The following is a 162346-nucleotide window of genomic DNA, read 5'->3' as shown; positions in this document are numbered from 1 at the left end:
CCCAACGGGGGTCCTCCCTTCACGTCAACCCGCAAACTGTCATGAACGTCCCTGCCACCAACACCTAGTCGCGCGGGCCATGGCGGTGAGCGCCTGCTCGTCGGCCAGCTGCTCGGGGCGCTCCACCTCGCCCGAGAGCACGTGGTAGAAGACGGCATCCACCCGGGCCGGGTCCACACCGCAGGCCTGCGCCCAGGCCAGGCGGTAGATCGCCAGCTGGGTCGGGTCGGAGGGCTGGTTCGCGGTCTTCCAGTCCACCACCTGGTAGTCGAAGCCCTGCTCGGGCGAGCCCTCGTAGACCGCGTCGATCCGTCCGCGCAGCAGGGTCTGGTCCAGCAGCAGCACGAAGGGCACCTCCACCTGCAGCGGCTGGCGCAGCGCATAGGGGCCGGCCTCGAAGGCCTTCACCAGGCGGTGCAGGGCCAGGTCCGACTCGGTCATCTCCGTGCTGGGCCAGTCCTGCGGGTCGATCAGACTGGCCAGCCCGAAGCGACGCTCCACCCACTCGTGGAAGCGGGTGCCCAGGGTGGCCGCCGGGGAGACCGGCTTGGGCACCGGCCGCACCAGCGAGGCCGCGAAGCCCTGCGGATCGCGCCGCGAGGCCATCAGGGCTGAGGCGGACATCGCCGAGGGCATCGGCACCACCACCTCGTCGCTGTCCCCCGCCCGCGCCTCGGCCAGCAGCTGGTCGATCTCGGCATCCCAGCGCGCCACCAGGGCCTCGTGGTCCAGGGTGAGCTCGCCGTCACCGGACTCGTAGCGCCCGGTGCTGCGGCGCCGCTCACGGGCTGCCTCCACCAGCTCCGCGGCGAGCAGTCGCCGCGAGCGGGCGTCAGGATCCGCCTCCACGGGCCAGGTCACGGCGGCGCCCGGTGCCGTCGCGGGGTTCTCCTCCCCGGCCGGCGGGGCCACCGCCATCACGTGCCCCTGACGCTCGGCCTCCTGGGCGATGGTGGTCAGGTAGCCGGCGATCTTCTTGGGCCGCAGCAGACCCGGGCGCCAGACGTGGCCGGTGGCGGTCAGCTGGTCACGGGCCCGGGTGATCGCCACGTAGGCCAACCGGTCCTCGCTGAGCCGTTGCGCCTGTTTCAGCTCCGCGCCGTAGGCGGTGAAGGCCGCGTTGGTCACGTCGCCCAGCTGCGGGATCGAGTCGGCGTCGCCGCGCAGCTCGGCGGGCAGCGCGGAGGCGTTCTTGGTCCAGTTGTCGCTCACCCTGTCCGAGGGGAAGGTGCCCTCCACCAGCGCGGGCAGGTAGACCACGTCCCACTCCAGGCCCTTCGAGCGGTGCACGGTGAGCAGCTTGACCGAGTTGCGGTCGCTCGGTGTGGCCTGGTCCAGCCCGGCACCGTGCTCCAGCTCGGCATCCAGCCAGGCCAGCAGCCCGGACAGCGAGGCATCGCCGTCCACGTCGGTGTACTCCGCCACCGCATCGGTGAAGACGGCCAGCTGGGCCCGGCGGTTGGAGCGGGCCAGTTCCTCGGTGGCCGAGAGCTCCACGTCGAGGCCCAGGGTGGCGACCACGCGGCGCACCAGTTCGGTCACCGGTTCGTCGGCATGGCGACGCAGCGCCGCCAGCTCGGCGCTGAAGGCAGCCAGCCGCTCGCGGGCCTGGTCGCTGAAGGGCAGCGGGCCGGGACTGTCCACCGCGTCGAGCAGGCAGACCACCTCGCTGGGGTCCAGCTCGGCGATCGCCTCGGCCAGGTCGGAGTGCAGGTCCACCTCCGCAGGACGGTCGGGACGGGCCTCACGGGAGAGTTCCACGGCACGGCGTCCCAGCAGTGCGAGGTCGCGCGGGCCGAGCCGCCATCGGGCGCCGCTGAGCAGGCGCACCACCTCCGGGTTGGCGGTGACGTCGTTGACCAGGGCGAGGGTGGAGACCACGTCGGCCACCTCGGGCAGCCGCAGCAGGCCGCCCAGGCCGACGATCTCCACGGGCACGTCACGCTCACCCAGCGCCGCGAAGATGGGCGCGATGTCGGCATTGCGCCGCACCAGCACCGCGATCCGCGACCAGTCGGGGCGGGTCTGGCCGCGCGGATCGCTGCCCATCGAGGCACGCCCGTCGGCCACCACCTGGTCGGCGATCCAGGCCACCTCCTCGGGCCAGGTCTCGAAGGTGGCGGTGCGCACCACCGCCTCCTGACGTTCCGGTGGTGCCACCAGCTGGATCGGTTCGTGGCCGCCGTCGGCGAGCAAGGGGTCCTGCCGCAGGCTGGTCGCCACCTGGTTGGCGACGTCGAGGATCGGCTGGCCGCTGCGTCGGTTGACGCTGAGCTGGTAGGAGTCGGCGGGGCCGCCGTCGAGCTGGGGGAAGTCGCTGGCGAACTGCAGGATGTTGCTGGCCGCCGCGCCACGCCAGCCGTAGATGGCCTGGAAGGGGTCGCCGACGGCGGTCACCGCGTGACCCCGTCCGGTGGCGGGCTGCTCGCCGCTGAACAGGCCCTGCAGCAGCTGCGCCTGGGCCGAGGAGGTGTCCTGGTACTCGTCCAGCAGGACCACCCGGAAGCGGGTGCGCAGGGCAGCGGAGACCGCCGGCACGCGACGCACCAGTTCCGCGGCCACCGCCATCTGGTCGGCGAACTCCACCAGCCCGAGCTCCCGCTTGAGGGCCTGGTAGCCGGCCACCAGGTCGAGCAGCTCGACGCGCTCCTGGGCGGAGGCCTGGGCGTCGAGCACCGCCTTGTAGGGATTGCCGCGGTTGTTGAGCGGCGCCTGGGCCAGGTGGGAGATGAAGTCGGCGGCGTGCTGCAGGATCTGCTCCCGCCCCACCAGATGGCTGGACATGTCGGAGTCCAGCTTCAGCACCCGCTCGGTGAGCGAGGCCGGCCGCAGCCGCGAGATGTGCTCGAAGGGCCCGGGGGACCCGGCCACCACACGGGAGGCGAGGCGGTAGCGGGAGGCCCCGGTGAGCATCAGCGGATCGGTCTCCACCCCGATCCGCAGGCCGTGCTCGTTGACCAGCCGCGCGGCGAAGGAGTCGTAGGTCATGATGACCTCCTCCCCGTCGGCGTCCTCCCCGTCGGGGTCCAGGACGCCGGCCCGCTCCAGCGCGGTGCGCACCCGCAGGCCCAGCTCGGCGGCCGCCTTGCGGGTGAAGGTGAGGCCCAGCACCTCCTGCGGGGCGAGCTGGCCGGTGCCCACCAGCCAGACCACTCGGGCCGCCATCACCGTGGTCTTGCCAGAGCCGGCGCCGGCGATGATGACGGCGGGCACCAGCGGTGCCGTGATGGCCGCCAGCTGCTCGGAGGAGAAACGGATGCCCAGCGCCTCGCAGAGCTCGTCGGTGTCGCGCAGCACCCGACGGGGGGTTGGCATGGGGGTGATGGTCATGGTGCTCCTCAGCGGCCGATCTCGTCGGCGGTGCGCATCGCCGGGCAGGACAGGGCGAAGGCGCAGAACTGGCAGCGCTCGCAGCGGCTGGCCGGGAAGCGCTCCTCGCGGATGGTGTGGGCGGCGGTGGCCAGGTGCTGGTGCACCCAGGTGGGGTGCTCACCGTCCTCGCCCGGGACCTCGTCGAGGCTGGGCTGGCTCAGCACCTTGGGCCAGGGCTGGCTGCCGTCCTGCTTGCGCAGGTAGACCAGCTCGGCACCGCCCACCCGGCGCTCACCGGGAGCGAGCTCGTCGAAGGCGCCCTGCTGGGCGGCCAGCTGGTAGATCCCCAGCTGGTCCATCTGGTCCACCGCCGCCTGGGTGGGCACCCTGCGACCGGTCTTCAGGTCGACGATGCGCAACCGGCCCTGGGCGTCGCGCTCCAGCCGGTCCACCACACCGGTGAGCCGCACGGTCTCCCCGTCCACCTCGACGGTGGTGGTGAACTCCACCTCGACGCCGAGCACCTCGCGGTGGCTGTTCGCCTCGTCCCAGGCCGCGAAGCGCTCCAGCGCGGCCTCGGCCTCCACGCGCTCCGAGCTGGACAGCCACTGCGCGTCGAAGCGGATCTGCTCCCAGACCTCGTCGAGGTGGCCGGTGAGCTGGTCCAGGTCGAGGTCGTCGGCCAGGGCGTGCTGGGCCAGCACGTGCACCACGGAGCCCAGGCTGGCGGCGCTGCCCCGGCTGGCCTCGGCCCGTGCCTGGCGGGCCAGGAACCACTGCCGTGGGCAGTCCAGCAGGGACTCCACCTGGGAGCCGGACAGGACGATCGGCTCACCGGGGCGGGCCACCTCCACCTCGGCCTCGGTGTAGTCGCGCACCCCCCACCAGCTGCCCGGGTTGGCGCTGGGCACCAGCGGGCGACCGGTGCGGTCGGTCTGGTCGGCCAGGCGGGCCAGCCGGGCGGCGGCCGCCTCACGCAGGGCGGGCGCGGACTGCGGATCGGTGGAGATCCGACGCAGCTCGGCCACCAGCGCGGGCAGGGTCATCGGGCGGCGGGTGCGGCCCTCGACGTGCTCCACCTCGACGCCCAGCTCGGCCAGGAAGCGTGATGGCTGGTCCCCTTCGCCCTCCACGCCCTCGACGGCGCAGACCACCAGCTGTTCAGCTGCCCGGCTGCAGGCCAGGTGGAAGAGGCGACGCTCCTCCGCGAGGACGCCGCTGGTGGGCGCCGGGGGCAGCACGCCGTCGGGGGTGAGCCGGTCCGGCTCCAGCAGGGTGCCGCGTCGGGTCAGGTTGGGCCAGGTTCCCTCCTGCACCCCCACCACGACCACCAGCGGCCACTGCTCGCCCTTGGCACGGTGCGCGGTCACCAACCGCACGCCCCGGTCGCGCAGGTCGGACTCGCGGTTGTTGTCGGCCGGAATGGCCTGGCCGGCCACCTCCGCCACCAGGGCCCGGATGCCCTTCTCCCCGACCAGCTGGGTGTCGCGGGCCGCCAGGTCGAACAGGGCGCAGACGGCGTCCAGGTCTCGGTGGGCACGGGTCGAGGAGTCGTCCGCGGCCAGCGCCTGCTCGCGCAGCAGCCGCGGCCAGGCGGTGCCGCTCCACAGCCGCCACAGCGCCACCTGCGCCGTGGCGCCGCGGGCCACGACCCCGGCCACCTCGGCCAGCAACTCACCGAGGGCCACCGCACGGCGCACCTCGGAGGGCAGCTGCCCGTCCTGGTCGGCCAGCTGCTGGGCGCTTGCGGGCTCGGCCAACAGGGCCGCCACGAGCGACGAGGAGGGGCTGGCCATCAGCGCCGCGACCGCATCGGGCTGCTCGCTGCCCAGCCGCTGCAGCTCGTGGGCGCGCAGGAAACGCCCCAGGCGGCGCAGGACCAGGCTGTCCAGCCCGCCCAGCGGGGAGCGCAGCAGACGGGAGACCGCGTCGGGCTCGAGCTGCTCGCCGCGCACCATGCCCGCGGCCACCTCCAGCCCCATCAGCAGCGGCCGTACCGAGAGCTCCTCGGCCAGGGCGATCTCGTCGCCGGCCACCTCCACCGGGATCCCGGCCGCCCCCAGGCCACGGGTCAGGGCCGGCAGGTCCCCCCGGCCGGAGCGGGTCATCACGGCCATCTCGGACCAGTCCAGGCCACCCTCCAGATGAGCCTCGCGCAGCAACTCGGCGACGTGCTCCACCATCGAGCCGAAGCTCTCGTGCACCCGGGCCCGCACCCGGCCGCGGCTGCCCTGACCCGTCGGCTGGGCGGTGGGCCCGGCGCCGTTGGCGGGCAGTCGCGCGGCCACCAGGGCACAGCTGCGCGCCACCTCCGGGGCGTGGCGATGGTCGGTGACCAGGTCGATTCGCTCACAGGGCACCAGGTCACGGCCGAAGATGCGGCCGAAGTCCACCACGCTGCGCAGGTCGGCGCCGCGAAAGGCGAAGACGGTGGTGCTGGGGTCTGCGAAGCAGACCACCTCGGTGCCCAGCTCGGCCAGGTCCGCCAGCAGGCGCACCTGCGAGGCATCGCACTCCGCGTACTCGTCGACGTGGACGGTGTCCAGCTCGGCGGCGAGCGCCTGGCGGACCGCCGGTTCCAGCAGCAGCAACCGGGTGCGGTGCACCAGCTCCGCGTAGTCCAGGGTGCCCTCGGCGTCGAGCACGTCGAGGTAGTCATCGAAGAAGTCCCCCAGTGCCACCCACTCGGGACGACCGGCGGCACGTCCGGCCTGCACCACGTCCGCCGGGTCCATGCCGAGCTGGCGGGTGCGGGCCAGCACCGCCCGCACCTCCGTGGCGAAGGCGCGGGTGGCCGCAGCTGACTGCAGGTCCTGCGGCCAGCCGGACACGTCGTGGCCGGCCAGCAGCTCGCGCACCCGGAACTCCTGCTCGGGCGCGGTCAGCAGCCGCACCTGCTCCCCCAGCAGTTCGGGGTCGGCGAAGCGGCGCACCAGGGCGTGGCAGAAGCCGTGCACGGTCATCACCTTGGGGGCCACCTGGCTGCGGCCCACCCGGCGCACCAGCCGGGCGCGCAGTTCCTGCGCGGCCGGGCGTGACCAGGTCAGCACCAGGTGGCGCGAAAGGTCTCCGTCCTGGGCGCGGGCGGCCACCGAGGCCACCAGCGTGCTGGTCTTGCCGGTGCCGGGCCCGCCCACCACCAGCAGGGCGCCGGTGCCGGCCTCGAAGCGGTGCTCCACCACGGCCCGCTGCTCGTCGTCGAGCCGCTCCGGCGCTGTGCCGGGGCCGGTCTGCGGGCGTGGGGGCGCCAGGACGAAGCTGCGTTCTGCCATGGCACCCATCCCACCACGCGCCACTGACAGTTCCGTTTCCCGCACCGCCGCAGGATCCCGGACCCGGCTGATCCGGTGCGTGGAACATGCCCAAAGGGGGGCTTTCGCGCCCCGCCGCGGTGTGGAAGGGTGGTTCGCACGGGTCGCGAAGGGCGATTCGCCGGCAAGTGCAACAGGAGTAGACATGGCAACCGGAACCGTCAAGTGGTTCAATGCCGAAAAGGGATTTGGCTTCATCGCCGTCGATGGCGGGCAGGACGACGTCTTCGTCCACTACAGCGCCATCGAGTCCAGCGGCTTCCGCAGCCTCGACGAGGGTCAGGCCGTCGAGTTCGACATCGTGCAGGGCCCCAAGGGCCAGCAGGCCGACCACGTTCGCGCCATCTGACATCACCCAGACCTGACAAGGGTCAACGTCGACCCGCGAGGGCCTCGGGAGGTTCATCCTCCCGAGGCCCTCGTGCATCCGGGTGGCGATCTGCTGGGGCATGATGGAGCCATGCCCAGCGCCGACGCCAGCTCCGTGACCACGCAGGTCGACGGCCGCACGCTCGCCCTCACCAATCTGGACAAGCCCCTGTTCGACACCGGCTTCAGCAAGGCCGAGGTGATCGACTACCTGCTGCGCGTCGCCCCGGTGGCACTGCCCCATCTGGAGGGGCGCTGCCTCACCCGCAAGCGCTTCCCGGACGGCGCATCCGCCGACGGCTTCTACGAGAAGAACCTGCCGCCCGGCACCCCGGAGTGGGTGGCGCGCCAGCAGGTGCTCGCCTCGGGCACCACGATCAGCTATCCGCTGGTGACCGGCACCGCGAGCCTGGCCTGGCTGGGGAACCTGGCGGCGCTGGAGTTCCACACCCCGCAGTGGCGCGTCGGCGGGCTGACCCGGCCGGCAGACCACGAGCTGGCCATCGACCTGGACGCCGAGCCGCTGGTGCTCAGCGACCGGCTGGTGGTCGATCTGGACCCCGGCGAGGGCATGACGATGGTGGACTCCTCGCGCGCGGCCATGGTGGTGGCCACCGAGCTGGCCGACCAGGGACTGATCCCCTTCGTCAAGACCTCCGGGTCCAAGGGCCTGCAGGTCTTCGCCCCGATCCACCCCGCACCGTGGCAGCAGGTGGTGGCCGCGGCCCGCGGTCTGGCACAGACCCTGGCCCGTCGCCACCCGCAGGTCTTCGTGGCGGTGATGGCCAAGCAGCAGCGCACCGACCGGATCTTCGTCGACTACCTCCAGAACCAGGCGGCCCGCAACACCATCGCCGCGTACTCCCTGCGGGCCAAGGACTTCGAGAGCGTCTCCACCCCGCTGGACTGGGAGGAGGTGGCCGCCGTCGACGCTCCCGGGGCGCTGGCCTTCACCGCCGGGCAGGTTCTGGAGCGCATCGAGCGAGGCGGCGACCCGTGGGCGGAGATGCTGCAACCCGGGACCGCCGGCGCACTGCCCCGCTGGAAACTGGACGACTGATCACCTCCGGCCGATTGGCACGCTGGCGCGCGGACATGATGGACTGCGGCCATGATCGACGACGACCCTGGCCAGCAGCCGCCTGTCGCGGCACCGGCCGAGGCCTCCGACCGTGACCACTTCGTCCTGGCGCCGCTGCCCTGGCTGGCCGGTGCCAGCGACCGTGGCCACCGCCACGCGCTCAACCAGGACGCGCTGGCCATCGCCGGCCGCGAGACCCCTGGGCGCGGCCGCGTGGCGGTGCTGGTGGTGAGCGACGGCGTGTCCACCTCGCTGGGCTCCGAGGTCTCCGCCGCGGTGGCGGCCGAGGTCGCCTGCACCACCCTGGTGGCGATGCTGCGCACCAAGCCCGACTCGTCGGTCGAGCAGGTGGAGGCGGACCTGGTCGACGCGGTGGCAGCCGCCAACGACGCCGTGCTCTCCACCCGGGGCCCGGGGCCCGAGCCGGGTTCCTGCACGCTGATCGCCGCGGTCGTGGACGGCAACCGGATCACCGTGGGCAATGTCGGCGACTGCCGTGCCTACTGGGTGGCCGACGACGGCGAGGCCGAGGTGCTCAGCGTCGACGACTCCGTTGCCCAGGCCCGCATCGAGCTGGGCATGAGCCGCGAGGAGGCGGAGAACGGCTTCCAGGCCCATGCCATCACCCGCTGGCTCGGCCCCAACAGCAACGACTCCTCGCCCCGTCTGGTCACCACCGAGGTCGGCGGCGCGGGCTGGCTGCTGGTGTGCAGCGACGGCCTGTGGAACTACTGCTCCCCGCCGGAGCAGATGCGTGCCCTGGTCCAGGAGGCCGCCGCCCAGAACCACGAGCAGCCCACCGCCACGGTGCAGATGCTGGTGGAGTGGGCCAACCAGCAGGGCGGACGCGACAACATCACCGCCGCCCTGTGCCGCGTCGAGGTCCCCTCCGTGGCCCTGACGGCCTGATGGCGGGGCACGGCAGGTCCACCGACTGGCTGGTGGAGGTGCACGTGGACCGGCGCTGGTACGAGCTGCGCCGCAGCCCCGAACCGATCCCTGCCCCCGGCCGGCCGCGCACCCGCGCCCTGGACGTCGACAGCCTGCTGCTGGGCCGTGGCCCCGGCCCGCAGGTGGATCTGGACCTGAGCCCGGACCACGGGGTCTCGCGCCGCCATGCCCGCCTGGTCCGACGGCGCGAGGACTGGTGGGTCGAGGACCTCTCCTCGCACAACGGCACCTGGGTGAGCCTGGACGGGCTGCGCTGCCGAGCCGGCCGATCAGCGCGCCGGTGAAGCTGGTGGCGGGCAGTGCGGTCCTGCTGGGCGGCTGGACCCGCCTGGTGCTGCGCCGCAGCTGAGCGGCCGGATCGCCGGCGGAGAACCAGGACCGCCCGGCGCGGCGCGCCCCTCGGCCGGCGGTGACGCGCGGCCTTGCCCGGGCAGGTAGGTTGGGCACGTGGAGATCAAGATTGGTGTGAACAACATCCCCCGTGAGGTCAGCATCGACGCCCAGGCGTCGGCCGACGAGGTGGAGCAGGCCCTGCGCACTGCCATCACCGAGAACGGCCTGCTGGTCCTCACCGACGAGAAGGGCCGCAAGGTCATGGTCCCGGCGAACCAGATCGGCTACCTCGACCTGGGCCAGGAGCACAGCCGCCCGGTGGGCTTCGGCAAGCTCTGAGCCACTGGACCACGAAGCCCCTGTCCTCCAACGGGACAGGGGCTTCGTCGTCTCGCGGTCCTCTCAGGCCAGGCCGAGCGATGACAACCGTTCTGCGTGCCGGGTGGCCAGCCCGGCCATCAGGTCACCGATCGCCGCCAGATCCTCGCCGCCGGAGCCGCTGCGGCCCGTGAGCAGCTCGGTCAGCGCCGGCTGTGAGGCCGAGACCCGCTGCGCCTGGCTGAGCATCTCCCCCAGCAGGCGTCGGGCGTACATGGCCAGCCGGTCTCGCTGCGCGGGATCCTCCTCGAGCACCTCGGCCAGCATCCGGCCGGGCTCGCTGGCGAGCACGCCGTCGTCGATGGAGCCGAGCAGGATGTCGCGCGAGGCCTCGTCGAGCTGCGGGCTGACGGTCTGGGCGAAGTCGCCCACCAGGCCGCCCACCACGCACAGCTTGACCAGGGCGTGGCCCCAGTCCGCGGGCGCGGTGTGGACGTTGAAGCCGTCCACCGGAGCGACGAAGGCATCCATGGCGCGAGCGATGTCGGCTCCACCGGCCTCCAGCGTCGACTCGAGCCTCCCCAGGTGGGTGAAGCGCTGCGCGGCCAGCCGGGCCAGCACCATCTTCTGCTCGACGCGGGGCGCGATGGCCGAGGCTGCGGCGGTCTGCTCGAAGGCGGCCAGGGAGGCATAGGCCACCAGGCCCAGGAGGTTGGTGCGGGGCTCGCTCTGCTTGGTCACGGGGCAAATCTAGCCGCGGCCGAATCGCTGCGCGCCGGCATTGCTGCGTGTCGAGCCGCGAATGCCGGTAGACTTGGACCGCTGCACAGTTCCGTGCGGCCGCAGGACGGTTTCCGCGTCGGCCTCCGGCCCCGCCCCACCAGGGGTGGAGGGCAGGAGTGGTCCAGGCGTCGGTCCCCTGCAGATCCTGGCCGGTCTGACGACTGGCACGAAGAAAGTCATGACTGTTGACCAATGAACTGAACGTCGAGACCGAGCGCGTCACCGCCCTGGTCGGCGACGACGTGCAGGCCGCCGCGCCTGAACCCGACATCCAGACCACCTGGGACGACCTGGGCGTGCTGCCCGAGATCCAGCAGGCGCTCGAGACCCAGGGCATCACCCACCCCTTCCCGATCCAGTCGCTGGCGATCCCGATCGCCATCATGGGCACCGACCTGATGGGCCAGGCCCGCACCGGCACCGGCAAGACCCTGGCCTTCGGCATCTCGATCCTGCAGCGCGCGCTGCTGGAGGGCGACGAGGGCTATGACGAGCTGGAGATGCCCCCGGGCAAGCCCCAGGCACTCGTGATGTGCCCCACCCGTGAGCTGGCGCTGCAGGTGAGCAAGGACCTGCAGGTGGCCTCCACGGTGCGCAAGGTGCGCGTGCTGACCGTCTACGGCGGCGTCGGCTACGAGCCCCAGCTGGAGGCCCTCGAGAAGGGCGTCGACGTGGTGGTGGGCACCCCCGGTCGCCTCAAGGACCTGGCCGACCGCGGCAACCTGGACCTGTCCTGGCTGCGGATGCTGGTGCTGGACGAGGCCGACGAGATGCTGGACCTGGGCTTCCTGCCCGACGTCGAGCGCCTGATCGCGATGGCCCCGGCCGACCGCCAGATGCTGATGTTCTCGGCCACCATGCCGAGTGCCATCGTCGGCCTGGCCCGCGCCCACATGCACCAGCCGATCAATGTGCGTGCCGAGGGCCACGATGCCCAGGCCACCGTGCCGGACACCACCCAGTTCGTCTACCAGTCGCACAACCTGGACAAGCCCGAGATCATCGCGCGCATCCTGCAGAGCCGTGACGTGGACAAGGTGATGGTCTTCTGCAAGACCAAGCGCGCCGCCCAGCGGCTCTCCGACGACCTGGAGGACCGTGGCTTCGCCGCCGCCTCGATCCACGGCGACCTGAACCAGGCGATGCGCGAGAAGGCGCTCAAGAAGTTCCGCGCCGGCGAGGTGAAGGTGCTGGTGGCCACCGACGTGGCGGCCCGCGGCATCGACGTCACCGGTGTCAGCCACGTGGTCAACCACGAGTGCCCCGAGGATGCCAAGACCTATGTGCACCGGATCGGCCGCACCGGCCGCGCCGGCGCCAAGGGCGTGGCCGTGACCCTGGTGGACTGGGCCGACATCGTGCGCTGGAAGGTCATCAACAAGGCCCTCGAGCTGGACTTCGACGACCCGGTGGAGACCTACTCCACCTCCCCCAACCTGTACTCCGACCTGGACATCCCGGAGGGCACCAAGGGCAAGCTGGCCGGCGCCGTGCCGAAGGACCGCCCGAAGCGGGACGACCGCGACGGTGGCCGTGGCGGACGTGGTGGCCGTGACGGTGGCCGCGGTGGCCGTCGCTCCGAGGAGCGCGAGGATGGCCGCGAGCGTCCCCGCGAGGAGCGCAAGGAGCGCCCCAAGCGCAGCCGTCGCCGCCTGAAGAACGGCGAGCCGCTGGCTGAGGGCGAGCAGGCCACCACCCCGTCCACCGGGCAGCCCGCCTCCGAGCAGGCCACCGGTGACAAGGCGGCCGGTGAGGGTGCCTCGAAGCCGCGCCGTCGCCGCCGTTCCCGCGGTGGCCGTGGCCGCGGCACCGGCGAGGGGGGCGGCGAGCAGTCGCAGGCTCCCAGCACGGAGGCCTGAGCCGCAGCAGACGACCAGGAGGGCGTCCCCGCACGGGGCGCCCTCCTGCTGCGTCCAGCCGCCTTCGCCCGGCGCTCACCTGTGCTCGGCGGCCGCCCAGAAGCCCAGCAGGGCGGCACCATAGCGCTCGTGCTGCTCCATCGGCAGCGAGTGGGTGCCGCCTGGCCAGGCCGTGACCGTGGCCTCGGGGCGCAGGTCGTGCAGGCGGTCCACCGACGCCTGGCCGCCGGCCAGCTCCGAGTCGAGCCCGATGTCCACCCGCAACGGCATGGTGAGCTGGCGCCACTGCTGGTCGTCGAAGGTGCGCGGCAGGGGCAGCGCGGCCGAGTAGCCACTGCTGGCCTCGTCGATCATCACCGACATCGGGCTGCGCTGCTGCACCTGTTCGGTAGTCGTGCCGCCGATCCGGGCCAGGGCGCGGTCCTTCCAGGACTGCGGCGTGGGCAGTGCCAGGACCGTGGCCCACAGGTAGGTGGAGGCGGGCAGCGGGCGGATCACGGCCACCGGTTCCACCAGCGAGAGGCTCCGCACCAGCGAGGGATGGGACAGGGCGAGCTCGGCCGCGACGGAGCCGCCAAAGCTGTGCCCCACGACGTGCACCGGTCCGGATCCCAGCGCCCGCACCGTCTCGGCCAGCCAGGCCCCCTGGTCGGCGGGCCCGGTGAGCGGGACGGACTGACTGGAATGGCCTGCGTCGCCGATCGGGTCCACGGCATAGAGGGTGCGCCGACCGATCCAGTCGGGCAGGTTCTCGGCCCACATCGCCGCCCCGCTGCTGCGGCCGGGCACGAGCAGCACCGGATCACCGTGGCCGGGGGCCTCCCAGACCAGCACTCGCACCGTGCCGAAGCTGGTGGTGACCTCCCGGGTCCGGGTGGGAGCCCGCAGCCCCGACAGCGTCTGGCGGCGGGCCTCGGCATAGCGCTGCTGGGAACCTCGGTCCCGCCAGTGGCCCACGCCCGGCTGCGTCGTGAACAGACCGACCAGCTGCACCAGGGCGAGCAGCAGCACCGCGACCACCAGCAGGGCACGCACGGGTCGCCAGACGAGTCGGGCAATACGTTTGTATTCCATGGCTTCACGATACATGTGTATTGCTAGGATGGACAGATGGAGCACGACAAGCGCGAGCAGATCCTGGCCGGCGTCTGGCAGGTGATCGCCACCGACGGGCTGGCTGCGGTGAGCGTGCGCTCAGTGGCCACGGCGGCCGGCGTCTCGCCCGGGCGGGTGCAGCACTACTTCGCCACCAAGACCGAGCTGGTGCGCGCCAGCGCCCGGGCGATGATCGAGCTGGCCCAGCGGACGCATCCGGAGACCGGCGGCTCCCCCGACCAGCGCGCCACGCTGGAGGAACTGCTGCTCCACCCCTTGGAGCCGGCCTCCAGCTCCCGGGCCGGCACCAGCATCTACTACGCCTACATCGCCGCCAGCCTGGCCGACCCGGAGATCGGCCACATCCTCGCCGAGGCGCACCAGGGACTGGTCAGCGCAGTCCGTGACTGCCTGGCGACCCAGCACCCCGACCTGCCGGACCCGGTGGCGACGGCGCGTCGACTGGTGCTGCTCTCGAACGGGGCCACCCAGGCGGTCCTGCTGGGGAGCCTGGACGCCGACCTGGCACGCGAGCTGGTCCGCGCAGCCCTGCCCACCCACCCCGGGAACCAGGAGGCATGATGCAGGAAGTGGGACATTTCAGCGTCGGAGGGCAGGACCCGGAGGAACTGCGGACGGCCCTGCGCGAGGCGGGGATCCGGCTCAACGAGTACGCCGAACTGCTGCTGGCCCGGCCCGAGATGACGACGGGCGAGCCCATGGACGTGACGCTGATGGCCTGCCGGATCGAGGAGCTGGGCCTGCCAGACGGCGGAACCCTGCCCCAGGTGTACGCCGCCGCAGCAGCCCATGGACTGGCACCCTGCCCACTGCCGACTGCCGCCCACCTGCGCCTGCAGCACCACGAACGGCCCTCCTCTGAGCCGGCCCTGCGCCGAGGCCGGCCACCCGAGGGCGCCCTGTACGTGGCAAGCCCTCCCCTGTCACAGGATCCGGAGCTGCCGCGCGGCTTCTACCTGCGCACCGTCCAGGGCGTGCGGTGGTTACGGGGCTACCGCTGCGACGACGAGTACGTCCATCCGCCCGAGTCGTGCCAGGTCTTCCGACTGGCCTGATGCGAGCTCCGGCACCGCCAGCGCTTCCTGCCTCACAGATTCGACGCGCCCGCCAGGTCCACCTCCTCGGTCACCAGACCGGTGACGATCAGTCCTCGACTGGTGAACCAGTCCCACAGCTGCTCAAGTCGCTTGCTCATGGTGCCAGAATCTGTGATCAAATGATCACGTGCAACGATCAATTCGGCAGAAGATGATCATCCGGGCGCTCGGCCAGCAGCCGATCTCCGTGGACACCCTGGCCCGCCTGACCGGCGCCTCCCCGGTGACCGTCCGGCGCGACCTGACCGACCTCGAGGGCCACGGTCTGCTGCGCCGGGTGCACGGCGGAGCCGTGGCGGTGGACCTGCGCGGCCGGCCGCTGCCCTATGCCCTGCGCGCCGCCGAGAATGCGGACGGCAAGGCCGCCATCGCCGCCACGGTGGCCGGACTGGTCAGCGATGACATGTCCGTCGTGCTGGACAACGGCTCCACCGTCGTGGCGGTGGCCGAGGCGCTGGTCGGCAGGCCGCTGACCGCGCTCTGCCTCTCGTTGCGTACCGCCGTCGCGCTGGGCGCCTCTCGTGAACCCACCATCGTCACCCCGGGTGGACCGGTGGCACCGGAGAGCCTGCGCGCCACCGCCTCGGCATCCCTGGTGGCCCTGGACGGTTTTCGCGCCGACCTGGCGGTGGTGGGTGCCTGTTCGGCCACCCCGACCCAGGGGCTGACGGTCACCACCTACGAGGATGCGCAGATCAAGAAGGCGATCCTGGCCGCCTCGGCGCGAGTGGTGCTGGCCGCCACCGGCGACAAGCTGCAGCGCACCTCCAGCTTCCGCTTCGGGAGCCTGGAGGACCTCGATGACCTGGTCACCACGCGTGACGCTCCCCCGTCCGCACTCGACGCGTTCCGCGAGGCCGGCGTGCGGGTGCACCTGGCCTGACCCGCGAGCGCGCCCCTGCCCGCGCCGCCACCTGCGGGCACCGGTGCACACCGGCGGACGCGGGGGCCATTTCCCTGCTCCATTTGAGTTTCCTCGCCAGCACCCCCAAGCTGGTCCTATCAGTTGAAATTTCAAGCATCAGATGGAGTTCCCCATGTTCGCATCCCTTCCCCGCCCCGCACGCGACTTCGCCCTGCTGGGCTCCCGGATCATCCTCGGCGTGATCCTGATGGCCCACGGCTGGCAGAAGTTCACCGAGTGGGGCATCTCGGGCACCACCGCCAACTTCGACAAGATGGGCGTCCCGATGGCCCAGCTGGCCGCGCCCTTCACCGCCACCATCGAGCTGGTCGGCGGTCTGCTGCTCATCCTGGGCCTGTTCACCCCGATCGTCTCCCTGCTGGTGATCGGCAGCATGGTCGGTGCCTGGTTCTTCGCCCACCGCGGCAACGGCATCTTCGCCTCCAACGGCGGCGGTGAGCTGGTCTGGGCGCTGGCCGCCTCGGCGCTGGCCCTGCTGCCCGGCGCCGGCCGCTTCAGCCTCGACTACCTGCTCTTCGGTCGCAAGCGCGCCGAGCACCAGACCCGCACCGGCGCCACCACCGCCGAGCGCGAGCTGGCCGACGCCCGCCGCTGACCCGACAGCCGGCCCACAGCACCACGGCAGCACGAGGGGCCCCGACCGTACGGTCGGGGCCCCTCGTCGTGCCCAGTCGGCTCAGTAGTCCATCTGCATGGCGGCCCGCACCTCGGACAGCGTCTGCTCGGCGATCTCGTTGGCGCGACGGTTGCCCTCGCGCAGCACGTCGCGCAGGTGCCCCGGGTCGGCGGCCAGCTCGGCGCGCCGCGCGCGGATCGGGGCGAAGTACTCGTTGATCGACTCGGTGACCAGCTTCTTCAGACCGCCGCCACCCGCATCACCCAGCTCGTCGGCGATCTGCACCGGGTCGCCACCGGTGGTGAGTGCCGCGAGCATCACCAGGTTGCTGACCTCGGGCCGGTTCACCGGGTCGTAGCTGATGTGGCGCTCGGAGTCGGTCTTGGCCCGCTTGATCAGCTTGGCGGTCTCGTCGGCGCTCATGCCGATCTCGATCACGTTGCCGCGCGACTTGCTCATCTTGGTGCCGTCCAGGCCCAGGATCGCCGGGGCCGGGCTCATCAGGGCATCGGCCTGCGGGAAGACGGGTTGCTGGGCGCCCTCGGGGCGGCCGTAGCGCTCGTCGAAGCGACGAGCGATCACCCGGGTGATCTCGATGTGGGGCAGCTGGTCCTTGCCCACCGGCACCAGGTTGGCCTTGCAGAACAGGATGTCGGCGGCCTGGTGCACCGGGAAGGTGAGCATCAGCCCGGACATCGGACGGTGCGGGTTGTTGGCCAGCTCGTCCTTCACCGTGGGATTGCGGTGCAGCTCCGGCACCGTCACCAGGCTCAGGAAGGGCAGCAGCAGCTGGTTCAACGCGGTCACCGCAGAGTGGGTGAAGATGGTGGTGCGCTCCGGGTCGATGCCGCTCGCCAGGTAGTCAGCCATGCCGTTGAGCACGTTCTCCTGCAGCTGGCCCACGCCGTCACGGTCGTAGATCACCTGGTAGTCGGCCACCACCAGCATGGTCTGCACGCCCAGGTTCTGCAGCCGCACGCGGTTCGCGATCGAGCCGAAGTAGTGCCCGATGTGCAGCTTGCCGGTGGGCCGGTCGCCGGTCAGCATCCGGAACTTCGAGGGGTCGGTGGCGATCTGCTGCTCGATCTGCGCGCTGCGCTCCAGCGAGCGGTTCAGCGAGGCGTCGCTGATCTCCTCGCTGAGCTCGTCGGCGGCGTCGATCGCGGTCGTGTCCTCGGTCATCGTGATTCCTTTCCGCGCCGGTGCACGGCTCCCCAGACATGCGCAAGGGCCGCCGTCACCGGCAGCCCTTGTGTGTCCTGTGCAGGGTTCAGAGCCGCCCGACGGACGGCCACCAACCCTGCCTGATGTTCATGGCGCGAGCCTAGCAGCAACGACGAGGGCGCCCTGCACCGCAGGGCGCCCTCGTCGGGGAGCTGGGGTGGACGGCTCAGGCGGTGCCGCCACGCAGCCGGATCCGACGCAACATCTCGCGGTAGGCGGTGTCGCGGGTGAGGCAGGCGCCCAGCGGGTTGTTGCGCTTGCCGAGGCCGTGGTAGTCCGAGCTGCCGGTGCGGATCAGACCGGTGCGGGCGCCCAGCTGGAAGAGCAGCTCACGGGCGCGCTCGTCGTGGTCCGGGTGGTCCACCTCGATGCCCTCCAGGCCGTGCTCCACCACCAGACGCTCGATGACGGCGCTGGTCAGCACCTCCTCGTTGCCTCGGCCCCAGGGGTGGGCGATCACGGCGATGCCGTGGGCGTCATGGATCAGGTCGATGGCGCGCCCCAGCTCACAGGCGTAGCGGGGCACGTAGCCGGGCTTGTCCTGGCGCAGCCACTTGTCGAAGGCGTCGTCGCGGTGCTCGGCATAGCCCTTCGCCACCATGGCGTCGGCCACGTGCGGGCGGCCGATCGACGGCGAGGCGCCGGCCGCGGCGACGATGTCGTCCACGGTCATCGGCATGCCGAGCTCGGTGAGCCGGTCCGCGAAGAGCTTGAGCCGGCCGGTGCGGGCCACCCGGATCTTGGCCAGCTCGGCCACCAGCTCCCGGTTGTAGGGATCACAGCCGTAGCCCAGCAGGTGGACCGGACGCCCGTCGAAGTTCGTGGACATCTCGATGCCCGGCAGCACGGTGACGCCGATCCGCTTGCCGGCCTCCACCGCCTCGGGGATCCCGTCGAAGGTGTCGTGGTCGGTCAGGGCGATGACGTCCAGCCCTGCCTCCATGGCCTTGAGAACCAGTCGGGTGGGCGTGTCGGTGCCGTCCGAGACGACCGAGTGGGTGTGGAGATCGATCCGCATGGACCCATCATGCCGGAAGCCCGGCGGGCGCGGGAGGAGGCGGTCCGGCAGGCGATTGTGTCATGGCTCACACCGCCCGCTCCGCACTGCCTCCTCCCGGCTGGTTCAGGCGACCAGGGCCCGCACGGTGCGCAGGCCCACCGACATCCGCGCCAGGTCGGGCTCGGAGTCCATGATCTGGCCCAGCATGGTGCTGCGCTGCTCGACGCCCGGGGTCTGCTGCCACCAGGCCTCGACCACCTCGTCGGGCTGCTGCCCGCCGCCGGCCAGCTGCACGGCCTGGGCGGCCAGCTGGCTCTGGGCGGCCAGCATGTCGTCCCGGATCGCGGAACGCGCCATGGTGTCCCATCGGTTGGTGCGCGGCAGCTGCTCGATGCGCGCCAGCAACCGGCCCAGGCCGAGCCGCTCGGCGAGCTGGAAGAAGACCTTCGCCACCAGCACCAGGTCCTTGTCCTGCTCCTGGGCGATCGCCACGCAGGCGGGCAGCAGGTGCGCCCACTGCGCGCCGACCGCCACCGTCGCCAGGTCCTGGTCCACCCCCTCGCCCACCAGCATGTCCAGCTGCGCCCGGTCGGCCTCGCGGCCCTGGTCGGTGAGCAGCTCGGGCAGCTGGGCGAAGAGCTGCTGGACGCCGTCGTGGTAGGTGTCGATGGTCTGCTGGATGTCCAGCCCGCCCGGGTTGCGGTGCAGCAGCCAGCGGGTGCCCCGCTCCACCAGGTGGCGCAGCCGCAGTCGCATCTCGGTCTGGGTCTGGGCGCTCATGGCGGCCCGCTTGGTGTTCACCTCCACACGTCCCGCGTCGAAGATGCTGCGCGCCGCCAGCTGGGCGCGCACCACGTCGGCCGGCTCGGCGCCGGTCTCCTCGCACAGCCGGTGGCAGGCGGTCATGCCCTGCGAGTTCACGAAGCGGTTCACCGCGACGGTGGTGATGATCTCGCGGTGCAGCCGGTGCTCACCCATCCGGTCGCGGTAGCGCTCCCGCAGCAGCGGCGGGAAGTACTGCACCAGCCGGTCCGCGACGAAGGGGTCGTCGGGCAGGTCGGAGGCCAGGATCCGGTCGGCCAGCCAGATCTTGCTCCAGGCCAGCAGGGTGGCCAGCTCCGGTCCGCTCAGGCCGCGACCGTCGGAGATCCGCTGCCTCATGGTGGCGCTGGTGGGCATCGCCTCGATGGCCCGGTCCAGGTAGCCCTCCTCGGTGAGCTGGGTCATCCAGGCCTCATGCGTGCTGGCGAAGTCCGGGGCCTGCTGGCGGGCATTGGCCAGGGCCAGGTTCTGGTCCACGTTGTGGCTCAGCACCAGCGAGGCGACGTCGTCGGTCATCTGCGGCAGCAGGGCGTCGCGCTCGGCCTTGTCCAGCCGGCCCGCGGCCACCTCGTTGTCCAGCAGGATCTTGATGTTGACCTCGTGGTCGGAGGTGTCCACACCGGCGGAGTTGTCGATGAAGTCGGTGTTGATCCGGCCGCCCTTGAGGGCGTACTCGATGCGGCCGAGCTGGGTCCAGCCCAGGTTGCCGCCCTCCCCCGCCACCTTGGCGCGGATCTGGCCGCCGTCCAGCCGGACCGCGTCGTTGGCCTTGTCACCGACCTCCTGGTTGGTCTCCTTGGAGCCCTTCACGTAGGTGCCGATGCCGCCATTCCACAGCAGGTCCACCGGGGCGGCCAGGCAGGCGCGGATCAGCTCGGTGGGGGTCATCCGCTCGACGCCCTCGGCGATGCCCAGGGCCTCGCGCATCTGCGGGCTGATCTCCACCGACTTCGCGCTGCGCGGGAAGACGCCACCTCCCTCGCTGATCAGCGAGGCGTCGTAGTCGGCCCAGGTGGAGCGCGGCAGGTTGAACAGCCGCACCCGCTCCTCGTAGGAGCGCTCCGCGTCCGGGTCGGGGTCCACGAAGACGTGCAGGTGGTTGAAGGCCGCCACCAGCCGGGTGTGGCGCGAGAGCATCATGCCGTTGCCGAAGACATCGCCGGACATGTCGCCGATGCCGACGCAGGTGAAGTCCTCCTCCTGGCAGTCGAGACCCAGCTCGCGGAAGTGGTGCTTGACGCTCTCCCAGGCGCCGCGGGCGGTGATGCCCATGGCCTTGTGGTCGTAGCCCACCGAGCCACCGGAGGCGAAGGCGTCGCCCAGCCAGAAGCGACGCTCCACCGCGATCTGGTTGGCGATGTCGGAGAAGGTGGCGGTGCCCTTGTCCGCAGCCACCACCAGGTAGGGGTCGTCGGCATCGTGGCGCACCACTCGCTTGGGGCCCACCACCCGGGAGTCGACGATGTTGTCGGTGACGCTGAGCAGGCTGCCGATGAACAGCCGGTAGCAGGCCTTGCCCTCCTCCAGCCAGGCCGCGCGGTCGGTGGCCGGGTTGGGCAGCTGGCGGGCGAAGAAGCCGCCCTTGGCGCCCACCGGGACGATCACGGTGTTCTTCACCATCTGGGCCTTGACCAGGCCCAGCACCTCGGTGCGGAAGTCCTCGGGACGGTCGGACCAGCGCAGGCCACCGCGGGCCACCTGCCCGAAGCGCAGGTGGACGCCCTCGATGCGCGGCGAGTGGACGAAGATCTCGAACTCGGGACGCGGTTGCGGCGCCACCGAGATCTCGCGCGGCAGCAGCTTGAGCGCCAGTGCCGGGGCGTCGGAGCTGTAGTGGTTGGTGCGCACCGTGGCCATGATCACCTCGGCGAACTGGCGCAGGATCCGGTCGTGGTCCAGCACCTCCACCCCGTCCAGCGCCTCGGTGATCTGCTCGCGCACCTGGTCGGTGAGCTCGGAGCGCTCCCCCTCCAGGTCCGGGTCGAAGCGGGTGCGGAAGAGCTCCACCAGCAGCCGCGCCACCTCGACGTTCTGGCGCAGCGCCTGGGCCACGTAGCCGATCGAGAAGCCGCTGCCCAGCTGCTGCAGGTAGCGGGCGACGGCGCGCAGCACCAGCACCTCGCGCCAGGTGAAACCGGCCTCGCTGACCAGCGCGTTCAGCGCGTCGACATCGGTACGCCCCTGCCAGGAGGCCTCGAAGGCCTCGGTGAAGCGGTGCCGTGCCGCCTCGTCCCAGCCTTCGCGCCCGCCGGGCAGGCCCAGGCCGAAGTCGTAGACCATTGCCTGCTCACCGCGCAGCACCACCTCGAAGGGGCGCTCGTCGGTGACCCGCACCCCCAGGCTGGCCAGGTGGGGCATCACGTCCTGCAACTGCATCGCAGCCCCCACCCGCATCACCTTGAGGCGCAGGTCGCTGATGTCCTCGGCGTCGTCCGGGGCGTACATCGCGAAGGACATCCCCGCCGGGGTGTCGATCCGGTTCAGCGCTCGCAGGTCGGCCAGGCCCTGCCGGGCGGTGTAGACCTCCTTGTAGGAGTCCGGGAAGTCGATGCCGCGCTGGTCGCTGGGAACCAGCGCGCGGGCCTGCTCGACGAAGTCGTCGTCCCAGTGGTGGGTGGCCGCGGTGAGCTGGCGCTGCACCTCCTCGACGTCGTACTCCGGGGCGTCGGAGGGGGTCTCCAGGGTGAAGACCAGACGGGCCAGCACGGACTCGCTCACCCGCGCCTGGTACTCGATGGAGGTGGCGCCGGTGGCGCGCTTCAGGATGGCCATCATCCGCTCGCGCACCGCGGTGTTGTAGCGGTCGCGCGGGAAGTAGACCAGCGCGGTGAGTCGGCGGCTCCAGCGACCCGGGCGCACGAACAGCCGCACCTGGCGTCGCTCCTTGAGCTGCATGATGTGGGCCACGATGGGCTCGAGCTCCTCGGCGGTGGCCTGGAAGAGCTCGTCGCGCGGGAAGGTGTCCAGCACGCTCCAGATCGCCTCCGCACCGTGGCTGTGCTCCTCGAAGCCGGAGTCGGCCACGATCTTCTCGGCCTTGGCCCGCAGCACCCCGATCTGGCGCACCGACTCGGTGTAGGCCCGCTGGCCCAGCAGGCCCAGGAAGCGGCGCTCGCGCACCGGGCGCCCGGCCTCGTCGAAGCTGCGGACGCCGATGTAGTCCATCAGCGCATTGCGGTGCACCGGGGCGCGGCGCACGTCCTTGGTCATGGCCACCAGCAGCACCTTGTCGCGGGTGGGCACCGCATTGAAGTCGTCGGGCTGCTCGTTGCCCCGCTGGATGCCCAGTCCGGTGCCGGGCACCGGCTGCCAGGTGCCGTCGGCCAGCTCGTACTCGCGGTAGCCCAGGAAGGTGAAGTGGTCGTCGTGCAGGTAGCGCAGCAGGGCGACCGCCTCGTCGCGCTCCGCCTCGCTCGTGGCGGCCGGGGCGGACTCCAGCTCGTCGGCAATGGTGGCCATGGTGCGGGCCATCGGCTCGAAGTCCTCCACCACCAGGCGCAGCGCCTGCAGCCGCTCGGCCAGCAGGGCCTCCAGCTCGCGGGCCGCCTTCTGCTGGTCCGAGCCCAGCGGCGGGGTGGCGAGCACCCCCACCCAGCTCTCCGAGATGCCCTCGGGCAGGTCCTCCAGCTCGGCACGCACCAGGCGACCCTGGTCGTCGCGCACCACCGCGAACTGGGGGTGCAGCAGCTCGACGATGGTCCACCCGGTATTGGTCAGCGACTGCGCGATGGTGTCCACCACGAAGCGGCGGTCGTCGGTGACCACCTGGACGTGGCTGGCGCCGGCAGCCTGGGCGTCGGGCACGTCCACCCGCACCAGGTCGGTCTGCGGCGCCCGCACCGTGCCCAGCTCCAGCTGGCGGGCGAGCAGCCGCCCCAGGACCTCGGGGTCGAGGGCGGCAAGGTCCTCGTCGCGCACGTGCAGCAACCAGCTGGCCACCAGGGGGCGCAGCCGCTCCGGCCGCAAGCCGCTGCCATGGCTCTGCAGCTCGTCGGTGAGGTGGTCGAGGATGGAATCGCGTGCGTCACGCCCTGGCATGTGCCTGCTCCCTGGATAGCTCGTCGACCCTCGACAGGCCTTGTCAAGGGCGCTTCCGCGGCTCCGCTGCCGCCACCGCCCAGCCTAGCGCCGGGCCAGAACTTTTACAGCAGGTGGAGCACGCCGCGTGAACATCCACAGCCGGCGGCCGGCCGACCCGCAACAATGGGGGCATGGACATCTCCTCCCGCCTCGACTTCGAGGCCGACCCCAAGACCGTGTACCAGATGATGACCGACAAGGGCTGGCTGGAAGAGCTGGTCTCCCGGGTGGATGCGGCCAGCCACACCATCGACGTGGCCGGTCCCACCACGCGGGTCAGCATGGCCGTCAACGCCCCCGAGGAGGTGCGGGCCTTCATCGGCGCCACGATGGACATGGTGCAGACCGTGCAGTGGAGCGATGCCGCCGCCGACGACTCGCGCACCGGCACCCTGGTGATCGAGGTGCCCGGCAAGCCGGTGACCATGAATGGCGACGCCCGGCTCTACCCCGGCGGCCGCGGCACCGTCGTGGAGTACGCCGGCGAGCTCAAGGTCAACGTGCCCTTCGTGGGCAAGAAGATCGAGCAGCAGGCCGCCCCCTACGTCAAGCAGGCCATCGACGCGCAGCAGCAGGCCGGCGACGACTGGCTGGCCGCCCGCAGCTGACGTGCCCCGGGAAGCATGACGGGGGCCGGCCATGGTGGCCGGCCCCCGTCGCTGTCCCGAGTCTGCCGGGAGTTCGGCTCAGTCGTCGGTCTCCACGAAGGAGTCCTCGCCCACCAGGGCACGGACCTCGTCCGCGGTGGCCGGGGTGGCGACGACGAAGTCGATCTCCTCGTCGTCGTCCTCACCGGCGAAGCGCTCCTTGATCAGCGCCACCTCGTGGCCGGCACCGTCCAGCAGCTCGGCGGCCTCGATGGCCTCCTGCTCGTCGTCGAAATGGATCCGGGAAACCATCAGCTCGCCTTCTTCTTCGTGGTCTTCTTCTCGGCCTTGTCCTCGGCGGGCTCCTGCTCACCGGCGGCCTGCTTGCGCTTGGCCTTGGCGGCCTCGACGCTGGCGCGCAGCGCGGCCACCAGGTCCACCACCTCGCCACCGGCGGGCGAGGAGGTCTCCTCGTCGGCCTCGGCCACCGCGACGCCGGCCAGCTTGGCCTGCACGACCTCCTCCAGCGCCTCGCGGTAGGAGTCGGTGAACTGCTCGGGGGTGAAGTCACCCTCCATCTGGGTGATGAACATCTCGGCCATGCCCACCTCGGCGTCGGTGGCCTTCACCTCGTCAGAGGGGGCGGCGAAGGAGTTGTCGCGCACCTCGTCGGGCCACAGCATGGTGTGCATCACCAGGCAGTCGTCCTTGGGCCGGATCAGGGCCAGCGACTCGCGCGAGCGCAGCGCCACCTTCACCACGGCGGACTTGCCGGTCTTGCGCAGGGCATCGCGCAGCAGCACATAGGGCTTCGCACCCGGCCCCTCGGCTTCCAGCACGTAGGACTTGTCGAAGTAGGTGGGGTCGATCTCCGACTCGTCGACGAACTGCACCACGTCCACGCTCTTGGTGGTGGTCAGCGGCAGCTGGTCCAGGTCCTCCTTGTCCAGGATCGCCATCCGGCCGTCGGGTGCCTCGTAGCCCTTGCCGATCTCGGCATAGGGCACCTCCTCGCCGCACTTCTCGCAGACGCGCTTGTACTTGATCCGGCCGCCGTCGGCGGGATGGACCTGCTTGAAGGAGATGTCCTTCTCCTCGGTGGCGCCGTAGAGCTTGACCGGGATGGTGATCAGGCCGAAGGAGATGGCGCCTTTCCAGATTGAACGTGGCATGTCAGCCATCCTCGCCCAGGACGGCCAGTTCTTCCACCGAGTGCCACAGCAGGTCATGGCTGCGCAGCATTCGCTGCACCTCGTCCAGCTCCCAGGCCTGGTCCACGTCGAGCCCGGCCACCTGCTGCGAAAGTCCTTGTGGCAGGGGGTTCGCGGGGTCATCGGCGAAGAAGGCCGAGACCTGGGCGCGCGTCAGCCGCCCCAGCAGCACTCCCCCGTTGTGGGCCTCGTTCTGCTCTGGGCGCAGCACTCCGGGATCCACCTCGGCGGCCAGCACCAGGCGCTCCCCGTGGTGCGACAGGCCCCACAGCGAGGCCAGCTGGGCGCAGGCGTGCTCCGCGTCCTCTGCGTCGTGGACCCCCTCGAGGTTCGCGAGCAGCTCGTCGGTGACGCTGAAGGCCTGCAGCTCGCCCAGGTCCTCGGCGCGCCACAGGGCGCGGGCCTGCTCGGTGCTGACGGGGACGAGGACCAGGGTGCGCTTCATGGCGCCCAATCTAGCCACTGTTCCCCGGCCCGGCGGCGACCTCGCCCGCCCTGGTGCCATGATGGCGACGAGGAGGCTGCGATGAGCCCGTTGCGCGACTACCTGGCCTGGCACGAGGACTACCGGGATCCCGATTCGGCCCTCTCCCGACGCCTGCGGCAGGTGCAGCAGGTGGTGGAGGACTTCTACGACCGTACGCCCGGACCGGTGCGGGTGATGAGTTCCTGCGCCGGTCAGGGCGACGACCTGCTGGGGGTGCTGGCCCGTCGGCCGGACCTGGTGGAGCGCACCAGCGGCAGCCTGCTGGAACTGCATCCGGGCAATGCCGCCGTGGCCCGGCAGCGCATCGAGCGCCTCGGGGCCCGGCTCGAGGTCCGTGAGGTGGACGCGGGACGCAGCGAGTCCTATGCCGGCACCGTCCCGGCAGACCTGGTGCTGCTGGTGGGGATCATGGGCAACATCAGCGAGCAGGACGTCGCTCGGCTGGTCCGCAGCTCGCCGCAGTTCTGCGCCGCAGGAGCCACGGTTGTCTGGACCCGTGGCGACCAGCAGCCGGACCTGTGCCCCAGCATCCGGCAGTGGTTCGGGGCTGCGGGTTTCACGGAGGTGGCCCATCATGCCCGGCTGGAGGGCACCGCCATGACGGTCGGCGTACATCGCTTGGTCGGCGAGCCGGAGCCACTGGTGCCCGGCCGGCAGTTGTTCACCTTCCTGCGCTGACCCCGCCACGGGCACCGGGCCCTGGGGACGGAGTTGTCCACAGATCTCGGCCCGATGGTTGTGCCGCCGCGACCCCTGGGGCTTGGCTGTCGCCCATGAACCGACCCGTGCTGATCGACGTCAAGGGCCTTGCGGTGCTGCTGGCTCAGCCACCGCACCCCGCCTCGTCCGCCAGGACCGCGCCGCCGCAGGATCCACTGCCGCTGGCCGAGCTGCAGTCCGGTGGCGACGACCCTCCGACGGCGCCCAGCGATCCCCATGCCGAGCAGGTGGGCCGGCTGCTGGGGGCCGCCGCGGCCCAACTGCTGGAGGTGCTGCAGGGGCGACGCACCGCCCACCAGCTGGCGGGCTGGGTGGAGGAGGCCCCTCGCGAGTTGCTGGCGGCCTGGTCACGACGACGGTCCTGGCAGGGAACGGGGATCGTCTCGGTGCGGGGCTCGCGCACCTCCCCACGGGTCCTGGAGGGCTGGATCCACCTGGCCGAACGGACCGAGCGGCGGGGGCCGCGGCACTTCTGCGCGGTGGTTCGCCTGGAGCACGGACACGGCCGGTGGGTGGTCACCTGTTTCCAGGTGGTCCTCCCGCCGGCCGTGGCCGAGGTGGCGTGACAGCCGGGGCGTTCAGCCCTGGCCGTGGCAGGCCTTGTACTTCTTGCCGGAGCCGCAGGGGCAGGGCTGGTTGCGCCCGGTGCCCTCGTACTCGTCGGGGGTGGGCTCGGCGCGACGGGCCTCGGCCTCACCGGTCTCGTCGGGAGCGGTGTAGGTGAGGTTCTCGGCACGGTGGCCGCCCAGGCCCTTGGCCTCGATCTGCGCCCCGGCGGAGGTGGCACGGGCCAGCAGCGCATCGGCATCCAGCGCCTGGCCGTCCGCACCGGTCACCAGCCCCACCTGCGGGGCGTTGACCTGCACCTCCAGGTTGAACAGGTAGCCGACGACCTCCTCCATGAAGGCCTCCATCATGGCGTTGAACATCTGGCCACCCTCGCGCTGGTACTCCACCAGCGGGTCGCGCTGCGCCATGGCGCGCAGGCCGATGCCCTCGCGCAGGTAGTCCATCTCGTACAGGTGCTCGCGCCACTTGCGGTCCAGCACGGTGAGCAGCACCTGGCGCTCCAGCTCGCGCATGTTCTCGGCGCCCAGCTCCTGCTCGCGCTCGTCGTAGGCGCCCTGGACATCCTCGAGGAAGGCGTCCACCATCTCCTGCTGGTCGCTCTCCCCCACCCACTCGTCCTTGACCAGGGCCACCGGGTAGAGGGTGGACATCTCGGCCCACAGCGCGTCCAGGTCCCAGTCCTCGGAGAAGCCGGTGGTGTGGTTGCGCACCACGGCCTCCACGACGCGGTTGGTGGTCTCGCGCAGCTGCTGCTCCACGTCGGCGCCCTCGAGCACCTTGCGGCGGTCGGCATAGATGGCGTGGCGCTGGCGGTTCATCACGTCGTCGTACTTGAGGACGTTCTTGCGGATCTCGAAGTTCTGCGCCTCCACCTGCTTCTGGGCGCTCTCGATGGAGTTGGAGATCCACTTGTGCTCGATGGGCTGGTCGTCGGGCACCTTGAGGCTGATCATGGCGCGCTCGACGACGTCGGCCTTGAACAGCCGCATCAGGTCGTCACCCAGGCTCAGGTAGAAGCGGGACTCGCCCGGGTCGCCCTGACGGCCGGAACGACCACGCAGCTGGTTGTCGATGCGGCGCGACTCGTGGCGCTCGGAACCCACCACGTAGAGGCCGCCGGCCTCGGAGACCACCTCGTGCTCGGCGGCCACCTGCTCCTCCACCGAGGCCAGGGTCTCGGCCCAGGCGGCCTCGTAGTCCTCCGGCGTGTCCACCGGGTCCAGGCCCTTGGTGCGCAGCAGCTGGTCGGCGATGAACTCGGCATTGCCACCCAGCATGATGTCGGTGCCTCGACCGGCCATGTTGGTGGCCACGGTCACGGCGCCCTTGCGGCCGGCCATCGCGACGATCGCCGCCTCGCGCTCGTGGTGCTTGGCGTTCAGCACCTCGTGCGGCACGCCGGCGCGGGTGAGCATCTGCGAGATGATCTCGGACTTGTTGACGCTGGCGGTACCGATCAGCACGGGCTGACCGGCCTGGTGGCGCTCGGCCACGTCGGCCACCACGGCCTCGAACTTGGCCTGCTCGGTGCGGTAGATCAGGTCCTTCTGGTCGATGCGGATCATCGGCCGGTTGGTGGGGATGACCACCACGCCCAGGCCGTAGATCTTCTGGAACTCGCTCTCCTCGGTCTTGGCCGTGCCGGTCATGCCGGAGAGCTTGTCGTACATGCGGAAGAAGTTCTGCAGGGTGATCGTGGCGAGCGTCTGGTACTCGTCCTTGATCTCCACCGACTCCTTGGCCTCGAGCGCCTGGTGCAGGCCCTCGTTGTAGCGGCGGCCCTGCAGGGTGCGGCCGGTGTGCTCGTCGACGATGAGCACCTCGCCCTCGATCACCACGTAGTCCTTGTCGCGCTTGAACAGCTCCTTGGCCTTGATGGCATTGTTCAGGTAGCTGATCAGCGGGGTGTTGGCGCTCTCGTAGAGGTTCTCGATGCCGAGCCGGTCCTCCACCTTCTCGATGCCGGGCGCCAGCACCGCGATGGTCTTCTTCTTCTCGTCCACCTCGTAGTCGGTGTCGCGCACCAGGCGGGTGGCGAGCTTGGCGAACTCGGGGTACCAGTCGTGGTTGTCCTCGGCCGGGCCTGAGATGATCAGCGGGGTACGCGCCTCGTCCACCAGGATCGAGTCCACCTCGTCGACGATGGCGAAGTGGTGGCCGCGCTGGACGCACTCCTCCAGGCTGAGCGCCATGTTGTCGCGCAGGTAGTCGAAACCGAACTCGTTGTTGGTGCCGTAGGTGATGTCGCACTGGTAGGCCTGACGACGCTCGGCCGGGTCCATGTTGGACAGGATGACGCCGACGCTGAGCCCCAGGAAGTGGTGCACGCGGCCCATCTGCTCGCTCTGGTACTTGGCCAAGTAGTCGTTCACCGTGACCACGTGGACGCCCTTGCCGGTGATGGCGTTCAGGTAGGCCGGGGCCAGCGCGACGATGGTCTTGCCCTCACCGGTCTTCATCTCGGCGATGTTGCCCAGGTGCAGGGCGGCGCCACCCATCATCTGCACGTCGTAGGGGCGCTTGCCCAGCACGCGACGGCAGGCCTCGCGCATGGTGGCGAAGGCCTCGGGCAGCAGGTCGTCCAGGCTCTCCCCCTCCGCATGGCGCTGGCGGAAGTGATCGGTCTGATCCTTGAGCTCCTCATCGCTCATCTCGAGGTAGTCGTCCTCGATGATGTTGACCTGGTCGGCGATCTTGGCCAGCTTCTTCAGCGTGCGGCCTTCGCCGGCACTGAGCAGGCGGTCCATGAAGCTCACGAGTGCAGTTTCCTTTTCCACGATGACGGGACGGTACCCATACCCGCCCCAGTCTAGGGGGTGGCCGGAGCCATCGCCCCATGCAGCGCCGCCGCCAGGTCGCCACGGGCGCCGATCTCCACCTCGCCGAGCCCCAGCCACGCGGCCAGCTCGCGCAGCTCTGCGGCCAGTTCGCGGACCACCTGAGCTGTCTCGTGCGGGCAGCCCGGTTCGGCCCAGCTGGACAGCACCCGCAGCACCCCGGCCCGACGATCCGCCTTGAGGTCCACCCGGGCGGCGAAGTGCTCGTCCAGCAGGAAGCAGTAGACGTAGTAGCCGTGGCGACGCTGGGCGGCCGGCACGTAGATCTCGATCCGGTAGTCCAGGTCGAACAGCGCCAGTGCCCGGGAGCGCTCGAAGATCAACGAGTCGAAGGGGCTGACCAGGGCGCGCCCGGTGATGCGACGCGGGATCCTGGCGGCGGGCAGCTCCTGGTTGCCCTTCCACAGCCAGGCCTGCGGCTTCCATCCCCGCACCCGCACCGGCTCCAGCTCTCCCAACTGCTCCAGCTCGGCAATCGCGGCACGGGTCTCGGCGCGGGAGAGCCGGAAGTAGTCGGCCAGGCAGGCCTCACTGGCCACGCCCAGGGCGCGGGCCGCACGACGCACCAGGATGACGTGTGCCTGGTGGTCATCGGGCGTGGGGGTGGCCACCACCTCGGCGGGCAGCACCCGCTCGGGCAGGTCGTAGCGGCGCTCGAAGGCGGCATTGCGGCTGGCGGCGGTGATCCGGCCGGACCAGAAGTGCCACTCCAGGGCGCGCTTGGTGGCCGACCAGTTCCAGCCCCAGTGGCTGCGGTCGCGCTGCTCCTCGTACTCGATCTCGCGCGCGGTGACCGGGCCCCGCTCGCGCACCTCGTCGAGCACGAAGTCCACCAGTCCCGGGTGCTCCTCGACGACGCGGCGGATCCCGCCCCAGGCCTCGCCGCGGGCCCGCGCCATCCGGAAGCGAAGCGCCGGCTCCAGCCGGACGTCCACCAGGCTGGCGGCATGGCCCCAGTACTCGAAGAGCCGTCGGGGGCGACGGCTGGCGGCCCGCTCCAGCAGGCCCACGTCGTAGGCCCCGAGCCGGCTGTAGAGCGGCATCTGGTGGGCCCGGGCCAGCACCGAGATGGAGTCGATCTGGAACTGGGCCAGCCGGTCGATCTCGCCCTGCACCTCGCGCATGGTGACCGGCCGATCCCGCCGGGGTCGTCCGAAGCCCTGTGCCGCCAGCGCGATGCGACGGGCCTGCGGCAGGCTGATCTCGCGCATCACAGCCCCGCCTGCGGAGCGTCGACCACCGGGGGATCGATCTGCGGGGCGTCGAGCAGTCCGGCGGTGTGCAGCATCCAGTCCACCCCCGGCACCCGCTCCAGGCCCGCCACCTCGGCCAGGTCGAACCAGGCCGCCATGTCGCTGGAGCCGTCCACCTCGAAGCGCAGCTCGCCACCCAGCAGGCGCGCCTCGTGGAAGACCTGCACGGCGCGCATCGGCCGCTGCGAGGGATGCAGCCGCTCGCTCGCCGGGATGTCGATGGTGCGCACCGCCAGCAGCCCCACCAGTTCCACCCGGTAGCCGCTCTCCTCCAGCACCTCGCGGACGGTCCCGTCCTCGATGCTCTCGCCGTACTCGATGCCGCCGCCGGGCACGGTCCACAGCGGCCCCTCGGGTCCCACCCAGCGGCTCAGCAGGATCCGTCCGGCCTGGTCGCGGACCAGGGCGTAGCCGGCCAGCCGGGTGTCGTAGTCGGTGTAGTCCAGCACGTCGGCGAGCCTAGCCGCCGCGCCACGGCATCGAGGCGAGTCCCAACACCGCGGGCCACTAGGCTCGACGCCATGGCCAAGAAACCCCGCATCACCGTCCTGCAGCCCGATCCGGTCGTCCCGCTGGAGCGCTTCGACGCCTGGCTGCGCACCGGGGTGCGGATCACGCTGATCGATCTGGCCACCAAGGACGTGCCGAACCTGGAGACCATCGGCGACGGCCTGGTGGTGCTGGGCGGCACCATGAGCGTGGAGCACGACGCCCGCTGGGTGCAGCAGGTCAAGGACCTGATGGCCGATGCCCAGGCGATCGACATGCCGGTGCTGGGCATCTGCCTGGGCCACCAGCTGCTGGCCGAGGCGCTGGGCGGCGAAGTCAGCGTGGCCGACGAGCGCGGCCCTGAGGAGGGTCCGGTGGTGCTGGACTGGCTGCCCGGCGCCAGCGAGGATCCGGTGCTGGGCGAGGCGGCACGTTCCGGCGCACCGATGCCGATGTCCCACCACGACGCGGTGGTGCGGCTGCCCGAGGGGGCCGTCGAGCTGGCCCGCAGCACCAGCCACCCGAACCAGGCCTTCCGGCTGGGCTCCGCGGTGGGCGTGCAGTTCCACCCCGAGGCCTCCCCCGAGCTGATGCAGTTCTGGTGGGCCCGTGAGCACGGCAAGAAGTCCACCGCGATGCTGGACCGGATGCGTGAGGCCGACCACCTGGTGGAGCCTGCCGCCCGCAGCATTGCCGAGGGCTTTGCCCGCGAGGTCGTCGAGAACGCCTGAGGCACCGCGACGCTCCCTGGAGCACCACTGCGGCCCGGCACCGAGGGGTGCCGGGCCGCAGTGGTGCTGCCGGGTGTGGGTTCAGGCCTGTTCGGCCAGCCGGATCACGCCGTAGTCGTAGCCCTTGCGGCGGTAGACCACGCTGGGCTGGTTCTTGTCGGCGTCCACGTACAGGAAGAAGTCGTGGCCCACCAGCTCCATCTCGTCCAGCGCCTGGGCGAGGGTCAGAGGGCTGGCCGGGAACTCCTTCTCGCGCACCACCAGCGGTCCGTTGCCGGTGACCTCGATACCGGCCACGGTGCGCGTGGGCACCGCCTCGTCCTCGGCGACCGGCTCGGGCGCGATCTGGGCGAGGACGTCGTGGCCCCGCAGCCCGCGATGGTTCTTGCGCCGGTCGCTGGCCTTGCGCAGCTGGGTCTTCAGCTTCTCCAGCGCCTTCTCGAAGGCCACCCGCTTGTCGTCGGCATGGGCCTCCGCCCGGATCACCGGCCCGCGGCTGCGCATGGTGATGTCGCACACCACGTCGTCGTCGGGGCTGCCCTTGGCATTGTTGGCGGTGAACTCGATCTCGGTCCTGATCACACGATCCCTGAGCTTCTCGACGCTGGCGATCCGCTCGGTGACCTGCTCGCGCAGGTCGTCGCTGACGGTGCAGTGACGGCCCGTGACGATGATGTCCATGTGATCCTCCTTGCTAGGAGGTCGGTGCCTGCGCACCGACCGCATCTATGACGATGGCACGACCCCGCGAGGCCCCCACGAATCGCTCCGGAGACTCCACTGGTCGTGCCATGCCGATACGTTACCGCTGCTCAGAACGGATTTCAGGAGTTCGGGGCGAAATGTGCAGCGACTTTGTGCGTTGTGCCACGACGGCTGCCCCGAGCACCTCCCAGCCCGCTGCCAGCAGGCTGCGGCGGGCCTCCGCGAGGCTGGCTCCGGTGGTGCACACGTCGTCGACCAGGATGGCGCGGCCGGGCGGGCGCACGGGCCTGGCGGTCATGCTCCCGCGCTGGTTGGCGGCGCGCTGGCCGCGTCCCAGACCGGCCTGGTCCGCCACGCTCGTCCCACGTCGCAGGGCCGGCAGCACGCGCGGACGGCCGGGCAGCCGGACCGAGGCGGCGCGTGCCAGCGCCCGCGCGTGGTCATAACCCCGCTCCCGCACCGCCCGGGGCGAAGAGGGCAGCGGCACCAGCACCACCGCACCGTCGCGCGGCAGCAGCGGGCTTGCTGCCACGGCGAGCTGGGCCCCCAGCACCCCGGCCAGCAGCCAGCTCCCCCGGTCCTTGTGGGCACTGACCATCTCGCGCAGCGCACCCTCGTGCACGCCGGCCGACCAGCACTCCAGACCAGCTGGCAGCGCCCCGGCATCCTCGACGCGCAACGGCCGGTCCGCCAGCCCGGCGCGACAGTCCGGGCACAGCAGCAGACCTGGGCGCGCGCACCCCGGACAACGGGCGCCGAGCAGCAGGTCGGCCAGGTCGTCGAGCAGCATGCCCCGAGGCTCGCGCGGCTCGTCGCCCGACGCAAGGGGGCTGTGGACGGCGGCGGCCTGTGGACAACTCAGGAGGGAAAGTCGACGGCCTGCACCCGGCCCGGCAGGCTGCTCCAGCGCCAGGCGGTCTCGAAGCGCAGCAGCTCCCCGGATGCGGTGAGCAGCATCGCCGAGGTGCCTTCCAGGCGCGGCTGCGTGGCGAGCCCGGCCAGGACCTGGTCGCCGGCAGGACCGACGGCCTCGATCAGGGCACCGTCCGCACTGACCAGGTGGGCGGTGGCGCGTTCGCTGGGCTGCGGGCTGGCCAGCACCATCAGCTGGCCCGGCCCCACCCATCCCACGTCGGCGATGCTGGACAGCTTCTGCTGGTTCACCTGCAGCAGCAGCGGCCGGTAGCCGTCGAGCCGGCCCTCGCGCAGCCGCAGCAGGCCCAGCTCGGTCGCGCTCCCGCGTCGCAGCACCACCGCCATGCTCGACTCGTCGGGCGAGATGCTGAAGCCCAGCAGGGTGGTCCCCCGCAACTCCTGCACCGCCACCCGATGCGCGGGCCCGGTGCGTCCCGCCTGCCACAGGGCCTGGGAGGCGTCCCCGGGAACCATCGCCCACAGCTGGCCGCGCGGGGTCATGTGCGGGCGGGAGATCCCGGCGGCACTCAGCCGCACCTCCGCGTCGTTGCGCCCGATGGTGGCGCTGACCAGCCGCCGTCGCTGCCGGTCCACGACGGCCACCGTGCCGGAACTGGAGGAGGCCGAGACCTCGGCGGCGCGCTCACTGGCCGACGGCGAGCCGAAGGCCCCGCCCAGGGCGGAGAAGGTGCCCTGCTCGTCCAGCCGCCCCACCAGGCCGTCCTGCACCGCGAAGGGCTGCTGGCCGGCGCTGGTGGCCACCGGCGAGAGGTCTGGCAGGTTGGCGACCGCGACCTCGCCGGTGGCGGACTGGCCCGGCACCGCCCAGGGCTCACCGTTGGCCAGGATGCGCAGCGCGGTGATGTCGCCGAAGTGGCGCAGCGTCCAGGCCAGCTGCACGGCCAGCTGGGTCCGCCGGGCGTCCGACAGGCCCGCCAGCGAGCCGTCCAGCGGCACCTCGGCCACCCCGTCGGTCACCGTGACCGCCGGCAGCGTGAGCTTCGCCCCGGTGGGGATCGCGGTGCTGACGGCCGGCGCGAGCCAGTCCGAGGGGCCCCGCAGCAGGGCCTGCACCGCCTGCGTCGGGGTGATCGGGTTGGCGGCCAGCCAGACCCGTTCCGGCACGACGCTGGAGCCGTTCGCGCCCAGGAACCACACGTCGGCCGGTGTGAAGCGGTTGCGCAGGGTGTACTGGCTGACCAGCAGGCCCTGCGGCGGGTTGGAGATGCGCCACTGCCCGTCCACCTGCTGCATGGTGAAGTTGTGGCGTAGCTGGCTGCCGCCCTGGGCGCTGTAGTGGCCCTCGGCGTCGAGCCGGCCCACGACCCGGGCCTGCAGGCCGGCGGTGGTGCTGCCGGGCAGGTTGGAGCGGGTGTCCCCGTCGAAGACCGTCACCCCGGCCGCGGGATTCCACTCCTGGGCCGCCCGGGGCGTCAGGTACTGCCGCGCGACGGCATAGTCCGGATCCTGGGAGGCCATGGCATCGATGAAGCCGGCCATCACCACGTCGGGCGAGCCGTCGGGCTGCGGCGGCACGGCGCGCACCTGCACGCCGCCTTCCACGCGGGTCTGGGTGCCGGGCGAGACCTGCTCCACCGGACCGCTGGTGGGCACGCCCGCGCAGCCGGCCAGCGCCAGCGTCGTGACGGCCGCCAACAACGCGCGGCCCCTCATGCCCGGCTCCCCGTGGCATGGTCTGCGGGCATCAGCGGCAACGGGCTGGCCGTCACCTGCGCACCGGCGAGGCGTGGCACCACCAACAGGAACTGGGCCCCGTGGCGGGGCTCTCCCCAGGCACGCAACCAGCCGTGGTGCAGCTGCGCATCCTCCAGTGAGATGGCCAGGCCCAGGCCGGTGCCGCCCACCGCGCGGGTACGGCTGGGGTCGGCACGCCAGAAGCGGTCGAAGACGTGCTCTCCCTCCTGGCTGGTGAAGCCCACGCCGTAGTCGCGCACCGCGACGGCGAGCGCCTGGTCGTCGGCGGCGACCGTGACGCGGATCGGGCGGTGCTCGCCGTGCTCGATGGCATTGGTCACCAGGTTGCGCACCACGCGGGTGATGCGGCGACCGTCCACCGCTGCGGTGGCGCGCTCGGGGGCCTCCAGCAGGAGTTCGCTGCCCATCCTCTCCGCGAAGGGGCGCTGGGCATCGAGCTCGCGGCGCACCAGGGCCACCACGTCGGTCTCCTCCTGGCTCAGCACGGCCGCGCCGGCGTCGAAACGGCTGATCTCCAGCAGGTCGGCCAGCATGGACTCGAAGCGGTCCAGCTCGTCGTGCATCAGCTCGGTGGAGCGGGCCGCGAAGGGCTCCAGGTCCTCGCGCTGCTCGAAGAGCATGTCCGCCGCCATCCGGACCGTTGTGAGCGGCGTGCGCAGCTCGTGGGAGACGTCGGAGACGAACTGCCGCTGCACCTTGCTCAGCTCCTCCAGCTGGCCGATCTGGCTCTTCAGCTCCCCTGCCATGTCGTTCATCGACGTGGCCAGGCTGGCAAGGTCGTCGGTGCCGCGCACCTCCATCCTCTCCTCCAGGTCGCCCGAAGCGATCCGCGAGGCCGCCTGGGAGGCCTGGCGCACCGGTTCGGCCACCTGGCGGGCCACCAGCCAGGCGATCCCGGCCAGACTGACCAGCAGCAGGGCCGAGGTGGAGGCCATGGCACGGCGCAGCACCTCGAGGGTCTGGTTCTCGTGGCTCTCGGGGAAGATGAAGTAGATCGGGTAGGTCTGGCTGCCGGTGGGGGCCTGCAGGGTGGCACCGATCGCCAGACCGGGCTCGTCGGTCCGGGCCGGGTCGGTGTAGTCGACCAGCGTCGGGGTGACGAACATGCCGTCGCCGGAGGCGACCGCCTGGGCCAACGACTCGGGGACGCTCGCCTCGCTGATGTCGGGCGAGACATAGCGAGAGACCGGGCCCTGGATCACCACCCGGTACTGGTTGGGCTGGCCACCCGCCTCGTCCGCCAGCTGGTTGAGCCGCTCGTAGAGGGAGGCGGTGCGCAGGTCGGTGGCCCGCAGCTGGGTCTGCATCCGGTCCAGCGCCGTGGTGGCCTCGGCCACGGCGGAGGCCTTCTTGCCCTCCAGGACGCCATGCGTGGCCTGCCGGAGCAGGAAGAAGCCACCCAGCAGCAGCACCAGTACCGAGCCGGCCAGGGTGAGGGTGATCACCCGCAGCGGGAGCGAGGACCACCACAGGCGACGCGGGACGGCGCGCCAGCCGCGGTGCACCGGACCTGCCGGGAGCGGCTCAGCCATCGAGTGGCCGGGGCTCGCCGGCCCGATAGCCGATGCCTCGCACCGTCACGACGATCTCGGGGTGCTCCGGGTCCCTCTCCACCTTGGAGCGCAGCCGTTGGACATGGACGTTCACCAGCCGGGTGTCCGCGGCATGGCGGTAGCCCCAGACCTCCTGCAGCAAGGTCTCTCGGCTGAAGACCTGCTTGGGCTTGCGGGCCAGGGCGAGCAGAAGGTCGAATTCCAACGGGGTGAGCTGGATGGCAACCTCGCCGCGGCGCACCTGGTGGCCGGTGGTGGAGATCTCCAGGTCACCGATCTGCAGCAGGTCCGGATCGCTGTCCACCTCGGCCGGGTTGCGACGCAGCCGGGTGCGGATCCGGGCGATCAGCTCCTTGGCCTTGAAGGGTTTGCTGACGTAGTCGTCGGCGCCGGCCTCCAGGCCCTGCACCACGTCCATGGTGTCGCTCTTGGCGGTGAGCATCACGATGGGGACGCCGGACTCCTGGCGGATGTCACGGCAGATCTCGATGCCGTCGCGCCCCGGAAGCATCAGGTCCAGCAGGACGAGGTCGGGGCGCTCGGCGCGGAAGGCCTCCACGGCCTTGTCACCGCTACCGCACCACGAGGCCTCGAAGCCCTCCTGGCGCAGCACCATCTGCAGCATCTCCGCCAGCGCCGCGTCGTCGTCGACCACCAGGATGCGACTGCGGGACTTCGCGCTGCTCTCCGTCATGGCTCCCCCATCTCGTTGCTGACCACATCGTAACGGTCTGGTAACCATTCCCCCGTGATCAGTTCGCGTCGGGGTCGTTCGTCCAGGTGCTGAGCCAGGCCAGCTGGCCTCCCTGTCGACGCAGGATGCGCCGCCACAGGCCCTCGGTGCGGGTGCCGAAGATGTCCTCGTCCCGGGCGGGGATCCGGTGCCACTCGCCACGCACCACCTCGGTCTCGAGCTGGCCGGGCTCCCAGCCGGCATAGCCGGCGAAGATCCGCAGGTCCGCGAAGGCGCCCTCGACCAGCTCGACGGGGGTGTCGAGGTGGAGCAGGCCCAGGTCGCCGCGGATCCGACGCCAGCCCGGGGGCTCCTCGGCGGGATCCAGAAGCTTGGCCAGGCAGATCGCACCCGTGGTCGAGACCGGGCCGCCGCTGAACAGCTCCTGCGGCGGGCAGACCAGCGGCTGCCACTGCGGCAGCACCTCGGTGAGCGACGTCTCCGCGATGCGGTTCAGGATGACGCCCAGCGCGCCCGTCTCGTCGCAGTCGAGCAGCAGGATGACGCTCTGCCCCCAGTAGTCGTCGGCCATGGCAGTGGTGGCGAGCAGGAGCTCGCCGGGCCGTGGACGGTTGGGCATCCTCACCCCGCAAGTCTTGCACGCACGGTGGCGCGAGCCCCTTGGGTGCCGGCGCGTGGCCGCACCTTCTGCTCACCGCTGAAGGATCGCGGGCGCGTGGCGGCTCCCAAGCCCTTGGGCCTTTCCCCGCTCGGACGAGCGCTGCGCACGGTCCGCTGCCCGTGCCAGAGGCACAGCGGGGGGCCTGTGACGTCACTGACACACTTTGGTGGGGGTGTACGCCCACCAAACCGCATCATTGTTCATGGTTGTGGTTGGTAGTCCAACCACAACCATGAACGATCCTTGCCTGCCCGGCCCCACGGACCGGCATCGGGCCAGAGAACGCGAAACGGGCCCAATCGAGCAAGCTCGATGGACCCGTCCACGCTCTCGGACCAGCACTTCGTGCTGGCGTCGAGCAACTTCACAGGGGTGGAGGTGGCGGGAATTGAACCCGCGTCCTCAAGAGGCGAACCAGGTCTTCTCCGGGCGCAGTTGACGGTGACGCTTTTCTCGGCCCCTGCACTCGTGTCAACACGTTGCAGACAGGCCCAGTATCAGTTGAGTCCCGATCGACCCCTGACACACAGGTCGATCAGCAAGCCTTCTTGATGAGGCCAGGAACCGGACGGAAGGCTACATCCGGGCTGACCCTTCGGTCACTGCTCAGGCAGCGAGAGCGAAGTCTGCGCGATTGGTGTCGGCAGTTATTGGTTTCCGGGGAACATTAACGAGTTGACCCTGGATTCTCGGCCCGCTTCTCCTGGAACTACCGTCCCAAGTCGAAACCAGTCACCCCCTGTTGAGTTGTTACCACCGGATGCACCACCATCCGGTTCTCTCCATGCTACCCGGCCGCCACGACGGGCGCCAACGGGTTATCCACTCAGGAGCGGGTGAGCTCCCGACGCGTCGGCCGCGGCCCCTCGTCCAGGAAGCGCAGCGGCAGGGCCCGGGTGACCGGGTTGCGCCAGTTCTCGCCGGAGCCGGCGTGCACGGCGCCCAGCAGGCTGAGCACGAACCAGGCCACCGCACCGACGCTGAAGACCACGGCCTCCAGCGGTCCGGACATCAGCAGGCCCGCCGCCATCGCGAGCAGGATGGTGGCCATCTGGAAGTTGAAGGCCTTGGCGGCCTCGTGGCGGGCGTAGCTGCCGCGCCCCGCCATGGCATAGGCGACGCCCGGGCCGACGGCCAGCGTCGCCAGGCCGCTCAGGTGGGCCAGCGAGCCTCCGGCGCGACCGGTCAGGGTGGGGCTCCCGACAGGTCGGCGGCGTGGGGCCAGCAGCGAGGCGCCGGTGCCCACCGGCACCACGGCCAGGCCGCTGAAGGCGGCGTTCAGCTCACGTCGGGTGCGGGCGGTCAGCACCGTCTCCAGGCGCTGGTCCAGCTCGTACTCGGTGAGCCGACCCTCGCCGTAGGCACGCCGCAGGTAGGCCAGCGACCGGTCACGGTCGGTCTCGGTGACCGGCAGCTGCAGCGAGGGATGTTCGAAGGGGCGCAGGCGGCTGACAGGGGCATGGACAATGCTGCTCATGCTCCAAGTCTTGCTCGGCCTGCGCCCCTTCCCCATCGGGGGCGGCCCTGAGGCGTCCCCGAAAGCGGTCACTTGCCGGCCACACCCAGCAGGTCGCAGACGAAGATCAGCGTCTCGCCGGGAGCGATGACGCCACCGGCGCCACGCTCGCCGTAGGCCAGATGGGCGGGAATGACCAGCTTGCGGCGGCCACCCACCTTCATGCCCTGCACGCCCTTGTCCCAGCCCTCGATGACCTGGCCGATGCCGAGGCGGAACTGCAGCGGGCCACGGCCGTAGGAGGAGTCGAACTCCTCGCCGCTGGAGAAGGCGACGCCGACGTAGTGGACGGCGACGGTGTCACCGGCAACGGCCTCCGGGCCGTCGCCGACGGTGATGTCGGTGATCTCGAGGTCAGTGGGCGCGTCGCCCTCGGGGAAGTCGATCTCAGGCTTTTCAGTCATGCCCTCGATACTACCCAGCCGGGCCAGACTCACCAGCTGCCGACGCCGCCTCCGCCACCACCACCGCCGGCGAAGCCGCCACCACCGCCGAAGGAGCTGCCGCCACCGAAACCGGAGCCGGAGCTGCCGATCGAGGTGGGCGGCGGCGGGGCCGGGCTCGCGGCATGGTCGATGGTGCTCAGCGAGTCATTGAAGACGTAGAAGTTCCAGTAGTTGTAGGGGCCGTAGTACCAGACCGGCGGCTCGGCCGAGAGGCGACCCATGCGCACCAGCTGCGCGCACAGGTCCGCCCACCGCTCCGCCAGGCCGAAGGCGATCGCCCAGGGCAGGTAGCGGGAGAAGATGTCCTCCCCCTCCTCGAAGCGCAGCTGGTCCGCCTCGGCGGTGGCCAGGTAGTGGCGGAAGCCCTCCACCTGGTCTGCATAGGCGCGGCCGAGGCCGGTGCGCTGGCCGCGCTGCATCTTGCTGCGCACCACCATCGAGGTGAGGATGACGGGCACCAGTGGCAGCGCGAGCCACAGGATCATGCCGGAGGTGCCGCCGAAGAAGAACCAGGCGAAGGCCAGCATCAGCAGGCCGGAGCAACCGAAGCCGGCGCCGGCGGCGCCCGTGCCACGGGTGAACCAGCGGCGTCGCGCCACCTGGTTGCGCACGCTGGTGACCAGGGCCTCGTGCGCCGAGAGCATGGACCCCTGGCTGGCCAGCTCCACCTCTCCCCCGCCGGTGTAGGCGAACAGCCGCTGCAGCAGCACCTGCTCATGCGGCTCGGTGGCCTTGGAGAAGTCCACCAGCCGAACCCGCGTCGCGCCCGGCTCGGAGGCCAGCTTGACCGCGCCGCGCACCGCGAGGTCGACCAGGGTGGCGGTGGTCTCCTTGGTGTCGATGGCGCCGTCCACCAGCAGGCCGGCCTCGGCCACGCTGATCTGCGGCGGGCTGAAGGCCACCGGGATCTCGATGCGGCCCGTGGGCTTCTCGGCGACGCTCTGGCCCTGGGCCGGCAGCACGCCGGGGGGCAGGCCGACGTAGCGCAGGTCACGACCCTTGCGACGCCAGTAGCGCCAGCCCAGCAGCGGCGAGAGCACCAGGCTCAGCGCACCGGCGCCCAGACCCGCCTGCTGCACCAGCTGCTCGGTGCGGTCGGCACGGGTCACCAGGTCCGGCTGGGTGACCGAGACCTGGCCCTTGGCGATCCTGGCGCCGATGGTCATCACCTCACCGGCCTGCTTCACCGACTGGCGGTACTCACCGGTGCGGCCATTCACCCGGAAGCTGGTGCAGTCGTCGCGGGTCGGCGGCACACCCACATTGCAGTCGACGTCCTTCACCCCACCGGGCACGGTGGCGCTCACCTGGATGTTGCGCACCAGCGGGGTCTCGCCGCTGAGCGCGTCCCAGTAGAACTCGTCGTAGTCCTGCGAGCTGCGCATGGCGCCCTTGACGGTGTAGCTCAGCGTGTAGCTGGCCGTCGGCACTCGAACCGTCTCGGTGGGCGAACCGACGCGAACGGTCAGGTAGGCATTGCGGCCGTCCGTGTCGGTCTGGGTGGTGAACCGGCTGGGCGCGTCGGGGCTGGAGACGCGGATGTCGGTGATCTGGTAGACCGCGTCCGAGCGGTCGTCCCACTTCTCCCGTGTGACGAAGGAGCGGGTGATGCCGTGGCGGCCGACGGAACCGAAGCGGTAGACCAGTGTCTCGGTGACCCGCACGTCGCCAGTGGGCTGCACCGCGTAGTCGATCTTCCAGGAGTCCACCTGGTCGGAGGCGGCCCAGGCGGCCTGGGGGCTCAGCAGGCCGAGCACCGCGAGCACCAGGCCCAGCAGTGCGCCCAGGCGCAGACCTCGTGCCCGGCTCATCCGCGTCGACGCCGGTTGCGGTCGGCCAGTTCGCGCTGGACCTCCCGGTTCAGGTCGCGCTCACGGATGGTCTGGCGCTTGTCCCAGTCCTTCTTGCCGGTGCCCACGGCGATCTCCACCTTGGCGTAGCCGTCGCTGAAGTAGACGCTCAGCGGCACGATGGTGCGGCCCGAGTTGCCGATCTCGCGCTCCAGCTTGTCGATCTCGCGACGGTTCAGCAGCAGCTTGCGGTTGCGCCGGGTGGCGTGGTTGGTCCAGGTGCCGAAGGCGTACTCGGGGATGTGCGCATTGCGCAGCCAGACCTCGCCGTCGTCGATGGTGGCGAAGGCGTCCACCAGGGAGCAGCGGCCGTTGCGCAGGCTCTTCACCTCGGTGCCGGTGAGCACCATGCCGGCCTCGATCTTCTGGCCGATGTGGTAGTCGTGCAGCGCCTTCTTGTTCTGCGCCACCAGCTTGCGGCCCTTTTCGCGTGGCACCTGTGCTCCTGTGCTCGTGGACGGTGACGGGCCCCCGACAACGCGCGAGGCCCCGCACCAACCCTACTGCGTGGGCGGTACGGGGCCGAGCGCTTTTCTCCCGGGGCGAAGCCCGGGCCGTCCGGACGTCGGATCAGAAGTAGCTGCTGGGGTTCATCAGCTGACCGTTCTTCCAGACCATCAGGTGCAGGTGGCAGCCGGTGGAGTAGCCGGTGCTGCCGACGTAGCCGATGACCTGGCCCTGCTGGACCCGCTGGCCCACCGAGACCACGTAGTGGGTGGCGTGGTTGTAGCCGGTGGTGACATAGCTGCCGTTGACCATGCCGTGGTCGATCATCAGCCGGTTGCCGTAGCCGCCGTTGTAGTAGGCCTCGGAGACGACGCCGGAGCGAGCGGCGCGGATCGGGGCGCCGCAGGCAGCGCCGTAGTCCATGCCGTCGTGCAGCTTCCAGTAGTGCAGCACCGGGTGGAAGCGCTGGCCGAAGGGCGAGGTGAGCGGGCCGTTGACGGGGGCCGCGAAGCCACCCCCGCTGTAGCTCGGGCTCGGCGCCTGGACGCTGCGCTGCCGGCTCTCGCTGGACCTCGCCTGGCTGACGGCCTGCTGGGCCGCTGCCTGGGCCCGGCGAGCCCGGGCGCTCTTGGCCGCGGCATCGGCCTGGCGCCGCTGCTCGGCGATCCGGGCCTCGCGGGCCAGCCGGTCCGCCTCGGCGCGGGCACGGGCCGCCGCAGCGGCCTGGGCACGGGCCTCCGCCTGGGCCTTCGCGCGCGCCTCGGCGGCTGCCTTGGCGGCGGCAGCCTTCTGGGCGGCGATGCGGGCCTCGATGCGCTGCTGGACCGCTCGCGCCTCGCCGTCGAGCCCGGCCTGTCGCTTCTTCTCGTCGGCCAGCTTGCCGGCCACCGCATCGCGGGCCTGGGCATTGGCGCCCACCAGCTGCTGGACCGAGACCGCGGCCTGGTCGGCCTGCGCCTCGGCGCTGCGGGTGCGCTGCAGCTGGGCGGCCGCCTCGTCGCGCTGGGCGGAGACCTCGGCCTCGGCGCGGGTGCGGGCCTGCTTGGCCGCCTCCAGCTTGAGCTGGAGGGCCTGCAGCCGGTCCATCTGCGCCTGGGTCGCGTTGAAGATGGTGTGCGACCACTGCATCTTCTGGTTCACGTCACCGGTGTTCACCTCGCTGACGAAGGCGGCGATGCCCATCAGCTCGGTGTTCTGCTGGTGCGTCTCGCGCACGCTGGCGCCGATCAGGCGGGCCTCGGCGTCCACGGCCTTCTGGTTGTCCGCCACGGCCTTGCGGGCCGCGGCCAGCTTGGCGCGCGCCTCACGCAGGGAGGCGGCGAGCCGGGCGTCCTCGGCCTGGGCCTGGCTCCGGGCGGTCTGCGCCTGGGCCAGCGCCTCGCGGGCCTGGGAGAGCTGGGCCTCCGAACGCTGCAGGTTCTCGGCGGCCTGGTTCAGCTCGGCCGAGAAGTTCTCGACGTTGGAGGCTGCCGCCGCCTGCTCGGACTTGATGCGGTCACGCTCGTCGGTGAGGTCATCCGCATGGGCCGTGGGAAGGATCGACAGACCGAGGGCCACACAGGCCAGGCCGGTCAGGCCGTTCCGTACGAGACGGGGGGAAGTCGACACGCTCTTCTACCTCAAATCTGGTACCCGACGACCTGAGCCGGGGGCCTCAGATTCTCAGGTACTTCTTGGTCGCAATCAGCGTGGGCACTATAGACAGCACGATTCCGACCAGAGCAACCCAGGCCATGGCGATGGCCGCGTGCTGCCACGTGATCCAACGTAAAGCCTGAATCGAGACTTGAGCATTCTTCACGATGATCAGGTAGTACCCCGCGGCCAGGCTCGCCGCGGCCAGGCCGGCACCGACGACGCCGGCCACCAGGCTCTCCAGCAGGAAGGGCAGCATGATGTAGCTGTTCGAGGCGCCCACCAGACGCATGATGCCCAGCTCGCGGCGTCGGGCGAAGGCCGCCATCCGGATGGTGTTGGCGATCTGCAGGGCCGCGGCCAGCAGCAGCAGGGCGCTCATCCCGATCGTCGCCCACTTCAATGCATTGAGCCAGCTGAACAGCGGGTCGAGCACCTGGTGCAGGTCCTGGACGTTCTGCACGCCCGGCAGCACCTTGGCCTCGTCCACCACGGAGGCGTACTGGTTGGGATCGCGCAGCTTCACCCGGAAGGAGTCCTGCATCTGCTCCACGGTGAGCGACTCCAGGATCGGCGAGTCCTTGAAGGTCTCGCGGAAGTCGTCGTAGGCCATCTGCTTGGACTCGTAGTAGACCTGCTGCACCTCGGGGTTGGCCTCCAGGCGCTGCTTGACCAGCTCGCGCTGCGCCTCGGTGGTGTCCTTGCCGGCCTCGCACATGCCGCCCTGCGAGTCCTTGACGCACATGAAGACGCTGATCTCGATCTTGTCGTACCACTTGCCCTTGATCAGGTCGACCTGCTGCATGGTCATCAGACCGGCACCGAACAGGGTGAGGCTCACCCACATGGTGACGATCACGGCCAGGGTCATCGACAGGTTGCGACGAAGGCCGGAGCCGGCCTCGCGGAGTGTGTGACGCATTTGGGAAATCCTTTGCTGGGGTGGTCCGGGCTGCGAGCGGGGCTCAGCTGCCGTAGACGCCCTTGGTCTGGTCGCGGATGACCTCACCGGCGTCGAGCTCGATGACGCGGCGGCGCATCTGGTCGACGATGGTCGAGTCGTGGGTGGCCATGATCACCGTGGTGCCGGTCTTGTTGATCCGGTCCAGCAGCTTCATGATCCCGACGCTCGTGGCGGGGTCGAGGTTGCCGGTGGGCTCGTCGGCCAGCAGGATCTGGGGCCGGTTCACGAAGGCCCGGGCGATGGCGACGCGCTGCTGCTCGCCGCCGGACAGCTCCTCGGGCAGGCGCTTGCCCTTGCCGCCCAGACCCACCATCTCCAGGGTCTCGGGGACCACCTGGTTGATCTCTCGGGTGGGGCGCCCGATGACCTGCAGCGCGAAGGCGACGTTCTCGTGCACCGTCTTGCCGGGCAGCAGGCGGAAGTCCTGGAAGACCGCACCGATCTGGCGGCGCAGGGCCGGGACCTTCCAGGTGCGGAGCCGGTTCAGGTCCTTGCCGGCCACGTGGATGGCGCCCTGGGTGGGTCGGTACTCGCGCAGCACCAGCCGCGTGAAGGTGGACTTACCCGATCCGGACTGCCCCACCAGGAAGACGAACTCGCCCTTGTCGATCTGCACGTCGACGTTCTTCAGGGCGGCCTTGTCCTGGCCCGGGTAGATCTTGGTCACATGGTCGAAGGTGATCACGTCGGTTCCTCGGCCGTGGTTGGGGAAGACCTGAGACTTCTCAGGACGGCCGTGAAGGAGTCTAGGGTCCTGCCGCTATGACGCTGCGCAGACACTCGCGGGGCCAGCTGAAATTCAGCTGGCCCCGCGCGGGTCCACTCGGAGGGAGGATCAGCCCTCGTCCTGCATCCGCCAGCGGATGCCGGCGTCGATGAATCCGTCGATGTCACCGTCGAAGACGCCGTCGGTGTTGCCCACCTCGAAGTTGGTCCGCAGGTCCTTGACCATCTGGTACGGGTGCAGCACGTAGGAGCGCATCTGCGAGCCCCAGGAGTTGCCGCCGTCGCCCTTCAGCGCGTTCATCTCGGCCTCCTTGTCCAGGCGGGCCTTCTCCAGCAGGCGGGACTGCAGCACCCGCATGGCGGCCGCCTTGTTCTGCAGCTGGGACTTCTCGTTCTGGCAGCTCACCACGATGCCGGTGGGGATGTGGGTCAGGCGGACGGCGGAGTCGGTGGTGTTCACCGACTGGCCCCCGGGGCCCGAGGAGCGGAAGACGTCGACGCGCAGGTCGGCCTCCGGGATGTCTATGTGGTCGGCCTCCTCGGTGACCGGGAGCACCTCCACGCCGGCGAAGGAGGTCTGGCGACGGCCCTGGTTGTCGAAGGGCGAGATGCGCACCAGGCGATGGGTTCCCTGCTCCACCGAGAGGGTGCCGTAGGCGAAGGGGATCTTGACCTGGAAGGTGGCCGACTTGATGCCTGCCTCTTCGGCATAGGAGACGTCGAAGACCTCGACCGGGTACTTGTGGCGCTCGGCCCAGCGCGTGTACATGCGCAGCAGCATCTCGGCGAAGTCGGCGGCGTCGACGCCACCGGCCTCGGACCGGATGGTCACCATGGCCTCGCGCTCGTCGTACTCGCCGTTCAGCAGGGTGCGCACCTCGAGCGCCTCGATCTCCTTCTTGAGCTTGGAGATCTCGGTGTCCACCTCGGCGGCGGCGTCGGCGTCGTCCTCCTCCTCGGCCATCTCCATCATCAGCTGGACGTCGTCGAGGCGGGTGCGCAGGCCCTCGATGCGCTCGACGTCGGCCTGCAGCGCGGACAACCGGGAGGTGACCCGCTGGGCATTGGCCTGGTCGTCCCACAGGTCCGGGGCGGCCACCTGCTGCTCGAGGTCTGCGATCTCGGCCTTCTTGGCGTCGGGGTCGATCACGGCCTCGATGGACTTCAGGGAAGTCTCGAGCGTGGTGAGGGTGTCGGAATAGTCTGCGAGAGCCACGTCGAGTGAGTCTACAAGCACCACGCCCCTGCGCCCAGCGACGGCCGGCCGCCGCCAGCGGCGACAGTCGGTCGAGGGGCGTGGGAGGATCGTGGCGACGAAAGGAATGATCCATGGGAGCACTCAAGGACCAGCTGAAGGCCGACCTGGTGGTGGCCATGAAGGCCAAGGACGACGCCGCGAAGAGCAACCTGCGCATGGCGCTGGCCGCCCTGCACACCGAGGAGGTGGCCGGCGACGCCGCCCGTGAGCTGAGCGATGCCGAGGAGATCGGCGTGGTGACCAAGGAGGTCAACAAGCGCAAGGACTCCGCCGAGGCCTATGCCGCCGGTGGCCGCCCGGAGCTGGCCGCCAAGGAGAGCTCCGAGGCCGACTTCCTGGCCCGCTACCTGCCCGCCCCGCTCACCGAGGCCGAGGTGCAGCTACTGGTCGACGAGGAGGTGGCGGCCGCCGCGGCGGCCAGCGGCGAGAAGCCGACCATGAAGCAGATGGGCGCCATCATCAAGGCGGTCACCGCTCGCGCCGAGGGCCGCTCCGACGGTCGCACCATCTCCGGCATGGTGCGCTCCGCACTCGCCTGAGCTGCAGCTGGCCCGACGGCCCCCGGCTTCCCGGCCGGGGGCCGTCGTCATGCCACGACCCCCGAGGCTGGTTCGCCCTGGCCTACCCGGCGCTGCTGGCCATGGGCGTCGTGGGCGCGGCCCTGCTGGTGGAGCGGGCGATCGAGGCGGTGGGGCACGCTCCCCTGCTGCGGCTGCCGTCCGTGCTCTCCTCGCGGCTGCACAGCTGGGAGCTGGCCGGCCGCAGCTGAGCCGGGCGAGGTGGTGGGCGCAGAGGGACTCGAACCCCCGACTCCCTGCTTGTAAGGCAGGTGCTCTAACCAACTGAGCTATGCGCCCGTGGGGCCCAGCCATTCTCGCAGCTCGCGAGCCCAATGCACAGCAGGACCCGACGTGCGTCTGCGCATGCCTCTCAGCACCTGAGGCTACTCGGAAGATCTCCGAGCGGGGAGACCCGCCGTGTCGCGGATCGCCCTGCGGGTGGGATGCTTCGGTGGCCACCGGCTTGCGAAGCCAGCCCCCTCACGTGAGGATCTCGACATGAACGAGAACGTCCTGTCCCGCCGTTCCCTGCTGACCGCCTCCAGTCTCGGTCTGCTGGGGGCCGGTCTGGCACCGACGGCAGACGCCTCGACGCGCTGGCGCATGATGAGCGAGACGGTGGTCAGCCCGCCCCGCCCGGCCTGGGCGGTCATTCCACCGAGCTACCGCGGCCTGATGGGCACCAGCGGGCCCGACGGGATTCCCCTCCTGCCCCTGAAGGACGGGCGCAAGGTCATCCATCCAACGCAACTGGGCAATTTCCTGAACTCCCACCTGGAGTCCTACCAGCTGGACAAGGACCGGGGCCACCTGGCCTATGTCGGCCAGGTCACCGAGGCGCTGATGAAGCGTTCCGCACGTCGCCAGGGAGCGCGCTTTCTCGCCTACGAGTTCGACTGGCACTCGCGCCACGGAGTGCTCGCCGACCCCTGGTACTCGGCCTTCGGGCAGGCCAAGTTCCCGCGCATCTGCTACTGGATGTGGGAGTTCACCGGCCAGCGGAAGTGGCAGCAGTACATGCAGGAGGTGCTGCAGGCGTTCTGGATGCCACCGGTGCGGTCACGGCCGGCGGAGCCATGGATCGCGGGGACCGACGTGAACAACTGCCTGTGGCTCGAGGAGTACCCGGAGCCGGGCGGTGTGCCCTCGGGCGTCTTCAACGGCCACTTCTACGCCCTCTCCGAACTCGCCTACTTCACTCAGCTGTCCGGCGACGCCCGCACCAAGGACCTCGTCCAGGGCGCCGCGGCCACGCTTGACTTCTACCGGAACTACTGCCGGGTCCCGGGCTCGGCGTCGAACTACCACGCCTTCTCCCGCTCCCAGGTCACCAGCTACCACAACGTGAATGCCTCCGTGTACACCCAGCTCTACAACCACACGGGCGCCGAGCGCATCGCCAAGGTCGTCGACCAGATGGTCAACGACTGGCCGATCACGGGAGGTGCGGCGAGCCTGCAGGTCAACCCCACCCCGGTGCAGGTGATGAAGCTCGGCGCCACCGCCCCCGGCACCCCCCGCCTGTGGACCCCTCCCGCAGGAACCGTGCTCCGTTCCAGCACCAGGGCCCGTTGGCTGGGCTTCCCGGGCGTCTGGAGCCACATGAACAACGGGCCCTACACCGGATGGTTTGTTCGCGAGACCGCCGGCCGTGCCTTCCGGCTCGGTACGGCCACGGACCGCGTCGACTTCACCCGCTCCCGCGCCGTGGTCTTCGATGCAGGGCGCCAGATCCAGGGTTTCCGGATGGACACCGGTGGCCGGCGTGTGCTCGCCCGCACCCAGACCCTGTCGCGGTCGTCGATGGCCCATTCACGCAGCCGCGCGCTGATCGCCGGCCAGCACCACATCCTGATCGAGGACGGCGGATTTGCCGGCCTGTGGATCCCCGAGAACCAAGGAGTGCACTACCGATGAGGCCCAGAACCCTCCCGCTGCTGGCCTGTCTGGTGGCCCTCCCCCTGGCGGTTCCCGCCACAGCCCCGGCCCGGGCGCAGACCACCCCGAGGATCGACTCCCTCTCGGTCCGCAGCGCCGCACGCTCCTCCGAGGTCTGGGTGAGCCTCCAGGGGTCGGGCTTCACGGCGGACAGCACCGTCCGCTTCGGCTCGGTGACCTCGCCCTCGGTGCGCCTGCGCTCCGGCCAGGAGCTCCTGGTGCGCGTCCCCTCGCATCCCGCCGGGATCGTCGGCGTGACGGTGCAGACCTCGGCGGGCCGTTCGGTCGGCAGCCCTGCCCTGGCCTTCCGCTTCTTCGAACCGAGCGGGATCAACAGCAAGCACCAGTCACCCACCAGCGGGGCCCCGTCCCGGGTGAAGGCCACCGCCATCAGCTCGCTCGATGCGAACCTCAGGCTCTGCCTGACCGATGCCCTCGGGCTCCCCCAGGGCAGCGCCGTGACCGGCGCCGACCTCCAGCAGCTCACCTCGCTCAACTGCCAGGACCGCTCTATCCGATCCCTGGCAGGCCTCGAACAGGCTCGGAACCTGACCTCCCTGGACCTCTCCCGCAACCAGGTGGCCAGCCTTGAGCCGCTACGAGGAATCACCGGACTGCGGCGGCTGTGGATCCCCTCGAACCAGGTGACCTCGCTCCAACCCCTGGCGGGGCTGACCGGCCTGACCGAGCTGAGGGCCTCCAGCAATGCCCTGACCAGTCTGTCCGGGCTTCCGGCGCGTGCACTGGTGGACCTCGCCGTCGATGACAACCGCCTCACCACCCTGGAGGGCGTCGACGGGGCCTCCTCACTGGTCACCCTTGAGGCCTCGCTGAACCAGATCAGCAGCATCGGCCCCCTGGCGACCCTGCGGAGGCTCGGCGAGCTGCACCTGTGGGGCAACACGGTCTCGGCACTCACTCCGCTGGCGGGTTCGGGTCAGCTCGACACCCTCGACCTGACCGGCAACCGGGTCAGCAACCTGGCTGCGCTGCGCGGCCTCACCAACCTGCGCGAGCTCAGCCTCGAGTCCAACCAGGTGCAGGACGTGGGCCCGTTGGCCGCCCTGTCGCAGCTCCGCAGCCTCAACCTGAACCGCAATGCGGTGGACAGCGTCCGGCCGCTCGGCGGTCTGGTCAACCTGCGCTGGCTCTTCCTGCGAGAGAACCGCATCTCCGACCTGAGCCCGCTGTCCCGGGTGACGGCAGAAGCCATCGAGGCGCAGGGCCAGGTCATCCCGCTGCCCCTCAGCACCAGCGGCTGGTGGCCCCTGACCCTGCTCGACCGGCGTGGCGCCGCCCTCACGGTGAGCGGTGCCAGCCGGGGTCCTGGCATCATCACGTGGACCGGCACGGGTGCGCGGAGCGCGCGGTTCAACTCGGCCGACCAGACCTTCAGCGGAACGATCAGCCAGACGGTGCGCACGAACGCGGCGGAGCGCTTCGGCGACTCGACGGCGGACGGACGCGGTGACCTGTACTCGGCCACGGCGGGAGTGCTGCGCTTCTACCCGGGCACGACGACCACCCTCACCACGACCACCCGGCTGCCCGGCAGCTGGGGCCAGGTCACCTGGATCGGCCGGGTGCACGACCTCAACAGGGATCGGCAGTCCGACCTGTTGATGGTCGACTCCGGCGGGCGGATGTGGCAGCACCTGGTGCCCGGCCCCTCAGCCCTCGGGGGGCGCAAGCAGGTCGGCAACGGATGGACCACCATGTCCCTGGTGACGACTGCCGGCCACCTCACCGGTGGCGGGACGCAGTACCTCGTCGCCCGGGAGAACAGCACGGGCAGCCTCTGTCGCTACACGGTCACGGCCAGCGGCCTGTCCGCCAGGACCCGGATCGGGGTCGGGTTCGGCGGCATCCGCAAGCTCGCGGCCGTCGGCGACTGGAATGCGGACGGACGTGACGACCTGGTCGGCGTCCGGGCCGACGGACGGATGCAGCTGTTCACCAGCGCCGCGGACGGAACCCTGCGCTCTGGCCCGCAGGTGGGCCAGGGGTGGTCGTCGATGGCGTCCCTGGTCCGCGTGGGCGACATGTCCGGCGACGGGCGCCCCGACCTGGTCGCGCTCGCCTCCGACGGCCGGCTGTGGCTCTACCCGAACCTGGGCAACCGCTGGGGGATGCGGCGCCAGATCGGGGCGGGATGGCCCACGTCGCTGGTCATCGGCTGAGGTCCGCCACCGCCAGGACCCCAAATCCCCCGCCGCAAGGGATTGACCGGGTGGCAAGTTAGGGCCGCCTCAGCTTTCGAGCGGAATATTTGTCGGTGCTCTCTGGTTGTGTGTTCTTCGAAGGTGCCCATGGCAACCCGTCACGGGCCTGTCCAAAAAGGAGTGCAGATGACCGATCGCCACTTACCCCAGGAAGACACGCTCGGAGCGCTGCCCAGCGGCGCCCGACCCGACGGAGGATCCACCAAGTCCAACGGCGCCCCTGCCGTCAGCGACCGCAACTCGCTCAGCGTCGGCGCCAACGGCCCGCTGCTGCTGCACGACGTGCACCTGGTGGAGACCCTGGCCCACTTCAACCGCGCCAACGTCCCCGAGCGTCGTCCGCACGCCAAGGGCGCCGGCGCCTTCGGCACCTTCGAGACCACCCAGGACGTCAGCCAGTACACCAAGGCCGGCCTGTTCCAGAAGGGCGCCAAGACCAAGATGCTGGCGCGCTTCTCCACCGTCGCGGGCGAGCAGGGCTCCCCCGACACCTGGCGCGACGTGCGCGGCTTCGCGCTGAAGTTCTACACCGAAGAGGGCAACTACGACCTGGTGGGCAACAACACCCCCGTCTTCTTCGTGCGTGACCCGCTGAAGTTCTCGAGCTTCATCGCCTCGCAGAAGCGCCTGCCCGGCAACGGCCTGCGCGACAACAACATGCAGTGGGACTTCTGGAGCCTGAACCCGGAGACCGCCCACCAGGTCACCTACCTGATGGGCGACCGCGGCATCCCGAAGACCTGGCGCCACATGAACGGCTACGGCTCCCACACCTACATGTGGGTCAACGCGGCCGGCGAGCGCTTCTGGGTCAAGTACCACTTCCACAGCCAGCAGGGCGTCGAGGGCCTGACCGGCGACCAGGCCACCAAGATCGCCGGCGAGGACGCCGACTTCCACCGTCGCGACCTGTGGGAGTCCATCGAGCGCGGTGACTTCCCGCAGTGGAAGCTGTCGGTGCAGGTCATGCCCTACGAGGAGGCCAAGACCTACCGCTACAACCCCTTCGACCTCACCAAGATCTGGTCCCACAAGGACTACCCGCTGATCGAGGTCGGCACCCTGACGCTGGACCAGAACCCGGCCAACTTCTTCGCCCAGATCGAGCAGGCCGCCTTCTCCCCCTCGAACCTGGTGCCCGGCATCGGCTTCAGCCCCGACAAGATGCTGCTCGGCCGCGTCTTTGCCTACCCCGACCAGCAGCGCCACCGCATCGGCACCAACTACGACCAGCTGCCGGTCAACCGCCCGATCGTCGAGCGCAACTTCATCGGCATGCACGACGGCTACATGAACTTCGAGCAGTCCGAGAAGTCCGAGCAGGGCAAGATCCAGGCCGTCTACGCGCCCAACTCGATGGGTCGCAGCTACTCCGACGAGGTCGGCCCGGTGGAGGACGGCTGGGAGTCCGACGGCGAGATGGTGCGCCAGGCCTACACCCTGCGCGCCGAGGACGACGACTTCACCCAGCCCGGCATCCTGGTCCGCGAGGTCTGGAACGACGAGCAGCGCGAGGCCTTCGTCAACAATGTCGCCGGCCACCTGCTGGGCGGCGTCAAGGGCGAGGTCCTGCAGCGGGCCTTCGCCTACTGGAAGGCCGTCGACCCGGCCTGCGGCCAGAAGATCCAGGCCAAGGTGGAGGCCGGCTCCGGTGAGCCCAACCCCTACACCGAGCACGAGGCCGCCGACGCCCGCGCCGCCTCCGGCGAGACCATCGAAGAGAACAACACCAACGCCGCCAAGTGATCAGTTGACCACAGCAGCAGAACCGGGGCCGTCTCGCAGCAGCGGGGCGGCCCCGTTCGCGTCCGCTGAGCCGCAGCTGTGGACCGCACCCCACCAGACGCTCCCGCGCCCCCGCTGCGCCCACCCTGGTCCTACCCTTGTGCGGTGACCACGACCGCACCCACCCCGCACCAACGCCGCGATGGCTTCCTGCGCTGGTTCCTGCAGCGCGAGGAGAGCGCTCCGGCGGGCCTGGAGAACCCTGACGAGAAGGTCTCCCAGGCCCACGCCAAGCCGTGGTACTCCGTGATGTGCCTGACCGGCGTGGACTACTTCTCCACCCTGGGCTACCAGCCCGGCATCGCGGCCCTGGCCGCCGGCTCGCTGGCCCCGGTCGCGACCCTGGTGCTGGTGCTGATCACCCTGTTCGGCGCCCTGCCGATGTACCGCCGGGTGGCCAAGGAGAGCCCGCACGGGGACGGCTCGCTGTCCATGCTGGAGAAGCTGCTCACCTACTGGCCCTCCAAGGTGCTGGTGCTCAGCCTGATCGGCTTCGTCGCCACCGGCTTCATCATCACCATCACGCTGTCGGCGGCCGATGCGACGGCGCACCTGATCGAGAACCCCATGCTCAAGCACTACCTGGAGGGCCAGCAGGTGCTCATCACCCTGGTCCTGCTGGCGCTGCTGGCAGCGGTCTTCCTCAAGGGATTCAGCGAGGCCATCGGCGTGGCCGTCGTGCTGGTGCTCACCTACCTGGCGCTGTCGGTGGTGGTGGTCGTCAAGGGGCTGTCGCGGGTGGCCGCGCACCCCGAGCTCGTGGGCGAGTGGCGCGAGCTGATGCTCACCCAGCACCACAGCATCACCGGCATCGTGCTGGGCGCCATGCTGGTCTTCCCGGCCTTGGCCCTGGGCCTGTCCGGTTTCGAGACCGGCGTGGTGGTGATGCCCCTGGTCAAGGGAGATCCCGAGGACACCCGCGGCAACCCCGCCGGCCGGATCCGCAACACCCGCAAGCTGCTCACCACCGCCGCCTGCATCATGAGCGTGCTGCTGATCGGCTCCTCGCTGGCCACCACCCTGCTGATCCCCGCCGAGGCCTTCCAGCCCGGGGGCGAGGCCAACGGGCGTGCGCTGGCCTACCTGGCGCACACCATGCTGGGTGAGGGTTTCGGCACCGCCTACGACGCCGTGACCATCGCCATCCTGTGGTTCGCGGGCGCCTCGGCCATGGCCGGCATGCTCAACATCGTGCCGCGCTACCTGCCCCGCTTCGGCATGGCCCCGGAGTGGACCAAGGCCACCCGGCCGCTGGTGGTGGTGCTGTGGCTGGTCGCCTCCCTGGTCACCGTCCTGTTCCATGCCAGCGTCGACGCGCAGGCCGCCGCCTATGCCACCGGCGTGCTGGCCCTGATGACCTCTGCCGCGGTAGCCGTCGCCCTGACCGAGCTGCGCCGCAGGCACTGGGGTGCAGGGCTCTTCTTCAGCCTGATCAGCATGATCTTCATCTACACCTTCGTCACCAATGTGCTGACCCATCCGGGCGGCCTGTGGATCGCGCTGCTCTTCGTGGCCGGGATCATGGTGGTCTCGGTCTGGTCACGAGCCACCCGCTCCACCGAGCTGCGGGTGCCGTTGGTGCGCTTCGACGCGGGCGCCGAGCAGATGCTCACCGAGGCCATCGCCACCCAGCAGCCGGTCCGCTTCATCGCCCACAAGGGCCAGCGCTACGACGAGGCCGAGTACAACTACAAGGCGCTCGAGGTGCGGCTGGACAACCACATCCCCAATGAGGCCGGCGCCCTCTTCCTGGAGGCCCACACCACCGATGCCTCTGACTTCGAGGCGCCGGTGGACGTGACCAGTGCCGTCATCGGCCGGCACCGGGTGCTGCGAGCCAGTGGCACGGCGGTGCCCAACGTGCTGGCCGCCGTCCTGCTGGAGGTCAACCGTCGCACCTCCGAGCCGCCCCACTGCTACTTCGAGTGGTCCGAGAAGAGCCCGGTGGACAACATGATGCGCTTCTTCGTCTCCGGCCAGGGCGACACTCCCCCGATGGTGCACGAGATCCTGCGCAAGGCGGAGCCGGAGCCGCGCTGGCGGCCCCAGCTCCACGTCGGCGGCTGAACCGGGCGGTCCCCCGGCCAGCCAAGGTCTCAGCCCTGCAGCACCTGCTCGATGCGCTGCAGCTCCTCGTCGTCGAAGTCGAGGTGCTGCAGCGTGGCCAGGTTGTCCTCGAGCTGCTCCAGGCTGCTGGCGCTGACCAGGGTGGACGTGATGCGACGGTCGCGCAGCACCCACGCCAGCGCCATCTGGGCCAGGCTCTGCCCCCGCCCCCGGGCCAGCTCGTCCAGGGAACGGATCCGGGCCAGCATCGCCTCGCCCAGCCGCTCGGCCAGGGCCGGGGTGCGAGCGGCGCGCGAATCCTGCGGGATGCCCTGCAGGTAGCGGTCCGAGAGCAGCCCCTGGTCCAGCGCGGAGAAGGCGATGATGCCCATCCCCTGCTGCTCGCACTCGTCCACCAGGCCGTCCTCCACCCAGCGGTCCAGCATCGAGTAGCGGGGCTGGTGGATCAGCAGCGGGGTGCCCAGGTCGCCGGCGATCCGGGCGGCAGCCGCGGTCTGCTGCGGGTCGTAGGAGGAGATGCCGACGTGGAGCGCCCGACCGCTGCGCACCGCCTGGTCGAGGGCCATCATGGTCTCCTCCAGCGGGGTCTCGGCATCGAACCGGTGGCTGTAGAAGATGTCGACGTAGTCCAGGCCCATCCGCTCCAGCGACTGGTCGAGGCTGGCCAGCAGGTACTTGCGGCTGCCACCACCCTGGCCGTAGGGGCCGGGCCACATGTCGTAGCCGGCCTTGGTGCTGATCACCAGCTCGTCGCGGTGGGGGCGCAGGTCGTCGGCGAACAGGCGGCCGAAGTTGAGCTCGGCCTGGCCATAGGGCGGGCCGTAGTTGTTGGCCAGGTCGATGTGGGTGATGCCGGCGTCGAAGGCCCGGCGGACCACGGCGCGCTGGGTCTCGCCGCTGGTCAGGTCGCCGAAGTTGTGCCACAGGCCCAGGCTGAGCACGGGCAGCTTGAGCCCCCAGCGCCCGCAGCGTCGGTACTCCATCTGGTCGTAGCGGTCGGGGGCCGGCAGGTATCCACTCATGGGCCCATCCTTCCGCAGCAGGGTGGCCGGGCGCGACGGGGATGGGCGGAAAATCGGTTGCCGACTGCCTGACGGCTCCCGCACCATGGACGGGTTGCCGGGAGGGGCGGCCAGGGAGCTGTGGCCCCGCCGGTCCCGCCATGTCGCCCGGCCACGGTGCTGCTCAAGGACAGCTCTGGTTCCGGGGGTTCGACTCCCCCACCCACGCCACCGCTCCGCCCACGCTCCGTGCCCGGCCCTGCGGCCGGCCCCGTCCAGGGGCCTGCCCCGCCGTGTCCGGACGGGCGGGGTGGTGGTCCTGACAAGCCCTGAAGGGGGTTGAAGACCATGAAGAAGAATCTGTGGACCGTCGATGTCGACGCTCGTGAGCAGGTGCTGGTGCACCGCCACGGCCGTCTGGTGGAGGTCTTCGGCCCCGGTCGGCACCGGCTGCGCCGCGGCATGCGCCTGACGCCGGTGGAGACCGGCCGCCAGGTGCTCGCGTTGGCCCCGCAGGAGGTTCCGTGCGCCGATGCGATGACCGTGCGCGCCACGGTCGCGGTGCGCTGGCACGTCGCGGACGCGCGGGCCTGGGTCGAGACGGCCCCCGAGCCCCTCGACGAGCTCTACCTGCAGGTCCAGGTGGCGCTGCGTGATCTGGCCGTCGCGCAGGGCGTCGAGCAGGTCGCCGGTGTGCTGCGCTCCCCCACGACGGCAGCCACGCTGCGTGAGGCCGTGGCTCCCGCGGTCGCGGACCTGGGCATCGCCGTGGACGAGGTGGTGGTCAAGGACATCGTGCTGCCCTCGGAGCTGCGTCTCGCAGCGCAGCGCGTGGTCGTCGCCCGTCACGAGGGTCTGGCGCGCCTGGAGGCGGCGCGGGCCGAGACCGCGGCACTGCGCTCGTTGGCCAACGGCGCGAAGCTGCTGGACGACCACCCGGCCTTGGCACGGCTGCGCCTGGCCGAGGCGTCCACGGGCGGCACCACCCTGGTGCTGCAGGAGGCGGCGCCGGGGATCGGCTGAGCGCAACAGGGTCCCGGGAGCCGTGCGGCTTCCGGGCCCTGCCGAGCGCGGACCGATCCCCCGATCCGGTCCGAGCCGTCCACCCTCCCGGGCGGTACGCTCCCAGTCTGTGCGCCCCACGAAGGGGCGACAAGCCTCCATCATCCTACCGTTTTCAATCAGTTCACAGCAGCCGGGCGGGCGCCGCCGCCATTCGTTGCCCACCACGCAAGAGCGGCGACGGCCCGGGACCGCGCCCCGCATCCTGTCCCCTGATCCGGTGACATCGTTCGTCGCCACGCGTCCGGGATGTGGGCGCGACAGCGCCAGGGAGCAAGACGGGATGAGGCACCGCCACCGTCGGCTTCTCTCAGCCCGCTCATGGCGACGGTTCTGGCCCGCCAGGAGGCCGGAGTAGGCTTGCCGACCGGCGGTCTTCCTGCCATCCCCCATTCCATCCCTCTGGAGTCAGCTGTGCGCAGCCTGTTGCAGATCCTCGCCGCGGTGAAGGAACTGAAGTGGTACTACATCGGCATCATCGTCTGCTCGGTGCTGACGGTCGTCACCGGTCTGGCCACCCCCTTCATCATCAAGGCCGCCACCGACGAGGTGGTGGCCAGCCTGCGCGGCAGCGGTGGCGGGGTGCGCGCGGTGCTCTGGCTGGCCGTGCTGCTGCTGGTGGCCGACCTGGCCAACACCCTGATCAGCAACCTGGGCGGCTACTTCGGTGACGTGATGGCCGCGCGGCTGCGCACCCGGCTGAGCGAGCGCTACTTCCACAAGCTGCTCACCCTGCCGCAGCGCTACTTCGACACCGCCCTGACCGGCACCGTGATCAGCCGGCTGAACCGCTCGATCACCGAGACCACGCAGTTCCTGCAGAGCGCCAGCAACAACTTCTTCCCGATGATCCTGCAACTGGTGGCCGCGCTGGCCATCACCGCCTGGTACTCACCGTGGATCAGCCTGCTGCTGCTGGTCATCTTCCCCACCTATGCCTGGCTGACCGCGCTCACCTCCAAGCGCTGGCAGCGGCTGGAGGGCGAGAAGAACACCCACGTCGACATCGCCAACGGCCGCTTCGCCGAGGTGATCGGCCAGATCCGCGTGGTGAAGTCCTTCGTGCAGGAGAGGCGCGAGCTGGACAGCTTCGACGAGCACTACGACGCCACGATCGCGCTCACCCGGGCCCAGTCCAGCTACTGGCACGCCATGGACGCCGCCCGTCGCGGCATCATGAACCTGGTCTTCTTCGGCATCTACGCCCTGATCTTCGTGCGCACCGTGCGCGGCGAGTTCAGCCTGGGCACCATGGTGCTGCTGATCCAGCTGGTCAACCTCGCCAAGCAGCCGGCGATGATGATGAGCTACCTGGTGGACACCGCCCAGCGCGCCATCGCCGGCAGCCGCGACTACTTTGCCGTGATGGCCGAGCAGCCCGAGCGCACCGAGCTCGTCGGGCCGCAGCTGGTGCGCCGCGAACTGCCCGCCGGGCAGCCGATGATCGAGTTCCGCGACGCCAGCTTCGGCTATGAGGACGGCGAGGACGTGCTGCACGACGTGAGCTTCCAGGTGGCGCAGGGCGAGCGGGTGGCCTTCGTGGGTGAGTCCGGCGGCGGCAAGACCACCCTGGTCAGCCTGATGCTGGGCCTCTACCCGCTGCGCCAGGGCACCGTCGAGCTGGCCGGGCACGACGTCAACCAGACCCCGCTGGAGCTGCTGCGCGGCAACGTGGGCGTGGTCTTCCAGGACGCCAGCCTGTTCAGCGGCACGATCCGGGAGAACATCGCCTATGCCAATCCCGGCGCCACCGACGAGCAGGTGGAGCAGGCCGCCAAGGAGGCCAATGCGCACTCCTTCATCATGGGCTTCGAGGGCGGCTACGACGCGCTGATCGGTGAGCGAGGGCTGAAGCTGTCCGGTGGGCAGAAGCAGCGCATCGCCGTGGCGCGCGCCATGCTGAAGGACGCGCCGATCCTGGTGCTCGACGAGGCCACCAGCGCCCTGGACTCCAAGAGCGAGCGTCTGGTGCAGGAGGGGCTGGACCGCCTGATGCAGGGCCGCACCAGCGTGATCATCGCGCACCGGCTCAGCACCATCGCCAGCGTCGACCGGATCATCACCCTGCGCGACGGGCGCGTGGACGAGATCGGCAGCCCCGAGCAGCTGGCCACCACCGGCGGCATCTACTCCGAGCTGCTGGCCCTGCAGACCGGCAGCAAACGCGACCGCAAGAAGCTCAAGAACTACGACATCCTGGGCTGAGGCCCACCTCGCCGTCCCCGCAGCCGCGGGGCGGGGGTGGGTTCACTTGACCTTGACGCTGCCCTTCGGGCGCACCAGCTTGATGCCCTGCCAGTCGGCGGCCAGGTTGGCGATGGTGGTCTGGGCCAGGCCGGCGGTCTGCACGCCCTCGGCGAGGTCGGCCGGCTCGATGTAGCCCTCGCGACCCACCTTGGGGGTGAGCAGCCAGATCACGCCGGTGTCGGACAGGTCGGTGAGCGAGTCCACCAGGCCGTCGACCACGTCGCCGTCGTCGGAGCGCCACCACAGCAGCACCATGTCCACGGCCTCCAGCGCGTCCTCGATGAGGTCGGCATCGATGGCGTCCATCACCTGGTTGCGCAGGTCCTCGTCGACATCGGTGTCCCACCCGATCTCCTGGACCACCATTGCCTCGGACAGAGCCATCGGAGCAATGCTCGAGGTCTCCTTGCGCTCCGGCTGAGCCGCCGTTACCACCGTCTTTTCCCACTTTCGCTGCCTGGACGCACACCGTGTGCGGCCGATCGTTGACAACAAGCCTGCCAGATCGCCGCGCACGGGTGCCACACGGCATGGCGGGAAATGGCCCAAAGACAGCGGCGCCCGCCCCCACGAAGGGGACGGGCGCCGCGTGCCGGGTCTGGATCAGGCGTCGCCGCCGGCATTGCCGGAGGTTCCCGCGGTGACGTCCAGCAGGTTGTACTTCTCGGCAGCCTGCAGCGGCCACTCGGCGGGCACCTCACCACGGTCGGCCAGCACCTGCAGGGTGCGCACCACCATGGAGGGGCCGTCGATGTGGAAGAAGCGACGGGCAGCCTGGCGGGTGTCGGAGAAGCCGAAGCCGTCGGCACCCAGGGTGGCGTAGTCACCGGGCACCCACTCGCGGATCTGGTCCTGCACCGCGCGCATGTAGTCGCTGGTGGCGACCACGGGGCCGGGGCGGTCGGCGAGCTTCTGGGTGACATAGGCCACCTTCCGCTCCTCCTGCGGGTGCAGGAAGTTGTGCTCGTCGCAGGCCAGGCCGTCGCGACGCAGCTCGCCCCAGCTGGTGACGCTCCACACGTCGGCCACCACGCCGAAGTCCTGCTTCAGCAGCTCCTGGGCCTCCAGGGCCCACGGGACACCGACGCCGGAGGCCAGCAGCTGGGCGCGGCGGGCATCCTCGCCGACTCCCTCGAAGCTGCCCTCCTGCAGCAGGTACATGCCCTTGACGATGCCCTCGGCGTCCACGTTCTCGGGCTGCTTGGGCATCACGATCGGCTCGTTGTAGACGGTCAGGTAGTAGATGACGTCCTCGGCCTTCTCGCCGTACATCCGCTCCAGGCCGTTCTTGACGATGTGCGCGATCTCGTAGGCATAGGCCGGGTCGTAGCTCACCACCGCCGGGTTGGTGGCTGCCAGCAGCGGGCTGTGCCCGTCCATGTGCTGGGTGCCCTCACCGGTCAGCGTGGTGCGGCCCGCGGTGGCGCCCACCAGGAAGCCGCGACCGAGCTGGTCGGCCACTGCCCACATGGAGTCGCCGGTGCGCTGGAAGCCGAACATCGAGTAGAAGATGTAGATCGGCACCATCGGTACGCCGTGGGTGGAGTACGAGGTGGCGGCGGCCGTGAAGGCGGCCATCGAGCCGGCCTCGTTGATGCCCAGGTGCAGGATCTGGCCGTTCTTCGCCTCGCGGTAGCTGAGCATCAGCTCGTGGTCCACCGGCGTGTAGTTCTGCCCGTGCGGGTTGTAGATCTTGATCGTCGGGAAGAACGAGTCCATGCCGAAGGTGCGGGCCTCGTCGGGGATGATCGGCACGACGTGGGGAGCGAACTCCTTGTCGCGCATCATGTCCTTGAGCAGGCGCACGAAGGCCATCGTGGTGGCGATCTGCTGGTTGCCCGAACCCTTCTTGACGCCGTCGTAGGCCTTGTCCTCAGGCAGCTTGATGGCCTTGGAGACCTTCGTGCGGCGCTCCGGCACGAAGCCGCCCAGCTCGCGACGACGCTCCATCATGTACTTGATGCGCTCGTCCTCGGGACCGGGGTTGATGTACGGCGGCTGGTAGGGGTTCTCCTCCAGCTCCTTGTCCGTGACCGGCATCTGCAGGCGGTCGCGGAAGCCCTTGAGGTCGTCCAGGGCCATCTTCTTCATCTGGTGGGTCGCATTGCGGCCCGCGAAGTGGGTGCCCAGGAAGTAGCCCTTGATGGTCTGGGCCAGGATCACGGTGGGGGCGCCGGTGAACTCGGTGGCGCTCTTGTAGGCCGCGTAGACCTTCTGGTAGTCGTGGCCGCCGCGCTTGAGGTTCCAGATCTCCTCGTCGCTCCAGTCCTTCACCATGGCCGCGGTGCGCGGGTCCTTGTTGAAGAAGTGCTCGCGCACGTAGGCACCGTCATTGGCCTTGAAGGTCTGGTAGTCGCCGTCAGGGGTCTGGTTCATCAGGTTGACGAGGGCGCCGTCGGTGTCGTTGGCCAGCAGCGGGTCCCAGCCACGGCCCCAGACCACCTTGATGACATTCCAGCCGGCGCCGCGGAAGAAGGCCTCCAGCTCCTGCATGATCTTGCCGTTGCCGCGCACCGGACCGTCCAGGCGCTGCAGGTTGCAGTTGACCACGAAGGTGAGGTTGTCGAGCTCCTCGTTCGCGGCCCACTGCAGCGCACCGCGCGACTCGACCTCGTCCATCTCGCCGTCGCCCAGGAAGGCCCAGACGTGCTGCTGCGAGGTGTCCTTGATGCCGCGGTTGTGCAGGTAGCGGTTGAACTGCGCCTGGTAGATCGCGTTCATCGGGCCCAGGCCCATGCTCACGGTCGGGAACTGCCAGAAGTCGGGCAGCTGGCGCGGGTGCGGGTAGGAGGGCAGCGCGCGGATTGTGCCGTCGACGACGTGGCTCTTCTCCTGGCGGAAGCCGTCCAGGTCGGTCTCGTCGAGGCGACCCTCGAGGAAGGCGCGGGCGTACATGCCGGGCGAGGCATGGCCCTGGAAGAAGACCTGGTCGCCGCCACCGGGGTGGTCCTGGCCGCGCCAGAAGTGGTTCAGGCCCACCTCGTAGAGGGTGGCCGCGGAGGCATAGGAGGCGATGTGGCCACCGACGCCGATGCCGGGACGCTGGGCGCGGTGCACCATCATGGCCGCATTCCAGCGCAGCAGGCGGCGGTAGCCGCGCTCCAGCTGCTCGTCGCCCGGGTAGGCGGGCTCCTTCGACGGCGGGATGGTGTTCACGTAGTCGGTGCTGGTCAGCGACGGGACGCCGATCTGACGCTCACGGGAGCGCTCCAGCAGCTTCAGCATCACGTAGCGGGCACGGTTGCGGCCCTCGGCGTCGATGATGCCGTCGAGGGACTCGAGCCACTCGGAGGTCTCCTCCGGATCCGTGTCCGGCAGGTTGGTCGGCAGGCCGTTGATGATCGGCCCGGGGTCCTCGCGTGGGATCACGCTGTCGTCCTTTCTCGATTGCTGGACGTGGGCATGCCACCGAGGTGGGTCACGTCGCGTTCCATCTTCCACCCGTACCGCTCATTTGTCACAGTTGGGGCGGTGAATTGACACTGGAAGTACCAGACTAATCATTGCTCTCCCAGGGCCACCGGCCGGGTGGGGTCACTGACCCAGTCCGACCACGAGCCCGCGTAGAGCACGAGGCCGCCGATCCCGGCCGCCGCAGCGCCGAGCTGCACCTGGCTCGCGGTGAGCCCGGAGCCGCAGCTGGTGACGTCGCCGGGCCGCAGCACCTCCAGGCGCTGGCGCAGCTCACCGGGCGGCAGGAAGCGGCCGTCGGACTGCTGCAGGGTGGTGGCGGGCAGGTTGAGCGCTCCGGGGATGTGGCCGGCCACCGGGTCGATCGGCTCACTCTCGCCGCGGAAGCGCTCCGCGGCGCGCACGTCCACTACATGCCTGCCCTGCTCCATCAGGCCGGGCAGCTCGTCGGCCGTGGCCAGCGGGAGCCGCCCCGGCTGCGCGACGACGTCTCCCGTCTCGGGGGCCGGGAGCTCGGTGGTGAGCTCTCCCCCGGCCGCGCGCCAGGCCTCCACCCCGCCGTCGAGCACCTGCACCCGCTCGTGGCCGTGGTGGCGCAGCAGCCACCACAGGCGGGCGGCGGCCAGCGAGTTGGCCTGGTCGCAGACCACCACGTGGGAGTCGGTCCGGACACCGCAGCGGCGCATGCTGGCCTGGAAGTCGGCGTGCGCGGGCAACGGGTGGCGCCCGCCCACACGGTCGGCGGCCACCGGGGCCGACAGCTCCTCGTCGACGTCCACGAAGACCGCCCCGGGCAGGTGCCCGGCCAGGTACTGCTCCCGACCCCAGCCCGGGCTGCCCAGCCGGTAGCGCACGTCGATCAGCACGAGATCCTGGCGGTCCAGCAGCTCGACGAGCTGGTCGGCCTGCAGCAGCGGCTCCATGGGCATCTCCTGGTCGAAGGGCAGGTCTAGTCGAAGGGCAGGGGCTCGGGGCTGGGCTCGGCGCCGGAGCGTGCCTTGGTCAGCTGCTGGCGGTGGTGCTTGCGGCAGAGCACCTCGTAGCGCACGGTGAGGGCCAGCTCCTGGTCGGCACCGGCGACGTCGCCGACCACCACCTGGGAGCCCTCCACCACCATCACGCCGTCCACCACGCGGGCATTGTGGGTGGCGCGCTGGCCGCACCAGCACAGCGGCTGCACCTGCAGCATCTCCACCCGGTCAGCCAGCTCCACCAGCCGCTTGGAGCCGGGGAACATCTCGGTGCGGAAGTCGGACAGGATGCCGAAGGCGAAGACGTCGATGCCCAGCTCGTCGACGATCCGCGCCAGGTCGTCGATCTGGCTGGCGACGAAGAACTGGGTCTCGTCACAGATGATGTAGTCCAGCTTGCGGCCGGTGGTGAGCAGGGCCACGACGTGCTCCCAGAAGCTGAAGTCGTCGTCCACCTCGGTGGCCGCCCGCGACAGGCCGATCCGGCTGGTGATGACCGCCTCGCCGGCCCGGTCGAAACGGGTGAAGAGCTGCCCCGCGCGGCCGTGCGAGCTCTGGGTGTAGTCCATCTGCAGGGCCAGGGTGGACTTGCCGCAGTCCATCGGTCCTGTGAAGAAGACCAGTTCCGCCATCGTCACCTCACCAGCTCGCCGGGTGGTCCACCAGCAGCGGCACCACCATCTCCGCGGACGTCAGCGAGCCGTGCTGGCCCACCAGTCCCAGCTCCCGCGGCAGGGCCCGGGTCATCACGGCCCAGTCCTCGCGCAGGGCCACCAGCACGTCGCCGAAGTGCTGCTCGACGCGGGGGTCCACCGGCCCGAACCAGCCCTCGGCCACGGCCTCGTCGCGCAACCGCACCACGGCCCGCTCCCCCAGCCGCTGCTGCCAGCGGCGCGCCACGGCCTCGGGGGCGTCGGTCCACAGCTGGCGCAGCCGTCCCTCGCCGGCCAGCAGGTCCACTCCGGCGCCGAGCTCCGGGTGGTCCTCCACCAGCACATGGCGCTCCGGCGGCACGTCGAGCATGCCGTGGTCGCCGGTGACGAGCAGGCAGACGTCGTCGGCCAGCGCCTCGCGCAGCGCGCCGGCGAAGGCGTCCACCCGGGCCAGGGTGTCGAGCCAGGCCTGGGAGCGCACTCCCTTGCCATGACCGGTGTGGTCCAGGCTGCGCTCGTAGACATAGGTGAGGCTCTGCGGCGCCCGGTCGCAGGCGCGCACCGCGGCCTGGATCCTGGCCTCGGCGTCCTGCTCGTCGACCGCCCAGAACTGCGGCCCACGCAGGGCCGCGGTGGTGAGCCCCGAGCCGGAGAAGCGGGCCGGGCCGATGGTGGTCACCGCGACACCGGCGGCGACGGCGCGCTCGAACATGGTCTCGCGGGGTTGGAAGGCCTCGGCGTCCTCCGGACCACCCTCCCAGGTGAGGGCATTCATGGCCTGGCGCCCGCCCGGCGCGCGGAAGCTGTAGCCGGCCATCCCGTGCTCACCGGGCACCAGCCCGGTGCCCAGGCAGGTCAGTGAGGTGGCGGTGGTGGAGGGCACCCCGGCGGTCAGCCGCAGCGCGTCGCCGAAGACCTCGGCGAAGTACTCGGTCTGGCCCAGGGCGGCCTGCAGCAGCTGGTGGCCCAGGCCATCGACCAGCAGCACCACCCAGCGTCGGGCCGAGGGCAGGCCGAGCCGGTCGTCGGTGCAGCCGGGAACGCCCAGGTGGGCGCCGACCGAGGGCAACAGGTCCGACAGGGTGGAGCGGCCGTAGCTGGGCAGCACCCAGTCAGCCGGGAGCGCGACGCTCATCGGCGGCGTCCGGTGGCGTGCTGCAGGACGGTGGCGAAGTCCACCAGGCGACGCACGCTGTGCGCCCCGTCGGCAGCCTCGCTCATCCGGATGGTGATGTCGTCGCCCACCAGGGTGCCGGTGTAGCCGTGGTCGGCCTCGCAGGTGGGGTCCTGGCAGCCGGCCGGCTCCAGGTCGAGCCGTCGCATGGTGCCCCAGCCGATGGTCAGCCAGCTCTCCACCACAGGGGCGGAAGGGTGGCTCTCCGGACTGGCCACCACCCGCGACAGCGCCACCGAGCCGACGCTGGACAGCGGCATCGCCTCGCTGGAGGTGACGGCACGGTCGGTGGGGGCCGGCTGGCCGAGACCATCGGTGGCGGGGCCGTCGTCGGTGTGGGTGATGAGCAGGCGGGTGGGCGTGGCCACCAGCACGGTCAGGTGGCGGTGGATCTCGTCGTTGGCGAAGGTGGCCTCGTGGTGCACCAGGTGCGCGTCGACCTGCTCGTCGCCCAGCGCCATCGCCACTGACTCGGCGACGAAGTCGGGGAAGTAGCCGCACGCGTCGATCTCCTGGCGCAGGGCGGTGGGCAGCACGAAGGACGGATTCACCCGCCCATGTTCCCATGTCGCTACAGTCATCGCATGTCCACCAAGCCCTTCGTGGGAGCCCGCGCCGAGGAATTCGTCATGCACCGGGTCAATGCACGCTTGCGCACCTCCGGCTGGCGCGAGAGCGTCATCCCCTACATGGGCTACGGAACCAATGACCACATCCGGGTGCTGGCGCGCGTGGTGCTGCGCCCCTCCGACCCGCAGACCCAGCTGGGGCAGGCCGCCGACAACTTCCTGGGTCAGCGCGGTTGGCGCAACTTCATGAGCGCCCCGGTGCCGCGGGCCGAGGTCTCCGTGTCGATGGCGGGCTCGCGGGTGGAGGTGCGTACCGACCGCTCCGGCTATCTGGACGTGCGGCTGCAGATCGACGGCCTCACCCCGGGCGAGCACCATGCCGAGCTGATCACCCCGGACGGCACCACCACCCGGCTTCCGGTGCTGGTCTCCTCCAGCGAGGAGACCTTCGGTCTGGTCAGCGACCTGGACGACACCGTGATCTCCACCTCGCTGCCGCGCCTGTTCATCGCGGCCTGGAACTCCTTCGTGGTCACCGAGGAGGGCCGCCGCGCGGTTCCCGGCATGGCCCGGATGTACCAGCGGATGCTCGCCGAGCACCCGGGCGCCCCGGTGATCTACGTCTCCACCGGCGCCTGGAACACCTACCCCTTCCTGAAGCGCTTCCTGGCCCGGCACGACTTCCCGCAGGGAGCCATGCTGCTCACCGACTGGGGCCCCACCAACACCGGCTGGTTCCGCTCCGGCCCGGAGCACAAGCGCACCTCGCTGCGCGAGCTGGCGCGTGACTTCCCCAATGTCCGCTGGGTGCTGGTGGGCGACGACGGCCAGCACGACCCCAGCCTGTACGGCGAGTTCGCCGAGCTGCAGCCCGACCGGGTGCGCGCCATCGCGCTGCGCGAGCTGTCCATGACCGAGCAGGTGCTGGCCCACGGCTCCACCACCGTGCTGGCCGATGACGACGACGTCACCTGGAGCCCGGACAAGGCCCCGGAGGTGCGCGCCCCCGACGGCGACCAGCTCTGGCCGCTGCTCAAGGCCGTCCTGGACGAGGACGAGCACCGGGCGGACGGCAAGGAAAAGAACTGACGCGAGGACGCGTGCTCCGCTAGCCTCGCCGCCATGCCGGAGTCACGCCCCACGATCCTCCCCCGTCGCCTGCGCACCGGAGACCAGGTGCGCGTCATCGCCCCGGCCGCCTCGCGTGCCTACGTGATGGGGCACGACAACACGCGCTGGGTGGACGAGCACTTCGCCGCACTCGGGCTGCAGGTCAGCCTGGGCGAGCACGTCGACGAGCTGGACGTCTTCGCCAGCTCCTCGATCGAGTCGCGGCTGGCGGACCTGCACGCGGCCTTCGCCGATCCCGAGGTGGCCTGCGTGATGACCGCCATCGGCGGCTTCAACAGCAACGAGCTGCTGCCCCACCTGGACTGGGAGCTGATCGCCGCCAATCCCAAGGTGCTGTGCGGCTATTCCGACATCACCGCGCTGCAGAACGCCATCTGGGCGCACACCGGGCTGGTCACCTACTCCGGGCCGCACTGGTCGAGCTTCGGGATGCGTGACCACTTCGAGCAGACCCTCGAGTGGTTCCGACAGGCGGTCTTCACCAGCGAGCTGATCGAGCTGCAACCCTCGCAGGCCTGGAGCGACGACGCCTGGTTCGCCGACCAGGACGACCGCCACCTGGAACCGAACCCCGGCTGGCGGGTGGTGCAGCCGGGCGAGGCGGCCGGGACCATCGTCGGCGGCAACCTGTGCACCCTCAACCTGCTGCAGGGCACCACACACATGCCCTCGCTGGACGGCGCGCTGCTCTTCCTGGAGGACGACGCGATCGTCGAGGGCGGGGAGTTCGCCCGCAACCTGACCAGCCTGCTCCAGCTGCCCGATGCCCACCTGGTCACCGGCCTGGTGCTGGGCCGCTTCCAGCGCGACTCCGAGGTGCTGGCCAGCCAGCTGGACGAGATGGTGCGCCGGCAGCCGGCACTGGCGGGCAAGCCGGTGCTGGCCGAGGTGGACCTGGGCCACACCTACCCGATGATCACCTTCCCGGTGGGCGGGCGTGCCGAGCTCTGCTGCCCCGCCGACGGAAGCCCCGCGCGGCTGGTCCTGACGCAGCACTGAGCGGCCCGCACGGCGTGGCTGTGCGGGCAGCCGCGCCCGATCGGCGACAATGTGGGGTCTGCGTGGAGCGATCCGCGCCCTGTCACACAGCGAGGAGCAGCAAGCCTTGGCCGCACGGAAGCCCACCGACAGTCCCGACGAGGACTTCACCGAGCGCATCACCGACGTCGACGTCACGTCGGAGATGGAGACCAGCTTCCTCGAGTACGCCTACTCGGTGATCTACTCCCGCGCCCTGCCCGACGCGCGCGACGGCCTCAAGCCGGTGCAGCGTCGCATCCTGTACTCGATGGACGACATGGGCATCCGGCCCGACAAGTCGCACGTGAAGTCCGCCCGCGTGGTGGGCGAGGTGATGGGCAAGCTGCACCCGCACGGCGACACCGCCATCTACGACGCCCTGGTGCGCACCGCCCAGTCCTGGTCGATGCGGCTCCCGCTCACCGACGGGCACGGCAACTTCGGCTCGCTGGACGCCGGCCCCGCCGCCATGCGCTACACCGAGTGCCGGATGGCCCCGGCGGCGCTGGCCATGACCCAGGGCCTCGACGAGGACACCGTCGACTTCCGGCCCAACTACGACGGCAAGGCCGAGGAGCCCTCGGTGCTGCCCTCGGCCTTCCCCAACCTGCTGGTCAACGGCGCCACCGGCATCGCGGTGGGCATGGCCACCAACATGCCACCCCACAACCTGGTGGAGGTGGTGCAGGGCCTGCGACACCTGATCAAGCACCCCGAGGCCGAGCTCGACGAGCTGATGCGCTTCATCCCCGGCCCCGACCTGCCCACCGGCGGCAAGATCATCGGCCTGGACGGCATCACCGATGCCTATGCCACAGGCCGCGGCTCGTTCAAGATCCGCGCCACCGCGCGCATCGAGCAGGTCTCCCCGCGTCGCAAGGGCATCGTGGTCACCGAGCTGCCCTATGCGGTGGGCCCGGAGAAGATCATCGAGCAGGTCAAGAGCCTGGTGCAGTCCAAGAAGATGACCGGCATCGCCGACATCAAGGACCTGTCCGACCTGACCCACCAGACCCGTCTGGTGATCGAGGTCAAGAACGGCACCAATCCCGAGGCGATCCTGCAGCAGCTCTACAAGAGCACCAAGCTGGAGGACTCCTTCAGCATCAACAATGTCGCGCTCGTCGAGGGCCAGCCGCGCACCCTGGGCCTCAAGGAGCTGATGGAGGTCTACCTGGACCACCGCTTCGACGTCACCCTGCGACGCACCCAGTTCCGTCTGGGCAAGGCCAAGGACCGGCTGCACATCGTCGAGGGCCGCCTGATCGCCATCCTCGACATCGACGACGTGATCGCCATCATCCGCAATTCCGACGACGTGGCCCAGGCCCGCGAGAAGCTGATGACGGTCTTCGAGCTCACCGAGGTGCAGGCCAACGACATCCTGGACATCCCGCTGCGCCGGCTGACGAAGTTCAGCGTGCTGGAGCTGGAGAAGGAGCGCAACGAACTGCACGCCACCATCGCGGCGCTCACCGAGATCGTCGAGGACCGCAACGTGCTCTCCCGCCTGGTCAGCGACGAGCTGGCCGAGGTGGCCAAGACCTACGGCGACCCGCGCCGCACCGTGCTGCTGGCCTCCTCCGGCGAGGTCTCGCAGACCGCCGCCCCGCTGGAGATCCCCGACACCCCCGCCTGGGTGATGCTCTCCTCCACCGGCCTGCTGGCCCGGATGGACACCGACTCCGACATCGCCGTCGGCGGCCGCCGGGCCCAGCACGACGTGATCACCAGCGCCATCAAGGTGAGCACCCGCGCCGACTTCGGCGTCATCACCAACCACGGCCGCCTGATCCGGGCCCGCGCCATCGAGCTGCCGACCGTGGTGCAGACCAATGACTCGCCCAACCTCAAGGGCGGCTCACGGGCCCGTGAGCTCTACCCGCTGGAGAAGGGCGAGAAGCCGCTGGCGCTGACCACCCTGCGCCCCGACTCCCCCGGCCTGGCGCTGGGCACCCGCAAGGGCGTCGTGAAACGGGTCCGCCCCGAGGTGCTGGGCAAGGACTCGTGGGAGGTGATCAGCCTGGATGCCGGCGACGAGCTGGTGGGCGCCACCGAACTCACCACCGAGGACTGCGAGCTGGTCTTCCTCACCAGCGAGGCTTCCCTGCTGCACTTCGCGGCCGACCTGGTTCGGCCGCAGGGCCGCTCCGGCTGCGGCGTGGCGGGCGTGAAGCTGCCGGCCGGTGCCCGCGCCGTCTGGTTCGGCGCCAGCCCGCGCACCGATGCCGTCGTGGTGACCGTCTCCGGCTCCTCGGAGGCCATCCCCGGCACCGAGGCGGGTTCGGTGAAGGTGACCTCCTTCGACGAGTACCCGGCCAAGGGCCGGGCCACCGGCGGCGTGCGCTGCCACCGCTTCCTGAAGGGCGAGGATGCCCTGGTGCTCGGCTGGGTGGGCCCGAAGCCCGCCGTGGCCGCAGCCACCAGCGGCTCGGCCATCGAGCTGCCGCCGGCCACCGGCCGACGCGACGGCTCCGGCACGCCGGCCCTGCAGCCGATCGCCGCCATCAGCACCCGCGAGCTGGGCTGGGGCCGTACCGAGGGCCCGCTGCCCGTCGATCACGACCCGGAGGCGCCGGTGGCCGAGGCCGAGCACGACGATCCGGTGCCCGAGCTGCCGGACAGCTCCGACGACCAGGGCATGGACACCCTGATCTGAGCTGTGGCCCCGGGGGGGTCAGTCCTCCAGGCCGTGGCGCAGCACCTCGTCGAGCAGGGCCCGGGTGCGCTGCTTGAGCTGCTTGGTGCTGGTGCGGCGGGCGCGGCCGTCCTGGGCGCGCACCAGCGGCAACTTGCGGCGCAGCACCTCCACCTGGCGTCGCCACTCCCCTGCCGTGGCCAGCTGGTCCGGGTCCTCGCCGAGCTGGGCGGCGGCCTGCTCGATGGAGTCGAGCTGCTGCTCGATGCGGGCCAACGGGTCCCGCGCGCTGGCGGCCTCGCCCACCCGGGCCACCAGCTTCTGCGCGTTCTCCTTCACCCGCGGGTCACGGGCCACCTGGGAGGCGAGCGTGCTGGCCACCCCGGCGATCGCCTTGGTCACCGCATCGGTCTGGGCCTGGTCGAGCTTCCTAGTGGCCATGGCTTCCTCTCGTGGTTCGGTCGGGACAAGCACCATTGTGCCTGTGAGATGCGCGACAGCTCGCGCTGGACAGGTGACAGGAGCTGTCGTGGCGGCGCTATTTTTCTGCCATGAGCAACTTCAAGGACCTGTTGCAGGCCAACGAGCGTTATGCCGAGCAGTTCACCGACGGTGGCTTCGACGGCATCGCCAAGGCGGGCGTGGCCGTCATCACCTGCATGGACTCCCGCATCGAGCCGCTGGGCATGCTCGGGCTGAAGCTGGGCGATGCCAAGATCCTGCGCACCCCCGGCGGACGGATCACCCCCGACGCGCTGACCGGTTGCATCCTGGGCGTCCACCTGCTGAACGTGGACCGGATCATGGTGGTCCCCCACACCCGCTGCGCCATGGCCTCCGGCACCGATGCCGAGATCGCCGACAAGATCGTCGAGTCCTCCAAGCTGGACCTGCGCGGCATGGTGATCGGCGCCAACCCGGACCAGCAGTCCACGCTGGACTACGACGTGCGGCTGCTGCGCTCGCACCCGGCCCTGCGCGGTCGCTGCACCGTGGGTGGCTTCATCTACGACGTGGACACCGGCAGGCTCGAGCAGGTGCACTGACAGCAGTCACCGGCTGGCCCCGCCGCAACCGCTGTCGGGGCCAGCAGCCCACTGCCTGTGACGGTCACGAGAGGACGCGGTCGTGGGTGACACCACGGATCCGCAGCGGGGCGAAGAGCGCCAGGCCCAGCAGGAGCGTGACGACGATGCCCATGATCCCCCAGCGCACCCCGAACAGTGCCGTGAACAGCCCGATCAGGGCCGGGGCGATGAAGCTCACCACCCGTCCGACGGTGGCGTAGAGGCCGAAGGTCTCGTTCTCCTCACCGGCGGGGATGATCCGGGTCAGCAGGGTGCGGCTGGCTGACTGCACCGGCCCCACCAGGAAGCTGATCAGCATGCCGCCCGCCCAGAAGACCGGGCGGCTGTTGGCCACCACGATGGCCAGTCCGATCGCGACGATGGCCACCAGGCTGCCCAGGATCACCGGGCGCGGACCCAGCCGGTCGTCGAGACGACCGAAGAGCCAGGTGCCGGCGGCAGCGGAGACACTGGCGGCGAGGCCGAAGTAGATCACCTGCGCCGAACTGAAGCCGTAGGCGCTGGCGGCGATGACACCGGCGAAGCTGAAGACGGCATTGAGCCCGTCGCGGTAGACGGCGGCCGCCAGCAGGAAGTGCAGCAGCCCACGCTCGTCGCGCCACATCCTCATCACCCGCCGGCCGATGTCGCGGTAGGCGGCGCCGACGCTGAACGGCTCGCCGGGGCGGGGTTCGCCGTCGGGGCCGAGCAGCAGCACCGGGACCGAGAAGCAGAGCATGAACAGGGCGCAGAAGAGCGCCACGCAGCGCACGTTGAAGGCCTCGCTGGTGGGCAGGCCCAGCATCCCGCCGTCGAGGATGAAACCGAAGAGCGCCACCGCCAGGCAGACCACCCCGCCCAGGTAGCCCAGCGCCCAGGCGGTGCCGGAGATGCGCCCCACGGTGCGCGGCGTGGAGATGTGCGGCAGCATCCCGTTGTAGAAGACGCCGGCGATGTCCTGCACCACGCTGGCCAGCGAGAGCAGCCCGGCGCCGAGGAAGAGGTAGGAGTCCTGCGGCTTCACGAAGAAGCAGGCCGCCATGCAGGTCACGGTCAGCAGCGTGGCGCCCGCCAGCAGGGCGCGACGACGGCGGACCCGGTCTCCCCAGGCACCCATCAGGGGCGCCAGCAGGGCCAGACAGATGCCGGCGGCGGTCTGGAAGTTGGACCAGACCACCTGGCCACGGGCCGGGTCGTCGGCGACGGTGCTGGTGACGTAGACCGAGTAGACGAAGCTCAGCATCACCGTATTGAAGGCATTGCCGCCGAAGTCGTAGGCGCTCCAGGCGGCCACCACCCGGCGCGGGGCGGCGGTCTCGTCCAGCGCGGCGCGTCGGCTCGGGGCATCGTTGCTCACGCGAGCACCGTAGCGGCCGACCTGGCCAGCCGGTCCTCGCCACTCGGAACCCGTCGGGTGAACTCTGGGTGTCTCGACGACGGTTCAGGCGTCGATCTGCTCCGCGTCGACCATGTAGGCGCCCTCGACGATGAACTCCTTGCGCGGGGCCACCTCATTGCCCATCAGCATCTCGAAGACCTTCTCCGCGGCCTCGGCGTCGTCGACGGTGATGCGTCGCAGCAGCCGGTGCCGGGGATCCATGGTGGTCTCCTTGAGCTGGTCCGCGTCCATCTCGCCCAGGCCCTTGTAGCGCTGCGGCTCCTTGAAGTTGACACCCTTCTTGGTGAGCTCCGCGAGCTTTCGCTGGTACTCCGCGTCGGAGTAGGTGTAGATGTAGCGGTCCTGCCCCTTGCGGGGATTGGTCAGCTCGAATCGGTGAAGCGGCGGCACCGCCGAGTAGACCCGGCCGGCCTCCACCATCGGGCGCATGTAGCGGAAGAAGAGGGTGGCCAGCAGGCAGCGGATGTGCGCGCCGTCGGAGTCGGCATCGGCCATGAAGATGACCTTGCCGTAGCGGGCCTGGTCCACGTCGAAGGTCCGCCCGGAGCCGGCACCCACCACCTGGATGATGGAGGCGCACTCGGCATTCTTGAGCATGTCGCCGACGCTGGCCTTCTGCACGTTGAGGATCTTGCCGCGGATCGGCAGCAACGCCTGGTACTCGGAATTGCGGGCCCGCCCGGCGGTGCCCAGCGCCGAGTCACCCTCGACGATGAACAGCTCGCTCTTCTCGCCGTCGGCGGAGCGGCAGTCCTTCAGCTTGGGCGGCAGGGTGGAGCTCTCCAGCGCATTCTTGCGACGCTGGTTCTCCTTGTGGGCCCGCGCGGCCACGCGGGTGCGGGAGGCACCGATCACCTTCTCCATCACGCGACGGGCCTGGGCCTTCTGCGCCGGCTTGGAGGAGTTCAGGAAGTCGCCCAGCTCACGCTCCACCACCCGCTGCACGATCCGGGTGGCGGGCGGGGTGCCCAGCACCTCCTTGGTCTGGCCCTCGAACTGCGGCTCGGCCAGCCGCACCGTGACCACCGCGGTGAGGCCCTCGAGGGTGTCATCCTTGATCACCTCGTCGCCGGCCTTCATCAGCCGGGTGCCCTCCATGGCCTTGGTGAAGGTCCTGGTCAGCGCCCGCTCGAAACCCTGAACGTGGGTGCCGCCCTTGGGGGTGGCGATGATGTTGACGAAGCTCTTGACGGTGGTGTCGTAGGTATTGCTCCAGCGCAGCGCGATGTCCACGGCCAGGTTGCGCTCCACGTCCTGCGGGGTCATGGAGCCGGTGGCCGCATCCAGCATCGGCACGGTCTCGACGAAGGTGTCCTCGCCCTGCAGGCGCAGCACGTCGGTGACCGACTCGCCGTGGGACAGGAAGTCGCAGAACTCGCTGATGCCGCCCTCGTGGTGGAAGACCTCGGTCTCCTCGACGCCGCTGCGGGCGTCGGTGACGGTGAACTTCAGTCCCGGCACCAGGAAGGAGGACTGGCGGGCGCGGGCCAGCAGCGAGTCGACGTTGAGCTGGGCGTCCTTGAGGAAGATCTGGCGGTCGGGCCAGTAGCGCACCCGCGAACCGGTGACGCCCTTGCGCACCTTGCCCACCTCGCGCAGGCCGGAGGCGGGGGTGAAGGGGGCATCGGGGCCGTCGCCGTCGAAGACACCCGGCGTGCCGCGCCGGAAGCTCATCGCATGGGTCTTGCCGTTGCGGTCCACCTCGACGTCGAGCCGCGAGCTGAGCGCATTCACCACCGAGGCGCCGACGCCGTGCAGGCCGCCGGTGGCGTTGTAGGCGCCGCCGCCGAACTTGCCGCCGGCGTGCAGCTTGGTGAAGATCACCTCGACGCCGCTCAGCCCGGTGCGGGGCTCGATGTCCACCGGCATGCCACGGGCGTGGTCGTCCACCTGCACCGAGCCGTCGGCGTTCAGGTGGATCTCGATGCTGTCACCGGAGCCGCCGAGCGCCTCGTCGATGGCATTGTCGATGATCTCCCACAGGCAGTGCATCAGCCCCTTGGTGTCGGTGGAACCGATGTACATGGCGGGGCGCTTGCGGACCGCCTCGAGGCCCTCCAGCACCAGCAGGTGCTTGGCCTCGTAGTCACGGCCCTGGGCGGGCTTGGCGGCGGTGGTGGTCTTGGCATTCGGCACCCGAGAAGGGTACTCGCCGCCTCCGACAGTTTCGCTGCTCCACGCCGGGCGCCGCCCCAGGGTGGCACCACCGTGCTGAGGTTGTGCTGTCGTCGAGCGACCACGCTTCAGCCCACGGCTGACAGGCCCCTACGACGGCTAGGGTGGGAACAAAGCAGGGATGCACCACGTTGGACCTTGTGTGACACCGCGGAGAATCCTCCGCCTGAACGAAAGAGGGCCCACACATGACCACTTCAGTCATCGAGGACCGCCAGCTGGACGCGACCGACCGTTGCGACCGTTGCGGCGCCCAGGCCTACCTGCGCGTCATCCTCGCCTCCGGCGGCGAGCTGCTCTTCTGCGCCCACCACGCTCGCGCCCACCAGGACAAGCTGCAGCAGGTGGCGCTCAAGATCCAGGACGAGACCTCCCGGATCAGCTGACCCCGTAGACCTCGACCAAGGGCCCGCACCATCCGGTGCGGGCCCTTGCGCATGCCCACGAAGCTGGAGGCCAGCGCGGCGCACCGCGTCCTGGCGCGGGCAAAGCTGAAGCCTTCCCCAACCGGTGGATCCAGAAGGATCTCCTTATATAACGTCGTGTGCATGGATGATCGCACCGAGCCGTCGGCCGAGGAACTGGGGGCACGGCTGTTCCGTGCCCTGGGCTCCCCGATCCGGCTGCAGATGCTGCGGGCGATCGCCCAGGAGGACCGTTGCGTCCATGCCCTCGTGGACCTGACGGGCGCCTCGCAGCCGCTCGTCTCGCAGCACCTGCGGGTGCTGCGCCAGGCGAACCTGCTGCAGGCGCGCAAGGTGGGCCGGGAGATGCACTACCGCCTGGCCGACCAGCACATCGCACACATCGTCGCGGACGCCATGGCGCACGCGGCCGAGCACCGCCCCCCGAACTGACCAGGAGAAGACCATGTCCCACACCCTCGCCGAAGAGCACACCCACAACCACGGCGCCGACTGCGGCCACCAGGCCGTGCAGCACCTGGGTCACACCGACTACCTGCACGACGGCCATGCCCACCGCGTGCACGACGACCACTACGACGAGTGCGCCAGCTGCGAGTGCGGCAAGTGCGACGGCCTGTGCGCCACCTGCAGCGCCGAGGGCTGCACCTGCGCCAGCTGCGGCCACCAGGACTGCGCCTGCGCCAACTGCAGCGACACCTGCGCCACCTGCTCCTGCACCGACTGCAGCTGCGAGAACTGCCAGCACGCCTGAGCGCTCCCCCTCGAGGCCCGTCCCCTGCCGGGGGCGGGCCTCGCCGTCTGCCGTCCCACGCTGTGGTGCTGGTCGGACCCCTGACGGGCTGCTTGCTAGCCTGCCAAGCCCGTCACCAACCACCGAAAGGCGTGCCATGCAGACCACCGCACCGGGACGCGACGGGATGCTGCTCTTCGCACTCACCCCTCCCCGGCAGTCCACCTCCCCGGAGCGGGCCGCGCAGATCGCCGACGCCACCCTGGCCCGGCTGGAGCAGGTCTCGCCGGACGCGGTGCTGCTCTACGACATCACCGACGAGGCCGACCGCACCGACGAGGAGCGCCCCTTCCCCTTCCTGCCCACCATGGATCCGGGCGTCTACTGGGAGCGCCACTTCGACGACTGCCGCTTCCCCGTCGTGGTCTACCGGGCAGTGGGCCACCACGCTGAGCCCGTGCTGCGCGACTGGCTGGGCCGGCAGGACGCCTCGCGGGTGCGCACCGTCTTCGTCGGCGGTTCCAGCAGCGATCGGGCGATGGCCACCACGCTCCCCCGGGCCTATGAGCTGCTGCGCGAGGTGAACCCCGATCTGCCGCTGGGCGGTGTCGCGATCCCCGAGCGCCACACCAGCAAGCGCAGCGAGCACCACAAGCTGCTGCGCAAGCAGCAGGCCGGCTGCTCCTTCTTCGTCACCCAGATCGTCTACGACGTCAACGCCGCCAAGAACATGGTCTCTGACTATCGGGTGGCCTGCGCCGAGGCGGGCGTGCAGATGGTGCCGGTGGTCTTCACCTTCTCCGTGGCCGGGTCACTGAAGACCCTGGAGTTCATGCGCTGGCTGGGTGTCGAGGTGCCGCACTGGATCGAGAACGACATGGCCTCGGCCGCCGACCCGCTGGCCATCTCGCTGCGCCATGCCCTGGGCGCGGTCAACGACATCGTCGGCTACTGCCGCCTGATGGGCATCCCCTTCGGCATCAACGTGGAGAGCGTCTCCTCGCGCAAGGTGGAGATCGACGCCGCGGTGGAGCTGGCCGGCCAGGTGGACGCCCTGCTGCGCGAGGGCTGAGCACGCACCAGGGGCCTCACCGCGTCAGCGGTGAGGGCCCCTCGTCGTGTGCTCAGCGGGTGGTGAGCCCCATCCGGGAGACGTCGCGCAGGGTGTCGATGCGGGTCTGCACGTCGTAGGTGGTGGCCGCCAGCATCAGCTCCTGCACGCCGGTGCGCTCCACCAGACGCTGCAGGTCGTCGGCCACCTCACCGGGGGTGCCCACGAACTTGGTGGCGGGCAGGTGGCCCAGCATCTGCTCGTCGAGCGGCGAGATGCCACGCTCGGCAGCGGTCTCGGGGCTGACCACCGGGGTGAGCCGGTTGGTGCGCAGCGCCAGGGCCATCTGCTTGGCGGGGCCGGCGAGGTAGTCGGCCTGCTGCGGCGTCTCGGCGGTGATGACCGAGGTGCAGATCATGGCATGGGGCTCGGCGAGCACCGGGGAGGGCTCGAAGCGGTTGCGGTAGGACTCCATCACGGCCACCTCGTCCATCTGGCCGAAGTGGTGCGCATAGCAGTAGCGCAGGCCGAGCATGCCGGCGAGCTGGGCGGAGTAGCCCGAGCTGCCCAGCAGCCAGACCTCGGGATGGGTCTCCCCCTTCGGTGTGGCCGACAGCTGGGCCGACATCGGGTTCTCCAGCCGGTTGTCGCCCAGCCAGCTCATCAGCTCCAGCACGTGCTGCGGGAACTCCTCGACGCCCAGGCTGTCGGTGGAGCGTCGCAGCGCGGCGGCGGTGCGCTGGTCGGTGCCGGGAGCGCGTCCCAGGCCCAGGTCGACACGGTTCGGGTAGAGGCCCTCCAGCAGGGCGAACTGCTCGGCCACCACGTAGGGGGCGTGGTTGGGCAGCATCACGCCGCCCGAACCGATCCGGATCCGCTGGGTGTGCGCGCCCAGGGCGGCCAGGATCACCGGCGGGTTGGTGGAGGCCACGGCCGGCATGTTGTGGTGCTCGGCCACCCAGAAGCGGTTGTAGCCGAGCTCGTCGGCAGCCTTGGCCAGGCTGATGCTGCGCTGCAGCGCCTGCGCCGTGGTGGTCTGCTCGGTGACGGTGACGAGGTCGAGGACGGACAGCGGGATCGGTGTGCTCACACCCATCCCAACCGCCCGCCCCCTCCCGCTATTCCGGCCAGGCGCGCGTGGAGCGCTCAGGCCAGGATGCTGTGCGGCGCCCGCTCGGCCTGGCGCACCGGGCCGGGCGCGGTGCCGTCCCCGAAGGGCCGCCCGCCCAGCGACTCGCGTCCGTGCTCGGTCAGCCAGCCGGCCAGGTCAGGACCCTTGGGCACGATCGACAGCGGGTTCAGGTCCGTGTGCACCACGTAGTAGTGGGCCTTGATCTGCTCGAAGTCGACGGTGTCGCCGAAGCCGGGGGTCTGGAACAGGTCGCGGGCATAGGCCCACAGCACCGGCATCTCGGTGAGCTTGTTGCGGTTGCACTTGAAGTGGCCGTGGTAGACCGCGTCGAAGCGCACCAGCGTGGTGAACAGCCGCACGTCGACCTCGGTGATGCTCTCCCCCATCAGGTACCGACGGGTGGCCAGCCGCTCCTCCAGCCAGTCCATGGCGGTCCACAACCGGTCGTAGGCCGCGTCATAGGCCTCCTGGCTACCTGCGAAGCCGCAGCGGTAGACGCCATTGTTCACCTCGGTGAAGATGCGCCGCATCACCTGGTCCATCTCCTCGCGCAGCGCCTCCGGGTAGAGGTCCGGAGCGCCCTCGCGGTGGAAGTCGGTCCACTCGGTGGACAGGTCCAGGGTGATCTGGGCGAAGTCATTGGTCACCACGGCGCCGGTGGTCTCGTCGACGACGGCGGGCACGGTGATGCCGCGCGAGTACTGGGGGTCGCGCTTGAGGTAGGCGTCCTTGATGCGCGGAATCCGCAGCACCGGGTCCAGGCCGTCGGGGTCCAGGTCGAAGGTCCACGAGTCGGCGTCGTGGGTGGGGCCGGGCAGGCCGAGGCTGATCGCATCCTCCAGGCCCAGCAGGCGTCGCACGATGATGGTGCGGTTGGCCCAGGGGCAGGCGCGGGCCGCCACCAAGCGGAAGCGGCCGGGCTCCACCGCGACGGCGTCCTCGCCCGGCTCGACGGTGCGCTTGATCCGGGTGGTGATGTAGCGGGTGTCGCGCTGGTAGTCCTTGCCCTTGCTGGAGTAGACGCCGCCCTTGGCGTGCTCCTCGAGCTCGGTGGTCGTCGTGCTCGTGTCCGGGTTGTTGTCCATTCAACTAATCTACCACCTGCGCTCAGCGGCCACCCAGCCTGCGCTCAGTCCGCTCCAAGACGAGCCTCATAGAATTGTTCGCGATGCGTACCACGACCAGCTGGATCCTCGATCGCCTCTGGCCGACCCGCCCCTCCGGCTGGTCGGCCTCCTTCGCACGCATCGTGCCGGTGGTGGGCAACATGGCGCGCCTGGCCATCGCCTCGACGCTGGCCTACCTGCTCACCCGCTGGCTGGTGCACGGCCCGATCGACCTCACCGCAGCGCTCACCGCACTGCTGGTGATGCAGGCCTCCGCCGCCGGCTCCTTCAAGAAGGGTGCGCTGCGCGTCGTCGCGGTGAGCAGCGGCGTCGGGATGGCCCTGCTGGCCACCGGCTGGCTCGGCATGCACTGGTGGAGCCTGGGTCTGGTGATCTTCGCCGCGCTGCTGCTGGCCCGCATGATGCGGCTGGGCGACTCGGCGCTGGAGATGCCCATCTCCGCCATGCTGATCCTGGGATCCACCCGCTTCGACGTGGCCGCCGAGACCCGGGTGATCTCCACCCTGATCGGCGCCCTGGTCGGTGTCGTCTTCCCGCTGCTGCTGCCGCCCGCGGTCCCCTACCGCTCCGCCTCCGCCTCCGTGCGGCGGGTGGCCGGCAGCAGCCGCGACGTGCTCTTCCGCGCCGCCGACGCCATGCAGACCGGTGACATCACCAAGCCGATGGTGGCCCGGTGGCTGGTGGACGCACGACGTATCACCGGCCAGATCGGCAAGGCCCACGAACAGGTGGAGGACCTGTCCGACGTGCGCCGCTTCAACTCGCGCGCCGTGGGGACCGCCGATGTCTCCCCCATCCTCACCAGTGGTCTGTACACGCTCGAGAACTGCCTGCTCAGCCTGCGCGCCATCTTCATGCTGATGGAGCGCCAGGCGCCCCCGGTGGCCGAGCACCCGGCCAACTTCCGCGCCGATGCGGACCGCGGCTTCTCGGTGCGGATCCAGGGCGGTGTGGCCGAGGTGCTGCGCCGGCTGGGCGACTGCATCGAGGCCTTCGGCACCATGGTGGAGGCCGAGGCGAACGGCAACGAGTCCAAGGCCCACGAGGTCTTCGCCGTGAACTACCGCCAGCTGCGCAATGCCCGCGCCGAGCTGGCCAGCCTGATGGCCGAGGCCGACGAGAACAGCCAGGAGTGGCTGCTGCGCGGCGGCATCCTGTCCGCCCTCGACCAGGTGCTGCAGATGCTTGACGTCGACGCCCGGGTGCGGGTGCGCCAGCGCTGGAAGGCCTCCCAGCTGGGACGCCGCCTGCCGCAGGGCCAGATCGGGCCCCGCACCACCGTGATGGACCGTGCCCGCCATGCCCGGCTGCGCGCCCGCCAGCTGCGTCGCCCCGAACCGACGCCCACCACCGCAGACTTCCTGGGCGACGAGGAGGCCACCCAGGTGATCCCGATCATCCGGGCCGAGGACCCCCCGCCCCCGGCAGCGGGCTCCGGTGGCGGTGGCGGGCTGTTCGGGCGACGGATCGCGCGACGCTGAGCCCAGTGCTCAGGACTGGCGGCGCACCATCCGCAGTTCCTCGACACCGAGGTCCTCACGCATCCGCCGCCCGCCGTCTGGCTCGAAGCCGTGCTTGCGGTAGAAGGCGATGGCCCGTTCGTTGCCGGCCAGCACCCACAGGTAGCAGTCCATGTCACCGATGGCCATCTCCATCAGCCGCTCGGCCGCACCGGTGCCCTTCACCTCGTCGGTGAGGTAGAGCATCGCCAGCTCCAGGATCTCGGGGGCGTCGGCCTCACGGGCCGGGCAGGCACTGGCCACCCCCACCACGCGCTGGTCCCGTGAGTCCATCAGGATCCAGAACCAGGTGCCCTCCTGACTGGACAACGCCCAGTCCATGGTGCGCCGGGCGATCGCACCCTCGTGGTTGCGCTGCTCGATGTGCTCCTGGTGCACCAGGCCGGCGTAGGTCTCCCGCCAGGCCTGCGCCTGGGCCCGCACCGCGCCCTCCAGCTCGGCCGGGTGCTCGGCCCGCTTGATCAGGTAGGGGGTGCGCTCGGCCATGGTTCTCCTTCGTGGTGGGTGCGGCAGCAGGATATCCAGCCGGGACGCGACGACGCCCGCCGGAGTCTCTCCGGCGGGCGTCGTCAGGTCTGCTCAGTCCAGGTAGTCGCGCAGCACCTGGGAGCGCGACGGGTGGCGCAGCTTGCTCATCGTCTTCGACTCGATCTGGCGGATCCGCTCGCGGGTCACGCCGTAGACCTTGCCGATCTCGTCGAGCGTCTTGGGCTGGCCGTCGGTCAGGCCGAAGCGCATCGAGACCACGCCGGCCTCGCGCTCGCTCAGGGTGTCCAGGACGTCGTGCAGCTGCTCCTGCAGCAGGGTGAAGTTCACCGCATCGGCCGGGACCACGGCCTCCGAGTCCTCGATCAGGTCACCGAACTCGCTGTCGCCGTCCTCGCCCAGCGGGGTGTGCAGGGAGATCGGCTCGCGGCCGTACTTCTGGACCTCGACGACCTTCTCGGGCGTCATGTCCAGCTCCTTGGCCAGCTCCTCCGGCGTGGGCTCACGGCCCAGGTCCTGCAGCATCTGGCGCTGCACGCGGGCCAGCTTGTTGATGACCTCCACCATGTGCACCGGGATGCGGATGGTTCGGGCCTGGTCGGCCATGGCGCGGGTGATGGCCTGCTTGATCCACCAGGTGGCGTAGGTGGAGAACTTGTAGCCCTTGGAGTAGTCGAACTTCTCCACGGCGCGGATCAGGCCCAGGTTGCCCTCCTGGATCAGGTCCAGGAAGAGCATGCCGCGGCCGGTGTAGCGCTTGGCCAGCGAGACCACCAGACGCAGGTTGGCCTCCAGCAGGTGGTTCTTGGCGCGCCGACCGTCCTCGACGATCCACTCGTAGTCCTCGAGATCCGCCTGCTTGATCTTGGCATCGGCGTCGTTGAGCTGCTCCTCGGCGAACAGGCCCGCCTCGATCCGCTTGGCCAGCTCAACCTCCATCTCGGCGTTCAGCAGCGCGACCTTGCCGATCTGCTTCAGGTAGTCCTTGACCGGGTCGGCGGTGGCGCCGGCCACCATGACCTGCTGCTCGGGCTCGTCGGTGTCGTCGGCATCGGAGACCACGAAGGCCTGGGTCTCCTCGACCAGCTCCTTCTCCTCCTTGGCCGTCTCCTCGGGCTTGAACTCGGCCTCGTCGACATCGTCCAGCGAGCGCTTCTTGCCGCCGACGGTCAGCACCACGTCGTCGCCCTCGCGCTTGACCTGGACCTCCACGTCCTCGCCGTCGGCACCGTCGATGGTGACGACCTCGGTCTCGTCCAGCTCCACCTCGTCGGCCAGGTCCTGCTTGGCGCGGGTGGTCTTGCGGGCCGTGGCCTTGGTGGCGGTCTTGCGGGCGGTGGTCTTCTTCGCCGGAGCCGACGCGTCAGCGGCCGGCTTGGCGGCAGCCTTGCGCGGAGCCGCCTTCTTGGCGGCAGCCTTGCGCGGAGCCGCCTTCTTGGCGGCAGCCTTGGTGCCCGTCTTCGGGGCGGTGCTCTCGGCGACCTCGGCCAGCTCGGCGGTCTCGGTCTTGGGGGAACGGGGCGTCACAAAGGATCCTCTCGGGAGTCCTGCAGATGGTGGTACGCCCATCCAGCAGGCGCACCGGTGGTGCAGTTGGAACAAGGGCGTGCTCAGGCCGGTGAAAGTCAAGAGTACTCCCGCAGTCATTTTGGCACGCCTCGGGGCTGAGCCCAAACGCCCGCCCACCCGGGGCCGCCGGAAGGGCGGCAACTGAACTGTGAACCCCGCCGACCATGGGCCTGGACCATTTCGGCGCGCCTAGGCTTGCGCCATGCCCATGCCTGATCCCGCGCTCGCCCCGGTCGCGCCCACCTTCCCCATCACCCGCAGCTTCCACGGCGACGAGGTCATCGACGACTACGAGTGGCTGCGCGACAAGCAGGACCCCCGCGTGATCAGCCACCTGGAGGCCGAGAACGCCTGGACCGAGCGGTGCACCGAGCACCTGGCCGGGCTGCGCCAAGAGATCTTCGACGACATCTCGGTGCGCACCCAGCAGACCGACCTCAGCGTGCCCGCCCGCGCCACCCACGAGACGGCCGAGGGCCGCCGGGCCTGGTGGTACTACACCCGCACCGTCGAGGGCAGCGACTACCCGATCCACTGCCGGGTGGCCGACACCACCGGCGAGCGCCCCGACCTCTCCTCGGCCGTCGCCGGCGAGCAGGTACTGCTCGACGGCAACCGCGAGGCGGAGGGCCACGACTTCTTCCAGCTCGGAGCCTTCAGCGTCAGTCCCGACGGCCGGCTGCTGGCCTGGAGCGTCGACCACGCCGGCGACGAGCGCTACGACCTCTACCTGCGCGACCTGGCCACCGGCACCGACACCGGTCCCCTGCTGCAGGGCATCGCCGCCGGGATCGCCTGGGCCGGCAACGACTTCCTCTTCTACTCCCGCGTCGACGAGGCCTGGCGCCCCTTCCAGGTCTGGCGCCATGAGCTGGGCGGCACCGGCGAGGACGCCCTGGTGCTGCAGGAGGATGACGAGCGCTTCTGGCTGGGCGTCGAGGAGTCGCGCGACCGCAGCCACCTGGTCTTCACCGCCGGCACCAAGCTCACCAGCGAGTGGTGGCTGCTGCCGACCGCCGACCCCACCGGAGTCCCCCGCTCCGTCGCCGGGCGCACCGAGGGGCTCGACTACTCCGTCGAGCTGGCCGGTGACCAGTTGCTGGTGCTGCACAACCGCGACTGCATCGACTTCAGCCTGGCCAGCGCCCCGCTGGACGCCACCAGCCCCGAGCAGTGGACCACCGTGGTCGAGGGCCAGCAGGGAACCCGGTTGGAGGGGGTGGAGGCCTACCAGGGCCATGCCGTGCTCAGCGGCCGCCGCGAAGGCCTGTCCGCCGTCGCCCTGCTGCACCGCCAGGGCGAGGGATGGGGCCAACCGCAGTGGGTGGCCTTCGACGAGCCGGTGCACGACGTCTGGCCCGCCAGCGAGGCCGACTGGGACAGCCCCAGCGTCCGGCTGCACTACACCTCGCTGGTGACCCCGGCCAGCATCCTGGAGTGCCGGCTGGCCGACGGGAGCACCAGCTGGCTGAAGCGCACCCCCGTGCTGGACCACCCGGTTCACGGCCCCTACGAGCCCACCGACTACGTGCAAGAGCGGATCTGGGCGCCCGCGGCCGACGGCACCCTGGTGCCGATCAGCCTCGTGCACCACAAGGACGTCGTCCCCGACGGGAGCGCCCCCTGCCTGCTCTACGGCTACGGCTCCTACGAGGTCTCCATCCCGCCCTTCTTCTCCGTCGCACGGCTCTCGCTGCTGCAGCGCGGCATTGTCTTCGCCATCGCCCACATCCGTGGCGGCGGCGAGATGGGCCGCGCCTGGTACGACCAGGGCAAGGAGCTGACCAAGAAGAACACCTTCACCGACTTCGTGGATTGCGCCCGCCACCTGGTGGAGCTGGGCTGGACCTCCCCTGACCGGCTGGCGGCCCGCGGCCGCAGCGCCGGCGGCCTGCTGATGGGTGCCGTCACGAACCTGGCGCCCGAGCTCTTCCGCGCCGTCAACGCCGGGGTGCCCTTCGTGGACGCGCTGACCACCATCCTGAACCCGGACCTGCCGCTCACCGCGGTGGAGTGGGAGGAATGGGGCAATCCGATCACGGATGCCGAGGTCTACGCCTACATGAAGTCCTACACGCCCTACGAGAACATCTCCGGCGGCCGCTATCCCGCCATCCTGGCCACCACCAGCCTCAACGACACCCGGGTCTTCTTCACCGAGCCGGCCAAGTGGGTCGCGAAGCTGCGCCAGAGCGTCGAGCCCAGCGCCGAGCGCCCCATCCTGCTCAAGACCGAGATGGTGGCCGGCCACGGCGGTGTCTCCGGGCGCTACGGCTCCTGGCGCGAAGAGGCCTTCGAGCTGGCCTGGATCATCGAGCAAATTGATCCGACCCTGCAAGCAGGTCGGGAGCAGATCGACCCGACCCTGCCAGCAGGTCGGGGGTAGATCGCACCCGAACCATCTGGACCACCGCACCGACCGCCCGGCCTCAGGGGAAACCCTGAGCCGGGCGGTCGTCGTGCTACGACCTGGGGCCGATCTTGTCCGCTCACAGCGTGAAAGTTGTTTTGGGGGGCCTCGTCGTGGATCGAATCGGGAACTTCGTGCGTTGTCACGGGTGAACACGGCGAAAGGGAGTCCGATGGATTCAAGTACACGCATGCGAAGCACCGAGGGCATCGACGGCAAGGACTCCGTCGGTCTGTACCTCGAGGCCATCGCGCGCACCCCGCTGCTGAGCGCCGAGGACGAGGTGCACCTGGCTCGCACCATCGAGGTGGGGTTGTACGCGCAGGCGCTGCTGGACGGCGAGGTGAAGACCCGCAAGAAGGTCAGCACCGAGGAGCTCGAGCACATCGTGGCCGAGGGCGAGGCCGCCATGCAGCGCTTCGTGCAGGCCAACCTGCGGCTGGTGGTCTCCGTGGCGCGCAAGTACGGCCGGGCGCAGATGCCGCTGCTCGACCTGGTGCAGGAGGGCAACACCGGCCTGATCCGCGCGGTGGAGAAGTTCGACTACACCAAGGGCTTCAAGTTCTCCACCTATGCCACCTGGTGGGTGCGCCAGGCGATCAGCCGCGGCATCGCCCAGCAGGGCCGGATCGTGCGCCTGCCGGTGCACGTCGCCGAGCAGGTGAACCAGGTCAATGCGGTGCGCCGCAACCTGGAGCGCCAGTTGGGCCGCGACCCCGAGGTGGCCGAGATCGCGCAGGAGCTGGGCCTCGAGGAGGAGCGCGTGGTGGAGCTGATCCGCTTCAGCCGCGAGCACGTCAGCCTCGATGCGCCGGTCGAGGAGTCGGGTGACACCTCGCTGGGCGACCTGATCGCCAAGGAGACCGCCCCCGGCCCCGACGAGATGGTGCTCGACGCCGAGGAGCGCCAGGTGCTGGAGGACATGCTCGCTGGGCTCGACGAGCGATCCGCCGACGTGGTGCGCCGCCGCTACGGCCTGTCCGACGGTCGCCAGGCCAAGCTGGCCGACATCGGCGCCGTCTGGGGCATCACGGCCGAGCGGGTGCGCCAGATCGAGCGCACCGCCCTGGCCCAGTTGCGCGACGCCGCCTGAGCCGGCCCCCGTCGAACGAACGCCGTCGTCCCTGTGGGGCGGCGGCGATCGTCATTCCCGGCAGCTGCTGGTCTGGCAGCGAGCGGCGCTCAGGCCAGGTCGAGCAGGTCCACCCGCGCCGTCAGCAGGTCCACGACCGCCAGCCGACCGGCCAGGCCGGTCCCCACGCCGGTGAGCAGCTTGACCGCCTCCGCGGCCTGCCAGGCACCGGCCAGTGCCGGGGTGGCGCCCAGCACGTCGGGTGGGCTGGCGGCATCCTCGGTGGTGCCCACGACGTCCTCCCAGGCCCGTCCGCCGGGCAGGAAGACCGAGAGCACCGCGGTCCAGCCGTCCACCGCCGCCCAGACCCAGGGCACCCTGGCCGCCGCGCAGGAGGCACTGATCGCGCGACGCGAGGCCAGCCGGTCGGTGCAGTCCAGTACCACGTCGTGTCGGCCCACCAGCTCGACGTCCTGCGGGGTGAGGCGCTGCGACAGGGCGGTGATGGTGCTCTGCGGGGCCAGGGCGCGCATCCGCTGCGCTGCCCGCTCCACCTTCGAGGCGCCGAGGTCCTCGGCGGTGAACAGGGTCTGACGGTTCAGGTTCGAGGGGGCCAGCACGTCGTCGTCCATCAACGTGATGCGACCCACCCCGGAGGCCACCAGGGCGGGGATGGCCCCGGCCCCCAGGCCGCCGCAGCCCACCACCAGCGCGGAGGCACCGGCCAGGCGGGCTTGGCCGTCCGCTCCCAGGATCCGCCGTTGCCGGCCCCAGGTCTCATCGGCAGGGTCGGGTCGTCGTTCGGGCTGCTCAGTGCTCACCGAGACCCACCCACTCGTCACTGCCATCGGTGAAGACCTGGAACTTCCACACCGGCACCCGCTGCTTGATCCGGTCCACCAACGCGCCGCAGGCGGCGAAGGCCTCGGCCCGGTGCCCGGAGGCGCAGGCCGCCACCAGGGCGACGTCGCCCACCTCCAGCCGACCCACGCGGTGGGTGGCCACGGCACGCACGCCGAAGTCAGCCTCCACCTCGGCCAGCACCTCGGCCATCACCGTGCCGGCATCCGGGTGGGCGCTGTACTCCAGCCGGGTGACGCCGCGGCCGCCGTCGTGGTCGCGCACCACCCCTTCGAAGAGCACGCAGGCGCCGCGGGCGTCGTCGAGCACGGCCTCACGGGCCGCTGCCAGGTCGAGCGGTTGGTCCAGGATCAGCTGGGTCATGGGGCACAGGCTAGCGCCGGTCTGGAAGGATCGGGGTCATGGAGCACCTCGCCTGGCAGCGCACCGTCGAGCAGCACCGTGAGGCGGTGCTCTGCATGGTGCCTCCTCCCGCGGTGGTGCGGCGCGCCCTGGACGAGGCGCTCGGCCTGGTGCTGGCCGTCGGTGCGACCGCACCGGCGGACCTGCCCGGCACCCGCGCCTCGGCGATGGACGGCTTCGCCGTGCGCCATGCCGACCTGGTGCAGGGCGGCACGCTGCCGGTGACGTTGGACGTCCCCGCCGGCGCCCGGCCCGGCGAAGGCCCCGGCCCCGGCAGTGCGGCGCGGATCATGACCGGCGCACCCGTGCCCACCGGCGCGGACACCGTGGTGGCGGTGGAGTACACCGACATCCCGCGCGGCCCGGTGCCGCTGCCGCACCAGGTCCGCATCCACCGGGTCCCGCCCCTGGGCGACGCGATCCGTGCCGCCGGCTCCGACGTGGCGGCCGGGAGCGTGGTGGTGGCCGCAGGGAGCGTGCTCGACGCCACCGCGATCTCCGCCCTGGCCGCCACCGGCCATGCCGAGGTCTCGGTGCGCCCCGCGCCCCGGGTGCGGGTGGTCTCCACCGGCGCCGAGCTGCGCTCCCCCGGCCAGCCGCTGGCCGCCGGCCAGCTGCACGACTCCAACTCCTTCCTGATGGCCGCCCTGGCCCGCAGCCTGGGCCACCAGGTGGACCGGGTGAGCCTGCAGCACGACGACGCGGAGGCGCTCACCGCCGAATTGCCGCGACTACTGCACGGCACCGACATCCTGGTCTTCAGCGGCGGCGCCAGCGCCGGGGCCTTCGAGGTGGTGCGCCAGGCGCTCGGCGGCCGCGGGATCGGCTTCGGGCACGTGGCCATGCAGCCGGGCAAGCCGCAGGGACTGGGCGTGCTGGACGGTGTGCCGGTCTTCTGCCTGCCGGGCAACCCGGTGGCCTGCGCGGTCTCCTTCCTGGCCTTCGTGCGGCCCTGGCTGGACGCCGCCGCCGGGCGAGGTGGGCAGCAGCACCGCGTGCAGCTCGGCCAGGAGCTGGGCGGCAAACCGGGGCGCACCCGCTTCGTCGGGGCCGTGCTGCGCGAGGGCCGGGGCGTGCCCGCCGCCGCACGCCAGTCGCACCAGGTGACGCGTCTGGCGGGCCTGGACGGTTTCCTCGTGGTGCCCGCCGAGCGGGAGTCCGTGGCGGCCGGCGAGGAACTGGGATGGTTGCCGCTCCCCTGAGGGTGTGCAATGACACGGCCCTGTCCGCGTACACTCGACCCCATGCCTGCACTCGTCGATCGCTTCGGCCGCGTCGCCACCGACCTGCGCCTCAGCGTGACCGACGTGTGCAACCTGCGCTGCAGCTACTGCCTGCCCGCCACCGACGTGCACTGGTTGCCCCGCAGCACCATCCTGGCCGCCGACGAGCTGGCCCGGCTGGCCCACATCGGAATCAGCCGGCTGGGCATCACCAAGATCCGGCTGACCGGCGGCGAGCCTCTCACCCGGCCCGATCTGGAGCAGGTGGTGGCCGCGATCGCAGGGCCCCACCCGCAGGTGGAGCTCGCACTGACCACCAATGGCATCGGCCTGGCCGAGCGCGCCCCGGCCCTGGCCGAGGCCGGGATCCAGCGGGTCAACATCTCGCTGGACACCGCCCATGCCGAGACCTACCGCACCATGACCCGTCGCGAGGGCCACGAGCGGGTGCTGGACGGCATCCGCGCCGCCGCCGCGGCGGGACTCGGCCCGATCAAGGTGAACACCGTGCTGCTCAAGGGCCTCAACGACCACGAGGTGGTCGACCTGGTGGAGATGTGCGCCGCCCTGGGCACCGAGCTGCGCTTCATCGAGCAGATGCCGATCGGTGCCACCCGCGACTGGGCCGCGGAGAACCTGATCACCGCCGCCGACATCCGCGCCCAGATCGAGCAGCGCTACCGGCTGGTGCCGCGCGCCGACCGCGGCGCCTCCCCCGCCCAGCGCTGGGAGGTGATGGACGGCGAGCAGCGCCTCACCACCGTCGGCATCATCGCCTCGGTCACCGAACCCTTCTGCGGCGCCTGTGACCGGACCCGGATCAGCGCCGACGGCCAGCTGCGCTCCTGCCTGTTCAGCCAGGGCGAGACCGACCTGCGCACCCCGATGCGCGAGGGCGCCGACGACGAGCAGCTCGCGCAGCTCTGGCTGGACGCCATGTGGGCCAAGCCCCGCGCCCACGGCAGCGACGCGGGAGGCTTCGGCCCTGCGGGCTTCGAGGGCGGCTTCACCCAGCCGGAACGACCCATGAACGCGATCGGAGGATGACCATGACCCAGGTGCGATGGTTCGCCGGGGCGGCTGCCGCCGCCGGCACGGACCGCAGCGAGGTGGACCACCAGCCGCAGGGCACGGTGGCGGCCGTGCTCGCCACCGTCTGCCCGGGGGCTGCCGAGGTGCTGCCCCGCTGCACCTTCCTGGCCGACGGCGCCCGGGTGGGCGGCGACGAGCCGTGGCCCGAGAACGCCGCGACGCTGGACGTGCTGCCGCCCTTCGCCGGAGGATAGGCCGCATGGCACTGCGCACCCTGGTCCTGACCGTCTCCGCCGCCGCCCTGGCCGATCCGTCCGAGGACCGGGCGGCTCCCCTGCTCGCCGACGCGCTGGAGGCTGCCGGGCTGGCGGTGCAGCGCAGCGTCGTGGCCCCCGAGGATGCCCAGACCGCCCTGCAGCGCGCCGTGGCCGAGCACGACCTGGTGCTGACCTGCGGCGGCTCCGGGATGCGTCCCGGCGACCGGCTCCCCCAGCTGGTCAGGTCACTCGGCGAGGACTTCAGCGAGGTGCCCGGGGTGATGGAGCAGGTCCGACGCCTCGGTGCCGAGAAGGCGCCCGCAGCCCTGCTCTCCCGTGGCCTGGCCGGGGTGGTCGAGCAGGCAGGCCACCGCTGCTTCGTGCTGAACGCCCCCAGTTCACGTGGCGGGGCCAAGGACGTCGGGGCGGTGCTCACCGGACTGCTGCCGGACCTGGAGCGCGAGCTGCTGGGCGCCGAGCGCCACTGAGGACGCGCCCCTGAGGGCCCTGACCGGGTCCTGCCCCTGCCTCAACGCGGCAGGACGACCACCTGGTGGCGGGTCAGCCGGCCGTCGGCCAGCTCCAGCAGCCCGTAGGTGAAGTGCGGCTGGCGTCGCTTGTCGGTGGGCGAGCCCGGGTTGAACAGGTGGACCGCCCCGTCGGGCTCGTCGAGCGGGATGTGCGAGTGGCCGAAGACCACCAGGTCGGCCTGGGGGAAGCGTCGACGCATCCGCCGGTCGCGTCCCTGCTTGGCACCGGCGTCGTGGATCATCGCCACCCGGACGCCCTCCAGCTCCAGTTCCAGGGTCTCGGTGGCGCCCCAGGCGGCGATCGCGGGTCCGTCATTGTTGCCCATCACCACCCGTACCGGGGCGTGCCAGGCGAGCGCGTCGAGCACCTCGGGGGTGCAGACATCGCCCGCATGCAGCACCAGGTCTGCGGAACCGAGTGGTTCCAGCAGACCTGGTGGCAGTGTCTTCCAGTGGCGCGGGGCGTGGGTGTCGGAGATGACCAGGACACGCATGCCCGCCAGACTACAGCTCAGTCCTCGCGCTTCTCCTTCAGCATGAGGGTGAGCAGCAGGCCGAGCACCGCGGTGCCCACCAGGGCCCACAGGCCCTTGGCGTAGGAGTGCGTGGCGGCATCGTAGGTGGCGGCCATCACCAGCGGCGGGAAGTAGCCGCCGAGGCCACCGGCCGCCGCGACGGTGCCGGAGACGGCACCCACCTTGTCCTTGGGGGCGATCCGCGGCACCCAGCCGAAGATCGAGCCCTGGCCCAGGCCCAGGCAGGCGGCCATCACCAGGAAGGTGATGCCGGAGGCGGCGCCCTCCTCGGGCTGGGTGGAGGCGACGAAGGCGGTGATCGCCACGCCGGCCAGCGCGGCCAGGGAGACGACCTTGGGGCCGATCCGGTCGGCCAGCATGCCGCCGAAGGGACGGGCCACCACGGCGGCGATCACGAAGGAACCCATCCGGTTGGCCGCCGCCACCGCGTCGAGGTGCGGGTAGACGGTGGTCAGGTACTTGGGCAGGAAGGTGCTGAAGGCCACGAAGCCACCGAAGACGATGGCGTACAGGAAGCACATCTCCCAGGTGACGGCCAGCTTCAACGCCGCGGCGATACGGGGCACCAGAGGCTGGTGCTGGGGTGCCCAGGCGGGCGACTCCTTCATGCAGAACCAGACCAGGGCGGCCATCGCCACCAGCACGCCGGCGATGATGTAGTGCGCGGTGGAGTAGCCCACGGCCTTGACCAGGCGCGGGGTGACGAAGGCGGCCACGGCGGTGCCGATCATGCCCATGCCGAAGACGCCGTTGGCGAAGCCACGCTGCTTGGCGGCATACCAGGCGCTGGAGAAGGGGATGCCGACGGCGAAGATGGTGCCGGCCACGCCCAGGTAGAAGCCGGAGGCGATCAGCAGCGGGTAGTTCTTGGTCTGCCCCGCGATGGAGACCAGCACGACGGCCGGGGCCGCCAGCAGCAGGATGGCCGCGAACATCTTGCGGCCTCCCAGGCGGTCGGTCAGGGCCCCCACCAGGATGCGGCCCAGCGAGCCGACGATCACCGGGGTGGCCAGCATCATGGCGATCTGGCTCTCGCTCAGCCCCATGGAACTGGCATAGGTCTTCTGCATCGGGGCGATCGACATCCACGCCCAGAAGCCGGTGGCGGAGGCCAGCGTGGCCAGGATGACCTGGCCGAGCTGGCCGCGCAGCTCCGAGGTGGCGGCGGGTGCCGGGGAAGGTGTGCTCATCGACGAATCTTTCTGTCAGGGGTACCGATGGGGTCCCAGCCACGACGCTGGCCGCTGCCCTGCGAGGAGGGGGTGGGCTGGCCGTCACGGCTTCGGTAGACGATGTAGGGACGGAAGAGGTAGTGCAGCGGCGCGGTGAAGGCGTGCACCAGGCGGGTGAAGGGCCAGATGGCGAAGAGCAGCAGCGCCACCACCACGTGCAGCTGGAAGGGCAGCGTGGCGTGGGTCATCGCCTCCACGTCGGGCTGGAAGGTGAACAGCGAGCGGAACCAGGGGCTCACGGTCTCGCGGTAGTTGTGCTCCGAGCCGTCGGGGGCATGGCCGCCGAACAGGGTGGCCAGCGTGCCGAGGATGATGGCGGCCGCCAGGAAGAGGTACATCACCTTGTCATTGCCGGTGGTGGCATGGAAGACCTCACCGGTGGTGCGACGACGGTAGATCAGCATGACCAGGCCGATGATGGTGGCCGCGGCCGCCACCAGGCCGCCACCCAGGGCGAACAGGTGGTAGTGGTGCTGGCTGATGCCCACCGCGTCGGTCCAGCTCTTGGGGATCACCAGGCCCATGAAGTGGCCGACGAGCACCATCAGGATGCCGAAGTGGAACAGGGGCGAGGCGATCTTGAGGATCTTGCTCTCATAGAGCTGGGAGCTGCGCGTGGTCCAGCCGAACTGGTCGTTGCGGTAGCGGTAGATCGTGCCCACGATCAGCAGGGTGATGCAGGCATAGGGCAGCATGCCCCACAGGAACGTGTCCATCACTGGTCCTTCCACGAGCGCAGGTGCGAGCCTGCGAGCACCGATGCGCGCGAGCGGCGCGGGGGGTCACAGAGGGGTCGTCCCCCCTGCTGGAGGCAGGTGTCCATCACTGGTCCTTCCAGGAGCGCAGGGGTGTGCCTGCGGGCTCGAGTTCCACGAACTGGGGGCCGGTGGCGGGATCGCCGCCCATGCCGAGCCGGTCGAAGCCGGCTCCGCCGTAGCCGTCCAGGCCCACCGTCTCGACGGGTATGGCGGCATCCACCATCTGCTGCACCTCGGCCCGCGAGCTGGGCGAGGCGCCGGGCAGGGTGGCGCAGATGGCCTGCAGGATCCCGGCCTGCGGCAGCTCGTCGGTCTCCAGCTGCATCCGCAGCAGCTCGAGGCTGGGACGGTAGCGCACCAGCAGCTCGTGCCCGCGCTGCGGGTCGCCGAGCGCCGCGAACTCCAGCACCAACGGCAGGTGGTCGGGCAGCTCGCCGTCCAGGCGCACCAGCAGACCGGAGTCCCGGTAGACCTGCTTGATGCCGGCCAGCACCTCTCCCCTGCGACGGGTGTCACCGTCGGTCCAGTAGGACAGGTGCAGGGCGTGACGACGCGAGATGTCGAACTCCTGCACGTGGAAGGACTGCGCCTCGGCCAGCGAGCGGTCCTCCAGGTGCGCCAGGGTGGGCGCGAAGTGCCCCGCCCAGCGGGTGCCGGCCAGCGCCTCGCGCAGCACCGGCAACCGCTCCAGCAGCTGCTCGTCGGGATAGCTGAGCAGCAGCGAGGCGGCCTGGTAGCAGACCTGGACCTCGTCGAGGCCCACCTGTTCGCTCATTTCCTGGTCACCGGCGAGTTGTCGACCCCCGGCATGCCGTCGGCCGAGGGCATCAGCGGCGGAGGCTGGGTGTCGGCATCGGCGGCGGCCTGGCGGGCCTTGATCGACTGGTAGGTCTCGATGGCCACCGGGACCGGGCCGCGCGAGGAGGAGCCGAAGGGACCCTCCTCGTTCATGCCGGGGCCGCCGTCGAAGTCCAGCGAGCAGCCCATCTCCTCCAGGTTGTGCGCCTGCTCGATGTGGGCCTTCGGGATCACGTAGCGCTCGTCGTACTTGGCGATGGCCAGCAGCCGGTACATCTGCTCCATGGCCTCCGGCGTCATGCCCACCGCGGCGGCCAGTTCGGCGTCGCGGGTCTTGTTGATGGTCACGCCGCGCATGTAGGAGCGCATCGCCGCCAGCTTCTGCAGCACCTCGGTGACCACCTGGGTGTCACCCGCGGTGAACAGCTCGGCGAGGTAGTCCACCGGGATGCGCAGCGCGTCGATGGCACCGAACAGGTTGCCGGGGGCCTCCGCGTCGTGGCCCTGCTCGCGCAGCAGGTCGACCACCGGGGACAGCGGCGGGATGTACCAGACCATCGGCATGGTGCGGTACTCCGGGTGCAGCGGCAGGGCCACCTTGAAGTGCTTGATCAGCGCGTAGACCGGCGACTTCTGGGCCGCGGTGATCCAGTCCGAGGGGATGCCGGCGTCACGGGCGGCCTGCAGGACGGTGGGGTCCTGCGGGTCCAGCATGACGTCGAGCTGGGCCTGGTACAGGTCCTGGTCGTCCTTCACGCTGGCGGCCCTGGTCACGGCATCCGCGTCGTACAGGATGATGCCGATGTAGCGCAGCCGGCCCACGCAGGTCTCGGAGCAGACCGTCGGGATGCCCGCCTCGAGGCGCGGGTAGCAGAAGGTGCACTTCTCCGCCTTGCCCGAGCGGTGGTTGAAGTAGATCTTCTTGTAGGGGCAGCCGGTGATGCACTGGCGCCAGCCGCGGCAGCGGTCCTGGTCCACCAGCACGATGCCGTCCTCGCTGCGCTTGTAGATGGCGCCCGAGGGGCAGGAGGCCATGCAGGAGGGGTTCAGGCAGTGCTCGCAGATCCGGGGCAGGAAGAACATGAAGCTCTTCTCGTACTCGAACTTGATCTTGTCCTGCGCCTCCTGGCGCATCTTGGCGATCATCGGGTCGTCGAAGCCGGCGGCATAGGTGCCGCCCAGCGAGTCGTCCCAGTTGGCCGAGTAGGTGATCTTCGTGTCCTTGCCGGTGATCAGGCTCTTGGGCCGGGCCACCGGGAAGTCGTCACCCAGCGGGGCATTGGTGAGGGTCTCGTAGTCGTAGGTCCACGGCTCGTAGTAGTCCTCCAGACCCGGCTGCACCGGGGAGGCGAAGATGCTGAGCAGCTTCTTGAACCGTCCGCCGGAGCGCAGCTTGAGGCCGCCGGTGGGTGTGCGCACCCAGCCGCCCTGCCACTTGTCCTGGTCCTCGTAGCGACGCGGGTAGCCCTGGCCGGGCCGGGTCTCCACGTTGTTGAACCAGACGTACTCGGTGCCGGCCCGGTTGGTCCATGCCTGCTTGCAGGTGACCGAACAGGTGTGGCAGCCGATGCACTTGTCCAGGTTCATGACCATCGCAACCTGTGCCATGACTCGCATCAGTACTGAACCTCCTGGGACCGCTTGCGGATGGTCGAGATGATGTCTCGGTTCACGCCGGTGGGTCCGATGTAGTTGAACGCATAGGCCTGGTGGGCGTAGCCGCCGATCAGGTGCGTGGGCTTGAGCAGGATCCGGGTGACGGAGTTGTGGATGCCGCCTCGGCGTCCGGTGGCCTCCGACTTGGGCACGTCGATAGTGCGCTCCTGGGCGTGCTGCACGTAGGCGATGCCGGCGGGCAGCTTGTGGCTCACCACGGCGCGGGCGACGAAGACGCCGTTCGCATTGGTGCACTCCACCCATTCGTTGTCGGCGACGTCGATCGCCTGCGCGTCCTCCACGCTCAGCCAGGCCTGTGGGCCGCCACGGCCCAGCGAGAGCATGAACAGGTTGTCCTGGTACTCGGAGTGGATCGACCACTTGTTGTGCACCGTCAGGTAGCGCAGCGTGATGGCCTTCTCCCCCCGCTCGCCGATCTCCGGCTCGCCGTAGGCGCGACGCATGTCGAGCGGCGGGCGGTAGATGGGCAGCTGCTCGCCGGCGTCGATCATCCAGTCGTGGTCCAGGAAGAAGTGCATCCGGCCGCTCAGGGTGTGCCAGGGCTTCAGCCGCTCGGTGTTGATGGTGAAGGCCGCATAGCGCCGTCCACCGGTCTCCGAGCCGGACCACTCCGGCGAGGTGATCACCGGCTGCGGGGCCTGCTGGGTCTGGGCGAAGGTGATGATCTTCTCCTCCTGGCCCTCGGAGAAGTCGGCCAGTTTCACGCCGGTGCGCTTCTCCAGGGTGCGGAAGCCCTGCGTGGCCAGCTCACCGTTGGTGGTGCCCGAGAAGGTCAGGATCGCCTCGGCCATCCGCTGGTCGGTGTCGATGGCCGGACGTCCGGCCGCCGCCCCCGAGTCGAAGACGCCGTGCAGCTTGGCCAGCCGGTCCACGGCGTGCTTCACGTCGTAGGTGATGTTCTTCGTGGTGAAGCCCAGCCGGTCGGCCAGCGGACCCACGGAGAGCAGCTTGTCGGCGATCGCGGTGTAGTCGCGCTCCACCACCATCAGCGCCGGCATGTTCTTGCCCGGCACGGCCGGCACGTCGGTGCCCTTCCAGTCCGGCACGTGGCCGCCGGGCTGCGCCAGCTCACCGGGGGTGTCGTGCTGCATGGGCACCGCGACGATGTCCTTGCGCACGCCCAGGTGCTTGGCCGCCAGCCGGCTGATGGCCTGCGCCAGCGCCTTGAAGGTCTCGAAGTCGCTGCGGGCCTCCCACGGCGGGTCAATGGCCGGGGTGAAGGCGTGGACATAGGGGTGCATGTCGGTGGATGAGATGTCGTACTTCTCGTACCAGGTGGCGGCCGGGAAGACGATGTCCGAGAGCAGGGTGGAGCTGGTCATGCGGAAGTCGCTGGTGATCAGCAGGTCGAGCTTGCCCTCGGGGGCCTCGTCGCGCCAGGCGATGCTGCGCGGCCGGTTCTCCACGGCATCGCCATGGCCGTTCTCCATCACGTTGTTGTGGGTGCCCAGCAGGTGCTTGAGGAAGTACTCCTCGCCCTTGGCCGAGCTGCCGAACAGGTTGGAGCGCCACAGGATCAGGTTGCGGGGCCAGTTCTGCGGGGCGTCGATGTCCTCGATCGCGGACTTCAGGCGGCCCTCCTTCAGCTCCGTGGCGATCCAGGTCTGCACGTCGGGCGCCTCGCCCCGCTCCACCGCGGCACTGGCCTCGTCGGCCAGGTCGAGCGGATTGCGGTCGAACTGCGGGTACATCGGCATCCAGCCCAGCCGAGCAGCAGTGGCCATCGCATCGGCGGCGTGCAGGCCGTCGAGGCTGCCGGTGCTCAGCGGCGAGGTGATCGCGTCCGCGCTGAAGCCGTCGGTGCGCCACTGGTCGGTGTGCATGTACCAGTAGCCGGTGCCGATCATGGTGCGCGGCGGGCGGCTCCAGTCCAGGGCATTGGCCATGTTGAACCAGCCCGTCATCGGGCGGCACTTCTCCTGGCCGACGTAGTGCGCCCAGCCGCCGCCGTTGCGGCCGATGCAGCCGGTCAGCATGAGCAGGGCCATGATCGCGCGATAGGTGACGTCGGCGTGGTACCAGTGGCAGATGCCGGCGCCGATGATGATCATCGTGCGGCCCTCGCTGTCCTCCGAGTTCTTGGCGAACTCGCGGGCGATGCGGATGCAGGCATCGGCCGGGACCGAGGTGATCTCCGCCTGCCAGGCCGGGGTGTAGGGGCTCTCGACATCGTCATAGCCGGCGGCCCAACGTCCGGGCAGGCCGTCACGGCCCACGCCGTACTGCGCCAGCATCAGGTCGAGCACGGTGGTGTAGCGCTGGCCGTCGATCTCGACGACGGGCACGCCGCGGTAAATCACCGAGCCGGTGCCGCGCGGGTCCTCGAAGCAGGGCAGGGCCAGCTCGACGCTCTGGTGGCCCTCCACCTCCATCATGGACAGCGCGGGCTCGATGTCACCGAGCTCCAGGTTCCAGCTGCCCTCGTCGCTCTCGTTGTGGCGGAAGCCCATCGAGCCGTTGGGCACGGCAGGCCGGCCGGCGGCCTTGTCCCAGACGACGGTCTTGAAGTTGGCATCGGCACGCTCGCGCTCGGCGGGCAGGTCGCTGGCCAGCAGGAACTTGGAGGCGGTCAGGCCCTCGCCGTTCGGGTGGTCCTCGACGCGCACCAGCATGGTGAGGTCGGTGTACTGCTTCACGTAGTCGGTGAAGAAGGGCACCTGGCGATCGACGTAGTTCTCCTTGAGGATGACGTGGCCCATGGCCATCGCCAGCGCGGCATCGGTGCCGGCCTGGGCGGGCAGCCACTCGTCTGCGAACTTGACGTTGTCGGCATAGTCCGGGGCCACGGTGACCACCTTGGTGCCGCGGTAGCGCACCTCGGCCATCCAGTGGGCGTCGGGGGTACGGGTGACCGGGACGTTGGAGCCCCACATCATCAGGTAGGTGGCGTCCCACCAGTCACCGGACTCGGGCACGTCGGTCTGGTCGCCGAAGACCTGCGGGCTGGCCACCGGCAGGTCGGCGTACCAGTCGTAGAAGGAGGTCATGGCGCCACCCAGCAGGTGGGTGAAACGGGTGCCGATGGCATGGCTGACCTGGCTCATGGCCGGGATCGGGCTGAAGGAGACGATCCGGTCCGGGCCGTAGTTCTTGATGGTGTTGACATAGCTGGCGGCGCTGATCTCCAGCGCCTCCTCCCAGCTGATCCGCACCAGGCCGCCCTTGCCGCGGGCCTTCTGGTAGCGGGCGCGCTTCTCGGGATCGGTGGACACCTCGCGGAAGGCCTCGACCGGGTCACCCAGCCGGGAGCGCGCCTCGCGGTACATCTCCACCAGGGCGGCCCGCGCATAGGGGTAGCGCACCCGGGTGGGCGAGTAGGTGTACCAGCTGAAGGCGGCGCCGCGGGGGCAGCCGCGGGGCTCGTACTCGGGACGGTCGGCTCCGGTGGTCGGGTAGTCCGTCTGCTGCGACTCCCAGGTGATGATGCCGTCCTTGACGTAGACCTTCCACGAGCACGAACCGGTGCAGTTCACGCCGTGGGTGGAGCGGACCACCTTGTCATGGCTCCACCGGTCACGGTAGAAGACGTCGCCCTTGCGGCCTCCCTCACGGAAGACCGCGCGGCCGTCGTCGCTCTCGTCCCACTTGGTGAAGAAGCGACCGAACTTCAGCAGGGCGTTCGAGGCGGCCCCGTCAGTGCGCGCGGTGTCAGTCATGGGGCCATCCTGTCAGGCCGGTCCGACGAAATGTAGTTGACACGGAATCCGCAAGGATAATTTGACCTAATATCGCCACATGGACGTGATGGGAATCGTGCTGGCAGGCGGTGGCTCGGTGCGGATGGGCCAGCCCAAGCAGGGTCTGGAGCTGGCGGGCCGCAGCCTGCTGCAGCGCACCGTGGACGCCTGCCTGGACCAGGGGTGCAGCCGGGTGGCGGTGCTGGCGCCCGCCGCGCAGGCGGGCGGCTGGGTGGCTGCCGACGAGCGGGTCCTGGTGACCCTGGAGGATCCGCCCGACGGTGGCCCGGTGGCCGGGATCGTCGCCGGGCTGGAGGCCCTCTCCCCCGCCGACGACGACCAGGTCTGGGTGCTGGCCTGCGACCTGCCGCGCGTCGACGAGCTGATGGCCGCGCTGCAGGCGATGGAGCTTCCCGACGAGCTGGCCTGGGTGCCGGTGGACGAGGAGGGCTGGCCGCAGTTCCTGGCCGCCCGCTATCCGGTTGCGGCGCTGCGACGGACCGTGGCCGAGAACCCCGGCCGGGACATCGCCGCCCGGCGGCTGCTGCGTGCCATCCCCAAGGTGCCCGTCTCATTGCCGGGCGAGCTGCTCACCGACGTGGACTCCCCGCAGCAGGCCCGCGCCGCCGGGATCGAGCTGGACCGCCCGCGGGACTGAGGCCCGCGGGCGGTCGGCGCTCCGGAAACGGCTCACGCAGCCGATCCCGGTCAGCGCAGCAGCTGGCGGTTCACGATGGCCCCGGCCGCCGCATGGGCCCCACACTGGCCCGCGTACTCATCGTCGGGTTGGACCGCACAGACGTGGTCCTCACCCCCGGTGCGGACCACCAGGATCGAGAGCCGGTTGCCGGTGATGGCCACCGTGACGTCCTCGAAGCTGCCCCGACCGGTGCGCCGGTCCCACTGCTCCGCCTGCAGGCCCACCGCATTGATGGGCTCCACGCCGCCGGCCAGGCTCCGTGGCGGCAGCACCATCAGGGTCTGCGCCTGGGAGCCGGTGGTGATGGTGCGCGGATTGTGCGTGGCGCAGTCGGAGAACCAGCGCAGCACCTCGGTACGCGCCCGGTCCGCCCGGGCCACCGAGCTGAAGCCGAGCACCGCATGGGTGGTCCGGATGCCAGGGTAGTCGCGCACCAGGAGGCTGCGCTCCCCCAGCGTCAGGCCCTGCTGGCAGACGGTCCATCGGCTGCCCCACGTGCCGGCCGGGCGATCCACCGCCCTGCCCACCGACGAGCCGACCCGCGGGATCTGGCGCAGGTCCGCGGGCAGCGCCAGGTTGGCGCGCGTCGGTGCCGGGAGCGCCACGGGACGACTCGCCGCCCGCACGCTGGCGGTCTGGAGGGTTTCGACCTTCAGCCCCTGCTGCTCGGCACGGGCCTGGTCCAGCGGCACCAGAGTTGCCCCTGCCACCGCGGCGGCCCCGATGGCGAGTGCGGCCAGGCGCAGCGAACGGGTGGGGCGGGGCCCACGGGACGTCGAGAGCTGCTGGTTCATGACTTCCTCCTCGGTGCAGAAGTGGCCGGTCCTTCCGGCCACCTGCACCCATCCCCTACGCAGCAACTGTCGGGAAGGTTGAGCAGATCCAGCAGATTTTTCTTGCTGGGCAGGGATCCGCTCTCACCTGGCGAGGCGCCGGGCGAGGTCGGGGACGACCGCGAACTGCCCGCACTGGCCGGTCACCTCGTCATCGGCCCGCAGGGCGCACAGGAATCCCTCCTGGCCCTCGACGCGCTGCACCAGCCAGGTGAGCCGGTTGCCGCTCTGCACCACCACGCCGAGCTCGTGGCGGACGGTGCCGTTCGGCAGCGGCCCCTGGCTGGCCTCGACGACGGTTGCGCCGGCGGGCTGCGGCAGTCCTGCCGGGGTGGGCAGGCGCTCCCCCAGCCAGGCTCCCGGGCGTGGGGTGGGGCTGGTGCCGGCACACATCGAGTACCACCGCACGATCTGGTCCCGGGCGGCAGTGGCCTGGGCGGGGTTGTCGAAACCCACCGCGGCCACCAGCAGCTCCGCACCCGGGTACTCGCGCACCTGCAGCGAGCTGGTGTCCAGCTCGGGGCGTGCCCGGCACAGCGAGACCTGATCGGCGCCCCACTGGCCCGAGGGATGGTCGACCGCAGTTCCCAGGGGCAGCCGCGGTGTGGCCAGCGGAGCCAGCTCCGCGGCCGTCGGAAGCTGGGCCGTCGAGACCGGGCCCAAGGGGCTGGGCGTGGCGTGTGAAGGCGTGGCCAGGGTGGCCGGCTCGGGTGAGGGCACCTGCTGCTGGATGGCGCGTCCGGTGACCACACCGGCCACCAGCATCACGGCGGCCGTGGCACCGGCTGCCGTCCGACGGCGGCGTCGGCGACGCGTGGCCGCGGCGACCACGCGCTGCGCGAGCTCATCGGTCTCGACCGGCTCGACCCGCTGCAGCAGGGAACGCAGCTCCTGCTCGTCGAGGGGACTCATGCTGACCTCCCGGTCGTGGCGGCCTCCGGGCCGCGCAGCTGCGCCAGGGCCCGGGAGCAGGTGGACTTGACGGTACCGACGCTGACGCCGAGCTCACGGGCCACCTCGGCCTCGGGAAGGTCGGCGTAGTAGCGCAGGACGACCATGGCGCGCTCCCGCGCGGAGAGCCGGCCGAGCTGGCGCACGATCTGGTCGCGGGCATCCACGGCCTCGTAGCCCTCTGCCGAGGCGGGGCTGGCGTCACGATCGGCCTCGTGACCGGCCACCACCTCGTAGCGCCGGCGCCGCCAGCGATCGGTGGCGAGGTTCACCATGGTGCGACGCGCATAGGCGAAGGCCGTGGCACGGTCCACCCGGTCCCAGGCCCCGTAGACCTTCAGCAGGGTGTCCTGGACCAGGTCCTCGGCCGCCCCGCGGTCACGCACCAGCATCACCGCGAGCCGCCCCAGCCACTCGCCTTCCGTCTCGACGAAGACCGTGAAGTCCGCGTCGCTCGCCGTCCGATCCATGCCCAGCCCCTACGCACACGGGCCCGGAAAGGTTGAGTGCCCGCTCAGTTCCGCTCCACCACGCGGATCAGGCCCTCCTGGCTGCAGGAGGCCACCAGGGCGTCACCCTGCAGCAGGCGGCCGGTGGAGAAGCCGAGGGCGTGGCTGGCCGACGGGGAGACCTGGTCGTAGCAGATCCATTCGTCGCAGCGCACCGCGCGGTGGAACCACATCGAGTGGTCGATGCTGGCCACCTGCATCTGCTCGGACAGGAAGGCCACCTCGTGGGGAACGGTGGAGACGCTGAGCAGGGTCATGTCCGACAGGTAGGCCAGCACCGCCTGGTGCAGGCGCGGATCGTCGGGCAGCCGCTCGCTGGTGCGCACCCAGACCCGCATGTGCGCGCCGTGGGCGCCCGCGGCGATCTGGTGCGAGCGGCCCGAGTCGCCGGCGAAGCGCACCTCGAGCGCGTCCCATTCCTTCCACAGCGGCGAGGTGTGACCGAAGCGCTGGGCCATCACCTCGAACAGGGTTGGGCAGTCCTCTGGGGCGGGCACTCCGGGCGGCATCGGGTCGGAGTGGTCCAGGCCCGGCTCCAGCTCGTGGAAGGAGCAGTTCATGGCGAAGATCGTCTTGCCGTTCTGCCGGGCCACCACGCGCCGCGAGCTGAAGGCCGAGCCGTCCCGCAGCACCTCGACGTCGTAGATGATCGGCTTGTCGGCATTGCCCGGGCGCAGGAAGTAGGCGTTCAGCGAGTGGCAGGTGCGCTCCGGGACCGTGCGGTAGGCGGCCACCAGCGACTGGGCCAGCACCTGGCCGCCGAAGGTGCGCTGCAGCTGGGTCCGGGGCTGCGGGCCACGGTAGAGGCCCACCTCGATCTCCTCGAGGTCCAGCAGGTCGACGAGTTCGGCGGTGTTCTGGGGCACGAGGACAGCTTGCCACCTTTCAGTGGGTCAGGGCCACGCCGACCCACGCGATGGAGGCCACCCAGAGCGTGGTCAGCGCCCCCAGCAGGAAGGGTCGCGGGCCGACGCCCGCCAGCGCCGTGATCCGCACGCCCATGCCCAGGCCGAACATCGCGGCGGCCAGCAGGGCGGTCTGCACCAGCTTGGCCCCGGCCAGCGCGTCGTGCGGCAGCAGGTGCAGCGAGGCCACCACCACCATGGCCAGGAAGCCCAGCACGAACAGCGGCACCAGCGGCGGGCGGTGGCCCTGGTCCTGCTCGGCGGCGACATGACGACGACGCAACCACCAGCCGATGGCGATGGTCAGCGGCGCCAGCATCAGCACCCGGGCGAGCTTCACCACGACGGCCACCTTCAGCGCCTCGGGACCAATGGCGGCCCCGGCAGCCACCACCTGGGCCACCTCGTGGATCGAGCCACCGGCCCACAGCCCGGCGGTGTACTGGCCCATCCCGAGCAGGTCGGCCAGCAACGGCACCAGCGGGATCATGCCGGTGCCGAAGAGGACCACCAGCGCGATCGCGGTGGCCACGTCGCGCTCCTCGGCCTCGATCACCGAGTCCACCCCGGCGACGGCGGCCGCCCCGCAGATGGAGAAGCCGGAGGCGATCAGCAGGCTCAGCTTCTGGTTCAGTCCCAGCATCCGGCCCACCAGCAGGCCACCGGCGACGCCCAGCGTCACGACGGCCACCACCACCAGCACCATGCCCGCCCCCAGTGCGACGATGTCGCCGAGCACCAGTTGCAGGCCGAGCAGCACGATGCCGGCGCGCAGCAGCTTCTTGCTGGCGAAGGCGACGCCGGGCCCCCAGGAGGGCCGCGGCTCGACCGTGTTGGCGAGCAGCGCGCCGAGCAGGATGGCCACCAGCAGGGCGCTCACCTCGGGCAGCGCGCGGTTGGCCAGCACGGCCAGCGCGGCGCCGCCGCAGCAGAGCAGGAGTCCGGGCAGGTACTTGTCCACTCCCCCATCCTCTGCCCTGGCCCTGGTCGGGCCCAAGCCGGGGTCAGGCGGCGTCGGCGATCGCCTTGCGGATCCGCTTCGGGGAGACGCTGACCGCGGTGCGCAGCTGCTGCGCGAACTGCTGCACCCGCAGCTCCTCGATCAGGAAACCGATCTCCTCGACGGCGGCCGGGAGCGGGCCTGGCGGCTGCTGATTGCACAGCTCGGCGTAGTCGGCCTCCAGCTCGTCGACCAGCAGGGCACCCTGCCGGTCACGCGACGGATTGCTGGCCGCCGCGGCCAGCCGCACCGTGATCGCCTTCACATAGCGCGGCAGGTGGCCATACCAGGGGTCCGCCGTGGCGGAGATGAAGTTGGTGAAGACCAGGTTGTCGAGCTGGGCGGTGACGTCCTCGCGCACCTCGCCGGCGGGGAAGGAGCCGATCGCCAGTCGCGCCTCGGCGGCATGACGCAGGGCGGCCGCCGCGGTGGCGACGACGGTCCGCATGGCGTCGGCCTGCTCCTGGCGCACGTGCAGGGCGAGCTGCTGCCAGGCCTGCTCGTCGCGCACCTGCTCCAGCGTCGTGCCCTGCTGCGCAGCCCAGGCCTGGGCCTGCTGCTCGGCGGTCTTCAGCCGGGCGTCGGCCATCAGCGCGGGAACGCTGGCATAGGGCGAGTTGCCCAGCGCCAGCTTGTCGGCATTGGGCAGGTGCGAGACCACCCACTTGGTGGGATCGGGCAGGGTGAGCACCAGCAGGCGTCGCAGGCCCTTGATGTGGGACTGGCGGGCCCGTTCCGGGGTGTCCAGCACCACGACGCCCACGCTGGAGCCCTCGTCGGACAGCGCCGGGTAGCCGACCGCCCTGGCGCCGTTGCGCTCCACCACCAGGGTCTGGTCGATGCTGCCCATGTCCCAGCTGGTGCGGCCGGTGACGGCCTGGCGGGCGGAGGCCTTGGTGAGCGTCTGACTCACCTTGCGGGCCAGGTCCTGGCGCAGGTCGTCGAAGTCCTTGCTGCGCCGGGTCTCGCGACCGTTCTCGGTGATCCGGAAGGCCACCGTGAGGTGCTCGGGCACCTGGTCCGGATTCCACTGCGCGGGCTCGACGGTGACGCTGGTGAGCTGGCGCAGGGCCCGGCCCAGCTCGTCGCAGAAGCGACGGCTGTGGTCGGCGCCGTTGCCCACCGCCTGCTGCTCGTCCAGCCAGTCCAGGGCCTTGCGGGCCCAGTTGGGGGCGGGCACGAAGCTGGTGCGCACCGCCTTGGGCAGGGATCGGATCAGCTCGGTGGCCAGCTCGTGGCGAAGGCCCGGCACCTGCCAGCTGAAGGGCTCCGGGGAGACCTGGTTCAGCTGGGCCAGCGGGATGGTGACCGAGACGCCGTCATGGCCCGAGCCCGGGTCGAAGACGTAGTCGACGTCCAGCGTGATGCTGCCCCCGGCGATGGAGGGCACGGTCCAGGTGTCGGGGAAGTCGTCGGCGTCCACCTGCTCGGCCTCGGGGGCCAGCAGGTCGTCGATGGCCAGGTCCAGCAGCCGCTTGTCGCGCTGCTGGCGCCACCAGGCGTCGAAATGGTTCTGGCTGACCACCTCGGCCGGGATGCGCGCCGCATAGAAGGCGAAGATGGACTGGTCGTCGACGGTGATGTCGCGGCGCCGGCTGCGCTCCTCCAGCTCCTCGGCCTGCTCGCGCACCTTCTGGTTGGCGTGGAAGAAGTGGTGGCGGGTGCGCCACTGCCCCTCCACCAGGGCGGAGCGGATGAAGATCTCGCGCGCCACCACCGGGTCGATACGGGCATAGCTCACCGGGCGCTCGGCGATGATCGGCACGCCGTAGAGGCTGACCTTCTCGTAGGCCACCACCGAGCCGGAATTGCTCGACCAGTGCGGCTCGGAGTAGCTGCGCTTGAGGATCTCGCCGGCCACCGCCTCCACCTGCTCGGCGGTGATCGCGGCCACGGTGCGGGCCCACAGCCGGCTGGTCTCCACCAGCTCGACGGCCATCACCAGCGGCGGCGGGTTCTTGGCCAGCGCGGAGCCGGGGTTGATGGCGAAGCGGGCCCCGCGGGCGCCCAGGTATTCACGCGGCCCGGGGCGGCGTCGCTTCTGGCCGGGTACCGGCTTGGACTGCTCGCGCAGGTCGGCCAGGCCGACATGGCCCAGCAGGCCGGACAGGACCGCGGTGAGCACCGCCTCGTCGGGCGCGGGCTCGCGATTGCGCTCCAGCCCGATCTCCTTGCTGATCTCGCGCAGCTGGGTGTGCAGGTCCTCCCACTCGCGCACCCGCAGGAAGTTGATGAACTCGTCGCGACACATCCGGCGGAAGGCATTGCCGCTGAGCGCCTTGCGCTGGCTGCGCAGGTAGTCCCACAGCCGCAGCAGGGCCATGATGTCCCCGCCACTGTCGGGGGCGGTGTCGGGCTTCTCGACGCGGCTGTTGGTGTGCGCGGTGTGGCGGGCCGGCTGGGCGTCCGTCTGCGCGGGTGCCGCAGGAGTGGCCTGCAGCGGGGTCCAGAAGCGACGGTGCAGCTGGTCGGCCTGCTCGCGCTTCTCCGCCGGCCGTTCCCGCACGTCGGGGATGGCCAGGCCCGCCACCAGCACCTGGACCTCGCGCAGGCAGCCCTGCTTCTCCGCCTCGACGAGCATCCGGGCCAGGCGCGGGTCCAGCGGGATCCGGGCCAGCCGGTGACCCACCTTGGTGAGGCGGGGATGGTTGTGGTTGCCAGGCTTGAGGGCGCCCAGCTCGTCGAGCAGCCGCAGGCCGTCGGTGATCTGGGAACGGTCGGGGGCCTCCACGAAGGGGAAGGAGCCGATGTCGCCCAGGCCGGCCTGGGCCATCTGCAGGATGACGCTGGCCAGGTTGGTGCGCAGGATCTCCGGCTCGGTGAACTCCGGGCGCGCCAGGAAGTCCTCCTCGCTGTAGAGCCGGATGGCGATGCCGGGCGCCACGCGGCCGCAGCGGCCGGCGCGCTGGTTGGCGCTGGCCTGGCTGACCGGTTCGATGGGCAGCCGCTGCACCTTGGTGCGGGCCGAGTAGCGCGAGATGCGGGCGGTGCCGGGGTCCACCACGTACCGGATGCCGGGCACGGTGATGGAGGTCTCGGCCACATTGGTGGCCAGCACGATGCGTCGTCCGGTGTGCGAGGTGAAGACGCGGTGCTGCTCGGCGGCGGACAACCGGGCGAAGAGCGGCAGCACCTCGGTGTCGCGCAGCTTGAGGCCGTTGATGGCCTCGGCGGCGTCGCGGATCTCGCGCTCACCGGACAGGAAGACCAGGACGTCGCCCATGCCCTCCTTGGCCAGCTCGGTGACCGCGCTGCAGATGCCGTCGATCATGTCGGCGGAGTCGCCCTCCTGGCCGTCGGCGGCCAGCGGGCGGTAGCGCATCTCCACCGGATAGGTGCGGCCGGAGACCTCGATCACCGGGGCCGGGCTGCCGTCGGGGGCTGCGAAGTGCTCCGCGAAGCGGGCGGTGTCGATGGTGGCGGAGGTGACGATCACCTTCAGCTCGGGGCGTCGCGGCAGCAGCTGCTTGAGGTAGCCCAGCAGGAAGTCGATGTTGAGGCTGCGCTCGTGGGCCTCGTCGATGATGATCGTGTCGTACTTCTTGAGGTCGCGGTCGTGGGTGATCTCGGCCAGCAGCACGCCGTCGGTCATCACCTTGACGCGGGTGTCACGTCCGGCCTTGCGGGTGAAGCGCACCTGGTAGCCCACCAGTTCGCCCAGCGGGGTGTCGATCTCCTCGGCGATCCGCTCGGCGACGGTGCGCGCGGCGATCCGACGCGGCTGGGTGTGGGCGATCCGCCGGCGCCCCAGGCGCAGCGCGATCTTGGGCAGCTGGGTGGTCTTGCCCGAGCCGGTCTCGCCGGCCACCACGACCACCTGGTGGTTGGCGATCAGCTCCGCGATCTCGTCGGCGTGCTCGGCGATCGGCAGCGCCGGGTCGAAGTCCAGCCGCGGCTCGCCGGGAGCGCGCTGGCCTGTCTCGCTCCCCTGCTCCGGCGCGGCCGTGGCGACGGGTGGGGTCTCGACGGCGGGGCTCTCGCTGGCTTCGGCGCCGGAGGCGGGCGCGGGCATCTCACTCATGACCGTCCCAGCCTAGTTGCGGGCGCAAACCGGTTTCGCCGCCTTCACGGCCCGTGTCCACCGCGCCGGCACCATGGGCCACGGTCCGTGTCCATTGACCCCGGAGCACGGGCGGCGCACGCTTGTGCCATGGGGATCCGGGGAAGACGCGGAGCAGCCCTGGCGCTGCTCGCGGCGGGGCTGTGCGTCCTGTCATCGGCCATCGACCGGTGGCTGCCGTGCTTGGGCTGGGGTGACGCCACTGCCGCCTGCTGGTCGCGACAGGACGACAGCTGCGACGCCTACCTTGGCACCATCCATCCGATCGCCTGGCAGACCGCAGCACTGCTGGCGGGATATGGCCTGCTGGCCCTGGCGCTGCTCTGGCTCGGGATCGCGGCGGACTCACGCGCCCGCCTGGCCTGCGCCGCCCTGCTGGCCGTCGCGCCCCTGGCAACACTGTCCGCCCTGGCCGGCTGGTCCGGCATCCTGACGCCCGTCCTGGTGTCAGCGGGCATCGTCGTGGCCCCTGCCACCTACGTCCTGGTGGGCGGCACCGGCAGGCGGCAGATCCGACCCCTCCTGTTCACGGGCGCGATCCTGTCGACCAACCTGCTGGTGGACCTGACCTTCTGGGCGCCGGCCATCGCCGGGCAGTCGTCCTGGGACACGACGCCCGGCACCTGGGTCGCCACCGGACTGGCCTGCCTGGTTGCTGCCGCCACCCTCACGTGGCCCCCAGGGATGACGTGGCGCATCTCGACCCGGGCCACCGCCACAGCCACAGCCGAGGCCTCCGTGGCCCGTCGGCCGGGCCAGCCGGCTACTTGACCAGCGCCACGGGGCAGCGGCCGTGGGCCAGCACCGCGCGCATCACGCCACCCATGCCGAAGCCCAGCATCCGCGGCTTCGGGACGCCCAGCACCAGCAGGTCGACGGTCTCGGAAAGGTTGACCAGCTCGTCCACCGGCACGCCCCGGGTGATCAGCACCTCGCACTCGACACCCGGGTACTGCTGGCGCAGCGGGGCGATGATCTGCTCGATGCCGGCCTGGGCGGCCTCGTGCAGCTGGTCGCCGGCGACGGTGGTCTGCACCGGCTTGGCGACGTGCACCACCTGCAGCGCGGCATCACGGCTGTCGGCCTGACGGAAGGCCCACTCCAGCGTGGTGACCGAGTGGCTCTGCGCGTCGACGCCCACCGCAATGCGGTGCCGGTCACCAGTGTGGCCGGGATTGGCGGCATTGGAGATGACCACCACCGGGCAGTGGGCACCCGAGGCCACCGCGATGGAGGTGGAGCCGATGAACATCCGCTCCAGGCCGCTCACCGAGCGTCGCCCCACCACCAGCAGGTCGGCACCCTCCGAGAGCCTGGTGAGCACGGCGGCTCCGTTGCCCAGCACCACTTCGGGATGCACCTGGTCGTCGCCCAGCCCCACCTCGTGGGCGGCCTCGACGGCGGTCTGGTTGGCCTGCTCGCCGGCCTCCTGCAGGGCGGAGGGGTCGTAGACCACGCCCCAGGCTCCGGCCAGCACCGCATCGTCCACCGCGTGCACCAAGTGCAGCACCCCGCCCAGCCGTCGGGCTCGACGGGCGCCGTAGCGGACCGCGCGCAGGCCGTCCTCGGAACCGTCGACACCCACCAGGATGCGCGGGCGGGTCTCGCTGGCGAACCATTCCGGCTGATTGCTCATGCTGCACACTCCCCTGCCTCGGGCCGGGGTTCGCGACGCCTGAGCGCCGTCGGGACCCGGCGAACTCCTTGGGGACATTGTTCCGCCCCGGAGCGCCGATGTCAGCGTCCGGGGCGGAACTTTCGCGGTGTGGTCAGGCTTTCCACATGGCGGGCGAGGGTGCGGCTACTGGTCGCCGGAGACCGCGCGACCGCTCAGCCGCTCCAGCGAGAGTCCCAGCAGCACCCGGCGCACGCCCGGGACGAAGGGCGTGGGCGGGGCCACCTCGCCGTCCAGCTCACCGGGGGTGAGCTTGGCGAGGGCGCCGCGCACCAGCACGCTCCAGCCGTTGGAGCACTCGGCGTCGAACTCGTCCACCTCGAAGGCCACCTCGGTGCCCTCGGCCAGCTTGGCGAGCTGGGTGCCCGAGGCGGTGCGCAGCACGACGCGGTCGCCGTCCACGGAATAGGCCAGGGGCAGCACGGTCAGGCCGTCGGGTCCCTGGAAGGCCACCCGTCCCACCGTCGCGGAGCGCAACAGCTGGGTGCACTCGGCGGCATCCAGGTTCTCGAAGTGTCCGTCACCCATGGAGATTCCTCTCGTCGCAGATGGTCAGGAAGCCTCGTCCTCACCATTGATCTGCTGATCGTAACCGAACTTCCAGTCGCGAACCTCGGGCATGTCCTCCAGGTGCTCGACGATGTGGCTCTCGTGCTTGTCGAGCATCTGCTGGCACCACTGCTTCAGCTCGCTGGCGCCGGGAGGGGTCACCTTGGCGTTGTTGATGGCATCCATCACCAGGTGGTAGCGGCTGATCCGGTTGCGGACCACCATGTCGAAGGGCGTGGTGGTGGTGCCCTCCTCGATGAAGCCGCGCACCCGGAAGCGGTCGGCATCCGGCCGGCCGTGCACCAGCTGGTGGATGGCCCCCGGGTAGCCGTGGAAGGCGAAGACCACGTCCTTGCTGTTGGTGAACAGCTCGGCGAAGAAGGTCTCGTCCATGCCGTGCGGGTGGTCCTTGGGACGGATCAGGGTCATCAGGTCCACCACGTTGACCACGCGGGTCTTGAGCTGCGGCAGCTTGTTGCGCAGGATCTCGGCCGCCGCGACCGTCTCCATGGTGGGGATGTCACCGGCGCAGGCCAGCACGATGTCCGGCTCGCCGGCATGGGCGTCGTTGCCGGCCCAGTCCCAGATGCCAGCACCCTTGGCGCAGTGCTCGACGGCCTCATCCATGGTCAACCACTGCGGCTGCGGCTGCTTGTCGATCACCACCAGGTTCACGTAGCTGCGCGAGCGGAAGACGTGGTCGGCGACGCTGAGCAGGCAGTTGGCGTCCGGCGGCAGGTAGACGCGGGCCACCTCGCCACGCTGGGTGAGCACGTTCTGGATCAGGCCCGGGCCCTGGTGGCTGAAGCCGTTGTGGTCATTGCGCCAGCAGGTGGAGGTGAGCAGGATGTTCAGGCTGGGGATCTTGGCCCGCCAGTCCAAGTCGTTGGCCTCGTCCAACCACTTGGAGTGCTGGATGGTCTGCGAGGCGCTGACCATCGCGAAGGACTCGTAGGTGGCGAACATGCCGTGGCGGCCGGTGAGGTTGTAGGCCTCCAGCCAGCCGTGGCAGTTGTGCTCGCTGAGCACCTCCATCACGCGGCCGTCGCGGCTGAGCTTCTGGTCGGTCTCCCGCGGCGGCTCCATGAAGGCGCGGTCCGAGACCTCGAAGACGGCTCCCAGACGGTTCGAGTTGGTCTCGTCGGGCGAGAAGAGCCGGAAGTTGTCCGGATTGCGACGGTAGATCTCCGCGATGAACTCGCCCAGCTTGCGGGTGGACTCGGCGCGGTCCACGGCACGCTCGGTGATCTCGACGCCCATCTCCCGGAAGTCGGGCAGGTCCAGGTCCTTGGTGAGCAGTCCGCCGTTGGCGTGCGGGCTGGCGCTCATCCGCAGGTCACCCTCGGGATTGTTGGCGCGCACCGCGTCGGTGAAGCGGCCCTGGTCGTCGAAGAGTTCCTCGGGACGGTAGCTCTTCAGCCACTGCTCGAGCAGCGCCAGGTGGTCGGGGTCGTCCTTCACGCCGGACAGCGGCACCTGGTGCGCCTTCCAGGAGCCCTCCACCTGCTCGCCGTCCACCTCGTGCGGGCCGGTCCAGCCCTTGGGGTGGCGGAAGATGATCATCGGCCAGACCGGGCGGCGCCCGTCCCAGTCCTCGCGACGGGCTGCCTCCTGGATGCCGGTGATCTTCTCGTAGGCGGTGGCCAGCGCCTCGCTGAACAGGCGGTGGGCCTGCTCGTGCGGGGTGTCGGTGTCGATCTCGACGGTGATCACCTCGTAGCCGTGGCCCTCGAGCAGCTTGCGCACCTCGGCCTCGTCCTTGCGGCCCAGCACGGTGGGGCCGGCGATCTTGTTCTCGTTGAGGTGCAGGATCGGCAGCACGGCGCCGTCACGGGCGGGGTTGATGAAGCTGACGCCCTTCCAGGATCCCTCCAGGGGGCCGGTCTCGGCCTCGCCGTCGCCCACCACGGCGACGGTCAGCAGGTCGGGATTGTCCATCACGGAGCCGAAGGCGTGCACCAGGGCGTAGCCCAGCTCGCCACCCTCGTGGATCGAGCCCGGCGTGGTCACCGAGACATGGCTGGGGATGCCGCCCGGCGCGGAGAACTGGCGACAGAGGCGTCGCACGCCCTCGGAGTCCTGGGTGACCTTGGGGAACTTCTCGGTGTAGGTGTCCTCCAGGTAGGAGGCGGCCACCAGCGCCGGACCACCGTGACCGGGGCCGGTGATGAAGAGCGACTCCTGGCCGGTGTGGCGGATCAGCCGCGAGACGTGGGCGTAGAGGAAGCCCAGGCCGGGGCTGGTGCCCCAGTGGCCCAGCAGACGGGGCTTGATGTGCTCCGCCTTCAGCGGCTCGTCGAGCAGGGCATTGTCCATCAGGTAGATCTGGGCCACCGTCAGGTAGTTGTCGGCACGCCACCAGGCGTCGACCGCGGCGAGCTCTTGGTCAGTGATCTGCGGAAGCTTCGACATGCAGCCAACCTAACGCGAGCCACCGACACTTCCGGAAGCCTCGTCACCCGATGTTCACCCTCGGCCGAGCCGAGCCGAGCCGGGCCGACCGGGCGTCGGGCTACTCGTCCTCGTCGAAGGTGGTGCGGCCGCGCAGCTTGGCGGCCAGCTCGCCGTCCAGCAGGTCGGCGATCTGGCTCATCACCCGCACCCCCTCGTGCAGGTGGGCGGGCACGAAGGGCTGGGCCAGCAGGCTCATCGAGACGTAGACCCGGTCGCGGTGCAGGGCGAAGCGCCCGAAGCGGCTCTCGCTGTTCAGGTCGTTGAGCACCTCGACGGCGCGGCTGCGGCCCTCGACGTCGTGCACCAGGGCGCTGAAGAGCAGGATCTCGCTGTAGTCCGGCACGGTGCGCACGAAGACCATGGTGGAGCCGACACGGATGGCGATGTCGCCCTCCTGGTCGCGGATCGGCGCATGGCCGAACATGCGCGTCAGCTCCTCGTCGATCCAGCGGTCCAGCTCCTCGCGGGAGCCGGGCATCACCGCCAGCACCCCTTCCTGGGCAGGCACCTGCTCCAGCAGCGGGCCCTGGTCGCTCTCCTGCGGCTGCAGCACCTCCGCCAGCTGGTCTGGGGCCAGGAAGACCGGGTGCTGGACGCCGAAGACGTCGCGCAGGGTGGCCACCGCCAGGTCGGCCAGCTCGGTGGACTCGTCCTGCACGTGCTCGGCCCAGTACTTCGCGCTGGGGTGCTCGCCGTCGGCGTTGGGCGGGTTCCAGCCCAGGGCCTCCAACTGCTCGAGCTGGTCGACGCCGAGCTGGAAGCGCTCCCCCAGCCCGGCATTGCCGGAGGCCTCGGCGGTGACCAGGGGCTGCTCGTCGGGCCGGGAGCGCACCCCGCAGGTGAAGCTGACGTGGGGCGAGGGCTCCTCATCGGTGGACATGGTGCCGATCCGCAGCGAGGCGCCGTCCTCGATCACCGAGACCACCTCGGCCAGCCGTTCCCCGAACAGGGCCCAGGCCTGGGCGGTGCTGGCGTCGAAGTCGAAGTCCGGGCGCAGTTCGTCGGTCATCACTCATCCTCACCGGGCCGTTCCGGGCGGCCCGCAGCCAACCTAGTACAGGTCTCAGCCGATCAGCACGGCCATGGTCATGATGGTGCCGATCGAGGCGATCGAGGTGATGAAGACGACGTCGCGGGCCAGCGCCACCGACTGCTGGTAGCGCACCGCGTGGGAGAAGATGTTCTGCGCGGTGGGCAGCCCGGCCAGCACCATCACGGCCAGGGTGGTGGTGGCGTCCAGGCCGAAGAGCCGGGCCAGGCCGAGGGCGAGCAGCGGCTGCACCACCAGCTTGAGGGTGCTGGCCAGCACGGTCTCGGGCAGCTGCGGTCCCTTCCCGGGCAGGGCGCCGAGGCGCAGCGAGACGCCGAAGGCCAGCAGCATGGTGGGCACGGCCAGGTTGCCCAGCATGGTCAGCGGCTGCAGCAGCACCGTGGGGATGCTCCATCCCGCCAGGTTGATGCCCAGGCCTGCCAAGGTGCCCAGCGTCATCGGGTTGCGCAGCGGCATCAGCAGGTTCTGCAGCCAGGTGGTGGTGCCCCCCGCGCCCCGGGCCACCTCGATGTCCAGGAAGGCCAGGCCGAGCGGTTGCAGCACCCCCACCTGCACCAGCAGCAGGGGCGCGATCCAGGTCACGTCGTGCAGCACATAGGCCGCGATCGGCAGGCCCATGTTGCCGGCATTGACGTAGCAGGAGCAGAAGGTGCCGATGATGCGGTGACCCATGCCGATGCGTGAGCCGTCGGCCTCGCGCAGCACCGTGACGCTGGCCAGCAGGTAGAGCAGGCCGGTGGCCAGCGTGGCCAGCACGGTGACCACCAGGTTCTCGGCGAAGATCCGCTTCAGGTCCGCGGTGGACATCATGGTGACCATCAGCGCGGGGTTGCCGGCGAAGAAGCTGACCTTGCTCAGCATCAGCTGCGAGGAGGAGTCCAGCACCTTGCGGTGCGCCAGCAACCAGCCCACGCCCACCACGAACCAGATCGCGACGAAACCGGACAGGACGCTGAGCACCTGCGCATCCTACGGGCCCGCCGCACCGGCCGGGGCGGCCTGCCAGTGGGCAACACTCCCCCGGCACGACGACGGCCGCCGCCCCGGGCTGGGACGGCGGCCGCCCGGTGGGTGGGCTGGACCGGCGCTCAGTCCTGCGGCGCCGGGCGCGCGTCGGGTGCCGCGACCACCGGAGCAGGAGCAGCCGGGGCCGCTGGAGCCGGTGCTGCCGGCGCCTGGCCGGTCAGTCGACCCAGCAGCGGACCCACGATGTCCATCGGCAGCGGGAAGACCACCGTCGAGTTCTGGTCCGCCCCCAGCTCCAGCAGGGTCTGCAGGTAGCGCAGCTGCAGCGAGGCCGGGCTCTGGGAGAGCGTGTCGGCCGCCTGCTTGAGCTCGCCGGAGGCCTGCAGCTCGCCCCGGGCATTGATCACCTTGGCGCGACGCTCCCGCTCGGCCTCCGCCTCACGCGCCATGGCGCGCTGCATCTGCTCGGGGATCTCGACGTCCTTGATCTCCACCACGCCCACGTCGACGCCCCAGGGGCGGGTCTGCAGCTCGATGATGGTGCGCAGGTCCTTGTTCAGCTCCTCGCGGTGGGCGAGCAGGGTGTCCAGGTCTGCCCGGCCCAGGATGGAGCGCAGGGTGGTCTGCGCGATCTGGCTGGTGGCCACCGCATAGTTCTCCACTTCCATCACCGCCCTCACCGGGTCGACGACGTTGAACAGCACCACTGCGTTGACCCGAGCCGGGACGTTGTCCTTGGTGATCACCTCCTGCGGCGGGATGGTGAGGGTGACCACGCGCTGGTCCACCCGCTGCAGCTGCTCCAGGCCGGGCAGCACGACGTGCAGGCCGGGCCGGTAGAGCGGGCGCAGCCGGCCGAGCCGGAAGACCACACCGCGCTCGTACTCGCTGATGACCTTGATGCTGGTGGCGATGAAGGCGGCCACCAGGACCACCACGGCCAGCACGATGGCGATCCACGGGTTCATGCTCTTGTCTCCTTCGATTGACGGGCTCGCTTGTCGGGGCGGGCGGACACACTGCGGGCGTGCCGGTCGATCAGGGTCTCCAGGTCCACCGGTTCCCGGTCGGCGCCCGGCCGCAGCACGGGGTCGGCCAACGGCACCGAGCCGCCGGCCAGCGGGACGTGCTCGGGATAGTCCACGGGCTCGTTCCACAGGTGGCGGGCCAGCGGCACCGCCGAGGCCAGGGCCAGCACCAGCACGGCCCCCAGCAGCAGGGCCTCCAGCAGGGAGCTGGCCAGGCAGAGCTGCACCAGGGCGATGACCACCGCCAGGACCCCGACGGCCAGGGCGATGCCGCTGTGGAAGCGGCCGGTCTCCGAGTGCGGCCAGGGGTCCACCGCGCGGGTGAGCTCGCGGGGGCCCGGCGTCGGCGAGCAGCTCGCCTTCGCCGGGCACCGGCCGCAGATGGCGTGCTGGCCCTGGTAGCGCACCACCCGCTTGTCCGGGTCGAAGGCCACCGGCCACAGCCACTGGTCCTCGTGGCACTTCCAGGCGCCGGAGTCCTCGTGGTAGACGAAGTTCCCGGTGCGCCACTCCGCCGAGCGCTTGGCGCTGCGCCGGCTGACCACGTCGAAGAGCCAGCTCACCACCACCAGGCCCACGCTGTAGCAGGCGAAGAGCCAGGCCTGCAGCGAGATCTCGCTCATCAGCGCGCGGCCTGGTCCAGCCGGTCGAACAGCGGGTCCTGCTCGAACTCGTGGGTGGTGGCCCCGTGGCGCCAGTGGCGCACGCCCTGGAAGGTGATCCACAGGAAGGGCAGGCAGCCGCCCACCAGGAAGAGCACGTCACCGGGCAGCCGCAGCCACTCGATCAGCGCATTGCTGGGCGTGGTGATGTAGCCGAGCGATCGGGCCTCGTAGTAGCCGGTGCCCACCGAGTGGTAGAGCTGGGTGACGCCCAGCGGCAGCAGCGAGCCGAAGACCATCCAGGCCAGGCCGATGTTGAGGCTCCAGAAGGACCACTTCGCCGCCCGGGCCGGCCACTTCTCGTCGGGGATGAAGTAGCGCACCGCGAACATCGCCAGGCCGATCGCGAGCATGCCGTAGACGCCCATCATGGCGCCGTGGGCATGGTTCGCGGTCAGCGCCGTGCCGATCTGGTAGTAGCTGACGATCGGCAGGTTGATCAGGAAGCCGAAGACGCCGGCACCCAGGAAGTTCCAGAAGCCCACGCTCACCAGGAACATCACGGCCCAGCGGTGCGGGAAGGGATTGCCCCGGCCGGCCTCGTCGCGGGCACCGAGCTGCATGAAGGCCCACGCCTCGACGGTCAGGAAGGTCAGCGGGATGACCTCGGCGGCCGAGAAGAAGGCACCCAGCGCCATGTGCTCCACCGGGGTGCCGGAGAAGTACAGGTGGTGCATGGTGCCGATCACGCCGCCCATCGAGTACAGGATGGCGTCCATGAAGATGATGCCCAGGGCGATCTTCTCGCGCACCACGCCCAGCAGCACGAAGACATAGGCGACCATCACGGTGGTGAACAGCTCCAGGAAGTCCTCCACCCACAGGTGCACCACCCAGAAGCGCCAGAAGTCGGCGACGCTGAGGTGGGTCTCCGGGCGGGCCAGCAGGCCCACCGCGTAGAAGGCCGGGATGGTCAGCGCGGAGAAGAAGAAGAGCCAGGGCATGTTGCCCTTGTGCTCGTGGCGCAGCCGGCTGCGGATGCCGCGGTAGACGATGCCGATCCAGATGAACATGCCGGCGGTCAGCAGCACCTGGTAGACCAGCGGCAGGTCGAGCCACTCCCACTGCTGGGCGAACAGCGGGCCCTTGGCCCAGGGGACACCGTGGATGCTGAGCGCCTCACTGACCAGCGATCCCACCACGACGAAGACCACAGCGCCCAGCAGGATCCAGGTGAGCAGGTTCTGCTTCTTCGGCTCGCGACGGGCAATCAGCGGCACCAGGAAGATGCCGGCCGCCAGGAAGGAGCCCGCCGTCCAGAACAGGGAGAGCTGCAGGTGCCAGGTGCGGGCCAGGTTGAAGGGCAGCCACTGCGCCATGTCGATGCCGAAGAAGCTGGTGAGGTCGGCGCGGTAGTGCTCGGTGAGGGCACCCAGCAGGGCCTGCACCAGGAAGAGGGCGGCGATCACGAAGAAGAACCAGGCGGTCACCCGCTGGGCCGGGGTGAGGGCCACCTGTCCGGGCTGGCGGTAGCTGACCGCGGGCACCTCCTCGGAGTGCCAGCCGATCTTGCGGCTCCAGCGGCCATAGATGGCGAACAGGATGCCGGTGCCGCCGATCAGCACCACCAGGCTCATGGCGGACCAGACGATCATGTCCGCCGTCGGACTGTTGTCGACGCGCGACTCGGCCGGCCAGTTGTTGGTGTAGGAGTAGCTGTGGCCGGGACGCTCCGCGGCGGAGGCCCAGGCGGTCCAGCTGAAGAAGCTGGTCAGCGCCTTGATCTCGGTGGGATCGGTGATGAAGTCGGCGCTCAGCCCGTTGGCCTTGGCGTCCTTGCCGAAGTAGTCGGTGTAGTGCTGGGTGAGCTGCTGGTAGGCCTTTGCCTGCTCCGCGGTGAAGGTGATCCGGCCGCTGGCCTCGTCGTAGCGGTTGGTGCGGAAGTCGTCGACGACACGCTGGCGCGAGTCCTTCACCCCCTGGGCGGCGAACTGCTCGGCCACCAGGTCGGTGGAACGGCGCAGGTAGTCGGCGGTGAAGTCCGGGCCCAGTTAGGCGCCGTGGCCCACGATCGAGCCGTACTGCTGCAGGCCGCGACGCGTGAAGACCTCCTGGCCCTTGTAGATGTCGGCCCTGGTGTAGAGGGTGGTCCCGTCCGAGGCGACCACGCTGGTCGGCATCGGCATGGAGTCGGTGTAGGTGCGGTAGGCGAGCAGGCCCATCACGAAGGAGCCGAAGAGCATGACCAGTGCGACGGCCTGCACCCAGCCCTTGCCCACCATCATGGTGGCCTTCTTGAGGGGTGGTTGTTCCAGTGGGGTTGACATCTGGCTCCTCATCCAATGTTTGACACGGCTTATCCCGTTCAATTTCGCACGCTAGCACTTCCGTGCTCTTGTTAGCGTTGGAGCCATGAAGATGACCCAGGAGATGGAGAAGCTGTTCAACGACCAGATCACCCTCGAGCTGGAGGCCTCCACGGTCTACCGCCAGCTCGCGATCGAGGTCGACGCCCAGGACCTGCCGGGCATGGCCGCCTGGCTGCGCCACCAGGCCGACGAGGAGATCGTCCACGCCAACAAGTTCATCGACCACCTGCTGGACCGCGACAACCACCCGCGCATCGGCACCATCGCCGCCCCCGAGATGGCGGCGAGCATGACCCCGCTCGATGTCTTCACCGCAGCCCTCGAGCACGAGCAGAAGGTCTCCGAGGCGATCCGCAACCTCTACCGCGAGGGAGATGCCGCCGGAGACCTCGACTCCCGCCCGCTGCTCAGCTGGTTCATCGAGGAGCAGATCGAGGAGGAGAGCACGGTCAGCGAGATCGTCGGGCGGATCAAGCTGATCGACGACGACGGCCCCGGCCTGCTGCGCCTGGACCAGGAGCTGGGCCAGCGCCCCGCCGAGAGCACGGAGAACACCGGCGCCTGAGTCGGACACGACCCGCACCCTGCGCGGGCATCACGGGCGGACGACCCAGCCGGCCCTAGGCTGGCGGCCATGCCGCCCACCAGCACCACCACGGAGCGCGAGCTGCTGATCGATGCGGCTCGCGCTCTGTCCGTATGTCTGGTGGTCCTCTTCCATGCCGGCCTGTGGCGCGTCTCCCACGGACCGCAGGGCTGGACCGCCCGCACCATGGAGCTGGGGCCGGTGGGCTGGTACGGCAGCTGGCTGCTGATGGTGATGCCGGTCTTCTTCGTGGCCGGCGGATATGCCCACGCCGTCGTGGTGGACAAGATGCACCGGCGTGGCACCGGCCTGGCCCACTACTGGGCCAACCGGGGACGGCGTCTGGTGGGCCCCACCACCGAGTTCGTCACCATCTTCGCCGTGCCCGCCACCATTGCCGCCTGGACCGGCCACCTGGACCAGGCCGTCTTCGTCAGCCACAACCTCACCAAGCTGCTCTGGTTCCTGGTCACCTACCTGCTCATCGTGCTGCTGGCCCCGGCCCTGGTGGCCGCGCACGACCGCTTCGGTCACCTGGCCACGGCCGCCCTGTTCGCGGCGGCCACCGCGGTGGACCTGTGGGCCATCCGCACCGACAACCTGGACCTGCGCTACTGGAACCTGGCCTTCGCCTGGCTGGCCTGCCACCAGATCGGCATCGCCCACCAGCGCGGCTTCCTGCGCCGCGGGCCGCTGTGGCAGCCGCTGGCCGCGATCGCCGTCGGGGTGGCGATGATCGTGCTGCTGCTGCACTCCGGCTGGCCGGTGCCGGCCCTGGGCATGGGCTCGCGGTGGGTCTCCAACCTGCAGCCGCCCACGGTGGCGATGGCCTGGCTCGCCCTGGCGCAGACCGGCGTGCTGGGCCTGCTCTCGCACCGCGACCACCCAGTGCTGCGCCGGCCCCGCGTGAACCGGGCCATGACGGTGGTCAACGCCCTGCTGATGACCATCTACCTGTGGCACATGCCGTGCGTGGTGGCCGCCTTCGGCGTCGGCATCGGGCTGGGCATGCTGTGGCCCTCACTGGCCGGCGTCTTCACCTTCCCGCTGTTCACGCTGGTGGTGGCCCTGGTGCTGCTGGCCGTGGTGGTGCCGCTGGTGGCCCGGCTGGACGCGGCACTCATCCCGCCGCTCGGTGAGCGTCAGAACGGTCCGGTCGCGGCGGCCGCCCTGGTGCTGCTCACTGTCTCGATGGTCGGTCTGTGGCGCCACGGCCTGGTGGTGCACCCCTCCCAGCCGCGGTCCTCGCTGGGTGTGCTGGGCACCTGGCTGGGCTCGGCCCTGCTCGCCTGGGCAGCACGACGCCCGGCCCTCACCACGGGCAGAGCGACCTGGGCTTTGTCTGGGGCCTGGTCCACGGTCTGACGCAGGTTGGTTCCACTGCGGTCTTCCCCCTGGTGATCTCGCTCGTCTTCGGCGTCGTCCACCTCGTCCTGCGACGGCGATTCGCCGCCACCTGGGCGCTGCTGTGCCAGGGCTTCGTGCTCCAAGGGCCGGGAGGCCTCAGGCCACCTGGAGAGTGGTCAGGCAGGTGGGGCTGTCGGCCGTGGTGGAGAAGGGGACGGTGCCGGTGCGCCCGTCGAGGGTGACGGTGACCTTGCCGGAGATGTCGCGCGGCAGCCAGAAGCCGACGAAGCCGTTGGAGTGGGTGGTGGCATCGGTGTCCACGAGGGTGGCGCCCTGGGCGTCGGTGATCGTGACGTGGACCGGCTTGCCGGTCTGCTCGCCCTGGCAGCCGGACAGGCTGTGGGCGAAGCACTCGTGGGTCTGGTCCACGTACGGCGCGATGGACAGGTAGAACTTGCCGTTGCGGATCGGGAGCTCGCGCTCCCCCTGCTCGTCGGCCAGCACCAGCTTGTCGTAGCGCACCGAGGCCTTCATGTCGACGGGTCGCGGCGTGCTCGAGGCCTCCATCGCCTCGATCACGGCCACCGCGTCGCTCTGGTCCACGCCGAGCTGCTGCAGCCAACCGCCGCCGGCGGGGCTGGCCGCCGATGCGGCAGCCGAGGGCGCGGTGGTGGACTCCGCAGCCGGCGTCGAGGAGGAGCAGGCGCTGAGCAGCAGACATCCAACGGCCAGCAGGGCGAGGGGGCGGCGGGTCATCGAGATCTCCTTCTCAGCAGGCGAACGGGAATTGACCCCTAGACTACCGAGCCAATTCCCGCTGGCCGGGACCGGGTCCGTTCCTCGGCACAGCACTCCCCCGGCATGCGACCGGCGGCGCACCCGCGAGGGATGCGCCGCCGGTCAGGAGCGTGCCGTGGATCAGCTGCAGCCGCTGGTGGAGCCGCAGCCCTCGCAGACGTAGCAGGAACCGGAGGGACGCATCTTGGTGCCGCAGGTCAGGCAGAGCGGCGCGTCGATGGCGTGGCCGGTGACGTTCTCCATCATCTCCGTGGTGGTGTGCGCACCCGCGGTGACGTCCTGGCTCTCCTGGTTCGCCGGGCTGACCTGGATCAGCGAGGGCTGCACCGGGCCGCGCTCGTCCACCCGCAGGTCGTCGGCCGCGTCGTTCTTGAGCGATTCGGACTCGGGCATGTCGGCCTCGTCCTCCTCGCTCAGGTAGGAGCCGGTCTCCACGTAGCGGGCGCGCTCGGCGGAGGTGAAGATGCCCAGCTCGCTGCGCTCGTCGAAGGACAGGTAGTCCAGCGCCAGACGGCGGAAGATGTAGTCCATGATCGACTGGGCGATACGGATGTCCGGGTCGTCGGTCATGCCGGCCGGCTCGAACTTCTGGTTGGTGAACTTCTGGACGTAGGTCTCCAGCGGCACGCCGTACTGCAGCGCGATGGAGATCGCGATCGAGAAGGCGTCCATCACGCCGGCCAGGGTGGAGCCCTGCTTGCCGAGCTTGAGGAAGACCTCACCGAGCTCCCCGTTGGCGTACTCGCTGGAGGTCATGTAGCCCTCGGCGCCACCCACGGTGAAGCTGGTGGTGCGGCCCACACGGGACTTGGGCAGGCGCTGGCGACGCGGGCGGTACTCGACGCGCACCTCGGGAGCAACGGCCTCGGGCGCCTTCTCCTCCTTCTTCTTGGCGTCGGACAGCGGCTGGCCCACCTTGCAGTTGTCGCGGTAGACGGCCAGGGCCTTGAGGCCCATCCGCCAGCCCTGCAGGTAGACGTCGGCGATCTCCTCGACAGTGGCGCTCTCCGGCAGGTTGACCGTCTTGGAGATGGCACCCGACAGGAAGGGCTGCACCGCGGCCATCATGCGCACGTGGCCCATCGGCTTGATGGCGCGCGCGCCCATGGCGCAGTCGAAGACCTCGTAGTCGGCGGTGCGCAGGTGCGGCGCGCCGATCACGTGGCCGTGCTCGGCGATGTAGGACACCACGGCATCGGCCTGCTCGCGGGTGTAGCCCAGGTTCTTCAGGGCCCGCGGGATGGTCTGGTTGACGATCTGCATGGAGCCGCCGCCGACCAGCTTCTTGAACTTGACCAGGCTGAAGTCGGGCTCCACGCCGGTGGTGTCGCAGTCCATCATGAAGCCGATGGTGCCGGTGGGGGCCAGCACGGAGGCCTGGGCGTTGCGGTAGCCGTTCTCGATGCCCAGCTGGACCACCTGGTCCCACTGCTCGCCGGCAGCCTTGGCCACCAGCTGGTCGTTGCCGCCCAGCGGACGCAGTGCGTCGTTGGCGGACTGGTGCTTGCGCATCACCTTCTTGTGCGCGTCGGCATTCTCCTCGAAGCCGTTGTACGGGCCCACCACTGCGGCGAGCTCGGCGGAGCGACGGTAGGAGGTGCCGGTCATCAGCGAGGTGATGGCGGCGGCCAGCTGGCGGCCACCCTCGGAGTCGTAGCCCTTGCCGAGCGCCATCAGCAGGGCGCCCAGGTTGGCGTAGCCGATGCCGAGCTGGCGGAAGTTGCGGGTGGTCTCGCCGATGGACTCGGTCGGGAAGTCGGCGAAGCAGATGCTGATGTCCATCGCGGTGATGATCAGCTCGACGGCCTTGGTGAAGCGCTCCACGTCGAAGACGTCGTCCTCGGCCAGGAACTTCAGCAGGTTGAGGCTGGCCAGGTTGCAGGACGAGTTGTCCAGGCTCATGTACTCGCTGCAGGGGTTCGAGGCGGTGATCGGACCGGTCACCGGGTTGGTGTGCCAGGCATTGATGGTGTCGTCGTACTGGATGCCCGGATCGGCGCACTCCCAGGCGGCCTTGGCGATCTTGTTGAACAGCTCGGTGGCCTTGACCTCCTCGATCACCGAACCATCGGTGCGCGAGCGCAGCCCGAACAGCGAGTCGGACTCGACGGCCTGCATGAACTCGTCGCTGACACGCACCGAGTTGTTGGCGTTCTGGTACTGGACGCTGGTGATGTCCTTGCCGCCCAGGTCCATGTCGAAGCCGGCGTCGCGCAGGGCGCGGATCTTGTCCTCCTCGCGCGCCTTGGTCTCGACGAACTCCTCGATGTCGGGGTGGTCGACGTCCAGCACGACCATCTTGGCGGCGCGACGGGTGGCGCCACCGGACTTGATGGTGCCGGCCGAGGCATCGGCGCCACGCATGAAGGAGACCGGGCCGGAGGCGGTGCCGCCGGAGCTGAGCAGCTCCTTGGAGGAGCGGATCCGCGACAGGTTCAGGCCGGCGCCGGAGCCGCCCTTGAAGATGAAGCCCTCCTCGCGGTACCAGTTCAGGATCGAGTCCATGGAGTCGTCGACCGAGAGGATGAAGCAGGCGCTGACCTGCTGCGGGCTGGCGGTGCCCACGTTGAACCAGACCGGGGAGTTGAAGCTGAAGTACTGGTGCAGCAGCATCCAGGTGAGCTCGTCCTCGAAGACCTGCGCGTCGGCGGCGGAGGCGAAGTAGCCGTTGTCCAGGCCGGCCTTGGAGTAGGTCTTCACGACGCGGTCGATGAGCTGGCGCAGGCCGGTCTCGCGGGCCTCGGTGCCCAGCGCACCGCGGAAGTACTTGGTGGTGACGATGGTGGAGGCGTTGACGCTCCAGAAGTCGGGGAAGTCCACGCCCTTCTGCTCGAAGACGTTCTCGCCGGTCTTCCAGTTGGTCTGGACGACGTCGCGCTTCTCCCAGGTGACCTCGTCGTAGGGGTGCACGCCCTCGGTGGAGAAGACACGCTCGATCTTCAAGCCCTCGGGCTTGCTGTTCCTGCGGCGCGTCGTCCGGGTGGTCTCGCTCATCTGTACTGGCCTTCCGCCTTCATAGGGGTGTTGTCTGGTCGTGCTCTTGGATCTGGTGCAGGGCGCGCTGCGCCCCGCGGGTGGTGCTCGCTGGGCCGGCTGGTCAGCCCGAGGCGCCGCCGGGACCGCTCTGCTCACGCAGGTTGGCGATCTCGGCCTCGAAGTCATCGACGCTCTGGTAGTGCTTGTAGACGCTCGCGAACCGCAGGTAGGCGACGGCGTCGAGCTTGCGGAGCGGGGCCAGGATGGCCACGCCCACCTCGTCGGTGGGCACCTCCGCCAGGCCGGAGGCGCGCAACGTCTCCTCCACCTGCTGCCCCAGCCGGGCCAGGTCGGCCTCGCTGACCGGTCGACCCTTGCAGGCCTTGCGGACACCGGAGATGACCTTGTCGCGGTTGAAGGGTTCCACCACGCCGGTCTTCTTCTTCACGACCAGCTGCATCTGCTCGATGGTGGTGAACCGTCGGTCGCACTCGCCGCACTGGCGCCGACGGCGGATGCTGCACCCGTCGTCGGTGACCCGGGAGTCGAGCACGCGCGTGTCGCCATGACGGCAGAACGGGCAGTGCATGGTGCTCCCTTCGGGCGAGCTGAGGGCATGCCGGTGGCCCGGACAGGCCCCCCGGCTGTGGATGGTGATGTGGACAGCCTGTGGACAAGCGGTGGACAAAAACCACAACTTGTGGATGAACCACAGGTTTGTAACCACTAGATGTAGATACCGTAGGTCGGCGTCACCACAAGGTCAAGCTGGACGCGCGGCCATTCAGGGCTGCGGCGCAGGCCCGGCAGCGACACGCCGGGCGATCCTTGGCACGCCCCGCGGGGAGCGGCCTGCCGGAGGTCGGTCGAGTACCGAAATCTTCAGTTTGGCGACACGCCGGACCGGGCGTGTCGCCCTGGGGATCAGGCCAGGTTGCGCCACAGCGCGAAGCCCAGGCCGACGATGCCGAGCACCAGCAGGACCCGGTCCCCCGAGAGCGGTCGCCACCGCCGCGGCGGTCGCAGCGCGGGTCCGCCGAGCGCCTCCACCGTCCAGGCCAGGGTGGACAACGCCAGACCCGCCAGCAGCAGCATGGCGAAGGGGTTCGCGGCCCAGGCCTGGCCGACGTGCCCGTGCAGCAGCGCCAGACCGCCGGTGGTGGCCCCACAGAGCGGGCAGAGCAGTCCCGTGGTAGCCCGCAGCGGGCAGGGCAGGCCCCGTCCGAGCAGCATCACAGCTGCGCCCTGGGCCCCGCAGACAGCGGCAAAACTCGCCACGGCGCGCAGCGCTCGGGTCGAGCTGAAGGGCTCGGCGGCATCGCAGGACATGGAGCCATTGTGACGCGTGGCCGGCCCACCCCCTGGACGGGAGACCATCGAGCGCCGAGGCACGCCGCCCGCCTCCCCGAAGGCGACCCTCTGTCCCCCTACCATCAACTTGTTCCGTCAACCGATGCCTTCCCAGGAGTCTTCCGTGAGCAACGACCCGACCAACCACCAGGGCCAGGTGCCCGAGGGCAGCTGGCCCGACAACCAGCACAATGCGGGCAGCCAGAACCCCTACGGCACCGCCCCCACCGACCCCTACGCCGCCTCTGCCCCGCAGAGCGACCCGTACGGCACCTCCGTCCCGCAGAGCGATCCCTATGGCACGGCCCCGGCCGATCCCTACGGCCAGCAGGCCGGCTACGTCGCTCCGGGCGCCGGCTACGGCCAGCCCGCCTACGGCTACCAGCCCGGTGCCGCCACCCCGCAGCTCTCGAGCTGGTTCAAGCGCGTGGCCGCCAACATCATCGACTCGATCCCCGGTGCGATCCTGGGTGGCATCGCGAGCAACTTCATGCCCGATTACGACCAGAACACCGGGGCGCAGCTCACCGACGGCAACTGGCCGGTGGCCATGGTCTTCCTGGCGCTGGCCTTCGGCTGGACGCTGTGGAACCGCTGGCTGCGCGCCGGCCGCACCGGCCAGAGCGTCGGCAAGTCCGTGCTGGGCATCAAGCTGCTCGACGAGATGACCGGCCAGCCGATCGGCGCCGGCAAGGCCTTCCTCCGCGACATCTGCCACGTCCTGGACAACATCTGCTACATCGGCTACCTGTGGCCGCTGTGGGATGCCAAGCGCCAGACCTTCGCCGACAAGATCATGAAGACCGTGGTCGTCGACGCCAAGTGATCCACCTCGTCGTGCCACCGGCACGCTGAGCGACAATGGCCTCCAGCACTCGGGCTGGGGGCCATTGTCATGCGGTGGACCAGTCACGTCGTGGCGACGGAGCACCCGGAGGCGACGCGGGTTGAGGAGCCTCAGCGCTGCAGTGCGATGCTCACGTCCTGCTGGGCGGGCTGCTGCTCCAGCGGGGCGTTGCTGACCCCGAAGAAGGCCACCAAGCCGACGGTCACCGTGGCGACGGTCAGCACTGCCAGCAGCACCATGACGGCCAGCAGGCCGCGGTCGGTGAGGCGCACCGGACCCATGGGCTGGGCCGCAGCATGCGCCCGGGTGGCGGTACGCGGCGCCAGCACCAGCTCGATCGGCCGGCCGGCCACGACCGGCCCGGCGGGCTGGGCGGGGCGGGCAAGGGGTGCCGTGGCGGCCTGGGGCCTCGCCACGGGGCCACGCAGGGACTCCCGACGGCGACGGTGCTTCACCGGGGTGACGGTGCTGCGGGCAGTCAGTGTTGCGCTCATCTCGTACTCCTTGTCCTGGCGAACCTCTTCCGTGGGCCATCCGCCCTCGAACAGGTGTTCGATGCCATCACACTAGCGCCGCCAGGCCCGTCAATCAAACATCCATTCGAATGACGTGATCTTTTCGTGATCCTGGACCGCGGCCCCGGGCGACTGGAAGGAGTCAAACAGGCGCCTCTGACAATTTTTTCGCGGCCGCCCGACACGCGCCCACCAGATCGAACAGGTGTTTGAATCACCTCGCGTGAAGCACTACTGTCGAGCCATGGCGACAGGCGACGAGAAGCAGAGCACGGGCGGACGCCCCGGCACCCGGCGCGGGGTCGGCCGGCCCACCAACGAACAGGTTCGTCAGGAGCTGGCCGGGCCAGGACGTGGGCGCAAGGAGCAGCCCGCCACCGTGGACGCCGACGGCCTGACCGCGCGCCAGCGTCGCATCCTGGTGATCATCCGCGACGTGACCGCCTCGCGCGGCTACCCGCCGAGCATTCGCGAGATCTGCGATGCCGCCGGCCTGGCCTCCTCCTCCAGCGTCGCCCACCAGCTCAAGCAGCTGGAGGCCAAGGGCTATGTGCACCGCGACCCGAACCGGCCGCGGGCCATGGAACTGAACCTGCCCAGCTCGCTGCAGCCGCGCACCCCCGCCCCGGCCAGCGCGCCGGAGGTGGACGGGGACGTCACGGGCCTGCACGACTCCTTCCCCAGCGCGGTCAACGTGCCCATGGTGGGGCGGATCGCGGCCGGCGGCCCGATCCTGGCCGAGGAGCGCGTCGAGGACGTCTTCCCCCTGCCCAAGCAGCTGGTCGGTGAGGGGACGGTCTTCCTGCTGGAGGTGCACGGCGACTCCATGGTGGATGCCGCGATCTGCGACGGCGACTACGTCGTGGTCCGGCAGCAGAACGATGCCGTCAACGGTGACATCGTGGCGGCCCTGCTGGACGACGAGGCCACCGTCAAGACCTTCCGACGTGAGCCCGGCCAGGTCTGGCTGATGCCGCACAACGAGAACTACTCCCCCATCGACGGCAACCACGCCACCATCCTCGGCAAGGTGGTCGCGGTGCTGCGCCGCGTCTGAGGTGCGACGCCCGATCCGGGTCAAGCCCGGCGCCTCACGTACGCACGTCGGAGGCATGCACGACCCTCAGGGAGAGCCGGCCCTGGTGGTGCAGGTGAACGCCCCCGCGGTGGACGGCAGGGCCAACAAGGCCGTGCTGGCCGCGCTCGCCAAGGCGCTGGGCACCCGGCCCAACCGGCTGGAGATCGTCTCCGGCCAGACCTCGCGCACCAAGCTGGTGGAGTTCGACGACGAGCTCGCCCCCGCCTGGCAGGACCTGCTGCAGGGCTGAACCGACCTTCCTGCGCGGAGCGGACAGCGCCCGCCCGGCGGATCAGCCGCGACCCTCCTGCAGCCGTCGCAGCGCCTGCACCGCCACCTCACGGTCGCGCGTCATCCAGAAGTCGGGCATCGAGGCCCGCAGGAAGCCGCCGTAGCGAGCCGTGACCAGGCGCGGATCCAGCACCGCCACGACACCACGGTCGCTCACCCGTCGGATCAGCCGGCCCGCACCCTGGGCCAGCAGCAGACCGGCATGGGTGGCGGGCACGGCCATGAAGCCGTTGCCGCCGTTGTCCACCACGGCCTGCTGGCGGGCCTGCATCAGCGGGTCGTCGGGCCGTGGGAAGGGGATCTTGTCGATGACAACCAGCTCGCAGGTGTCGCCCGGCACGTCGATGCCCTGCCACAGCGAGACCGTGCCGAACAGGCAGACCTCCGGCTCGGCGACGAAACGCTTGGTCAGCTCCGAAAGCTGGGCATCGCCCTGGCACAGGATGGTCATCTTCGGCAGCTGCTTGCGCACGTGGGCGGCAGCCGTCTCCGCGGCCTTCTGCGAGGCGAACAGCCCCAGGGTGCGGCCGCCGGCCGCCCAGACCAGCTCGGCCACCTCCTCCAGCGCCTCCGGCGTGATCCCCTCACGGCGAGGGTTCGGCAGCGAGGTGGCGACGTAGAGGATGCCCTGACGGGGATAGTCGAAGGGGGTGCCGACATCCAGCCCGCGCCAGGCCAGCGGGTTGTCCGGGTCATGGCGCTCGTCGGCGAGCCGGTCGGCGCGCTTGAGGCCGATCTGGCCCGCCACCTGCTCGAAGTCGCCACCGATCTTGAGCGTGGCCGAGGTCATCACCGTGGTGGCCTGCCCCAGCACCCGCTCCCGCATCAGCCCGGCGACGCTCAGCGGCGCGACGTGGGCCTGACGGCCGAAGCGCTCGCGCTCGCTCACCCAGACCACGTCGTGCACCGACAGGTCGGCCATCCGCTCGGCGATGTCGAAGACCTCCTTGGCCGCGGCCGAGGCCTGGCTCTTCTCCGGGTCGACCTCTCCCTTGGCGCCCTTCTCCTTGGTCCCCAGTGCCGAGACCACGCGACGCGCCACGTCGCGCACCGACTCGAAGGCGGCGCTGGCGGCACCCGGCGTGGTGATCCGTTCCAGCTCGCTGTCGTCCAGGGCGGCGCGCAGCACATCGCCCTGCTCCAGGAATTCCAGGCCCAGGTCGTCGTCCAACCAGGGCAGCACCCGCTTGGCCACCCGCTCCACCAGCTGCGGGCTCAGCTCCGCGCTGGCGGCACCGGTGACCCGGCTGACCAGCTCGTGGGCCTCGTCGATGATGACCACCTCGTGCTCCGGGAGCGCGGTGTTGCCGTGCATGGCGTCGATCGCCAGCAGGGCATGGTTGGTGACCACCAGCTGCGCCGAGCGCGCCTTCTCCCGGGAGGCCTCCACGAAGCACTCCTGGCCGTAGGGGCAGCGCTGGGCGCCCAGGCACTCGCGCACCGGCATCGAGACCAGGTTCCAGGCCCGCGGGGAATGGGCCGGGGCGTCGTCGCGGTCGGCCAGCTCCTTGGCCTCCAGCTGCTCCTCCGCCCAGCTGCGCAGCATCAGCACCTCCGCGCCGAGCACCGACTCCACGTCGGCCTGCGAGTCCTTCAGGCTGGTGGCCAGCTCGGTGCCGCCCAGCAGGCTGTCCTGGCTGTCGGCCACCCCGTCGCGCGTCTTGAGCAGGCAGGCGTAGTTGGTGCGTCCCTTCAGCACGGCATGGCTGGGGCGACGCCCGGTGACCTTCTCCACCGCATCCAGGGCATTGGGGATGTCGGTGTGCGCCAGCTGCGCCTGCAGGGCGAGCGTGGCGGTGGCGATCACGACGCGCTGCTTGGTGCCCTGTACGTGCAGCAGGGCGGGCGCCAGGTAGCCCAGCGACTTGCCGGTGCCGGTGCCGGCCTGCACCAAGAGGTGCTCACCGGTGTCGATCGCCTGCTCGATGGCACGGCTCATCACCTGCTGTCCCTCGCGGGGCGTGCCGCCGATTCCCTCGACCGCCGCCTGGAGCACGTCTGCAGAGGTCACGTCGGTCTTCTCGGGCACCCCGACAGCCTACCCGCGCGCGGCCACCTCGAAGGGCTTCAGCTCGCCGGCCAGCTCGGGGTGCACCCGGGCCACCACGCGGGTGCCCTCGCCGGTGTGCTCCATGGTGAGGAACTGCCCGTTGCGGTGGATCTTGTCCACCAGGTCACCGCGCTCGTAGGGAATCAGCGCATCCACCTGCACCTCGGGGCTGGGCAGCCGGTTCTCCGCCAGGGCGCGCAGCTGCTCGATCCCCTCCCCGGTGCGGGCTGAGACGAAGACCGCCTCCGGGTAGGTGGTGCGCAGCACCTGCAGGCTGTCGGCATCGGCCCGGTCGATCTTGTTGATCACCAGCTGCTCGGGCACCTCACCGGCACCGATCTCGTTCAGCACCTGACGCACGGCCTGCACCTGGCCCACCGGGTCGGCGTCCGAGCCGTCCACCACGTGCAGCAGCAGGTCGGCCGCGGCCGCCTCCTCCAGGGTCGACTTGAAGGCCTCCACCAGGTCATGGGGCAGGTGGCGCACGAAGCCGACGGTGTCGGTGAGGGTGTAGACCCGGCCGTCCGGGGTGGCATGGCGACGGGTGGTGGGATCCAGCGTGGCGAACAGGGCGTCCTCCACCAGCACACCGGCATTGGTGATCCGGTTGAGCAGCGAGGACTTGCCGGCATTGGTGTAGCCGACGATCGCGATCGACGGGATCCGGTTGCGACGGCGGTCGGCGCGCTTGTTGGCGCGGGTGGCGTCCAGGTCACGCATCCGCTGGCGCAGGATGGCGATCCGGGTGTTGATCCGACGGCGGTCGGTCTCGATCTTGGTCTCGCCCGGGCCACGGCCGCCGATGCCGGCACCACCGGCCGCCCGGCCGCCGGCCTGGCGCGACAGGTTGCCGCCCCAGCCGCGCAGCCGCTGCTTCATGTACTGCAGCTGGGCCAGCTCCACCTGGGTCTTGCCCTCGGTGGACTTGGCGTGCTGGGCGAAGATGTCGAGAATCAGCGCGGTGCGGTCGATCACCTTGACCTTGACCCGGTCCTCCAGGTTGCGCAGCTGTGCGGGCTGCAGCTCACCGTCGCAGACCACGGTGTCGGCACCGGTGGCGACGACCACCTCGCGCAACTCGTCCACCTTGCCGCGGCCCACATAGGTGGCCGGGTCGGCGGACTTGCGGCGCTGGATCAGGCCCTCCAGGACCTGCGCACCGGCGGTCTCGGCCAGCAGTTTCAGCTCGGCCATGGCGTTCTCGGCATCGGCCTCGCTGCCCGAGGTCCAGACGCTGATCAGCACGACGCGCTCCAGCTGCAGGTCGCGGTACTCCACCTCGGAGATGTCGGCGACCTGGGTGGACATGCCGGCCACCCGCTTCAGCGAGAGGCGGTCGGCGAGGTCGAGCTGCAGGCCGTCGGCGTCGTAGGCGGCGGCCATCTCCTCGGGATCGGAGGCCTCCGGGTCGAGGTCGAGCTCCTCGTCATGGAGGTCGTCGAAGTCGTCAGGTGTGCGTGAAGTCATCGTCCGACCAGCTTGCCACCTGCTCCGCGCCCCCACCAGCCAATTAAGCCCCAGGCGCAGCGGCTCAGAGGTTGTCCGGGAGCATCGCCTCGCCGCGGGCCACCAGGACAGCCGGCCCGCACAGCGTCGCCTCGCCCTCGGCCAGGCCGACCCGCAGCGTCCCACCGGGCACGTCGACGCGCACCTCGCCGTCACCCAGGCCGGTCAGCCGGGCGTGGGCGGCTGCCGCCGCGACCGTGCCTGTGCCACAGCTCATCGTCTCGCCGGAGCCACGCTCGTGGACCCGCATCCGGATGTGGCGCTCGTCGAGCACCTCGACGAACTCCACATTGGCGCCCTGCGGATAGGCCTCGGCGGGCACCTCGGGGGCACGGGAGAGGTCAAGCTCGGCCAGGCTGACCTGCTCGTCGAGCACCACCACCGCATGCGGGTTGCCGACGTCCACCTGCGTGGCGGCCCACGATCCCTGGGTGGTCGAGACCGTCACCGGTCCCTGTGCCACGCCCACCCGTCCCATGCTGGTGCGGATCGTGCCGTCCAGCTGCGGCCAGATCCGGCGCACCCCGGCGCGGGTGGCGACGTCGAAGTGCTCCGCCACCTCCACCAGGTCGTTCTCCATCAGGTAGCGCGCGAAGACCCGCAGACCGTTGCCGCACATCTCGGCGATCGAGCCGTCGGCATTGCGGTAGTCCATGAACCACAGGTCCTTCGGGCCGTCCCAGTCCGGCATCTGGCCGGCCATCGTGACGCGCAGCAGGCCGTCCGCACCGATCCCGCCGCGGCGGTCGCACAGGAAGCGCACCTCGGCCGCGGTCACCGGCACCATGCCGTGGCGGTCCGCGATGATCACGAAGTCGTTGCGGGTGCCGTGGCCCTTGGTGAACGTCAAGCTCTTCATGGCGGCAACGCTACCGGCCCGGCAGGCTGTGGCGGGTCCGGGAGCAGCACCCCCGTCACCATCACTCAAGCAGGTAGCGCCTCAAGGACCTGGCGCGCCAGCTGCTCGGTGGTGGCCGGCGGGTCCGCGTCGAGCCAGGTCACCCGGGGGTCGCGCCGGAACCAGGCCAGCTGTTTGCGGGCGAAGCGGCGGGTGCCGCTCTTGGTGCGCTCACGCGCCTCCTGCTCGCTCAGGTCTCCGTCCAGGAAGGACAGCACCTGGCGATAGCCCAGCGCCCGGGAGGCGGTCAGCCCCTCGCGCAGCCCTTGGCCCTCCAGGCGGCGCACCTCCTCGACCAGACCCTCGGCGAACATCACGTCCACCCGCTCGTCGATGCGCCGGTCCATGGTGGTGCGCTCCAGCCGCAGGCCGAACTGGTGCACGTCGTCCAGGGCGTAGCTCCACTCCGGCAGCTGCGGGGTGAAGCCGCCGCTGAGCTCCAGCACCTCCAGGGCGCGCACGATGCGTCGCCCGTTGCCGGGCAGGATGCTGGCGGCCACCTGCGGGTCGCGGGCGGCCAGCTGGGCGTGCAGCGCCTTGGGCCCGACGGCTGCCAGCTCCTGCTCCCAGCGGGCGCGCACCTCGGGATCGGTGCCCGGGAAGGAGAAGTGGTCCACGATGGCGTGCACGTAGAGGGCCGAGCCGCCCACCAGCAGCGGCACCACGCCGGCCGCGCGCAGCTCGGCGACCACCTCACGGGCCCTGGCCTGGAAGTCGGCCACCGAGGCCGGTTCGGTGACCTCCGCAATGTCGACGAGGTGGTGGGGCACCAGAGCAAGCTCCTCGCGCGTCGGCTTGGCGGTGCCGATGTCCATGCCCCGGTAGACCAGCATGGAGTCGGCATTGACCACCTCAGCCGGCCGTCCCCGGTCCGCGAGCTGCAGGCAGACCTCGATCGCCAGGCTGGACTTGCCAGATGCGGTGGGGCCGTTCAGCACGACCAGCGGAGGAATCACCCCGCCATTGTGGCCGGGGGCCGTCCGGACGCGGAAATTCGCCATCGGCTGAAAGGCCGCACGATCGGACAAATGTCTACAGAAAGCCCGCCGTACACCCCCGCAGGGGTGCAGGATGGAGGCCATCCCCGGACACGGGGTGTCGTCGAACGAAAGGACCGGGCCTATGGGTCTGCTGGACAAGGCGAAGGAAGCCCTCAGCGGTGACGAGGGAAGCCTGATCGACAAGGCCAAGGACGCCGTGAACGCCAACCAGGACAAGGTTGATGCGGGAGTGGACAAGGCAGGCGACGCGTTCGACGCTCGCACCGGCGGCAAGTACGCCGACAAGGTCGACCAGGGCCAGGATGCGGTCAAGAACCGCACCGGCAACCTCTGAGCGAGGCTTCGACACACACGACATGCCGAGGGGCGGATGGTCATCCATCCGCCCCTCGGTGCGTGTCCGGCAGGAGTGCCTTTGCCTCAGCTGGCGGGCGCGCCGATGCCCGGCATCCCCAGGCTGACGCCCGTGGGTACCGGCGGGGCCTCGTGCACCGCCTGCCAGGCATCGCCACCGCGGGTCCGGCGCAGGCCGGTGATGCCGGCGTCGGCATTGAGGTGGTGCGGGGCGCCGTGGGTGATGACGGTGCGGGCGATGTCCCCGGGGCGGGGCCGCAGCTCGGGCTCGGTGGGGACGGTGACGTGCACCAGGCGGTTGTCGCGGGAACGGCCGGTCATGCGGTGGGTCTCGGCGTCCTTCTTGCCCTCCCCCGCGGCGAACATCACCTCGACCTCGGTGCCCTCCAGCTTCTGGTTCTCCTCCCAGGCGGTCTGGTTGACCAGCGCCAGCAGCCGCTCGTAGCGCTCCTGGACCACGGTCTTCGGCACCTGGTCGGCCATCTCGCCGGCCGGGGTGCCCGGACGGATCGAGTACTGGAAGGTGAAGGCGGCGCTGAACCGCGCTCGGCGCACCACCTCCATGGTGGCCTCGAAGTCCTCCTCGGTCTCGCCGGGGAAGCCGACGATGATGTCGGTGGTGATCGCGGCCTGCGGCATGGCCTGGCGGACCCGGTCCAGGATTCCCAGGAAGCGCTCGCTGCGGTAGCTGCGACGCATGGCGCGCAGCACCGTGTCCGAGCCGGACTGGAGCGGCATGTGCAGGCTGGGCATCACGTTGTGGGTGGTGGCCATCGCCTCGATCACGTCGTCGGTGAAGGAGGCCGGGTGGGGGCTGGTGAAGCGCACCCGCTCCAGCCCGTCGATCTCGCCGCAGGCGCGCAGCAGCTTGGCGAAGGCGCCCCGGTCGCCGAACTCGACGCCGTAGGTGTTCACGTTCTGGCCCAGCAGGGTGACCTCCTGGACCCCCTCGTCCACCAGCATCCGGATCTCGGCCAGGATGTCGCCGGGACGCCGGTCGGTCTCCTTGCCGCGCAGCTGCGGCACGATGCAGAAGGTGCAGGTGTTGTTGCAGCCCACGCTGATGCTCACCCAGGCCGAGTAGGGCGACTCGCGACGGGTGGGCAGGTTGGAGGGGAAGTTCTCCAGCGCCTCGACGATCTCCACCTGGCTGGCCTGCTCGACACGGGCCCGCTCCAGCAGCAGGGGCAGCTTGCCCACGTTGTGGGTGCCGAAGACCACGTCCACCCAGGGGGCACGTCGCACGATGACCTCGCGGTCCTTCTGGGCCATGCAGCCACCGACGGCGATCTGCATGCCGGGGCGGTTCCGCTTCACCGCGGCCATGTGTCCCAAGGTGCCGTAGAGCCGGTTGTCGGCATTCTCGCGGACCGCGCAGGTGTTGAAGACCACCACGTCGGCGCCGCCCTCCTCGGCGGCCTCGCGCTCATTGCGCACCAGGCCGGCGCCCTCCAGCAGGCCGGAGATGCGCTCGGAGTCGTGGACGTTCATCTGGCAGCCGTAGGTGATCACCTGGTAGCTGCGGGGCGCCTGGTCGGCGTCAGGGGTGCTGATGGTCTTCTGCATGGTGGGACAACTCTACGGTGGCCTCCGCCCCGCGACGGAATCGGCGCCGCTGGCTAGGCTGGCGGCCATGGCGCTCTCCCCCACCGGCATCCAGCACGTGCTGGTCCACGACGACCAGCTCGCCATCGTCACCGAGCTCGGCGCGACGCTGCGCAGCTACCGCAGCGCCGGGCACGACGTGGTGACACCTTTCGCGCAGGAGGCCTCGCCCTTCTCCAGCCAGGGACAGCAGCTGGCCCCGTGGCCGAACCGGATCCAGGACGGCCACTGGGTCTTCGACGGTGAGGACCACCAGTTGCCGCTGAGCGAGCCCGAGCGTCGCAATGCCATCCACGGGCTGGTGCGCTGGCTGCCGTGGCAGACGCTGGCCAAGACGGAGGACACCGTCACCCAGCGAGTGCTGCTGGCCCCGCAACCCGGTTGGCCGGTACCGCTGGAGATGGTCATCACCCACCGTCTGGCCGACGAGGGGCTGGTGGTCGAGGTGGGCGCCCGCAACCTGGGTGAGCGGCCGGTGCCCTATGGCTATGCCGCGCACCCCTACCTCACCTCCCCCGATGCGGGGGTGGCGGTGGACGACTGCAGCCTGGTGCTGCCCTTCGACGCCTGGCTGGAGTCCGACGAGCGACTGCTGCCGTTGGCCCTGCACCCGGTGGAGGACAGCGCGCTGGACCTGCGCAGCGCGGCACCCCTGGGCGGCCGCGAGCTCGACACCGCCTTCACCCACCCCAGCAGTGCGGGCGGCTGGCAGGCGGAGCTGCGCGGCACCGAGCACCGCACCCTGCTGTGGGCCGGAGCGGGCATGGACTGGGTGCAGGTCTACACCCCCGGCGACCGGGAATCGGTGGCCGTGGAACCGATGAGCATCGGCCCCGACGCCTTCAACCCGGGCCCCACCCACCACGATCTGACCGTTCTGGCGCCCGGCGCCGAGCACCGGTGCCGTTGGGGGCTGCGCCGCGAGGCGCTCACCCGGGGCTGAACCTGCTGGGCCATGTCCCGGGTCAGTGGGCGATCTCGGTGGCCCGGGACTCGCGCACCACGGTCACGCGGATCTGGCCGGGATAGGTGAGTTCGCTCTGGATCTCGTGGGCGATGTCGCGGGCCAGGGCGTGCGAGGCGATGTCGTCCATCTCCTCGGGGCTGACCATGACGCGCACCTCGCGACCGGCCTGCATGGCGAAGACCCGGTCCACGCCATCGTGCGAGGCGGCGATCTCCTCCAGCCGCTCCAGCCGGTGCACGTAGGCCTCCAGGGACTCACGGCGGGCGCCCGGGCGGGAACCGGAGATGGCATCGGCGGCCTGGGTGAGGATGGCCTCGACGGTGGTGGGCTCGACCTCGTTGTGGTGGGCCTCGATGGCGTGGACGATGTCGGGGCTCTCGCCGTGCTTGCGGGCCAGCTCGGCGCCGACCAGGGCATGGGAACCCTCGACCTCGTGGGTGAGGGCCTTGCCGATGTCGTGCAGGAAGGCCGCCCGGGTGCAGGCAGCCACGTCCAGGCCCAGCTCGGAGGCCATCATCCCGGCGAGGTGGGCGCACTCCACCAGGTGGCGCAGCACGTTCTGGCCGTAGCTGGTGCGATAGCGCAGGGAGCCGAGCACCGGCACAAGATCCGGGTCCAGGTCGCTGATCCCCACCTCGGCGAGCGCGTCCTCGGCCGCGCGCAGGCAGCGCTGCTCGATCCGGTCACGGGAGCGTTCGTAGACCTCCTCGATGCGTGCCGGATGGATCCGGCCATCCTCCACCAGCTCCTGCAGCGTGAGTCGGGCCACCTCGCGGCGCACCGGGTCGAAGCAGCTGAGCAGCACCGAGCCCGGGGTGTCGTCGATCATCACGTTGACGCCGGTCACCTGCTCGAAGTGGCGGATGTTGCGCCCCTCGCGGCCGATGATCCGGCCCTTCATCTCGTCGCTGGGCAGGTCCAGGGTGGAGACCACCGACTCCGAGGTCTGCTCGGCGGCCAGTCGCTGGATGGCGGTGACGATGATGCCGCGAGCGCGCTGCTCGGCCTCGCGGTGCGCCTTCTGCTCGATCTCACGGGACAGCGCGGTGGCCTCCAGCCGTGACTCGTGCTCGACGCGCGCCATCACCTCGGCGCGGGCCTGGCTCGGGTCCAGCGCGGCCACCCGCTGCAGCTCGGCCTCGAGGGCTACGAGCCTCTCCTGGTGCTCGACGCGCTGGCGTTCGCGCTCCGCCTCGTGCTCGACGCGCATGCGCTCACGCTCGGTCTCGAGCTCGGCCCGCAGCTTCTCGGCAGCGTCACGGATCTCCACCATCTGCGCGCTGCGGGTCTCCAGGGTTCTCCCCTCCGCCAGCAGGCGCTCCTCCCGCTCGGCCAGCCGCTGCTCGCGCCCCTCCAGGCTGGTGCGCAGGGCGCGCAGGTCCTGCCGCTCCCCCGCGGCAAACTCCTCGGTGGCGGCACGCGTCCGCTCCGTCTCGGCCAACTGGGCGGCCGCCTGCTCGGCGGCTCGGGCGGTCTCCGCCTGCAGTCGCTCCAGCTCCGCGGCGCGTCGCTGCTGCTCACCCGCCAGGCTCTCGAGCTCCTGCTCACGTGCCTGTAGCAGGCGTCGCACGCGTGCCTCGACCTCGGCGGGATCGGGCTCTGCCGCGACGATGGCAGCCGCCTCGACAGGCTTGGTCTGGGCGGCGGGTGCGGGTGCGACCTCGCGCAGGCGTCGCAGAACCAGCAGCAGCCCGCCGACCACGGCCAGCAGCAGTACGACGAGCACGAGCAGGGCGATCCAGGTCCAGGTCATCATTCCTCCTTGTGAGGTGGAAGGTGACTTCAGGGCGACGGCAGGGCCTGGCAGCGGTCGGCGGGCGGCATCGGACCGTCCGACCTGGGCGTCGCCAGGATGGGATATCTGCGCCAAGGCGCCGGGCGGGTCTGTGACGAGCCCGTTGACCATTCGTCGAGGTGAAGCTTCATTCCTTGCCAGAAGGCTATTGCTGGCGGGGTCACCAGGCAACACGCAGCAGCCGCCAGGCGCCGCCCTCGCCGTACACTCCCCCCACGTCGTGCGCTGCTGCTCGACGCCGGGTGTGCGACAGCCCGTGGTTCACCAGAAGCTGGCCTCGTCGGGGTCGCCCTGCATGACCTCACGCACCACCTCGGAGACCACTGCCGGCCCGTAACCCTTGCGGGCCAGGGCGCCGGCCATGCGTCGATAGGCCACCTCGCGCGGCAGCTGGTGCACCTGCCGCCATTTCTTGCGCGCCAGCTCGGTGGCCAGTTCCACCTCGGCCTGGTGGTCGATCGGTTCCAGTGTCTGGTCGATCACCTCACGGTCCACGCCCTTGGACTGCAGCTCGCGGCGCACCGCGTAGCCGGAGAGTTTGCGCGAGGTGCGTCGAGCGCGGGTCCACTGCTCGGCGAAGTGCGCGTCGTTGACCAGACCGAGCTCCTCGAAGCGGTCCAGCAGCTCGGTGCGCACCTCGTCGGGGACGTCCTTGGCCGCCAGCTTCTCGTCAAGCTCCTGGCGCGAGTGGTCACGCATCGTGAGGCGACGCAGCGCGATCTCGCGCGCCACCGCCATCGGGTCGGCGTCGGGACCGGCGGCCTGCGCAGGGGGCTCCTGCGCAGGCCGCCGTCGACGTCGCGGTCCGTCTGCCATCAGCGACGGATCAGAAGGCGATCTCGCCGGTCACCGGGTCGATGCCCTCGGGCACCTCCGCGGCCGGCTGCTCACCCTCACCACCCAGGCCCAGGGCCTGGCGGATCTTGGTCTCGATCTCGTCGGCGACCTCGGGATTGTCCTTGAGGAACTTACGGGCGTTCTCCTTGCCCTGGCCCAGCTGGTCACTGCCGTAGGTGAACCAGGCGCCGGCCTTGCGGATGATGCCGTGGTCCACGCCCATGTCGATCAGGCTGCCCTCGCGGCTGATGCCCTGTCCGTACAGGATGTCGAACTCGGCCTGCTTGAAGGGCGGGGCCACCTTGTTCTTGACCACCTTGACGCGGGTGCGGTTGCCGACCATGTCGGTGCCGTCCTTCAGCGTCTCGATGCGGCGGACGTCGAGACGGACCGAGGCGTAGAACTTCAGCGCCTTGCCACCGGTGGTGGTCTCGGGCGAGCCGAACATGACGCCGATCTTCTCGCGCAGCTGGTTGATGAAGATGGCCGTGGTGCCTGCCTGGCTCAGCGCACCGGTCATCTTGCGCAGCGCCTGGCTCATCAGGCGGGCCTGCAGACCGACGTGGCTGTCACCCATCTCGCCCTCGATCTCGGCACGCGGCGTCAGCGCGGCCACCGAGTCGATGACGATCAGCGACAGGGCACCGGAGCGCACCAGCATGTCGGCGATCTCCAGGGCCTGCTCGCCGTTGTCCGGCTGGCTGACCAGCAGGGCGTCGGTGTCGACACCCAGCTTGGCGGCGTAGTCGGGGTCCAGGGCGTGCTCCGCGTCGATGAAGGCGCAGATGCCTCCCTCACGCTGGGCGCTGGCGATGGCGTGCAGCGCCACCGTGGTCTTGCCGGAGGACTCCGGGCCGTAGATCTCGATGATGCGGCCGCGCGGCAGGCCGCCGATGCCGAGCGCGATGTCCAGCGCGACGGAGCCGGTGGGGATGAAGGCCATCGGCTGACGGGTCTCCTCCCCGAGCCGCATCACGGCGCCCTTGCCGTGGGACTTCTCGATCTGTGCGAGCGCCGCCTCGAGGGCCTTCGTACGATCTGCAACAGCCATGGTGGCTTTCCTTCCTTGACCGGTCTGACCGGTGAGATGTCTGTGGTCGAACCCAACGTCTGTGACTCTAGGAATCGCCTCTGACAATTTCTCGCCCCGCCGCAGGATCTGTGGAAAAGACGGGGTTGTGGACAACTGAGAGGCGCTCGCTCCACGGAGCACACTAGTAGAACAAATGTTCGAATGCCAGCTCCGGGGGCCCGCGTGTCGCGGTCCGTGCGGCTCAGCGACCGTGCTCGGGGACCTCGAGCTTCTCCGCCGCGGCCCGCCAGATCTCGCGGAAGTCCAGTCCCGCCGAGATCGCCTCCACCACCGTGCGCCCGCCCAGCCGGGCGAGCACCACCGAGTCGGCCCAGGCCTCCCGTCGTCCCGGGGGCAGGTGGGCTCCCAGGCGTCGCCACAGCTCGGTCTCGGTCACCTGGCAAGCCTAGCCGCTCGGTCAGCAGGAGCGTCGCAGCCCGCCTCGCGGGACAGTGTCGGTGGCAGGCGCCACAATGGCAGGCATGCACTCGGCACTCGACGGCTTCGGACCCGCCACCCGCGCCTGGTTCGACGACGTCTTCAGCGCACCCACCCCGGCCCAGCAGGCGGCCTGGCAGGCCATCGGCAGCGGCGACAACGCACTGGTGATCGCGCCCACGGGGTCGGGCAAGACGCTGGCCGCCTTCCTCCAGGCGCTGGACCGGATGGCCGCCCAGCCGGCCTCCGGCAAGGTCCGTACGCTCTACATCTCGCCGCTCAAGGCGCTCGCCGTCGACGTCGAGCGCAACCTGCGTGCCCCGCTGCGCGGTATCCAGCTGGCCGCCGAGCGGCTGGGGCTGCCCGCACCGCAGGTGCAGGTGGCGGTGCGATCGGGAGACACCCCTGCGGCCGCCCGGCGACGCCTGCTGAGCCACCCGCCGGACATCCTGATCACCACGCCGGAGTCCCTCTTCCTGATGCTCTCCAGTCAGGTGGCGGGCACGCTGGACAGCCTGGAGACGATCATCGTCGACGAGGTGCACGCCCTGGCCGGCAGCAAGCGCGGCGCGCATCTCGCGCTGAGCCTGGAGCGGCTGGACGCGCTCGGGGCCGGCGAACCCGCCCAGCGCATCGGGCTCTCGGCGACGGTGCGTCCACCCGAGCGGGTGGCAGCCTTCCTGGCAGGCGACCGGCCGGTGAGCATCGTCCAGCCTCCCTCCAGCAAGCACTGGCAGCTCGACGTCGAGGTTCCGCTGGAGGACATGACGGAGCTGGGCAACCCGCCCGGCGCGGATCTCGCGGATCCCGACAGCCCGCCGTCGAACTCGATCTGGCCCTTCCTGGAGCACCGCATCCTGGAGCTGGTGGACGCCCACCGTTCCACCATCTGCTTCGTCAACTCCCGACGCGTGGCCGAGCGACTCACCAGCCACCTCAACGACCTGCACGCGGCCCGCACCGACCCGGAACGGGCAGCGCCCACCGGCTACCAGCCGAGCGCCCAGATGATGGCCCAGTCGGGCTCCACCGCGGGCAACGACGGCAGTCGGGTGGAGGTGGTGGCCAGGGCCCACCACGGCTCGGTGAGCAAGGAGCGTCGCGCCCAGATCGAGTCCGACCTGAAGTCCGGGCAGCTGCCCTGCGTGGTGGCCACCAGCTCGCTCGAGCTGGGCATCGACATGGGCGCCGTGGACCTGGTCATCCAGGTGTCCTCGCCGCCCTCGGTGGCCAGCGGCCTGCAGCGGGTGGGGCGTGCGGGACACCAGGTGGGCGCCACCAGCGAGGGCGTGATCCTGCCCACGCACCGCTCGGACCTGCTGGAGGCCACCGTCGTGGCCCAGCGGATGCGTACCGGCGAGATCGAGCAGGTGCACCAGCTGTCCAATCCCCTGGACGTGCTGGCCCAGCAGCTGGTGAGCCTGTGCGTGGACAGCACCTGGCCGGTGGAGCAGGTCTGGGAACTGGTGCGGCGCGCCGACCCCTTCCGCCGGCTACCGCGCTCGGCCTTCGAGTCGGTGCTGGACATGCTCAGCGGTCGCTACCCGAGCGAGGACTTCGCCGAGCTGCGCCCCCGGCTGGTCTGGGACCGGGTGGCCGGCACCATCGGGGGCCGTCCGGGCGCACGGCGCCTGGTGTCCACCTCCGGCGGCACGATCCCCGACCGCGGCTTGTTCGGCGTCTTCCTGGTGGGCGAGGGCAATGCCTCTGGCAAGCACGAGGCGGGACGCCGGGTGGGTGAGCTGGACGAGGAGATGGTCTACGAGTCGCGGGTGGGCGATGTCTTCACCCTGGGCACGACGAGCTGGCGGATCGAGGAGATCACCGCCAACCAGGTGCTGGTCTCCCCCGCCCCCGGGCAGCCCGGACGGTTGCCCTTCTGGCGCGGCGACTCACCGGGCCGCCCGGCCGAGCTGGGCCGCGCGATCGGCGAGCTGACCGCCCGCCTGGCCCGTACCGAGCCGAGCACGTCGCAGCAGGAACTGGTGGACGCCGGGCTGGACGAGTACGCCCGCACCAACCTCGAGGCCTATCTCGCCGAGCAGCGGCAGGCCACCGGGAGTCTGCCGGATGATCGCACGATCGTGGTGGAGCGCTTCCGCGACGAGCTGGGCGACTGGCGGGTCTGCATCCACTCCAGCCTGGGCCAGGCCGTGCTGCAGCCCTGGGCCCTGGTGATCGAGGCGGCCGCCCGGGAGCGCTACGGCATCGAGGCGCAGGCGATCGCCTCGAACGACGGGATCCTGCTGCGGATCCCCGACGTGGAGGCCACGCCGCCGGGCGTCGACCTGCTGCTGGTGGACCCCGACGAGGTGGAGCAGCAGGTCACCGAGCAGGTCTTCGGCTCCGCCTTGTTCGCCTCCCGCTTCCGCGAGTGCGCGGCCCGTGCGCTGCTGCTGCCGCGTCGTGATCCCGGCCGTCGCTCCCCGCTGTGGCAGCAGCGGATGCGTTCCGCGCAGTTGCTGGCAGTGGCCAGCCAGTACCCGGACTTCCCGATCGTGCTGGAGACCATGCGCGAGTGTCTGGAGGACGTCTTCGACCTGCCCGCGCTCACCGAGCTGCTGCAGCGCATCGCCACGCGCCGGGTGGGCCTGGTGGAGGTGGAGACCCCGGAGCCCTCGCCCTTCGCCAAGAGCCTGCTCTTCGGCTACATCGGCGAGTTCATCTACGACGGTGACCAGCCACTGGCCGAGCGCAAGCTGGCGGCGCTCAGCCTGGACCCGGCCCTGCTGGCGGAGCTGCTGGGACGAGAGGGTGCCGAACAGGTGCTCGACGAGCAGGTGATGGCCGAGCTGGCTGACGAGCTGCAGCACCTGGGCGAGCGGCGCGCCCGCGGTAGCGAGCAGCTCTGGGACATGCTGCGCACCATCGGCCCGCTGGACGACCAGGAGCTGGCCGAGCGGTGCACCGAACCGCCCGCCGAGTGGCTGGAGGCCCTGTCGGGAGCCGGGCGGATCGCGCGGTGCCGGATCGCGGGACGCGAGATGTGGGCGGTGGCCGACGACTTCGCGCTGCTGCGCGACGCCCTGGGCGTCCCGGTGCCCGCCGGCCTGGCCGTGCCCTCCGCGGCCCTGGAGACCCACGAGGCGCTGCGGCGGCTGGTGCAGCGCTGGACCGCCTGCCATGTCCTGGTGGAGGCCCATGACCTGGCCGACCGCTACGGCGTGGGTGGGCACGAGGTGCTCGGGCTGCTGCGCGAGTTGCAGGCCGAGGGCAGTCTGGTGGTGCTCGAGGAGGACGGTGACCGGCCGCGATGGATCCGATCGCAGGTGCTCACGATTGCCAAGCGCCGCACCTTGGCGGCGCTGCGCGCCGGGGTGGAGGCGGTGGACCAGGCCAGTTTCGCGGTCTTCCTGGCGCAGTGGCAGGAGGTCGACGAGCCGGGGCATGGGATCGAGGCCCTGGCCGGCGCCGTCGAGGCCCTGGCCGGATTCCCCGTCCCGGCCTCCATGCTGGAGACGCTGGTGCTCCCGGCCCGGGTCGCGGACTACACCCCCGCGATGCTCGATGAACTGCTGATGGCCGGCGAGGTGGTCTGGACCGGGCACGGCGCCATCGGGCGCCATGACGGCTGGGTCCAGCTGTGGCCGGCCGACCTGGTGCTCGCCGGAGCGGACGGCGCGGGGTCCGCCGCCGGCGACGGCCCCATGGAACTGGACGAGACGGCGCGCTTCGTGCTGGAGCGGTTGCGCGAAGGCGGCGCCTGGCGGGTCCAGGACCTGGCCGACGAGCAGCACTCCAGCTCGGCGGTCAGCGATGCGGTCTGGCAGCTGGTCTGGGCCGGCCTGGTGACCGGTGACTCCTTCGCCGCCCTGCGCGCCATCTCCGGCAAGGGCTCGTTGAAGCACCGCACGCCGGTGCGGCCCAGCCGGCGACGGACCCTGCGCCAGGTGCGGCTGCCCCAGCAACAGGCCACGGGCGGGCGATGGAGCCTGGTGGGCCCCACCCACCCGGATGCCCACGAACGGGCACTGGCCGCCGCCGGACTCCAGCTCGGGCGTTACGGCGTGCTCACTCGCGGCAGCGTGATGACCGAGGTGCTGGGTCAGAACTTCAGCCAGGCCTACCGGGTACTGATGGCCCTGGAGGAGACGGGCGTCGCCCGTCGGGGCTACTTCGTCGAGGGTCTGGGGGCCGCCCAGTTCGCGCTGCCCGGCGCTGTGGATCGGCTGCGGGAGGCCGCCGCAGCTCCCAGGCCCCGGCTGCTGGCCGCCTGCGATCCTGCGAACCCGTACGGCGCGGCGCTGCCCTGGCCGGAGTCGGAGGGCCACCGCCCCAGCCGCAAGGCCGGCGCCCTCGTCGTGCTGGACGCCGGACGCCCGGTGCTCTTCCTGGAACGCGGCGTGCACACCCTGGTCACCTTCGGCCAGCCGGAGGCAGCGCTGTCGGCGGCGCTGCAGACGCTGGCCGAGTCGGTCCGGGCGGGCCGGATGAACACGGTGACCATCGAGAAGGTGAACGGGGTGCCGGTGCTTCAGGAACGCGCGCTGGGGGCACTGCTGGAGAAGGCCGGCTTCGCGATGACACCCCAGGGCTACCGGCTGCGCGGGGATGCGCGATCCGCGAGCACTATGATCAGCGAATGATGAGCGTTTGCTCATCATTCGTCGCAGATCCAGTAGTGAAGGACGGCCTCGTGTCCATCGACGGACCCTCCGGCAAGCGTTCGGAGCGCATGGTGGCCATCCTGGCCGCCCTCTCGGAGCACGGCCACCTGCAACTGCAGCAGCTGGCGACCATGCTGGAGGCCTCCCCTGCCACCATCCGGCGCGACGTGGCCGCGCTGGCGGAGCGTGGCCTGCTGGTGCGCAGCCATGGCGGGGCACGGCCGGTGGCCCAGTCCAGCGAGCTGCCGGTGGCCCTGCGCGACGGCCACCAGCGCGCCGCGAAGCAGGCGATCGCCTCGGTGGTCGCCGGTCTGCTGCCCGCCGGCAAGCATGCGATCGCCCTGACCGGGGGGACCACCACGGCCGAGGTGCTGCGGGCGCTGCACCACCGCCATGACCTCACCATCATCACCAATTCCGTGGGCCTGGCCCTGGAGGCCGCCCAGCAGGGCCAGTCGCGGGTACTGATCACTGGCGGCATCCTGCGCTCCACCTCGCTGGAGCTGGTGGGCAGCCTGGCCGAGGCCACCTTCGGCCAGATCAACGTGGGCACCGCCATCGTGGGCTGCGACGGGATCAGCAGCCGCGGTGGCGTCACCACCCACGACGAGATCGAGGCCCACACCAACCACACCATGGTGGCTCGCGCGCAACGGGTGGTGGCGGTGGCGGACGGCTCGAAGGTGGGCCGCGTGACGCTGGCCCGGCTGGCCGACCTGGACCAGGTGGACGTCCTGGTCACCGACAGCAGCGCCGATGCCGAGCAGCTCGATCTGATCCGGGCTCGCGGGGTGGATGTCAGGGTGGTCCCGGCCACCGCCCCGTCGGTGCACGCGGAGCACACCGCGCCCACCGGCCACTAGCAGGTGGCCCGGCTGGGCCCCCGGAACAGAACGAACCCCGGACCAGATGGTCCGGGGTTCGCGGTTGTGCTTGCGCCACAGCGCGGGTGCGGTCAGGCCGCAACATCCATGCGGGTGCTCTCCGCGACGGCGAGCTTGTTGCTCACCGTCATGAGGATGACCGAGAGCGGAACCTCGAGGGCCTGGCAGATCGAAGCCAAGAGCTCACTGGAGGCCTCCTTCTGTCCGCGCTCGACCTCGGAGAGGTAACCCAGGCTGACCCGTGCCGCCATCGAGACCTCACGGAGGGTCCTTCCCTGGGCGAAGCGCTGCTCGCGCAGCGTCTCGCCGATCAGTTCACGAACCAGAACAGGCTTCATGCTTGTGCCTCCAGTTTCTGTCTGGCCCCACCAACGACGGTGGGGTTGCTTGGGTACAACGAACAACAATGAGGCATAAATTCCGCCATCACCCCACCCGTTCAGCCATTGCACAGCTTCAACCGAAGTTTCCTACTTTAGGGTGGACCGACCGGTGTCCGTTCGGACAGAACCTGCGGTCGACCGTCCAGATCGTGGGCCTGCCAGCAGCTCCTCACGCGCGCGTCGAATTCCTTCCAGGACAGTGATCCTGCGAATGCACTGCCGGTCGCCGTCGAGCTGCAGCAAGTGGTCAGACGCCCCCCATGGTCCAGCCACCGAGAGCCACACGGTGCCCACCTGGGCTCCGTCCTGCGGGTCGGGACCGGCCACCCCGGTGCAGGCGATCGCGAGGTCGCAGCCCAGCACCCGTCGGGCGCCCTGGGCCATGGTGCGCGCGGTGTGGGCGGTGATCACGCCGTGCTCGGCCACGTGCTCCGGCTCCAGGCCCACCAAGGAGCACTTCAGGTCGCTGGCATAGGTGACCAGGCCACCCCGGAAGCTGCGCGAGGCGCCGGGGACGTCGGTGATGGTGGCGGCCAGCAGCCCACCGGTCAACGACTCGCAGCAGCCCAGCGTCAGACCTTCGCGCGCCAGGGCCGCCAGCAGGTCGGCCGCGGCACTGCGCAGCTCCTCGTCACCATCGTCCTCGGTCACGGTCGTCCCGGGTGCCCCTCGGCGGCCCAGCGCGCCAGCGCTTCGCGACGCAGCTTGGCGGCCTCGCGCAGGTAGTCCAGACCGGTGACGACGGTGAGAAGGAAGGCGGCGGCCATCAGGGCCCAGGCCAGCCACTGCACCGGCTGGGGCAGCTGCGGCAGCCAGAGCAGGTAGAGGACCAGGGCCAGGGCCTGCACGAAGGTCTTGGCCTTGCCACCACGGTTGGCGGCCATCACGCCGTACTTCATGATCGCCCAGCGCAGGATGGTGATGCCCCACTCGCGTACCAGGATGATGATGGTCACCCACCACTGCAGCTCGCCCAGCATGCTCAGCCCGATGAAGGCCATGCCGGTCAGCGCCTTGTCCGCGATGGGATCCCAGAGCTTGCCGAAATTGGTGACCAGGTTGTACTTGCGGGCGATCTTGCCGTCGACGAAGTCGGTGGCGATCGCGAAGCAGAAGACGGCGGTGGTGGCCACGCGCCAGTCCATCTCGTGCGGATGGCTCAGCAGCATCCAGGCGAAGACGGGCACCAGGAGCATCCGGATGCCGGTGAGGACGTTCGGAACATTCCACTGGCTGGGTGCCTTGGCGGCGTCCATGTCGCTCCTTCGGTAGCGGGGTCGGTCCAGCCTAACGTGCCGCTCAGCGGCGGTGGTGGACCCGCGCGACCAGGTCGACGCCCTCGCTCAGCACGGCCTCCGCGCTGACCAGGCTGCCGACCTGCAGTCCGTCCACGTCGCCCACCAGGGTGGTGACCCCGTCCACCTCCGGGCCCTGGTGCCGGGCGCGGCCCACCACCTCGCCGTCCTCCAGGCTCTCCACCAGCACCTCCAGCTGCTCCCCCACGCGCTCCTCGGCACGCTGGTCCATCACCTCGGCGGCGAGGTCCGCGAGCGCCTGGCGTCGCGCCTCGACCTGTTCCGGATCGACCTGGTCGGGCAGCGTGGCGGCCTCGGTCCCCTCCTCCGCGGAGTAGCCGAAGACACCGAGCACGTCGAGACGGGCCTCGGCCACGAAGTCGCTGAGCAGCTGTACGTCGGCCTCGGTCTCCCCGGGGAAGCCGGCGATCACGTTGGAACGGATGCCGGCCTGCGGCGCGCGGCTGCGGACCTGCTCCAGCAGGGCCAGGAAACTGTCCGGGTCGCCGAAGCGGCGCATCCGGCGCAGCACCGCCGGGGCGGCGTGCTGGAAGCTGATGTCGAAATAGGGCACGACCTTCTCGGTGGAGGTCATGGCGGCGACAAGGTCCGGGCGCAGCTCGGCCGGCTGCAGGTAGCTCACCCGGATCCAGTCCAGGCCGTCGACCGCGGACAGCTCGCCCAGCAGCTTCTCCAGGCTGCGCAGGTCGCCCAGATCCTTGCCGTAGCTGGAGGTGTTCTCGCTGACCAGGAAGACCTCCTTGACGCCCTGATCCACCAGCCAGCGGGCCTCGGCCAGCACCTCCTGAGGGCTGCGCGAGAGGTATGAACCGCGGAAGGCGGGGATGGCGCAGAAGGCGCAGCGACGGTCGCAGCCGGAGGCCAGCTTGAGCGGTGCGCTGGGGCTGGTGCCCAGCCGGCGACGCAGCACCCGCGGCCCGCTGGCCGGGGCCAGGCCGTCCGGCAGCTCGGCCGCGGCGCCGTGGGCGTGGCCGGGGATCGCCACACCGGCGGCGGCCTCGCGTCGGGCCACCGGGGTGAGCGGCAGCAGGGTGCGGCGGTCCCGCGGGACGTGGGCATCCAGCCGCTCGCCGTGCAGGATCCGGTTCAGCTTGTCGGCCACGTCGGCATAGTCGTCGAAGCCCAGCACGGCGTCGGCCTCGGGCATGGAGCTGGCCAGCTCGTTGCCGTAGCGCTCGGCCATGCAGCCCACCGCGACGACCGCCTTGGCGCTGCCCTCCTGCTTGAGGTCGGCGGCGGCCAGCAGGGTGTCCACCGAGTCCTTCTTGGCCTGCTCCACGAAGCCACAGGTGTTGACCATGACCGCCTCCGCCTGCTCCGGGTCGTCGACCAGGCGGAAGCCGCCGGCCTCGAGCCGGGCGGCCAGCTCCTCGGAGTCGACCTCGTTGCGCGCGCAGCCGAGCGTGACGAGGTGGACGGTGGTCAAGGGGGTGCTGGTCTCAGTCATGGTCCCCCCAGTATCCCAGCCGCCGCCACCGCCGGGCGCCATCCACAGGCCAGGGGCTCCCGAGGAATTGTCCACAGGCCCGCGACCCGCCCTTGATCGCGGGCCGCAAGCGGCCTTTGATGCCGCCATGGACAACAACGAACCGATCTATCTGGACGACCCCGACCTGCTCGCCGCCGTCGTGGACCGCACCCTTCCCGTGTCCGACCGCACGGCCGGGAGCCTGTTGCTGCTGCTCTGCGACCAGGACTGTCGCCTGCTGCTGCCGATGCTGGTGGACGACGTGCCGCTGGGCTGCGGCCGGCAGGAGCAGGAGGGCACCGCCGACCGGCTGGCCTGGATCACGGCCCAGTCCGTCCCCGGCGGGGCGGTGGCCCTGGCCGTGGGGCGCCCCGGGCAGCCGGTGCCCACGCTGTGGGAGCGGGACTGGCGCCGCGCCCTGGCGCTGGCCACCCGACGCCACGGCCTGCGCGACCTGGGCTGCCTGTTGGCCACCGAGCAGGGCGTGAGGCGGCTGGACGACGACGAGGCCGCGGCTGCCTGAACGGCAACCGCGGCCTCGCGGACAGCAGGAGGGATCAGCTGGCGGCCAGGTTGACCAGCACCTCTTCCAGCTCGTCGGGCTTGACCAGCACCTCGCGGGGCTTGGAGCCCTCCGAGGGGCCCACCACGCCACGGGTCTCCAGGATGTCCATCAGGCGTCCGGCCTTGGCGAAGCCAACGCGCAGCTTGCGCTGCAGCATCGAGGTGGAGCCCAGCTGCAGCTCCACCACCAACCGGGCGGCATCCAGCACCAGCTCGAGGTCGTCACCGATGTCCTCGGCCACCTTCTTCTCGGCATTGGCCGGGGCGGCGACGTCCTCGCGGTACTGCGGCGAGAGCTGCTCGGTGACGTGGTGCACCACCTCGCGCACCTCGGCTTCCCCCACCCAGGAGCCCTGGACGCGGATCGGCTTGGAGGCACCCATCGGCAGGAAGAGTCCGTCGCCCTGGCCCACCAGCTTCTCGGCGCCGGGCTGGTCCAGGATGGTGCGCGAGTCGGTCATCGAGCTGGTCGAGAAGGCCAGTCGCGAGGGCACGTTCGCCTTGATCAGGCCGGTCACCACGTCCACCGACGGGCGCTGGGTGGCCAGCACCAGGTGGATACCGGCCGCACGGGCCAGCTGGGTGATGCGCACGATCGAGCTCTCGACGTCGCGCGGGGCCACCATCATCAGGTCGGCGAGCTCGTCGACCACCACCAGCAGGTAGGGATAGGGCTGCAGCACCCGCTCGCTGCCCTCGGGCAGCTGCACCTGGCCGGCGCGCACCGCCTTGTTGAAGTCGTCGACATGGCGGAAGCCGTTGGCGGCCAGGTCGTCGTAGCGCATGTCCATCTCGCGCACCACCCACTCGAGGGCCTCGGCGGCCTTCTTGGGGCTGGTGATGATGGGCGTGACCAGGTGCGGGATGCCCTCGTACTGGTTGAGCTCCACGCGCTTGGGGTCCACCAGCAGCATGCGCACCTCGTCCGGGGTGGCGCGCATCATGATCGAGGTGATCAGGGAGTTGATGAACGAGCTCTTGCCGGAGCCGGTGGCGCCGGCCACCAGCAGGTGCGGCATCTTGGCCATGTTGGCGATCACGAAACCGCCCTCGACGTCCTTGCCCAGGCCCACCACCATCGGGTGGTGGTCGTTGCGCGCCTTGTTCGAGCGCAGCACGTCGCCCAGCGAGACCACCTCCTTGTCGAGGTTGGGGATCTCGATGCCGATGGCGGACTTGCCCGGGATCGGCGACAGGATGCGCACGTCGGGCGAGGCCACCGCATAGGCGATGTTCTTGCTCAGCGCGGTGACCTTCTCCACCTTCACGGCATTGCCGAGCTCCACCTCGTAGCGGGTGACGGTCGGGCCGCGGGTGTAGCCGGTGACCTGGGCGTCGATCTCGAACTGGTCCAGCACCGCGGACAGCCGGCCCACGATCTGGTCGCTGGCCTCGGAGCGCGCCTTGGGCACCGAGCCGGGCTTGAGCAGGCCGGCATCGGGCAGCGTGTACTGCACGTCGCCGGACAGCTGCAGCTGCTCGACGCGCTGCGGGATCGGGGTGTGGTTCGGGGGCTCCAGGGTGGTGCCCACCTGGATGGAGTCCGGGTCCACGTCCGCCATGGCCGCCTTCTCGGGCGGCAGGCCTGCCGTGACCGGACGGGGCTGTCCCTCGTCCTGTGCCTGGGCGTCGTCGCCCTGCTGGTCGAAGGGCTCCTCGGCCTGGGGACGCGACTGCTTGCGACGACCCTTGGGGGCCTCCAGCTCCTTGGGCTCGAAGGCGTCGACATCGAAGACCTCGGTCTCCGGCTCGTCGGGCGCCAGCTCGCCCTTCACCAGCGGGCTGTCGTAGGCCTGGTCGACGCCGTAGCGGATCGCGGGACGCGGACGCGCGGCGCGACGGGCGGCGGCCTCGTCGCGGGCATCGTTGACCCGGTCGACCATCTCGTAGAGCGGGATGCCGATGATCACCACGATGCCGAAGAGCATCAGCAGCACCAGCAGCGGCACGGCCACCCAGGTGGTGAGCAGCTCGGCCAGCAGGCTGGAGGAGATGTAGCCCAGGATGCCGCCTGCCTTGCGCAGCTCCAGCGGCTGGCTGGGGCGCGGCAGGCCGTGGACGATGTTGAGCAGGCCCAGCAGGCCGAACAGGAAGCAGGACCAGCCCACCACCTGGCGTCCGGCGACACCGTTGCGCTCCGGGTGGCGCAGGGTGCGCCAGGCCATCAGGAAGCAGAGCAGCGGCACCGCGGCCGACAGCCCGCCGAAGATGGTGGAGACACCCACGCCGATGGCATTGCCCACCGGGCCGCCCATCAGGAACCAGAAGCGCGAGGCCACCAGGATGCCGAAGGCGATCAGCGCCAGACCGGCGCCGTCGCGACGCAGCTCCGGGTCGATGTCCCGGGCACCCGAGCCCAGGCTGCGGGCGGTGTCACCCACGGCATGGGAGGTTCCGCGCCACAGCGCCACGATCCCGCGCCACAACGGGTTCGGGCGCGGCGGAGGGGCGTTGCGGCTGGCTCGGGAGCTGCCGGAACGAGCTGGTGTCTTGGTCTTGCTTCCGGACGACCGCGAACTCGACGACGCACCACGGCCGGAGCCGGAGGCGTTGCTGCGGGACCGCGGTGGGGAAGACGCGCGGGTCGCCATGCTCCACAGGGTAATCCATGGCCCCGTCCGCGCCGAAGCCTCCACGCCGCCCCTGGCTGAAGATCGGCAGAGCCCGCCGCCTCGGGGCAGACACCCTCTGGACGTCCACGACACCTCCGATGCCCGGCAGGGGCGGGTCAGCCGCGGAAGTGCTGCCAGCCCTGCTGGCCCTGCCAGACTCGTCCGTCCACCAGCACACCGACCTCCTCGTCCTGCTCCGGTTCACGCACCCGGCCCAGTACCTGCCAGCCGTCGGGGACATCGCCCACCTCGAAGCAGGCGGCCAGGGCGTGGTCCTCTCCCCCACCGAGCACCAGCTCCAGCGGATCACTGCCGAGGGCGGCCGCGACGGTGGCCACGGGCTCGTCCACCTCGACGCGCGCGCTGTCCAGGTCGATCACCATGCCGCTGGCCCGAGCGATGTGACCCAGGTCGGCCAGCAGGCCGTCGGAGACGTCGATCATGGCGGTGGCGCCAGCCTCGGCAGCTTCCCGGCCGGCACCGTAGGGCGGCTGCGGGCAGCGCTGCGCGTCGACGGCAGCCCGCGGGGAGCGGAAACCGCGGCCCAGGGCGGCCAGCCCGGCCGCGGCCCAGCCGAGCCGGCCGCGCACCGCCACCACCTGGCCGCTGGCCGCACCGCTGCGCAGCACGGGTGTGCGCCCGGCGGTCTCGCCGATCACGGTGATGCAGACGGTGATGTCGCGCGCGGCGGTGGTGTCGCCGCCCACCAGCACGATCCCGGCGGCCTCGGCCTCGCTGCGCACGCCGGTGGAGAACTCGCGGACCCAGCTGGTGGCCAGCTCGCCCGGGGCACCCAGCGCCACCACCATGGCCACCGGGCGGGCACCCATGGCCTCCAGGTCGGCCACGTTGACGGCCACCGCCTTGCGCCCCACCTGCTCGGCGGTGGACCACTCGCGCTTGAAGTGGACGCCTTCCACCAGCAGGTCGGTGCTGGTGACCGCGGAGCCGTTGACCAGGTAGACGGCCGCGTCGTCACCGGGGCCCACGGAGACCGCCGGTGACATCACCAGTGGCTGGGTGATCTGCTCGATCAGACCGAACTCGCTGGTGGTGGCCAGGGTCTCCTGGCCGGGGGCGGCATCGCTGCTGGGATCCATGCGGCAACGCTAGCCGAGCACGGCCCCCTCCAGCTCCCCGACAAGGGGCCGGAGGCTCAGCGCAGGCCGGTGGGGCGCTCCAGCGCCAGGCTGATCAGCTCGTCCACCAGGTCGGGATAGGACAGGCCGGTCGCCTGCCACATCACCGGGAACATCGAGCTGGGGGTGAAGCCGGGCATGGTGTTGATCTCGTTCAGCGTCACGGTGCCGTCGGGCGCCACGAAGGAGTCCACCCGCGCCAGCCCTTCGCAGCCGGCCGCCTCGAAGGCCTCGCGGGCGATGCGCTGCACCTCGGCGCGCACGGCCTGGTCAACCTCTGCCGGCGAGGTGAGCTGCACCGAGGTGCCGTCGATGTACTTGGCGTCGAAGTCGTAGAAGTCGTGGCCACCCACCACGACGATCTCACCGGGCTCGGAGACGCGCGGCGCGTCGGTGCCACGCCCCTCCAGCACGCCGCACTCGATCTCGCGACCCACCAGCCCCTGCTCCACGATCACCTTGGGGTCGTGGCGCCGGGCCTCCTCGACGGCTGCCTGCAGCCCCTCCGGGCCGGTGACCCGGGTGATGCCGAAGCTGGAACCGGCTCGGCAGGGCTTGACGAAGACCGGGTACTGCAGGCCCTCGATGCTCGCCAGGGCGGCCTGCGGATCGCGGCGCCAGGCCTTGTCGCTGATCACCCGGTAGGGACCGACCGGCAGACCGGCGGCCTCGAAGACCACCTTCATGTAGTGCTTGTCCATCATCACGGCGCTGGTGAGCACGCCGCAGCCGACGTAGCGCACGTCGGCCAGCTCGAACAGGCCCTGCAGCGTCCCGTCCTCGCCGAAAGGACCGTGGACCAGGGGGAAGACCACGTCGACCTCGCCGATCTCGGCGGGCACCTGGCCGGCCTCCAGGACCCGCAGCTCGCGATCCCCCACCGCCATCGGCATGGTGACCTCGGCGCCGGTGGCACGCACCTCGGGGGTGTTGGAGGCATTCAGCCGCAGCGGCTCCGGATCGTCGTCCACCAGCACCCAGTGGCCCTGGCGGGTGATGCCGATCGGCACCACCTCGTAGCGCTCCCGGTCGATGACGCCCATCACGCTGGCGGCGGTGGAGCAGCTCACCGAGTGCTCCTCGGAACGGCCACCGAAGACGAGGGCGACGCGGATCTTGCGGGTCATGGACTGCCTTTGCTGTGCGGGTGTGGTTCGGGGGACGGGGCCGTCAGGCCGGGGGCGCCTCGACGGGCGGCACGCCGTCGGGTGTGCCGGGGTCGGCCAGGTCCTGCAGGGTGGTGGCCCCCTTGGGGACGCGCACGCCCTTGCGGATGTCGTAACGCTCGGCCGGCGGCTCGAGGCCGCGCAGGTCGGCCACCAGCAGCGTGATCGCCTCCACCATGCGCTCCGAGGCGACGCGGACTGCCTCGTGCCGGTTGGGGTGGTCGTACAGGTCCGAGAGGTCCAGCAGGTCGCCGGCCTTGGCCTGCAGGGTGGGGCGCGGGAAGAAGCGGGGGAAGTGCAGCTTCTTGCCCGGGATGATCTGGTTGGCGCCCCACTGCCCCACCGGGAGCACGGGGCAGCGGGTCTCCAGCGCCAGCCGGGCCGCCCCGCTGCGGGGGGTCATCGGCCAGCCGTCGGGATCGGCCGTGATGGTGCCCTCGGGGTAGATGGCGACGAGCTCACCGTCGGCGAGCGCCTGCCTGGCGTGCTGCAGCGAGTCCCCGGCACGCGAGGTGTTGCGCTCCACCGGGATCTGGCGGCAGCCGCGGGCGAAGAAGCCCACCACCGGCACCTTCCACAGGTCCGACTTGCCCAGGAAGCGCGGCCAGCGGCCGTTGAAGATCAAGTAGTCGCCCAGGGCCAGCGGGTCGTAGTTGCTGATGTGGTTGCTGACCACCAGCACGCCGCCCTCGGCGGGGATCTTGTGGCTGTCGCGCCAGTCGCGCGTGGTCAGGCCGGTGTTGACGCCGTGGGTGAGGCTGCCCAGGAACTTGTAGGCCGGTTCCCCGGCGCGGAAGTCCGCTCCCCTGGGGCGCACCATGCCCTTGACCTGCCTGCCGACCATCGATCCCGTCCTTCCGTGCGGGCCCTCGCCGCGCAGCACAACGCTAGTCCATGGCCCGGCCGGGTTCGGTTCGCCGCCCCGGCGCAGAGGTGGACCTAGGATCGTCGCCATGAGCACCGAGGCACCCGTCACCCTGCACGCCACCGCCTGCCACGAGGCCGTCCCCGGCCGGGACGCAGAGCTGGTCGTGCTGCTCGACGACGGCACCCGGCGCACCATCGGCACCGAGGTGCTGGAGGGGCTGCGCGCGCTGCACGTGGGACAGCGACTGGTGCTCGGCCTCGACGGCGAGCGGGTGGTCAGCGCCCGCATCCACGCTGTGGAACCCACCGTCCTGCGCTGATCCACCGGCCCGACGGCCCCGTGGTGAGGCTCCATGGGTTGCCCCGACGAGCCCTGTCTGTCAGCACCTGCCGCAGGCGCGACGGCCTGGTGCGCAACCGGACAGCACAAGGGGCGATCCGGATCCCCACCCGAATCGCCCCTGGGGCCTGTCCAGGCCTCGTGGGCCCGGAGCGTGTCGTTCAGTGCATCACTTGCGCTTGCCGGCGGCGGCCTCGACGCGGTTCTTGAGATCGGTGCCGGGGCGGAAGCGGGGCAGGTCCATGGCCTCGGCCTGCTTGCGCTCGCCGGTGCGAGGATTGCGCACGACGCGGGCCTCGCGGTGGATGACCTCGAAGACACCGAAGCCGGTGATCGAGACCTTGCCGGTGCTGGCCACCTCGGTGGAGATGGTGTCGACCACGGCGTTCAGTGCACGGGTCGCGACCGCCTTGTTGCCGTCGAAGTGGGCCTTGGCCAGCGAGTCGATGAGTTCTGCCTTGTTCACAGGTGGTGCCTTTCTGCTTCCGGCCCCCCAGCCGGATGGACCCGATGCGGTGTGCATCGCGCGAAATCAAAGCTAGGTTGGGAATTCGACTGGCACCAAGCCAAGTCCGGACAAACGCCCAGTTGTTCAGGAAACGCAAAGCGTCCGCTTCTCCACAAGGAAAAGCGGACGCCAAGCCGAGTGATTTAACTTGTTCAACTCACCGCGGTCAATTGGCGGTCCGCACCGGAAGTGTCTTCGGCTTGAAGGCTGGGCGGGACTGCTCATGGGCCACGATGTCGTCCTCGTGCTGCAGCGTCGAGCCGATGTCGTCCAGCCCCTCGAGCAGCCGGTGCGCGGTGTGCTCGTCGATGCTGAACGGATGGGCCACGCCGGCCGAGGTGATGGTGCGCGCCACCAGGTCAACCACCATCTGGTCAGCGGCATTGGCCTCGGCGTCGGCCCACAGCTGCTCCACGACCGCGGGCTCCACCTGGGCCACCAGCAGCCCGGCCTTGCCGGCATTGGAGCGGAAGATGTCGCCGAAGCGGGAGCCCACGACCACCTTGAAGCCGTAGTTCTGCAGGGCCCAGACGGCGTGCTCGCGCGAGGAGCCGGTACCGAAGTCAGGACCGACCAGCAAAATCGACCCGCGGGAATAGGGCTCGGTGTTCAGCACAAAGTCAGGATCATTGCGCCAGGCGGAAAACAATCCGTCCTCGAATCCGGTGCGGGTGATGCGCTTCAGGTAAACCGCAGGAATGATCTGGTCGGTGTCCACGTTGGAGCGACGCAGCGGAACGGCAATCCCTGTGTGGGTGGAAAACTTGTCCATGATTCTTCCTCACTTGTCCAGGTCTGCGGGCGAGCTGAGCGTTCCGGCGACGGCGGTGGCGGCAGCCACCGAGGGGCTCACCAGGTGCGTGCGGCCACCCTTGCCCTGGCGACCCTCGAAGTTGCGGTTGGAGGTCGACGCGCTGCGCTCACCCGGGGCCAGCTGGTCGGGATTCATGCCCAGGCACATCGAGCAGCCGGCCGCGCGCCACTCGGCACCCGCGTCCAGGAAGACCTGGTCCAGGCCCTCCTGCTCGGCCTGCAGGCGAACCCGTGCCGAGCCCGGGACCACGAGCATGCGCACCCCGTCGGCCACACTGCGCCCCTTGATCACGTCAGCGGCCAGGCGCAGGTCCTCGATCCGACCATTGGTGCAGGAGCCCAGGAAGACGGTGTCGACGGCGATCTCCCGCATCGGGGTGCCGGCGTTGAGGTCCATGTACTGCAGGGCGCGCTCGGCGGCGGAGACCTCGGTGGGATCGGTGAAGTCCGAGGGGCTGGGAACGGTGGCCGCCAACGGCACACCCTGACCGGGATTGGTGCCCCAGGTGACGAAGGGGCTGAGCTGGCTGGCGTCGATGTCCACCTCGACGTCGAAGCTGGCGTCGGCGTCGGTGGCCAGCTGGCTCCACCAGGCCACCGCCTCGTCCCAGTCGGCACCCTCGGGCGCATTGGGGCGACCCTTGAGGTAGTCGAAGGTGGTCTGGTCGGGGGCGATCATGCCGGCCTTGGCGCCCCACTCGATCGACATGTTGCAGATGGTCATCCGCCCTTCCATCGACATGTTCTGGATGGTGCTGCCGCGGTACTCGACGATGTGGCCCTGGCCGCCGCCGGTGCCGACCTTTGCGATCAGCGCCAGGACGACGTCCTTGGCGGTGACCCCCTCGGGCAGCTCGCCGTTGATGTTGACCGCCATGGTCTTCGGGCGCGCCTGGGGCAGGGTCTGGGTGGCCAGCACGTGCTCCACCTCGGAGGTGCCGATGCCGAAGGCCAGCGCACCGAAGGCGCCATGGGTGGCGGTGTGGGAGTCGCCGCAGACGATGGTCATGCCGGGCTGGGTGAGGCCGAGCTGCGGGCCGATGATGTGCACGATGCCCTGGTCGAGGGTGCCGAGCGAGTGGATCGGCACGCCGAACTCCTGGGCATTGGCGCGCAGGGTGTCCACCTGGAGCCGGGAGACGGGGTCGGCGATGGGCTTGAGGATGTCCAGGGTGGGGGTGTTGTGGTCCTCTGTGGCCAACGTCAGGTCGGGGCGGCGCACCGGGCGTCCGGCCAGGCGCAGGCCCTCGAAGGCCTGGGGGCTGGTGACCTCGTGCACCAGGTGCAGGTCGATGTAGAGCAGGTCGGGCTCGCCGTCGGCGCTGCGCACGACGTGCGCGTCCCAGACCTTCTCGCTCAGTGTCTTGCCCATGGCTCCTCTTCTTGGCGGGGATGACGAACGGGATCGGTGGATCCCGTGGTGTGCTCCATGATGCCACTGGAATATCAGATCGCGAGACGCTAGTCTCAGAGCATGGACGATTCTAGTGGTGTCGGTGTTCTCGACAAAGCAGCCCTGGTTCTGACCGCGCTCGAGTCCGGTCCGACCACGCTGGCCGGCCTGGTCAGCGCGACGGGCCTGGCCCGGCCCACGGCGCACCGCCTGGCCGTGGCACTGGAACACCACCGATTGGTGGGGCGCGACCTGCAGGGCCGCTTCGTGCTGGGCCCCCGGCTCACCGAGCTGGCCGCCGCCGCCGGCGAGGACCGCCTGCTGGCCACCGCCGGTCCCATTCTTGCGCGTCTTCGCGACATCACGGGCGAATCGGCCCAGCTCTTCCGTCGACAGGGCGACGTGCGGGTCTGCGCGGCCGCCGCGGAGCGCCCCTCCGGCCTGCGCGACACCATCCCGATCGGCGCCCAGATGACCATGACGGCCGGCTCGGCCGCCCAGGTGCTGCTGGCCTGGGAGGAACCCGACCGGGTGCAGCGCGGCCTGAACCACTCCGCCTTCTCCGCCGTGGCGCTCGCTACGGTGCGTCGTCGTGGCTGGGCGCAGTCCGTGGCCGAGCGCGAGCCCGGCGTGGCCTCGGTCTCGGCCCCGGTGCGCTCCCCCAGTGGCAAGGTGCTGGCCGCCGTCAGCGTCTCCGGCCCGATCGAGCGCCTCACCCGCCAGCCCGGCCGACTGCACGCCCCTGCTGTGATGGCGGCCGCGGAGCGGCTGTCCGAGGTGCTGCGCCGCACCGGCGCCGGCGAGTAGTCGCTCTCAGCGCATGGCCGGTTTCGCCGACGACACCATCGAGGCTCACGGCCTCCGACTCGGCCGCTGCAGGCAGCCGACATCCCGCAGGTCGCGGTGGCCTGCTCGGATCCGCTGACCCAACGCTGGCTGCCGCTGCCCCGGCCCTACACCGAGGAGTCCGCCCGCGGCTTCGTCACCGAGTGGGCGCCGCAGGCCGCGGCCTCCGGGCGTGCGCTGGAACGCGGGATCGAGGTGGACGGTGACTTCGTCGGCGTGATCGGCCTGAAGAACACCGACTGGGCGGTGGCCAGGACCGAGGCCGGCTACTGGCTGGGGCCGTGGGCCCGTGGCCGAGGCAGCATGGCCAGGGCCTTGAGCGCGCTGGCCGACTGGGCACTCGACAGCCAGGGCATCGACCGGATCGAGGTACTCATCGCCCCTGACAACCATGGCTCACTGACGACGGCCCGCAGGGCCTTGTTCATCGAGGAGGGGCGTCTGCGCCACGCGGGCCACACGCACGAAGGTCCGGTGGACCTGGTGGTGCTGAGCCGGCTGGCCGATGATCCGCGGCCTCGCTTCGACGATCTCATCTGAGGCTCCAGTCCGCACTACTCCCCTTGGTACGAGCCGACGGACCAGTGGTTCCCCTCGGGATCGGCCACCGTGGCACTGCGGCCACCATAGGGCTGGTCGGCGGGTTCCTCGACGACGGACCCGCCGGCGGCCAGACCACGTCGGAAGACCTCGTCGACCTCGTGGTCCTCG

140 protein-coding genes, 1 tRNA gene, 1 other RNA gene and 1 pseudogene (1 of these 143 only partly in view) are annotated in these 162346 nt (G+C 70.5%); 52 read left to right on the top strand and 91 right to left on the bottom strand.

What is annotated here, in order from left to right; all coding sequences use genetic code 11:
• Window positions 1–39 precede the first annotated feature (39 nt).
• Both ABD073_RS12690 and ABD073_RS12685 read right to left on the bottom strand, forming a co-directional pair.
• Window positions 40–3330 (bottom strand): ATP-dependent helicase, encoded by a 3291-nt coding sequence (locus ABD073_RS12690; RefSeq protein ID WP_343875137.1) that lies wholly within the window; start codon window positions 3328–3330, stop codon window positions 40–42.
• Between the two features lie 8 nt (window positions 3331–3338).
• Complete coding sequence (locus ABD073_RS12685) at window positions 3339–6584, bottom strand: ATP-dependent helicase (RefSeq protein WP_343875136.1); 3246 nt, start codon at window positions 6582–6584, stop codon at window positions 3339–3341.
• 184 nt (window positions 6585–6768) lie between these two features.
• Here ABD073_RS12685 and ABD073_RS12680 point away from each other — a divergent pair, with 184 nt between their 5' ends.
• From ABD073_RS12680 to ABD073_RS12660, 5 genes are all read left to right on the top strand, one after another.
• Window positions 6769–6972, top strand: a complete 204-nt coding sequence (locus ABD073_RS12680) for a cold-shock protein (protein ID WP_343875134.1) — start codon at window positions 6769–6771, stop codon at window positions 6970–6972.
• Between the two features lie 111 nt (window positions 6973–7083).
• Window positions 7084–8052, top strand: coding sequence for a non-homologous end-joining DNA ligase (ligD, locus tag ABD073_RS12675; RefSeq protein ID WP_343875132.1), 969 nt, complete (start codon window positions 7084–7086; stop codon window positions 8050–8052).
• 51 nt (window positions 8053–8103) lie between these two features.
• Window positions 8104–8982 carry a PP2C family protein-serine/threonine phosphatase gene (locus tag ABD073_RS12670; RefSeq protein WP_343875131.1) on the top strand — a complete coding sequence of 293 codons (879 nt, stop codon included), beginning with the start codon at window positions 8104–8106 and terminating at the stop codon, window positions 8980–8982.
• Window positions 8982–9308, top strand: a complete 327-nt coding sequence (locus ABD073_RS12665) for an FHA domain-containing protein (RefSeq protein ID WP_343875129.1) — start codon at window positions 8982–8984, stop codon at window positions 9306–9308. Before ABD073_RS12670 ends, ABD073_RS12665 begins: the two co-directional genes overlap by 1 nt.
• A gap of 163 nt (window positions 9309–9471) precedes the next feature.
• Window positions 9472–9696, top strand: coding sequence for a DUF3107 domain-containing protein (locus tag ABD073_RS12660; protein WP_343875127.1), 225 nt, complete (start codon window positions 9472–9474; stop codon window positions 9694–9696).
• A 63-nt stretch (window positions 9697–9759) separates the two neighbouring features.
• On the opposite strand, the gene ABD073_RS12655 is transcribed toward ABD073_RS12660, so the two are convergent.
• The gene (locus ABD073_RS12655; RefSeq protein WP_343875125.1) at window positions 9760–10416 is read right to left on the bottom strand and encodes a ferritin-like fold-containing protein; all 657 of its coding nucleotides are present in this window, start codon (window positions 10414–10416) and stop codon (window positions 9760–9762) included.
• A 269-nt stretch (window positions 10417–10685) separates the two neighbouring features.
• Between ABD073_RS12655 and ABD073_RS12650 the strand changes: the two genes are divergently transcribed.
• On the top strand, window positions 10686–12317 hold the full coding sequence (locus ABD073_RS12650; protein ID WP_343875157.1) for a DEAD/DEAH box helicase: 1632 nt from the start codon (window positions 10686–10688) through the stop codon (window positions 12315–12317).
• Window positions 12318–12392: 75 nt separating this feature from the next.
• Here ABD073_RS12650 and ABD073_RS12645 read toward each other — a convergent pair whose 3' ends face one another.
• On the bottom strand, window positions 12393–13391 hold the full coding sequence (locus ABD073_RS12645; protein ID WP_343875123.1) for an alpha/beta fold hydrolase: 999 nt from the start codon (window positions 13389–13391) through the stop codon (window positions 12393–12395).
• 36 nt (window positions 13392–13427) lie between these two features.
• Between ABD073_RS12645 and ABD073_RS12640 the strand changes: the two genes are divergently transcribed.
• From ABD073_RS12640 to ABD073_RS12625, 4 genes are all read left to right on the top strand, one after another.
• Window positions 13428–13994, top strand: coding sequence for a TetR/AcrR family transcriptional regulator (locus ABD073_RS12640; RefSeq protein ID WP_343875121.1), 567 nt, complete (start codon window positions 13428–13430; stop codon window positions 13992–13994).
• Complete coding sequence (locus ABD073_RS12635) at window positions 13991–14488, top strand: hypothetical protein (RefSeq protein ID WP_343875119.1); 498 nt, start codon at window positions 13991–13993, stop codon at window positions 14486–14488. The genes ABD073_RS12640 and ABD073_RS12635 overlap by 4 nt, the downstream gene beginning before the upstream one ends.
• A gap of 193 nt (window positions 14489–14681) precedes the next feature.
• Complete coding sequence (locus tag ABD073_RS12630) at window positions 14682–15413, top strand: DeoR/GlpR family DNA-binding transcription regulator (protein ID WP_386751562.1); 732 nt, start codon at window positions 14682–14684, stop codon at window positions 15411–15413.
• 154 nt (window positions 15414–15567) lie between these two features.
• Window positions 15568–16050: a DoxX family protein gene (locus ABD073_RS12625; RefSeq protein WP_343875117.1), complete on the top strand. Its 483-nt coding sequence runs from the start codon at window positions 15568–15570 to the stop codon at window positions 16048–16050.
• 81 nt (window positions 16051–16131) lie between these two features.
• Here the strand turns inward: ABD073_RS12625 and trpS are convergent, their stop codons facing one another.
• The 3 genes from trpS to ABD073_RS12610 all read right to left on the bottom strand — a co-directional run bounded on the left by trpS (window position 16132) and on the right by ABD073_RS12610 (window position 23155).
• Window positions 16132–17253 (bottom strand): tryptophan--tRNA ligase, encoded by a 1122-nt coding sequence (gene trpS / locus ABD073_RS12620; protein ID WP_343875116.1) that lies wholly within the window; start codon window positions 17251–17253, stop codon window positions 16132–16134.
• A 208-nt stretch (window positions 17254–17461) separates the two neighbouring features.
• Window positions 17462–18313: a PHP domain-containing protein gene (locus ABD073_RS12615; protein ID WP_343875114.1), complete on the bottom strand. Its 852-nt coding sequence runs from the start codon at window positions 18311–18313 to the stop codon at window positions 17462–17464.
• Between the two features lie 105 nt (window positions 18314–18418).
• Entirely contained in the window at window positions 18419–23155 is a 4737-nt protein-coding gene (locus ABD073_RS12610; RefSeq protein ID WP_343875113.1) for an NAD-glutamate dehydrogenase, read from the bottom strand.
• A gap of 173 nt (window positions 23156–23328) precedes the next feature.
• Here ABD073_RS12610 and ABD073_RS12605 point away from each other — a divergent pair, with 173 nt between their 5' ends.
• Window positions 23329–23805 carry a DUF2505 domain-containing protein gene (locus ABD073_RS12605; protein ID WP_343875112.1) on the top strand — a complete coding sequence of 159 codons (477 nt, stop codon included), beginning with the start codon at window positions 23329–23331 and terminating at the stop codon, window positions 23803–23805.
• Between the two features lie 78 nt (window positions 23806–23883).
• On the opposite strand, the gene ABD073_RS12600 is transcribed toward ABD073_RS12605, so the two are convergent.
• From ABD073_RS12600 to ABD073_RS12590, 3 genes are read right to left on the bottom strand one after another with little or no spacing between them, the layout of a single operon-like run.
• Window positions 23884–24096 carry a hypothetical protein gene (locus ABD073_RS12600; protein WP_343875110.1) on the bottom strand — a complete coding sequence of 71 codons (213 nt, stop codon included), beginning with the start codon at window positions 24094–24096 and terminating at the stop codon, window positions 23884–23886.
• Entirely contained in the window at window positions 24096–24956 is an 861-nt protein-coding gene (ku, locus tag ABD073_RS12595; RefSeq protein WP_343875108.1) for a non-homologous end joining protein Ku, read from the bottom strand. The genes ABD073_RS12600 and ku overlap by 1 nt, the downstream gene beginning before the upstream one ends.
• Window position 24957: 1 nt before the next feature.
• Complete coding sequence (locus ABD073_RS12590; RefSeq protein ID WP_343875107.1) at window positions 24958–25440, bottom strand: DUF6912 family protein; 483 nt, start codon at window positions 25438–25440, stop codon at window positions 24958–24960.
• An 81-nt stretch (window positions 25441–25521) separates the two neighbouring features.
• On the opposite strand from ABD073_RS12590, the gene ABD073_RS12585 reads away from it, so the two are divergent.
• Window positions 25522–26160 (top strand): SAM-dependent methyltransferase, encoded by a 639-nt coding sequence (locus ABD073_RS12585; protein WP_343875105.1) that lies wholly within the window; start codon window positions 25522–25524, stop codon window positions 26158–26160.
• Between the two features lie 95 nt (window positions 26161–26255).
• The gene (locus ABD073_RS12580; RefSeq protein ID WP_343875103.1) at window positions 26256–26768 is read left to right on the top strand and encodes an Rv3235 family protein; all 513 of its coding nucleotides are present in this window, start codon (window positions 26256–26258) and stop codon (window positions 26766–26768) included.
• Between the two features lie 12 nt (window positions 26769–26780).
• On the opposite strand, the gene secA is transcribed toward ABD073_RS12580, so the two are convergent.
• The 3 genes from secA to ABD073_RS12565 are packed head-to-tail and all read right to left on the bottom strand — an operon-like array spanning window position 26781 to window position 31311.
• Entirely contained in the window at window positions 26781–29528 is a 2748-nt protein-coding gene (secA, locus tag ABD073_RS12575) for a preprotein translocase subunit SecA (RefSeq protein WP_455429796.1), read from the bottom strand.
• 53 nt (window positions 29529–29581) lie between these two features.
• A complete protein-coding gene (locus ABD073_RS12570) occupies window positions 29582–30820 on the bottom strand; it encodes a winged helix-turn-helix domain-containing protein (protein WP_343875101.1) in 1239 nt (412 codons plus the stop codon).
• The gene (locus tag ABD073_RS12565; RefSeq protein ID WP_343875100.1) at window positions 30820–31311 is read right to left on the bottom strand and encodes an NUDIX hydrolase; all 492 of its coding nucleotides are present in this window, start codon (window positions 31309–31311) and stop codon (window positions 30820–30822) included. The genes ABD073_RS12570 and ABD073_RS12565 overlap by 1 nt, the downstream gene beginning before the upstream one ends.
• A 72-nt stretch (window positions 31312–31383) precedes the next feature.
• On the opposite strand from ABD073_RS12565, the gene ABD073_RS12560 reads away from it, so the two are divergent.
• Complete coding sequence (locus tag ABD073_RS12560; RefSeq protein WP_343875099.1) at window positions 31384–32082, top strand: type 1 glutamine amidotransferase; 699 nt, start codon at window positions 31384–31386, stop codon at window positions 32080–32082.
• Between the two features lie 81 nt (window positions 32083–32163).
• Here ABD073_RS12560 and hpf read toward each other — a convergent pair whose 3' ends face one another.
• The 15 genes from hpf to prfB form a co-directional block, all read right to left on the bottom strand.
• Window positions 32164–32763: a ribosome hibernation-promoting factor, HPF/YfiA family gene (gene hpf, locus ABD073_RS12555; RefSeq protein WP_343875097.1), complete on the bottom strand. Its 600-nt coding sequence runs from the start codon at window positions 32761–32763 to the stop codon at window positions 32164–32166.
• Between the two features lie 121 nt (window positions 32764–32884).
• Window positions 32885–33577 carry a ComF family protein gene (locus ABD073_RS12550; protein ID WP_343875094.1) on the bottom strand — a complete coding sequence of 231 codons (693 nt, stop codon included), beginning with the start codon at window positions 33575–33577 and terminating at the stop codon, window positions 32885–32887.
• A gap of 68 nt (window positions 33578–33645) precedes the next feature.
• Window positions 33646–35376, bottom strand: a complete 1731-nt coding sequence (locus ABD073_RS12545; RefSeq protein ID WP_343875093.1) for an LpqB family beta-propeller domain-containing protein — start codon at window positions 35374–35376, stop codon at window positions 33646–33648.
• Window positions 35373–36848 (bottom strand): MtrAB system histidine kinase MtrB, encoded by a 1476-nt coding sequence (gene mtrB, locus ABD073_RS12540; protein ID WP_386751560.1) that lies wholly within the window; start codon window positions 36846–36848, stop codon window positions 35373–35375. The genes ABD073_RS12545 and mtrB overlap by 4 nt, the downstream gene beginning before the upstream one ends.
• A 94-nt stretch (window positions 36849–36942) precedes the next feature.
• Window positions 36943–37665, bottom strand: a complete 723-nt coding sequence (mtrA, locus tag ABD073_RS12535) for an MtrAB system response regulator MtrA (RefSeq protein ID WP_343875090.1) — start codon at window positions 37663–37665, stop codon at window positions 36943–36945.
• 58 nt (window positions 37666–37723) lie between these two features.
• On the bottom strand, window positions 37724–38284 hold the full coding sequence (locus ABD073_RS12530) for a YqgE/AlgH family protein (RefSeq protein WP_343875153.1): 561 nt from the start codon (window positions 38282–38284) through the stop codon (window positions 37724–37726).
• A gap of 412 nt (window positions 38285–38696) precedes the next feature.
• Window positions 38697–39066, bottom strand: a transfer-messenger RNA (tmRNA) gene (ssrA, locus tag ABD073_RS12525).
• Window positions 39067–39152: 86 nt separating this feature from the next.
• Window positions 39153–39803, bottom strand: a complete 651-nt coding sequence (locus tag ABD073_RS12520; protein ID WP_343875089.1) for a DUF1707 and DUF4870 domain-containing protein — start codon at window positions 39801–39803, stop codon at window positions 39153–39155.
• 68 nt (window positions 39804–39871) lie between these two features.
• A complete protein-coding gene (locus ABD073_RS12515) occupies window positions 39872–40246 on the bottom strand; it encodes an FKBP-type peptidyl-prolyl cis-trans isomerase (RefSeq protein ID WP_343875087.1) in 375 nt (124 codons plus the stop codon).
• A gap of 29 nt (window positions 40247–40275) precedes the next feature.
• A complete protein-coding gene (locus tag ABD073_RS12510; RefSeq protein WP_343875085.1) occupies window positions 40276–42099 on the bottom strand; it encodes a DUF2207 domain-containing protein in 1824 nt (607 codons plus the stop codon).
• Window positions 42096–42575 carry an SsrA-binding protein SmpB gene (gene smpB, locus ABD073_RS12505; protein ID WP_343875083.1) on the bottom strand — a complete coding sequence of 160 codons (480 nt, stop codon included), beginning with the start codon at window positions 42573–42575 and terminating at the stop codon, window positions 42096–42098. The genes ABD073_RS12510 and smpB overlap by 4 nt, the downstream gene beginning before the upstream one ends.
• 133 nt (window positions 42576–42708) lie before the next feature.
• Window positions 42709–44193 (bottom strand): peptidoglycan DD-metalloendopeptidase family protein, encoded by a 1485-nt coding sequence (locus ABD073_RS12500; protein ID WP_343875081.1) that lies wholly within the window; start codon window positions 44191–44193, stop codon window positions 42709–42711.
• Window positions 44194–44239: 46 nt separating this feature from the next.
• Window positions 44240–45142 (bottom strand): permease-like cell division protein FtsX, encoded by a 903-nt coding sequence (gene ftsX, locus ABD073_RS12495; RefSeq protein WP_343875080.1) that lies wholly within the window; start codon window positions 45140–45142, stop codon window positions 44240–44242.
• 43 nt (window positions 45143–45185) lie between these two features.
• On the bottom strand, window positions 45186–45869 hold the full coding sequence (ftsE, locus tag ABD073_RS12490; RefSeq protein WP_343875079.1) for a cell division ATP-binding protein FtsE: 684 nt from the start codon (window positions 45867–45869) through the stop codon (window positions 45186–45188).
• Between the two features lie 150 nt (window positions 45870–46019).
• Window positions 46020–47126, bottom strand: a complete 1107-nt coding sequence (gene prfB, locus ABD073_RS12485; protein ID WP_343875078.1) for a peptide chain release factor 2 — start codon at window positions 47124–47126, stop codon at window positions 46020–46022.
• A 113-nt stretch (window positions 47127–47239) separates the two neighbouring features.
• On the opposite strand from prfB, the gene ABD073_RS12480 reads away from it, so the two are divergent.
• Window positions 47240–47707, top strand: coding sequence for a GatB/YqeY domain-containing protein (locus ABD073_RS12480; RefSeq protein WP_343875076.1), 468 nt, complete (start codon window positions 47240–47242; stop codon window positions 47705–47707).
• Between the two features lie 101 nt (window positions 47708–47808).
• Entirely contained in the window at window positions 47809–47937 is a 129-nt protein-coding gene (locus ABD073_RS12475) for a hypothetical protein (protein ID WP_343875075.1), read from the top strand.
• An 11-nt stretch (window positions 47938–47948) separates the two neighbouring features.
• Here the strand turns inward: ABD073_RS12475 and ABD073_RS12470 are convergent.
• Window positions 47949–48025 (bottom strand) — tRNA-Val (locus ABD073_RS12470).
• Window positions 48026–48226: 201 nt separating this feature from the next.
• Between ABD073_RS12470 and ABD073_RS12465 the strand changes: the two genes are divergently transcribed.
• From ABD073_RS12465 to ABD073_RS12450, 4 genes are all read left to right on the top strand, one after another.
• A complete protein-coding gene (locus tag ABD073_RS12465) occupies window positions 48227–49645 on the top strand; it encodes a D-glucuronyl C5-epimerase family protein (RefSeq protein ID WP_343875073.1) in 1419 nt (472 codons plus the stop codon).
• Window positions 49642–51846: a leucine-rich repeat domain-containing protein gene (locus ABD073_RS12460; RefSeq protein ID WP_343875071.1), complete on the top strand. Its 2205-nt coding sequence runs from the start codon at window positions 49642–49644 to the stop codon at window positions 51844–51846. Before ABD073_RS12465 ends, ABD073_RS12460 begins: the two co-directional genes overlap by 4 nt.
• Window positions 51847–52014: 168 nt before the next feature.
• Window positions 52015–53634 (top strand): catalase, encoded by a 1620-nt coding sequence (locus ABD073_RS12455; RefSeq protein ID WP_343875069.1) that lies wholly within the window; start codon window positions 52015–52017, stop codon window positions 53632–53634.
• Window positions 53635–53778: 144 nt separating this feature from the next.
• Window positions 53779–55740: an APC family permease gene (locus tag ABD073_RS12450; protein ID WP_343875067.1), complete on the top strand. Its 1962-nt coding sequence runs from the start codon at window positions 53779–53781 to the stop codon at window positions 55738–55740.
• Between the two features lie 29 nt (window positions 55741–55769).
• Here ABD073_RS12450 and mgrA read toward each other — a convergent pair whose 3' ends face one another.
• Window positions 55770–56762, bottom strand: coding sequence for an L-glyceraldehyde 3-phosphate reductase (gene mgrA / locus ABD073_RS12445; RefSeq protein WP_343875066.1), 993 nt, complete (start codon window positions 56760–56762; stop codon window positions 55770–55772).
• A gap of 327 nt (window positions 56763–57089) precedes the next feature.
• On the opposite strand from mgrA, the gene ABD073_RS12440 reads away from it, so the two are divergent.
• Together ABD073_RS12440 and ABD073_RS12435 are read left to right on the top strand one after the other, a co-directional pair.
• The gene (locus ABD073_RS12440) at window positions 57090–57764 is read left to right on the top strand and encodes an SPFH domain-containing protein (protein WP_343875065.1); all 675 of its coding nucleotides are present in this window, start codon (window positions 57090–57092) and stop codon (window positions 57762–57764) included.
• 453 nt (window positions 57765–58217) lie between these two features.
• Complete coding sequence (locus ABD073_RS12435) at window positions 58218–60008, top strand: ABC transporter ATP-binding protein (RefSeq protein ID WP_343875064.1); 1791 nt, start codon at window positions 58218–58220, stop codon at window positions 60006–60008.
• A 42-nt stretch (window positions 60009–60050) separates the two neighbouring features.
• Here ABD073_RS12435 and ABD073_RS12430 read toward each other — a convergent pair whose 3' ends face one another.
• The 6 genes from ABD073_RS12430 to ABD073_RS12405 form a co-directional block, all read right to left on the bottom strand.
• Window positions 60051–60434: a DUF3052 domain-containing protein gene (locus tag ABD073_RS12430; RefSeq protein ID WP_343875063.1), complete on the bottom strand. Its 384-nt coding sequence runs from the start codon at window positions 60432–60434 to the stop codon at window positions 60051–60053.
• Between the two features lie 219 nt (window positions 60435–60653).
• Entirely contained in the window at window positions 60654–63419 is a 2766-nt protein-coding gene (gene aceE, locus ABD073_RS12425) for a pyruvate dehydrogenase (acetyl-transferring), homodimeric type (protein ID WP_343875062.1), read from the bottom strand.
• Between the two features lie 131 nt (window positions 63420–63550).
• On the bottom strand, window positions 63551–64384 hold the full coding sequence (locus tag ABD073_RS12420; protein ID WP_343875061.1) for a sulfurtransferase: 834 nt from the start codon (window positions 64382–64384) through the stop codon (window positions 63551–63553).
• 26 nt (window positions 64385–64410) lie between these two features.
• On the bottom strand, window positions 64411–65064 hold the full coding sequence (locus ABD073_RS12415) for a thymidine kinase (protein WP_343875151.1): 654 nt from the start codon (window positions 65062–65064) through the stop codon (window positions 64411–64413).
• A gap of 7 nt (window positions 65065–65071) precedes the next feature.
• Entirely contained in the window at window positions 65072–66220 is a 1149-nt protein-coding gene (locus tag ABD073_RS12410; protein ID WP_343875060.1) for an alkaline phosphatase family protein, read from the bottom strand.
• On the bottom strand, window positions 66217–66840 hold the full coding sequence (locus ABD073_RS12405; RefSeq protein ID WP_386751542.1) for a DUF5998 family protein: 624 nt from the start codon (window positions 66838–66840) through the stop codon (window positions 66217–66219). Before ABD073_RS12405 ends, ABD073_RS12410 begins: the two co-directional genes overlap by 4 nt.
• Window positions 66841–67074: 234 nt before the next feature.
• On the opposite strand from ABD073_RS12405, the gene ABD073_RS12400 reads away from it, so the two are divergent.
• The 3 genes from ABD073_RS12400 to ABD073_RS12390 all read left to right on the top strand — a co-directional run bounded on the left by ABD073_RS12400 (window position 67075) and on the right by ABD073_RS12390 (window position 71638).
• Window positions 67075–67917, top strand: a complete 843-nt coding sequence (locus ABD073_RS12400) for an App1 family protein phosphatidate phosphatase (RefSeq protein ID WP_343875150.1) — start codon at window positions 67075–67077, stop codon at window positions 67915–67917.
• Window positions 67918–67950: 33 nt separating this feature from the next.
• Window positions 67951–68958, top strand: coding sequence for a S66 family peptidase (locus ABD073_RS12395; protein ID WP_343875057.1), 1008 nt, complete (start codon window positions 67951–67953; stop codon window positions 68956–68958).
• Window positions 68959–69064: 106 nt separating this feature from the next.
• A complete protein-coding gene (locus ABD073_RS12390) occupies window positions 69065–71638 on the top strand; it encodes a DNA gyrase/topoisomerase IV subunit A (RefSeq protein ID WP_343875055.1) in 2574 nt (857 codons plus the stop codon).
• An 18-nt stretch (window positions 71639–71656) separates the two neighbouring features.
• Here the strand turns inward: ABD073_RS12390 and ABD073_RS12385 are convergent, their stop codons facing one another.
• Entirely contained in the window at window positions 71657–72058 is a 402-nt protein-coding gene (locus tag ABD073_RS12385) for a hypothetical protein (protein ID WP_343875052.1), read from the bottom strand.
• A gap of 110 nt (window positions 72059–72168) precedes the next feature.
• On the opposite strand from ABD073_RS12385, the gene ABD073_RS12380 reads away from it, so the two are divergent.
• Window positions 72169–72663, top strand: coding sequence for a beta-class carbonic anhydrase (locus ABD073_RS12380; protein WP_343875051.1), 495 nt, complete (start codon window positions 72169–72171; stop codon window positions 72661–72663).
• A 64-nt stretch (window positions 72664–72727) separates the two neighbouring features.
• Here the strand turns inward: ABD073_RS12380 and ABD073_RS12375 are convergent, their stop codons facing one another.
• Complete coding sequence (locus tag ABD073_RS12375) at window positions 72728–74041, bottom strand: MFS transporter (protein WP_343875050.1); 1314 nt, start codon at window positions 74039–74041, stop codon at window positions 72728–72730.
• Between the two features lie 84 nt (window positions 74042–74125).
• Window positions 74126–76219: a DNA gyrase/topoisomerase IV subunit B gene (locus tag ABD073_RS12370; protein WP_343875048.1), complete on the bottom strand. Its 2094-nt coding sequence runs from the start codon at window positions 76217–76219 to the stop codon at window positions 74126–74128.
• 227 nt (window positions 76220–76446) lie between these two features.
• On the opposite strand from ABD073_RS12370, the gene ABD073_RS12365 reads away from it, so the two are divergent.
• The 4 genes from ABD073_RS12365 (at window position 76447) to ABD073_RS12350 (ending at window position 78488) form a co-directional block, all read left to right on the top strand.
• Window positions 76447–76644 (top strand): DUF7455 domain-containing protein, encoded by a 198-nt coding sequence (locus tag ABD073_RS12365; RefSeq protein ID WP_343875046.1) that lies wholly within the window; start codon window positions 76447–76449, stop codon window positions 76642–76644.
• Between the two features lie 162 nt (window positions 76645–76806).
• Window positions 76807–77115, top strand: coding sequence for an ArsR/SmtB family transcription factor (locus tag ABD073_RS12360; protein ID WP_343875044.1), 309 nt, complete (start codon window positions 76807–76809; stop codon window positions 77113–77115).
• Between the two features lie 13 nt (window positions 77116–77128).
• Entirely contained in the window at window positions 77129–77437 is a 309-nt protein-coding gene (locus tag ABD073_RS12355; protein ID WP_343875042.1) for a hypothetical protein, read from the top strand.
• Between the two features lie 136 nt (window positions 77438–77573).
• Window positions 77574–78488, top strand: coding sequence for a methylenetetrahydrofolate reductase (locus tag ABD073_RS12350; protein WP_343875040.1), 915 nt, complete (start codon window positions 77574–77576; stop codon window positions 78486–78488).
• A 52-nt stretch (window positions 78489–78540) separates the two neighbouring features.
• Here ABD073_RS12350 and ABD073_RS12345 read toward each other — a convergent pair whose 3' ends face one another.
• A complete protein-coding gene (locus ABD073_RS12345; protein WP_343875038.1) occupies window positions 78541–79557 on the bottom strand; it encodes an LLM class flavin-dependent oxidoreductase in 1017 nt (338 codons plus the stop codon).
• A gap of 56 nt (window positions 79558–79613) precedes the next feature.
• Window positions 79614–80684, bottom strand: a complete 1071-nt coding sequence (locus ABD073_RS12340) for a glutathione S-transferase family protein (protein ID WP_343875036.1) — start codon at window positions 80682–80684, stop codon at window positions 79614–79616.
• A gap of 83 nt (window positions 80685–80767) precedes the next feature.
• Here ABD073_RS12340 and ABD073_RS12335 point away from each other — a divergent pair, with 83 nt between their 5' ends.
• Entirely contained in the window at window positions 80768–82207 is a 1440-nt protein-coding gene (locus tag ABD073_RS12335; protein WP_343875035.1) for an FUSC family protein, read from the top strand.
• 9 nt (window positions 82208–82216) lie between these two features.
• Here the strand turns inward: ABD073_RS12335 and ABD073_RS12330 are convergent, their stop codons facing one another.
• Together ABD073_RS12330 and ABD073_RS12325 are read right to left on the bottom strand one after the other, a co-directional pair.
• Window positions 82217–82732, bottom strand: coding sequence for a GNAT family N-acetyltransferase (locus ABD073_RS12330; RefSeq protein WP_343875034.1), 516 nt, complete (start codon window positions 82730–82732; stop codon window positions 82217–82219).
• A 93-nt stretch (window positions 82733–82825) separates the two neighbouring features.
• Window positions 82826–84301, bottom strand: coding sequence for an RNA polymerase sigma factor (locus tag ABD073_RS12325; protein ID WP_386751536.1), 1476 nt, complete (start codon window positions 84299–84301; stop codon window positions 82826–82828).
• 202 nt (window positions 84302–84503) lie between these two features.
• Here ABD073_RS12325 and ABD073_RS12320 point away from each other — a divergent pair, with 202 nt between their 5' ends.
• Window positions 84504–86687: a S9 family peptidase gene (locus ABD073_RS12320; protein WP_343875032.1), complete on the top strand. Its 2184-nt coding sequence runs from the start codon at window positions 84504–84506 to the stop codon at window positions 86685–86687.
• A gap of 196 nt (window positions 86688–86883) precedes the next feature.
• A complete protein-coding gene (locus ABD073_RS12315) occupies window positions 86884–87804 on the top strand; it encodes a sigma-70 family RNA polymerase sigma factor (protein WP_343875031.1) in 921 nt (306 codons plus the stop codon).
• A gap of 89 nt (window positions 87805–87893) precedes the next feature.
• On the opposite strand, the gene ABD073_RS12310 is transcribed toward ABD073_RS12315, so the two are convergent.
• Both ABD073_RS12310 and ABD073_RS12305 read right to left on the bottom strand, forming a co-directional pair.
• Window positions 87894–88604 (bottom strand): HesA/MoeB/ThiF family protein, encoded by a 711-nt coding sequence (locus tag ABD073_RS12310; protein ID WP_343875030.1) that lies wholly within the window; start codon window positions 88602–88604, stop codon window positions 87894–87896.
• The gene (locus ABD073_RS12305) at window positions 88594–89007 is read right to left on the bottom strand and encodes a molybdenum cofactor biosynthesis protein MoaE (protein WP_343875029.1); all 414 of its coding nucleotides are present in this window, start codon (window positions 89005–89007) and stop codon (window positions 88594–88596) included. The genes ABD073_RS12310 and ABD073_RS12305 overlap by 11 nt, the downstream gene beginning before the upstream one ends.
• A gap of 38 nt (window positions 89008–89045) precedes the next feature.
• Between ABD073_RS12305 and ABD073_RS12300 the strand changes: the two genes are divergently transcribed.
• Genes ABD073_RS12300 through ABD073_RS12285 form a run of 4 tightly spaced genes read left to right on the top strand, consistent with a single transcriptional unit; the run spans window position 89046 to window position 92046 of the window.
• Window positions 89046–90248, top strand: coding sequence for a molybdopterin molybdotransferase MoeA (locus ABD073_RS12300; RefSeq protein WP_343875027.1), 1203 nt, complete (start codon window positions 89046–89048; stop codon window positions 90246–90248).
• A gap of 42 nt (window positions 90249–90290) precedes the next feature.
• Window positions 90291–91316 carry a GTP 3',8-cyclase MoaA gene (moaA, locus tag ABD073_RS12295; RefSeq protein WP_343875026.1) on the top strand — a complete coding sequence of 342 codons (1026 nt, stop codon included), beginning with the start codon at window positions 90291–90293 and terminating at the stop codon, window positions 91314–91316.
• A gap of 2 nt (window positions 91317–91318) precedes the next feature.
• Window positions 91319–91555 carry a MoaD/ThiS family protein gene (locus ABD073_RS12290; protein WP_343875025.1) on the top strand — a complete coding sequence of 79 codons (237 nt, stop codon included), beginning with the start codon at window positions 91319–91321 and terminating at the stop codon, window positions 91553–91555.
• Window positions 91556–91560: 5 nt separating this feature from the next.
• Window positions 91561–92046, top strand: coding sequence for a molybdopterin-binding protein (locus tag ABD073_RS12285; protein WP_343875023.1), 486 nt, complete (start codon window positions 91561–91563; stop codon window positions 92044–92046).
• A 41-nt stretch (window positions 92047–92087) separates the two neighbouring features.
• Here the strand turns inward: ABD073_RS12285 and ABD073_RS12280 are convergent, their stop codons facing one another.
• From ABD073_RS12280 to ABD073_RS12255, 6 genes are all read right to left on the bottom strand, one after another.
• Window positions 92088–92582, bottom strand: a complete 495-nt coding sequence (locus tag ABD073_RS12280; protein WP_343875021.1) for a metallophosphoesterase family protein — start codon at window positions 92580–92582, stop codon at window positions 92088–92090.
• Window positions 92583–92599: 17 nt separating this feature from the next.
• Window positions 92600–93814, bottom strand: coding sequence for a nitrate/nitrite transporter (locus tag ABD073_RS12275; RefSeq protein ID WP_343875019.1), 1215 nt, complete (start codon window positions 93812–93814; stop codon window positions 92600–92602).
• Window positions 93811–94572 (bottom strand): respiratory nitrate reductase subunit gamma, encoded by a 762-nt coding sequence (gene narI / locus ABD073_RS12270; RefSeq protein WP_343875016.1) that lies wholly within the window; start codon window positions 94570–94572, stop codon window positions 93811–93813. The genes ABD073_RS12275 and narI overlap by 4 nt, the downstream gene beginning before the upstream one ends.
• Before the next feature lie 106 nt (window positions 94573–94678).
• Window positions 94679–95389, bottom strand: a complete 711-nt coding sequence (gene narJ, locus ABD073_RS12265; protein WP_343875015.1) for a nitrate reductase molybdenum cofactor assembly chaperone — start codon at window positions 95387–95389, stop codon at window positions 94679–94681.
• On the bottom strand, window positions 95386–97029 hold the full coding sequence (narH, locus tag ABD073_RS12260) for a nitrate reductase subunit beta (RefSeq protein ID WP_343875012.1): 1644 nt from the start codon (window positions 97027–97029) through the stop codon (window positions 95386–95388). Before narH ends, narJ begins: the two co-directional genes overlap by 4 nt.
• The gene (locus ABD073_RS12255) at window positions 97029–100745 is read right to left on the bottom strand and encodes a nitrate reductase subunit alpha (protein WP_343875010.1); all 3717 of its coding nucleotides are present in this window, start codon (window positions 100743–100745) and stop codon (window positions 97029–97031) included. The genes narH and ABD073_RS12255 overlap by 1 nt, the downstream gene beginning before the upstream one ends.
• A gap of 79 nt (window positions 100746–100824) precedes the next feature.
• Here ABD073_RS12255 and mobA point away from each other — a divergent pair, with 79 nt between their 5' ends.
• A complete protein-coding gene (mobA, locus tag ABD073_RS12250) occupies window positions 100825–101424 on the top strand; it encodes a molybdenum cofactor guanylyltransferase (RefSeq protein WP_343875007.1) in 600 nt (199 codons plus the stop codon).
• Window positions 101425–101474: 50 nt separating this feature from the next.
• Here mobA and ABD073_RS12245 read toward each other — a convergent pair whose 3' ends face one another.
• The 6 genes from ABD073_RS12245 to hrpA all read right to left on the bottom strand — a co-directional run bounded on the left by ABD073_RS12245 (window position 101475) and on the right by hrpA (window position 109685).
• Window positions 101475–102260, bottom strand: coding sequence for a hypothetical protein (locus ABD073_RS12245; RefSeq protein WP_343875006.1), 786 nt, complete (start codon window positions 102258–102260; stop codon window positions 101475–101477).
• Window positions 102261–102383: 123 nt separating this feature from the next.
• Window positions 102384–103211, bottom strand: coding sequence for a hypothetical protein (locus tag ABD073_RS12240; RefSeq protein WP_343875005.1), 828 nt, complete (start codon window positions 103209–103211; stop codon window positions 102384–102386).
• Window positions 103208–103720, bottom strand: coding sequence for a SigE family RNA polymerase sigma factor (locus tag ABD073_RS12235; RefSeq protein ID WP_343875004.1), 513 nt, complete (start codon window positions 103718–103720; stop codon window positions 103208–103210). Before ABD073_RS12235 ends, ABD073_RS12240 begins: the two co-directional genes overlap by 4 nt.
• Window positions 103721–103764: 44 nt before the next feature.
• Window positions 103765–104625: an acyl-CoA thioesterase gene (locus tag ABD073_RS12230; RefSeq protein ID WP_343875002.1), complete on the bottom strand. Its 861-nt coding sequence runs from the start codon at window positions 104623–104625 to the stop codon at window positions 103765–103767.
• A 19-nt stretch (window positions 104626–104644) separates the two neighbouring features.
• A complete protein-coding gene (locus ABD073_RS12225; RefSeq protein WP_343875000.1) occupies window positions 104645–105625 on the bottom strand; it encodes a YeiH family protein in 981 nt (326 codons plus the stop codon).
• Window positions 105626–105668: 43 nt separating this feature from the next.
• Window positions 105669–109685 (bottom strand): ATP-dependent RNA helicase HrpA, encoded by a 4017-nt coding sequence (gene hrpA / locus ABD073_RS12220; protein WP_343874998.1) that lies wholly within the window; start codon window positions 109683–109685, stop codon window positions 105669–105671.
• A gap of 129 nt (window positions 109686–109814) precedes the next feature.
• On the opposite strand from hrpA, the gene ABD073_RS12215 reads away from it, so the two are divergent.
• A complete protein-coding gene (locus ABD073_RS12215) occupies window positions 109815–110495 on the top strand; it encodes a hypothetical protein (RefSeq protein ID WP_343874995.1) in 681 nt (226 codons plus the stop codon).
• Here the strand turns inward: ABD073_RS12215 and ABD073_RS12210 are convergent.
• The 8 genes and pseudogenes from ABD073_RS12210 to ABD073_RS12175 all read right to left on the bottom strand — a co-directional run bounded on the left by ABD073_RS12210 (window position 110488) and on the right by ABD073_RS12175 (window position 120376).
• Window positions 110488–111360 carry a universal stress protein gene (locus tag ABD073_RS12210; RefSeq protein WP_343874993.1) on the bottom strand — a complete coding sequence of 291 codons (873 nt, stop codon included), beginning with the start codon at window positions 111358–111360 and terminating at the stop codon, window positions 110488–110490. The two genes, ABD073_RS12215 and ABD073_RS12210, sit on opposite strands and share 8 nt — an antisense overlap.
• Window positions 111361–111525: 165 nt before the next feature.
• Window positions 111526–111927, bottom strand: a complete 402-nt coding sequence (locus ABD073_RS12205) for a pyridoxamine 5'-phosphate oxidase family protein (RefSeq protein WP_343874991.1) — start codon at window positions 111925–111927, stop codon at window positions 111526–111528.
• A gap of 24 nt (window positions 111928–111951) precedes the next feature.
• Window positions 111952–114360 (bottom strand): phosphoketolase family protein, encoded by a 2409-nt coding sequence (locus ABD073_RS12200; protein WP_343874989.1) that lies wholly within the window; start codon window positions 114358–114360, stop codon window positions 111952–111954.
• A gap of 100 nt (window positions 114361–114460) precedes the next feature.
• On the bottom strand, window positions 114461–115411 hold the full coding sequence (locus ABD073_RS12195; protein WP_343874987.1) for a T3SS (YopN, CesT) and YbjN peptide-binding chaperone 1: 951 nt from the start codon (window positions 115409–115411) through the stop codon (window positions 114461–114463).
• Between the two features lie 54 nt (window positions 115412–115465).
• The gene (locus ABD073_RS12190) at window positions 115466–116413 is read right to left on the bottom strand and encodes an AEC family transporter (protein ID WP_343874986.1); all 948 of its coding nucleotides are present in this window, start codon (window positions 116411–116413) and stop codon (window positions 115466–115468) included.
• 128 nt (window positions 116414–116541) lie between these two features.
• Window positions 116542–117387, bottom strand: a complete 846-nt coding sequence (locus tag ABD073_RS12185; protein WP_343874985.1) for a slipin family protein — start codon at window positions 117385–117387, stop codon at window positions 116542–116544.
• A complete protein-coding gene (locus ABD073_RS12180; protein ID WP_343874983.1) occupies window positions 117384–118070 on the bottom strand; it encodes a hypothetical protein in 687 nt (228 codons plus the stop codon). Before ABD073_RS12180 ends, ABD073_RS12185 begins: the two co-directional genes overlap by 4 nt.
• Window positions 118070–120376 (bottom strand): annotated as a pseudogene (locus ABD073_RS12175) (nitric-oxide reductase large subunit). The gene ABD073_RS12180 and the pseudogene ABD073_RS12175 overlap by 1 nt, the downstream one beginning before the upstream one ends.
• 85 nt (window positions 120377–120461) lie before the next feature.
• Here ABD073_RS12175 and ABD073_RS12170 point away from each other — a divergent pair.
• Together ABD073_RS12170 and ABD073_RS12165 are read left to right on the top strand one after the other, a co-directional pair.
• The gene (locus ABD073_RS12170; RefSeq protein ID WP_343874982.1) at window positions 120462–120983 is read left to right on the top strand and encodes a ferritin; all 522 of its coding nucleotides are present in this window, start codon (window positions 120462–120464) and stop codon (window positions 120981–120983) included.
• A gap of 69 nt (window positions 120984–121052) precedes the next feature.
• Window positions 121053–122369, top strand: a complete 1317-nt coding sequence (locus ABD073_RS12165; protein ID WP_343874980.1) for an acyltransferase family protein — start codon at window positions 121053–121055, stop codon at window positions 122367–122369.
• A gap of 138 nt (window positions 122370–122507) precedes the next feature.
• On the opposite strand, the gene ABD073_RS12160 is transcribed toward ABD073_RS12165, so the two are convergent.
• The 4 genes from ABD073_RS12160 to ABD073_RS12145 form a co-directional block, all read right to left on the bottom strand.
• Window positions 122508–123107 carry a CueP family metal-binding protein gene (locus ABD073_RS12160; protein WP_343874977.1) on the bottom strand — a complete coding sequence of 200 codons (600 nt, stop codon included), beginning with the start codon at window positions 123105–123107 and terminating at the stop codon, window positions 122508–122510.
• Between the two features lie 162 nt (window positions 123108–123269).
• Window positions 123270–126143 carry a vitamin B12-dependent ribonucleotide reductase gene (locus ABD073_RS12155; RefSeq protein ID WP_343874975.1) on the bottom strand — a complete coding sequence of 958 codons (2874 nt, stop codon included), beginning with the start codon at window positions 126141–126143 and terminating at the stop codon, window positions 123270–123272.
• A 103-nt stretch (window positions 126144–126246) separates the two neighbouring features.
• Window positions 126247–126714: a transcriptional regulator NrdR gene (gene nrdR, locus ABD073_RS12150; RefSeq protein ID WP_343874974.1), complete on the bottom strand. Its 468-nt coding sequence runs from the start codon at window positions 126712–126714 to the stop codon at window positions 126247–126249.
• Between the two features lie 335 nt (window positions 126715–127049).
• Window positions 127050–127454 carry a DUF2752 domain-containing protein gene (locus ABD073_RS12145; RefSeq protein WP_343874972.1) on the bottom strand — a complete coding sequence of 135 codons (405 nt, stop codon included), beginning with the start codon at window positions 127452–127454 and terminating at the stop codon, window positions 127050–127052.
• 145 nt (window positions 127455–127599) lie between these two features.
• On the opposite strand from ABD073_RS12145, the gene ABD073_RS12140 reads away from it, so the two are divergent.
• Entirely contained in the window at window positions 127600–128301 is a 702-nt protein-coding gene (locus ABD073_RS12140; RefSeq protein ID WP_343874969.1) for an RDD family protein, read from the top strand.
• Window positions 128302–128432: 131 nt separating this feature from the next.
• Here the strand turns inward: ABD073_RS12140 and ABD073_RS12135 are convergent, their stop codons facing one another.
• Window positions 128433–128816 (bottom strand): hypothetical protein, encoded by a 384-nt coding sequence (locus ABD073_RS12135; protein ID WP_343874966.1) that lies wholly within the window; start codon window positions 128814–128816, stop codon window positions 128433–128435.
• 265 nt (window positions 128817–129081) lie between these two features.
• Here ABD073_RS12135 and lexA point away from each other — a divergent pair, with 265 nt between their 5' ends.
• Both lexA and ABD073_RS12125 read left to right on the top strand, forming a co-directional pair.
• On the top strand, window positions 129082–129894 hold the full coding sequence (lexA, locus tag ABD073_RS12130; RefSeq protein ID WP_343874964.1) for a transcriptional repressor LexA: 813 nt from the start codon (window positions 129082–129084) through the stop codon (window positions 129892–129894).
• 1 nt (window position 129895) lies between these two features.
• On the top strand, window positions 129896–130165 hold the full coding sequence (locus ABD073_RS12125) for a DUF167 domain-containing protein (protein WP_343874962.1): 270 nt from the start codon (window positions 129896–129898) through the stop codon (window positions 130163–130165).
• A gap of 42 nt (window positions 130166–130207) precedes the next feature.
• Here ABD073_RS12125 and ABD073_RS12120 read toward each other — a convergent pair whose 3' ends face one another.
• The 4 genes from ABD073_RS12120 to miaA all read right to left on the bottom strand — a co-directional run bounded on the left by ABD073_RS12120 (window position 130208) and on the right by miaA (window position 135661).
• Complete coding sequence (locus ABD073_RS12120) at window positions 130208–132145, bottom strand: ATP-dependent DNA helicase (protein ID WP_343875148.1); 1938 nt, start codon at window positions 132143–132145, stop codon at window positions 130208–130210.
• Between the two features lie 99 nt (window positions 132146–132244).
• Complete coding sequence (hflX, locus tag ABD073_RS12115; protein ID WP_343875146.1) at window positions 132245–133639, bottom strand: GTPase HflX; 1395 nt, start codon at window positions 133637–133639, stop codon at window positions 132245–132247.
• A gap of 148 nt (window positions 133640–133787) precedes the next feature.
• On the bottom strand, window positions 133788–134621 hold the full coding sequence (gene dapF, locus ABD073_RS12110) for a diaminopimelate epimerase (protein WP_343874960.1): 834 nt from the start codon (window positions 134619–134621) through the stop codon (window positions 133788–133790).
• A gap of 65 nt (window positions 134622–134686) precedes the next feature.
• A complete protein-coding gene (miaA, locus tag ABD073_RS12105; protein ID WP_386751523.1) occupies window positions 134687–135661 on the bottom strand; it encodes a tRNA (adenosine(37)-N6)-dimethylallyltransferase MiaA in 975 nt (324 codons plus the stop codon).
• Between the two features lie 121 nt (window positions 135662–135782).
• Here miaA and ABD073_RS12100 point away from each other — a divergent pair, with 121 nt between their 5' ends.
• Complete coding sequence (locus tag ABD073_RS12100; RefSeq protein WP_343874958.1) at window positions 135783–135995, top strand: antitoxin; 213 nt, start codon at window positions 135783–135785, stop codon at window positions 135993–135995.
• Window positions 135996–136081: 86 nt separating this feature from the next.
• Here the strand turns inward: ABD073_RS12100 and miaB are convergent, their stop codons facing one another.
• The gene (gene miaB / locus ABD073_RS12095; RefSeq protein WP_343874956.1) at window positions 136082–137581 is read right to left on the bottom strand and encodes a tRNA (N6-isopentenyl adenosine(37)-C2)-methylthiotransferase MiaB; all 1500 of its coding nucleotides are present in this window, start codon (window positions 137579–137581) and stop codon (window positions 136082–136084) included.
• Window positions 137582–137648: 67 nt separating this feature from the next.
• On the opposite strand from miaB, the gene ABD073_RS12090 reads away from it, so the two are divergent.
• Window positions 137649–138563 (top strand): aldose 1-epimerase family protein, encoded by a 915-nt coding sequence (locus tag ABD073_RS12090; RefSeq protein WP_343874955.1) that lies wholly within the window; start codon window positions 137649–137651, stop codon window positions 138561–138563.
• Window positions 138564–138585: 22 nt separating this feature from the next.
• On the opposite strand, the gene rny is transcribed toward ABD073_RS12090, so the two are convergent.
• From rny to ABD073_RS12070, 4 genes are all read right to left on the bottom strand, one after another.
• The gene (rny, locus tag ABD073_RS12085) at window positions 138586–140340 is read right to left on the bottom strand and encodes a ribonuclease Y (RefSeq protein WP_343874954.1); all 1755 of its coding nucleotides are present in this window, start codon (window positions 140338–140340) and stop codon (window positions 138586–138588) included.
• Window positions 140341–140643: 303 nt separating this feature from the next.
• Window positions 140644–141198 (bottom strand): regulatory protein RecX, encoded by a 555-nt coding sequence (locus tag ABD073_RS12080; protein ID WP_343874952.1) that lies wholly within the window; start codon window positions 141196–141198, stop codon window positions 140644–140646.
• Window positions 141199–141208: 10 nt separating this feature from the next.
• On the bottom strand, window positions 141209–142270 hold the full coding sequence (gene recA, locus ABD073_RS12075) for a recombinase RecA (protein ID WP_343874950.1): 1062 nt from the start codon (window positions 142268–142270) through the stop codon (window positions 141209–141211).
• Window positions 142271–142493: 223 nt separating this feature from the next.
• The gene (locus tag ABD073_RS12070; RefSeq protein WP_343874948.1) at window positions 142494–142688 is read right to left on the bottom strand and encodes a DUF3046 domain-containing protein; all 195 of its coding nucleotides are present in this window, start codon (window positions 142686–142688) and stop codon (window positions 142494–142496) included.
• Between the two features lie 76 nt (window positions 142689–142764).
• Between ABD073_RS12070 and ABD073_RS12065 the strand changes: the two genes are divergently transcribed.
• Together ABD073_RS12065 and ABD073_RS12060 are read left to right on the top strand one after the other, a co-directional pair.
• Window positions 142765–147315, top strand: coding sequence for an ATP-dependent helicase (locus ABD073_RS12065; RefSeq protein ID WP_425559932.1), 4551 nt, complete (start codon window positions 142765–142767; stop codon window positions 147313–147315).
• An 89-nt stretch (window positions 147316–147404) separates the two neighbouring features.
• Window positions 147405–148199 (top strand): DeoR/GlpR family DNA-binding transcription regulator, encoded by a 795-nt coding sequence (locus ABD073_RS12060; protein ID WP_343875144.1) that lies wholly within the window; start codon window positions 147405–147407, stop codon window positions 148197–148199.
• A gap of 92 nt (window positions 148200–148291) precedes the next feature.
• Here ABD073_RS12060 and ABD073_RS12055 read toward each other — a convergent pair whose 3' ends face one another.
• From ABD073_RS12055 to rimO, 4 genes are all read right to left on the bottom strand, one after another.
• The gene (locus ABD073_RS12055) at window positions 148292–148558 is read right to left on the bottom strand and encodes a helix-turn-helix domain-containing protein (protein WP_343874945.1); all 267 of its coding nucleotides are present in this window, start codon (window positions 148556–148558) and stop codon (window positions 148292–148294) included.
• A gap of 132 nt (window positions 148559–148690) precedes the next feature.
• Window positions 148691–149254, bottom strand: coding sequence for a CinA family protein (locus tag ABD073_RS12050; RefSeq protein ID WP_343874943.1), 564 nt, complete (start codon window positions 149252–149254; stop codon window positions 148691–148693).
• Window positions 149251–149859, bottom strand: a complete 609-nt coding sequence (gene pgsA / locus ABD073_RS12045; protein ID WP_343874941.1) for a CDP-diacylglycerol--glycerol-3-phosphate 3-phosphatidyltransferase — start codon at window positions 149857–149859, stop codon at window positions 149251–149253. Before pgsA ends, ABD073_RS12050 begins: the two co-directional genes overlap by 4 nt.
• A gap of 43 nt (window positions 149860–149902) precedes the next feature.
• On the bottom strand, window positions 149903–151366 hold the full coding sequence (gene rimO / locus ABD073_RS12040) for a 30S ribosomal protein S12 methylthiotransferase RimO (RefSeq protein WP_343874938.1): 1464 nt from the start codon (window positions 151364–151366) through the stop codon (window positions 149903–149905).
• Between the two features lie 127 nt (window positions 151367–151493).
• Here rimO and ABD073_RS12035 point away from each other — a divergent pair, with 127 nt between their 5' ends.
• Window positions 151494–151910, top strand: a complete 417-nt coding sequence (locus ABD073_RS12035) for a hypothetical protein (RefSeq protein ID WP_343874935.1) — start codon at window positions 151494–151496, stop codon at window positions 151908–151910.
• 34 nt (window positions 151911–151944) lie between these two features.
• Here the strand turns inward: ABD073_RS12035 and ABD073_RS12030 are convergent, their stop codons facing one another.
• From ABD073_RS12030 to ABD073_RS12015, 4 genes are all read right to left on the bottom strand, one after another.
• Window positions 151945–154542, bottom strand: a complete 2598-nt coding sequence (locus ABD073_RS12030; protein ID WP_343874932.1) for an FtsK/SpoIIIE family DNA translocase — start codon at window positions 154540–154542, stop codon at window positions 151945–151947.
• A 137-nt stretch (window positions 154543–154679) separates the two neighbouring features.
• Window positions 154680–155663 carry a thiamine-phosphate kinase gene (locus tag ABD073_RS12025; RefSeq protein WP_343874929.1) on the bottom strand — a complete coding sequence of 328 codons (984 nt, stop codon included), beginning with the start codon at window positions 155661–155663 and terminating at the stop codon, window positions 154680–154682.
• Window positions 155664–155719: 56 nt separating this feature from the next.
• Window positions 155720–156829, bottom strand: a complete 1110-nt coding sequence (locus tag ABD073_RS12020) for a D-alanine--D-alanine ligase family protein (protein ID WP_343874926.1) — start codon at window positions 156827–156829, stop codon at window positions 155720–155722.
• A 43-nt stretch (window positions 156830–156872) separates the two neighbouring features.
• On the bottom strand, window positions 156873–157712 hold the full coding sequence (locus ABD073_RS12015) for a lysophospholipid acyltransferase family protein (protein WP_343874924.1): 840 nt from the start codon (window positions 157710–157712) through the stop codon (window positions 156873–156875).
• Window positions 157713–157821: 109 nt separating this feature from the next.
• Here ABD073_RS12015 and ABD073_RS12010 point away from each other — a divergent pair, with 109 nt between their 5' ends.
• The gene (locus ABD073_RS12010) at window positions 157822–158055 is read left to right on the top strand and encodes a hypothetical protein (protein ID WP_343874923.1); all 234 of its coding nucleotides are present in this window, start codon (window positions 157822–157824) and stop codon (window positions 158053–158055) included.
• Between the two features lie 189 nt (window positions 158056–158244).
• Here ABD073_RS12010 and ABD073_RS12005 read toward each other — a convergent pair whose 3' ends face one another.
• From ABD073_RS12005 to leuC, 3 genes are all read right to left on the bottom strand, one after another.
• Complete coding sequence (locus ABD073_RS12005) at window positions 158245–158541, bottom strand: HU family DNA-binding protein (RefSeq protein ID WP_343874921.1); 297 nt, start codon at window positions 158539–158541, stop codon at window positions 158245–158247.
• Window positions 158542–158749: 208 nt separating this feature from the next.
• Complete coding sequence (gene leuD / locus ABD073_RS12000; protein ID WP_343874918.1) at window positions 158750–159355, bottom strand: 3-isopropylmalate dehydratase small subunit; 606 nt, start codon at window positions 159353–159355, stop codon at window positions 158750–158752.
• 9 nt (window positions 159356–159364) lie between these two features.
• On the bottom strand, window positions 159365–160768 hold the full coding sequence (gene leuC / locus ABD073_RS11995) for a 3-isopropylmalate dehydratase large subunit (RefSeq protein ID WP_343874915.1): 1404 nt from the start codon (window positions 160766–160768) through the stop codon (window positions 159365–159367).
• Between the two features lie 102 nt (window positions 160769–160870).
• On the opposite strand from leuC, the gene ABD073_RS11990 reads away from it, so the two are divergent.
• Both ABD073_RS11990 and ABD073_RS11985 read left to right on the top strand, forming a co-directional pair.
• Window positions 160871–161596, top strand: a complete 726-nt coding sequence (locus tag ABD073_RS11990; RefSeq protein ID WP_343874913.1) for an IclR family transcriptional regulator — start codon at window positions 160871–160873, stop codon at window positions 161594–161596.
• Window positions 161597–161662: 66 nt separating this feature from the next.
• On the top strand, window positions 161663–162175 hold the full coding sequence (locus ABD073_RS11985; protein WP_343875142.1) for a GNAT family N-acetyltransferase: 513 nt from the start codon (window positions 161663–161665) through the stop codon (window positions 162173–162175).
• Between the two features lie 14 nt (window positions 162176–162189).
• On the opposite strand, the gene ABD073_RS11980 is transcribed toward ABD073_RS11985, so the two are convergent.
• On the bottom strand, window positions 162190–162346 hold the end of the coding sequence (locus ABD073_RS11980) for a VOC family protein (RefSeq protein WP_343874912.1). 251 nt of this gene lie beyond the right edge of the window; only the last 157 of its 408 coding nucleotides appear in the window; its start codon lies beyond the right edge, outside the window; its stop codon occupies window positions 162190–162192.

Origin of the sequence: Luteococcus peritonei, from assembly GCF_039526385.1 — a bacterium.
Classification (GTDB): Bacteria; Actinomycetota; Actinomycetes; order Propionibacteriales; family Propionibacteriaceae; genus Luteococcus; species Luteococcus peritonei.
This window is presented reverse-complemented; position numbering and strand designations above follow the sequence as displayed.

Coding starts and splice junctions, on each gene's coding strand:
- ABD073_RS12690 (WP_343875137.1), bottom strand. CDS start 3,330: ATGACCATCACCCCCATGCCAACCCCCCGTCGGGTGCTGCGCGACACC.
- ABD073_RS12685 (WP_343875136.1), bottom strand. CDS start 6,584: ATGGCAGAACGCAGCTTCGTCCTGGCGCCCCCACGCCCGCAGACCGGC.
- ABD073_RS12680 (WP_343875134.1), top strand. CDS start 6,769: ATGGCAACCGGAACCGTCAAGTGGTTCAATGCCGAAAAGGGATTTGGC.
- ligD (WP_343875132.1), top strand. CDS start 7,084: ATGCCCAGCGCCGACGCCAGCTCCGTGACCACGCAGGTCGACGGCCGC.
- ABD073_RS12670 (WP_343875131.1), top strand. CDS start 8,104: ATGATCGACGACGACCCTGGCCAGCAGCCGCCTGTCGCGGCACCGGCC.
- ABD073_RS12665 (WP_343875129.1), top strand. CDS start 8,982: ATGGCGGGGCACGGCAGGTCCACCGACTGGCTGGTGGAGGTGCACGTG.
- ABD073_RS12645 (WP_343875123.1), bottom strand. CDS start 13,391: ATGGAATACAAACGTATTGCCCGACTCGTCTGGCGACCCGTGCGTGCC.
- ABD073_RS12640 (WP_343875121.1), top strand. CDS start 13,428: ATGGAGCACGACAAGCGCGAGCAGATCCTGGCCGGCGTCTGGCAGGTG.
- ABD073_RS12635 (WP_343875119.1), top strand. CDS start 13,991: ATGATGCAGGAAGTGGGACATTTCAGCGTCGGAGGGCAGGACCCGGAG.
- ABD073_RS12630 (WP_386751562.1), top strand. CDS start 14,682: ATGATCATCCGGGCGCTCGGCCAGCAGCCGATCTCCGTGGACACCCTG.
- ABD073_RS12625 (WP_343875117.1), top strand. CDS start 15,568: ATGTTCGCATCCCTTCCCCGCCCCGCACGCGACTTCGCCCTGCTGGGC.
- trpS (WP_343875116.1), bottom strand. CDS start 17,253: ATGACCGAGGACACGACCGCGATCGACGCCGCCGACGAGCTCAGCGAG.
- ABD073_RS12615 (WP_343875114.1), bottom strand. CDS start 18,313: ATGCGGATCGATCTCCACACCCACTCGGTCGTCTCGGACGGCACCGAC.
- ABD073_RS12610 (WP_343875113.1), bottom strand. CDS start 23,155: ATGCCAGGGCGTGACGCACGCGATTCCATCCTCGACCACCTCACCGAC.
- ABD073_RS12605 (WP_343875112.1), top strand. CDS start 23,329: ATGGACATCTCCTCCCGCCTCGACTTCGAGGCCGACCCCAAGACCGTG.
- ABD073_RS12600 (WP_343875110.1), bottom strand. CDS start 24,096: ATGGTTTCCCGGATCCATTTCGACGACGAGCAGGAGGCCATCGAGGCC.
- ku (WP_343875108.1), bottom strand. CDS start 24,956: ATGCCACGTTCAATCTGGAAAGGCGCCATCTCCTTCGGCCTGATCACC.
- ABD073_RS12590 (WP_343875107.1), bottom strand. CDS start 25,440: ATGAAGCGCACCCTGGTCCTCGTCCCCGTCAGCACCGAGCAGGCCCGC.
- ABD073_RS12585 (WP_343875105.1), top strand. CDS start 25,522: ATGAGCCCGTTGCGCGACTACCTGGCCTGGCACGAGGACTACCGGGAT.
- ABD073_RS12580 (WP_343875103.1), top strand. CDS start 26,256: ATGAACCGACCCGTGCTGATCGACGTCAAGGGCCTTGCGGTGCTGCTG.
- ABD073_RS12570 (WP_343875101.1), bottom strand. CDS start 30,820: ATGCGCGAGATCAGCCTGCCGCAGGCCCGTCGCATCGCGCTGGCGGCA.
- ABD073_RS12560 (WP_343875099.1), top strand. CDS start 31,384: ATGGCCAAGAAACCCCGCATCACCGTCCTGCAGCCCGATCCGGTCGTC.
- hpf (WP_343875097.1), bottom strand. CDS start 32,763: ATGGACATCATCGTCACGGGCCGTCACTGCACCGTCAGCGACGACCTG.
- ABD073_RS12550 (WP_343875094.1), bottom strand. CDS start 33,577: ATGCTGCTCGACGACCTGGCCGACCTGCTGCTCGGCGCCCGTTGTCCG.
- ABD073_RS12545 (WP_343875093.1), bottom strand. CDS start 35,376: ATGAGGGGCCGCGCGTTGTTGGCGGCCGTCACGACGCTGGCGCTGGCC.
- mtrA (WP_343875090.1), bottom strand. CDS start 37,665: ATGACGGAGAGCAGCGCGAAGTCCCGCAGTCGCATCCTGGTGGTCGAC.
- ABD073_RS12530 (WP_343875153.1), bottom strand. CDS start 38,284: ATGCCCAACCGTCCACGGCCCGGCGAGCTCCTGCTCGCCACCACTGCC.
- ABD073_RS12520 (WP_343875089.1), bottom strand. CDS start 39,803: ATGAGCAGCATTGTCCATGCCCCTGTCAGCCGCCTGCGCCCCTTCGAA.
- ABD073_RS12515 (WP_343875087.1), bottom strand. CDS start 40,246: ATGACTGAAAAGCCTGAGATCGACTTCCCCGAGGGCGACGCGCCCACT.
- ABD073_RS12510 (WP_343875085.1), bottom strand. CDS start 42,099: ATGAGCCGGGCACGAGGTCTGCGCCTGGGCGCACTGCTGGGCCTGGTG.
- ftsX (WP_343875080.1), bottom strand. CDS start 45,142: ATGCGTCACACACTCCGCGAGGCCGGCTCCGGCCTTCGTCGCAACCTG.
- ABD073_RS12480 (WP_343875076.1), top strand. CDS start 47,240: ATGGGAGCACTCAAGGACCAGCTGAAGGCCGACCTGGTGGTGGCCATG.
- ABD073_RS12475 (WP_343875075.1), top strand. CDS start 47,809: ATGGGCGTCGTGGGCGCGGCCCTGCTGGTGGAGCGGGCGATCGAGGCG.
- ABD073_RS12465 (WP_343875073.1), top strand. CDS start 48,227: ATGAACGAGAACGTCCTGTCCCGCCGTTCCCTGCTGACCGCCTCCAGT.
- ABD073_RS12460 (WP_343875071.1), top strand. CDS start 49,642: ATGAGGCCCAGAACCCTCCCGCTGCTGGCCTGTCTGGTGGCCCTCCCC.
- ABD073_RS12455 (WP_343875069.1), top strand. CDS start 52,015: ATGACCGATCGCCACTTACCCCAGGAAGACACGCTCGGAGCGCTGCCC.
- mgrA (WP_343875066.1), bottom strand. CDS start 56,762: ATGAGTGGATACCTGCCGGCCCCCGACCGCTACGACCAGATGGAGTAC.
- ABD073_RS12440 (WP_343875065.1), top strand. CDS start 57,090: ATGAAGAAGAATCTGTGGACCGTCGATGTCGACGCTCGTGAGCAGGTG.
- ABD073_RS12430 (WP_343875063.1), bottom strand. CDS start 60,434: ATGGCTCTGTCCGAGGCAATGGTGGTCCAGGAGATCGGGTGGGACACC.
- ABD073_RS12420 (WP_343875061.1), bottom strand. CDS start 64,384: ATGGAGCCGCTGCTGCAGGCCGACCAGCTCGTCGAGCTGCTGGACCGC.
- ABD073_RS12415 (WP_343875151.1), bottom strand. CDS start 65,064: ATGGCGGAACTGGTCTTCTTCACAGGACCGATGGACTGCGGCAAGTCC.
- ABD073_RS12410 (WP_343875060.1), bottom strand. CDS start 66,220: ATGAGCGTCGCGCTCCCGGCTGACTGGGTGCTGCCCAGCTACGGCCGC.
- ABD073_RS12405 (WP_386751542.1), bottom strand. CDS start 66,840: ATGACTGTAGCGACATGGGAACATGGGCGGGTGAATCCGTCCTTCGTG.
- ABD073_RS12400 (WP_343875150.1), top strand. CDS start 67,075: ATGAGCGCCCCGGTGCCGCGGGCCGAGGTCTCCGTGTCGATGGCGGGC.
- ABD073_RS12395 (WP_343875057.1), top strand. CDS start 67,951: ATGCCGGAGTCACGCCCCACGATCCTCCCCCGTCGCCTGCGCACCGGA.
- ABD073_RS12385 (WP_343875052.1), bottom strand. CDS start 72,058: ATGGCCACTAGGAAGCTCGACCAGGCCCAGACCGATGCGGTGACCAAG.
- ABD073_RS12380 (WP_343875051.1), top strand. CDS start 72,169: ATGAGCAACTTCAAGGACCTGTTGCAGGCCAACGAGCGTTATGCCGAG.
- ABD073_RS12365 (WP_343875046.1), top strand. CDS start 76,447: ATGACCACTTCAGTCATCGAGGACCGCCAGCTGGACGCGACCGACCGT.
- ABD073_RS12360 (WP_343875044.1), top strand. CDS start 76,807: ATGGATGATCGCACCGAGCCGTCGGCCGAGGAACTGGGGGCACGGCTG.
- ABD073_RS12355 (WP_343875042.1), top strand. CDS start 77,129: ATGTCCCACACCCTCGCCGAAGAGCACACCCACAACCACGGCGCCGAC.
- ABD073_RS12350 (WP_343875040.1), top strand. CDS start 77,574: ATGCAGACCACCGCACCGGGACGCGACGGGATGCTGCTCTTCGCACTC.
- ABD073_RS12340 (WP_343875036.1), bottom strand. CDS start 80,684: ATGGACAACAACCCGGACACGAGCACGACGACCACCGAGCTCGAGGAG.
- ABD073_RS12335 (WP_343875035.1), top strand. CDS start 80,768: ATGCGTACCACGACCAGCTGGATCCTCGATCGCCTCTGGCCGACCCGC.
- ABD073_RS12330 (WP_343875034.1), bottom strand. CDS start 82,732: ATGGCCGAGCGCACCCCCTACCTGATCAAGCGGGCCGAGCACCCGGCC.
- ABD073_RS12325 (WP_386751536.1), bottom strand. CDS start 84,301: ATGGGCGTACCACCATCTGCAGGACTCCCGAGAGGATCCTTTGTGACG.
- ABD073_RS12320 (WP_343875032.1), top strand. CDS start 84,504: ATGCCCATGCCTGATCCCGCGCTCGCCCCGGTCGCGCCCACCTTCCCC.
- ABD073_RS12315 (WP_343875031.1), top strand. CDS start 86,884: ATGGATTCAAGTACACGCATGCGAAGCACCGAGGGCATCGACGGCAAG.
- ABD073_RS12305 (WP_343875029.1), bottom strand. CDS start 89,007: ATGACCCAGCTGATCCTGGACCAACCGCTCGACCTGGCAGCGGCCCGT.
- ABD073_RS12300 (WP_343875027.1), top strand. CDS start 89,046: ATGGAGCACCTCGCCTGGCAGCGCACCGTCGAGCAGCACCGTGAGGCG.
- moaA (WP_343875026.1), top strand. CDS start 90,291: ATGCCTGCACTCGTCGATCGCTTCGGCCGCGTCGCCACCGACCTGCGC.
- ABD073_RS12290 (WP_343875025.1), top strand. CDS start 91,319: ATGACCCAGGTGCGATGGTTCGCCGGGGCGGCTGCCGCCGCCGGCACG.
- ABD073_RS12285 (WP_343875023.1), top strand. CDS start 91,561: ATGGCACTGCGCACCCTGGTCCTGACCGTCTCCGCCGCCGCCCTGGCC.
- ABD073_RS12280 (WP_343875021.1), bottom strand. CDS start 92,582: ATGCGTGTCCTGGTCATCTCCGACACCCACGCCCCGCGCCACTGGAAG.
- ABD073_RS12275 (WP_343875019.1), bottom strand. CDS start 93,814: ATGAGCACACCTTCCCCGGCACCCGCCGCCACCTCGGAGCTGCGCGGC.
- narI (WP_343875016.1), bottom strand. CDS start 94,572: ATGGACACGTTCCTGTGGGGCATGCTGCCCTATGCCTGCATCACCCTG.
- narJ (WP_343875015.1), bottom strand. CDS start 95,389: ATGAGCGAACAGGTGGGCCTCGACGAGGTCCAGGTCTGCTACCAGGCC.
- narH (WP_343875012.1), bottom strand. CDS start 97,029: ATGCGAGTCATGGCACAGGTTGCGATGGTCATGAACCTGGACAAGTGC.
- ABD073_RS12255 (WP_343875010.1), bottom strand. CDS start 100,745: ATGACTGACACCGCGCGCACTGACGGGGCCGCCTCGAACGCCCTGCTG.
- mobA (WP_343875007.1), top strand. CDS start 100,825: ATGGACGTGATGGGAATCGTGCTGGCAGGCGGTGGCTCGGTGCGGATG.
- ABD073_RS12245 (WP_343875006.1), bottom strand. CDS start 102,260: ATGAACCAGCAGCTCTCGACGTCCCGTGGGCCCCGCCCCACCCGTTCG.
- ABD073_RS12240 (WP_343875005.1), bottom strand. CDS start 103,211: ATGAGTCCCCTCGACGAGCAGGAGCTGCGTTCCCTGCTGCAGCGGGTC.
- ABD073_RS12235 (WP_343875004.1), bottom strand. CDS start 103,720: ATGGATCGGACGGCGAGCGACGCGGACTTCACGGTCTTCGTCGAGACG.
- hrpA (WP_343874998.1), bottom strand. CDS start 109,685: ATGAGTGAGATGCCCGCGCCCGCCTCCGGCGCCGAAGCCAGCGAGAGC.
- ABD073_RS12215 (WP_343874995.1), top strand. CDS start 109,815: ATGGGGATCCGGGGAAGACGCGGAGCAGCCCTGGCGCTGCTCGCGGCG.
- ABD073_RS12210 (WP_343874993.1), bottom strand. CDS start 111,360: ATGAGCAATCAGCCGGAATGGTTCGCCAGCGAGACCCGCCCGCGCATC.
- ABD073_RS12205 (WP_343874991.1), bottom strand. CDS start 111,927: ATGGGTGACGGACACTTCGAGAACCTGGATGCCGCCGAGTGCACCCAG.
- ABD073_RS12200 (WP_343874989.1), bottom strand. CDS start 114,360: ATGTCGAAGCTTCCGCAGATCACTGACCAAGAGCTCGCCGCGGTCGAC.
- ABD073_RS12195 (WP_343874987.1), bottom strand. CDS start 115,411: ATGACCGACGAACTGCGCCCGGACTTCGACTTCGACGCCAGCACCGCC.
- ABD073_RS12185 (WP_343874985.1), bottom strand. CDS start 117,387: ATGAACCCGTGGATCGCCATCGTGCTGGCCGTGGTGGTCCTGGTGGCC.
- ABD073_RS12180 (WP_343874983.1), bottom strand. CDS start 118,070: ATGAGCGAGATCTCGCTGCAGGCCTGGCTCTTCGCCTGCTACAGCGTG.
- ABD073_RS12170 (WP_343874982.1), top strand. CDS start 120,462: ATGAAGATGACCCAGGAGATGGAGAAGCTGTTCAACGACCAGATCACC.
- ABD073_RS12165 (WP_343874980.1), top strand. CDS start 121,053: ATGCCGCCCACCAGCACCACCACGGAGCGCGAGCTGCTGATCGATGCG.
- ABD073_RS12160 (WP_343874977.1), bottom strand. CDS start 123,107: ATGACCCGCCGCCCCCTCGCCCTGCTGGCCGTTGGATGTCTGCTGCTC.
- ABD073_RS12155 (WP_343874975.1), bottom strand. CDS start 126,143: ATGAGCGAGACCACCCGGACGACGCGCCGCAGGAACAGCAAGCCCGAG.
- nrdR (WP_343874974.1), bottom strand. CDS start 126,714: ATGCACTGCCCGTTCTGCCGTCATGGCGACACGCGCGTGCTCGACTCC.
- ABD073_RS12145 (WP_343874972.1), bottom strand. CDS start 127,454: ATGTCCTGCGATGCCGCCGAGCCCTTCAGCTCGACCCGAGCGCTGCGC.
- ABD073_RS12135 (WP_343874966.1), bottom strand. CDS start 128,816: ATGAGCGCAACACTGACTGCCCGCAGCACCGTCACCCCGGTGAAGCAC.
- lexA (WP_343874964.1), top strand. CDS start 129,082: ATGGCGACAGGCGACGAGAAGCAGAGCACGGGCGGACGCCCCGGCACC.
- ABD073_RS12120 (WP_343875148.1), bottom strand. CDS start 132,145: ATGAGCCGTGCCATCGAGCAGGCGATCGACACCGGTGAGCACCTCTTG.
- hflX (WP_343875146.1), bottom strand. CDS start 133,639: ATGGCCGCCGCCTACGACGCCGACGGCCTGCAGCTCGACCTCGCCGAC.
- dapF (WP_343874960.1), bottom strand. CDS start 134,621: ATGAAGAGCTTGACGTTCACCAAGGGCCACGGCACCCGCAACGACTTC.
- miaA (WP_386751523.1), bottom strand. CDS start 135,661: ATGGCGAATTTCCGCGTCCGGACGGCCCCCGGCCACAATGGCGGGGTG.
- ABD073_RS12100 (WP_343874958.1), top strand. CDS start 135,783: ATGGGTCTGCTGGACAAGGCGAAGGAAGCCCTCAGCGGTGACGAGGGA.
- miaB (WP_343874956.1), bottom strand. CDS start 137,581: ATGCAGAAGACCATCAGCACCCCTGACGCCGACCAGGCGCCCCGCAGC.
- ABD073_RS12090 (WP_343874955.1), top strand. CDS start 137,649: ATGGCGCTCTCCCCCACCGGCATCCAGCACGTGCTGGTCCACGACGAC.
- rny (WP_343874954.1), bottom strand. CDS start 140,340: ATGACCTGGACCTGGATCGCCCTGCTCGTGCTCGTCGTACTGCTGCTG.
- ABD073_RS12080 (WP_343874952.1), bottom strand. CDS start 141,198: ATGGCAGACGGACCGCGACGTCGACGGCGGCCTGCGCAGGAGCCCCCT.
- recA (WP_343874950.1), bottom strand. CDS start 142,270: ATGGCTGTTGCAGATCGTACGAAGGCCCTCGAGGCGGCGCTCGCACAG.
- ABD073_RS12065 (WP_425559932.1), top strand. CDS start 142,765: ATGGCAGGCATGCACTCGGCACTCGACGGCTTCGGACCCGCCACCCGC.
- ABD073_RS12060 (WP_343875144.1), top strand. CDS start 147,405: ATGGTGGCCATCCTGGCCGCCCTCTCGGAGCACGGCCACCTGCAACTG.
- ABD073_RS12055 (WP_343874945.1), bottom strand. CDS start 148,558: ATGAAGCCTGTTCTGGTTCGTGAACTGATCGGCGAGACGCTGCGCGAG.
- pgsA (WP_343874941.1), bottom strand. CDS start 149,859: ATGGACGCCGCCAAGGCACCCAGCCAGTGGAATGTTCCGAACGTCCTC.
- rimO (WP_343874938.1), bottom strand. CDS start 151,366: ATGACTGAGACCAGCACCCCCTTGACCACCGTCCACCTCGTCACGCTC.
- ABD073_RS12035 (WP_343874935.1), top strand. CDS start 151,494: ATGGACAACAACGAACCGATCTATCTGGACGACCCCGACCTGCTCGCC.
- ABD073_RS12030 (WP_343874932.1), bottom strand. CDS start 154,542: ATGGCGACCCGCGCGTCTTCCCCACCGCGGTCCCGCAGCAACGCCTCC.
- ABD073_RS12025 (WP_343874929.1), bottom strand. CDS start 155,663: ATGGATCCCAGCAGCGATGCCGCCCCCGGCCAGGAGACCCTGGCCACC.
- ABD073_RS12020 (WP_343874926.1), bottom strand. CDS start 156,829: ATGACCCGCAAGATCCGCGTCGCCCTCGTCTTCGGTGGCCGTTCCGAG.
- ABD073_RS12015 (WP_343874924.1), bottom strand. CDS start 157,712: ATGGTCGGCAGGCAGGTCAAGGGCATGGTGCGCCCCAGGGGAGCGGAC.
- ABD073_RS12010 (WP_343874923.1), top strand. CDS start 157,822: ATGAGCACCGAGGCACCCGTCACCCTGCACGCCACCGCCTGCCACGAG.
- leuD (WP_343874918.1), bottom strand. CDS start 159,355: ATGGACAAGTTTTCCACCCACACAGGGATTGCCGTTCCGCTGCGTCGC.
- leuC (WP_343874915.1), bottom strand. CDS start 160,768: ATGGGCAAGACACTGAGCGAGAAGGTCTGGGACGCGCACGTCGTGCGC.
- ABD073_RS11990 (WP_343874913.1), top strand. CDS start 160,871: ATGGACGATTCTAGTGGTGTCGGTGTTCTCGACAAAGCAGCCCTGGTT.